Raw genomic sequence first — 230686 nt, forward strand, 5'->3', positions numbered from 1 at the left:
CGCCGTTGCAAGCGGCAAGGGTGGTGTCGGCAAGTCCAACTTTTGTGTCAATTTTGGCCTTGCCTTGGTACAGCGTGGCCTACGCGTCGTCGTCATCGATGCGGATGTCGGGTTTGCGAATGTCGAAGTGTTGTTAAATATCGCGCCTGCACACAGCCTGCTCGATCTGCTTGAGAACCGCCGCTTGGAGGATATTGTCGAACAATCTCCTTACGGTTTGTCGTTTGTGTCAGGTGGGAGTGGCTTGTTCAAGGAGTCGATCTTTGACCACCCGGAAGCCGACCGCTTGATGCGCGATTTGCAAACACTGTGTAGCTTGTACGATGTCGTATTGTTCGACTGTGCTGCAGGTGCGGATTCTATGATTCGCCGAATCGCCGCCACGTGTGATGACTTCGTTATGGTCGTCACTCCGGAACCGACTTCGCTAACCGACAGTTATTCGTTGCTCAAGTGGCTGGCCGGGGCCGGCGTTTCCGTCTCGCCCAAAGTGGTGGTCAATCGCGTGCACTCGCTGGCGGAGGGTCATGAGACCACGCAGCGTTTGCAGCTTGCGGCGGGGAAATTCCTCGCGATTGAGGTTGCCAGTTTGGGATATGTGATGGACGACAGCGCGATTGTACAGGCCGTCATGCGTCAGGTGCCGCTCATGATTCACAGCGCCAACAGTCGTGCAGCTTTGTGTTATCGACAGATTGCGGATCGCTATTTGCAACTGAAAACCGGCGACGTGCCTCGAAGTTCGACGGGGCTAGGATTTTTTGAACGGCTTTTTGCTGTTCGCCGAAGGTGGCCATTTCGCGGCGGTGATCAAGGTGGCTGACAATGTGCACACGCTTATCCTGGTTGGCGCCTCCACGGGCGGTCCGAAAGCACTCACTGAACTGTTCGCGCATCTGCCCTGCTTCCCTGGTGTGGCGTGTTGCGTGGTGCAACACATGCCTGCCGGCTTTACATACAACCTAGCGAAAAGGTTAAACGATCTCTCTGCGTGGCGCGTCGCGGAAGGTGTAGACGGTGGCGTGATTGAGGCCGGAGGGGCATATGTAGCCCCTGGTGGCTGTCAGATGCGAATCGAAGAGTCGGGAGCGGCGTTGCGGATGTCTGTGCAGAGGGAAGTCGGCGGGCATCTGCATCAACCGTCGGTCGATGTGTTGTTTGCATCGGCTGTGGCGCTTTCCTATAAGGTTAGGCTATTTGGTGTGATTTTGACGGGGATGGGTCGGGACGGCGCCGTCGGGCTCAAGGCGATTCGCGAACGAGGTGGCTTTACGATAGCGGAGGGGCCTGAGACAGCGACAATTTACGGAATGCCACGTGCGGCCTGGGAATCCGGTGCTGCAGCAGTTCGTCTCCCACTGCATGAAATTCCCGCCTGCTTAATTGAGCAAGTCCACTTTGCTAATGGTCGTTGAACAGGGAGGAACGAGGGTGGATATCAGTCAATATCTTGATTCGTTTTTAGCAGAGTCTGAAGACAATCTGGCGACACTAGATGATCTTTGCCTCGCCTTAGAACGCGATGGCGCAAGCGATGATACACTGGCCGCGATGTTCCGCGCTGCCCACACCCTTAAGGGCATGAGCGCGACTATGGGATTTATGGCAATGGCCGATTTGACGCATCACATGGAAGACGCGTTGGGCCACATACGCAACCATCCAACGGAGTTTCAACCGTCGGTCGTCGATACGTTGTTGGCTGCCATCGACGCTTTGACCGCCAATCTCGATCAGATTCGCGACCGTGGATCTGAAGAAGGGATCGATCACGGTGCCATCTTACAGCGCCTGGAAGCCGTCGTCGAAGGTCAGAATTCCAACTCTGTGGAGCGGTCAACGGAGGCGGGGCCGCCGGCGGCCTTTCGGGATCGAGTGGCGGAAATCCTGCGTTCCGGGCGCGAACCGCTGGTGATCCAAGTCGCCTTTGCCCCGGAGTGCACGATGAAGGCTGTGCGGTTGCTGATGGTCGAGCGTGCCGTTGAGTCGTTTGGCGAGTGCGCTGCGGTCTATCCGGATGTGCAAGCGCTCGAAGCGGATGCTGATGCGTCAACGGCGTATCTTGCCATGTTGGTCGCACATGAAGATGCAGACGCACTACTTACGGCCATTCGGGAGGTCTCAGAGATTGCGGCGGCCACGGTCGTCGAGTTGGAAAGCATCGTATCGGCGAGTGGTGAGCGCGAAATGAACCAAGCACGTCAGGAGACGGCTGCGACGGTTGCGGTCGCCACAGCCAACGAAACGCCCGCGAACCGTGCGGCTGCACCAAGTACCGGCGGCAAAGTGCGAGATCAAACGTTGCGCGTACCGGTGTCGCGGATCGATGAGTTTATGAACGTGTTGAGCGAACTTGTCATTGCCAAAACGCGTCTGGAATTGTTGGCGCAACATGGGGATCATGCATTGCGCGAAGTGACAGAGCAAATCGCTCGGTTGACCAGTTCATTGCAAGACGGCGTGATGCAAATGCGCATGATGCCAGTGGAATCGCTCTTTCAACGTTTTCCTCGCATGATGCGCGATTTGCAAAAAACGTTAGGCCGTGAGTTTGAGTTTGTTATGACTGGCTTAGAGACGGAGATGGACCGTACGGTCATGGACGAAATGGGCGAGGCTCTGGTACACCTCTTGCGCAACGCGGCCGACCATGGTCTCGAGCCTCCAGAAGTGCGTGAACGGAATGGGAAACCGCGCAAAGGTACGATTCGCTTGTCCGCTTATGCGAGTGGTGGACACGTATATCTGGAAGTCGCAGACGATGGGGCAGGCATTGATCGCGATCGCGTACTCAATTCAGCTATTGGCAAGGGCTTGGTCGACGAGCGCAGCGCTCAGAATTGGACGGATGCGCAGGTGTACGACTTGCTGTTTGCGTCTGGTTTTAGCACAGCCGAGAAAGTATCCGACATCTCGGGCCGAGGCGTTGGACTTGACGCCGTGCGTGGCAAAGTGGAGTCCCTTGGCGGCGATATCCGCGTGGAATCTGTGCCAGGGCAGGGAACGACGTTTGTGATTGAACTGCCATTGACCTTGGCCATTTTACCGGCAATGCTTGTTCAGCTTGACAACTATATCTATGCAATTCCTACAGGCAGTGTCGAAGAGGTGGCAAGGCTGTCAGCTGAAGACATCGACTCGATACAAGAGCAACCGGTGTATCGCTACCGCGATGGGGTTGTACCAATTGTCGATCTCGGCGATCGGTTCTTCGACACCCCCTGCCGCGGAGACTATCCGTGGAATGCTGTGATTTGCAAAGAGGGTAAGCGCCGGCTGGCCTTGATTGTCGATGACATTGTTGATGAATTGGAAATTGTAAACAAACCCTTGGGGCGGTATTTAGAACAAGTCGAGATGTTTTCTGGTGCGACCATCCTCGGAGATGGCCGTGTGGCGCTCATCATCGATGTTCGCCAACTATTTTGATCGATGGGAGAGTTGAGAAACCATGGCTCAGCAGTATGTTGTGATGAAGATGGGAAAAGAGTTGTACGGAGCTCCTGTCATGCAGGTTGTCTCTGTTGAGCGAATGATGGATATCACACCCGTTCCGAGGACGCTTCCGTTCATCAAAGGCGTCGTCAATCTGCGGGGTACGGTCACTCCTGTCATCGATTTGCGTGAACGGGTGGGATTGTCGGCAACAGAGCGGTTGGATTCGGACGCTATGCGCATTGTCATTGTCGAAGTCGATGCGATGTTGGTCGGCATGATTGTCGATAGCGTTGAAGATGTCGTGACGGTCGATGAATCTCAGGTGTCGGCGCCGCCAGAAGTCGTTGGGGGATTGCGTGCTGTTTATTTGCACGGCGTGGCTCAGCTTGATGAAAGGCTGCTCGTCTTGCTCAACGTGAACCGCATTTTGTCCGACGTGGAAGTTGATCAACTACGCGAAGTGGAAAAGCGGGTTCACGGATGAGACGATTGCATGTCGATCCAGTGACGCTGGATGCTTTGCGGGAGTTTGGGAATATCGGTGCGGGACATGCAGCGACGGCCCTGTCAACGCTTTTGAGCGGACGGGTCAAGATGTCTGTAACGGATGCACGACTTTGTCCATTTTCAGAAATCGTCGACGTGGTTGGGGGCGGAGAAACCATCGTCGCAGCCGTGTTCATTCGAATATTTGGCACGATTTCTGGAAATATGTTTGTGCTGATGTCATTGCCAAGTGCGGATCGGTTGTTGGAGCGGTTGCTGCCGGCTCCGAGAAAAGCTCAGGAGTACACAGAGTTAGAGCAATCCGCGATCGCGGAAGTCGGCAATATCCTGTCGGGTGCCTACGTCGCAGCGATTTCGGATCTGTGTGGGATTTCGCTGAACCAATCCACTCCCGCGGTCGCGATCGACATGGCGGCGGCTCTCTTGGATATTGGCCTGATGATGAGCGGTGACGAGGAGAATCAGGCGATTCTCATCAGTACGTCTCTGGTCCACGACGGCAATAACATCGATGCATACTTCTTTCTCTTGCCGGATCTCGACGGAACAGAGGTATTACTCGATATTCTGCGAGGGAAAATACGGCATGGTTGACGAGAAGGAACAGATTCGCATCGGGATCGCAGAAGGGGCTATTTTAGCGATTCCCGGGACGTTGATGACGGCAGGCCTCGGCTCATGCGTGGGATTGGTTATCTATGATGATTCGCGTCTGTTGGCGGGTATGGTGCACATTATGCTGCCAGAGAGTCCGCACGGACGGCCATCTCACCCGCAAAAGTACGCCGACACTGGGATCGCGTGGTTATACGAAAGGCTGATGGAGCACGGGGCGAGCCACACGCATTTGCGCGCGAAGTATGCCGGGGGGGCCCAGATGTTTCAGGCGTTACAAATGGAAGCCTTGAGAATTGGCGAGCGCAATGTTCGAGCAGTATCCATGCATTTGGAGCGCCTGCGCATCCCTGTCCTCGGTGCTGATGTTGGGGGGAACGTCGGCCGTACCGTATGGTTTGAGTTGCCTTCCCGGCGCTATCTCATCCGCACCGCACGCGGCGATGAACGTCAAATGTAGTTGACGAGTAACCCTCAATCGAAAGGAGGCGGCCATCTGATCGAGACGGTTATACTAGCCATTGTCTGCGTGATACTTGTACTCATTCTATATGTTGTGACGGGCGGTTGGCGCAAATATCGTGGGGTGCGCGGCTTTTTTCAGTGGATTCGCGAAGGTATGACGACGACAAACAACTTTGCGTCGGGAGCATCGCGGCAACAGACAGGTGAACATTCGTCTGCAGATGCCGGCGTAGCGGAGGCTATTGCGGTACTACGTGATATGTACACAGAATTCGACGAGAAGTATCATGACTTGGCCAAGCGGATAGATCGGCTGGAGCAAATGTTAGGGACATGGATGCATGACCAGCCTTCCGTCGTACAAACTCTCGATGAAGTATCCGCAGCCAATAGTACGGAAGCGATGGCTACCGAGCAGGAAACGATCGATGAAGGGAAAAGTCTTAGGGTTACCTCTGACTCAAGTTCAGAGGCTGTGTATTTCTCCATTCTGGATATGTTAAATTCGGGTGCTACGTACGCACAGATTCGTGCGCAGCTCGGTGTTACCGACGAGCAGATTGAGGTCGTGAAATCCTTACTGGCCGGCGGTCCGTCACAACGCAAAGACTAGTGTTTGCAACTGGTTGCCGAATTTTGCGGAACTGTGCTATATTATTCAGCAGTGCAATGGCCCACTTACGTGGAGTACACACGAGCGACGACACATAGTCAGGTGCCCCGTGTTAAGGGTTGGCTGTGTGAATGAGTTGTTCGGCGGCCAAACACAAAGGAGGAAGTTAGCTTGGCGATTATTTCAATGAAACAATTGCTGGAGGCCGGAGTCCATTTCGGTCACCAAACGCGTCGTTGGAATCCAAAAATGGCGCGTTACATTTTTACTGAACGCAATGGGATTTACATCATCGACCTGCAAAAGACGGTTCGGAAAGTCGAGGAAGCGTACAACTTTGTTCGCGAACTAGCAGCTTCCGGTGAAACTATTCTTTTTGTGGGTACGAAGAAGCAAGCACAAGAAGCTGTTAAAGAAGAAGCTGAGCGTTGCAACATGTTTTATGTGAACCAGCGTTGGCTCGGGGGAACGCTCACGAACTTTAATACCATTCAAAAGCGGATCCGCAGGTTGCAAGAGCTGGAGCGGATGGAGCAGGATGGAACGTTTGATGTGCTTCCCAAGAAGGAAGTTATTCTTTTGAGAAAAGAAGCGGAGCGCCTCGAGAAATTCCTCGGCGGTATTAAAGGCATGACGAAGATGCCAGGGGCGATGTTCGTGATCGACCCACGCAAGGAACGCATCGCGGTTGCTGAGGCTCATAAATTAGGAATTCCAATCGTGGCCATTGTCGATACGAATTGCGATCCAGACGAAATCGACTATGTCATTCCTGGAAATGACGACGCGATTCGTGCTGTTCGCCTGTTGACCGGAAAGATGGCTGATGCGGTGCTGGAAGGTACGCAAGGAGAAGAAACCACCGCGTGATGCAACGCGAAGGGTGGCGGGTGCATGGCGCTCTCGTCACCTTTTTTGTGTCGGCATTGGCTCTACACGTAGTCCGGCATCGCGTACAATTCGCTTGTCGGCAATCTCGGAGAATTTAGGAGGAAATTGCGGATATGGCAGAAATCACAGCAGCTATGGTAAAAGAACTTCGTGAGAAGACGGGCGCGGGCATGATGGACTGCAAAAAGGCACTGACCGAGGCGGACGGAAACATGGAACGCGCAATGGAAGTGCTCCGTGAACGCGGCTTGGCATCTGCGGCGAAAAAGGCTGGACGAGTTGCTGCAGAAGGGCTCGTCGAGTCCTATATTCACGGCGGTGGACGGATTGGCGTTCTGGTCGAGGTCAACTGCGAAACGGACTTTGTTGCCAAGAACGACGATTTCCGCACATTCGTAAAGGACATTGCGATGCATATCGCGGCGGCAAACCCGCTGTACGTTCGACGCGAGGAAGTGCCAGCTGAAGTGGTTCAAAAGGAACGTGAGATTCTGCGGGCTCAGACGCTCAACGAAGGACGTCCGGAAAACATCGTAGACAAGATTGTCGACGGGCGAATCGATAAATTCTTCAAAGAGAATTGCCTGATGGAACAAATGTTTGTAAAAGATCCTGACAAGTCGATCGAGACGCTGCTGAAGGAGAAAATTGCAACCATTGGTGAGAACATTTCTATTCGGCGCTTTGCTCGTTTCGTCGTCGGGGAAGGTATTGAAAAACAGGAGTCGAACTTCGTAGAAGAAGTCATGGCGCAAGTTCGTCAATGAACGACCAAGAGCGAGGGGACACATGGGTGTTCCCTCGCGTTCCGTCTGGTAGCAACATCCTAGAAGACAATGGAGGGGCGCGCGTGACGACACCGAAGTATCGGCGTATCGTGTTGAAAATTAGCGGTGAGGCACTGGCGGGCGACCATGGTTTTGGTATCGATCCGGCTGTGATTCGCAACATTGCGCGTCAAATTACAGAGGTTGCGCAATTACATGTACAAATCGCCGTTGTGGTAGGCGCAGGTAACATCTGGCGAGGGGCGGCCGGGAGCCAGATGGGTATGGATCGTGCCACGGCTGATTATATGGGGATGTTGGCGACGGTCATGAATGCGTTGGCTCTTCAGGATGCGCTTGAAAAAATGGGCGTGGCAACACGCGTTCAAAGTTCGATTCATATGTCTGAAGTGGCCGAACCCTATATTCGCCGGCGAGCGATTCGCCATTTGGAAAAAGGCCGTGTCGTCATCTTTGCCGGGGGCACGGGCAACCCGTTTTTCTCCACAGATACAACTGCGGCGTTGCGCGCCGCCGAGATCGAAGCAGAAGTTATTCTGATGGCCAAGAATGGTGTTGACGGTGTTTATACGGCAGACCCGCAAAAGGATCCGACGGCGACCAAATATTCGGAGCTCGACTTCATGCAGGTCTTGAACGAGGGGTTGGGGGTTATGGATTCGACCGCGGCCTCGCTATGTATGGACAACGATATTCCTTTGTTGGTCTTTGCGCTGAATGAGGAAGGTAATATTCGGCGCGCAGTGCTTGGTGAGAAGATTGGCACGATTGTCGGAAAGGGTGACCCGAATGCGTGAACAATTGATTTCGAACGTGCAGGAGCGCATGGATAAGGCGGTTCAAAATCTCCGTCGCGAATTTGCGTCGGTACGTGCTGGCCGAGCCACACCAGCCATGCTGGATAAGGTGCTGGTGGATTACTACGGTTCGCAAATGCCGGTCAATCAAGTGGCCAGCGTGACCACGCCGGAGCCGCGCCTGCTCGTGATCTCTCCCTGGGAGAAATCGATGCTCAGCGAGATCGAAAAGGCGATTCAAAAATCCGACTTGGGTTTGAACCCTTCGAACGACGGGACCGTCATTCGATTAACCGTACCTGCGCTCACAGAGGAGCGCCGACAGGAACTTGTGAAGCAGGTTCGAAAGTTGGCGGAGGAAGCACGTGTGGCGATTCGCAACGTCCGCCGCGACGGAAACGATGAATTGAAGAAGTTGGAGAAAAACGGTGATGTTTCCGAAGACGAGGTTCGTCGTCTGATGGACAAGATTCAACAAATTACGGATAAGTGTATTGCACAGGTCGACAGTCTGTTGGAAGATAAGGAGAAGGACGTGACGCAGGTCTAAAGTCCGACGTTGCTGAGGGGGATGCCAGACTTGTTTAAAAGTTTTGGGCGCGGTCAAAGAACCAGTGCAACCACAGTCGAGCATCCGGCGCTCCAGGTCAAACCGAGGCACATTGGCATTATCATGGATGGTAATGGCCGTTGGGCCAAGAAGCGAGGATTGCCCCGTATGGCTGGACACCATGCGGGCATGCTGGCGATGCGTGAGGCCATACGAGCGTGTGACGATTTTGGAATTGAATGTGTTACGTTATATGCGTTCTCAACCGAAAATTGGAAGAGACCGGTTGCCGAAGTGGAGTATTTAATGCGCCTGCCGGAACAGTTTTTCCGAAATGAGATCGATGAATTGATCAAACGTGGTGTCAAGATTCGGTTCCTAGGCGACACTTCGCGGCTACCTTCTTATACGCAGGAAACGGTTCGCACCTCGATGCAGCGAACCGAGCACAACACCGGCATGACGGTGAACTTTGCGCTGAATTATGGCGGGCGAACGGAACTGATGTCGGCCATTGAGCGGTACGCGAAGGAAGTTGCCGAGGGGCGTGCGACGGTAGGTGACCTGACGGAAGCGAAGTTTGATCGTTACCTCGATACGGCGGGCTTACCTCCTCTCGACCTGATTATACGAACAAGCGGTGAAATCCGTCTGAGCAACTTCTTGCTTTGGCAAGCGGCGTACGCGGAATTGTGGTTCACAGAAGTGCTGTGGCCAGATTTCACACGGGATGATCTGTTCCAGGCAATTTCCGATTATGGAAAGCGCAAACGCCGTTTTGGCGCCATCGAGTAGGTGTCCGCTTATGTTGAAGCAGCGGGTTATCACAGCTGTGATCGCAGGTTTAGTTGTGTTGTTCGTGTTGCTCTTTGGCGGTACAATCGGCTGGCGCTGGCTGGTGTGGATGTGCACCGTGGCCGGCGTCGTCGAGTTTTCTGTGATGTTTGGACGTCGTTGGTATGGTCCTCCCACTGTGTTTGGAGCTCTGCTCGTCACTTTGATCGAGTGGTTTCCACACGCACTGTATCACCCGTTTCTACTGTACCTAATTGTTGCAATTGTTTTTGCTGTCCCGGTTTTCACGAGAAGCCCTGCGGATTTGAAGCCGTTTTCGATGCTGGTGTTTGGGGCTTTGTACATCGGAGCGGGTGGCTTTGCACTCGTCGGGATTCGAGAGCTTCCGGTGGGTTGGTTCTGGCTATGGCTTTTCTTGATTTCAATATGGATGTCGGATACGGCCGCGTATTTCGTTGGTAGGTTTTTAGGCGGGCCAAAATTACTGCCTGCCATCAGTCCGGGAAAGACCATCAGTGGGATGGTCGGCGGAATTGTTGGAGCGGCGGTTGGGGCATGTGTATTTGGGTGGATTGCCCATCCGATGCATGTCGGTATGTATGCGTTACTCGGTGCGCTCATATCCGTAACCGGACAGCTGGGCGATTTAATAGAAAGTGCCTACAAGCGATCCGCTGGTGTAAAGGATTCTGGCAAGTTGCTCCCGGGGCACGGGGGGCTATTGGATCGGATCGACAGCTTACTGTTTGCAGCGCCGTTCGCACTGTGGATGGTCGAGATTGGTTTGCATGGATGGTTCGGCGTTTGACCGGTTCGACAGGCGGAGGTTGATTGGGTATGACATATGTAACTATTTTAGGAAGTACTGGGGCAATTGGAACTCGCACCCTTGAAGTGCTTTCCGCATTGGGAGATACATATCAGGTGGCCGGACTTGCCGCGGGCCACAACGTCGAATTATTGGCAGAGCAAATCCGCCGTTTTCATCCACAGATTGTCGCAGTTGCGGACGACGATGCAAGGCAGCGACTGCTTGCACTTTTGAACACAGCGGATGCGCCTGAGGTACTTGTCGGTGACGAGGGGTTGCTTGCTTGCGCAAGTATGCCTGCGCAGGTGGTTGTCAATGCCGTGATGGGCGCCCGAGGCATTTTGCCGGCCATGGCCGTCGTGCGCCGGGGTGCACGCCTGGCGCTTGCGAACAAAGAATGTCTGGTCGCCGCAGGGACTTTCATCATGCGCGAAGCGATCGCGGCAAACGCTGAGATCGTACCTGTTGACAGTGAGCACTGTGCTTTGCACCAATGTATGCAAAGTGGTCGGCCTTCGGAGGTCCGACGCTGGATTTTAACAGCTTCGGGTGGACCATTTCGGACATGGCCCCGCGAGCGTTTGGCATCCGTGACGGTCGCCGATGCGCTGAAACATCCCAACTGGAACATGGGTAAGAAGATCACGGTCGACAGTGCGACGATGATGAATAAAGGGCTGGAAGTCATTGAAGCGCATCATTTGTTTGCCGCGCCATATGATAAGATAGCTGTGCTTGTACACCCTGAGAGCATCGTGCACTCACTTGTCGAGTATGAAGATGGTTCACTCATGGCGCAGTTGGCAACGCACGACATGCGATTGCCCATCCAATATGCCGTGACATATCCGGAGCGCGTTGATCTGTCTTGGCCAAGGCTCGACCTTGCCGAAATTGGTCGGCTGACCTTTGAGGAGCCGGATTTCGAGAAGTTTCCCGCTCTTCGGTTGGCGATGGATGCGGGACGTGCCGGCGGTTATGCGCCTTGTGTCTTGAACGCCGCGAACGAGGTGGCTGTAGACGCGTTTTTGCGAAACCAGATTTCATATTCGCGGATCGCGTCACTTGTTGCGGATGTACTCGACGATTTGCATTCAGGATCACCGTCGTCCATTGAAGACGTTTTGCACATGGATGGACTGGCACGGGAACGAGCGCGACTCTTATTGACGAAGGGTTGATGACGGATTGCCAATGGTAGCGCACCTCGAATTCTATCTGGAGGCGGCTGTCGCCATCGTTTTGGTTTTTGCCGTCTGTATCACGCTGCACGAGTTTGGGCATTTTTATGTGGCGAAGAAATGCGGTGTGGCGGTTCCGGTATTTGCTATTGGCTTTGGCCCGAAGTTGTGTCGGTTCAAGCGCGGTGGCACAGAGTACTCGGTGCGCCTGTTTCCGCTTGGCGGTTTCGTGCAAATGGCCGGCGAGGCACCTCAGGAAGCTTGGTTTCCCGTAGGGCAACCTGTTGCCTTTCGTGTCAATGAGTTTGGCGAAATTGTTGCGCTTGGTGATGTCAAGGATTTGCCTGACGCCGAGGTGGGGACGGTACGCAAAGCCGATTTGACAGATGCTCTTGAAATGACCATTCAGACAGCGCAAGGGGTGCGCACGTATCCTGTTCGCCCGTACGCGCGCGTAATGCTCAATGCACGTTCGTCCGTGCCGATTGTCGAAAAGCATGAACAAGTTGTGGGAAAACCATTGTGGCAGCGGGCCGCTATCATTCTGGCGGGACCTGTAATGAATTTGCTTTTGGCTGGTTTCCTGTTTTCTGCCGTCAACACATACACAGGTGTACCGACGACGACAATCGGGACGGTCGAATCACACATGCCGGCACAGGCAGCCGGGTTACGCGTCGGGGATCGGATCGCTCAGGTTGATAATCAGCCAATCCACTCGTGGGGCGATCTGGTGAACGTCGTGGGGCGCAACGGCTATCGCAACGGACAGCCACAACCACTTCACGTCGTTGCCGTGCGTAACGGAGTGGCGCAAGATGTAACGGTTACGCCGAAGATGGTTGACGGGACACCGATTATTGGAATTGACGCGCAAGTATCACATAATCCCGTGCACACGGTGCCTGCTGGTTTCTCGGCCTTGGGTCGCGATATTGCACTTACCATACACGGCTATGTCGGTCTCTTTGTGCACCATCAATTCCAAACATTGTCCGGGCCAGTTGGTATTGCACATGTGATTACACAGCAATTGCGATTTGGTTTTTGGAATGTCGTTGCCGTGGCAGGTGCGTTAAGTCTTGGTTTAGGGTTGTTTAATCTGCTGCCCATTCCTGCTCTAGATGGTGGACGATTGCTTTTTATGGTTATTGAGTTGATTCGGGGAAGGCGTGTCGACCCTGAAAAAGAAGGCTTTGTTCATTTCGTCGGTTTCGCATTAGTGATGCTCTTCGCTGTCGTGATCACATACCGCGATGTGAAGCATCTTTTTTAAGGGATCCTTTTCTTTAGTCACAAAAACAGGGACGAGCGTTTCGCCCCTGTTTTGCGTTTCTTTGAATTACTAAGGTGCACTGGAGGGTCTGTTAGATGTCTGCTGTCTTAGATCATTCGCCGTCAGATCGTGCACTTGAACGGGTAAAGCGCGTGCGTGTCGACGTGGCAGGGCGACGTGTGCGGATCGAAGTCGCGAATCCTCTATGCTCAAACGCACTGAATGAAGTCGATGGCAGGCGTTTTGCATCGGAACTCTCACAGTATTACCTTGATCTTTGCCAACTGCGCGAGATTTGCCGTGAACATTTTCGAGAGGCTTGTACTTGTGAGTGGAATGTGGGCGTCGTGGATCATCTACTCTCTTCCGATGAACTGCAAATGATAACGAAGCTTTTATGCGATGGTTATAGTCGCAAGGAACCCGTTGCAGGAAAGCTGTTGTGTCAGGCGCAGGTGGTTCCCCGGACCGAGGAGCGAAACGGGCAGGTCGAATTGCGCTTTGCAGCGCAGGCCGTGGTGGACAAGCTGGCACAGAAGGACGTGATCGGCTGGTTAACGCGTGAATCCCAAGAGATGTTTGGGCTTTCTCTTTCTTTTACGTTGCATGTGAGCCGTGAAAGTGAAGAGGAGCTCGCAGAATTGCGATCGCGCTTGCAGGCAGAAGAGGAAGAACGAGTTCAGCAGTTACTTGCGGAAGAGGAAACGCGAATCCGAGCGCGGGAAGCGGAGGACCGTTCCGGCAATAAACCAGGACGCGATGCCGGTGTAGAAAGTGCCGAGCCATTCGTCGTTGGACAAATGTACCCGGATCCGGAACCTATTCCTATACGTGAGATTGTTGACGAAATGCGCAGAGCCTCCATAGTTGGTCGCGTATTTCGTCACGAACGTCGCACTTTGGCGAGTGGTAGAACGCTTATTCAGTTTAACATTACCGATTTCACCGATTCCATTTCGGCGAAAATGTTTGTTCAACACGAGAAAGACTTGGCTGCGCTTGAGACGTTCGGGGACGGCGTGTGGGTAAAGTTGCAAGGACAGGTTCAGTTTGATACGTATGCGAAAGAGATCGTCTTCATGGCACAGGCAATGCGCCCCGAACCGGCTCCTGTGCGGCGGGACGAGGCGGAGAACAAGCGGATCGAGTTGCATGCACATACGGTCATGTCTGCGCAAGATGGGGTTGTCAGCGCGGCGGATCTTGTGCGACGCGCAGCAGCGTGGGGGCATCCGGCGATCGCGATTACCGATCACGGCGGCGTGCAATCCTTTCCTGAGGCTTATGGAGCGGCTAAAAAACAAGGAATCCGGCTTTTGCTTGGGGTTGAGGCGTACGTTGTTGACGACGGTGGTTTAGTGGTGTATCGCGAACGTGAGCAGCCGTTCACGGATGAGACGATCTTCGTTGTGTTTGATACGGAGACGACGGGGTTGAATGCGCGTGAGGACACGCTGATTGAAATTGCGGCAGTAAAAGTACGCGGCGGGGAGATCGTCGATACATACGCGTCGCTGATCGACCCGGAACGTCCGCTCTCACCGAAAATCACAGAGTTGACCGGTATATCCAATGACATGGTTAAGGGTCAGCCCAAACTCGCGGACGTTCTAGCGAAATTTCGCGAGTTTGTGCAAGGGTCGATTTTAGTAGCGCATAACGCCGAATTCGATGTTGGCTTTTTGAACCAGTGTGCGGAAAGGCTCGGCATGCCTGCTTGGGAAGAGCCAGTCATCGATACGCTTGCTTTGGCTCGCGCCCTATATCCGGGTGAAAAGAACTATAAGCTCAAGACGTTGACACAGAAGTTTTCTGTAGAATTGGTCAATCACCACCGTGCATTGGCGGATTCGGAAGCGACGGCGAAAGTTTTCTTGCATATGTTGAAGGATTGCAAGGAGCGCGGACTTGTCGATCTCTCGCATCTGAATCAATTGCGGGGCCAGGTCGATATCGCGCGCGTGCGGCCATTTCACGCAACCATTTTGGTGCGCAATCGCGACGGCTTGCGCAACCTTTACCGGCTTGTGTCGATGGCGAATACGGAATATCTGCATCGAATTCCTCGTTTGCCCAAAAGTGTACTGGCGCAATTTCGCGAAGGGTTGCTCATCGGTACGGCGTGTCGGCAAGGGGAGCTTATTGAGTCGTTCATTCGTGGTAAATCCATCGATGAAATTGAGGCATTGTGCGAGTTTTACGATTATCTAGAAATTCAACCGCCCAGTCACTACGAGCCGCTGATCCGCGATGAGGTGCTGCCGTCGTTTGAACATGTTCGCGAGTTACTGCGACAAATCGTCGATATGGGAAAACGCCTAAACAAGCCTGTTGTGGCAACTGGTGACGTGCATTTTCTCGACGAGCATGATCATGTTTATCGGGAGATCTTTTTGCAGTCTCAGAAACTGGATACGAAGCAACCGCCGCTGTATTTTCGGACAACCGATGAAATGTTGGCAGAGTTCTCGTTCCTCGGCGAAGAGGACGCTCGCTCCGTTGTGATCGATCAACCACAAGCCGTCGCGCAACTTTGTGAGGACGTCAAACCGATTCCCGACGATCTTCACACACCCGTGATCGAAGGTGCGGAAGAGGAGATTCGAACGCTATCGTACCGCAAAGCTACGGCGATTTATGGAAGCCCACTGCCGGAAATCGTTGAAAAGCGACTCGAGAAGGAGCTTCATTCGATCATTTCGAACGGCTTTTCGGTCATTTATCTTATTGCGCACAAGCTCGTGACCAAGTCGCTGACGGACGGATATTTGGTAGGCAGCCGAGGATCGGTCGGTTCCTCGCTGGTTGCCACAATGACAGACATTACGGAGGTTAATCCGTTGCCTCCGCATTACGTCTGTCCCAACTGCCAATACAGCGAATTTTTCCTGCAAGGCGAATATGGGTCCGGCTTCGATTTGCCCGAAAAAGCCTGCCCGCATTGTGGCACATCGTTGCGCAAGGATGGGCAGGATATCCCCTTCGAGACGTTTTTGGGTTTCGATGGCGATAAAGTTCCGGATATCGATCTCAACTTTTCTGGAGAATATCAGCCTCGTGCTCACCGCTATACGGAGGAGCTATTTGGAAAGGATCACGTCTTTCGCGCTGGCACCATTTCTGTGGTTGCGGAAAAAACGGCGTATGGGTATGTTCGCAAGTACGCGGAGGAAAAGGGACTTGTTCTGCGCAATGCCGAGATCGAGCGGCTGGTTCAGGGATGTACGGGGGTCAAGCGCACGACGGGCCAACACCCCGGCGGCCAGGTGGTCGTCCCAAATTATGTCGAGATATACGATTTCACGCCAATTCAGTATCCGGCTGACGACCGGAGTGCAGAGACGTTCACAACGCACTTCGATTACCACTCAGGGCTTGAGAACTGTCTGCTGAAGTTGGATATTCTCGGCCATGACGATCCGACCGTGATCCGTATGTTGCAGGACTTAACCGGTGTTGATCCGAAGACTATCCCACTCGATGATCCAGACGTGCTCGCACTTTTCCGTGGTACGGAACCGCTCGGCGTGACGCCGGAAGAGATCAGATCAGTTACGGGAACGTATGCGATTCCCGAATTTGGGACGCGTTTTGTGCGTCAAATGCTTGAGGACACGAGGCCGACGACGTTTTCAGAACTGGTTCGCATCTCCGGCCTTTCCCACGGTACAGATGTGTGGTTGAACAATGCCCAGGCGTTAATTCGGGAAGGCATCGCAACGCTTTCCGAAGTCATCTGTGCCCGCGACGACATCATGATTTATCTTATTCAGAAAGGTCTCGATCCCGCTCGGGCGTTTAAGATCATGGAGGGTATCCGCAAAGGTAAAGGTGTCAAGCCGGAAGACGAGGCATACATGCGTGAGCACAACGTGCCAGATTGGTACATCGAGTCTGGCAAGAAAATTAAGTACATGTTTCCGAAGGCTCACGCAGCGGCGTATGTGTTGATGGCCGTGCGGATCGCATGGTTCAAAGTGCATCATCCGCTGGCATTCTACGCAACGTACTTCACCGTCCGCGCGGATGACTTCGACATTGCCCTCATGACGAAGGGACGAGACGCCATTTTGGCGAAGATCGACGAGATCGAGAGCAAGGGGAATGCGGCCTTACCGAAGGAGAAGAGCTTCGTCACGGTCTTGGAAGTGGCTTTGGAGATGGTTGCGCGCGGTTACAGATTCCTGCCAGTCAATCTGTACAAATCGGATGCAACTCGCTTTTTGATCGACGAGCGCGAGCAAGCGCTCATACCGCCGTTTGTTGCGATATCCGGAGTCGGCGAGACGGCTGCACGGAATTTGTACGAAGCGGCGCAGCAAGGCGAGTTTCTCTCACTCGAAGATTTGCAGACTCGCGGTCGCGTCTCCAAGACTGTCGTCGATCTACTTACCGAGCTTGGGTGTCTTGAAGGTTTGCCTGAGACCAATCAACTTTCGCTGTTTTAGGAGGTCTACGCATGGCGATTCGAAAACTGGAACACACAGGTGTCATGGTCAACAATTTAGAGGAATCCATTGATTTCTATACGCGTATTCTCGGTATGGAACTCAAAGGGATTCTCCAACACAATCAGCCTGGGATGCGCCTTGCATTTCTGTCCTTCCCTGGTCAAACGGCCGAATTGGAACTGATTGAAGGCTATCCAGTCACTGTATCGCCGGAAGGTCAGGTGCACCACTTGGCATTTACAGTGGACGATATCGAGGCGGAGGCTGAGCGCTTGCGAGCGCTTGGTGTGTCGTTCATCGAACCGGAAATTACCACGCTGCGCAATCGGGCACGCTATATTTTCTTTGCCGGTCCAAACGGCGAACAGCTCGAGCTCTTTCAGCCCGGCACTGAGGCTTAATCGGCCGGGTATAGGCGGACGGGAGGTTCAAGATGCGACTTTATTACCTTGGCCCCGAAGGAACGCACAGCCATGAAGCATCCGCACTTGCGGCCCAACAATTGATCCTGGCGTCTGCGGAATTGTGCCCACTGCCTACGTTTTCCGATGTACTAGCGGCTTGTTTTGCATCGCCACCGGGAGAAGCATTTGCGTGTGTCCCAATTGAGAACAGCATTCAGGGATCTGTGTGGCAGGTCTGGGATGAGGTCATGCGGGCGTGTAGTATGGCGCCTTCGCAAGCGTCGCCCACGTGGGGGATTTTGGCCGCTGTCACGCAGCCTATACATCAGTTTGCTATTTATCAGGAAGGGACCGATCCGCTTCAGGTCACCACTGTTCTCTCGCATCCGCAGGCGTTGGCTCAGTGTGCACAAACGCTGAAAGCGCGGTATCCAAACGCCGTACCGTCAACCGTATCGAGTACAGCGGAAGCAGTGAGACAGGTGGCCATGCAGCCTGCCAAGTCAGCGGTTGCCATCGGCAGCCGTCGTGCGGCCGCAGTTTATGGCCTCGCGTACGATGAAGCTCCGCTTGAGGATCATCAAGGAAATGTCACGCGTTTTGCTGTGATTGGTCCGCGGGGAGCGAGCCTGCCCAAGCCGACCGCGCTTGAATGGACAGACGAGACCGCATCTTTGTGTCTGCGCGGAGTGCCGCATCGACCAGGAGGATTGGTGGGTGCTTTGCAGGCGTTTGCGGCGGCGAATTTAAATCTGACGCGTCTCGAGTCGCGGCCGGTGGGCGACCAGCTTGGCCACTACGTATATTATTTGGATGTGTCTGTGGCAGGACTGTGCGACGAGGGTCAATTGTCTTTGCAGCATGTGGTCGAGGAGCTTGCGACGCATGGTACAGATGTGATTTCTTTAGGTGTGTATCCGGTATATCGCAATCCGGGATAACGGGGCTTATCAACATCAGGGCGTCCATCGGGCGCCCTGTTTTGTTAGCGAAGCAAAATGCTTGGCATGCGGACGGCACGCAGATTCCAGGCCACCGTGGCGAGGGGAGCCAAACACAGCACCGAAATGCACACGAAGTAGGGCAGACTGCCCGCCGTGAATCCGAAGATAGAAACATATAAAAACAATCCAATACGGGCTGCTGAATAGAGCGCTTCGCGGACAATGAATCCGGTTGCGACATTATCAAACAGCTGACCGACTGCATCAAACTGTTGGGCGTTGACCTGGCTGAAAAAGAGAGGGTTCGCCAGGCTGACGACGACGTTAAAGGCGATGAGTAGGTGCGCTCCATGCATGAACAACAAAGCGCTAACAATCGTTGCTGCGGCGCCACCCATCCACACGAAATTCTGGCGGACCGCATCCGATTTTGCGCGAATCCCGTAACCAATGACCAGATTGACGACGAGTGAAAGCAAGGCGTACAAGGTATTCAGCCAACCGGCTCCCAAAATTCCACTGCCATACGAGTAGGTCAATACGCCAGCCGCAAAGTTGACGAAGTACGTATAGAGGCTACACGTGAGCACGGCGATGGCAAAAGTACCGAGCCCAAAGCCCAGCAGTCGACGGCGAGGTGGAGTTGGCACAGCGGGAACATCCGCCGTACGCGTGAACGCCAAGCGTGGGAACGGCCGCGCCAATGCAAAAATGGCCGCAAACATCGCGATCACGACGGTGAACATCGCCGTGTAGCCAAAGGCATGAATGACGGTCGCGGAAAGTGTCGGCATGGCTGCGGCGATACAACTGGTTGCCAAGTTGAAGCGAGCAATTGTCTGACCGCGCTCACCGGCATTCGAGAACTGGAACAAAACCAGATTATACCCCATATAGTAGAATCCCGAGGCAATACCCATCATCGCAGCGACAACGAGATCCAGCACCAGGATGCCGTGCGGAATGATCATGAGTAGCGCGATGGCGCCAATGCCCCAGAGTGCCCCAAACATGATGTTGCGCTTCGTCGAAGATTTGCTGATCACGCCTCCAACGATAAACGCGCCGATCCAAAATACATACATCACCACGTTATATAACGCTGTCGCGCGTAGGGAAGAAAACCCCTGATAGATGTAAATGTTGATAAACAGGTTCGAAAATTGCGAGCAAAGATAGAACAACATGTTGCAAATGGATAGGCGAATGATGGGCTTCAAGGACGTCGACGCTCCCATCGAAAAATGGACGGCGGGAAAAACCGACATCCCGCCGTCTTCCTCATTTTATCATGCTTCTTGGCGTGTGCGCCGCTGCGCCTTTTCACGCTCACTCTTGTTCAAGATCCGCTTGCGCAGGCGAATAGCCTGTGGTGTGACCTCGCACAGTTCGTCGTCTTCGATGTAGGTGATGGATTCTTCCAGCGACAGGGTGCGGGCGGCCTTAAGGCGGACGGTTTCGTCTTTCGTGGCCGAACGGATATTGGTCTGGTGTTTAGCCTTGGTCACATTGACCGTCAGATCGTTTTCGCGCGTGTGTTCGCCGACAATCATGCCTTCGTATACTGGCGTTCCGGGCGTGATGAACATGACGCCGCGGTCCTCGAGATTGCCTAGCGCGTAGGCTGTGGCTTCACCCGTGTCCATTGAGACCAAGACACCCTGCCTGCGTGTCGTGATTGAACCGCGCCACGGGCCATATTCATGGAAGCGGTGGTGCATCGTTCCGTAGCCCTTCGTCATGGTGAGGAATTCCGTGCGGAAGCCAATCAGTCCGCGCGTCGGAACATGGAACACCAGGCGCGTCATATCTCCTTGACCGGTCGGTTCCAGGCTTACCATTTCGCCTTTGCGCAAGCCGAGGGATTCAATTACGGACCCGACGGCATCTGATGGCACGTCCGCAACGAACTCTTCAATAGGCTCCATTTTCTGGCCGTCGATCTCCTTGACGATGACATGCGGCTTCGAGACCGCTAATTCATAGCCTTCTCGACGCATAGTTTCGATCAAGATAGATAGGTGAAGTTCGCCACGGCTTGCTACGAGAAACACGTCGGCGTCTTCTGTCTCCTGTACGCGCAGGCTGACATCGGACTCTAGCTCTTGGAAAAGTCGCTCACGCAACTTGCGTGACGTCACGTGCGTGCCTTCCCGCCCCGCGAACGGGCTGTCGTTGACGCGAAACGTCATTTCCAAAGTCGGTTCGTCAATCCTTAGCAACGGCAATGGATCTGCATTTGCTGGATCGGCAACGGTTTCCCCCACCATAATTTCAGGAATCCCGGCAACCGCCACGATATCGCCTGCAAATGCTTCGTTCACTTCGATCCGCCGCAAACCCTGATGGGCAAACAGCTTCTGGATGCGCTTTTGGACGACGGTACCGTCGCGTTGGATGAGGGCGACGGTTTCACCTTGACGCAGGACGCCGCGTGCAATGCGGCCAATGCCGATACGTCCCAAATATTCATTGTAATCAAGCATCGTGACTTGCCATTGTAGAGGTCCCGAAACGTCGACGTCAGGCGCTGGAATGTGTTCAATAATGGCTTGGAACAAGGGTTCCATATTCGTCCCTGGCACACTCGGGTCGTCCGTCGCAGTACCGAGAATTGCAGATGTGTAGACGACGGGAAATTCGAGTTGATCTTCATTGGCGCCGAGATCGATAAACAAGTCCAATACTTCATCGATGACTTCGGCTGGGCGGGCGTTGGGTCGATCCATCTTATTGACCACGACCACGGGTACAAGTCCGGCAGCGAGGGCCTTTTCAAGTACAAAACGCGTTTGCGGCATGACGCCTTCAAACGCATCGACGACGAGCAATACGCCGTCGACCATCTTGACGATGCGCTCGACTTCGCCGCTGAAGTCTGCGTGGCCAGGTGTATCGACGAGGTTGATGCGGTAATCTTTATAAGGTATGGATGTGGTTTTGGCGAGAATCGTGATGCCGCGTTCACGCTCGAGGTCGTTGGAGTCGAGCGCCCGCTCGTGAATCTGCTCATTGTCGCGGAAGAGTCCCGACTGTTTAAGCAGTTGGTCGACCAGGCTTGTCTTGCCGTGGTCGACGTGCGCGACAATCGCCACGTTCCGCATCCGAGTTACATCGGTTTGCATGGTGTCCTCCTTGCACTGACTTTGCGCTAAACACGATAGCACGAAGGCTCCGCGATTACAACGCAGTTGGCGATTGTCCGCGTTTGCAGGGGGCTTCCATAGGTGGTATAATGCATGTGTTAGGCTTCGTATACCGTGTACGGACAAGAGTGGGGCTATTTCCCACTCTTTGATTTATGCTAGGCACTTTTTGGCGTACGCGTGGCGATGGCAAGATGACCGAGCCCGAGCTTGGGGAGGATGGCACGTGGCGAAAGAGCGTGTGACGGACATAGTCGAGCGTTTGGTGTTGCCGATTGTGGAGAAAGAGCAAGTTGAATTGGTCGACGTGGAATTTAAAAAAGAAGGCGCCAATTGGTATCTGCGAGTGTTCATTGACAAGCCTGGCGGCGTGGACATCGATGACTGCAGCCGCGTGAGTGAGCAACTGTCAGAGCAGTTGGACATCGTCGATCCGATTCCCGAATCGTATTTTCTCGAGGTCTCGTCGCCTGGGGCAGAGCGCCCCTTGAAGAAACCGGCAGACTTTGAGCGAGCAATCGGTGAACATGTCTATGTTTCGCTATACGAGCCCATCGACGGATCCAAGTCGTTCGAAGGCACACTTCTTTCATACGACGGCGAGCAGTTGGAACTCGACGTACGTGTGAAAACGAGAAGTCGTAAGGTCACCGTTCCGCTCGCCAAGGTGGCGCTGGCGCGTCTGGCCGTCGAATTATGAGCGCTATCGCCGGGATGGGGCAGCCACGGCCGGCGTGCGTGAGATTAATGCAAGGGGGAGGTTCCCTTCTATGAACGTTGATTTTCTGGACGCGCTGGAGCAACTCGCCCGCGAGAAGGGCATTGATAAAGAAGTTCTGTTGGAGGCCATTGAAGCAGCACTTATTTCTGGTTATAAGCGCAATTTTAACTCTGCAGGCAACGTCCGGGTAGATATTCATCGTGATACTGGCGAAGTTCGCGTCTTCGCACGAAAAACGGTGGTCGAGGAACCGGAAGACACACGCACGGAGATTTCACTCGATGCGGCTAGAGATATCAATCCGAGTTATCAATTGGGTGATGTCGTCGAAATCGAGGTGACCCCGCGCGACTTTGGGCGGATCGCCGCTCAGACGGCCAAGCAAGTGGTGACGCAACGGATCCGCGAAGCGGAACGTTCGGTCATCTATGGAAAGTTCGCTGATCGCGAAGAAGAAGTCGTGAGTGGCATCGTCAGTCGCATCGAACCGCGTGTCGCGTATATCGACCTCGGAGATACGGAGGCTGTCATGCCTCAATCGGAGCAGATGCCGACCGATAAATTGCACTTGGGAGACCGTGTCAAAGTGTTCATCGCACGGGTCGAACGAACGACGAAGGGACCACAAATTGTCGTGTCAAGAAGTCACCCGGGGCTGTTAAAGCGGCTCTTCGAATTGGAAGTGCCTGAGATTTATGACGGCGTCGTCGAAATCAAAGCCGTGTCGCGCGAGGCCGGATATCGCTCGAAGATCGCAGTCCATTCGCGCAACCCTGAGGTCGATCCGATTGGCGCGTGCGTAGGCACGCGTGGCGGCCGTGTACAGTCTGTCGTGAATGAACTCAATGGCGAAAAGATCGATATCGTTGAGTGGAGCGAGGATCCAGCGACATTTGTCGCCAATGCGCTGTCTCCTGCCAAAGTTGTCGATGTACAGATCTTTGAGGCTGAAAAAGTGGCAAGGACCATCGTTCCCGATTACCAACTGTCGCTTGCGATCGGCAAAGAGGGGCAGAACGCGCGCTTGGCCGCTCGCTTAACCGGTTGGAAGATCGACATTAAGAGCGAGTCACAGGTGTCGGGTGAGGACTTGTTTACAAACCTCGACGAGGACGCGGAAAGTGATGACAACGCAGTCGGCACGCTTGCTGACGATTGGCTGAACGAACCTTAAGCGGTACGGGGCAGGGGGAGGATGGCATGAACAAAGTGCGGAAAGTGCCTCTGCGCAAATGTGTCGGTTGCCAGGAGATGAAACCGAAGCGTGAACTTGTGCGGGTGGTGCATACGCCTGAAGGTGAAGTGCGCGTCGATCCGACCGGCAAGCAGAACGGGCGCGGTGCCTATCTCTGCCCGCAGCCAAGCTGCTTACAAACGGCTCAGAAAAGGCGTTCATTGGAGCGTATGTTGAAGACGAGTATTCCTGACCAGGTGTATCAAGCTTTGGCGGAAAAGATGCGGGAGGTCGCGGGCGGTGCCTGATGCGGCAGCTGTGTTGTCACTACTCGGCATGGCGCGGCGCGCGCGAGTCGCGATCGACGGCCAGGATCGGATTCTTGCGGCGATTTCGAGTAGGCAGGCAAAGCTGGTGATTGTAGCGGTCGATGCCGGCTTGAACGGACGTAAAAAAATGTTTGACAAGACGTCGTATTATCGCGTGCCGATTGTTGAATTTGGCGACAAGGCGGAGTTGGGCAAGGCGATTGGGCGTAGAGAAGCTGCAGCTATCGCGATTGTCGAGGATGGCTTTGCGAGTAAGTTGCGGTCGCGGATTGGGGAAACCCTCGGAGGTGGAGCGTTTGACGAAAATTCGAGTGTATGAGTACGCAAAGAAAATGAACATGTCAAGCAAAGAGATATTGACCATTTTGGGACGGCTTGATGTGCCAGTGGCCAATCATATGAGCGTCATGGATGACGACATGATCCGCAAGGTTGAAAGCTTTTTTGCCGATGTGAAAAAACGTGCGGCAGAGCGTCGGGCACAGGAAGCTGAAAAGGAGATTCGTGAGCGGCAACACAAGCGCCGCGAAGAGCAACCAGAAGCGGAGGTCGCAAAGGCAGAAGTGCGGCCGGAGCGCACCGCTGACGCAAATCGTACGCCTGGCGGCCGCCGGGATGGCGATGCAGCGGGTCGCGAGGATGCGAGAAACCGAGGGCGGCGCGATGACCGCCGCGTGGAAGGCCGCGAGGACAGCCGGGCCGAGCATCGCAGTGACAATCGAAACGGGCAGCGGGACGAGCGCGCTGGGTTCCGCAACGACAATCGCGACAATCGGAATCGGCAGCAGGGCGGCAACTTTGGCCATCGCGGTCCTCGCCAAGCCGATGGGACAAGTGGGAATCGGCCGGGTATGAATGGTCAAAACAGTCGCGATGGCCGTAACTACGGGAGTCGTGATGGCAATCGCGATGGCGGGCGTTTTGGTCAGAGCCAGGGTCAAGGTGGATTCGGCAACCGCGGTGGGCGCGATAACGGGCGCTTCGGCGGCGGACAAGGGCGCCCGGCCGGCGGTCAGGGCGGACGTTTCGGTGGTCAAGGCGGCGGACGACCTGGAGGAGGACGGCCAGCGGCAGCTGCGATTGCTCCCGCGCAAACGAAGCCGACCGCGCCCGGAAGTTTGCGTAAGGACAAAGATAAGAAGGATCGCCAGGGTTTCGCGCGGCACGAGGAATTTAATGAGACAAAGCTGCAGCGCTCCAAGCGCCGTGCTAACGGCAAGGGGCAGGCCAAGCCATTGCCAACAGAAGTCACCGTCGAAGGAGCGATGAGCGTCGGCGACTTTGCGAAACTGTTGCAGCGCGAGCCGGCTGAACTCATTAAAAAGCTACTTCTCCTCGGTGTCATGGCAACCATCAACCAGGAAATCGATACGGACACCATGGAGCTCATCGCCTCCGACTTTGGTGTCACGCTGCACGTTGTTGAACCCGTCGACGAAGAGGCATTGGACATGCTGGTGGAAGAGGACGATCCGGCGTCGCTCGTGCCTCGGCCACCCGTGGTGACCATCATGGGGCACGTCGATCACGGCAAAACGACCTTGCTGGACGCAATTCGTGAAAGCAAGGTGACAGCCACGGAGTCCGGCGGCATCACGCAGCATATTGGGGCTTATCAGGTCGAGATTGCAGACCGTCAAATCACGTTCCTGGATACGCCAGGGCACGAGGCATTCACGACGATGCGCGCGCGCGGGGCGCAGGTGACCGATATCACCATTCTCGTCGTGGCTGCAGATGATGGTGTCATGCCGCAGACTGTCGAGGCCATCAACCACGCAAAGGCGGCCAACGTGCCGATTGTGGTTGCGGTGAACAAGATCGATAAGCCGGATGCAAATCCGGATCGCGTGAAACAGGAGTTGACGCAGTACGGCCTAGTACCGGAAGAATGGGGCGGAGATACCATCTTTGCACCTATCTCCGCGCTGAAGCGACAAGGTTTGGAAGAACTTCTTGAGATGGTTCTGCTCGTCGCGGACGTACAAGAGCTTAAGGCAAATCCGGAAGGGCGGCCGCGAGGCACGGTTATCGAGGCAAAGCTCGATCGCGGTCGCGGACCGGTGGCAACAGTGCTCGTGCAAAACGGAACGCTCAAGGTCGGAGACATTGTCGTGGCTGGTACGACGTACGGGCGCGTGCGTGCCATGGTCAACGATACCGGTCGGCGCTTGAAGACGGCTGGACCGTCGACGCCTGTTGAGATTCAGGGACTCAATGGCGTTCCGTCAGCAGGGGATCAGTTTGTCGTGTACGACGACGAGCGGGGTGCACGCAACCTCGTGGAAAAGCGCATGAGCCGCGAAAAGCAAGAGCAAATGCAAAACACGGCTCGCGTGACACTGGACGATTTGTATCGCCAGATTCAAGAGGGCAATGTCGCCGAATTGAACGTGATCGTCAAGGCCGATGTTCAGGGCTCGGTCGAAGCCTTGGTGCAGTCCATTGAAAAAATTGACGTTTCCGGCGTACGTGTGCGTGTGATTCACAAGGGTGCAGGTGGCATCACGGAGTCCGATGTCGCCCTTGCGTCCGCGTCAAACGCCATTATCATCGGTTTCCATGTGCGGCCGGACGCGAATACCAAGCGAATCGCTGAACAGGAAAAAGTTGATATTCGACTCTATCGCGTGATTTACGATGTCATGTCCGAATTGGAGTCGGCCATGAAGGGCATGTTGGCGCCTGAGTACAAGGAAGTCGTGCTTGGTCACGCGGAGGTTCGCGAGACGTTTAACATCTCCAAGGTCGGCACGGTTGCCGGTTGCTATGTGACCGATGGCAAAATGACGCGCGATGCAGAGGCGCGCTTGGTACGCGACGGAATTGTCGTGTATGAGGGCAAACTGGATTCGTTGAAACGATTCAAAGACGATGTGCGCGAGGTCGCCACAGGCTTCGAATGCGGCATTACTTTGGAGAAGTTCAACGATATCAAGGTTGGCGACGTGATCGAGGCATTTACGATGGAGGCCGTCAAGCGTGCCTGACCATTGACCCTCGGGCGCGAGTGCTGCCGGTGGAGGTGTATCCCGCGTGTCTCGAATTCGGGTACAAAAAGTCGCGGAACAGATGAAAAAGGAATTGGCCGAAATCGTGCGAACGAGCGTCAAGGATCCACGTGTTGGGTTTGCGACGATTACGCACGTCGAGGTGTCTGGCGATTTGCAACACGCAAAGGTGCTTGTCAGCGTGCTTGGTTCTCAGGAAGAAAAGGATGGCACGCTCGCTGCCCTTACGAAGGCCGCCGGCTTTATTCGCGGCGAGATCGCGCGGAGGCTCCATATGCGTGTTGCACCGGAGCTTCTGTTCCGACTGGATGAGTCTGGGGAATATAGTGATCGGATTGAACGGGTACTGAAGACGATTCATGACGGCGAGGATGGCGGATCGGCGGGCGAGTAACGATTGAATGTGGGGAGGGCGAGGCATGGAGCAGTGGCAACCTGTACCTCGACAGAAGGTGGCCGTGTTGGAGGTCGCCAAGGCTATAGCCGCGGACGATGACTGGCTCATTGTCACGCACGAACGGCCAGATGGCGATGCGCTGGGAAGCGCCTTAGCCATGGCGCACATTCTACAGGCCCTGGGTAAGCGTTGGACGTTTGTCGTGGGAGAGGTTGTCCCTGCGCGTTTTCGTTTTCTGCCGATGTTTGATCAGATTCGTCAGCTTGCCGAACTACCTGTTCGACCATTTCATCGCGTGATCGCCGTCGACTGTGCGGACGAATTGCGCTTTGCTTCAGTTGCATCTGCGATCGCGCCGAACGCGTGTATTCTTAACATCGACCACCACCAGACCAATCCACATTACGGTGCGGTCGCGTGCGTCGACGCGGAGGCCGCTGCCACTTGCGAAGTGATTTTTCACATTGCGCACGCGCTTGGCGTACCGCTTGCGATCGATCTCGCCAAGTGTCTGTACACGGGGATTCTCACGGACACAGGTGGTTTTAGTTACCCGAACACAACGCGAGAAGTCCACGAAATTGCCGCTGAGTTGCTGGCCAGTGGAGTTCGGCCCTACGATATTGCGGAACCTGCGTTGGAGGCGCGAACGTTGGAGCAAATGCGGTTGTTGCAGACCGCTTTGCGCGACATGGTCATCGCGGATGATGGCCGCTACGCCTTTATCATGGTAAGTCAGCAGATGCTCGCCGAGGCGCGCGCCAATGAAGACGATGTCGAAGGGTTGGTCGGATTTGCGCGATCCGTCGAGACGGTCGAGGTTGGCGTGTTGTTGCGCGAGCGGCCCGACGGCATGATCAAAGCCAGCCTGCGTTCCAAGCGCCTTGTCGACGTTGCGCAAATTGCGCAGCAGTTTGGCGGCGGCGGCCACGCCCGGGCGGCTGGATGCAATCTACCCGGGCCGCTCGCCGAGGCGAAAGCGAATGTCGAGCGAGCCGTGCAGTTGGCGTTGAAGGAAGTGTGAGTATGAGCGATACAGCAAATGGCGTGTTGCTCGTCGACAAACCTGTCGGGCCGACTTCACACGACGTGGTCGGCAAGGTGCGGCGCAAGCTTGGCACACGCAAGGTCGGTCATGCCGGCACGCTCGATCCCGCTGCAAGTGGGTTGCTTATGATCTGTGTAGGCAATGCCACAAGACTCTTGGAGTATTTCACAAGCGTCGATAAGTCGTACACAGGGACGGTTGTATTTGGCATTGGTACGGACACGGACGATGCCGCAGGAAGTGTGACACGGCAAGCTTCCGCGGCCCATTTGACGTTTGCCGATGTCCGCAAGGCGGCAGAGGCGTTCCTTGGCGTGACCATGCAGACCGTACCGGCGTATTCTGCTGTGCACATCGACGGTGTGCGTGCTTACGAACTGGCACGGAAAGGTGAGACGGTGGCATTGCCGGAGCGCGAAATTCACGTTTCGCATTTCGAACTGGCCGACTTTCGCGCCGAAGGTGAATGCTGTTCAGCTTCCTTTTCCGTCACGTGTTCCAAAGGCACCTATGTGCGAGCACTATGCCGTGATCTCGGCGAGCGGTTGGGCGTTCCTGCGCACATGGCTACTTTGCGGCGCACGGCGGTTGGCTCGGCACGTCTTGCTGACGCGGTTGCACTCGAGGCGTGGCTCGCATGTGAAAATCCCGAGGCATTTTTGCGCGATCCGTTGCTTTATCTCGACGGGTACCCGATTTGGCACCCATCAGCGGGCGTTTTATCGCGATTGGCCAATGGGCAGACCGTGCGCTGTATGGACGAGCTGTCCGGGGCTGAGGCGGGTCAGATTGTGCTGATTGTGCATGCAGGTGCCATTGCAGCCGTAGGCGAGGTACAGTCTATAGAGCCGACGCTGATTCGCCCGAAGAAGGTGTTTTGGAAGAAGGGATAACATGCTGTTTCACGAGATCCACGGGATGCCCCCTGCCAGTGAGGTCCCACAGGTACTTGCCATCGGCAAATTTGATGGTGTACATATTGGGCATCAGGCTATCCTCGACGCTGCGCGCAGAGCGGCGGGGATGGGCGAAAGGCTTGCTGTGCTCAGTTTTGAGCCACATCCAACCTACGCGTTGACAGGAAATCCGGAGTATCTGCGAACACTCACGCCGCGTGCAGAAAAAGTGCGCTTGCTTGCGGAGTTGGGTGTGGGAGCTTATTATGTGGCGCAGTTTAATCGAGCATTTCAATCTTTGACGCCCGACGCATTTGTCCATACGTATTTACCGGCTCTTAGGGTTCGACATGTCGTGGTGGGTGACGATTTTCGCTTTGGGCAGGGTGGTAGTGGCACGACCGATGTGTTGCGCAAACTCGCCCAGTCCTTGGATATCGGCGTCACTGTTGTCCCCCCTGTCGTCGAGAGCGGGCACAAGGTCGGGAGTTCACAGATACGCGCGCATTTGGCTGCCGGTCGCGTCGAGGCCGCGGAGGCATTGCTTGGCCGGCCATACGCTTTGACCGGAACCGTGGTGCATGGGGACAAACGAGGACGGCTTATTGGCTTTCCTACCGCAAATCTTGGCGGAATAGACGAGTACGTGATGCCTGCATCAGGAGTGTACGCTGTATCTGTGGCGTTACTGGATGAGGGTGCGCCGTCGGAGTCGATTTGGTTCGGCGTCCTGAATGCGGGGGTGCGTCCCACGGTTGAGGGGACGACCTTTCGGCTTGAAGTTCATCTGTTAGGGTTTAGCGGCGATTTATACGGGAGACAATGTCGAGTATCGTTCCTGCGCCGAATCCGCGATGAACGGAAATTTGCTGGGTTGGACGAGTTGAAGGCACAAATTGCACGCGACTGCGATGTGACGCGCCAGTTGTTAGGGTTGTCTCAGACACATGTGGGCGAATAGCGGGCGAGAGATGAAGCACTTTGTCCAGACTCAACTGTAGTCGATAGTTTGATTTTGTGCTATGCTATGATTTGTGTGTCATACACGATGAACTGCATCGCGGATCAGGAGGATACCTCCGACCTGTTCTTCGTTGCAGGGATGAAAGGAATAGGAGGACAACATCATGTTGGACGCAGAAGCAAAAAAGCAGATTGTTGAAAAGTACAAGGTTCATGAAACGGATACCGGATCTCCGGAAGTCCAGATTGCGATTCTCACAGAACGCATCAACTATCTTACGGAGCACTTCCGCACACACAAGAAGGATCATCATTCGCGCCGTGGGCTTTACAAGATGATTGGTCGGCGTCGCAACCTGTTGAATTATCTTCGTAAAAAGGACATCAACCGGTATCGCGAACTGATTCAGTCGCTTGGACTGCGCAGGTAAGGGAGAGGCGGGCTTCGGCCCGCTTCTTTTGCATGGGAACTGAAGTTTTCCCACGAAAGGTGCTCATACATAACAGTTCGAATAACCTCGGCGGTATAGGAGGTAGGTGAACCATGGTGGTTCGTCATGAATTTGAAGTGGGTGGCCGCCGCTTTATCTTGGAAACCGGTAAGCTGGCCAAGCAGGCGACGGCTGCCGTGAATGTGCAATACGGCGAGACGGTGGTTCTGGCGACGGTGACGGCATCGAAAGAGCCCAAAGACCTCGACTTTTTCCCGCTCACAGTCAACTATGAAGAACGGCTTTATGCAGTTGGCAAAATTCCCGGCGGGTTTATCAAACGTGAGGGGCGTCCGAGTGAAAAAGCCATTTTGGCCTCGCGCTTGATCGACCGTCCCATTCGCCCATTATTTCCCGATGGTTTTCGCAACGATGTTCAAGTTGTCGATATTGTGATGTCGGTCGATCAGGATTGTGCACCGGAAATTGCGGCGATGATTGGTACGTCCGCCTCGTTGACCATTTCCGACATTCCGTTTAACGGTCCGATTGGCGGCGTGATCGTCGGATTAGTGGATGGCGAGTTCGTCATCAATCCGACTGTAGCGCAGGCGGAAAAGAGTGATTTACACCTGGTGCTCGCCGGTACAAAGGACGCCATTGTCATGGTGGAAGCCGGGGCGAACGAGGTGCCTGAGGATACGGTACTCGAGGCTGTGTTATTTGGTCACAAGGTCATTGGCCAGATTTGCGATGAAATCCTCGCGTTCGCTGAGAAGGTGGGAGTCGTCAAGCGCGAGGTGCAACTGCATCAGGTGGATCCGGAACTGGACCAGGCTGTGCGTCAATACGCGACCGAACGTGTCAACGTCGCGGTGCGCAATCCGGACAAGCTCGCGCGCGAAGAAGCGCTGTCGAACTTGAACGAGGAGGTACAAGCGCACTTTGCCGAAGCGTTTCCGGAGCGAGAGGCCGAGATCGCCGAGATTATGCACGATATTCTCAAAGAGGAAGTGCGGCGGGCGATTTTACAGGAAGGTATTCGGCCAGACGGGCGCAAGTTAGACGAAATTCGGCCGATTAGTTGCGAAGTCGGACTGTTGCCGCGTACGCACGGATCAGCCCTGTTCACGCGTGGGCAGACACAGGCGTTGTCGGTATGTACGCTCGGCGCTATGGGTGACGAGCAGATGCTCGACGGCCTTGAGGTGGAAAAGTCGAATCGCTATATGCACCATTACAACTTTCCGCCGTTCAGTGTCGGTGAGGCCAAACCGCTGCGTGCGCCAAGCCGTCGCGACATCGGTCACGGCGCACTCGGAGAACGGGCGCTTGATCCGGTCATTCCTTCTCCGGAAGAGTTTCCGTATGCGATCCGCGTGGTCTCGGAAATTCTGGAGTCGAATGGCTCGACCTCGCAAGCCAGCATCTGCGGCAGCACCATGGCCTTAATGGACGCCGGGGTCCCCATCAAGGCGCCCGTCGCCGGCATCGCCATGGGTCTTGTCAAAGAGGGCGACCAAGTGGCGATTTTAACCGATATTCAGGGCATTGAAGACCATTTGGGCGACATGGACTTTAAGGTGGCGGGAACGGCCAAGGGTGTGACAGCTCTGCAGATGGACATCAAGATCAGTGGCATTGACCGCCATATTCTTGAGCGCGCGCTCCAACAAGCTCATGATGGACGTATGTTCATCCTTGGCAAGATGATGCAGGCAATCGCGCAGCCGCGTTCCGATCTTTCCAAGTTTGCACCGCGCGTCATTACGGTTCGTATCAATCCGGATAAGATACGTGACGTCATTGGCCCAGGCGGACGCGTGATCAACAAGATTATCGAGGAGACCGGCGTCAAAATTGACATCGAGCAGGACGGGCGCGTATTCATCCACAGCATGGATGGCGGGCAGGCTGACAAGGCGCGCGATATGATTCAGAACATCGTGCGTGAGGTCGAAGTCGGCGCGACGTATGTCGGCAAAGTGACGCGCGTTGAAAAATACGGTGCATTCGTCGAGATACTTCCTGGCAAAGAGGGACTTGTTCATATCTCGCAACTCGACATCAATCGTGTGGCGAAAGTCGAAGACGTTTGCCAGGTGGGCGATCCGATCACGGTGAAGGTCACCGAGATCGACAATCAGGGACGTATCAATCTTTCGCGCAAAGAGGTCTTGAAAGCTCAACAAGGTGGCCTGGTGGCAAGTCCGTCAGAGCGAACTTGATTCGCTTTGTGAGTCTTTCCGCGCAATTTGAGGCACCCTATCCCTGTTATGACAGTGGAGGGGTGTGTATGAAGCGAATTTTGATTTGGGCGGCGAGTGCCTGTGCCGTGCTGTGTGGAACCGCAGGGCTCGTCCATGCAACCCATCGGCATGACGGTGGCCAAGCGGGCCAGACACATGCACAGCGGCAAACGTTGCCGACCAAATCGTTGACCGAACAACTGCAAGATGATCATCGTGACATGGGCGTGCCGCCGGTCGATGCCCGCACTGACCGGGTTTGGCACGCCATTCCTGGTTTGTGCGGATGGCGACTGGATGTGGCAGAAAGCGAGCGCGCGACGCGCACGGCGACAGATGGTAAACGCCATCTCGTGTGGCGGCTCGTTCCTCCGCGCGTACGGCTCTCCATGTTGCCGGCGGATCCCATCTATCGTGGTCCGGACACGGAAAAGTCAGTCGCACTCATGGTCAACGTATCTTGGGGCGAGGAATATATACCAGCGATGTTATCTGCGTTTAAACGCGCAAACGTCAAGGCGACATTTTTTATTGACGGAAAGTGGGCATTGGCACATCCCGACTTGTTGCGCAAGATAGCGGCAGACGGCCATGCTATTGGCTCACATGGCAGCGGCCATCCTGATTTTCGCAAACTGTCCACAGCCGCGCTAGCGCGTCAGGTCGACGGAACGAACGATGTGATCGCACGAATTATTGGTAGACGACCAAGGTTGATCGCGCCGCCGGCGGGATCGTACGACGACCGGCTGGTCAATATGGCTCACGAACGAGGTATGTACACGATTCTCTGGACTGCAGACACGGTCGATTGGCGGCGCCCACCGGCTCAGATGATCGTCGATCGCGTGAAACGCGGAATGGCTCCGGGCGCTCTTGTCCTCATGCATCCTACGCAGAGCACGGTGGAAGCGCTCCCTCAGATTTTACACATGCTGTCCGTCGCTGGTTTTCACACAAAGACGGTCGAAGATGTCGTCGACGAGCGCCCGGCGATGATGCCGCCTTCCATCTTGAGCCCTGTCCCAACGGTTTGATATAGTGGGGCTACTGTGCATGTAGGTTCGGGTAGGATGAGGAGGCTTTTTCTTTGACATATCGAGTACAACTCGACAACGGTTTGCGCATTGTCGGTGAAGAAATTGATTCCATTCGCTCGGTCAGTTTAGGCATTTGGGTGCGAACCGGCTCGCGGTATGAGGCGTCATCCGAGAATGGGATCAGCCATTTTCTTGAGCATATGTTCTTTAAAGGTACCCGTCGTTACAGCGCGAAGGACCTGGCGCATCTGTTTGACGATCTCGGTGGCCAGATCAATGCGTTTACCGCGAAAGAATATACTTGCTTTTACGCGCGTGTTCTCGATGAGCACTTCGCGATTGCCCTCGACACCTTGGCAGATATGTTGCTGGGATCGACGTTTGCACCAGTTGAAATTGAAAAAGAAAAGCGCGTTGTTATTGAAGAGATTCACATGTACGAGGACACCCCAGACGAACTGGTCATGGATCTGATTGCTGACGGCGTCTATGGGAATCACCCTCTTGGCTACACCATCCTTGGCCGCGAGGAGAATTTACAGCGGTTTACGCGTGAAGATTTACTGAGTTACGTGGGCCGCCATTATCAGCCAGCCAACATGGTCATCGCGGTTGCCGGGCACGTCGATCAAGCGGTGGTCGTGCGTGAAGTCGAACGCTTGTTTGGCGACATGGAAAGGGCTGGAGAAGAGCCGTGCAAGTTGTCGGTACCGCCGTTCCACCGCGGTGTCACAGTACGCGAAAAGGACATCGAACAGGTTCACATCTGCTTGGCCTCGCCGGGCTATCCCGCGGGACGAGATGAGCTGTATCCGCTCCTTTTGCTCAACAATATGCTGGGTGGTACGCAGTCTTCCAGGCTGTTTCAAGAAATCCGGGAAGAGCGTGGCATGGCGTATTCTGTCTACTCGTTTCACACGGGGTATCAGGACGCCGGGATGTTTGGGGTTTATGTTGGCACCTCGCCAGAGACGGCGGAACAGGTCTTGGAACTCGTGCAGTCAGTGTGTGACGGCATGTGGCAGTCGAAGCTGACAAACGAGGAACTTGAGAAGGCGAAGCGGCAGGTCAAAGGTGCACTGATGCTCGGGTTGGAAAGTTCGGGCAGCCGCATGAGTCGAATCGCAAAAAACGAATTGCTCTTGGGTCGCGATGTGCCTATCGAGGAGACGATTGCCGGTATCGAAGCCGTGACCCCGGAAGCCGTTCAAGCGGTTGCCAAGCAGGTACTGAGTTCAGGTTTTGCTGTCGCTGCGGTCGGACCGCTGGCAGGCATCGATCTCGAGGGATCTGTGAAGGTGTGTGCGTCGTCGTGACCCATTGGTTGGATGTGAATATTCAAGTCGTATCGCCTCTCTTTCGCGATGAGTACATGCCACAGTATGCGTCTGCGGGGGCGGCCGGCATGGATCTGCGGGCGTGCTTGGATGAACCCGTCGAATTTCGACCCGGTACACATTTGCGCGTTCCCACGGGTATCGCCATTGGTCTGCCCCGGCAGGACGTCGTAGCGCTCGTCTACGCGCGCAGCGGTTGGGCGGCCAAACATGGCATTGCCCTAACCAACGGCGTTGGCGTGATCGACAGTGATTATACAGGCGAGATTCAGGTGTTATTGAGTCACCACGGCGACAGCACGGTCGTGATCGAGCCCGGAGATCGCATTGCCCAGTTGGTCGTGGCGCCGATTTACGTTGTCCATTGGCGACGGGTCGAATCGTTGGCGGCGACAGAGCGCGGGGAAGGTGGCTTTGGCTCAACTGGAACGCGTTAGATAAATTATACAACAGCGGCTTCATGGGGCGCCGCCTGCTGGGAATGACCCGGCGGGCGGCGTTTTTCGTAAGCCGCCGTTTCACCCTCTTGGGCGATGGCACATAAGCTATGGCACGTGTATGGAGGGGTGAAGGCCAGATGCTCACAGGAAAGCATCTCGTGTTTGTCGGCGGCGACGCTCGGCAACTTGAGGTGATTGCACAAGTGACTGACAACGATGCGAGCGCCACGCTCATCGGATTCCCAGATTTGCAACGGACGTTCGCGGACACGACAGTGAGCGAGTTGTCGGAGAACATATTTGCCAATGCCGACGCACTCGTCCTGCCGGTGGCCGGGATGGAGAACGACGGGCGGGTCGATACGAAATTTGCCCCAGAACCCGTCATGTTGACCGAGGCGCACTTTCAGGCGATGCGCCCCGGCACGTATGTATTTACGGGCATTGCACGGCGCGTCCTTGGCGAGTGGTGTGAACGCTATTCTTTGCAACTGGTCAAGTTGATGGAGCTCGACGAGGTCGCGATTCTCAATTCCATACCGACGGCGGAAGGTGCCATTGCCATTGCCATGCAGGAGACGGATATCACACTGCATGGCGCAAAGACAGTCGTGCTCGGATTTGGCCGCTGTGGTCAGACACTGGCACACAAGCTGCATGCAATGGGCGCGATCGTCCACGTTTGTGCACAGCACCAACACGAGCTCGCGCGCATTCACGAGCGCTCGCTGATTCCTGTCCCCATTAAGCATATCGATCACGCCGTGCACGACGCGGACATCGTGTTTAATACCATTCCCGCGATGGTACTCCCTGCCGCAGTGCTGAAATATATGCGGCGCGACGCGGTGATTATCGATATCGCTTCCAAGCCAGGCGGCACTGATTTTCGCTATGCGGAGCGCCGCGGTATCAAGGCGTTGTTGGCACCGAGTCTGCCCGGGCTAGTCGCGCCAAAGACTGCGGGTCGCATCATTGCGGCGTCGATCTCGCGAATTCTCGCCGACAGTGACGACTTGGATTACGAGGAGGAAGAACTGTGGACTTAAAGGGCAAGACCATTGGATTTGGCGTTACAGGCAGCCATTGTACCTATGAAGAGATTTTCCCGGAAGTTAAGCGTCTCGTCGACTTGGGCGCAAACGTCATCCCGGTATTTTCGCACAATGTGCTCGAAACAAGCACGCGCTTCGGTGAAGCAGGCGAATGGGCAAAGAAAATTGAGGAGGCGGCGGGCAATGAGGCGATTGTCAGCATCCCACAGGCCGAGCCGCTTGGCCCCGCAAAGACCCTGGACGCGATGCTCATTGCCCCGTGCACGGCGAGCACGCTAAGCCGCATGGCGCAGGCGAATACCGACTCGCCGGTGTTGATGGCAGCCAAGGCAACCCTGCGCAACGGCAGACCCGTCGTGATCGCGATTTCAACGAATGACGGACTGGGTTTAAGCATGTACAATATAGCTCGGTTGATGAATGCGAAAAACATCTATTTTGTTCCGTTTGGTCAGGATGCACCGCATGTTAAAATGAATTCACTTGTGTCGTTAATGACGTTGATTCCGGATGCCATCGCGGCCGCACTCGACGGCCGGCAATTGCAACCCGTACTGATTGAGCGGTGGCGCGAAGCTCGTCCGTCGTAATGGAGAGCGCCCCTTTTCGCTCATTCAAGTGGCCTTGAGTTGAACCGCTCCGGAAAGCTATCACCAGAAAAGGGGCTGTGTCATGAAGAAGAAGGAACGATATCGCTTTGCGGTCCTCGGGGCAACCGGCGCTGTGGGACGTCGCATGTTGTCGACATTGGAGCGGCGCAACGTCCCTGTTGAGGATATCAAGTTGCTCGCTTCGCCGCGTTCGGCTGGCCAGCGCTTGGCTTTTCGCGGACAGGAAATCGAAGTCGAAGCGGTGGCGCCTGATTCGTTTGCAGATGTCGATATTGCGCTATTTAGCGCGGGAGCAGCGGCCAGTGAGCAATATGCGCCCGAAGCCGTCAAGCGTGGAGCCATCGTGATCGATAACAGTTCAGCCTACCGCATGCATGATGAGGTTCCACTGGTTGTGCCAGAGGTCAATGCGCACGCGTTGGATACGCACAAAGGTATCATCGCCAATCCAAACTGCTCGACCATTCAGTTAATGGTTGCGCTTCATAGCTTGCGGGAATTTGGGTTGGAACACGTTGTGATTTCCACGTATCAGGCCGTTAGCGGGATGGGGCAAACCGCCGTCGACGCCCTGCTCGAAGAGGTGGACGCGTTTCGTGCGGGAGATGCGCGCAAGCAAACTGTTTTTCCTGTGGTGAAGCAGGATACGCATTATCCGATGGCGTTTAATGTGCTTCCGCAATGTGATATCTTTCTCGACAACGGATATACCAAAGAGGAAATGAAATTGGTCAACGAGTCGCGCAAGATTCTCGAGTTGCCGGATCTGCGCGTAAGTCCGACGGCAGTGCGCGTTCCCGTGTTATACGGCCATGCCGAGTCTGTTGCGGTTCGCTTTACGCAGCCGGTGACGCCCGAGGCGGCCCGGGAGAGAATGCGTAAAGCAGAAAATCTGATTGTGGTTGATGATCCGGCTACGTATGCGTATCCGCATCCGCGCATGGCTGAGGATACGGGCGAGACCTATGTCGGTCGCATCCGTCAGGACTTAGGTGATCCACATACACTACTGTTCTTTGTCGTCGCTGATAATTTGCTCAAAGGTGCGGCCTGGAACGCCGTGCAGATTGCGGAAGCGTTGATTGCTCGGGCAAACTGAGTTTGGACCCGAATGGGGGAGTCGAAACGCTGTGAAGATTGTGGTACAGAAGTTCGGCGGTACGTCGGTCGCGACGCCTGAGTCGCGGCGCGCCGCATATCGCCACATTGAGCAGGCGAAGGCGGACGGATATGCCGTCGTCGTGGTCGTCTCCGCAATGGGACGGCGTGGGGATCCTTACGCGACCGATTCGTTGCTGAGCCTGTTGGAAAGTTCAGAAGCGAGCGCCGCCCCTGTCAATTTGCGCGAGCGCGACATGTTGATGGCGTGTGGTGAGATCATCTCATCGGTCGTTTTTGCCCAGGAACTTCGCGCACGCGGCCACAAGGTGCGCGCAATGACCGGTGCGCAAGCGGGAATTCTCACTTCTTCCGATTTTGGCAACGCACGCATTCTCGATGTGCGCACCGATGCCTTGCACAAGGCGTTGGCGGACGGCGAAATCGCGATTGTGGCAGGATTTCAGGGCGCGGATGAAGATGGCGACGTGACGACGCTTGGACGGGGCGGCAGCGATACGACGGCAACCGCTCTCGGCGTCGCTCTGCACGCGGAAGTGGTGGACATTTTCACCGACGTGTCCGGCATCATGACGGCTGATCCGCGGATTGTCGATGATGCGCGCCAATTGGCACAAGTGACGTATACCGAAATCTGCAACATGGCCTATCAAGGCGCGAAGGTGATTCATCCGCGCGCTGTGGAATTGGCAATGCAGGGGAATGTGCCAATTCGCGTGCGCAGTACCATGTCGGACGACCCGGGCACCTTGGTGACGCAGGCGGCTCGCCGTTTGGAACATTCCAGCGTGTTCGATCAGTCGGTGACAGGGATTGCGCACACGCCAAACGTTGCACAGATCGTCGTTCGGGGCGAGGGAATTGGGAGTTCGTCCATCTTTCAATTGATGGCCGAGCATCAGATTTCGCTCGACTTTATCTCAGTGACGCCGACCGAGGTGGCGTTCACCGTTCCGGATGGGCTGGCGGATACGGCTGTCCACCACTTATCGCAACTAGGTTATCGATCCCAGGTGCGTCGCGGTTGCGCAAAGGTGTCTGCTGTAGGTGCAGGCATGATGGGAGTACCTGGCGTGATGGCGCGGATTGTCGACGCCTTGGCAAGCTCGGGCATTGACATTTTGCAGTCGGCAGACTCACATACGACCATTTGGGTGCTTGTGGACGGTTCGCAAATGGCTGATGCGGTGCGTGCCTTGCATCGGGCTTTTCAACTGGCGGAGGTATAACCGAACAGGAGAGAGCGATATGGATTTTGGTAGCTTAATCACGGCGATGGTGACGCCGTTTGATACATCAGGGGCCTTGAACGAAGGAGCGCTCAAACCGTTGGTCGATCACCTGATCGAAACGGGGACGACGGCCATCGTAGCCGTAGGGACAACAGGCGAATCACCAACCTTGTCCCATGCCGAAAAGTTAAGAGTATTTGATGCCACGTTGCGCGCGGTCGATGGTCGCATCCCAGTCATCGCGGGCACGGGTACAAATTCGACGAAGGATTCTGTCGAATTGACACTCGAGGCGGCGCGTTTAGGCGTGCAAGGTATACTGCTGGTAGCGCCGTATTACAATCGACCTTCACAAGACGGGCTCTATGCGCACTTTGCCACGATTGCCGAGTCGACGACTTTGCCTGTCATGATTTACAATGTCCCGGGCCGCACTGGGGTCAATATCCAAGCGGAGACGGCCCTGCAGTTGGCGGAAATCCCGAATATTGTTGCCTTGAAAGAGGCCAGTGGCGATTTCACGCAAATTCTGCATATCGCTGCGGAGAAGCCTGACGATTTTCTGCTCTATAGCGGTGATGATAAGTTTACGTTGCCGATGTTAAGTATCGGGGCCGCGGGCGTTGTCAGCGTTGCAAGCCACGTAGTTGGCAAGCAAATTCGCACGATGATGGATTTGTTCTGGCAGGGACAGACAGATGAAGCTGCATACTGGAGCGGACGTTTGTTGCCCATCTTTGAGGCGATGTTTGCCACCGCAAGTCCGGCGCCGGTCAAAGAGGCTTTGTCTGTTGTCGGTATGGATGTCGGCTCTGTTCGGGCTCCACTGCTACCGGCCTCTGCGGCGTTACGCGAACATCTGGTCACACTCCTTAATGGTCTTGGTGTCATCTAAATAGTATGGCCTTCGCATCCAACAGGCGGCTCTGGGAATATCCCGGGCCGCCTGTTGCCATCTTAGCGGGCAAAGGGACGTGTGGGTTGTTCGGCTTGCGTTCCCCAGGTATAATGAATGCGATAGTGACATGTGCGGCCTTCTCGACTTGGTGTTCGTTTGTCATCCGCGGTACATCGGTGCGTACGAACACAAGATGAACGAAGCGAAACGAATTGCGCGACGGCTGAGGGAACGGAACGGTTCAGTCTGTCCGCTTTCGACTAGGCACAATATGGCACGGCGTGTGGACGAAGCGCTTTCGCGAAGGATTCTGCCTACACAGCAGGGACGAGCTGTTAAGCGGTTTGCTTTGTTCGCGGTGTGTGCTTGTCGCTTGAATTGGAAAGTTTTGTGATGGAGGTGCCGAATGGCTAAAAACAGATCGAGACTCTCGATTATCCCGCTGGGTGGAGTTGGGGAAATCGGGAAGAATATGACCCTATATTGGTACGGCAATGACATGATCATTGTCGATGCAGGATTGAAGTTTCCAGATGAGGATATGCTCGGTATCGATATTGTGATTCCAGACATTACGTTCTTGGTGGAAAATCGCGATAAAATCCGGGGTATTTTTCTGACACACGGACATGAAGATCACATCGGAGGCCTGCCCTATGTGTTGCGGGAAATCAATGTTCCTGTGTACAGCACGCGACTCACGCTCGGGCTCGTCGAGCACAAGTTGCGCGAGCATGGGTTGAATGACTCCGCGAAGTTAGTTGCCATCGATGGCAACTCGAATATTCAAATCGGCGATTTTACGATCTCGGCCTTTTACGTGAACCACAGCATTCCGGATACCGTCGGTTTCGCCATCGAAACCCCGGAAGGCGTTGTGATTCATACAGGCGATTTCAAATTTGATCAAACGCCAGTCGACGGTCGTCAGGCGGACGTGCATAAACTGGCGGCGTGGGGGGCCAAAGGCGTACTTGCGTTGGTGGGTGATAGCACCAATGCGGAGCGACCCGGGTATACGCCGTCTGAACTCAGCGTCGGCGCGAAAATCGACGAGATAATTGCCCAGGCGCCAGGGCGCGTTATTATGTCGACGTTTGCCTCCAATATTCATCGTCTGCAACTCATGATTCGGGCTGCTGAAAAATACGGTCGACGTGTAGCGGTGGTTGGTCGTAGTATGGTCAACAACATCCAGACTTCGCTACAACTCGGATATTTGGAGGCGATGCCGGAGACGTTGATCGATGCGGACGATGTCAACAAAATGGATCCGTCCAAGCTTGTGATCCTATCGACTGGCAGCCAAGGCGAGCCCATGTCGGCTTTGACGCGAATGGCTCGGGCTGCACATCGCAAAATCGAGATCGTACCGGGTGATACCGTCGTTTTGGCGAGTTCGCCGATCCCTGGCAATGAAAAGTATGTGGCGCGCACGATTGATCAACTGTTCCGCGCTGGGGCCAATGTCATTTACCGCGGCGTGCACGCATCGGGCCACGGTAGCCAGGAAGAGTTGAAATGGATGTTGCAACTTGTGCGGCCGAAATACTTCTTGCCGGTACACGGTGAGTTCCGTATGCAGCGCACACATGCCGATCTCGCCATTCAACTCGGGGTCGACCCGGATCATATCTTCATAACGGAATTAGGCGATGTCGTGGAGTTTGAGGATGGACGCGCTCGTCTCGGCGGCAAGGTACCCGCTGGCACCGTGATGATCGACGGGCTTGGTGTCGGCGATGTGGGGAATATTGTCCTGCGTGATCGCAAACTGCTGTCTCAGGATGGGATTCTGGTTGTCGTAGTGACGTTGTCCAAGGCGACTGGACACATTTTGTCAGGGCCTGATATCATTTCACGCGGATTTGTGTATGTTCGCGAGTCAGAGGCATTGCTCGATGAGGCGAACAAGTTGGTTGAAACGACGCTGGCCAAACTGGTCTCCGACAATGTGAGCGAGTGGTCTTCGTTGAAAACCGCGGTTCGTGATGCGTTGGGTCGATACCTGTTCGAACAAACGCGGCGCCGTCCGATGATCTTGCCGATCATAATGGAGGCTTAATGTTTAACCGCCATAAGTGCATGAGCGGCTACCCACCAAATGGATGGGTAGCCGTTTTCGTATTTGGACGGCGCGTATCGGTTTTTGCGTCAGGGTCGATACTACATCGGCAGAGAGGAGTAGGGTGCGATGAAAAGGCAAGGAAAAGCTGCTTACGATGCAATTATGAGCACAGGCGGACGCCCTCCCGTACGAACCGAGCCGCTTTTGCAGGATGCGGAGGAAGAAGCGCAAAGCTCGCAAAGCGAGAATATTTCCGCACTGGGTGTGACGAGTCCAGCAACGGCGCCGGACAGTGACATTTTCTGCTTGACCATCATCGGTCAGATCGAGGGTCATATGGTGTTACCTCCCCAAAACAAGACGACGAAGTACGAGCACGTGATTCCACAGCTTGTGGCGGTGGAAGAAAGTGATAAGATTGACGGCTTGCTTCTCATCCTGAATACGGTGGGCGGAGATGTCGAAGCGGGTCTTGCAATCGCCGAGTTGGTGGCTTCGCTGAGCAAACCGTCGGTGTCCATCGTGCTTGGAGGTGGGCACTCGATCGGCGTTCCGATCGCGGTCAGTGCAAACTACACGTTCATCGCCGAATCCGCAAGTATGACCATCCATCCTGTTCGTTTGAATGGATTGGTGATCGGCGTACAGCAGTCGTTTGAGTACCTTGAAAAAATGCAGGATCGCGTGACGCGCTTTGTCGTCGAACACTCGCGAATCACAGAAGACGTATTTCGTTCGCTCATGTTAAATACGGGTGAAATGGCGAAGGACATCGGAACCACGGTGATTGGCCGCGACGCGGTCAAGTATGGACTCTGTGATGAAGTTGGCGGGCTGGGGCAGGCGATGCACAAGTTGCGCGAACTCATCCAGGAACGCAAAGCATCCCAAGTTGTGACGGGGGTGGTCCAATAATGCATTGGACAACGCTGTCCGACGCTGAAATCTTTGCGGGCTGGAACGAACCCCCTCAGGTGTCATATGAAGAGGCCGTCGTAGGACAAGCGCGTCTGATCATAGCGCGCCAGTCCAATGGGAAAGCCGTGATCGAGCGGTTGATCAGCCCCTATGCGAGCGATTATTTGCGACCGGACTGGCAGCCAGGTATGCCCTTTTACGGTTGAACAGGCAGGAAAATGCCGACGTAGCCACGAATCTTCAGTCTGAGGAAAGGGCTGGTGGGGTTCGTGGCACGCAAACAACAACAGAAAAATGTCCTCAAGTACGAGGTCACCGGTCTCGCTATGTTGACGGGATGCGCCTTGGCGCTTGGACGCCTTGGTTATGTCGGCCAATTTTTGGCTGCCGTGAGCATTTATTTAGCTGGTAGTTGGTACTTTTTAATTCCCATCCTCGTAGGTTACGCAGCCATCTACATGATGGTTCGTCGGTCGCGGTTTGTATGGGATAGTCGGCATCTTGGCTTGCTTATTTTATTGTTATGTATTCTTGCGCTCATCGAAATGAATTTTTACTCCAATCTTGCTGATCAAGGGTTGCAGAATCACTTTCTTGCAAGCGAGTGGACGGCCCTGCAAGAATTGCGCGGCTACATCTTCGCACCGACGACTGGTACTCCGCCAAGCGCCGGCGGAGGCTTGGTGGGGTTTTTCATATTTTATCTTCTTCACATGTTGTTTAACTCGCCGCAAACCTATGAGATTGGTCCTCGGCTCGTGATTGTCGCAGGGGGATTGATTGGCATCGCACTCGTTTTGCAGATTTCCCTCGTGAGCGCTATTGGCAAGGGGTCTCGCTTTACGGAGCGCGCGCTTGACGGCCTGTGGCAGACCGTCAAGCGGCAAACCGGGGCCGTCTTTCAGGCGGAGAAAGACGAGCAGCCGGAAATTGAAGAAGAGGCTCCGCGTCGCCGTCGGCGGCCCACCATCGTGATCGATGGTGAGGTCTATGAAAACCATGCAGGGGTAACAGAGCCTGTTGCGGCGACTGCCGACGCAGGTGAAAGGGACGTCCCCCCGCCCGTCATCCACGACTTTGCCGCACGGGCGAGACAACATGCGACGGATATTATGAATGCTCCGCAGCAGGAAGCATTCGACGATGGTCAGGATGCTCTGGTGGAAACGGCGGACAAGGGATTGGTTGTGCGTTTTCCTGACGCGGTAACTGCACCAAAAAAGCCGATTTCGCCGCCGGCTCGGGAACATTCGGCGATGCCTGAGTACGAAGTGGGGCCAATGGTCCATGACGACAACTACCAACTGCCGCCACTCACTTTGTTCGACATGCCGGCAGCCCCGCCGTCGGGCTTTTCGTCGGCCAGTGCGCACGAAAATGCGCAAAAGCTACAGGCGACCTTACAGTCGTTCGGAGTGCAGGCGACAGTTGTGGAGATTAATCGTGGACCTACGGTAACGCGGTATGAATTGCAACCGGCCGCGGGCGTCAAGGTCTCGCGCATCGTCGGCTTGACCGATGATATTGCGCTTGCGCTGGCAGCTCGCGACATTCGAATGGAAGCGCCGGTTCCGGGCAAGTCCGTGATCGGTATTGAAGTGCCCAACGATGAGGTCGCAATCGTCTCTTTGCGCGAGGTTTTACAGTCGCCCGAATTTCAAAAGTCGTCCGCCAAACTTGCGCTGGCACTCGGCAGGGATATTACGGGTGCACCGATCGTAGGCGACCTGCAAAAGATGCCGCACCTCTTGGTCGCAGGCGCTACGGGATCTGGTAAAAGTGTTTGTATTAACGGCATGATTGCCTCGATACTGATGCGGGCAAAACCGCATGAAGTCAAGCTGTTGATGATCGACCCCAAAATGGTGGAACTCAGCGGCTACAATGGCATTCCACATCTTCTGGCACCTGTTGTGATCGACCCGCGCAAAGCTGCTTTTGCTCTAAAAAAAGTCGTGCAGGAAATGGAGAATCGCTATCAGTTGATGGCGGAGCGGGGGGCACGCGATATTGAACGCTACAATCATTTGTTGCGCGAAGAAGGGCTCGAGCCTCTGCCGTACATTGTCGTGATTGTGGACGAGCTCGCGGACCTGATGATGGTGGCTCCGGGTGATGTCGAAGACGCCATCTGTCGGATTGCACAAATGGCTCGTGCGGCAGGAATTCACTTGATCGTAGCGACACAGCGGCCGTCGGTCGACGTCATTACAGGTCTCATCAAAGCGAACATCCCGAGCCGTATCGCGTTTGCAGTGTCATCAATGGCCGACTCGCGGACGATTCTTGACGGGGGTGGCGCCGAAAAATTGCTTGGGCGAGGCGATATGCTCTACCTGCCAGTCGGTGCAGCAAAAGCGACACGCGTTCAAGGTGCGTTCGTGTCGGAATTGGAAATCGAACGTCTGGTCGAATACGTAAAGAACCAGCAACAAGCTGTTTACACGGTGGATTTGAACACCGGAGCCGAGGAATCGGAGCCTGCCGAAGATGGACCGGAACTGGACAGCTTGTTCATGGACGCCGTCGATCTCGTGGTCGATTTGGGACAGGCTTCTGTGTCGATGTTGCAACGTCGATTCCGCATTGGATACTCACGGGCGGCAAGAATTGTCGATCAAATGGAGCAAAGTGGTATTGTAGGCCCGTTTGAGGGGAGCAAGCCGCGTGAAGTTTTGATCTCTAAAGAACAGTGGTTGCAGGCCAAAGCGTCTTTCACACGTCCGCAGGAAGGCTGAGCCCGGTCGGCATACTTGTCCTTTCCCGTCCATATATGTAGTTGTAGCAGTTTTGATGGGACGAGGAGAGGACGTCAAAATGGCGGGTAAAAGTGTGTGGTGGGGCGCGACGGCGCTTGCGGTCGCGCTTCTGGCAGGCTACGCGCTGACGCAGAATCGGTTGTTGCCAAGAACGATCGGAGCGTCGTCTGTCCCTGTCGCGGCGGCGGGGAGAACGACAGCGGATACGGCGCCGACAGATGCGATGGTGAATACGGTGACGTCGGCTTTGGCAAACGTCAGTGGCCTCTATGATATGGCGATTCTTCCTGATGGGCTCGGCGATAATCGTTTTGTCGTGTCGGCGATGGTCGATGTGAGCGGGCAAAACGGAGCCATTCCTCCGTCAGGCGCAGCGGATACGGCAATGCGGTCGCTGGTTGATGCGTTCTTTCGCGATGTGTATTCTCTCTCGGAGCCAATTAGTGAAGCAGAAATCACATTTACAGAGGACGGAACTCTCGTTGGCACCGCAGGGTTGGGAAAAGAAGCGTATGATTCACTGGCCACATCGACGATGAACGGCGATCTCGCCTCCGCACTCGCGTCCTCTCCCCAGCGCGATGCGAGTTCGGCGGATGAGGAGTGGCTCGAGTTGAAGCCGGAAAACTAGACAAGTGTGGCGAAGGCGGCGCCTGTTACGGGCGCCGCCTTGGTGTTGCACCATACATGAATCGTTGCGTGATAGAAATTCGCTCGCGTCGAAAAGCACGCATCAGAGCGCGAACCAACGGCTCATGGCCCGTGCGCAAAAGCGTCTCGACGATGGTCTGTAACGTAAACGACTCATCGAGACAGTCTTGCACTTGCGGGTTGTCATCCAAGTAATATAACCACCGTTCGTCGTAGAAGCTCCCACGCTGTTCTCGATACGCTTCTGAATAGAGATGGTAGATATCGAACGTCGTGTTGAGTTGATCTAGATAAAACTCAAGTTGGTACAATGCCTTCGCGACTGAGAGATGTTCACCATGCATATAGGCCAATGGGATTCATCCTTTCATACACATTATGTAAGACGGAAAACGTAAAGGCAAGCACGGATTGAAACAGGTACAATGGTGTCTATGAGTGTGAGCATATGTCGAGCTCGCCGGGATTTGCATAGGAGTTGACAACCGGTTTGAAACGGCTGTATCTGGGTTCTTTACTCTGTTTCAGTTTTGCCCTCGCGGGCTGCGGTGCACCGGATTTGAGTGCTATGCAACCGCAAGTTCAGAAGTCGGCCGCAATCGTCGTCGACGTAGACAACCCACCGTTTGGCGCCAATGCCACCACAGTGGCAGAAGGTGGCAGTTTGTCAACGGAAGTCTTGCACGCAACTGCCGGAGATATGTTGACGCAGGTAGATCAAATCCTCGCCAATCAGGGTGTCAATGGCGTTGTCATTGCAGTTCACTCCGCAAACTCGATACTTCAATCTGTTTCGCAACTTGCACGCCAACATCCAAATGTTCGATTTGTCGTTGTCAGTGATTGGCCGGCTACCTTGCCACAGCTGGCCAACCTAAGTGCGCTCGCCATGGATCCCGATACCATTGCCTATGCCATCGGCTATTTAGTAGGGGTCAACATGAATGCGCTCGTCGCGAAATCAACATCGACGTACGGTTATGCTGGACAACCCAAAATTGGCTATTTGCCTTCGTCCGCGCCGAGTGATGAACAAAAGGCATTTTTCGCGGGTCTTTACCAAAGTGATCCCGCAGCAAACGTGATTCCGCTGGTTTCGCTCAACGGACCCGGTTTTCCTATTCTTTATCCAACTGTGTCCGTCGCAGTCGTTGGCAACCAGCCAAGTGCGGCTCAACTCGCTGCGATATCGGCACAAACGGCGACAGTCTATTCCTTTGCCCAGTCTCTTACGGGAACAACCCCTGCCATTGGCCCTGGGCATCTGGCATCCTCGCGCGTTCGGGATGCACTGGCCCAATTGCAGGCAAAGTCGTGGAGCTCCGGCCAGCAATCCGTGGTGGATCTGAGTTCCGTCTCGCTCAATACAGCTGTGGTGCCCGCCTCGGTTGTCCTAGCCTGGGCGAAATTTGAGGTGGATGCAGAGCAGACGGCAAGTTCCTGGCAAGCCCAATTTGCCGCGCTGCCTCCAACCACGCGCGCGCAGTTGGCGAACGAGTTCGGATTATCGTGAGGTACGGCAAAGCTGAAAGGAGCCGAAATCGGTGGCAGAGTATTATTTTCAGTATCAAATTAAGCGGGATCGGCCAGGGCTCCTTGGCGACATCTCGTCCCTGCTTGGCATGCTTGGCGTGAACATCGTACAATTATCGGGTGTTTCGGAGTTTGGCCGGGGGTTTTTAATTCGAGTCGATCGCCCGGATATTCTCGATGTCTTGACGACGATGCTTCATTCGATGGAAGACATCGAAGTGACCGCGCTACGCGAACCGACTTTGCGCGATAGGTTGGCCTTGCGCCACGGGCGTTTTATCGAACGAAGTGATACGGAAAAGCGAACGTATCGATTTGTCCGCGATGAACTTGGTGTGCTGGTCGACTTTTTGGGCGAGTTGTTAAAGCGTCCTGGCAAACAGGTCATCGGCGTACGGGGACAGCCGCGCGTCGGAAAGACGGAAGCTGTCGTCGCGGCAAGTGTTTATGCGAATAAACGGTGGTTGTTCGTTTCTTCCACACTTCTTAAGCAGACCATCATGCGCGAGCTCCCGTCAAACGAGTTTTTATCGGATCAATTCGTGTATATTATTGATGGTGCAGTATCGGTTTTGCGCGGCGGGGAAGATCATCTGCAATGTGTGGACGAAATTCTTCGCATGAAAGCTCCCATCGTGATCGAGCATCCTGACGTATTTGTAAAACGTTCGCGATATACTTGGGATCTATTCGACTTGATCATTGAACTGCGGCGCGAGCCTCAAGAGGAATTGCGATATGATATGGTGGAAGACGATCCGTCAACCTGGACAAATCAGTGAAGAGTGGACAAGGGAGGACGACCCGTGCAGGAACTTGGCCAGATTCTGCGTTCAAAAAGAGAATCTCTTGGGTTGACGCTGGATGATATCGAAGAGCGGACGAAAATCCGAAAGCGATACGTCGAGGCGCTTGAAGACGGGGATTGGAGCGTCTTGCCTGGTCGGGTATACGCGCGCGGGTTCGTTCGCACGTATGCAGAAGTGTTAGGGCTCGATGGCGTCGAACTGTTGCAACGATACGTCGATGGCCGGGAAAGTGGATCGGCCCATGAAACCGTGCGCCCGCCTTCGCCAGATGCGCAGAAGCGCGAGACGGGCTCCGTGGAGACGGAGCGCAAACCGGCCGCGAAAATGGTCGAACCGCGTTCACTCAACGAGTTTCAGCGCAGCCGTCCGCGGGCTGACCGCACCACCAGTCAGCCAAAGCGCGATCGCGCTCGGTCTTCCGGGGCTTGGATTGGACAAGGTGCACTGATCCTCGCGGCGTTTGTCGTCATTGGTGGGGCGTATGTTCTTATTCACGATCATCGCGGGGCCAAAGGTTCGACGAAAGAGCCTGTAAAGACGGCGAGCAAACCGCAGACGACCGTCCATCGTCAACAGTCCAACAGTGTCACCGGCAATACAGTGAACAGCACTGGCAACACGGCGGCGTCGAAGCCAGTAAAACCAGCCCCTGCCGTGCAAATCGTCGCCGAGCCATACGCCAATGGAGCTTATACATATAAGGTTTTGCATGTCACGCACCTGCAGGTGGATGTTCAGGTCGTATCCGGGCAACTATGGATGAGTGCAACCACAGATGGAGCCAATGTCGATCCAAACGATCTGTTGAATGCTGGTCAATCCAAGACGTTTTCGGCCAATCAGAACGTCACGATTCATCTAGGACACGTGCAAGGCGTGCAGTTGTCTGTAAATGGACATCCAGTTGCTTTGCCTAATATCAATTGGGCCCCTGTCATTGTGTTGCAACGACAAGGTTAATGTGAAATTTGATGAAGGAGCGGTACCATGGCAAAAGAAGCGTCTTTCGACATCGTATCCAAGGTCGATCTGCAAGAGGTCACCAACGCCGTCGACCAAGCGCGCCGCGAAATCGAGACGCGGTTCGACTTTAAGGGAAGTAAGAGTGAGATTCGTTTGGAAGATGGGCAGTTGACGCTGCTTTCGGACGACGAGTACAAACTCTCGCAAGTATATGATGTGTTGCAGACCAAATTGGTGAAGCGAAATGTGTCCTTGAAGGCGTTGAAGCCGGGCAAGGTCGAACCGGCAGCTGGAGGAACTGTTCGACAGACGGTTGCGTTGGCACAAGGCATCGACGCGGATGTAGCAAAGCGCATCACAAAGTTGATCAAGGATTCAAAAATCAAGGTACAGGCGCAGATTCAAGGAGACCAGGTGCGGGTGTCCGGCAAAAGTCGGGACGATCTGCAGGCGGTCATCCAGATGCTTCGCGAAGCCGATTTGGATATTCCTCTGCAGTTTACGAATTACCGCTGACGCGCCGTGGATACGCCGCCGGTAAGCGGCATCGACGCGGAGCAGAGGAGCGTGGGCGTTTGAATCTGGCGAATCGAATTACTTTGGCCAGGATTTTTCTGGTCCCCGTCGTTTGTGTGATCTTGCTTTTGCACTACAATTTTGGGTCGTTCACGCTGAATGGACAGACAACCACGGGCGGAGAAGTTATCGCAGCGTTTATTTTCGTAGTGGCTGCTGCGACGGACGGCTTGGACGGATACATCGCGCGCAAACAGCAAATGGTCACGAATTTTGGTAAGTTTCTCGATCCGCTGGCCGATAAGTTGCTCGTCTCGGCCGTGCTCATCAGTTTGGTGCAGATGCAACGCTTGCCCGCATGGGTCGCCATTGTCATCATCAGTCGCGAATTTGCCGTGACAGGCCTCCGGTTGATCGCGGCCGCTGAGGGTGTCGTGATCGCTGCGAGCAAATTTGCCAAGTGGAAGACTGTCACGCAAATGGTCGGCATGGTCTTGCTTATGGTCAACAATTTTCCGTTTTCGGCCGTACATGTTCCGGCCGCGGATATCATGCTTTATGTCATGGTGGCGATGACCGTGTTGTCGGGTCTCGATTACTTTTTGAAAAACAAGCAGATGATCCAGACGCCGCACGCATCGTGATCGGTGAACCAACTGTTTGCGCAGACCGTCATTAAAGATGGGGATGGTGGACATGTCGAATGACTGCCGCGCCGAATTGCTGGCGGTAGGTACCGAAATTCTCCTTGGTCAAATTCACAACGCACATGCGCAGTTCATTTCGCAGGAGCTTGCCAAACACGGACTGTACGTGTACCATCACGGTGCAGTGGGAGACAATGAAGCGCGCATTGTCGACGCTTTTGCGACGGCGGCCCAGCGCTCTAACGTCGTCATTGCCACGGGCGGGCTTGGACCGACAGGTGATGATTTGACCAAAGAGGCGCTCGCTCGTTTTCTCGAGCGCAACCTGGTGATGTCGGAGGAGGCTCTGGCTGACATCGTGCAGTATTTTGCACGCAGACAGCGGCCGATGCCGGAACAGAATCGTAAACAGGCGTTGTGTATCGAAGGTGGGCAGTGGCTCCCGAATCCAAATGGGACGGCGCCAGGTCAGTATATTTTCGATCGCGGTGTTCACTTTTTCCTCCTGCCGGGCCCTCCTCTTGAGATGCGCCCCATGCTGCGGGATCATGTCATTCCACGACTCGTCGAACGATTCGGCGGCGAGCGTAAGTTGGTTTCCCGAATGTTACACTTCTGTGGTATCGGCGAGTCGGATGTCGACGCTCAAATTGCCGATCTCACCTCTGGAGATAACCCGACGGTTGCTCCGTATGCCGGAGAAGGCGAGATGCTTTTGCGGATCACAGCGACGGCCGACACGGAGGAGGCCGCGCGCAAGCTGATCGAACCGGTCGAAGCGGAGATCCGTAGCCGCTTCCAACCGTTTATTTATGGGGAGGATGACGATTCGCTGCCGTCCGTCGTGATCGGGCGACTGCGCAAACAAGGGCGAACGCTCGCGGTGGCGGAAAGTTGTACGGGCGGTATGCTGGCTGAACTGCTAACGGACATTCCGGGTAGTTCAGAGGCCTTTGTCGGGGGCGTCGTCGCGTACGCCAATCAGGTAAAAGAGCGCCTCCTCGGCGTAGACGCCGACACGCTGGCGCAAGACGGAGCGGTGTCCGAAGCGACGGCCAAGGAGATGGCGGAAGGTGTTCGCCGTGCCTTGGGGTCCGACTTTGGCGTTGGTATCACAGGCATCGCCGGGCCCGGCGGTGGTACAGAAGAGAAACCGGTCGGACTGGTGTATGTTGCGGTTGCAGACAATCGCGAGACGCGCGTCTATCGTTTACAGTTGCGCGGTTCACGAGCACAAATTCGGGCGCGCAGCTGCAAGCAGGCATGTTGGCGCCTCCTGCAGTTGATAGATGACCATATGTAGAGATTTGTCGAAGAAAGGTTGAGAGCATGTCTTTGTTTGAAGAGTTCGGTTTACATCGCCGCGTGTTGCAGGCGATTCACGATATGGGGTTCGAAGCGCCGTCGCCGATTCAGGCGGCGTGCATCCCCATTGTGATGGAAGGTGTCGACGTGATCGGACAGGCCCAGACCGGTACAGGTAAGACCGCCGCGTTTGGTATTCCGCTCGTCGAAATGATGACTCCCGATCCGCATGTGCAAGCCATTGTGCTCACTCCGACGCGCGAGCTTGCCATTCAAGTGGCTGGCGAGATCCGAAAGATTGCTAAGTACAAGCGGGTGCGTTCGGTTCCGATTTACGGTGGGCAATCAATTGGTCACCAGATTCGGGCCCTTAAACAGGGTGTTCACATCGTGATTGGCACACCAGGCCGCGTATTGGATCACATTCGTCGCGGTACCTTGCAGCTTGGTCAAGTGCGCATGGTCGTGCTCGACGAAGCGGATGAGATGTTAGATATGGGCTTTATTGACGATATTGAAGCGATTTTGCGAGAGACTCCAGAGGAACGGCAAACCTTGCTGTTCTCCGCGACATTTCCGAGCGAAGTCAAGCGGCTATCCGGACGATATATGCGCGACCCGCGTCACGTGACGGTCAACCGTGGCGAAGTGACGGTTCCGCGGATCGACCAGATTTGTTACAAAGTGCTGGATCGCAATAAGCTGGAAAGCCTGTGCAGAATTGTCGACAGCGAAGAAATCCAGCTTGGCATCATTTTCTGCCGAACGAAGCGGGGTGTCGACGATCTGGTCGAGGCGTTGCTGGCACGCGGCTACATGGCAGACGGTTTACACGGCGATTTAAGCCAGGCTCAGCGCGATCGCGTCATGCGCAGATTCCGGCGCAATGAAATCGAGTTGCTCGTGGCGACCGACGTAGCGGCGCGCGGTCTTGACGTCGACGATGTCACACACGTCGTCAACTACGATATCCCACAGGATCCAGAGTCGTATGTGCACCGCATTGGTCGTACAGGACGTGCTGGCAAGCACGGTTTGGCAATCACCTTGGTCACACCGCGCGAGTATAAGCTTTTGAAACAGATCGAGCGCGAGACGAAGGTGACCATGGATGTGCGTGACGTTCCGTCACTGGAAGACGTCGCGGAACGCCAGGCGGAGATGTGGCGCAACCGCGTGCTGGACGTTCTGCGCGAAGGTGGCCTCGGTCAGTACCGGGCGATCCTCGGCGGTTTGGTGGACGAGCACGACCCCATCGACATTGCCTCTGCCCTGTTAAAGTTATTGACTTCGGGTGATGGAACACGTGCAGAAGGAGATGACTACGATTTTGGCGATACGGGCGCACGGCCGGGCATGGTTCGCTTCTTTGTCAACATTGGGCGCACCGCGCGCATGAGCCCGGCGGATTTTGTCCGTGCCATTTCGGAAGAGGCTGGGGTTCCCGGTGAAGCCGTTGGGCGGATCGATATGTTTGAGAAGTTTACGTTTATCGAAGTAGAGCAAGACAGTGCTCCCTTTGTTTACGAGGCATTGCGTCAGAGTCGTATCAATGGTACGCGCGTCAATTTGGAGCCGGCAAAGCCGCGGGCAAGTCGGCGTTGATAGCGGTGCATGGCGGCCGTCGAGCAGCCCTTATATGGGGCGGCTCGACGGCTTTTTGATGAAGCTGTCGCTACGTGCGTGGAGAAAATATTTTCACCAATGGCGAACAGGTGTTTGCATTTCTATCAGTCACTGATACAATAATGTCAAAGGAAAGGCGCGAGGGATCGCGAACTAGTTTGATATTCACCGCCGGTTACCGGCTTTGAGGATGGTGTGAGATGGGAGATAAACGGGCGGCTTTAGAAATGGCCCTCAAGCAGATCGAAAAGCAATTCGGTAAAGGATCCATCATGCGGCTGGGCGAGGCGTCTGCTTCGATGAATGTAGAGACGGTTCCAACAGGGTCCATCGCGCTCGATATCGCGCTTGGAGTCGGTGGTTTGCCACGGGGACGAATTATTGAAATTTATGGGCCAGAGTCGTCGGGTAAGACCACCGTAGCTCTGCATACGGTTGCCGAGGTTCAAAAACTCGGTGGACAAGCTGCGTTTATTGATGCTGAACACGCGCTTGATCCAGTCTATGCGCAGAAGCTCGGCGTGAATATCGATGAATTGCTCATCTCGCAACCAGATACGGGGGAGCAGGCGCTTGAAATTGCGGAAGCTCTCGTCCGCAGTGGTGCCGTTGATGTGATCGTCGTCGACTCTGTGGCAGCCTTGGTTCCAAAAAATGAATTAGAGGGCGACATGGGGGACTCGCACGTCGGCCTGCAGGCCCGTTTGATGTCCCAGGCTTTGCGCAAACTCGCGGGAGCCATCAGCAAGTCGAAGACCATCGCCATCTTCATTAACCAAATTCGCGAAAAGGTTGGCGTCATGTTTGGCAATCCAGAGACAACGACGGGTGGTCGAGCGTTGAAGTTCTACGCCTCGGTTCGTCTCGAAGTACGCCGTGCGGAAGCCATTAAGCAAGGGAACGACGTCGTTGGCTCCCGCACCCGCATCAAGGTCGTGAAAAACAAAGTGGCACCTCCGTTTCGCCAAGCTGATGTCGATATCATGTTCGGTGAGGGAATTTCCCGGGAAGGTAGTTTAATCGACATCGCGACAGAAATCGACATCATCCAAAAGAGTGGGGCCTGGTATTCGTATAACGAGGAAAGGCTCGGTCAGGGGCGCGAAAACGCGAAACTGTTCTTAAAGGATCATCCTGAGCTCGCTGCGCAGATCGAAATGGCCGTCCGTGAGTATTATCATGTAACGGGTGCTAAGCCTATCCAATCGCTCGAAGCAGATGCAGAGGATGTAGGCGAAGATGAATTTGAGTTCGATACACTCTAAAGAAAACACATTTGATAGCATTGTGGGTCGTGAACCAGCTGGCGGCAAGTCTGCCAGTCTGGTTCGCGTGCATTTTCAACAAGCCGCCTCACTCGTCATCGCTGTAACCGATTGGGTCGATCTCGGTCTAAAATTAGGTATGAATGTCGACAGCGTTCTTTATGCGGAATTGGGAATGCGGGCAACAGATGCCGAGGTCGAACAAAAGGCTTTGTCGTACTTGACCGGGCGCGTCAAAACCGCTCAGCAAGTCTATCACTATCTCATGCGCAAAGGATGTCCGGAAGATGCAGTTGAGCGCGTGATGAGAAGGCTTTACGACAGAGGGATTGTCGACGATGAAGCCTATGCTGCGATGTTCGTCGAGGCTGCAGCGGACAAAGTGGGCCAACGCCAGATTTGGATGCGTCTAAGGCAACGAGGAGTGCCTTCGGAGATTGCCCGTATGACAATTGTCAAGACCGTATCGGAAGAAGCACAACTGACAGCGGCCTCCCAATATGCGTTGAAATACTTGCGGCGTCGCGGTGTTATGAATGAGCAGAAGGACAGGTTGCGCTTAATTTCGTATCTACAACAAAAGGGGTTCACCGCGGAAATCGCCCGCAAGGCAGCAAGTGCTATGGAACATACTGATGACAGTCCGTCAACGCCCTTTTCTTGACACCGTTCTGGCAGAACACGTACAATGAAAGTGCGTATCATGTACGGCCTCTAGCTCGAACACGTCATTGTTGACGCGAACGGTTGATCGTCGACCGGAGCAGGGAGGCATAGCCTTGGGCGTTCCCGTTTGGCTGTTTGTAGTCGTCATAGTTGTTTGCTTAGCGATTGGACTTGCGATTGGTTATTTCGTTCGGCGGATGATGGCCGAGTCGAAAATCGGCACTGCTGAAGCGCGTGCATTGCAGATTATAGAATCGGCTCAACGCGATGTGGAAGCTCGCCGAAAAGAAGCGGTTTTGGAAGCAAAAGAAGAGACGCACCGCATCCGCCTGGAGGCGGAGAAGGAGCTTCGCGAACGGCGCAATGAGATTCAACGGATGGAGCGGCGCATCCTCCAAAAGGAAGAGTCGCTGGATCGAAAGTTGGAGTTGCAAGAGCAGAAAGCTGAAGAATTGCGTCGTGAGGAACAGTCTGTACAAGCGTTGCGTGAGGAAATTGAAGCGTTACGTCAGGAACAGGTCCGTGAGTTGGAACGCGTCTCTGGATTGACCAGGGAAAGTGCGCGACAACTGATTCTCGACCAGGTTGAACGCGAGACGCGGCACGATGCCGCTATGCTAGTCAAACAGATTGAGCAGGAAGCGAAGCGCGAAGCGGACAGGCGTGCTCGCGATATCGTCGCCAATGCAGTTCAGCGTTGTGCGGCGGATCACGCGTCCGAAATCACGGTGTCCGTCGTGACGTTGCCCAATGACGAAATGAAGGGTCGCATCATCGGACGGGAAGGTCGGAACATTCGTACACTTGAGACCTTAACGGGTATCGATTTAATTATCGACGATACGCCGGAAGCGGTCATCCTTTCCGGTTTCGATCCGATTCGCCGTGAAATTGCCAAAGTGGCTTTGGAGCGATTGGTTGCCGATGGTCGTATTCATCCTGCTCGTATTGAGGAAATGGTCGAACGAGCTCGGCGCGATGTTGACGAGTTGATTCGCGAGCAGGGCGAGCAGGCGACGTTTGATACGAATGTTCATGGTTTGCATCCGGATTTAGTGAAACTTCTGGGTCGGCTTCGTTTCCGCACCAGCTACGGCCAGAATGTGCTCAAACATTCTGTTGAAGTGGCGCATCTGGCCGGCATGATGGCCGCCGAGCTTGGGTTGGACGTAGCACTGGCTAGGCGCGGCGGTTTGTTGCACGACATTGGCAAGGCTGTGACTCATGAAGTGGAAGGTTCTCATGTCGAAATCGGTGTCGATTTGGCGCGCCGATATAAGGAGCACCCAATTGTCATCAACTGTATTGCGGCGCACCACGGCGATGTGGAGTTCTCGTCGCCTATCTCGGTGATCGTCGCGGCCGCGGACGCGATCTCGGCAGCTCGTCCGGGAGCGCGCCGCGAGACGCTGGAGATTTACATGAAGCGTCTGGAGAAACTTGAGCATATTGCGGAGTCGTTTGCCGGGGTGGAGAAGAGCTATGCCATCCAGGCAGGTCGTGAGATTCGTATCATCGTGAAACCAGAATTGGTCGACGATGCTGAGTCCGCCCTTGTGGCGAAAGAAATTTCGAAGAAGATCGAGAATGAGCTCGATTATCCTGGTCAGATTAAGGTGACTGTTATTCGAGAAACTAGAGCCGTTGAATACGCAAAATAGGGTAGCCGTCGGCTACTCTATTTTTTTACGGTACGAGAGTGGCAATCAGGGAAAGGAAAGTGCAATGAACATTTTATTTCTAGGGGATATTGTTGGTGAACCCGGGCGGCGCTGTGCACGTGAGATTTTGGACGAACTTCTCGTGGAGTTACGGCCCGATCTTGTCATCGCCAATGCGGAAAACGCGACACGGGGAAAGGGATTATCCCGAAAATCCGCAGAAGAGTTGTACGACGCCGGCATTGAAATTTTAACAATGGGCAATCACACTTGGGATCAGCGACAAATTTTTGAGTTTATCGACGATGATAGGCGGATTGTGCGCCCGCTCAACTATCCCGCGCGGACACCGGGAAGGGGATTTACCATCTGTCGCGTTCAACAGGTCGACGTGCTGATAGTGAACGTCATGGGACGCACATTTTTGAGCCAGTTGAATTGTCCGTTCGACGCATTGGATGAGGTTCTTGCCGCACATCCACAGATACGCCATGTCATTGTCGACGTCCACGCAGAGACGACATCTGAAAAGTTGGCTATTGGCTGGGCGTTTGCTGGGCGCGTGTCAGCCGTGATCGGAACGCATACGCATGTACCCACTGCTGACGCAAGGGTGCTCCCTGGCGGGACAGCGTATATCACGGACGTTGGGATGGTGGGCCCGCGCGATGGGATTCTCGGGATGCGAAGAGACCCCGTGATAGAGCGCATGCGTACGCATTTGCCCAGCCGTTTTGAAGTGGCAGACGGCCCGCGCCAATTTTGCGCCGTGTCCATCGAACTGGGCGACGATGGTCGAGCGAGGTCGATCACGCCGATTTACCGCGAGTTGGCATAAGGTGACTTCTTCGTCATTCCGCATGTCGGTTTGCACTGTCCGTTGGCATAAAGCGGGGAGTGCCGAATATCGTATAGTGTCCTACTGCCGACGGGGGATAGAGGAGGTCATTTCATCGTGGATGTATTAAAAGTCTCGGCAAAGTCCAATCCGAATTCCGTTGCGGGGGCTTTGGCAGGGGTGTTGCGCGAGCAAGGCGCGGCTGAAATCCAGGCTATCGGAGCGGGTGCATTGAATCAAGCGGTGAAAGCCGTCGCTATCGCACGCGGTTTTGTCGCGCCAAGCGGCGTCGATTTGATTTGTATACCGGCTTTTACAGACATCCAGATCGACGGTGAAGATCGCACGGCCATTCGGCTGCTGGTCGAGCCGCGATAGGAGAAGCCTGGCACCAGAGAGGGGACTTACGCGTTGAATCGAATACCTGTGGCCGACGCGCACGTCGACGTCTTGATGAAATTGCTCAATCCCGACATTCGATTCCACTGCGATCATCCAGAGCTTGCAGCCAATTATGCGTCTCTTCAACAAGGCGGCGTCGCGACTCAGGTGTTCGCGCTGTTTGTCGAGCCCAAATGGGACCCAGCTACGCAGTTGTACGCGGTGCTGCGCGAGATCGATGCCTTCTACGAGCAAATTGCGTCATTGGCTAGCATCCGGGCCATACGAACGCGCGAGGACTTGCGCATGGCCCGTCAGCAACAGCAGTTGGCGGCTTTACTGTCGCTCGAAGGGGCTGGATGCTTGCGCGGCAGTGTCGAAGTGCTGCGCATTCTTCATCACCTGGGCGTGCGAGGCGTCGGCCTGACCTGGAACGACGCAAATGAATTGGCTGACGGTTGCGGCGAACTCCGCGGTGGCGGCCTGACGCGTGCCGGTCGCGATGTGCTACGAGAGATGCAGCATCTGTCGATGTGGATCGATCTCGCCCATCTGCACGACGCCGGCGTGCGCGATGTCCTGCGCCTGACGGATGGACCGGTGATGGCCTCGCATGCGAACGCTCGCGCTGTGCATGCCCATCGTCGCAATTTAACGGACGATACCATCCGGGAAATCATCCGCCGTCAAGGGTGGATTGGATTGACCTTTGAGGCGCGTTTTGTCGCGGACGGCCAGGTGCGAATCGACGATGTATTTCGCCACCTGGATCATATCTTGGAGTTGGGCGGTCAGCACCACGTTGGGTTTGGCTCCGACTTCGATGGCACGTCAAACGACATTGTGGGCTTGACGGCGAGCCGGGATTATGCGCCGTTTGCACAGCGAGTGCTCGACAGATATGGACGCGAACTTGGTAGCGCCGTACTGTTTGGCAACTTTGAGGCGTTTTTACAGCGACAATTGCCGCCGTGAACGTTTCATGAAATGACGAATATTCCAGGCAAAGAAGCTGTTCCATGGTTGGAACGGCTTTTTGTCGTTCCTCAAGGCGATATGGGTGGGCTTTTTAGGCGATTGCCCAATTTACAATGCCAAGGCCCTGGCCATGCGCACCTCTTTGGGCAAGCGCATACGATGTGCTGTGGTTGCGGATGGGCGAAAGCACCTTCCATCGGAGAACGGCACGGCGTTCACCACAGCTTTCCGCCTCGCATACCGATAGACCATCAGCTCCGGGCGCAAACGACCGACGTCGCCCGGGGACGCACAGAGGAGGTTGCCGCATGGTGCTCTCAAGTAAGGACCTCAGCTACCGTGAAATCATGGCGAACGCGGTCTGTGGCCGGGGCAATAAATATGCGCAGACGACGTACACTGTACGTCCGACGCACCGGCCCAGCACAATTGGCGGTTGCTGGGTGATGAACCACGTGTACGAAGCCGAGTTGGTTGGCGATTATGTCGAAGTTCGTGGCCGCTTTGATATCAACGTATGGTACTCGTACAACAACAATTCAGACACCGCGATCGCGAAAGAGACCGTCACCTATGTCGAACAAATTGCTTTGCGTGATGTAGACGACGAATGTGTGCGTGACTCGCGGGAAGTTCGTGTACACGTCGTACAAAGCCCGAATTGCCTGGATGCGACCTTGACCGGCAACGGGTCGGAAGTGTTGGTTCGCGTCGAAAAGGAGTTAGGCGTTGAAATTATCGGCCAAACGAAGTTGTGCGTCATCACAGCCGACTTGGCCGAGAAAAAAGACGTGGATTTCTTTGAGGAAGAAAGCGTGCTGGAAGAAGTCGAAATCGAAGACTGAAGCCGTGCGTTTCGAAAACATGGGGCGACGTGTCGCCCCATTCTTCCGTCTAGGGCTTGGGGGTGAAGCGGATGGAGAGCAAGAAACGCATCGTCCTGGCATTATACGTGGATGGCCCCATTGCGAAAAATCGGTTGTTTGGCGAACAGACGAAGATGTTTGAGGAACTAACTACATATGGTGACGATTGCGGTGTCACGGTGATCGTCCTCACGCCGGGCGATTTCGCTTCACGCCGCGGCTTTCGCTACCAATCCGGACGCTGGGTGCGTGTGTCAGGTATCGACCCTGACATCGTACTGCGTAGATCGGGGGTATTTACGCACAAACCTGTTTCGGCTGCGCGCGAGTTAACGGAGTTGCGAAGGAGTGGGTTACTGCACACCCTACCGCGACAAAGTGGGAACAAGTGGAGTTTGTACAGTTGGCTGAGTCGCGATCCGCTTGTGCGTTGTCACCTGCCACGCACGACACTTTGCACGAGCGGTAAACAGCTGTACGCGGCGCTGCAGTCGCGCATGGACGTCTACGTGAAACCGCCAGGCGGCTCACGAGGAGTCTCCATCTATCACCTTGAGCGTCGGGGACGCGATGTGGTCGCTACATGGGAACGCCGCCTTGTTGACCGGACGCTGGATCAAGTCAGCTCGGAGTTTCGCCCAGAAACGGAGACCATCACGCGATGCTTGCGCAATGAGGCAGCCTGCTTGACCTTTTGGCAGGAAACTGGATTGCGTCGCGCCATCGTCCAAGATGCGGTGCAACTGCCGCGCAAGGATGGTGCGCCGTATGACTTTCGCTGGTTGGTTTGTGACAGCGAAGATCCGGTGATTGTGGCACGCGTCGGCAGGATGGGCAGGCGTGGTGCGGTGACCACCAACATTCACACAGGTGGGCAGGCGGTTTCTGCGAAGGATCTGGTCGAACTTGCCGTGGGGACCAAGCAGAGCGATGCGGTTCTCCGCACCATGGACGAGGTAGCCACTCGCATTGCGCAAAGGTTGGGCGCACGTCACGGCCCGTTCGCAGAGGTCGGGATCGATCTCGCCGTGACCGAACAGGCCGATGTTTTCGTGTTTGAAGTCAACCCTACGCCCGGTAGGCGCATGTTGCGTGTACTGGATGCAGATTTGCACCGTCTGTCACTCGAATCGCTCATTGAATATGTTATCAAAGCCGCACGGCGTCGCGGCCAAAGTGCGGGAAGGGAGTCGTGAGCGATGAATGGCAAACGAGCGCAGGTGCAAATTCAAACGTTTGACAGTTCGGAGGCCGTGATTCGGACACATCCTTCGTTTGGATGCCAGAGCACACAAATGGAATGCGCCTACGGCGGGCGTAAACTGACGGTGCGCTTGGTGCCAGATGCTCGTATCCCCGTCGACACCCTCGCGGTTAGCAAAACAGCCGCCCGAAGGCTTCGCTTAGCGGCCGACGGGTGGACGTTTTACGCCACCGTTTCGGACAGTCAAATTCGGCTTGGCCCGCTTATTGGGATTCTCGCCAGCCCGCGCTGGGACAAGGCAAAACAGACGCTACGGCCAAGCGGGCAACTCGAGGGGCTGCGTAGAATGGTCGAGATTGCCGAGGAGCAAGGAGCCCGCTGCTTCCTATTTCATCTCACTGACATAGACTTGTCAAAGGGAAATGTGACGGGTTATACGCTCGTTGATGGCAAGTGGGTGCGTCGGCCGTTCCCGCTCCCCGATGTCATTTACGATCAGCTGGTATCGCGCAAAATCGAACGCGATCCGAAGTTGCAAGAAAAGCGGGCCGCGCTTTCCAAAAAATATGGCAACAAGTTTTTCAACGACGGCTTCTTCGATAAATGGGAGGTGTACGAGTGGTTGCAGGACTCCGACGTTTCCAGCCACGTTCCGGAGACGATTCGGCATCGTACATGGCGTGAAGCCATCGCGTTTGTCAACCGCCACTCGATGACCTTTTTAAAACCGCTACATGGCAGTCTCGGACTTGGCATCGCCCGCTTTGTCAAGGCTCGCGACGGCAGCGTAACTTACGAGTTAAAGCAAAGTGCACGTTCGGTGGTGCGTGGCAAAGGGGCTTCCGCAGCGGAGGTCCTCGAGGCGTTTCGCACGCGTTTGCGTCGACGGCCGTATATTTGGCAACAGGGCCTTGCACTCGCTACTTATAAAGGCCGTCCTGTCGACATTCGCATTCTTATGCAGCGGGATGAGAGTGGCGAGTGGAAGCGCACCAAGATGTTTGCACGCGTGGCGAAGTCGGGCGATTTTACGTCGAACCTGACCACTGGCGGCGATGCGATGACGGTTGACGCGGCGTTTTCCGAATGCCTGCCGAGTGCGGCGGATCGCAGACGGGCAAAGGCGCAGATTCGACGTTTGGCAAAAGAGGTAGCCGCCGCAGTGGAGGCAGGCTCGGGTCGCACATTTGGCGAACTTGGCATCGACCTTGGCATTGATCAACAGGGGAAGGCCTGGATCATCGAAGTCAACTCGAAACCTCGAAAGGCGCCTCGGTCGGAGAAGGGAAGGCAGGACTTGGTCGATCTATCGTTTCGACGTCCCATTGGCTACGCGATCTATCTGGCGCAGCAATCGTCTTAAGGCGGTCGTTCGCGCAAAAGGGGGGAGTAGACCATGGCATACTACCTGCTCCACAACAACCAGCCCTCTGCCAAACGTTTGATTGCTCACGTGCCCGAGCTCACGCGCTACGTAGCGAGCAATCGCGTGACAGACCGGGATGTGCTCCTGCGCTGGGGAGCCGTCGACGAGAGCGATCCGGTGCAAGGAGCCGTGCTAAACAGCAAAGACGCCATTGCCCGAGTCGCGTCGCGAGCGCAGATGGCCAAGTTTTTGCGACGCGTTGGCGTGCGCGTTGCGGCCCGTACGAATCGCGAAGGGATGCCCGCCTCGTTTGGCCGGCAGTATCGGATCCCTTTGTTTGACTTCGAGCCGCTTGGCTGTTTCCGTTCAGACTCTGGCGTCAATTGGACGCAGACGCGCATTTCTCGCATTCATGCCTCTTTCGACGAAATTTCACTCGATGCGGACAATCAAACCAAGCGCGCGACATACTTAGCGACGCGCACGATGCATGCGCTTGGACTGGATTTCGGCCTTGTCAGTATCGGTGTTTCGGATAAAGGTTTGCTGCAAGTGCTGGACGTGAGTGCGACGCCTATCTTGGAAGGGCGTTTACTGGAATTGTACCGCGATGCCGTCACGCGGTTTGTCGAACGTGAAGAACAGGCGCGCCGCGGTGGCACGACAAACCTTGTGTTAGGTACAGACGTCGAGGTGATGTTACGCAATGCGCAAGGGAAAATGGTTCTGGCTAGCAACTATTTTCCGCGTCGCGGGCGGATTGGGTGTGACGACCGGAGCGTCAATTTCGATGGCAAGCGGTTGCCATTGATGGAGTTGCGTCCTGCACCTGATTCGCATCCGAACGGATTGATCTTGAATTTGCGAGCGACCATGCGCGAGGCGAGCGAGAAAATCAACCGCGCGAACGTGGAGTGGCGCGCTGGCAGCATGCCATTTCGTCCGTATTGCACAGGCGGCCACATCCATTTTTCCGGCGTGCCACTTTCGAGCCGCCTCGTGAAGGCGCTCGATCACTATGTTGGGTTGCCACTTATGGCGGTGGAAGATCGCACCAGAGCAGGATGGCGGCGTCCTAAATACGGATTTCTCGGCGACGTGCGGCGCAAGGATTACGGGGGATTTGAGTACAGAACGCCGGCCAGTTTTGTGTGTAGTCAAACGGCCACGGTGGCGGCCTACCACCTGGCGCATATGGTCGCCTTACATTACCGCGATCTGCCGTTGTTCGATCTCTATTCTCCGCAGACACAGGTGGCCTTCTACAATGGGCAATTGCCAACCTTGCGCCCGCTTATCCTGCGCAACATCGAGGCATTGCGGATGCACAGCGCCTACGCCCAGTATCGGGAATATGTAGAACCACTGTTCGCGATGGTCGAAGCAGGGCAGACGTGGGACGAAACGCGAGATGTCCGGCGCGAGTGGGATGTACCTTTGGTGCGTACGACACCGGCAAAACGCCGGCTGCGCAAGGCTCGTTGAGCAGGCTTAGGTAGACACCAGTGCAGGGAAATGAGGTTCAAGCCGTGAGTAAAGAGATGAATGCGGAACTGATTTGGTTTCGTCAACATGGCGCCGTTACGCCGGCTGTCTACGTGGGCAACAGGCGTCCGCCATTCAAAGGTGCGTGGCCGGCGTCTGCCAAGTTCGCGCATGTCGACGGCAGATGGCCCATCCTGCAATCACTGCCAGAAGGCATCGTCTATCGAGCGCCAACGAGGCTTGCGACGAGTGGTCGAGACGTTCATATCGTCGGCGAAGTGTACGCGATTTTGGCCGGCGAGGGGAAAGACGGCTTTGCCGGGGCGCGCCTCAATTTTCGCGATGTGATTGAGGCAGGGCGCAAGGCGGGAGTCTTCGTATACGTCGTCCCGACCACAGGCGTCCGTTTGCATGCCCAGTGGCAAGGCTATGTCCGGTTGGGCTATCAAAGGTGGATTGCTTTGCCTGTGCCGCGCCCACAGGCAGTGTACAATCGCATTCCCACCCGCGCGTTGGAGGGGCGAGCAAGTACTGTTCGGGCTCGGCAGACGCTCGCGGAATTGGCAATCCCAATGTACAATCCGTCGTATTTTCACAAGTCGCACATCTATGACATGATCCGACGTCATGGCTTGGATGGCAATCTTCCCGACACGCGTGGCCGGCTGACCCGAGACGCGCTTGTGGCGATGTGCAGGCGCCATCAGGCGGTATATCTAAAACCTGCCGGTGGCAGCGTGGGTCATGGGATGATGCGCATTGATACAATGCCTCACGGATATACCGTTGCTGTGTTGAAAGATGGGCGGACATCTCATTTTACCGCGGCGGGAGACGACGAACTCTGGCGGCTCGTCCAGCGTGAGAAGGTGCGAGGCCAATATGTCCTGCAGGAAGCGATCCGGTTGCTCGAAGTCGACGAAAAACCCTGTGACTTTCGCGTACTACTCCAAAAGAGCGCAGTCACTTGGCGCGTCGTTGGCTACGGCGTGCGCGTAAGTGGCAAAGGACGGATCACGACGCACGTGCCTAACGGGGGTTCGATTGCCAACGCCAAAACTGTGCTCAGGCAGGCGTTTGGCGCCGATGCCCCGCAGGTCGAGGCAGAATTGGAGGCATTTGTCCTGCGGGCCGCACAGGCAATCGACACCGAGTATGGTGGCCGGCTCGGCGAGATGTCGATGGATATCGGTATCGATCCAACAGGTAAGCCGTGGTTTTTTGAGGCGAATGCAAAACCCATGAAGTTTGACGAACCACAGATTCGATCCGCTTCGTTGACAGGCGTGATCGACCGGTTGCGTTACCTGGCCGGCCACAATTGAAACAACGCCCGCTCACACGAGCGGCCAGGGCAGCGCAAAGCGGCGCTTGCCTTTCGTGATGGAGCGCAGTTGGTGAAACGGTATATAATGCCACTTGCTGTCATACACCAGGATGGCTTGATGAGCGCGGATGATTTTGTCGATATCCGGAAAATCGCTCGCGTATGATAACTTGTCTGGCGCGACGATGGCACCGTCAAACCGCTCTTCCTGATACGACGTATACACTTCGAACGTTGGGATATTCAGCTTGTCCGACATTGCAATTCCTCCAAATACCGTGTGAGACGCTTTACTGCTTATGGTATCATGTAGGGATAGATGTGCAATGACAACCGAATATACTTCGGACGGAGTGTTGAACGGTGGAAAATTTGATTAAATTGGCACGCGAAGGGCGCCTGGAGCAGGGGCTGGGTCTCACGTTTGGGCAGACACACAGGCCAAATCAGGCGCAGCGCGTGTCGTATGACATAGAGGAACTTACAAAGAAGTATCGTGTGGGCAGCAAAGCCGACGGTTCGCCGTACCGCTTTCAGATCTTGACCTATGGCTGCCAGATGAACGAGCACGATACGGAGGTCATGGCCGGGCTTTTAACGGCTATGGGTTATGAGGCGGCGTCATCTGAGGCGGACGCCGACTTTATCTTGTTTAATACCTGTGCTGTGCGCGAAAACGCGGAGGACAAGGTGTTCGGCGAAATTGGCCGCCTCCGCCCTTTGAAAAACCGCAACCCTGAGTTGCTGTTTGGCCTCTGTGGCTGTATGGCACAGGAGGCGGGCGTGCAGAAGATGGTCCGCGAAAAGTTCCCTTGGGTCGATCTCGTCTTTGGAACGCATAACATCCATCGCTTGCCTGCTCTTTTGCATGCCGCGAAGGCGTCGACAGAGACAGTGATGGAGGTCTGGGACAAGGCGCCGGAAACGGTCGAAGACTGGCCGAAGTTGCGCAAGGATAGCATTCGCGCCTGGGTAAATATCCAGTATGGTTGCAACAAGTTCTGCACGTATTGCATCGTTCCTTATACTCGCGGTGTCGAACGCAGCCGTTTGCCAGAGGACATCGTCGCAGAAGTTGAGCAATTGGTTGCTGAAGGATTTCGCGAAATCACACTGCTTGGCCAAAATGTCAATGACTATGGCGTCGATCTTGGTACCGTCAACTTTGCGCAACTGTTGCGCCGGGTCAACGAAATTCCGGGCATTGACCGCATACGGTTCACCACCTCGAATCCATGGAATTTTACGGACGAATTGATTGAGGCGATTGCGGAATCGGAGCACGTTGCGGAGCACATTCATCTGCCTGTGCAGTCAGGCAATAACGAAATTCTCCGCCGCATGAATCGGTCACACACGCGCGAGTACTATCTCAAGCTCGTGGACAAAATTCGTGCCAAAATTCCGAACGTGTCGTTAACGACCGACATCATCGTCGGCTTTCCTGGGGAAACCGAAGCGCATTTCCAAGACACATTGGCTTTGGTGCGCGAGGTCGAATTCGACAATGCGTTTACGTTCATCTATTCGCCGCGCGAGAATACACCGGCTGCCAACTTCCCGGACAGTGCCACAGAGGCTGAGAAGAAAGATCGGTTGCGGCGTTTAAACGAGGTACAGTACGAAATCAGCTTGCGCCACAATCAGGCGCTGCAAGGCAAAATCGTCGACGTGTTGGTCGAAGGCGAGAGCCGCACCAACCGCGACGTGTTGTCGGGGCGCACGCGCGGCAACCGTTTGGTGCTGTTTCCTGGGGACTTGTCGTTGCGCGGTCAACATGTGCAGGTGGAAATCACGGAGCCACAGACGTTTTTGCTCAAGGGTAGGTTGGTGCAAGCAAAAGAGGTGGTATCGTGAGCGTGGTGGAAAAGGACACGAACCGCGTGCTGCTGCTTGCTAAGGCGGATGCCATTGCAGCCGCCATTGCCGGTTCGGAGGAAGCCCAGTCGTTCTGGCAAGCCCGCGCAAAGATGGAGCGCCATGTCGAGGCGCAGAAGCTGTTCGACGAGCTGAAGCGCAAAACGAATGCCCTTTTGACCCTGAAGGATCGACTAGGCGAGGAACACGAGAAGTATCAGAGGATGAAGGCAGAGACGGACGCGTTGTGGGACAGGCTGGCAGACATTCCGGTCGCCCTTCAATACAAGGCGGCACAGGACGAACTCAATGGCTTGCTTCAGGAGATCACGCTAATCATGTTGGCGCGTTTGCGGGAGCAACTTCCGGTTGAGCGCGGGCCGCGCCAGTGTGGATCCGGCGGGTGTTCCAGCGGGGGTTGTGGCGGATCGTGTGGTGGGCACTGATGTTGGCAGGCGCTGAATTGTCCACGGGGGGAAGCTAGATGAGCCTGACGCCGATGATGCGTCAATATCAGGAGATCAAGGCAACGCTCGAGGACACGTTGCTGATGTTTCGACTTGGCGACTTTTATGAACTGTTTTTTGAAGACGCCGTTGTCGCGAGCCGGGCGCTTGATATCACGCTCACGGGACGCGACGCGGGGGAAGCCGGGCGAATTCCGATGTGCGGAGTTCCGTATCACGCGTTGGAGTCATATTTGGAGCGCCTCATTGACCAAGGTTTTCGCGTGGCCATCTGCGAGCAGGTTGAGGATCCAAAGACGGCCAAAGGCCTCGTACAGCGGGAGATTGTTCGCATCGTCACGCCTGGAACGGCGTTGGCCAATGAACAGGCAAACCGCTTCCTCGCGTCCTTTGTTGCGGCGGGAGACAAAGTAGGGCTTTGTTTTGTCGATGTGGGCACCGGCGAGGTGCTCTTTGGCGAAGGTGGCTGCGGGGAGTGCGTCGAGCAGTTGCGCCGCCTTGCGCCCATTGAACTGCTTATGGCACAGGACGCAGAAATGCCTGAGCCGCTCGCACGTTATGTTTCGGAAGAACAGGTCGTGCTCACGCGGCGCCAGGAAGGGGCCAAGGGGTACCTTGAAAAACAATACCTCGTCGGGCAGCCGGAGGTCTTGGGCATAGACACAACCTCCCCGGCACGTGCCGCCTGTGATATGGCATTAGCCTACATTGAAGAGACGCAGAAGACACAGCTTGCACACCTGCAGGCGCCACGGCCTTTGTTCGAACCGGATCACATGCTGTTGACGCAGGCGGCCATTCTTCATCTCGAGTTGACAGCCACCGCGCGCGATCGCGCCCGCAAAGGCTCGCTGCTCGATTTGCTTGATGAGACGGCTACTGCGGCTGGCAGCCGCATGTTAAAGGCGTGGTTAGAGCGCCCGCTTTGTAAGCGGGCGGACATCGAAGCCCGTCACGACGCGGTCGATTATTTCTATCAAGACTTCATTCTGCGCGAGGAAGTGCGCGAGGCGTTGCGCGGTATCCACGATATGGCGCGGCTATTGGCGCGCTTTTCGTTCGGCAGTGCAAATGCGCGCGATTTGCTCGCGCTTGCGCAGTCGCTGAGAGCCGCCCGTCAAGTCGTGGACATCGTTCGGACAACGGCAGCGCCAAGCCTTCTGGTGCGAATTGTCGACGCCTTACCGGATTTGGCTCCCCTTTATGAGGACGCGTTTATCCAACTGGTTGACGATCCACCTGCGACGATACGGGATGGCGGCATGTTTCGCGACGGTGTTCACGCTGAACTCGACAGATTGCGCTCTCTGCAGTCGTCCGGTCGTGCTTGGCTACGCGAGCTTGAACAGACAGAGCGCGAACGCACGGGCATTAAATCGTTGAAGGTCGGCTATAACAAAGTGTTCGGCTATTACATCGAGGTGTCGAAGGCGAATTTGGCCAGTGTGCCAGCCGAGTACGAGCGCAGACAGACGCTGGCCGCCGCAGAGCGATTCGTGTTGCCGGCACTGAAAGAGCGCGAAGCGGAAATCGTCTCGGCGCAAGAGCGAGCGGTTGCGTATGAAGAAGGGCTGTTTCGGTCGTTCTGTGATCGCGTTCTGGCTGCAAGCGCGGGGATTCAACAGTGGGCGGAGGCCATCGCGCAGATTGACGTTTTGGCGACTTTCGCGCATGTCGCAAATAAGCGCCGCTACGTGCGACCTGAGATGGTCGACGACGTCGGCATCGAGATCGAAGCGGGGCGACATCCTGTCGTCGAAGCTCATGTCGGCGCGGATTTCGTGCCAAACGACACGTTGCTTACGCCTGATGAACATATCATCTTGCTCACGGGACCGAATATGGGCGGTAAGAGCACCTATATGCGACAAACGGCCGTCATTTGCGCGATCGCGCAAATGGGTGGCTTTGTACCCGCGACGCGAGCCCGCATCGGCATCGTTGACAAGCTGTTCACGCGCATCGGGGCGTCGGACGATCTCGGTCGTGGACAAAGCACATTTATGGTGGAAATGACGGAGTTGGCTGAAATTTTGCGCCTTGCCACAGGGCGAAGTCTGGTTCTCCTCGATGAAATCGGCCGCGGTACGTCGACTTACGATGGCCTCTCAATCGCTGAGGCCGTGCTCGAGGATTTGGCAACGCGATCGGATCGCCCACTGACGATGTTTGCTACGCATTACCACGAGTTAACCGCATTTTCGGAGCCGTTTGCCTGTGTTCGTAATCAGTCGTTGGCGGTCGAGGAGACCGGTAGTGGCATCCGTTTCTTGCACACGGTGATGATGCGTCCGTCCGATCGCAGCTATGGCATTCAGGTGGCTCGTCTTGCCGGTTTGCCAAAGCATGTCATCGACAGGGCACAAGAGTTGTTGCTCGCGCGCGAGCATGCACAAGTCGATGTCCCCCATAGCGTGCGAGAAACTGCTGCAACGGCTGCAATAGATCCGCCTGCAGCCCAACATGAGGATCGCCTTTCGGGTGGCGACATTTCCGATCTCGCCTTGTTTGCAGGTCCGTACCGCGCGTTTGTCGAGTGGCTTGCAGGACAAGATGTGATGCGTATGACCCCGCTCGATGCGATGAATGAGTTCTACCGGGCGATTGAGAAAGCGAGGGAGCTCGTTTCGTGGGACACATCCAACTGATGTCCGCTGCGCTCGCCAACCAAATTGCGGCTGGCGAGGTCGTGGTGCGCCCTGCTTCGTGTGTCAAGGAATTGATTGAAAACAGTCTCGATGCTGGGGCGCGAGCGATTCAGGTGCATCTGCGGGAAGGCGGGATTGCGGAGATCGTCGTGATCGACGACGGTCAAGGCATGGACGAGCAGGACGCTGCTTTGGCGTTTCGCAGGCATGCGACGAGCAAAGTCTATGAGCCGCGCGATCTCGTCCGTATCCGCACGCTTGGATTTCGCGGGGAGGCGCTGGCGTCCATTGCGGCCGTGGCACGCGTCCGCTTGACGACGCGCGCAGTTGGAGCCGAAACGGCTGTGCGCGTAGCCGTCGACGGGGGTGAGATGGGACCGCTGGAAAAGGTCGGTGCACCTGTGGGTACGCGCATTGAAGTACGCGATTTGTTTTATAACACGCCGGCCAGGTTGAAGTACTTGCGCACCGTGCAGACGGAACAGGCGAGATCCGTGGAAGTCGTGCAGCAGGCGGCTTTGTCGCGAGCCGATGTTGCGTTTTCCTGCCAAACAGAGCATCATATTTTGTTTCAGACGCCTGGCAATGGGGATGTGCGGGCGGTGCTTGCCGCGTTGTACGGCGTCGGCGAGGCCAAGCAGATGCTCGATGTGCATGCGGCGTCAAACGATTATCGCGTTTACGGGGTGATTGGACGCCCGACGCAAGCCCGCTCCTCCCGAGGTTACGCGCATCTTTTTGTCAACGGTCGTCCCATCCGCCACCCGGGCATTCATCAGGCAGTCGTTCAAGGCTATCAAAATCGTCTCATGGTGGGCAAACATCCGATGTATGCGCTATACATCGAGATGGATCCGAGCCTGGTCGACGTCAACGTTCACCCGCACAAGGCAGAGGTCCGCTTTAGTGAGGAGCCGGACGTGACGCGGTTGGTCAGCCAGGCTGTGGCTACAGCACTTGACGGCACCTTGCTTGCCGCGACGGTTCGCACTCGGCAACCGCAGGTGACATCTGTTCAGCCACTGGCGTTAGACTGGCGGGGTGCAAGGGATGCGCAGGCGGCACCGGCAAGGTCGTCCCAGACGCCTGTACAGAGTGAAAAGGCGGTTCGCGAAGGCTTGACGGAAGTGTATCGTCCGAATGAGTCTGCGTCGAAATCTGGATTCCCAGGCCAAGCGAAGGACCAAGTCGGAGATCCACTTGCGCATGAGGAACCTGGTGCGGATGTAACAAATCCGCATGAGACGATTCGCGACGAGCGGCCGACAGAATGGTCTTTACGCCCCATTGGGCAGGCACTAGGAATGTACATACTCGCAGACGACGGGGAATCGCTGTATATCATCGATCAGCACGCGGCTCACGAGCGCGTGCTATACGAAGATTTTTTGCAGAAATTGCGCGATCGTGGAGTCTTTGCGATGCCTTTGTTGGCGCCTCTCGAATTGACCTTACCACCGGTCGCGTTCGAGCGGGCTATGGAGGTACAACAAGAACTTGCCAACATGGGATTGACATACGAGCCGTTTGGCGCGCAGCAGGTTGTCGTTCGGGCTGTTCCAGACATATGGCAGGGACTCGATGTGCAACGTTTGGCTGTCGAGGTATTTGACGACCTAAAGGCGCTGCAGGGAGACGGTGTGATCGAACAGATGCGCCTATCTGTCGCGACGCGCGCGTGTAAAGCGGCGATCAAGGCCAACTGGACGCTATCGCAGCCAGAAATGGAGGCGCTCTGCAGGTCCTTGGTCAAATGCCAAGATCCGTTTCATTGCCCGCATGGGCGCCCCATTTTTGTGCGAATGACCAACGGGGAATTGGAACGTGCATTTCGGAGGATTGTCTGATGGCGGTCTCGGATGCGGAGTTGATAGCGCAGGCGGTTGTGACCACGCCTCGCGACCCGGTTCTTTGGCAGGTCGCCAGAGCTACAGAGCTTGCCCGGATATTTCGGCTTCCTTATGTGAAGCGCGGGGATAGCAGCCTGGACCAGCTGCTAGAACGGTTTTCGGCCGTAGTCGCGGTTGCGGATCCGGTGCGCATCCACATGCGGGGCTCGTCGCATGCGCTGTTTTTTCACCCGAGTATGGCAGCTCAGCGGCTGGATCGACGCCGTCGCCGCGGTGAACCAGACCGGCTGTTACGCGTGGCAGGCGTACAGCCGGGCGACGTGATCGTCGATGGCACGTTGGGACTCGCCAGCGATGCCATCGTCTTCGCCGATGCTGTTGGAATGAACGGCCACGTCGTGGGCATCGAGCAATCGGCACTGGTGGCAAGACTCATGCAGGCCGTACAGCACTGTGGATGCAAGGCGTACCCCGAGGCGGCCGATTTGTTGCGGCGGATCGAGGTGCTGGAGTGTGACCATCTCACTTGGCTGCGGGAGCAGCCTGACGACAGTGTCGACGTGGTGTACTTCGATCCCATGTTTCGACAGCCGACTGCGGATTCCCCGTCGATCGCGCCGCTTCGCCAGGCGGCTTCGCCACAGCCATTGCGCGATGAGGTCATCAGCGAGGCGCGTCGCGTCGCTCGGCGTGCGGTGGTGGTCAAGGAACGGCCGCAGTCCGGGGTATTTGAACAGTTTGGGCTGACGCCGGATCGACCTCGTGGGCAGTTCGCGTACGGCGTGTGGAGGAAGTACATATGAAGCTCATTTCCATCGTTTGTATTGTAGGGCCAACGGCAATTGGCAAGAGTGATCTCGCGGTTGCGGTGGCTAAGCGGTATGGTGGGGAGGTGGTTTCGGCCGACTCCATGCAGGTGTACCGCGGTATGGATATCGGCACGGCCAAGCTGACAAAGGCGGAGATGGACGGTGTTGTGCACCACCTCATTGACATCGTGGATCCGGCGGACAAGTACACAGCAGCGCGCTGGAAACATGCGGCCGATGCGGTTATCTTAGACATTGCAGGGCGCGGTCACCTGCCTGTCGTCTGTGGCGGAACAGGCCTTTATATTCGTGCTCTTACAGACGATCTCGATTTTGTCGACGCGCCAGAGACGGACGAAATCCGCGCATATTGGCAACAATACTTGGTCGAACACGGCCCAAGGGCTCTTTATGAGGTACTGCAGCAACGTGATCCAGCGCGCGCCGAGCAGTTACACCCAAACGACGTCAAACGCGTCATTCGTGCTCTCGAGGTGGCAGATGCTGCTGATGCCCCCATGTCTGCAAACTATGACTGGTCTGTCCGTGGCGGTCGTTATCGCACATTGCTCATCGGCCTCACCATGGAGCGGGACGCATTATACCGACGCGTCGATCAGCGCGTGTTGCACATGTGGCAAGCCGGGCTTCCAAACGAGGTACGGCGCCTTTTGGCATCAGGCCTTTCGCCGAGTGCCACCTCGCTACAGGCTATTGGCTACAAAGAAGTGGTTGCCATGCTGGCCGGCGAAGTTGGCGAACTTGAGACGATTGCGACCATCCAACGCAATACCAGGCGCTTTGTTAAGCGGCAGTTGTCATGGTTCCGCCGCGATCCGCGGGTGGTTTGGTTCGAGAAGACGGAATCTGGCGACTTTGCATCAGGTGAAGAGACGCGATTATGGACCACGATTGACGACTTTTTGAAGGAGAATTCACAATCTCCCCCGAATACATAATAGACCTGCAGAATGGAGTGTGAACGAACGATGTCCAAAACCCCATTGAATATTCAAGATACATTTTTGAACCAGGTGCGCAAAGATCGCATTCCTGTGATTGTGTATCTCGTAAACGGCTTTCAAATCCGCGGTATCGTCCGGGCGTTTGACAATTTTACGATTGTTGTCGAGGCGGACGGCAAGCAACAGATGATCTACAAGCATGCTATCTCCACGTTCATTCCCATGCGCCAAGTGACTTTGACGCAAGCCGAACCGGCTGCCGATGGGGATGCGGGGAACGCCTGAGGTCCATGAGCCGTGAAAGTGAATTCTTTGTCGATGAGGTGGTTGACAAAGGAGGCCTTTCTGTGCTAACTTAATACCTGTCGCCACGGTGCCAGCGTAGCTCAGTAGGTAGAGCAACTGACTTGTAATCAGTAGGTCGCGGGTTCGATTCCTGTCGCTGGCTCCAGTTTTGGAGGGATACCAAAGTGGCCAAATGGGGCGGACTGTAAATCCGTTGCGGAATGCTTCGAAGGTTCGAATCCTTCTCCCTCCACCAAGTCTATAGGGGCGTAGTTCAGTTGGTAGAACGGCGGTCTCCAAAACCGCATGTCGTGGGTTCGAATCCTGCCGCCCCTGCCAATTCCATTTGGGGGTATAGCTCAGCTGGGAGAGCACCTGCCTTGCAAGCAGGGGGTCGTCGGTTCGAATCCGTCTACCTCCACCAAATGTTCCTCGATAGCTCAGCGGTAGAGCATCCGGCTGTTAACCGGAGGGTCGTAGGTTCGAATCCTACTCGGGGAGCCATTTTTATGTGTTGCTCCCATAGCTCAGTTGGCAGAGCGCATCCATGGTAAGGATGAGGTCACCAGTTCAAGCCTGGTTGGGAGCTCCAGTGCGGGCGTTTAGCTCAGTTGGGAGAGCATCTGCCTTACAAGCAGAGGGTCGGCGGTTCGAGCCCGTCAACGCCCATCATACAGAAATGTTGAAATCCCTTGTTCAAGAAGGGGTTTTTTTTATTGTAAGCTAGTATTGTGACATTGCAGAATCCTCTAGGGACACTCATCGGTGGAGAGGGATGAAGATGGAGCATCTTTTGGTCGAAACGAAGGAAGGCGTGCGTACACTGACATTGAACAGACCTGAACGTCTGAATGCCATCCATGAACCACTAAGTTGCGAGATTATTCAGGCGTTTGAGGAGGCCTCTGCTGATGACGAAGTCCGTGTCGTCGTCGTTATGGGGAGCGGCCGTGGTTTTTGCGCTGGGCTTGACCTGGTAGACTTTTCACAGGGACAATCATCCGCAACATCGAGGCACCATCATTTGGACGAACTGGGCTGGGTGGGTCGGCAGGCATTGGCGATTGTGCACTGTGATAAACCGGTGATCGCCGCGGTAAATGGGATTGCAGCTGGTGCTGGACTTGCGTTGTCTCTGGCCTGTGACATGCGTTTTATGTCGGCAAGTGCACGGCTCACAACGGGGTACATCCGCCGTGGTCTAAGCCCTGACGCAGGTATGACGTATTTTCTGCCGCGGTTGGTCGGACAGGCAAAGGCTTGTGAACTCATTCTGACAGGACGGGATATCTACCCCGAGGAAGCGGAACGAATTGGACTGGTAAATGGGATTTTCTCCGATGATGAGTTCCACGAACAGGTTTTACATGTCGCACGGGAACTGGCGTCTGGCCCGCCAATCGCGATGACATTCTCGAAAAGACTGCTTGTTGCAAGTCTTGATGCGGATTTGACAACGATTCTTAAACAAGAGTTTAGTCTGATTAAGCAATGTTTCGGTACGAAAGATGTGCAGGAAGGGATCCAAGCCTTTATTGACAAACGAAAGCCTGTATTTCGGGGAGAATAGCTCAGTGGCTGCTTTCGCGAGCCAATTTCGTGGAGGGAGCGGGGAATAAGAGTATCTAGACCAGCTGCGCATGGTCATCAGCCTCCCGTGGGTGCAGACGAACAGATTGAGCGTCACGGGAGGTCTTTTTAGGTCTGATCGCCTTTTTCAAATTCGTTCAGTCACGAAAGGTTGTTGCCGAGGGAAACCCTTGTTTTCACGTCAATCGTTGCGCCAATTCCAAAATTACGCCCTCCGGTCCACGAACGAAGCATAGCTTATAACTTTCTTGATACTGTTGTACCTCGCTAAAAAGTTCTATGCCTTTCTTTTTCAGGTTGTCGACGATGTTATCGATATCTTCCACCACAAATGCAAGATGTCGGATGCCCAGTGTATTGATCTTGGGCTTTGAGATCTCAGGTTCATCAGATGGCGCTTTATATTTGACAAGTTCAATCCATGTTTGTCCATCTGCTGTTCCCAATGCAACACACGCAGTTTTCACACCCGTAAGGCCAAGAACGTGATCCAACCATTCTCCTTCCATTTCCCATTCCGCTTGTACCACAAGCCCTAAATCAACAAAAAAGGATGTAGCGGCTTGGAGATCCTGAACATTGAGACTCACGTGGTCGATCCGATGAACCTTCATATTTTATCTCCTGTCGTCCAGGGCGAGAAAAACCCTTCCTTCCTGGAAGTATCTTGTACATGTTTGCATGTTATCACATAGGCGGTTGTTTATGTAGCTGTTTGTGCATATCGCAAAGGATAGGTCCGTGCATATAATCGGCTATGTCGCTGTCGTCTGGAGGGAGACTCGTGGTACAACCGATGCAATCGCAGCAGTCCTGGCGACGCGCGGAAGAATCCGCGCGGCATGGATTGTTCGTATTCTTAATTCTCCTTACGTTGGCCAACCTCGACATCATGGCACGCTCAACGCGCCGTGAACAAGAGAATGCGACAAAAGAATGGGTGGCCTGGGGTGTGGTCTTTGTCCTTCTAGCGTTTTTCATCATTGTCCCGGAACAAGAACAGATTCAGGCTAGGGTGGCGGCGGCTGGACGCTAAGCCAGGCGCCTAATACCCGTACATAAAATGTCCTTCGAAATGGCATGGATAAGATCCGAGAACGTCATTTGGAGGAATATGTGATATGCAGCAGTATGTCGAACCGGCTCCGACGCAACCTGTCAGTCGTAATCTGCAGGACAACGTCAATTACATTAATCAGTTGCTTGGCATCGGCACCACATGGGACATCATGGCCAAGCCGTTCCGCTACGGCAAACTCAATATGATGTCGTATGTGACAAACGGCTTTTTCCTCACGATGAACGTCGTCCTGATCCTCGACAGTTTTCATAAATGTGTCGAAGAATTTGAACGGCAACATGAGGGCGAGGACTACACGATTGAGGACCTTGTTTTTTACTTGAACACGCATATCGACTTTGTGCAGGTTCAAGTTATTGACCAGATGTCGGACGCGGTGCGATTCATTTTATCGGGGCCGTTGGTCACGTTTATCGATGGTTACGATAAGGTGTTGAATATCGACACCCGCGTCTATCCGATGCGCAGCATTTCACCGCCGATGATCGAGCGCGTTGTCCGGGGCAACCACGACGGGTTTACGGAAACGATGTTGATGAACACGACGCTCATCCGGCGCCGTCTGCGCGACCCAAGACTGCGCAACGAACTGTACCAGATTGGTGATCGCGGGCAGACGGACGTCAGTTTGATGTATATCAAGGATGTTGCGGATGAGGACACGGTGGCTTCGATTCGCGAGCTCATTCGCGGAGTTAAGACAGGCGGTATGATGATGGGGGAACAACAGTTGGTCGACTTGATCGGCAAGGTCAAGTGGAACCCATATCCCATTGTCCGTTACACGGAACGTCCAGATGTCGCAGCGACTGCACTTCTTGAGGGACAAGTTTGTATTGTCGTCGATACGACGGCGGAAGTCATCATTGCGCCAACGACGTTCTTCCAGCACATTCAGCATCCTCAGGAATATCACTCTTTCCCGCTCGTCGGTACCTATTTACGTTGGGTGATCGCAATTGCGGTGTTCATGAGTATCTTTTTGCCTGGCGTGTTTTTGTTGGCGAACCAACACCCAGGAATCCTTCCGCATTGGGCGCTGTTCTTTATGGCGACTCGAAACGATCCGATGCCGTTATGGGCCGAATTGCTATTGGCGGAGTTCGCGCTCGACGTCTTACGGTTTGCCGTCCTCAATACGCCTGTGACGATGTCGTCAGCCATCGGCATTGTGTCGGCATTATTGTTCGGCCAATTTGCCACCACGATCCACTTGTTGCAACCGGAAGTTCTGGTGTACATGGGCTTTGTCATGATCGCGCAGTATGCGACGACCTCGTTTGAACTGGCATCGGCCAACCAATTGTCACGGTTGTGGATCATGTTATGGACGGCGGTGCTCAACTGGGGTGGGTTTATTATTGGTACGGTTACGTGGCTGGCTTTGCTCCTGTTCACGAAGTCGTTTGGCAAGCCGTACTTATGGCCGTTGATTCCGTTCCGCTGGAAGAATGGTCTGCGCGACCTCGTTGTCAGGTGGCCCAGTCAGGACCTTGCAGGTGTACCCGAAATCCTCAAACGCAAGCGCGGGCGTTTGAAATAATACAGAACGGCGGAGCTGTGTAAGCCCCGCCGTTTTTAAGTACTGGAAGATTTAAAACATTCGTTTGACAGCCGATAGATGGTTATACCAATACGATCCGGGAGCGACGCTGAGATAGCCTACTTTCGCAAGCCCTCCGCCACATTGAATCATTTGGCCGTTGCCGACATAAATGCCGACGTGCCCGCCGTCGTTAAAGCACAATAGGTCACCTGGTTGCATGTCGGAAATGGGAACAGGTGTACCGACCGATTGATATTGCTTTATAGATGACGTCGTAAACGAGTATCCCAGCGCGTGATGGTACACATACTCTGCGAAGTTGGAGCAGTCAAACCCATATTGTCCGCGATCTTCGTTGTGATCAAGCCGATAGGGAGTGCCCAATTTGCTTTGTGCAACTTGCAATATTGCGGCAAATTTCGCGGCGTTGGACGCCGTGATGGGGGCAATCGGCGTAATCGAGGGATCAAGCGTCACGCCAGGTGGCAAGGAGAAAATAACTTGATTCACTTGCTTCGTGTAGTAGGAGGTTGTCGTGATATACCCGGTTTTTCCGTCCGGAGCCTGTACATGATACCAATAGCGATTCCCACCAGCAAGAAGCTTTAATTCTGTGCCTACAGGTTCCAACTGAATGCGGCCAGAATAGAGCCTTGGCTGTCGAATGATATAAGCACTATGCAGAACTTGCACAGCGGGTTGTGTCACGCTTTGTCCACCGCTGGTGGGGCTGCCTCCAACGCCTGCCGACGTGTTTGCCATAGCTACGGAACTGCCCAGCGACAGAGCTGCACATGCGGCGACAATGGATGCAGATACGGCTTTAAGCTTCATGCCAAGTGCCTCCCTCTATCTTTGGTTTGCTATTCGATGAACGGGATGGAAAGTCAACAATCCCATTCCAGTAACGGATCTCATGGATTCATTTTGGTATTCTGAGATCTCGTTTCCTTTCCGATCATAGCATGCGTATAACTTTCATGGGATATATAAATGGTAGAATAAGAGGGAATGTGAGGATCAATTTCCTTGCGGCGTTTCCGTGATGTTTCCAAGCGGGGCGTCGTGATGGTGATGTTCCAAACAAAATTCGGTATAGTGGTCATGATGGATAGCTTTTTGGAGGTGGCGTGTTTGATTCTTGTGACGGGAGCAGCTGGGTATATCGGATCGCACACATGCGTCTCGCTGTTAAATGCAGGCTACGACATTGTCGCGATCGACAACTTTGCCAACAGCAAGCCGGAAGCACTATCGCGTGTGCAGGAGATCACCGGCAAGACGTTTTCCATACATAGTGTGGACATGCTCAATCAGGAGGATTTGGATGCCGTCTTTGCGGAGAGCAACATTGAAGCGGTCGTTCATTTTGCAGGTCTCAAGGCGGTCGGCGAATCGGTTGCACAACCTCTGCGCTACTATGAAAACAATCTTGTGAGTACCATCAATCTGTGCAAGTCGATGCAAAAACATGGGGTCAAAAAGATTGTTTTCAGTTCCTCTGCGACCGTATACGGTGCGCAAGAACAAGTTCCGTTGCGCGAAGACATGCCAATTGCGCCTGTCAATCCGTACGGGCAGACGAAGGCGATGATCGAGCAAATTTTGCGCGATTTGGCTGTTGCGGACGAGCAATTTGGTGCGGCACTGCTTCGGTATTTTAATCCTGTGGGTGCGCATGCCAGCGGTCGTATCGGGGAGGACCCACAAGGAATTCCGAACAACCTCGTACCCTATGTCGCGCAGGTTGCCGTCGGTAAACGTGCGGAATTGACCGTTCATGGTGGCGATTACGATACACCTGATGGGACAGGAATTCGCGATTACATTCACGTGATGGACCTGGCGGATGGGCACGTGAAAGCCTTGGCTTGGGTGATGAACCATACCGGTGCGGAGGCTTTCAACCTGGGTACGGGCAAAGGTTCAAGCGTTCTTGAAGTCGTCCACGCGTTTGAACAGGCGTCCGGGGTGCGCATTCCTTACCATATCGGACCGCGGCGGCCAGGAGATGCGGCGCGCAGCTTTGCCGATCCGACAAAGGCACAGCGGATCCTCGGTTGGCAAGCCACGAAATCACTGGCCGATATGTGTGAGGACACTTGGCATTGGCAAAGCCAAAACCCAAACGGGTACGGCGAATAAGTCCCGCTGGTCCTCAGGTAAGAAAGGGCATGCGCCCCATGGCATATGCCAACAGAGGCCCGATAAACGGAATTTTGACGAGCTGCTCCGGGCGTGCGATCCGCAAGTATACCGCGACGATAAAGTATACGAGGATACCGACGATCCCGGAGCAAGCGACTTGCAACCAGGGCGTGGCAAAGCGGAATGCATGCTGGATTTCGTGGATGGGAATTGACGCGGCCGCAGCAGCAATCAGCATTTTTCCGATATTCGTGAAGTTGATCCACAAGGTCACATAGCGGCGGACACACAAGATGCTCAGCATGCAGCTGACGATCCCGCTAATCGCCACGGCGGTTGCCACACCGTAAATGCCGTCGTGCGCGATCGCGACGAAATAATAGATGCCTGCGATCCGGATCGAACTTGTCACGACGGAGATAAAAGTCGAGACGGCGGCTTTGTTTAGTCCTTGCAGAACGGCTGAAAGAGGGTCGAGCACGTACAAAAACGCGCATGTCGGCGCCAGATAGGCAAGAAGGTCACCAGCGAGGTGATCGCGATAAATGGTGAGCGCAGCGTCGTGCCCGGCGAGCATGAAGAACATCATCGCTGGAAATGCAATGAATGCGGTGGCTTGCACAGCTTGATTCAAACGACGCGTCACCAGCCGTTCGTCCCGCAACGCGGCGGCTTCGGAGACCGCGGGTATGACGACGGACGAAATGGCCGAGGAGAGCACGGTTGGCAAGAACAAAAGCTCCATTGCCATCGCGAACGCACCGTACAACGTCGTTGCACTTGTCTTGGCAATTCCAGACGCAGCAAAGGCGGCGTACATAACAGCCGGCTCCGCGGCAAATGCCACAATGCCAATGACGTTGGTCATCGTCGTCGGGGCTGCAACGGCAGCGAGATCGCGAACGACGCCATCTGCTTTGCCCACGGTTGACGACGGCAACCGCCCATCCCGGGGTGTGAGTGCATATCGATCGCGGCGTATGTATTTCCAGAGCATGAACAGGTAGCCGGCTGTTTCGCCGAGGCCTGCCCCCATCATAATCCCCAGTGCCCCGTAGGCAATTCCGTAATGATTCAACCAAATGACAAGTGGGATGGTCGCCGCTGTTCGAACCGCCGTTTCGACGACCCACGCCGCAGCTGGCGGCGTCTGGTTTTGAATCCCCATGTAATACCCAGCCATCACCGAGGATAAACAAACGACCGGGATCCGAAACATCGCCCCAATGAATGCAGGGATTGCGCGGGGATCCAACCAATGGCGTCCGATATCGGGCGCGATCGCCAGCGCGGCAATGCAAACGCTCGTCGACAGGATGAGCACCGTAACGTTGGCTATTCGCCACGCTCTACGGGCTTTCCCGTAACGCCCGAGCGCCAGGTTCTCGGCAATGACTTTCGAGAGAGCAGGTGGCAGAGCGAACGTCGAGATCGTGAGAAGAAAGAAGAACAGCGGGTTGATGGTTTGAAACAGTCCAAACCCTTGAGCCCCCAACTGTCTGGCGATGACAATCTGAATGGTCATCGCCATTGCCTTGGTCGCGACGCCTGCTGCGGCCATCACGACAGCGCCTTGGAGAAACGACTGTTTTGGCATAGCTATCCCTTCAATCGCTCTAGATTGCATAGATAGGGTATGTCCGAAGGCGCGGACAAAGACCACAAGAACATATTTTCACCTGCCACAAGCCCATATGGATGGACAATCTAAGCAATAGCCAGGTTCTTGAAGTGAATTTGAAGCAGGTGCTTTAGTTTACCCGGTAGATAACCAGACAGACGCCGCCCACAGGGGTGGCTTTGATTTCGGGAGATTTACTGGGGGTGAGTCTTTATGCAACGAACAAAGTGGGTTGTAGCGAGCATGAGTCTCGGCTTGTTACTTGCCGCAACAGGCTGTGCTACGGATATGGCGGCAGACAGGGCAGGGGAGGCCGATATTCATCCGAAAGTCAGCACGGTGTCAGATGTGGCGAACAGTACCGAAACCACTGGCGACGAAACCCATGCGACCGCTGCGACACAACAAGGTGGCTCGACAGCGCCTTCTTCGGCCGATGAGCAGACTATGTTATATAACACGCACAAACCGCCGCAAGTGTACGGCATGCGCAAATTCCCGTATCCGTACCAGGCCATGCTGGCCATCTCGTCGGATGCGGATAGCGAAACGCTGCGCAAGTTCAATTTGGTGCACGAATTTATCAACACGACGCAGATGACGCCGCTTGGCCGGGGACTCGGTCTCGACTTTGCCGATTCATTTTTTATGTACAACGGCAACAATGAGCCAGGTTACGTCGATATCAACCACGAGCCGATGGCTGACGAATTGTCATATTTCAAAGGCGTATCGGACAAACCCTATGCGGCGAGTATTATCAATCACTACATTCATGTCGGCTGGATTGATACCATGCACACCTATGGCGATTTCAGCAGGGTCAATCCGAACCAGACCTTGTTCACGCGGCAGTTGGCTGAACAGGCCATAGAGGCGTTAAAGGCAAACGGCGATGTCATTACCGTGTGGACCGATCACGGCAACAAGTCTAACGTAGATAATTTCGGGAACTACGGTAAGTCTACGTTTTATTCGTATCAACAAGGCGCCAATCCGTGGTCCAAGTATTACCATACAGACTTGACCATTCCCTATGGCATTCGATTTGTGTGGCCGGACTCATCGAGCGATGAGTTTGGCATGAAGTCGATGATTTATCCGTTGATGTTGCCAGATGGACAACGGGTATGGGGATTTTGGCGGTACACAAACGTCGGGTATACCAAAAAGGGAGACCCGGAGTGGGACTGGACGCCATTCAATCTTGACGAGCAGTTGACGCCCGCGCATTTTGCGCAAATTGAGCGGGAGCACGAGTACTCCATTGTAGCTCAACATTTGTCGGGAACGAATTATCCTGGCGTTCTCCCGAAAAGTGCGGTCGAAGCGCTGCGCCTGTTGGCGGCACAATACCACGAAGGGAAAATTCTGGTCACGCGTACCAGCCGCTTGTTGACCTATAATGTGGCGCAGCAGTACGTCTGGTACGATGTCACGTACGGGCAGGGAAAGGCCTACATTCATATTCGAGCCATTCTCGATCCGGTCTTTGGGAAATATGTTCCCACTATCGATGAGATTCGTGGTCTGACATTCTATACGTCCAATCCAGCCGAAACGGTGCTTGAGATTGGCAACACGCCAATACCTGCGCAGTTCGTACAGGACAACCACAGTGATGGCGTCCACCCAAGCGTGGCCATTACATGGTGGCCGGTCGACACGACCAACTACGCAGAAACGGCGCCAGGCGTGAAATAACTCCATTTATTCGCGATAAGGTAAAAAGGCTCGGGAAGGCGTGCATGGGCTTCCAGGGCCTTTTTTATATGGGCGATCACCCATCTTTCACTTCGCGCATAGGTTGTCGAAGCGGTGACCACAATCATCACAACGACGGAATGCGGGGTGGTCCTTACATGAGATTGACAAATGGCAATCGGCCACAGCCTCCCAATTGGAAGTCTGCACATGGCGTGATCGAACAGTATGAGCGCGGACAAATCGCGTTATCAGAAGCACTACAACAGCTCACTGGTGAACCAGTGCCGCCGCAAGGCGGCCGTGAACCGGCCATCGAAAAAGAAAGGCTACAGTCGCTGCTCGCGGAGTTGGACGAATTGATTGGTCTTGATGAAGTAAAACGCGTCGTCCGCGAAATCTTTGCTTTTGTCTATATTCAACAGTTGCGCACGCGGCAGCATCTAAAAGCTGAACCTGTGGTACTTCATATGGTGTTCTTCGGCAACCCCGGAACTGGGAAGACGACCGTTGCTCGCATCTTGGCACGCTTGTTCCACGAGTGTGGGCTGTTGGCCGAAGGCCATCTGGTGGAGGTGGAGCGTGCAGATTTGGTCGGTGAATACATCGGCCATACGGCGCAAAAGACGCGTGAGTTGATCAAGAAGGCGCTCGGGGGCGTTTTGTTTATCGACGAGGCGTATTCGTTAGCACGGGGGGGAGAGAAAGATTTTGGCCGTGAGGCCATCGACTGTTTGGTTAAGACGATGGTTGAAATGTCGCGTGTTTCACCACGGCGCAGATCTTGCGTGCAAGCCGCGGGTGCACGTTTGCTCCTCGCGGCTTGCTACACACCGTGTTTTATTGAAGTTCGGCGTTCACGTACTGGACTAACGCATCCGCACTCGCGATGGTCTTGATTTGTTGGACAAAGTCTTCATGCATCAACTTGCGGGCTAGCTTGGACAAGATTTTTAGGTGTTCACCCGCCGCATCTGCCGGTACGAGAATGACAAACAACGTATCCACCGGAGCGCCGTCGAGGCTGTTCCAGTCAACGGGATTCGCCAATCGTGCAAACAGTAGTGTTGGCTCTTTTACAGCGTTCGATTTTCCATGGGGAATGGCGATGCCTTTGCCAAAGCCGGTTGTCCCTTCTTGCTCGCGATCCAAGACGGCTTGGACGACGGCGTTGGCATCTCCAATCCGCCCTGTACTAGCCGCCACGGCTACCACTTTGCGAATGGCGTCCTCCTGGCCGTCCGCTGTCACGTCATAAAGCACATGTTGTGAATCTAACATACAGTTTCATTCCTTTTCCGTTCAGTATAAAAATTTCAAAACGAAGATCAGAGGGTCGAGGTCAAAATGGCGGTTAAGGCTCGTACCGCTTCTTCTTCATCTTGTCCATCTGCCTTGACGAGTACTTGTGTACCTTTGGCAACGGCAAGGCTTAAAATCCCAAGAATGCTTTTACCATCCACGCTTTTGTCCCCTACCTGCAAAGAAATATGCGAAGAGAAGCGCTGTGCGGCGCTGACGAACTCCGAGGCTGGACGTGCGTGTAAGCCCGACTCCAACTGGACAACAACACTTTGTTCCTTCATCGTGCAAGTCACCCTCATTTCAGTTGATCATTCATGTGCGCGAGTGTGCGCGAATGCGCAGTTATTTGGTTCAACCGCGCAATGTGTCGACTTTTGACTATAAAGCGTTTTCACCATCTCCAACAAACCATTGACACAATCAAATTCTACACCATATAATGAGCGCATTCAATAGAATATGAGCAAATATACTCACGCGTCATGACGGTTTGTGCTTGAAATGGAGGTGAATCCGTTGTTCGCCGATGAGCGAAAGGCTCAAATTGCCGCGTATGTGCAAACCCATAAGAGCGTCACGGTGTCGATGCTGGCTCAGATGTTGGCGACGTCAGAATCGACCATTCGCCGAGATCTGCAGGAACTTGAGGAACATGGCCACCTTCGCCGCACGCACGGCGGCGCTATCGCTGTCGAAGTCGCTTCCTTTGAACCGACTTGGCAGGAGAAACATGTGCGGCATGCGCAGGAGAAGGTACGCATCGCGCGCTGTGCGATAAAGCGGATCGCACCTGGGCAGACAGTTCTGCTCGATGGCGGCACGACGACCTACCAAATTGCAAAACAGTTGTCTATCGACGGTGTAACCGTTATCACCAACAGCATCGATATTGCCGCGGAGCTCTCCATGCGGCCTGGCGTTCATCTCGTCGTTCTTGGTGGCGAATTTCGCAACACGACTGGCGCGCTGGTCGGCCCGTTCACTGAACAAATGCTGTCTGGTGTGCACGTCGATATTGCCTTCATCGGTGCCAACGGCGTGGATCCGACTGGCATTACAACACCCAACACGCTCGAGGCAGCGACCAAGCGCGCGATGGTGGCATGTGCACAGACCGTGTGCGTTGTGGCGGATAGTAGCAAATTTGGTCAGGTCAGCTTTGTCCGAGTTTGCGAATGGAAGGACGTCGATGTTCTATACAGCGATGCGCCTCTTCAAGATCCGGAGTTGGCTGGTGTTCTACAAAGAAACGACGTCATCTACGCCTATGATGCGCAGGACGCCGAGTGATAAGGGAGACAGCTATGAGTGACAGAACATGCACCCGGGTTGCATCTGATGTTCCTGTTTTGACCGTAACCATCAATCCAGCGATCGACGTTTTCATTCATGTCGATGAACTTGCGGCGGGAACGCTTCATCGTGTGCCAGCGCCGATCCAGCAGGTCGGAGGCAAAGGGATTAACGTGTCCCGCACGTTGCATGCCCTAGGTCAGGCGAGCATAAGCCTCGGATTCGTCGGTGGCGCACGAGGGGACTGGCTCGAAGCACAGCTTGCCGATATGGTAACCGAATTTACGCACATACGTGAACAAACGCGCATGAATGTGAAAGTGATTGAAACGGACGGTCGCTTAACTGAGTTTAACAGTCCAGCCCCCGCCATTGCAGATAGCGAGTGGCAGTCGTTTCGTCACACCCTGCAACGTCACTTGCCGCACGCGAAATGGCTGGCGCTGTGTGGCAACGTACCCGATACCGTCGATCCGGCTTTTTATCGCGACGCAATTCGTCTGGCTGCCGACCATGGGGTGCGCTGTGTCCTCGACGCCAGTGGTGAGGCCTTGCGCTTGGGCGTGACGGCGAAGCCATTTTTGGTCAAGCCCAATCTTGTCGAACTAGCGGAATTGACAGGTCATGAGGTGATTGAGCCAGAGGACGCAATGGACGGTGCGATGCAATTGGTGCGCACCGGGATTGAACTTGTTGTCGTGTCGATGGGTGGGGATGGCTTGATTGCTGCGACTGCCAAGGAACAGTGGGTCGCGCGTGTACCGAGCGTGCCGGTCGTATCATCCGTGGGTGCGGGCGACGCCGTTGTAGCTGGACTTTTATACGGTTTATCTCAATATTCGTCGCTTCGCGAAGCCGTTCGCTTTGCGGCCGCGGTGGGAACTGCAAAGGTGACCTGCGAAGGAACGAGCAATCCTTCGCGCGATGAAATCGATCACATTTTCCGCGATGTCGAAGTCGCGGCATGGAGGGGCTAAACATGGCAAAAATCGTGGCCATAACTGCTTGTCCGACAGGGATTGCGCACACGTTCATGGCGCAGGAAGCGTTGTTACAGGCTGGTAAGAAGAACAACGTCGAGGTGCGGGTCGAAACACAAGGTGCGAGCGGATCGGAAGACACGCTGACGGCTGCTGAGATCGCTGCGGCGGATGCTGTGATCATCGCGGCGGACAAAAAGGTGGAACTAGACAGGTTTGTCGGCAAGCGCATGTTGCAAACGTCCGTTTCGGCGGCCATTAAGGAGCCCGAAACGCTACTCGCTCAGGCTTTGGATGCGCCGGTCTATGGCGATGCGACACAGGCGTATATGGACGACATCGCTGCCCAAAAGGCCGCCAAAAATCAAGGTACTCCGGCTGTTTACCGCCACTTGATGAACGGGGTATCCAGCATGTTGCCGCTCGTCATCGCCGGCGGCATCTATATCGCATTGTCCACCGCCATCGATATCAACGGTAAAGCCTCGCTCGCAGTGGCGTTTGACAATATCGGCGGGGGTTCGGCCTTTAAGCTATTCGTTCCCATTCTCGCGGCATTCATCGCGCAATCGATCGGCGATCGCGCCGCTTTTGCATCTGGTTTGGTCGGCGGTTGGATCGGCACCCAGGGCTTGATGTACAACGCCGGACCAAACGCCAGTGCAGGCTATCTTGGTGGCATCATCGCCGGTTTTTTGGCTGGTTATGTAACGGTTGGGATACGCAAATGGATTCGCGTTCCACGGACTTTCGAGGGCATTAAAACCGTGCTCATTACGCCGGTGTTGTCGGTTGGTATCGTGGGTCTGCTCATGATTTACGTGCTGGGGCACCCTATCGCGGCGTTGATGAGCGCTATCTCCAACGGATTGACGCATATTGGTGCGAGCGGATCGATTGGACTGGGATTGTTGCTTGGTTTAATGATGGCGTTTGACATGGGTGGTCCGTTCAATAAGGTCGCTTACTTCTTTGCCGTAGGGTTGCTTGGGACCCATACGGTCGAATCGGAGATGATTATGGCTGCCGTGATGGGCGCTGGCATGGTACCGCCGTTGGCCATGGCTCTCTCGACGTTTATCGCTAAACACAAATACACGCAAGAAGAACGTGACGCCGGTAAAGCGGCCATTATTCTTGGCGCATGTTTTATTACCGAGGGCGCGATTCCATTTGCCACGAAAGATCCACTTCGCGTGATCCCGTCCATCATGGTTGGGTCCGCTGTGACTGGTGCCTTGGCCATGCTCTTCCGTGTGACCAATCCTGCCCCGCACGGCGGCGTGTTTGTCTTCCCGCTGATTGGCCACTGGTATCTGTTCATCCTTGCCATCTTGATTGGCGTCGTGGTGGCCGGGTTGCTCGTGACCGCGCTCAAACGTCCGATCGCGCAGGCCGCGTAAGGAGGTTACGCCGTCTATCGCACATGTCGCACCTTCGTCGTGAGACCATAATATGCACGTCCCCGCCGGTTGACGGCGGGGATTTTTTCATCTCAGAGCGATCGCGCTGGTGCGATCGTTCTCATGGGGTGGGCCACCTGCTCGAAAGGCCATGAATGACGCGTTGCGCCTCTTGCATGACGTCCGAGATAATGTCGGCCACAAAATGCTCCGTGGCGAGCCGCACTCCCTGTCCCGCCCACATCGACATGTAATCGATCATGCCGAGCTCGGCGGCGCGTTTGCGGATTTCCTGTGTCATGTAATGCTGTATCGGATACGGGGGAATCGATGCATCGTAGGTGGCCAATTGTTCCATCCATTTTGTGCGAATGCCTCGCGCAAGTTTACCCGAGTAGGCCCTTGTGACGTCCGTGTCCGTTTCGATGGCTTGTTTCACACGCTCTTGGTACAGTGGGTGGGCGCCGCTCTCAGGCGAGGCGAGAAACGCCGTTCCCATTTGTACGGCAGCCGCGCCGAGTGCGAGTGCCGCCGCCAAACCGCGTCCGTCCATGACACCACCTGCAGCGATGACGGGAAGCGACACCGCATCAACCACTTGTGGGATCAACGCAAAGCTTCCGATAAGAGGCTCTTTGGCATAGGGAAGAAATGTGCCGCGGTGGCCGCCGGCTTCCGCACCTTGTACGACAATCGCGCTTGTGCCCACGCGCTCAAGTTCCAGCGCTTCTTCTACCGTGGTGGCCGTGCCAAGGGTCAAAATCCCCTGCTGTTTACAAGCATCCATCACTGCAGGAGCGGGTACTCCGAATGTGAAGCTAAATACAGGAACGCCTTCTTCGAGCACCACTTGCAGTTGGTCTTCAAATCGTGGCGGTTGCGGCACAGTATTGCTCATCGCGTCAAGGCCAAGCCGCGTGCGGATTGGGGCGAGAATTTCACGTATCTGTTTGAGATCGGCGGCATCTGAAGCAATTTCTTTCGGAATGAATAGGTTGACGGCAAACGGCCTGTTCGTGCGCGATTTTACGTGTCGAATCTGCTGTCGCAAGGCATCGGGTGACAAATAGCCCCCACCAATTGTGCCAAGCGCACCGCTGTTGGCAGCGGCGACCACCATCTCCGGCGTGGTGACGCCAGCCATGCCGGCTTGGACGATGGGCAAGGGTACACCTATTAATTGCGTAAAAGCTGTCTGCAAGCATGCCACCTCCAAGATTGGAACTACGTCAAGTATACGGTTTTGCGCGCGGTGCGTGGAAAGTTGGAAAAGCGGATGCTCATACGCTCCACCAGAGGAGCGTGAAGCGTATGCGTAAAGACCTTCATCGACTGCAGGTGATTGCACACGGGAGTGGCCACGGCAAATCGTTGACAGATGTGCTCTGGGATCTGTCAGGTGTCATTTCAGATGTGGCGCACAAGGCGGATGTGGCGTATGGCGAAGCCAGAATCAGCACTTGCAAAAAAATGCCCGATGAAACGGTCGGCGATCAGTCATGATCACTCTGCGCATCGACAAGTCCTTCACGAATCCCTTTCAGGGCGATGATATCGAGCGTCTGCAAACGCGCATCAAGGCAATCATCTACGCTCGTGTGTCGACGCATGGTCAGGCGCGCGACGGCTATTCGCTCGAGTCCCAGGTCGAGATGTGCGCCGCCTTGGCCAAGGAGCAACTTCACGTGGCGGAGGATGAACTGATAGCCGTGATCGAAGCTGGGGACAAAGGCGATGATCCCAATCGTCCCGCGCTCAACTTTGCTCTGTGGCTCGTCGACAAGGGCATTGGTCGCACTTTTATTTGTTTACACCCGGACCGCTTTGCGCGCGCCCTCCATTTACAACTTGTGGTGGCCGATAGAGTCTGGAGCGCGGGGTACGACCTGCACTTCGTCGAGACGGACGAAGTCGACCCGAACAATCCAGAATCGATGTTGCTGTTCAACTTGCAAGGTGCCATCGCACAGTACAATAAAGCTAAAATTCTGGCGAACTCCAGACGCGGCCGGCGGCAAAAGGTGAAGAACGGGAAAATTCCTGGACTCAGGCGGATTTACGGTTACACCTTCGATAAAGAAACTGACACGTTGCGTGAACATCCGGACGAGAAGGCCGTTTATTTGATGATGGTGGATTGGCTACTCAACGGGAAAGATGGCGTGGACATGAGTTTATCCGCGATCGCGCGGGAGTTGTCACTTCTCTCCATACCTGCTCCCAATGGCGACGTGTGGTATCAGGCCACGGTCAGTCGGATCCTTAAAAATCCGGTCTACATGGGCACATTTTATTACGGTAAGACGGAGTATAAGCAACACAAAGGGCGGATCGAGATTGTCAAGCGGCCTATGTGCGAGTGGCTAGCGGTCAGCGTGCCGGCGTTTATCGACGAAGCCACGTATGCGGCGATGCAGGCGAAGATGAGCCGTCTTAGGCACGCAAATCGTGGTTCAAGACCGCAAATACCCTCGTTACTCAAAGGCAAAGTGCGCTGTGGCCGATGCGGTGGTGCAGTTGTCACGGGTGCGCCGTCGCGCAGTAAGACGACGGGCGAGGTGATCCATCGCTATTATGTATGCAGCGGGAAAAGCCGGAAAGTCTACGAGGTCGGGACAGGGCGGGAGATGCATCGATGCAGAGGCCGCAATTGGCGGCAGGACGTGATCGATCAGTGCGTGTGGAGATATCTAGTGCACGTGATTCACGGCGCCGACGACGTACTGCAAGAGATTTTGGCCGATCGCGGCGATCCCGACGAGTGGGAAGTGCGTTTTAAGGAACGGGCGCTGGTCGAAGCATCGCTTCGTGAGAAACACGAGGAGCGTCGTCGCTGGATTCAATTGCGCGTGCGTGGGCGAATCTCCGACATGGAGTTGGACGCGGCTTTGCCGCCCCTCGAACAGGATATCAAACGCCTATCGCGGCGGCTTCACGACCTGGAAGATGCTTTGGCCCGCTTGCAAGATATGCGACAACAAGCTCGCGATGTGGCATCGTCCGTGGCCAACGTAAAGCGGTACATCGCGCAGGAACTCACCGATCACGAACGCCGGAAGTTGGTGAACAGGCTGGTTGAATGGGTCGTTCTACATGACGACGCGATCGAAATCATTACCGCCTGGGACTGCCCCCGGACTATTGTTTTTCAACCATCGTGAAGGGCATGGAGGACTACAAAAACCAGTTCATCACGATTCTTGCGGGATACGAGCGAGAGATGAAGTGGTTTTTGTCGACGAACCCAGGGCTGCCCAGTCGGTTTCCTATTCACATTCACTTTCCGGACTATGATGCCAACGCTCTCCTTGCGATCGCGAAGCAGGCCTTGGGCAAGCGGCAATATCGACTCACGGCCGATGCAGAAGCCAGGCTTCACCAGCACATCCGCGAGGCCCTGTCGAGTACCCGTGCCGAACCGTTCAGCAATGCACGATGGGTGCGCAACCTCGTCGAACAGGCAGTGCGTCGACAAGCCGTGCGCCTGTTTGCGGAAAAACACCCGCGCCGCGACGATTTGATGGTGCTCCAGGCGGCGGACTTTGCGGAGGTGGGCGTGCGATGAGCGGTGATATGCTGGTGGTCGGCCGTGTCAACGCAGGCAAAACGTCGATTTGTTTGCGCCTTGCCCGCCATCTCGGCCTGCGTGAATTGGCCTGGGTCGTCGAGCGCACGGACGGTGTCCGTGAACGTAGGAGAATGCCGATGTCGGAGGCCAACGCACTGTTGTCGTCAGAGGAGGAACATCGTACCCGGGCCTTACAGACGCTGTTATTGTCCGTGCCGAAAGGCAAAGGCGAGCACGTGGTGCGCATTGCTGACAGCGCCGGGCTGACCGAAGGTTTACATGCCGATGAAACGGTACGACGGGCCATGGGTCAAACGCTTCGCGCGCTGGTGGCCGCCAAAGGAGTATTGCACGTGGTGGACGCCGCAGCCGTCGGGCGAGCGTTGACGTTGTCGCAAACGGCGCCGTTTCACACACTAGATGAGCAGATGGTCGCCATCGGCCGGACGAAAGCCCAATATCTCATCCTCGCCAACAAGATGGATTTGCCGCTTGCGAAAGACGGGTATCGGTGGCTGATGGAGCATTGCGGCCCCATTCGCGTGCTTCCTGTCTCGGCGCGAGAAGGATCCGGCTTTCATGAGGTGAAGCGATATGTTTGGCGATTGGCTTGACCTTTTGCGCGCAGGGGCGGCGTTGTTGTTCGCAGGCGCGGCGGTCAAGTGGATGGACGACGCCCTAGATGTCGAATACGACATATGCCAAGGGAAGCGGACGCTCGCGGCTCGCTTTGGCAGAGCGACCCTGCCCTATTGCATGGTGCTGTTTGGCGTGGGCATGGCCTTTGATCTGCACGCTGCCCTGGCATGCTTTTTTGGCAGCTATGCCGCAGGCATGTTTGCGCGCCCGACGGAGCGTTTGCAGACGCGCCTTCCGGCCTGGGCCGAAATTGGTTGCGCCATCGCGCTCGCCACGGCGCTACTCGGTTGGAGGTCAGCGCTGTGGGGATTGGCCATGATGTGCGCCGTCGACTGGTTGGACGATGTGATGGATCGCTATAAAGACGCGGAAAGCGGCCAATTCAATACCGTCGTCCGCTTCGGCCTGGTCGAAATGTTGCTTGCGCTGTTGGGCGCGCTTTGTCTCGCCTTGTATGCCAACGTGACCTGGACCATCCTGTCCTTCATTGTGCTTGCGCTATTGACCATCCTGTCAGAGATGACGACCGTGCGAATTCTGACGGATGAGCGGGAGGAGGCTTCCGACCTATGGTCGCATTTGTGATGTTGGGCGTTTTCCTGTTTGTGCTTGCCGCCGCCTTTCACGTGGGGCGGCGACTTGGTTTAGCACAAGGGAGGCGGCAGGCGGCTGCCGAAGTACCACTGGAGCTGCGCGCAAAATTTCAACTTGAACAGCGCTGTCCGATTTGCGATGATGAGCAAAGATATCCAATTCTTTCATCGCGGAAGCGAGGGTGACGTTTGACAGAACAGCGAGATCGCGTCATTTTGGTCATGTGTCAAACGGGTAGAGAGTCGGAGGACCGTTTTTCGTACCGTAAGGATGAGTTAAAGGGGCTGTGTGAGGCTGCCGGTGCTGACGTCATCGGTGTGGTGACACAAAAACGGCCTGCGGTGGATCCCAGGACGCTCGTGGGCGAAGGCAAGGTTTTCGAATTGGTCGACTTGGTGGAACGCAGCGAGGCGACCTTGGTTGTTGCAGATCGTGAGCTTTCCCCGGCACAAGTGCGCAACTTGGAACGATACTTGCCGTGCCGCGTGATCGACCGCACGCAACTGATTCTCGATATTTTCGCTCGCCGCGCCGTCACGCGCGAAGGGCGCGTCCAGGTGGAAATGGCACAGCTTTCTTATCTATTACCACGGTTGACGGGGCGTGGTGCCGAGATGTCGCGGCTTGGCGGTGGGATCGGTACGCGCGGACCTGGTGAAACCAAGTTGGAACTCGATAGACGCCGCATTCGCACGCGACTGGCGGGGCTGCGGCGAGAACTTGAGGCCATTGCGCGACAACGAGCGACCGCGCGCGATAAGCGATTGCGCGAAGTGCCGACAGTCGCGCTGGTTGGTTATACAAATGCCGGGAAGACCACGCTGCAGGCCCGCTGGGTCGCCGACAAAGGCGGCGGCGGGACCATCGCCGGTGAAAATCGGCTGTTTGACACGCTCGATCCGGCCGCGCGTCAGGTGCGCACGCGTTTAGGCCATCCATACGTCGTCATCGACACGGTGGGCTTTGTGGAAAATCTGCCACATCACTTGGTCGAGGCGTTTCGGTCGACACTTGAAGAAGCCCGCCATGCCGACGTGATCGTGGTGGTCGTCGACGCGGGTCACGCTCCTTCGGCTCATCTGGCGACAACGCGCCGAGTGCTTGCCGACCTCGGAGCTTTGGACAAGCCCATCATCACATTTTTCAATAAAGTAGACACGGTTGCAGAGCCGCCAGGACCGGACGTCGGTGCACTGGCTTCCTTGTATGGAAGTGCTCGGCATGGAGATCTCGATGAACTCTACCATGCAGTGGAGCGGCAGCTTGAATTGGATGAAGTGCATGTGACGATACATGCCCGCGAAGACGACACGCAGTGGCAATCGCTGCTCAGAGGCGGGCGGATTGAACACGCAGAGACGACGGACTCTGGCGAATGGCGGATGACGGCGGTAACGAGCCGCAAGCAAGCGCATCTTTGGCAACAAATGCAGCAAGATGGGAGCGAACATGACAATCGACATCCTTAAATATATTGAAGTTTGTAAGCGTGATATAGAGCCGGGGCAACGCGAGTTGGAGCGCATTGCCCTCACCAACCAAGAGCGCGTGCTCGAGGCGTTCTGGCGCCATCGCGTCGCACAGACCGATCTCGCTGGATCGACCGGGTATGGTTTGTCCGACGTGGGACGCGACAAGTTTGAGGCGATGTTCGCCGAGGTGTTTGGTGCGCAGGCAGGTCTCGTGCGGCCACAGATCGTATCGGGCACGCATGCCATCAGCCTTGCGATGTATGGGTTGCTGCGACCAGGCGATGAACTGATTTACGCCACAGGTATGCCGTACGACACACTGCATAGCGCGCTGGGCTTGCGCCCTGCGTCCGGATCGTTACAGGAGTGGGGCGTGCACGTCAACGTTGTCGATCTGTTGCCGGATGGGGGCATCGATGTCGCAGGCGTGATCGAACGTTGTAACGAGCGAACCAAGTTGGTGATGTTCCAACGTTCGCGCGGCTATTCGTTGCGGCGGTCGTTTACGATTTCCGAATTGGCGGATGCGTTTGCACGGTTAAAGGCGGCTCGACCTAAGGTATACATAGGCGTCGACAACTGTTATGGCGAGTTCGTCGAGGCGCAGGAACCTTGCCATGTCGGGGCTGATCTGGCGATGGGCTCGCTCATCAAGAATCCTGGTGCGGGTATTGCGCCCACAGGCGGCTATGTCGTCGGGCGCGCCGATGCCATAGAGCAGGTGGCGGCACGTCTTGTTGCCCCAGGTACAGCGGCGGAGTATGGACCGACAGGTCCGTATTTGCTGACGATGTATCAGGCGCTCTTCCTAGCTCCGCATATCGTCATGCAAGCGGTGAAAGGATCGCGGCTGTTGGCGAGGGCCTTGTCTGGACTCGGGTATCGCGTGACACCGACCTTCGATGCGCCGCGCACCGATCTCATCCTATCAATTGAATTTGGCGATCCGGCTCCGCTATTGGCGTTTTGTCGCGCGATTCAAAGCGCGGCGCCCATCGATGCACACGTGCGCCCTGAACCGGATGCGATGGCCGGATACGCGGACGAGATCGTGATGGCTGCAGGCACCTTCATTCAAGGTGCTTCACTGGAATTATCGGCAGACGCGCCTATCCGACCGCCTTATATCGCGTATGTGCAAGGCGGGTTGACGTATGAGCACGTCGAGATCGCCCTGCGCCGCGTGTTAGATCAAATTGTACCCAATCTACGTTAAAGAATGTGACATGACGGATTGTCGGTTTCTTGTCGGCGTGCTACGATGAGTAGCAACAGGTTTTGTGGATGGGGGGCGCGCGCCGTGGAATTGGAAGATCGCCGACAGCTGCCGTTGTTTTCGATTGGCACCGTGCAAAAGTTGACCGGGTTGAGTGCGCGTCAGATACGGTACTATGAGGAGCATGATCTGATCCATCCCGCCCGGACGGCCGGCAAACAGCGCCAGTTTTCCTTTGCCGATGTCGAGCGATTGATGCTCATTCGGCAGTGGCTGGACGAGGGGCACAACATGGCTGGTGTGAAGCGTAACTTTGCGGAGCAAGAGCGCAAACAAAAGACAGCGAGGACCATGCCAAAGCAGGACGTCTCCGACGCGGAAGTTTACAAATGGTTAGAACGCGAACTTATTGATCGTCAGGGATATGGTGAATTTCAAGGCGATCTATCGCGATTTTACCGCAATCGCTAGCGTTCTGGTGCGGTTGCAACGGACGATAGGGGGAATTGTATGCGCAAAGAATACAGTAAAGAAGAAATTTTGCAATACGCGGAAGCGAATAATGTTCGGTACGTACGGCTTCAGTTCACGGATCTTTTGGGTATCGTCAAAAATGTAGAAATTCCTGTAGATCAATTGCCCAAAGCGCTCAATAACCGCATGATGTTCGACGGATCGTCCATCCAGGGCTTCGTTCGCATCGAAGAGTCGGATATGTATCTGGCCCCCGATCTGTCGACTTGGCTCGTCTTTCCCTGGGAGACGCCTCAGGGCAGGGTGGCGCGTCTGATCTGCGACGTGTATCAGCCAGATGGCACACCGTTTCCGGGAGATCCGCGTTCGGTGCTCAAACGCGTCTATGCGCGGGCGCAGGAAATGGGGTTTTCAGCGTTCAACGTCGGCCCCGAGCCGGAGTTTTTCTTGTTTAAGTTGGACGAGAAGGGCAAGCCGACACAAGACTTAAACGATGAAGGCGGCTATTTCGATTGGGCGCCGGTCGATCTTGGCGAAAACTGCCGTCGCGATATTGTGGTCACGCTTGAAAATATGGGTTTTGAAATCGAGGCGTCTCATCATGAAGTCGCGCCTGGACAACACGAAATCGACTTTCGGTATGCCAATGCGGTCGAAGCGGCTGACAACATCGCGACGTTTCGCCTCGTAGTCAAAACGGTCGCTCGTCAACACGGTTTGCATGCCACGTTTATGCCGAAGCCGCTATACGGAATCAACGGCTCCGGTATGCACACGCACCTGTCTTTATTCCGCGACCAGCAAAACGCCTTTTACGATCCGGATGACGACATGGGCCTCAGTGAGACGGCGCGTTTCTTTTTGGCGGGGGTTCTCGAACACGCACGTGGATTTACAGCAATCTGTAACCCAACTGTCAATTCGTACAAGCGGCTGGTGCCTGGGTATGAAGCCCCAAGTTACATCGCGTGGAGCGGCAAGAATCGGTCGCCCCTCGTCCGCGTTCCGGCCGCGCGCGGACAGTCGACGCGACTCGAAGTACGCAGTCCGGATCCGTCGTGTAATCCGTATTTGGCGATTGCGTCTTTGTTGGCGGCGGGTCTGGACGGCATTGAGAGGCAGTTGGAATTGCCACCACCGGTCAATCGCAATATCTACATGATGACCGAATCGGAGAAAGAGGAAGCCGGGATTCGCAGTTTGCCAGCCAATCTCAGCGATGCGCTCGATGCGCTTATGCGGGACGAAGTTTTGGTCGAGGCGCTCGGTCATCATGTGTTGTTGCATTTCATTGAGGCAAAGCGGATCGAGTGGAATATGTTCCGAACACAGGTCACGGAGTGGGAACGCGAGCAATATCTCACATTATATTGAATTTTGGGTGGGCAGGGACACGTGCCGTTGTGCGGCGTCCTTGCCCACTTTTATGATCGTCAGCGGTGCATTTCGGGCCTTGCTTCGTCATCGACCCAAGTTAAAGGGGGGGATGCCCTGCAGGGCGAACCTCAGCTTTACGGCCTGGGTGGCGCAGTCGATGCGCGAAACACAATTTCTGAGTTGAGCACAATTCGCGTGGACATTTTGCGCACGCCGTCGATTCGTTCGAGCAAAAGCTGTGCCCCGAGAGAACCAAAATTATACGTGGGCTGTACGGCAGCTGTCAAAATGGAGTCAACGGAGGCGAGATCGTCCGTATTGCCAAAGCTGACAATACTTACGTCATCGGGCACACGGATACCAAAGTGATGTAAGGCGCGCACGATGTGTGCGTATTGAAACATGTTCGAGACGAACATCGCCGTCGGAGGTTTGGCTGCGGTAAATAACGCCTCGACAAAGGACACATCCATGTCCCGCGTCATAGAAGCCTGGAAGATCATATCGTCGTGGATGGGAATGCCATGGCGGGTGAGTGCATCTTTGTATCCGTCCAAGCGCTCGCGGCTCGCGGCGTTGTGCAAAGGCCCGACGACCGCGGCAATGCGTCGATGCCCGAGCTCGATAAGGTGCTCGACTAGTTTCGTCGATGTCGGCCGCATGTCTCCCTTGACCAGATCTGTGTCGATCCCCTCGACATCGCGATCGATCAAAACGAAGGGAATGTGATGTTGCTCGAGTAGGCGTAGATTCGCCACCGATGGATCGCCAACGGGAACGATGAGAACACCTGCAATGCGATAATCCAGGCACATCTGCATATATTCGCGTTCTTTCTCCAAACTTTCGTCGGTGTTGGCTAAGAGCATGCGAAATCCGTGCTTGCGCGCGACATCCTCCATACCGCGCGCGATGAAGGTGAAGAAAGGATTCGTGATATCCGGCACGACCAACACAAGCGTCGAGGTTTGTACAAGAGGGCCCGCTGCCGATTTGGGTTCGTAGCCGACCTCCTGCATGGCCTGCAGGACGCGCTGACGTGTGGCGGCTTTCACGTAACCTGTGTTGTTGATGACGCGTGAGACGGTCATGATGGAAACGTCCGCCTTCCGCGCAACGTCCGCCATGGTAGGCATGTGATGTTCACCTCCTGAAGTGGTCAGAAGCCTTCGTATGAATGTGTTAATTATAACATGTTGACACTACATTTTCTAGCGCCGTATACTGCAAATGTACAGAGAGTTGATGCAGTTATCGGATGAAAAATCCGAAAGCGCTAATGTCATTCTATCATGTTAATCTATCAGTTATTTAACTTGAAAAGGCGCGATGGCTGATAGATTCGCATAGGGAGCTGAGAGGAGGCGAAGCGGCGATGGTGAAGAAAGCGCTTCATCTTGCTCCTGATGACGATGTGGCTATCGCTGTCGAACCGCTTGCTGTCGGCGATACGATAGCTTGGGAAAACCACGTGATCGAGGTGCAGGAGCCGATTGGACGCGGACATAAGGTTGCCGTCCGTGCCATTGCACAAGGGGAACGCGTGTACAAATACGGATTCCCGATTGGCGTTGCCACAAGAGACATCCCGCGTGGCGCATGGGTACACGTGCACAATGTACGCACCGCATTATCGGGGAAGCTCGAATATGCGTATCAACCGGATCTCGTAACAGGGGTTCAACAGGAACACCCTGTCATGCCAACGTCCTTTCGTGGTTATGTGCGCGAAAATGGGCAGGTAGGAACGCGAAATGAAATTTGGATTATCAATACCGTCGGTTGCGTGAACAAGGTGGCCGAGCGGCTCGCCGCGCTGGCGGACGCGCGCTGGCGCGGGCAGGGAATCGATGGCGTCTACCATTTTCCGCACCCGTATGGGTGTTCACAACTGGGCGACGATCTCGGTTATACGCAGTCGCTGCTTGCCGGTTTAGTCCGTCACCCGAATGCGGCGGGCGTACTCATTGTCGGGCTTGGCTGTGAAAATAACAGGATCGAAAGTTTTCGATCCGCACTTTCCGATGTGCCGCCAGAAAAATTGCGGTTCCTGGAGTTGCAGGCGACAGCGGACGAATTTGAGGTCGGCATGTCGCTCATTGCGGAACTCGTCCAATACGCCTCACATTACAAGCGCGAGGAGACGTCGGTCGCAAAGCTCAAGATTGGATTGAAATGCGGCGGATCGGACGGATTTTCAGGGATGACGGCCAATCCACTGGTCGGGCGTGTGGCAGATTGGGTGACGCTTCACGGCGGCACAGCTCTGTTGACCGAGGTGCCGGAGATGTTTGGCGCGGAGACCATTTTGATGCAACGTGCAGAAAATGAGAAGGTCTTCGAGCAGATCGTCGACTTGATCAATCGTTGGAAGGATTATTACCAACGCCACGGGCAGCCGATTTACGAGAATCCGTCGCCTGGCAATAAGGATGGCGGTATCACGACGTTGGAAGAAAAGTCGCTCGGCTGCGTCCAAAAAGGTGGGCGTACAGCCAAGGTGGTGGATGTCGTCGCATACGGTCAAAGTGCGCAAAAGCCCGGACTGAATCTCGTCGAAGCACCGGGCAACGACATGGTATCTGTGAGTGCGTTGGCTGCGGCAGGTGCGCAATTGGTGCTGTTCACGACCGGACGAGGGACGCCGCTAGGAGGGCCCGTACCCACGATGAAAATCGCCACGAATAGCGATCTCGCCCGGCAAAAACCAGGCTGGATCGATTTCGATGCGGGGCGTCTGACAGACGGAGTGCCATTTGACGACTTGGCCTTGCAACTGTATGAACACGTGATTCGCGTGGCGTCAGGAGAAGATCTGGCACGAAATGAACGCAATGGATACCGCGAGATCGCCATCTTCAAAGATGGTGTGACTCTGTAACGAAAACGGCCCATGGAAAGCGAAGGGAGTTTATGCACATGTACTTGGTGAAGGGCAATCGCGATTTCGGGTATGTCGATCTGGTACCCGCGGCAAACGGTGCGGGGCTGAAATGGATTTCGCTTGGCTTATTGCGTCTGCAAGCGGGTGCTTCGTATCGTGGAAAACTCGATGGACGCGAAGCAGTCCTCGTGTTATTGCGTGGAACGTGCAAGGTGCAGGTAGCAGGCCAAGATTTTGGCCCATACACGCGACAAAACGTCTTTGCCGAGCGAGCTACAGCTGTGTATGTGCCAGTTGACGGCGATTATATCGTGACCAACGCGGGGGAAGGCATTTTAGAGGTCGCGGTATGCCAAGCGGTCGCTGAAGAGTCGCACGAGCCGTTCGCCGTTCTTCCGGAGCATGTGGAGACAAAATCCGTCGGCGAAGCAAATTTCCGCCGGGATGTTCACGATATTGTCGTTAAGCAGGCGGAAGGCAAGGTACACCGGATTATCGTCGGCGAAACGTTCAATCCGCCGGGCAACTGGTCCAGCTACCCGCCACACAAGCACGATGAGTACATTCCCGGCGTCGAGGCTTGCATGGAGGAAATCTATTACTATCAATGCGATCCGGAAAATGGGTTCGGTATGCAGTCGATCTACACCAGCGACGGGGCTGTCGATGAGACATTTCGCGTTCAGCATGGCGACGCATTCCTGATCCCACGTGGATATCACCCGGTCTGTGCCGCGGGAGGTTACCAACTTTACTATCTGTGGCTGATGGCCGGTCCGATCGACCGGACGATGATTCCACACGACGATCCTAACCACGCGTGGGTGCGCGAGAGACATTGGTCGTGACGATACCACGTACGCGGAGAAAGAGGATGGGCACATGCGACCTTTGACGCAGGAAGTGTTATCGAGCCAACCTGATCTGGCACCGGCTTGGAATGCCTTGCAATCTGTGCCTGAACGCATACTGCAAATTGGTGAGGGCGTGTTTCTGCGCGGATTCGCCGACTGGTTGATCGATCGTCTAAACGCAGCCGGTTCATCTGTCGGCCGGATCGTCATTGCGGCTCCCCGGCCTACCGGTGCCCGTAATATCGAACGCTTTCGCAAGCAGGACGGTTTGTACACCGTCCTCCTCCGCGGTATGGAGGATGGACGCACCGTCGACCGACAGGAAGTTGTGTCTTCCATCTCGCGGGCCATTGATCCGCATCTTCAGTGGAATGACTTCCTTGCCTGCGCTCGTCAACGCGAGATCGATGTTGTGATTTCGAATACGACGGAACTTGGCATTCAATATGCGCCACAGCAGTACGTAGTGGGCCAGGTGCCGACGACTTATCCAGCCAAACTCGCTGCTTATTTGTATGAACGCTATCAGGTGTTTGGGGGCGATCCGAAGGCGGGCGTGACCATCTTGCCATGCGAGTTGATCGACGATAATGGTACGCGCTTGCGCGAGATCGTGATCCGCCATAGCCAGGAATGGGGATTGCCAGCAGCGTTCGTCGAATGGGTGAGGCTGCACAATGTGTTTTGCAACACCCTTGTCGACCGCATTGTCACACCGTTTACGCCGGAGGCCGACGGTGCTCCGGAGCTTCCCTACACAGATGAACTTGCGGTCGTCGCCGAACCGTTTCACATGTGGGCGATTGAAGGTGGCGATCATCTTCGTGCACGCTGGCCGTTTGCCGAGCTTGGGTTGTCGGTGTATTTCGTTCCTCGCATCGAGGACTATCGCCTGCAAAAAGTGCGTGTTCTCAACGGTGCGCATACGGCCATGGCTTGTTTGGGGCTGCTTGCCGAAAAGCAGACCGTCCTTGACGTGATGTCGGAACCGGTGTTGCACGCATTCGTCGAACGCCTCATTTGGTCGGAAATTGTACCGACGGTTGCCCCTCAGGTTGGCGATGAAGAGGTGCTTCGAAGATTTGCCAAAGACGTGATTGATCGTTTCAACAATCCATTTCTGCGACACGCGCTGACGTCCATTGCGAACAATTCGCTTGCGAAGGCGCGCATCCGCCTTGTGCCTACCATCGTCGAATATGCGGCTCGTCACCGGGTGAGCCCAGCGTTGGCAGCGGCGGCTATCGCGCTGTTGTGCTACGCCTGCCACCCGTCCTGCGCACAAGAGGCTATGGATGACCCATTGCGCAGTCGGTTACAGGAGATCTGGGTCAGCGAAACGGAAGCAGGTTTGGCTGGGACAGTGACACAGTTGTTGAAAGCCTCCGATGTCTGGGGATGCGATCTCGCCATGTTGCCGGGAATGACCGACATGGTCCAGGACGTGATACGTCTTGTCCAGGACCGGGGCGTGGTGCAAGCGATTGCTGATTGGCTCCAGAGTACGCCAGTGTCTGAACCGATGAGGAGGTGATGCGGTCCGCACGTGAAGTGATTCTGTACTCTGCGCTTGACGGGCCGCAGTCGACACCACCAGGATGAACAACCGGCGGTCTCGGAATGGATGTTTCGAAGATTATGGAAAGGGGACTTGTACACGCATGCAAACGAATGCGTCACCATCAGATGCAGGTACGGCAAAACTCGGGTTTGTCGTCGCCGTTGTCGTGATCGCGTCGCTGGGCGGGCTGTTATTTGGCTATGATACAGGCGTGATCGCAGGGGCAAATGAGTTTTTGAAGACAGAGTTTCACATGGGTGCAGGTATGACCGGCTTGGTGTCGAGCAGTATCGATCTCGGCGCGATGCTCGGCGTGCTCATTGCAGGCTATTTGGGAGATAAAATCGGCAGGAAGAAAGCGCTTTCCGTTGCAGGTCTTATTTTCATCGTTTGCAGCATTCTCACGGCGCTTGCGACAAACGTCGCGGAATTGGTGATCGGTCGCTTCATTGGTGGCGTCGGTATCGGACTTGCGTCACTGCTATCGCCTTTGTATATCGCGGAGATAGCACCGCCGAGAATTCGCGGGCGGCTTGTCGGGTCCAATCAGTTGGCCATTGTGTCTGGCATCTTCATTGTTTATTTCATCAATGCCGCTATCGTCAGTTCGCACACCGATGCGTGGAATCAGACGACAGGTTGGCGTTGGATGTTCGGGATGGGAGCCATACCGGCAGTTTTGTTCTTCCTGCTCTTGTTCTTTGTTCCGGAAAGTCCGCGTTTCCTCATGGCTCGCGGCCGTGAGCAACAAGCAATAGCCATTCTGGAGCGCGTAAACGGGCGCGAGCAGGCCCGCGTGGATGCCAAGGCAATCCGCGACTCCATCGACATGGTGCCTGACTCTCTGTTCCGCGAATTGTCGCGTCCCGGCATTCGCAAGGCTCTGTTTGTCGGCGTTCTACTTGCCATTTTCCAACAGTTCACCGGTACCAACGCCGTTGGCTACTACGCCCCTATGATTTTTAAGGCGGCCGGTGCTGGTACGAACGCATCGTTCTACGACACCGTGTGGATTGGTGCCATCAAAGTTATTTTCGTTATCGTGCTGATGCTTATTGTCGACCGCGTCGGCCGCAAGCGTTTGCTTGTCTGGAACGGTGGGTTTATGGCACTGTTCCTTGTCATCCTTGGCATCGCGTTCTCGTTGCCGCACATGCTAACATGGTTGGTGTTAGGCTTAACGTTCCTTCATACCATCGCGTATGAGTTGTCATGGGGTGGCGGCGTTTGGATTGTTCTATCTGAAATTTATCCGACTGCGATTCGTGGAAGAGCGATGTCCATTGCTTCCTTTGCTCTCTGGTTTGCAACCTATCTGGTGGCGCAGTTCTTCCCAATCCTCTTACAGGCAATCGGCGGTACCTGGACATTTTGGATTTTTGCCGTTTTCTGCATCGCTATGGCGGTGTTCATGAAGAAAGTGGTGCCCGAGACGAGCAACAAGTCGATGGAGAAGATTCAGACGGACTGGATTCAGGCAGGCAGCTCGGATTCGACGTCCAATTCGATTTAAGCACTCTATTAAAGAAAACTGGTGGGTGGCAACAGGATGCCCCCACCAGTTTTTTTAAGACTAGCGGATATACCGGAATACACCGACAACTTTTCCGAGAATCGTCACATAGTCGTAGTACAAGGGAGCCATGTGCTTGTTTTCCGGTTGCAGCCGAACTCGTCCACCCTCCCGGTAAAACCGCTTGACGGTCGCCTCGTCTTCCTCCGTCATGGCCACGACAATATCGCCGTTTACCGCGCTAGCCTGGCGTCTAACGATGACCAGATCTCCGTCTTGAATGCCGGCTTCAATCATCGATTCACCGACAATTTGCAGTACGAAAACCTCATCGTCTTTTACCATGTCTCGCGGCAACGGAAGGTATCCTTGCACATCCTCGATGGCCGTGATAGGCAAACCAGCCGTGACGTGTCCGACGATAGGGGCAAATACGGGAGCTTCATCGGTGACATTCTGGGTTGTATCTGGCGAGGACTCGTCATGTGAAATCAATTCGAGTGCTCGAGGTTTCGTCGGATCTCGCCGCAAATATCCCTTTTGTTGCAGGCGCTCCAAGTGGCCATGCACAGTGGAACTGGAAGCAAGCCCGACAGCCTCGCCAATCTCGCGAACCGACGGAGGATATCCTTTTTCCCTTATATTTTTGCGGATAAATTCAAGAATCGCTCGTTGTCGCGAGGTCAGTTGGCTCACCGTCCACACTCCCCATGCCTAGATTTGCCTTTATCGTATCACAGGATGGGGAATGTGGCAAACGTTTGTTCGCACCAAGGGGATTAGACGAGGCCAAGGTCGGCTAAAGCATCGGCGACGCCTCCTGAAATTGCGCTCGAAGTCACGCATTTGGCGACCTCTTTCACGTCGTCAGTGGCATTGCCCATCGCGTACGAGTAACCCAAGGTGCGGAACATGCCGACGTCGTTGCCGCCGTCGCCGATGTGCACCGCTTCTTCTGGGGAAATGCCAAGATAGTCGAGGAGGCGGAGGGCGCCAATCGACTTATCGGATTTTCGCCGCTGGAAATCGACGGCTTGCTCGTGCCAGCGATAGATATAACAGGCGGGGAACTCCTGTTCAAAGATGGCGTCCCACTCGTGCGTCATAAATGCATTAATTTGAAAGACGCCGATGTCTTGTACCCGATCCGCCAACGTCGGTTCGTAGGAGATGGGCGGGAAGTCGTATGAAGCCAGCACAGGCAGGTATTCATCGGGCAGTGGTTCGAGGGAAAGTGCGTGATCATGCGTGTGCACGATGGTGAAGATGTTGCGCTCGCGCGCCTTCTTGAGGATCCCTGTGACGACATCTACGTCAAACGGCATCGCGAACAACTCGCGATTACCCGCTTTCACAAGGCCGCCATTAAAATAAATCCCATAGGGAATATGCAATGCCTCTTGAATGTGTTGTGCGTGGATGACGCTGCGTCCCGTGCAAACGGCGACAGGGATATTGCTCTTGAGCAATTCAGCGACGGCAGCGGCGCTCCGTGGCACGATCTCGCCGTTGACGTACAATGTCCCGTCGATATCGAGAAATACCATTTTCACGTGTTGTCCGGTCTTCACCTTGGACGCCTCCCATCTGTCAGCCGCGTCACCAAAATCGATCAGTCGGACTCTCATTATACACAATCTTGGCACTCGATAGGCACGTCCCCCAAAAAAGGGGCCAATTGATTCCGATCCGCCCCTCCGCTATGATAGCCATATTGAAGACATGCAGGAGGAAACGTATGCGAGCGACAATGGACGCCCTTGTATCACTGGCAAAACGGCGAGGCTTTATCTTTCCAGGCTCCGAAATTTATGGCGGTCTCGCGAACACGTGGGATTACGGTCCACTCGGTGCCCAAATGAAGCACAATATCAAACGCGCCTGGTGGCGCCACTTTATTGAACAAAATCCGTATAACGTGGGCCTTGACTCGGCTATTCTCATGAATCGACAGGTTTGGGTCGCATCCGGTCACGTCGAGAACTTCCACGATCCGATGATCGACTGTCGGCAGTGTAAGTCGCGCTTTCGTGCGGACAAGCTAATTGAAGAGGCTGCTGCCGCGCGCGGCGAGGAAGTGGTTGTCGACGGCCTGCCATTTGCAGAGATGGAGAAGCTGGTGGAGCAATATCAAATCGTGTGCCCGGAGTGCGGTGCGCAGGATTTTACCGGCATTCGCCAGTTCAATATGATGTTCAAGACATACCAAGGCGTGACGGAAGACGCATCCAATGAAGTGTATTTGCGCCCCGAGACGGCACAAGGTATCTTCGTCAATTTTAAAAATGTACAGCGCACCATGCGCCGAAAACTGCCGTTCGGAATCGGACAATTCGGCAAAAGCTTTCGCAATGAAATTACGCCCGGCAATTTCACCTTCCGCACGCGCGAATTCGAGCAGATGGAGCTAGAGTTTTTCTGCGCCCCCGACGAAGACATGAAGTGGTTCGCGTACTGGCGTCAATACTGCTACGACTGGCTTGTGTCGTTGGGCCTACGCACGGAGAATCTGCGTTTTCGCGACCACGAAAAAGAACAGCTGTCGCACTACAGCAAGGCGACGACGGACATCGAATACCAGTTTCCGTTCGGTTGGGGCGAGTTGCTCGGCGTGGCGGATCGGACAGATTACGACCTAAGGGCGCATGCAACGAGTTCTGGCGAGAACATGACCGTTCAGGAAGAAGGGCAGGAGCCATTTATTCCGTACTGTATCGAACCGGCCATCGGCGCCGATCGCCTGTTCCTTGCGATTTTCGCCGACGCGTATGACGAGGAAGAGGTCGGCGAAAACGATACACGCGTCGTCTTGCGCCTGCATCCGAAGCTTGCTCCGTATCAGGCGGCCGTTTTTCCGCTGTCCAAAAAGCTCGGTGAACGAGCTGAAGCCCTGTATCGCGACCTAGCCAAGCTTTACAGCGTCGACTATGACGAAGCCGGCTCCATTGGCAAGCGATATCGGCGTCACGATGAAATCGGTACGCCGTTCTGTATCACATACGATTTCGAATCCGAAACGGATCACGCAGTGACCATACGCCACCGCGATTCGATGGAACAAGAGCGCGTGCCGATGGCGAACGTAGAAGCGTGGTTGGCAGATCATATCGGCAAATCTGCTCCATGGTGATGAATTTCGCACATGTATGGCTGCCACTGGATTGGGGGACTCTGCAAACGGGGGTGGCGACTGATGTCAGGTCAGCATACGGACAACCACAACGATCATTTTGCTTTCGTCGGTGCACTGGAGCAAAATCACCACTTTGAGTCGTTGGTCGAGCGTCGTAATCACATGATGAGCACGCGCATCGACGCCGTGGTTCCGTGGAAGCAGTACCACCGGGCGAACATTCCTCATGGCAAGAGGCAGTCAAACGGTTGATGACAGGTCCACACACCCAAGAGGGCGATCCACGACGGATCGCCCTCTATGTATGTCATGACATTGTTCATCTGAACGTACATGCGACTCGTTTTGACGTATCTGGAATGCAAACGCCCTCCAAAATCTGAGGACAAGCTGGTACTATAAAGGAAGGCATTGTCGTGGGGTTCGCTCCCTGCCCGTCTTGACGGGAGGGGGTGAGGTAGTGAGCGTGGCGAATGCGTTGTCGTTGATGATCCAATTTGGGTCGTTTATCGTCGCGTTGCTGTCGCTCGTCGTCACCGTGGTTCTTGCCCTAAAACGCAAGTAACCGCCCCCACTGTTTGGCCTCTGGGGCGGCGGTTACTGACCCATCATGTACCGATTGGGCAGGGACGACGCCCAAGGCGCCGATGCCCGAGCCGGAGGTCCCCGCCTTCGGCTCTTTTTCATGTTTAGTCTAACACACGACAAATATACGTCAATCCATAGGCCTAGGCACTTGTCGAAAAACCGGTGTCTGAACTTCTCAACTTATGCTACAATATCGGAAATTGTCGCGCGAGAATGTGAGTGGAGAGAGACATGACATTCGAACTGGAACGGGTGTTGGCGGAGAGAATCGTCATCTTGGATGGCGCCATGGGCACGATGATCCAACAGGCAAACCTGCACCCTCATGACTTCGGGGGCGCGGCCTACGACGGCTGCAATGAATATTTAAATATAACTCGCCCGGACTTCATCCGAGGCATTCACCTGGCATATCTGGAGGCCGGGGCTGATGTCATCGAGACGAATTCGTTTGGCAGTACGCCGCTCGTCTTGTCCGAATACGGGCTTGCCGAGCAGGCGTTTGCCATCAGCAAGCGGGCGGCAGAACTCGCACGCGAAGCGGCGGATGCCCTGACGACCGCCGAATGGCCCCGCTTCGTCGCCGGATCGATGGGACCGACGACGAAGAGTCTGTCGGTGACCGGCGGTGCGACGTTCGATGAACTCGTCGACAGTTACCGCGTTCAGGCATTGGGGCTGATGGCGGGCGGTTGCGACTTTTTGATGATCGAAACCGCGCAGGACATGCTCAACGTCAAGGCCGCCGGGCGTGCTATCGAGCTGGCGGCCCGCGAGTTAAAGCGCACAATTCCCGTCATGGTCAGCGGTACCATCGAGGCGATGGGGACGACCCTGGCCGGCCAAAATATCGAGGCCTTTTATTTGTCGGTCGAGCACTTGCGTCCGTTCGCCATTGGGATGAATTGTGCGACGGGACCCGAGTTAATGCGCGATCATATGCGGGCGCTCGCCGGGCTCGCGTCGTGCGCCGTCGGTTGCCATCCGAACGCAGGCTTGCCAGACGAAGAAGGCCGTTATCTGGAAACGCCGTTTGCGTTCGCCAAGAAGATGGCAGACTTCGCCCATGAGGGTTGGCTGAATATGGCGGGCGGTTGCTGTGGAACGACGCCCGATCACATTCGCGAATTGCGCAGGCAGTTGTCTGGGCTTAGTCCGCGCCAGGCCGTGCCTATGCACGTGCACGCAGTCGCAGGTATGGAGGCGCTGTTGTTGCAAGATGACGCGCGACCGGTCATCGTCGGGGAGCGAACCAATGTGATTGGATCGCGCAAATTTCGCAAGCTCATCGCGGATGGCGATTACGACGCTGCGGCCGAGATCGCACGCGTGCAGGTTCGGGCTGGCGCCCAAGTGGTGGACATCTGTCTGGCCGATCCGGACCGCGACGAGATGGCGGACATGTTGCAATTGATCCCGCTCGCGGTGCGCAAGGTGAAGGTACCCATGATGATTGATTCGACCGATCCGGCGGTCGTCGAGAGCGCCTTAAAGCATATTCAGGGCAAGGCCATCATCAATTCGACGAATCTGGAGGACGGCGAACCTAGATTGGCTCGTTACGCGGAGTTGGCGCGCGCTTATGGTGCGGCTCTGGTCGTCGGCACCATCGACGAACGCGGCATGGCCGTGACGCGCGAACGCAAAGTCGAGATCGCCAAGCGTGCCGTTTCGTTACTGACCGAGCGCTACGGTTTGCGCAAGCAGGACATTCTGATCGATCCGCTGACATTCCCGGTCGGCACGGGCGATGAGAAGTACATTGGTTCGGCGGAGGAGACGGTTGAGGCAATTCGCATGTTGCGTGAGCAGTTGCCGGAGTGTCCGACCATCTTGGGAATTAGCAACGTGTCGTTCGGGTTGCCACCGGCTGGGCGCGAAGTGCTCAACGCCGCTTTCTTGTACCACTGTACTCGAGCAGGTTTGGGCTATGCCATCGTCAACAGCGAACGCTTGGAACGATATGCTTCGATTCCAGAAGATGAGCGCGATCTCTGCGATCGACTGCTGTTTGCGACGAGCGACGAGCTTGTCGCCGAATTCACTGCAAGGTTTCGGGAGAAACGCGTGGCAGTCAAAGCGGCAAAGGAATCGTTGTCGCTTGAAGAGCGGATTGCCTCGTACGTAGTCGAGGGGTCGAAAGATGGTTTGTTTGCCGATCTCGACCAGGCACTTGCACGTTACGCCCCGCTCGACATTATCAATGGACCATTGATGGACGGCATGAACGAGGTTGGCCGTCTCTTTAACAACAATGAGCTGATTGTCGCAGAAGTGTTGCAAAGCGCCGAAGTGATGAAGGCGGCCGTCTCCTATCTCGAGCCGCACATGGAAAAGGCCGACGTCCAAGCGAAAGGCAGACTGGTGTTGGCGACGGTGAAGGGCGACGTGCACGATATCGGCAAAAACTTGGTCGAGATCATTCTTGCCAACAACGGGTTTGAGGTGATCAACCTCGGCATCAAAGTGCCGCCAGAGCAGTTGATTCAGGCGATTCGCGAACACAAGCCCGACATGGTGGGCCTCTCTGGACTGCTCGTTAAATCGGCACAACAAATGGTCGTAACGGCGGAGGACTTTGCCCACGCCGGCTTCGACATCCCGCTGTTGGTGGGTGGGGCGGCATTGACGAAAAAGTTCACGCTAACGAAAATTGCAGACAAATATACGGGTCCCGTCATTTACGCGAAAGATGCGATGGAAGGACTCGATATAGCCAATCAATTGGTAAGTGCGCAACGCGATCAACTCATTAACCGCGTGGCCGAAGAGCGTAAGGCTTTTGCCGACATGGCGGGAGGGCGTGTGAGCAGCCAGGCATCGTCACAGGTGCATAGGCGTTCCGGTATTCGCCGCGATGCACCAATCTATTTGCCCCCCGATTTAGATCGACACGTGTTGCGCGACTATCCGCTCAAGCTATTGCGTCCATACTTAAATCTGCAAATGCTCCTAGGAAAACACCTAGGACTGACAGGCAATGTGGAAAAGCGGATCGCGAACAAAGACAGGCAAGCCATAGAGCTGTTGCAGATGGTGGAAGAGATTTTGCAGGATGCAGAGGCGCAGCAACTTGTCCGTGCCCACGCGGTGTACCAGTTTATGCCCGCGATGGCCGACGGCGACGAGATCGTCGTTTTTGATCGCGATGGCAAGTCGGAGCGGGCACGCATCGCGTTTCCGCGGCAGGCCAAAGACCCATATCTCTGTGTGGCTGACTTTGTGCGTCCTCAGGGAAGTGGCACGGATTATCTCGCCATGTTTGCCTTGACGACCGGAGGAGCCATTCGCGCCGAGTCGGAACGCTTAAAGGCGGAGGGTAGCTATTTACGCGCGCATGCCCTGCAGGCCATCGCTTTAGAGCTTGCGGAGGCTTTTGCGGAACGTCTACATCAACAACTTCGCGACATGTGGGGATTCCCCGATCCGATGTCGATGACGATGCGAGAACGGTTTATCGCGCGTTACCAGGGCATTCGCGTGTCGTTTGGATATCCGGCATGTCCGGATTTGGAACAGCAGCAGATTTTATTCTCACTGCTGAAACCGGAGGATATCGGCATGGCCTTGACCGACGGCTTCATGATGGATCCAGAAGCATCTGTGTCGGCGCTCGTGTTTAGTCATCCGGAGGCGCGCTATTTTAACGTGGAAGCCGATTCATCGGCTGGATGAAGGGAGACAGCGGGATGCCATCAGGCGGTTGGGAGACATGGGCGAAAGTTCCTCGCGAGTTGGCGGTCGCCGGTGGCCGTTACGTCATCTTCGATGGGGCGATGGCGACCTATTTACACCAGTGTGGGGTACCGATCCGCGTCTGCGCGGAAGAATTGAATTTGTCGAAGCCACGGCTCATCGAGCAAATTCATCGTGCATATGTCGAGGCCGGTGCAACGGTCGTGCAAACGAACACCTTCGCCGCGAATCGCCTCGATCTCGCGCGCCACGGGCTCGACGCCCAAACCGTAGCCATCAACGAGCAAGCCGTCCTCACGGCGCGCGCAGCTGTGGCGGATCGCGCCAGCGTCTATGGCACAATGGGTCCAGCAGCTGGCGGCACCCGTTACGGTGCACTATTGACGGCCGATGAGCGATCTCGCTTAAGCCAGGTGTACGAGGAGCAGGCTTTGGCCTTGATCGAAGCGGGCGTCGACGGCATCGTGCTTGAAACGTTCCCAGATCTTGAAGAACTACTGTTGGCCCTTCGGGTTGTCCGTGTCATGGCGCCGCAATTGCCGATTGTAGCCAACCTCTCACCAGAAGAAGTCGGTGTTACGCGCGACGGGGTATTGTTGACGAAGGCCTTTGCGACATTGCGAGAAGCTGGGGCGTCTGTTGTCGGCCTGAACTGCCGGCTTGGCCCATACGGCATTCTGCGCTCGTTTGAGCAAATCGTGTTCGACGATGGCCCTTATGCCGCGGTGCCAAACGGAGGGATTTTGCACCGGAGCGAATCGGAAGGCTTGGCCTATACGGGCGATGTCGACGACTTTGCCCGTGTCATGTCCGACATTGCCCGGCTCGGTGTACGCTGGCTTGGGGGTTGTTGCGGGACGACTCCCGAGCACATCCATAAACTGGTCCTCGCACTGCAAGCGCAGAATAGCCGAGAGACTTGGGCGGAACCGCCTCAAAAGCCATCGTCCATACACGTGGTAGCGGACAATCGGCGCGACGAGATGGAGGGTGTGGGTGCGGAAACTCCGCTAGGACCGTCGATCGTCGACACGCTAAAGGAGAGGACCGCCGTCATTGTCGAGCTCGATCCGCCAAAGCATCTATCGGCCGCGCGGTTTTTAGCCGGTGCCACGGCGCTGTCCGAAGCTGGTGCGGATATGATCACGATGGCGGACAACTCGCTTGGTTCTGTGCGCATATCAAATATGGCCTTGGCGAGTGTGCTCAAACAGCGCGGCATCGAACCGCTTGTACACGTGACCTGCCGCGATCGCAATCTCATTGGGCAGCAGTCACATCTCATGGGATTGCATGTGCTCGGCGTTCGCAACATTTTACTGATTACAGGGGATCCGTCACGCTATGGCGACTTGCCCGGCGCAACCAGCGTCTATGACGTCTCGTCGATGGATTTGACGAAAATGGTGCGCAAGCTGAACGATGGCGTAGGCTTCTCCGGCAAACCGTTGCAGCGCCCGGCGCAGTTCGTGATCGGCACTGCGTTTAACCCCCATGTTCACAACTTCGCCAAGGCGGTCGATCGTTTGCGGCGCAAAGTCGAAGCTGGGGCGGACTTTGTGATGACACAACCGGTGTACGATCCGGCCTTGATGGAGCAGATTGCCGAAGCGACAAGAGATTTGGGCGTCCCGATTCTGATTGGTATCATGCCGTTGACCAGCGCCCGCAATGCCGAGTTTATTCACCATCAGGTACCTGGTATCTCTATTCCTGCCGAAATTTTGTCGCGTATGCGGGAGACGGCCCCTGAAGAAGCTCAAGAGGTGGGGGTGGAGATCGCAAAATCATTGGTGGATCGCGCCCTTACCTGTTATCGGGGGATTTATTTGGTGACGCCGTTTCTTAAGTTTGAGATTACGGTGCGCCTTACGGCCTACATTCGCGAGCGTACGGCAACCGCTGTGGCGTCGGCGGCGCGACGCGAATGATAAAGCTGGATGGAACCCGTTCGCGATCTATTTCTCCTATACACCGTGTTTGTACACCGCACGTCGTTGCACCTGTCTTCGCATTCGGATAGGGTAAAGGAGGCAGCAGACTTTCGTTCTGAAATGAGGTCGGATTATGCGAAGGTTCGGTGTAATAACCATCTTGTGTGCCGCTTTGGCGCTTGGCACGGTCTCGGGCTGCGGGACCGCCGGCGCCGCAAACCAGTCTGGCGGCGCCAAGGTGGTGCGGAATCAGGTTCATCCGCTTGTTTTCCAAAATAGGACAAGCGACAACATCATTGCTCCTGACGCCAAGTTAGACCCGCAGCCAGTCGAAGGCTCCCTGTATAAGGATGTCCTTGTGCTGCAAGCCAATGGCAAGTCGGCGCATCTTGACGTTGCCCACGGCCCACTTCTGTTTGTCGCCTATTGGTGCCCCCATTGCCAGCGCACACTTCAACTGTTGACCAAGTTGCAATCGCAACTTAAACAAATTCCAACCTTGGTCGCCGTCGGATATCCGAGTGGCGCAACACTGGCTGACGCGGTTCGTATTGATCGCGCCGAACGAGCACAGCTACACCTAGCTAACTTTCCTACATACTACATGCTCGCACCAAATGCCGGAGATAAGTACGCCCCACTGGGATATCCCACGCTCGTGTACCGTCAAGGTGGACAGACCTTCAGCCTTTTTGGTGAGCATACGTCTGCAATCTGGAAACAAGTATTATCTTAAATGGATGAAACGTGTTTTCAGTTGTGAGGCGGCGAGCAGGAACGGAATTTCGCACGTCGAATTTCAGTATTGAACTTATGTGATCTAAGATTCGGTGCAGGTATCTGACGTCCGTCGATGACATGGAACCAACCATTGGCCGGACGTTGGTCATCGCGGGAGATGGAGACATGGAAGCCAACTTGCTGCGCAGGCTTTATGCTCATACGAGGGAATGGGGCAGAGCCCAGCGCGGAATCGAACTGCTGGAACTCGCTGGCGAGGCTTTACGAGAATTTGGGCAAATCGACACCGGCTGTTTTATTTACAGAAAGCGTGGTATTGAAACAGACTTCGTTCCGCAGCCTCCGGCTGCTTTTGCGCCCTGGGGTGCATTCGCAGATGATGGCCAGTTTGTCAGTGGACTTCGTTCCCTCTTCGAAACGAGCCTCACGCTTGACGTTCCTACGGATCGTTGGTTGTTGGCAGAAGACATACCCAATCCATCACTTGCCGAGCTCGTCCGTGGCTACGGGTTGTTGGAATTTGGCGTATGGCCCATTTATTCACGCGAAGAAGTGCGTGGTGCTATCCTTGTTGCCCGCACACGAGCCGCGACGCGGATAACGGCCGAGATGAGCAATGCGCTCGTTGACGCCTGTGCTGCACAGGTATCGCTGGCACTGGATATGATCATGGCCTTGCGGATCGCTGAACATGCCAGCCAACGCGATTTGCTTACGGGTGCTTGGAATCGCCGCGGTATTGAAAGCCGAGTCCCACGCTTGGTCAATCATCATCGTTCGCGGTTGCATGATAAAGAACATCTGATCCTCGGGTTGGTCGATGTCGACAATTTCAAAGAGATCAACGATACGTACGGACACCCAACCGGTGATCGCGTGCTTCGCAACATTGTGCGTGCCATTTCGACGTGCGTGGACGCTGGTGGTCTCATCGGCCGCCTGGGGGGCGATGAGTTTATCATTCTTTGCCAGTCGAAGGTGCATTGGCACGATTTCATGGTGCAGATTCAGAACGTCGTTGGCAATCGTGCCAACGGGCTTTATGCGGTCTCTGTAGGCGGTGCGGAATGGGGGGTAGATGGCACGACGTTTGAGGCGTGCTATGCGAAAGCCGACGAGCGGCTCTATGCGAACAAACGCGCACGCAAGGAGGCGGCGGTGCATCGTTAGATGTCCAGCCGCCTTGTACGTCTGATCTTTGTTTCAGCTTTCGATTGGGAAGTCGACGACGATAATGTCCGTTCTCCCCATCTCCAGGCTATACTGAACCAATTCCTGGTGCTTAGGGTGAGGTCCATAGGCATCGAGGGCTGCGCGGTCGACAAAACGCACCGTTAATCCGACTTGGAAACCTTGATTGCGCCCAGTCGTATCGCGGCCAATGGCGACATCCACGATACCTGGGATATGCTCGGGGAATTGACGAGCCATGGCGTATAAGGTATTGAGTTGGTCTTTTGAAGGTTCGGACGCAAATCGGAAGAGTACCATATGTTCGTACATGCAAAGATACCTCCACTTCGATTGTCCCCATCAGTGTACCACCGTTAGGTCGTTTCATCGAAATTCAAGGTCACTGACGACGCGTTATCATCCGAAGCGAAACGTGTCTTTGACATCTGTGTCATACATGACACCGTTATACACACTAGCCTGGTCGACATTGATGCTTCGCTGCGTGGGGAGCCAGTTTGCAGACCCAAAAATAGCAGCCTGCCCCTGGTTTGTCTTCGCACTTGCATCAAAGCCGCCAAACGTATGCGCTCCCACCCAGACGCCAGCGTTCTGTTGAGGTACGTTGCTCACAATGTGTTTTCCGATGATCCACGTTGGCATGTCAGTCGCCTCTTTTTACAGACAGTGTTGGTTTCCTATCGCGATCGTCAATGGCTCCGTCGAGCCACGTCCATCCACTCAGGTTTGCTGCGTACCAATTGGGGCATATGTTCCAAAATCCATAAACACTCGCGCGGCCGCGGTCGATTTTCATATTGGCGTCGAATCCTCCGTGTGCTGTGATGCCGACAAATAATCCTGCATTTTGTTGTGCGGAATTGTGATCGATGCGGTCTACGAGAATCCATGTGGGCATACTCCCACCCCCGTCTTCTCGCCGATTGTATGCGCCTGCTCGAGCGTGCAGAACCGCCACACGCCACGCTGAGGCGTAAAAGTGCGGCTCGTACATATACATGAAACGAGGCCGAGCGCCCGTAGGAGGAAGTGCGATGCTGGGTTTTCGCAGGCATAGACGCGAACGCGAGATGGTGGCTCGTCTGGAAGAACTCGTGCAAGCCGTGCGCGATGCCTTGGACGAACAGTCGAAACATACAGTACAGGTGACGGTTCAGCATCTGCATGTCGACCAGGTTGCGCTTCGAGAATTGCTATTTCGCGTGGACCATTTCGACATTGATGAACTGAGTGGGACGCTCAATTTCGGAAATAACTTCGGTATTGAGAATCCAGGTGCGAAGGGAATTGAGGCGCAACCTTCCTCTCCAAGCGGGATCGCGCAAACGGGGACGGGATATCGCGTATCGTTCACAGACACGAACGCACAGGCAAGCGATACGTAAATCACGCATTTTTGACAGGGAGGGGAACGCGTGAGCAACGCGCTGTCACCGACTTTCATCATCGGCAGCATTCAGATTCATCAGATTTCAGGTGCATCCTGTCTCAACATGGGCAACACCTGGGCATCGGGTTTCCAGAACCATTCGAAACATAATCAAGGCTTTGGCAACGTGTACGGCGAAAAATCTGCAATTCACGGAAATCGAACGCTCCAAAATGACCCGGATGGGCTGGACCTCGCAGTATTACCCGAACATGTGCGGCCATCCTGGCTATCCAGTTGGCTGTCCGGCCGTTAGGCTGCTGCCTGCGGTCATAGCTGTGATTCGGAGGCGTCTAGCTTGAACAAGTCTAACAATCCTTTTGATTTTATCAATCAACTCGGCGACTTAGGAGACATGCGAAAGTTTTTAGGGCAGGACTTTTTCAAAAACCTCCCATTACCGAACATGCAGAGCATGCCTTTTTTTCAGGAGGAGCGAACTGCATCCGAGTTTCCTGCCATCGATTTATACAATCGCAGCACGGAACTCATTGCCGCAATTGCGCTGCCCGGGTTAAAGTCTGCTTCCGACGTCGCACTCAGCGTTCGATCGCGATTTTTGCGCGTACGGGGCACGGTGCCGAATTACTTTTCCGGCACACACGAACAGAAGATGATGTCCGAAATCTTCCATGGCGCGTTTGACCGCGAGATCGAGTTGCCCGAGCGCGTACTACCGGATTCGACGAAGGCGATGTACCGAAGTGGGCTTTTAGTCGTCTACTTGCAAAAAGACCAGGCGCGCGAACAGCCAGGTGACGCGATCGCGATCGACTTTTCGGGCGACGAATAAGGGGAAGGGGTCGAGGCACGTGCCGACACTGATTTCATTCGGCGCCATTTATACGAATACGCCACAGCAGAACGCGGGCGTCTTCATCGGCGAAACCAATATCACCGGCTGGGATGCACACGCGAAGTCCAACAGCGGCCACGGTGCCGTCTTTGGTGCTGGGAATGCGCTGATCGCAGGGTTAAACTTCAATTTCGACGGCTTGGAGTTGATTGACGGCGTGATCATGGATCAGGATCTAAAACCCAGTTGGAGCGTACAGTTATGATGGCGAAGGGTATATCGACTTGGCTGCCATTACAACTGCAGATCGATTCCGTACAAAGCTCATCGGCTGTGAACGTCGGTGGGCAGAACATCGTCTACGGGCTTAGTGCACATAGCAAATCGAACACAGGCTTTGGCGATCTTGGCTCACATAGCGTGGTGGCATACAACAGGACTTTACTCCATGACGCGGACGCTATTGATACGCCGATTGATGATCGCGATGTGCATGTGTTAGCTGAGCACCATGCCGCGCCCGTGGAAACGCACGTCGCGTTTCAGGGAATGAACATCAGTAGCATGCAGCAAAATGCAGGGGTCTTTGTCGGCGACAGCCGCATTACGGGATGGGACCAACATCAGAAAACGAATAAGGCCACTGGTGACGTGTACGGTGATCATAACGAGGAAGCGTGCAACGTCAATATCAACTTCGACACCGACGTGATCGACGCCTTGATTCACGATGATGACGTCAAGACGGGGCTGTTCTCGCGCATGGGTTAACCACCCAAGTGTCTTGGCACGGCAAGTCGGCCACACGATGGCGAAGGTTTGACGTCGGCTGTGCCGCAAGAGTTGCGGCACAGCGACGAATCCGAAGGCAGCGCTTACGAGCGAACCGCGGCGATCTTTTCTCGCAGCTTTTCTGTTAGTTTGGGGACGATCTCGAACAAGTCGCCAACTACACCGTAGTCTGCGATGTCGAAGATCGGCGCTTCGCCATCCTTGTTAATTGCAATAATCAGTTTGGACTGGCTCATGCCGGCGAGGTGCTGGATGGCACCGCTAATGCCGCACGCGATATAGACGTCCGGCGTGACCACTTTGCCGGTCTGGCCGATTTGCAAGCTGTAGTCGCAGTAGCCTGCATCGCAGGCAGCGCGCGAAGCTCCGAGGGCACCGTCGAGCACTTCAGTCAGTTCGGCAAGCGGCGCAAAGCCGTCCGCGCTACGCACGCCGCGGCCGCCGGAGACGACCACTTTTGCTTCCGTGAGGTCGCGCGTGTCACTGCTCTTGCGCTGAACGTCGACGACCTGGCTGCGCATGGGCGTCGGCTCGGTATAGGTTCGTTTGACGATAGGGGCGGCTGCACCGTTCGTTGCATCGGCTTGGAGGTTGTTCGGACGGATCGTCACCACCCATGGACCAGTTAGGAAGCGCTTTGTTTCAAATGCCTTGCCAGCGTATATTGGACGCTTGAATGTGACGTCTTCGCCAACCGCTTCAATCGCGACGACGTCGGAAATCTGGCCAGCATCAAGATGGCATGCGATCTTCGGTGCAAGGTCGCGGCCGCTTGCCGTGTGCGGAAGAATGACGATATCCGGCTTAACTTCGTCGATGACCGGTTGCACTGCCGCGAAATAATGTTCAGCCTCGTACGAGACAAGTATATCTGCGGCAACACACACGACTTGCGATTGTTCATGGTCGGCGAGTTGTTGCGCCGCAGCATCGACGTTGTCGCCAACGAGCACGGAGACGATGTTGCCGCCGTCGCCGGCTAGTTGCCTTGCTGCCGCTAAGGCTTCAAGCGACACCTGGCGCAGCTTTTGATCTTTTTGCTCTGCGATGACAAGCACTGTTTTTCCCATAGCTCTTCTCCTCCTGTCAATATTCAGCGAGCGCCGGCCTGGCCGGTGGCTTGCAAAATGATGTCGGCGAGTTGCTCGGCTTGTGCCTCCACATCTCCACTCAGTCGTTGTCCTGCCTGACGTTTTGGCGGGAGGGAGAGATCGATGCGCGCGACACGTGGTGCGACGTCGTCTGCAGACAGACCAAGATCGCCTAAGGTAACATTTGTGAGCGGTTTCTTTTTAGCCTTCATGATGCCCGGTAGAGATGGGTAACGTGGCTCGTTAAGTCCCTGTTGTGCCGTGAAGAGAGCAGGCAATTGAACCTCCACCGTTTGCACGTCGCCGTCCACCTCCCGTACGCACGTCGCCTTGCCCCCGTCAATCGCGAGCTTCGTGATGGCGGCGACATGTGGCAGCCCGAGTTGGTGAGCGACGCGGATGGCGACTTGACCGGCACCGTTATCGATGGAGAAGTTACCTGCCAACAACACATCGAATGGCGTCTTGGCCAGGTACGCGCTGAGTGCCTTCGCGATCGCGCGCTCATCGTGTAAATCTTTCCCGTCAATCAGCACTGCTTCGTCGGCGCCCATCGCGAGAGCCGTGCGCAACGCCTGCGCGACATCTTCGTTGCCCACGCTGACGACGGTTACGGATGCACCCTGCTGCTCCTTTAAGCGGACAGCCTCTTCGACCGCGTATTCGTCATAAGGGTTGATGATCCACTTGACGCCGTCTTCGGCGATCTGGCCATCGACCAGGCGGATCCGCTCTTCTGTGTCAAACGTCTGTTTCATCAATACGATGACGTTCATATTGCAATCCCCTTTCGCAATAGGTGCTATGCGCGCAATCCGCGCAAGAAGAAATCGACCGTCTTTTCGACCTGGTCGGACAACGAGTAGCGCCGGCCGGAAATCAGCCACGACGACACAACTTCATCCATGGCGCCGAACAATAACAGGCGCGTCAGCTTCACGTCCAAGTCGGGCCGAAAGACACCTTGATCGATCCCGCGCACCAAGACATCTTCAATCAATTGAATATATGGCTTGAGTGCGTTGCTAATTTCTCGATGCAAATCCAACGAGCTCTGACGCAGTTCCAGCTGAGTTACCTTCGCGAGATCAACATTCTTTTCAAGTTCTGTGAAGTGTAGTTCGCAAATTTTACGGATGGCGTCGTCTGCGCGATCGTCTTCGTGGATGTGTTCGTGAAACATGCGAACCAGGTTGCCCAGCTTTTCACGAAACAGCGACACCAGAATGTCTTCTTTGCTCTTGAAGTACAAATAGATAGTGCCGTCAGCCACGCCCGCCTCGCGTGCGATTTTGGAAACCTGAGAGCCAAAATAACCGTATTCGGCAAAGATTTTCAAGGCCGCACTGAGGATGGCATCGTATTTTTCGCGTTTTTTCTCTGCCAATCCACTTGTCATGCATTCACCTCGGTGCTAATATCTTTGTCAAAGAATGAATGAATGCTCATTCATTTTTGTATCCTCATAGTAAATGCCGTGGACGCGAATGTCAATTGCGCAACAGGGGCTTCATCATCTGTGCTGAAAGCGGTTGCGGACAAGTCCTTTATGGCATGAATGTACAGGCTTTTTCGAGGAAGGATGTGATGGACAGGATGACAGCTGTCAATGATATTGCTTTCGCGTTGGTGGTGGCCTACGCACTGTATTTGTTTGGCATCGTTGTCTACCGACGCTATCAATACTTGCTGCTTGGCAAACCAGTAGCCGTCGATGCGCATTCCGGTATAGGTGGCTTTGTCGCACAGGTATTTGGCCAAAAGAAGTTGTTTAAGGATGCAAAAAGTGGCGCGATGCACTTTGTCATGTTTTACGGCTTCATCATTCTGCAATTTGGCGCACTTGATCTCATTGCGAAGGGACTCACAGGAGGAAAACACATTCCGTATCCCGCATACGAATCCTTCTCGTTCTGCCAAGAATGTGTGGCGATTCTCATCCTCTTGGCAACCGCCTATGCGGCCTATCGCCGCTATGGAGAACGCCTAAAGCGTCTAAAGCGGGGCTTTAAGCCAAGTATTGTCCTGCTCCTGATCACAGGCTTGATGGTCTGTGTACTGCTGGACCTATCGTTTGAGCGCGTGTGGCATCACGAAGCCGCTTCGTGGTATGGCCCCATCTCTTCGCTGTTGGCGAGCGCGCTGTCTGGTATCGGCACGACGGCGGCCGAGGTCTGCTTCTATGTGTTTTGGTGGTTGCATTTATGTATTCTTTTGACATTCCTCATTTATGTTCCGCAGTCCAAACATTTTCATCTTATGGTTGCGCCGATTAACGTCTTTCTTCGGCGCAAACATGCACCAGGGCGGCTGCGTTCGCTCGATCTCGAAGACGAAAATGCGGAGTCGTTTGGCGTTGGTCAAATTGAAGATTTCAACCGCAAGCAGATGCTCGACTTTTTCGCCTGTGTCGAGTGCGGACGTTGCACCAATGTCTGCCCGGCGTCGAACACGGGTAAACCGCTGTCGCCTATGCATTTGATTGTCAAGATGCGCGATCACCTTCTGGAAAAGGGTGCCGCGGTAACCCATACCAAGGCGTTTGAGCCAGCTTATCTGTTGCCACAACACGATGGCGCTGCGCACAAGATGGCCGCGGGTGGCGAAGACATTGACTTTCCAAGCGATGCTTTGGTCGACATCGAGCCCACGCTGCACTGGCAAAAAGAGTCATGGGCATTGCAGGAGGCAGACGTTTCCACACTCAACCTCATTGGGGATGTCATTACCGAAGATGAGATTTGGGCCTGCACGACATGTCGCAATTGCGAAGATCAGTGTCCCGTCGACAACGAGCACGTCGATAAGATTATCGACCTTCGCCGTTACCTCGTTTTGATGGAAGGAAGCATGCCGAACGAGGCGAAACGCGCTATGCAAAACATCGAGCGGCAAGGAAATCCCTGGGGTCTCAGCCGCAATGAACGCAGTAACTGGACCCATGGGCTCGATGTTCCTGTGCCGACGGTTCATGAAAATCCTGATTTTGAATACCTGCTGTTCGTCGGTTCCATGGGTTCTTACGATCGCCGAGTGCGCAAGGTCACACATGCGTTTGTGCGGTTGTTGCACGAGGCTGGCGTCAACTTCGCCATCTTGGGTGACGAAGAAAACGGTTCGGGTGATACGCCGCGACGCCTTGGCAATGAAATGCTGTTTCAGCAGCTTGCCATGGAAAACATCGCGACGTTTCAACAATATGGCGTGCGCAAAATTGTCACCGCATGCCCACACACATTTAATACGTTGAAAAATGAGTATCCCGAATTTGGGATGGAGGGAGTTGAAGTTTACCATCACACGCAGTTGCTTGCTGAATTAGTCAAGCAAGGCAAGTTGCGTCCAACCCATCGCTTACACGAACGTGTGGTCTACCACGACGCGTGCTACCTGGGACGCTACAATGGCGTGTTCGACGCTCCACGGGAGATTTTAGAAGCTATTCCTGGCGTCGAACTGGTGGAAATGGAACGCAACCGAGAAAACGCCATGTGCTGCGGCGCTGGAGGCGGCCGCATGTGGATGGAGGAGACCAGGGGCAAGCGTATCAATTTAGCTCGCACGCAACAGGCCCTGGCAGTCAATCCAACCGTAATCGGAAGCGCTTGCCCGTATTGTCTCACGATGATGGAAGACGGGACGAAGCTCACCGAAACGGATGACACCGTAAAGGCGCGCGACGTCGCAGAACTTCTGGCGTCATCCGTATTTGCTGAGGATGTCCGGCAGAACAAGGAAGACGAGGAGGTAGGAGCTCGATGAGACACATTCGCAAAGCTGCCGTCATTGGCTCAGGCGTCATGGGTGCCGCTATCGCGGCGCACTTGGCCAACGTCGGAATTCCCTGCTTGTTGCTAGATTTGGTTCCGACTTCGCTCACCGCGGAAGAGGAGCGACGCGGCTTGACGCTCGACCATCCGGCCGTGCGCAACCGTTTGGCGACACAGGCAATCGCCAGATTGCACAAAGCGAGCCCGGCGCCGCTGTATCGCCCCGAGTTCGCACAACGTATTCAACCAGGCAACTTGGAGGACGATCTCGCAAAAATTTCCGAGGTCGACTGGGTTATTGAGGTGATTGTCGAAAGCCTGGAGCCAAAGCGACAGTTACTTGAGCGCATTGAGAAATATTGGCGACCTGGCACGATTGTCAGCTCCAATACGTCAGGGATTTCGATCAACAAGATGGTTGCAGGGCGCAGTGACGCGTTCCGACGTAACTTCCTGGGAACGCATTTCTTTAATCCGCCGCGCTACATGAAGCTGCTCGAGGTCATTCCCGGCACCGACACAGATCCAGAACTCGTCGACTTTATGGCCGATTTTGCAACCCGCAGGCTTGGTAAAGGCGTCGTGATCGCGAAAGACACGCCGAACTTTATTGCCAATCGAATTGGTACGTATGGACTGCTCGTGACATTTGAAGAAATGCAAAAGGGCGGCTTTTCGATCGAGGAAGTGGATGCTGTGACGGGACCGGCGCTGGGGCGTCCGCGCAGTGCGACGTTCCGCACACTCGACTTGGTTGGGATCGATACCTTTGTACACGTCGCATACAACGTCCACGCCCACGTATCGGATCCCGTCGAGCAACAGGCGTTCATCGTACCGGACGCAATTCGATCAATGGTCGAACGCGGGTGGCTTGGCGAGAAGTCGGGGCAAGGTTTCTACAAAAAGGTGAAAGATGGCGGGACGACTCGCATTCTATCTCTCGATCTGGCGACCATGGAGTATCGCGAACAAGTCAAAGTGAAGTCTGCGTCGCTTGAGGCGGCCAAGGCTGCCAAAGGCGGAAAGGCGAAGGTGCAGGCTTTGCTCGCGGGCAAAGACAAGTACGCGCAACTGGCGTGGGACATCGTTAAGCGGGTGTTGGTTTATTCCGCCGAGAAGATGGGTGAGATCGCAAATTCGCCGCAAGACGTGGACGCCGCAATGCGATGGGGCTTCAACTGGGACCTCGGCCCATTCGAGTTGTGGGATGCCATCGGTCTTGTTCCCGCTGCCAAGCGGATGCAAGAAGAAGGCCTGACCTTGCCCGCGTGGGTGGAAGCCTGGATCGCCGCAGAACATAAGGCGTTTTATGAGGAGCGTGAAGGCGCTGTCTATATGCCTGTGGGCGGCATGGCTACTCCTGTACAGGTGCCTGCCGGTGTCATCGATCTCGCGTCTCTCAAACAGGCCGGCCGGGTCGTGAAACAGAATGCTGGCGCGAGCCTCGTCGACCTCGGCGATGGCGTGGCGTGTCTCGAGTTCCACTCGCAGAATAACGCAATTGGCCCGGACATTCTCGCGATGATCGAACAAAGCGTAAGCATTGTCGAGCGCGAGTTCCAAGGTCTGGTGATTGCCAATCAGGGCCGTAACTTCTGTGTTGGCGCCAATCTCATGTTGATGCTGATGGCCGCGCAGGAAGGCGACTGGGACGAGATCGACTTGTCTGTGCGCATGTTCCATAAGGCCATGACGACGCTTCGCTATTCGGCGGTGCCAGTGGTTGCAGCGCCGCACAGGATGACCCTCGGTGGCGGTGTGGAAGTATGTCTGGCTTCGTCCCGCGTGTTGCCGTCTGCTGAAACGTACTTCGGTCTGGTCGAAGTCGGTGTGGGACTGATTCCTGCAGGGGGTGGCTGCAAAGAGACAGCTCGTCGCGTGGCAGAGTCGGTCTCTGCTGATGAGGATCTGGTGCCACATCTTGCGCGGATGTTCCAGACCATCGGTACGGCTAAAGTTTCGACCAGCGGCGATGACGCCTTGGCGATGGGGTGGTTGTCCGAGACGGACCGCGTGATCGTAAACGGCGATCTACAAATTGCCGCGGCCAAAGCAGAAGTGCTACGCATGGCGGAACTCGGTTACACGCCACCTGTGCGCGACGCGCGCATTCGCGTGGCTGGCGCCGACGGCAAGGCGGTCTTGCAGATGGCGGCACGCGGCATGTGGCAAAGCGGTTACATTTCCGATCACGATTTGCTCATTGTGAACAAACTGGCACATGTTTTGGCGGGCGGGGACGTTCCTGCCGGCTCGCTGGTCAGCGAGTCGTATCTGCTTGACCTTGAGCGCGAGGCGTTTGTCAGTTTGTGTGGTGAGCCGAAAACACAGGAACGCATGCAATACATGCTCGCCAAAGGAAAGCCGCTTCGCAACTGATGAAGTGTTCGGAAAAAGGAGAGTGACAGATATGCGGGAAGCAGTGATTGTTTCCGTTGCGAGAACGCCAGTTGGCAAGGCGAAGCGCGGTCTGTTCGCGCACACGCGCGTCGAAGACTTAGGCAAAGTGGCCATTCAGGCTGCTTTATCGCGTGCTCCCGGGCTGGATCCGGCGGAGGTCGAGGATGTCGTCATCGGTTGTGCGATGCCGGAAGGCGAGCAAGGTCTGAACGTCGCGCGCATCATTTCGCTGTACAGCGGTTTGCCGCAATCCGTGCCCGCGGTCACCGTCAATCGCTTTTGCTCGTCTGGGCTGCAAGCCATCGCGCAGGCGGCTGAAAGAGTCATGCTCGGGCATGCGGAAGTCGCCATTGGCGGCGGCGTGGAGAGCATGAGTCACGTGCCTATGACGGGCTTTAAGCCGGCCCCGCATCCCGGGATCTTGACCGAGATGCCCGACGTTTACATTGCAATGGGGCATACCGCGGAAAACGTCGCCCGACGCTTCGGGGTCAGGCGCGATGATCAGGACGAATTCTCCTATCAAAGTCACCAGAAGGCGTACGCTGCACAGCAGGCTGGTAAATTCGATGAAGAAATTGCACCAGTTGATACCAAGGTGTATGGCATCGACGACAACGGTCGGCCATGGTCGCGCGATGTTCACGTCACACAGGATGAAGGTGTACGTAAGGACACGACACCAGAGGCATTGGCGTCATTGCGACCGGCGTTTGCACGCGGCGGCAGCGTGACGGCCGGCAATTCGTCGCAAATGAGCGACGGCGCGGCGGCGGCTGTCATCATGAGCGCCGAACGCGCACAGGCACTCGGGCTAAAGCCACTTGCGACATTTCGCAGCTTTGCGGTGACCGGATGCGATCCGGCGGTGATGGGCATCGGTCCTGTTGGGGCCATTCCGAAAGCCTTGAGGCTTGCCGGAATTTCACTTGCCGATGTCGACCTTTTCGAAATCAATGAAGCGTTTGCTGCACAATGCGTGCAAGTGATGCGTGCACTTGAGATTGACCCGGCGAAGGTAAATGTCAACGGTGGCGCCATCGCCCTAGGCCATCCACTTGGCTGCACGGGCGCCAAACTGACGGCGACGCTCGTTCACGAACTGCGCCGGCGCGGCGGTGGTTATGGCGTCGTGTCGATGTGCATCGGCGGCGGCATGGGTGCGGCCGGCGTATTTGAAGTACACCGGGCATAAGGCGATTTGCTTCAATATCCCACTATGTACGTATAAAGGAGAGGGTTTGCGATGGCAAACAAGACACTTGCGATTGGCGGCGGATTTATTATTGAAGATACCGATCCGAATTCCATTGTTACGCCGGAATCGTTGACGGACGAGCAACGCATGATCGCCGAGACCACAACCAGTTTTGTCGAGGCAGAGGTCTCCCCGCATCAGGAGCAAATTGAAGGCTTGGACTACGAGCTGACCGTCAAACTGTTGCGCAAAGCCGGCGAAATCGGCTTATTGTCGACGGAAATTCCAGAAGCATACGGTGGTCTTGGCCTCGATAAAATGAGCGCAACGCTCATCAACGAGCGGGTGTCAAAGGCAGGATCGTTCGGGCTTTCGCTCGGTGCGCACACAGGCATTGGCACGTTGCCGATTGTCTACTTTGGCAATGAACAGCAAAAGCAGAAGTACTTGCCGAAGCTCGCCACCGGTGAATGGATTGCCGCGTACTGTTTGACGGAGCCTTCGTCAGGTTCGGATGCGCTGGGCGCGAAGACGACGGCGCGCTTGTCGGACGACGGCAAGTATTACATTTTAAATGGCACCAAACAGTTCATCACGAACGCTGGTTTTGCGGACGTATTCGTCGTGTACGCAAAAGTCGATGGGAAACTGTTTAGCACCTTTATTGTCGAACGCACGATGCCTGGCGTGAGCGTCGGTCCTGAAGAGCAGAAGATGGGTATTAAGGGATCGTCAACCCGCCAGTTGATCCTCGAAGATGTCCATGTGCCGGTTGAAAATCTGTTGTACGAGGTCGGCAAAGGCCACCAGATCGCGTTCAACATTCTGAATATCGGACGTTTCAAGTTGGCTGCGGGTGCTGTTGGCGGATCGAAGGATGCTATCGAATTGGCGGCTCATTACGCGAATGAACGCCAGCAATTTGGACGCAAGATTTCCTCGTTCCCACTGATTCAGCAAAAGCTTGCGCGCATGAACACGCGGACATTCGTGCTTGAAAGTGTGGTCTATCGTACAGCAGGCCTGCTCGATGCGGCCTTGGCGGATGTCGATATAACAGGGCCAAACGCAGGCATGCTGTCGGCAAAGGCCATCGCCGAGTACGCCATTGAGTGCTCCATCAACAAAGTGTTTGCTTCGGAGACGCTCGACTATGTCGTCGACGAAGCGTTGCAGATTCATGGCGGTTACGGCTTTATCAAAGAGTACAAGGTCGAACGCATGTATCGCGACTCGCGGATCAACCGCATTTTTGAAGGAACCAACGAAATCAACCGCCTATTGATTCCTGGAACGATGCTGCGCCGTGCCATGAAGGGTGAACTGCCACTCTTACAAAAGGCACAGGCCCTGCAGGCAGAGTTGATGCAGATGACGCCGACGCTCTCGACACCAGAAGGAACGCTCGCCGAAGAGGCCCAGTACATCGCCAATGCGAAGCGCATCTTCCTCATGGTGGGTGGGCTTGCTGCACAGGCATTTCAACAACGGGTTGACGAAGAGCAAGAGGTGCTCTCCAACCTCGCAGACATTGCCATCCTGACGTTTGCCATGGAAAGCGCGTGGTTGCGCACGATGCAGCATGTCGAGCGCGCAGGCGAAGGCGCGTGTGCGAACGCGATCGCGATGACCAAGGCGTTTGCGTACGAATCCTTGGGCGAGATCGAGCGGTTGGCGAAGGAATGCTTGGCGCGCGTCGAGCAAGGAGATGCGTTGCGCATGCAGTTGTCGGTGGTCAAACGGCTTGCGCGCCGCACAGAGATCGACATCATCGGCCTAGAACGCGAAATTGGCCGTGCCGTGGTCGACGCAGAACAATACGTATGCTGACGCGAACGGTTTGAGAGGATGGTGAGCTCATGGAGAAAACTTGGTTAGCACATTATCCCGAGGAAGTCCCAAGCTCGTTTGCCTACCCTGAGGAAAACTTGGCGTCTTTCCTTGTTCACTCCGCGCAACGGTTTCCGAACAACCCGGCTATCTGGTTCTTCGGACATACGATGAGCTACCGCGAACTCCTTGACGCTTGCTGTCGTTTTGCCAATGCTGTGCGAGCACTCCCCCTTGCCAAGGGGGAGCGGCTCGCCATCATGTTGCCCAATTGCCCACAAGCCGTAATCGCCTATTATGGTGCCTTGCTGGCAGGTCTCGTGGTCGTCCAAAACAACCCGATGTATACCGAGCGAGAGCTGAAACACCAGTTGCAGGACTGCGGTGCAAAGGCGTTGGTCACACTCGACGAGTTGTGCCCAAAGGTTGAGCACATTCGGCACGAAACGGATCTGCAGCACGTCATTGTGGCATCGATGCGAGACTATCTGCCGTCGGGGACGCCGCTTGCTGAACCCCCATCGCTTACAGAGCAAAACGGCGTTATATTGTGGCAAATCTTACTTCGGCAAGGAGCTTCGGAGCTACCGCAGATCGAGATCGATGCGGCGGAGGATATTGCGCTGATTCAGTATACGGGCGGAACCACGGGCGTCGCCAAAGGAGCAATGTTGACGCATCTGAATCTGGTTGCCAATACGATACAAAGTGCCCTGTGGTCGTATAAATTGCGGGATGGTCAAGAGCGATACTTGGGAGCTTTGCCTTTCTTCCACGTCTTTGGTATGACCGTTTTGATGAATCAAGCGATGTATAAGGCGGGCATGCTGATTCTCGTGCCTAGATTTCAAGCGAAAGACGTGCTGCGCTTCATCCATGAATTTAAGCCAACCGTCTTTCCGGGGACGCCGACCATGTACATTGCGCTCATGAATCACCCTGACGTCGGCCAGTATGATCTTTCGTCCATCGAAATATGTGTGAGTGGAGCGGCTCCGTTGCCACTCGAAGTGCAAGCGCAGTTTGAACGTTTGACCGGCGGCAAACTGGTGGAGGGCTATGGCTTGACAGAAGCTTCGCCAATCACGCATGCGAACAACTTCTGGGGCGAGCGTAAAAATGGTTCAATCGGTATCCCATTTCCTGACACGGAGGCGCGCATCGTCGACGAAAATGGAAACGATGTGGCGACAGGGGAAATCGGTGAACTGGTGGTACGCGGTCCGCAGGTGATGAAGGGCTATTGGAATAAGCCTGCTGAAACCGCTTCCGTCCTCCGCGATGGCTGGCTCTTTACAGGAGATATCGGTAAGATGGATGAGAACGGCTTTTTCTATATCGTCGATCGCAAAAAGGATGTCATCATCGCGGGCGGTTATAATATTTATCCGCGCGAGATCGAAGAGATATTGTACGAGCATCCGGCGGTCGCCGAAGCGGCCGTGGTCGGGGTCACGGATTCGTATCGCGGGCAGACGGTCAAGGCGTTTATTCAACTCAAGCCGGGCCAGCAGGTGACGGTTGAAGAAATGGACGCATGGTGTCGAGCAAATTTGGCTGCCTATAAGGTGCCGCGGGCCTACGAATTTCGAGAATCCCTACCGAAGTCCGCAGTGGGCAAGATTTTGCGCCGCGAACTTACCGAAGAAAGCAAACAAAATGCATAAGGGGAGGATGAGATGCGGTCGTCGATGAATCCGCACGGCGTTGATCCTCTGGTTCTGGAGCGCACGGCGGCGGGGACTTTTTCCGATTACACGGGAATTCGTGTTACCGCCATTGGAGAGAACGAGATCGAAGCAGAACTGGAGATTCGTCCTCATCATCTCAACGTGGCAGGTATCTTGCACGGGGGCGTTCATGCGACGTTGCTCGATTCGTTGATGGGGGTATTGGTGATTTTGCAGTACCCAGAGGATCCAGTTGTAACCACGAACCTGAACGTACACTTCACCGAACCGGTCTCAGAAGGTACATTGCGTGCGAAGGCTGCCTTTGTCCACCGCGGCGGGCGCACGATGACGGTAGAGGGACATGTTCATAGTGATGATGGCAGGTTATGCGCATTTGCCACGGGCACGTTCCGCGTCCTACACAAGTCGAAGTAATGCCATATGTTGCGTTGTCCACAAGCGCGAGCGGAACTGTCCGCTCGCGCTTCGTCGTTCGCATGTTTACACATCGCTCTGTTAGCCTTAATTGTTGTTTTCTTTGACCATAATGGTACGATTCTGGAAAAAGGATAATTCATAGACGGACAGGGCGTTGCATATTAAACACATTCGAGAAGCACAATTCCGCATTGGTGTGGTTTGTCCACGTTGCCAGAACAAATCAACCATTCGTCACGGTAAAGTAGATGACCGCCAACGGTATCTGTGCAAAAGTTGTCGTGGCACGTTCAGCGATTTGACGGGTACACCACTGGCATATGTCAAGAAGTCGACGGATATGTGGGTTGAAGTCGCTCGTTGCATGCGAGATCGTGCCGTCAAATTGCATATGAACTCGGTATCGCCGTGTCTACTGCGTTCAATTGGAGACACAAGGTACTGGTTTCACTTCACTCCAGCACGGACTTAGCAACTGTATTTTCAGGCATCGTTGCTCGTCAGATGTTGCCCATACTCAGTCAGAACACGGTACTTTGCACTGACGCTTACCTGAGTTGTAAAAATCAAACTAAATTGTATGTCATTTGCCAAGCCCCCCCTCAATCAAAGCAAGGGCGAACGCACGAGAGGCGTATACCACATCCAGAACGTCAATGCCTATCACAGCCGTTTGCAGGGCTGGATGCAACGATTTCTCGCCATGTCCTGCATCGATAGTAAGATGGTTCAATACAAATCATATGCTCTTGCAGGAAACTGCGTCATTTGTAACGAATCTATTCTGAATTATCAATATGCTGGAAGTTTATTTTTCGTCTCTCATGAGACAGGCGAACGAGAACCCGACCAACTATGCCGCAGAGATTGTTATCACTCACTTGGTCGGAAGAGAACTACCACCACCAGTTAGCACGAATGGAGAGAGGGGGAATGGGTAGTGTTTAGCCACAAAGTCAACGAAGACACACAATTGAGATTGTTGGAAGTTCGAGATGCTGACCAGTTATTTGCATTGTTGGACCAGTCACGCAGTTATCTCCGAGAATGGTTACCTTTCGTTGACGGGACACGTACCGTTCGGGATATAGAAGATTTCATTCAGTCTGGATTACAGAAGTACGCAGCCAATAACGGTGTGGAACTGGGTATATGGTATCGTGGTGAACTCGCAGGGGTTCTCGGTCTCCACTACATCAATTGGACGAACCGATTGACAAGCGTCGGGTATTGGATTGGTGAGATGTTTCAAGGCAAGGGCATTATGACAAATTCATGTCGAACACTCATTGACATTCTTTTCAAGGAAAATGGACTGAACCGAGTTGAAATACGGGTTGCTCCGCAGAATCTAAAAAGCAGGGCAATACCTGAGCGTTTGGATTTTCAAAACGAAGGATGTAGACGACAAGCCGAATGGTTATATGACCACTACGTAGACCACATCATTTACGGAATGCTCGCACAGGATTGGAAGGTTTGATTTTGAATCAAATGGGCTGTCCCAAAAGCCCTTGTCAAATGACGCAATCCCAAAAAGCAGTCCGCCTCAACTTTAAAGTGGGGCGGACTTTTCATATCCACGCTGATTTAGAACGGTGCAGTCGGAGAAGAATTTCTCAAGAAAACCTTTTGGGACACCCCCATTTAGATTTTCGAAAACAACATTTAATGAGAACAGAGCGTTACACATATATACCGCAAACTTGGTTGTCGAGACTTGTCAAACACTATATCTAGTGTTAATCTCATTCTGCAAACCACAATTACATAGACGAATCCTGGTGCTCGCAATCGCGAGTGAAAAGGGAATCCAGTGGAAAGCTGGAACGGTCCTCGCCACGGTGATGTTCGATGTGCAAGCTATGGCTCTCAGCCAGCCACTCCGTCCTTGATGGGGGAAGGCGCTAGCACAGATGAGACTCAGTCCGGAGACCTGCCAGGATTGGTTGTGCATCACTCCCACGAGGGATTGGGAAGGGGCGATGGACGTAAAAACACGTGGTTCGAGCGCTTTGGCTTAGCTCGAATCAAAACCGTAGTTTTAGAATGTCGAACCCTGTTCCTTGATGGGAACAGGGTTTTTCTATGAAAGCGATGAGGAGCGGATAGATCATGACGGAACAAAGCGCGACCGGTGTGGCGCAAATGGAGAGGGAAGAATGGACCGAGCGGCTTGCGTCATATCGCGTGTACAAGTACAACGGCGGGGAGGCAGGATTCGACCCGAAGAAATTTTATACATTTCTCGAGCGTGGATGCGCACAAGTCGACGGGTATGATCCAGAAAGCTTGGCGCAGGCGATTTACCCGCAGCTGCGCGACGGCATGGCGACGTCTGAGATTGCCAAGATTGCAATCCAGGCAGCCGTAGAGATGACAAATGTGAATGAACCGAAATGGCAGTTTGTCGCTGCACGCCTCCTGTTATTTGATTGCTACAAGCAGGCGGGACGCAATCGCGGATACGACTCTATCGGTTATGGGGACTTCCACGAATTGATAGAACAGCTTGAACGAATCGGACGCTACGGCACCTACGTACGCGAGCACTTCAGTGTGGAAGAAATCAAGGAACTGGCCGCCTATATCAAGCCCGAGCGGGACTACTTGTTTAACTACGTTGGTCTTAAACAACTCATGGATCGTTATGCCATTCGCAACCTCGCCGGCGGTATCATGGAACTGCCTCAAGAACTATTCATGGGCGTGGCTATGCACCTGGCGATGAAGGAACAGGACAGGCTCCACTGGGCGAAACGTTTCTACGACATGCTGTCGACGTTACAGGCGACCGTTGCAACACCGACGCTCAGCAATGCGCGCAAACCGTTCCATCAATTGAGTTCCTGTTTCATCGACATGCCCGAGGACGATCTCGTCAGCATCTACGCGACAGATGAGGCTTTTGCGAGAGTTTCGAAATTCGGCGGCGGCATGGGCATTTACGTTGGCAAAATTCGCGCGCGCGGATCGGCTATCCGCAACCATCCCGGCGCCAGCGGTGGCGTGGTTCCCTGGATTCGGAACTTCAATAATACGGCTGTTAGCTGTAATCAATTAGGCATGCGCAGCGGTGCAGCGGCTGTTTACCTGGACGTATGGCACAAGGACATTCTTGACTTTCTGCAACTGCGCACGAACAACGGCGACGAGCGCATGAAAGCACACGACATTTTCCCAGGTGTCTGCATTCCCGATTTGTTCATGCGCCGGGTCGAAGAGCGTGGTACGTGGCATCTGTTTTGTCCGTACGAAGTGCAAAAGGCGATGGGATTTTCGTTGGAGGATGCTTGGGGCGAAGAGTTTGAACGTAGATACGAGGCTTGCGTAAACAATCCCAACCTGCCTCGCAACGAAATTCCTGCCATCGAGATCATGAAACGAATTATGCAATCTGCCTTTGAGACCGGCACACCATTTATCTTTTTCCGCGATGCGGCGAATCGCTTAAACCCGAACAAGCACGCGGGCATGATTTATTGCAGCAACCTTTGTACTGAAATTATGCAAAACATGAGCCCATCGCGGCGAAGTGAGGAGATTGTCGAAGGCGATGTCGTCACCGTGCGGCAACAAGCAGGCGATTTTGTCGTGTGTAATCTATCTTCGCTCAACCTTGGGCGGTGTCGTGATCGCGAGTCGATTCGGGAGACGGTGCGCCGACAAATTCGCGCGATGGACAATGTGATCGATCTCAATCACTACCCTGTCGCACAGGCGGCCATTACGAATCGAAAGTACAGGGCAGTTGGCCTTGGCGTCAGCGGCTATCACCAATATCTCGCCGAACACGGGCTCGTTTGGGAATCTGAGCAGCACTTGCGGCATGTCGACGAGCTCTTCGAATGGATCAATTACTTTGCAATTGAAGCATCGCTGGAACTGGCAAAGGAAAAGGGGCCGTATCCACTGTTTCATGGCTCTGATTGGGAGACGGGCGAATACTTCGAACTGCGCGGTTACAGGAGCCGCCCGGGTGGCCCGGATTGGGATACGCTACGCGCACAAGTTGCTCGCCACGGTGTGCGCAATGCGTACCTTGTCGCCATCGCGCCGACGAGCAGCACAAGCCTCATTGCGGGCAGTACCGCCGGAATCGATCCCGTGTTCGCGCGCTTCTTCCTCGAGGAGAAGAAAAACGGTGTCGTGCCACAAACGGCGCCGAATTTGAACGAACGCACATTCTGGTACTACAAAGAGGCGCACACCATTGACCAGAGTTGGAGCATCGAAGCGTGTTCGGTGCGCCAGCGGCATGTAGATCAGAGTCAGTCGTTTAATCTGTACATCACACCTGACATCAGTGCGAAGGCTTTTTTGGACCTCTACTTGTTGGCGTGGAAGCGGGGTTTAAAGACGGTTTACTATGTGCGCAGTAAAGCAGTGGAAGTGGAAGACTGCGTGGCTTGTTCGTCGTGATCGCGAAGAACATGCCTGGTATTAGATCATGAAAAACTCGTGCGCGTCACGACTCGAAATAGGAGAGATGATCTATGAAGTTGGAACGGACCAGACTGTTTAACGCGGCGGGTGATCGCGATTGGGGCAAGCGGCGCATCATCGGCGGGAATACGACAAACATGATTGAGTTGAACAACATCAAGTACGATTGGGCGTATAAGCTGTACCGCGCCATGATGAATAATTTCTGGATTCCGGAAGAAATCGCGTTGGCGGACGACGCCCGTCAGTACGATGCGCTAAGCGAGGATGAGCAGCGTAGCTACAATAAGGTATTGTCGTTTTTGATTTTCATGGATAGCCTGTTGACCCACAACTTGCCTAACATCAACGAATACATCACGGCTCCGGAGGTCAATTTGTGCCTCACCGTACACGCATTTCAGGAAGCGGTGCACTCTCAGTCGTATGGCTATATTCTTGACTCTGTCGTCAATGCGGCCACGCGCGATGCCATTTACAATGAGTGGCGGGAAGATGAGCATCTGTTGCGCCGCAACCAGTTTATCACCGACTTATTTGAACAGTTTATCGCCGATCCGAGCGACCGCAACCTATTGAAGACAGTGGTCGCCAACTATATTCTCGAAGGCGTATACTTTTACGCTGGGTTTAGCTTTTTCTTTGTGCTCGGTCGTCAGGGGAAGATGTTGGGGACAGTCTCCGAAATCAAGTTTATTCAACGAGATGAGCTCACACATTTGGCTATTTTCCGCAATTTGTACCACGAGATTATCCGAGAAAACAAAGGATTGCTCACGCCTGAACTGGAACAAGAATTTCTTCAAATGATGCGGACTGCGGTCGATCACGAAGTCGCCTGGGGACAGTATGTGACAGGGGGCAAGATTGCAGGGCTGACGGACGTCTTGATCGATCAATACATCAAGTATTTGGCGAACATACGCTTGCAGTCACTCAATCTCCCTATTCTATATCCAGAAGTAACAGAACATCCCATGCCTTGGCTCGACAGTTATGCGTCCATGAATTCCATGAAGACAGACTTCTTCGAACAGCGCGTGACCAGCTACACCAAAGCTGGAAATCTAAATTGGGACGAACTGTAATGTGAGTATAGGCTCGGTACGTATGACAGGGGGCATCATCCGTGGCGCATGCCATCATGGTGGTTGGGACGTCCTCGAACGTCGGGAAGAGCGCCATTTGCACAGCGCTGTGTAAGATTTTGGCCGATGCTGGTTATCGCGTCGCGCCGTTTAAGGCGCAAAACATGTCGTTGAATGCAGCTGTGACCAAAAAGGGTGCCGAGATCGGTCGGGCACAGGCCGTGCAGGCCGAGGCGTGTGGGATTGAACCGAATGAACACATGAATCCGGTACTGCTGAAGCCAACCGCTTTCAATGCGTCGCAAGTGGTGCTTCAGGGTCAGGTGTATGGCACAAAAACCACCGAATCGTATTTTCGCGAACAGCGGCAAGCCATTTGGACAAAGGTTGAAGAAAGTTACCGCGCGTTGGAACAGGGTTTTGACGTCATTGTCATTGAAGGGGCCGGTAGCCCGGTTGAAATCAATTTGAAGGAACACGACATTGCGAATATGCGGGTCGCCGACATGGCCGACGCAGACGTCATTTTGGTGGCCGATATCGATCGCGGCGGCGTCTTCGCTTCGGTCGTCGGTACACTCGCGTTGCTGAGTCCGGCCGAGCGCGCGCGTGTCAAGGGCGTCATTGTCAACAAGTTTCGGGGGAACGCGAATCTCTTTGCCGAAGGCGTACGCATGCTGGAAGAGCTGGCTGGCGTCCCAGTTCTCGGCGTTGTGCCATACGTCTTAGACATCGGTATTGACGAAGAGGACTCCCTCGGGTTGACGGGCGATCGCTACAGACAACCAGAAGGTGCGGGAGATAATTTGCTCGAAATCGGAGTCGTGCAGGTTCCGCACATCTCAAACTTTAACGATTTCGATCCACTGTTCGCCGTTCCAGGCGTATCGGTTCGGTTTTGCCCACGCCCGCAGGATCTCGCCGGCTGTCACGCCGTCATCTTGCCTGGAACCAAGAATACAATCGAAGACCTTCGCTGGTTACAGGAACGCGGCTTTTTTGCAGCCATTTGGCACGCATTCGCAGGTGGGGCGGCGATCGTCGGCATCTGTGGCGGATACCAGATGCTCGGTATTGAAGTGGAAGATCCATTTGGCGTCGAGTCAGGCGAGAGGTGGTGCTCTGGTTTGCACCTCTTGCCTGTGCGTACGGTGATGGCACAGAACAAGGCGACTTACCAAGTTGAAGGCGAGACGACCTTGTATTCGGGAATCCCTGTTTCCGGATATGAAATCCATATGGGCGAGACCCTGCCATTGGTGGGTACCCGGCCTTTTGCACAGATCACACGCCTCGGCGAAGGAGTACGGCGTGACGACGGAGCCGTCTGGCATGCCGGGAGGGTGGTTGGCACCTATTTGCACGGCGTCTTTGACAACGATGCATTTCGTGAAGCGTGGCTGCAGTCAATACGTGGTCGCTTTCGCCTGGAAACAAGCACTCGCGGCGCAAGAAGTTTTCGTGAACGGCGATGGGATGCGATTTGCCGCTTTGCGGACGTCGTCCGTGCGCACATCGATACCGCCACAGTTCGCACGTGGATTGAGCAAAGGGCGTCGAATGGATGACGCCTACGATCCATGCGGTCATCATACATATCTTGATCACTGCCGCGGCGCTGGGCGTCGATCGCGCAGTTGGCGATCCGAAGTGGCTCCCACATCCCGTCGTTGCGATTGGGCGTTTCGTCCATGGGTTCGAAAAACGTTTCCATCGGGTAAACGCCGCCCCGTGGCAACAGTGGCTCGCGGGTGCCGCGCTAACCTTGTCGACGATAACCTTGGTTTTCGGTGTAACCTGGGGCGTTCTGGCGCTTTGCACCCGGATCTCTCCTTGGTTGGGGCTGATCGCGAATATCTGGATTTGCTCGACAACCATCGCTTGGAAGGGTCTGCGTGATGCAGGGCACATGGTCTACCGCGAACTGAGAGAACATGGGCTCGCGGGTGGTCGCACTGCTGTGTCGCACATTGTAGGGCGCGACACAGCTGAACTGTCGGAAGCAGAAGTCGTCCGCGCTACGGTCGAAACGATTGCCGAGAATTTGGTCGACGCAGTGGTGTCGCCCGCGCTGTTCGCGTTGGTCGGTGGCGCTCCGCTCGCCATGCTGTACCGCGCTGCCAACACGCTCGACTCGATGGTCGGGTACCGTAACGATCGATATCGCTGGTTCGGATTTGCCTCCGCTCGATTGGACGATTTGCTCAATTATGTGCCAGCTCGAGTCGCGACGAGCTTGTTGACAGGCGCGATCGCGTGTACAAAAGGGGACCTACGCTGCGCTTGGCGGGCACTTTATCGCGACGCGCACAAACATCCCAGTCCCAACAGTGGCATTCCGGAAGCGATGGTGGCAGGTGCATTGGGCGTTCAACTGGGTGGATTGAACTTTTATGGTGGCGTTGCTTCACACCGTGCCACGATGGGAGATGCGCGCCGAGCATTCACGCGAAACGATATTGAACAAAGTATCCGTATTCTCAATGTTGCTTGCTGGCTGCTCATGGGCGCGCTTGTTGCGGCCATGGGTGCGATCGCCTTTGTAGCACTACGAGGAAGGGGGATCACAGGTTGACACACGGCCATGGGGGGCGCGTATACGAATATGCGGAACAGACAGGCGTTGCCCCGCATGAACTGCTTGACTTTAGTGCAAACATGAATCCACTGGGTCCGCCCGCGACGGCGCTTGCCGCCATTTCGGAACACTTAGCTGAGATTCGTCACTACCCTGACGCACGCCACCTGGAGGTGCGCGAAGCCATTGGTGAGCGTTTTGCCCTGCCAGCAGACTGCATCATGTGTACAAATGGTGCGGCGGAGGCCATTGATATCGCCATTCGCCACCTACGGCCAGGAACGGTGTGGATATTTGAACCTGCCTTTGCTGAGTACGCCCAGGCGGCGGCGCGTTCGCACTGTCATATCGAGCGCTTGCCCTTGGCAGAGAATATAAACGTGTGTGAGGCGCTTTACGCGGCGTCGGTGCGCGAGGGAGACGTAATTGTCCTGAACAACCCGCATAATCCCACGGGGGCGATATGGACAGCCAGGCAAGTGTCCCTGGTCATCAGCTTTGCAACGGAGCGTCACGCAAAAGTTCTTGTGGATGAATCCTTTCTCGACTTTCGGCACGATGAAGAGAACTACAGCGTACTGTCAAAGGTTGTCATGACAAAGGATGTGCTGGTCGTGCGCTCGGCGACCAAAATCTATGCCATTCCTGGCCTGCGCTTCGGCTTTCTCGCAGCACACCCGTCGTTTATTCGCGAGATCGCCAAACATCGCGATCCTTGGAGCGTCAACCAATTGGCACAGCGGGCCGCGCAAGCAGCGTACCGGGACCGAGATTTTCTCGACGCGACACACGCTTGGCTTGTAACCGAAAGTGCATGGATTCATGCGACTTGGGGCAAGCGCCAGGACGTCGTTTTGTACCCACCAAGCGTCAATTACGTGTTTTGTCAACTTGCCGACGATATACCTATTTCCGCGATGCTACAATCATTTGCCGACCGTGGTATTTTTGTGAGGTCTTGTGCAAACTATCATGGCTTGAGCGACCGTCACATCCGCTTTGCGATCCGCCTGCACGCGGACAACGAGCGCCTGTTCGATGCGTTTTGCGCCTTTATTGCGAGTTTGTGAGCCTGCCACAAGAGCGTGCCAAGTGCGTGTTATTGTCGGAAAGGGCGGGATTTTGTCCCGCTTTTTTCACGTTTTTTGCGAACTTGCAATTGAATTTTTGCGTTGCGGGATTACAATAAATCACGTCATATGGCATCCATACATACCAGTGCATAGGAGTGGCCCAGAGGGGTCGTTTTGCTTTTCTTGGGCAAACTAGGTTTGGCACAAGTGCACGACGAGGAGAAATCATATGCATCATCCACATGGGTTATTTTGGTTGCACCCTGTTCTCGTTTGCGTGATCATCGCGGCACTCGCATTTGCCTTGCTGAATTTTGGCAACGTAAAGCGAATTGTGGTGGGTAAGCCGATCCGATCTCGCGAACTGCATGGCTCCAAGCTAAAGTTGACATGGTGGATTGCACTGCCGGTGCTTGCGGCCGACCTTTATTCGTCCGTCGCATACGGCCCGGAAGCTGGGATTACCGAGCTGGCACCGCTTGGCAATGATGCGAAATGGATGATTATTCCCATCACCGCATCCACGGTTCTGTTGCTCATGATTTTGATTACATCGTATATCATGGGCGTGATCGCGTATCCGAACGGCGGCGGCGCATATGCGATAAGCAAGGATAACTTTCAGCGGCCTTGGGTCTCCCTTGTCGCCGCGAGCGCACTGTTGGTCGACTACGTGTTAACGGTCGCCGTGTCTGTGTCGTCTGGCGTCCAGACGATGGCTTCGTCGTACCCAATTCTAGCCAACCATGAGACCGAGTTGTCGATTTTGTGCGTGATCGTCATTCTGTTCGTGAACTTGCGGGGTGTTTCGGAATCATCGAAGGTATTTGCGTATCCAACGTTTTTGTTTATGGCTTGTATGTTGTTTTTAATCGGTGCTGGCTTCGATGACGAAGTGCATCACGGGTTTGTACAACCTGTCACACCCCCGTTCGGCACGATTCCTGCAGGGCTTACCCTGATGTTGTTATTGAAGGCGTTCAGTTCCGCGTGCTCGGCGCTCACTGGTGTTGAAACCATATCCAACGCAGTGCCCATCTTCCGCGACGGTAAAAACGGGGCGATCAAAGCCTACGTCGCGCTGGGGATCATCACAGGCATCACGCTCTTAGGCTTTGCGTACCACCTTTACGTGCGAGGCATTTCGGTCAATCCGAACAACACCATGCTATCGCAGTTGGCTGGCGATTATTTTGGCCATGGCATCGTGTATCAGGTCATCATTATTTGCACGTTCGTCGTGCTGATTTTAGCTGCCAACTCGACGTTCACTGGCTTCCCACAGCTGGCTGCCTTAGTGGCGAGCGACCGCTTTTTGCCGCGGGCATTGACCCTGCGCGGGGATCGCCTCGGCTACTCCAATGGCATGATTGCACTCGCGGCACTGGCATCACTGCTCATCGAGGTATTCCATGCGCAAACCAATGCCCTCATCCCGTTGTACGCGATTGGCGTATTCGTGGCGTTTACCGTGGCGCAACTCGGCCTGTTTAAGCGCTGGATCCGCGTCAAAGGCAGGATGTGGCGCACAAAGGCCGTCATTAATGGTTTTGGCGCGTTTATTACAGGGCTGGTCGCGGTCATTTTTGCGGTCACCAAGTTTACGAGCGGTGCCTGGATTGTCCTCGTCGTTCTGCCTGTGGTGATTTTCATCGCCATGAAGATTCGCCAGCATTATATTGAGGTTGCCGATGAATTGCGGATCGATTTGCAGACGGTTCGCCCACAAAAGCACAGAATTGTCTCTGTTGTGCTCATTTCTGGGATTCATCGTTTGGTCGTGGATACCATCTCATTTGCTATGAGCAGTACACCGGATGTTATCGCGTTGTATATTGGCTTTGATGACGAATCAATCGAGCGCATGGAACAAAAGTGGGAAGCATGGGGGGCACCCTGTCGACTGATTACCATTAAGAGTGAATATCGGTCACTTTTATACCCACTTTCCAAGTTTATTCGGCGTCTTGAAACGTATGAAGGTGGAAAGCCGGACCACATCCAGTTGCTCATCGCGCAGTTTGTTCCGAAAAAGTGGTGGCACAATCTTTTGCATAACCAGACTTCGCTTTTGATTCGCGCATGGATGTTGCGTCACAAAGATGTCGTCGTTTCGACCGTGCCATATCATTTGCGCAAGTAGGGGAAACCACATACATCCAACACAGCCGTATCGATCCTTGAGGTTGGTCGATACGGCTTTCTCTTGTCGTGACGCGTGAATATGCGGGATCCACCAACCAAATCGTTTCTATAGGAGATTGCAGGTGATATGCTAGAGTCATCCAAATGAGACGTTGGTTGGAGGGATTGTATTGCCAGGAAAGCGCTTGCGTATCATTCGTGTGATCGGATTGCGTATAGCCGTCATTCCGATGCTGCTGTGCATCCTGATTATTTTAGGCAATGCACTTGGATACTTGAATCCCGCGGCAACCAACCAGTCTTCGGCAATTCCAGGGCTATCATCGGCGAAACCAGCCCCGTTTTGGCATTCCGTGTACACAAGTCTTGTGGCCATCGGTACCTTGCATTGGGGCACTGGTCCGCAGATTACGCGGGAACTGGTGTTGCGTTCGCTCGAAATCAGCTCCATTCTTACGTTTGGCTCCTTATTTGTCTCCGCGCTCGTCGGTATTCCATGCGGCATTTTCGCAGCTTTGAAGCCACGCAATCCACTTTGGCAAGCAGTTTCGGCTTTCTGCGTTTTATTGGGGCAAGTCCCACCTGCAGATATGGCCGTTATCCTCATTTTTACGTTCTCTTTAGGATGGCATCTCATTCCGCTCAGTTATGGTTGGGGTTCTGTTGCTGATGCCATTTTACCGATCATGACGGTGGCCTGCTTTAATATCGGCTATATGGTCAAGTACACGGAATCCGGCATGCGTGAAGTGATGCAAAGATCCTTTATTGCAGCTGCGCGCGCTCGCGGTGCAGGTACCGCAAGCGTTGTCGTGCACCACGCATTGCGCCCTGCGCTGACGGGCCTGCTGACGTTTTTGGGTCCTCAAACGCCGATGACGTTATTTTGCACCGTGATCGCAGAACAAGCGTTTGCGATTCCTGGCATTGGCACCATGCTCGGGATTAAGGTGACGACCTATGGCGCCCCTGCGTTTGGCAGTGGCACAACGTTATCAATCACTTTGTTCATTTTCGGGCTATTTATTATGGTTCTGAATCTACTCATCGACATTGCGTATCTATGGCTCAATCCGCTCGCAGAATAAAAGGGAGGGACGTTTATGTCGTTCGTCGCTATCTCCGATTGGCACCAACGCGCCAGTCATGGCCGAAAACGTAGACGTCGTTTAGCTTGGCGCCGGTTTTGCCGAAATGGACTGCCTGTTATCGGCCTCGCCTACATTGCGCTGCTATTTATCGTCGCGATTGTAGGCCCATTCGTCACCCGACAGCCCACAGTAAACATTTTTCAGGCAAACCTAAGTCCGAGTTGGGCGCATCCATTTGGAACCGGGCAATACGGGCAAGACCTATTGACACAAATCGTGCGCGGCCTTGGCGGTACATTGCTTATCGGTGTGACAGGTGCGGCGATTTCGGTTGCGATTGGCCTCATCGTCGGCATTGTGGCGGGCGTCTTCGGCGGCATTATCGATGCCGTGCTCATGCGGTTCACCGATTTTGCCTTTTCGATCCCGACGCTCATCATCGCCCTCTTCATCGTGGTCGTCACAGGCTTTAGTGCTTGGAACGTCGGCTTGTCTATAGGCCTTGTCACATGGGCGGGATGCGCTCGTCTGGCGCGCGGCCTCGCGCTTTCCGTGCGCAATGGAACCTTGATGGACTCTGCAATTCTCGCAGGTGGTTCGCGCTGGTACATCGCGACGCGCTATGTGTTGCCGCAAATTGCATCGAATATGATTGTGTTCTTCGTATTCCAGGTGGCGTCTGTGCTGTTTCAGTCCACCACACTCATTGCGCTCGATCCACAATATGTTCCACTGACTGGCGGACAACTGCCGCCTGGTTCCAATCTGCTTCTCAATTTACTGAATGGCGGTGGCGGATCGTACATCGGCTATCGTTGGCTGTTCTGGTTTCCGTTAGGCGTATATTGCTCCATGGTCATTGCGCTCTTGTGGATAGGCGATGGCCTGCAAGCACTTTTAAACCCACAACAGCCATTGCCGAGGCGCTGGTTTGCGACGTGGCCGCGACTTCGTACGCCGAGGGGTGGCAAGGGGGTGAATATGCATGGCTGACTACGTTGTTGCAGCGCGAACAGACTTCAGTAACGATGTATCCAAGCAACCTGTACTCGAGGTGCGAGATTTAGTCGTCCAGTTCGAGCGTGCCGACGGAGTGGTCCATGCGGTAAACGGTGTCGATTTCTCCGTAAGGCCTGGTGAATGGCTTGGTATTATTGGCGAGAGCGGATCAGGCAAGTCGGTGACACTGATGTCCATTCTCGGTTTGCTCGGAGAAGGTGGGCGAGTGATCCGTGGAAACGCGTGGTTTAACGGAGTGGATCTAGTTCAGTTGTCCGACCGGCAATTGCGCACTGTGCGTGGAAAGGACATCGGCGTCGTCTTTCAAAACTTAGCAGAGGGTTTTAATCCCTATTTGCCGATTGGGACGCAAATCGCGGAAGTATTGGTCAATCATCGTCTGTGTACGCGTCGCACCGCACATCGACGCGTGATCGAGATCATGCATGAGCTCGGCATTGCGGATGCGAAAGCGCGCTTCCACCAATACCCGCACGAGTTGTCCGGGGGCATGCGACAGCGGGCGATGATCGCAAGCGCCATTGTCAGCGAGCCGAAGGTGATTTTCGCCGACGAGCCGACGACGGCACTCGATTCGACCGTGCAAATGCAGGTACTGGCACTGTTGACGGACATCTGCCGCAAACGCGGAACAGCGGTCGTGATGGTCACGCATGATCTTGGCGTTGCAGCCCATACGTGTGACCGCATTGTGGTCATGTATGGGGGCATTGTGATGGAAGAAGCGCCGATTGACGAATTTCTGCAATTCCCAACGCATCCGTATACACTGGGCCTGCGCGCCGCATCATTTGATCCGGAACAGCCGGATAGACCCTTGCGTCCGATCCCGGGAGTTGCTCCCGTGCTTCTTGAGGCTCCCCGAGGCTGCCCGTTCGCGCCGCGCTGTCACATGGCCACAACGGTGTGCCGCGAACGCCTACCTGCGCTGCGACAAACGCGACCAGATCACCGCGTCGCATGTCATCACGTACAAGGGGAGAATGAGCATGAGCCTTACCCCATTCCTTGATCTGCGTCACATTGAAAAATCATTTCGCGTCCGCGGAAAGCGACTACCCGCTGTACGAGATGTTTCGCTATCGATTCGGGAAGGTGAATCGCTCGGGCTCGTCGGTGAAAGCGGGAGTGGAAAATCCACCCTAGGGCGATGTGCGATCGGACTTACCGCGCCGGATGCAGGCAGTGTGCGCCTTTTTGGTCAAGAACTTGTTGGTCGATCCCGCCGGGATCTGCGCCCATTCTGGCGACACATGCAGATGGTGTTTCAAGACGCCGGGGCCGCGCTGCACCCACGTATGACCGTCGGGCGCAACGTGATCGATCCGTTGGTTGCACGACGGCTTGTTTCTCGGCGGGAAGGCTTGGAGATAGCGCGACAGTTGCTCGAACAAGTGGGGTTACATGCGGATCAGGCTGAGGCCTTTCCGTTTGAATTGTCTGGAGGCCAACAACAGCGCGTAATGATTGCAAGAGCTTTAGCTGTTGAACCCAAACTCCTCATTTGCGATGAAGCAGTGTCGGCACTGGATGTCTCCGTGCAGGCACAAATGATGGACTTGTTCATAAGGTTGAAACAAGAGCGGAATCTTTCGTATCTATTTATATCACACAACCTGCCGACCGTCGGTCAAATTGCCGACCGCATTGCGGTCATGTATCTCGGCCAGATCGTCGAAGTCGGCACCACGCAACGGATGTTTCAGAAGCCGTACCACCCATATTCGAAGGCTTTATTCGCATCCGTGCTACCGATTCCTGCGAACGTCAGCGCACGGAGAGAATTGCGTGCATTGCCAGGCGAAATGCCCTCGCCGTTCGATCTACCACGTGGTTGTCCGTTTCACACCCGATGTCCTGTAGCTGTCGACCGTTGCCGCGACGTTCGTCCACAGTTGCGGGCGATTGACGTTGACCATCAAGTGGCCTGTCATCTAGCGTAAGGCTTTATTTCGGCATAGATCCGCATGCAAACGATATTGTATAGTCTAGACGAAGACGATTGCGGACAACGGCCGAAAGGCGGGGTGCAGCTTGTTGCTGCGGCGCAGAACGTGGAGAAGTATCAATACCGTCACGGACCACGATCCCGGCAATTTGCGGATTGTACCAGGTATACGTAACGCGTTTGGCGTCGTGCTACCACTGGTTTTCGGACTTATTTCTCAGCATGTACTTTCAGGCGTCGGCATCTCCGCCGGCGCTTTGGTGTCTGGTTTTGCAGGCACGGCCGGCACCGCACGACGTCGGACGCGAACGATGTTGCTTGCAACCTTATGGATGACGGTAACCACGTTGGTTGGTGCAATCGCCGGGGCGCACACGTGGCTCATCGTGCTGTTGACCATGGTCAGCGGCTGGATTGCAGGCATGATGATAGGTGTGAGTGCTGCCGCGGGGCAAGTGGGGTTGTTGTCGACCAATGCCTTGATTTTGATTTCGACAAGTCCGCAATCTCCGAGTGGCGCGTTTTATCGAGCGGGGTTAGTCCTCGCAGGCGGACTCCTGCAGATGGCCATCATGATAGTTGTAGATCTTTGTACAACTGACAGTGCGGAGGCCGACGCGGTCACACAGGTGTACAACAGGCTTGCGACCTATGCGCGCGATCGCACACGCGACACAGACCTTGCTGTTGCCACTGCACTCGTCGATGCGGATGCGACATTGCGCGACTCGTATATGCGTATGCCTGCGCGTGCCAAGCTGTATCGATTGTTGAATGCCGCTGAACAGGTGCGATTCTATGTGGTCGCGCTCGTCGAGATGGCAAAGGGCAGGGCGTATACCAGTCAGCGCGACGAGTCGTCGACAGCTGCCCTTAACGCCTTGCGACGCGTTTCATCCATTGTCGAACAAGTCGGAGGCGATGTTTGGGCGTTTGCAGCAGGACGTAATCGCACCTTGTCGACTTTCGAACTATTGGTTCAGGCGGCGAGTGAATTGGAGGAGCTCGCAGAACAGATGCAGGGTGATGTTTGTGCACACGTGCGTGCAATCGCCGTCGCCTTGCGGCAACTGCACCGCGATTTAAGCGAACGTACAGTTTGGCATTTACCCGCCGAGGCTCGCGAGTCGATAGGCCGCCGACTCAAAAAGGCAGCGAATTCGTTTCTTAGCCATTTGACGTTCCATTCCGCTACATTTCGACATGCGTTGCGGGCGAGTGGTGCAATGGGTCTTGGCATGCTTGCTGCGCGCGCCTTGCCTTGGCAACATGCGTATTGGTTGCCGTTGACCGCAAACATCATTTTGCGCCCTGACTTTACGGCGACCTTCGGACGCGGCATCGCCCGCGTGATCGGCACAGTCGCCGGTATTTTACTTGCGACCGTCCTCATGGTTGGCGTGCACGACAAGACGGGCATGTTTGGCAGTTTGCTCATCGTCGTCTTCGCGGCAGCGATGTATATGCTTGTCAACTTTAACTACGCATTGTTTAGTTGCGCATTGACAGCCGAAACGGTGGTTCTGCTATCGTTCTTTGAGCGCGCGCCTGCCTTCGTGACGATGGAAGATCGCCTGCTGGATACAGTGCTAGGCAGTTTCCTCGCCTTTCTCGTCTATCTCGTCTGGCCGACTTGGCAATACCGCGAAATTCACAGCGTGATCGCAGATGCTGTAGCGGCGCAAAGAACATACTTTCATGCTGTCTTCAAAACACTTCGCGATCCGCAAGGTACAAGCCCTTCACCGCGCAATTTCCAAAGTCAGAGGAGCGCAGTCCGCGTTTCGCGCACAAACGCGGCGGTTGCCATTCGCCAAATGTTAAACGAACCGGTCGGTCCGACATGGAATCCGCACACGCTGCTCGGCGTGTTGGTTGCCATCCATCGCCTGTCAGATACGTTGCTCTCCATTGAGGCGTACGTGTTGGAGCGGCGGATCGAAGAACCGATTGGCGAGGATGTTGTGGAGATAGGTCTGGACATCGAGCGTGGACTGAATCTGATTGAGACGATCATCCGCAGGAATGCCACGGAAACGCTGGGGGACAAGCGGGGAAGGGAAAGGGCCGTGACAGCCGCGTTCGCAATTGATGTAGATTTGGCACAGCAAGACGTCATTGCTCGCGCGTTTGTGCGAATGGACAACACGGCGTGGACAATTGTCCGTATGCTGCAGATGGACATCGTGGCGTCGAATATCTGATCTACAAATGCCGGATGCAGACTTCGCTCTGAGGTCCGAACGAACTTTCCTCAAACCCAAGCCGTCTATATGATAGGATCACGAGTATGTGTGAATGACGGGAGGGATAAGGTGGATCGCACGAGACGAGAGCAAGCGACAGACAACAAGCGACGACAGCAGGCGAATCAGCCGCGTCGTTCACGGAAGCGATGGGTAACCTTTGCTTTCGCATGCTTTTTATACATCTTCGTTTCGTCGTCCTTGCTCATTTTTCATGGTCCATTCTCAGCTGTTCGCAATTACGTGATCGACACGTTTGACGAAACCCGACATGGCTATTTGTTGCGGCCATTGTCGCTCTATACTGTGTCGAATGCAGCCATCGAGGCTCACGCTTTGGCGAAGAACGGCATGGTGTCGGAGACGACTCCGATTTCCGAGATTGCGACAAAAAACTATACGAATGGCGATGGCGCCATTCACCTATACACCTACCATGGCGAAACATTCACCGCCTACATTATGGTGGTGGACAATCCAAAGCGAATTCGTGTTGCCGTCACCAAATACATGGGGCACAATGGCGAAACCGTCCAACAGATGGTCAATGATGTAGGCGCGGTTGCTGGCATTAACGGCGGTGCTTTCTCGGATACGAATCAGCAGGGGACAGGTGCGAACCCTCTCGGCATTACGATTCACGACGGGAAGGTTATCACAGGTGCTGGCACGACTGCGAAGTACCCGGAGATCGCGTTTACAAGTGGCGGTCAGATGATTGCGGGAGACTATTCGCTCTCTGAACTTCAACAAAAGAATGTGCAGGAGGCACTCAGTTTTGGGCCGGTGCTCGTGTTGAATGGGCAACCTGTATCGGTCCCAGACCAGGGGTATAATCCGCGAACAGCGATTGGTCAAACAGCAAATGGCAAGGTGATTTTAATTGTCACCGATGGCCGCGGTCAGTACGGACAACTCGGGGCATCGATGGCGGATATTACGGAACTCATGTTGCAATATCACGCTGTGATCGCGGCCGATCTCGATGGCGGTTCGTCGACCACCATGGTGTATAACGGCCGACTGGTCAACACACCAGTTGACTTGACTGGAGCGCGCAGCGTTGCCACGTCGTTTGTCGTAATGCCAGAAGTGGGAGGCAGTTCGAAATGACGTCTAGACGCCGACTCGGTCGCTTGTTCTTAGGTGTTGCTGGCTTGGCGACAATGATTGAAGTCGCGTTTTTTCATCACTTGAACCATTTGTTGAATTCTCAACAAGTCGCCACAGAGCGTGCTATTCAGCGGCTTGTCCAAGTCCGCTCGACACAAGTTCTAGCAAACCTGAAGCAGCACTATCAGGGTGTGACAGAATCGCCAAACGGTCAGTACGCGACCTACGTCGATACGGCTACCAATGGCACGGATGTCGTTCACGTTGTGTCGTTAGAGACCGGCAAACAGGTTAGCGAAGCCACGGATCTTTATCCTGTGCAATACGTCGACTGGTTGGGCAATACGGAAGTCTTTGTGGGTGAGCAAAGATCGCCTGGCGATTTGGAATTGAACACGTTCTACGTGTCAAACGGGCAACAGGCGGATGTCACTGCAGCAAGCGTGCCAGTATTTAGTGGCCTTTCGCCAGATGCACAGATTACCAAGGTTACCTACAGTACACAGACAAATGACATATTCGTATTGATCACGTCCAATGGGTCAAGCGAGATTTATCACGTGGGAACCATGGAAGATGTGCAATCTGTTCCTGTGCCCGCCGGTTACGTGAAAAACATTGCGATGACGCAAACGGGCAAAATTCTGTACGTTGAAATCAATCAGAATGGCGTATGGAATGTCCTCAAGCTGTCGGAAACGAGTGCAACAAGCAGTTATACGCCGGATTTCGAGATGAATGCGCAGCTCGTCAAAGCAAATGCCGCACTGATCAGCGTGATCGGCGACACGTTGTATTACGGGAATGTGAACAGCAATGGCTTGGTGACATCGGTGTACAAACAGACCCAAGGGACGACGCAATTGGTCAAACAACTCACCCGGCCGATTTTGGCGAGTCGCATTTCTGTTACCGGTACAGGAGATTTGGTACTGAATCCATCGGCAGTAACGAACGCCTCCGTATAAGATGCGGAGGCGAACGGTTTTAAGCGAAGGGGGGGCGGGATCGTAGTGTACGGTCACCTTGATTGCAAGCGCGTATATGATCCGGCAGTCAAGACCGATGGCATTCGCGTATTGGTTGATCGCCTATGGCCACGCGGTGTACGCAAGGAAGATGCACAAATTGGCCATTGGTTGAAAAACGTTGCTCCGTCGCCTCAGTTGCGAACATGGTTCGCACATGATCCCAACCGCTTTGCGGAGTTCTCTACTTTATACCGGGAAGAACTGGACACTGATGAATCGCATCAACAGGCGGTGGGTCAAATCGTGCAGTGGTTGCAGGAAGGCTCTGTTACGCTCGTCTACGCCGCGCGCGACGTACAACACAACCATGCCGTCGTGCTTAAGGCATACGTGCTCGAGCGTTTACAGCGTTTACGATGAGTGATTTTTGCAACTCGATGTTGGGGAACTGCGCGCCATCCGCTACAATGAAATGGCAAGCGTGCCGATCACGCGTGTAACTCAGAAGCAGAGGAGAGATATGCAAGATGGTTGAACGCAAAGGCGCATTTACTTTCATCGATCAAGCGTGCACGTTGATTGGGCCCGAACTGAAAGTTGGAGATACAGCACCTGACTTTCAAGTAATTGCCAATGACCTATCCACCGTCACACTGGCTGACTCCCGCGGCAAAGTTCGTATCATAAGTGTCGTGCCTTCTTTGGATACGGGTGTGTGCGATGCACAAACACGACGCTTTAATGAAGCGGCTAGTGAACTAGGTGAAAACGTGGTCATTCTGACCATTAGCGCAGACTTGCCATTTGCTCAAAAGCGCTGGTGTGGTGCGGCTGGTGTCGAGCGAGTTCAGACGCTTTCGGATCACCGAGACATGTCTTTCGGAAGTGCATATGGTACATATATTAAGGAAGTTCGCCTCGAAAGCCGCGCTGTTTTCGTCGTCGATTCGAATGATAAGATCGTGTACGTCGAATATGTACCGACTGCCGGTCAGCACCCGAATTACGAAGCTGCGCTCGAAACTGCCAAGGCGGCGAAGTAATTCGCGTTTACAACCGTAGCATTCGGTAGCATTCAGTTTGATGGCTGTACGGACGAGATGGAAGTGTTCTTGTCTGTACAGCCATTTTCGGTTTTATTAGTTAACATAATATATATTATCGGACGTAACAATCATGCAAGGAGGGAACATGCGATTCCTGGTTTCGTCACGTCTCCGATGGCATCACAATTTGCTTGATACCGTCGATTTCTGCAATTGCCTGCATGACTTTCTCCTTGCTTGACATGTGTTGATGAATACGCACGTATAAATCGATATCCACCAGGCTTTTTTCTTCATCCGTTCGGTCAATCAAGATTTGTTCAATACTCATTCCGAATCGCTCCAACGCGGAGCTGATTTTCCCAATCAGCCCTGGGCTATCATTGGCTGTAATCATGATGTGCTGCATATTCTTGATGAATCGACGCTCAAGCGGTTTCAAAAGGACAAAACCAACGAGCACGAGGCCCGCACACGTTATGCCAAGGATGTATAAACCGGCTCCAACCGCCAATCCAATCCCCGCCGTTGCCCATACCCCGGCAGCTGTCGTGAGACCGCGAATAGCGTTTCGCTGAAAGATAATGACGCCAGCGCCAAGGAATCCAATTCCACTCACCACTTGCGCGGCGATTCGGCTTGGGTCTAACACAATCGTATGATTATGGATCACATCCGCAAACGCGTATTTAGAAACGATCATCATGAGGGCACTGCCGACAGCAACTACGAAATGCGTTCGCATACCGGCCTGTTTATAGTGAACTTTCCGCTCGACCCCGATAGCCGCTCCAAGCACGCCGGCTAACAAAAGGCGCAACATAAACTCCCAATTGTGGTGCATAGAGTCCTCCTCGGCCGATTTCGTCATACTTGCGAAACCAGCAGACAGCGGGAATCGCCCATGGTGAATTGTGCTGCAACAAAACACATTCACGAATACGCTCAATCCGCCCCCCTTGCCACACCTAGGATAGCTTTCGCTTTTATCCTTGCAATATTCACCATCTTTCTTTCACTTTACCACATAATACAACCGCCGCCTTCGACAAGGCGGCGGCAATTATGGGATGCTCCGTTATCTATCTGGATGAAGCTATGCGTTAGACTCAAACGTTAAAGGAGTCGCTCATATTGAGCACAGCACCATCCGCGGTCGGTTTGACGAATTGGGAACTTTTGATGAGTTCCTGCAGAATACTTTCGTACTCATCGGCGTCAAATGGCACATCGATCATCTGCTTTGTAAACGATGACAGCATGATCCCGTTGGCCAACTGGAGCCCGTTAAGACCTTCCGCGCCATAGGCAATGAGTGGTTCAGACGAACCGAGAATGGCGTTGAAAAAGCGATCCGCGACGACGTGGTGTCCAGTCGGCACCTTGGTGTTTACCGGGATTTCCGTGTACCAATTCTCCACATGAGCAAATCCTAGTTTTGATTCCGCAGAGAACTTGAACATGGACTCGCGATTTCGATGGAATACAATCTTTGCATCCTCGTAAACCACCTTGCCGTGTTCCCCGACAATCTCCAGGCGATTCGTGCCAGGCGATTCGCCTGTCGTGACGATAAAGTGACCTATCATGCCGTTTTCGTGTTCAAAGTACGCCGTGACTTCGTCCTCTACCTCGATCTTATGGTATTTTCCGATGTGGGCAAAGCCGCTGATACGCGAAGGAAGGCCGAACAGCCATTGGTACATGTCGAGATTGTGCGGGCACTGGTTTGTTAGAATGCCGCCTCCTTCGCCCGCCCACGTGGCACGCCAACTTCCACTGTCGTAGTATGCTTGTGTGCGAAACCAAGTTGTGTTGATCCATGTGACACGCGTTAAGCGGCCGAGATCGCCGTGGTCGATAAGGTCTTTTAATTTTTGATAAAACGGATACGTTCGTTCCTGAAACATGATGCCAAATTGCAGATCGGGCTTTCTGCGCTTTGCGTCTTCGTAAGCATCGATCATCTTTTTCGCGTCGTTCACATGAACAGCGAGTGGCTTTTCGCAAAGCACATGGATGCCGCGGGCGAAGGCGTCGATCGCGACAGGGACATGTGCGTAATGAGGTACGGCGATGATGACGGCGTCCAGTCCACTGTGATCGAACAGATCTAGATGATTGTAGTAAGGAGTTGTTCCGTAACGTCTGGCGAACGCATCCGCATGCTCGCGAACGACGTCGCACACGCCCACAACCTCGACGTGATCCATGTCCGATAAGTACGACATATGTGTCGTTCCGATATTGCCGAGACCCACCAATCCGACTTTCACTGTACCGCTTCCATGTGATGCCGTCATCCTTTTCAACTCCCCTTTTATTCCAAGTTGGCCAAGTAGTCCTGTAAAATCGCTAGATGCTTGGGTAATGCCGTTTCAGCTGCTTCGATTTCCGGGTGCCACTTGCGCTCCCATTCGATACACAGGACTCCATCGTAGCCATGAGCGACAAGTGTCTGGACGATCTCGCGAACAGGCACCTCCCCTTGGTTGAATGCGACCAATTGCCACCCGTCATCGACTCTGCGTGCGTCCTTGAGGTGGACGTGCCGCAATGTCTCCCTCAAATTTTCGAAAGTCTCAGCGACGGTTTCACCCATGCGGTATGGGTGATGAGTGTCCCACAGGGCACCGAGTGCCGAACTTCCCACTTGCGAGACGACATCGCGAACCAAACTGGAACGCGAAAAGTCGTCGTGCGTCTCAAGCAGGACGGCAACACCTAATGCCTCTGCTCGTGGAGCCACTTGTGCCAATGAATCCGCCACATAAGCAACCGCTTGTGCATCACATAAATGATCCGCACGAAAGGTTCCGCCAAATGTCCTCACAAAGGGCACCTCGAGGCGTGCTGCCAGCTCTATGTACTGCAGCAACTCCTTCACGTTTCGCCGCCGCGCCCCTTCATCGGCCGTTGCAAACTTCGTGGACGCCCCGATCCCGACCATCTCAACGCCGCTATCGACTGCAAGACGTTTGAGTCGCTGCTGCACGTCGCTGTCAAGTTCCGGAGAGATGACTTCGCCGTCCAAAAGGCGAATCTCAACACCGTCGAATCCGAATTGAACGGCCTTTGCAAATACTTCTTCGATGGACCACTCAGGACACGCGAGATTGGAATATGCGATGCGCATGGACATGTTCCTCCCTGTTTGCTCAATCTAACACCAAGGTTGGCCGAGTTCTTCAAGAATAGACTTCAGAGACCGTGCAGCGATACGGAACAAATCGGGGCCACTAAATCCGCAAAAAGCAGAGGAAAGAGCCAAGTGTGGTTCCAAAGATAAGAATCCGTTGTAGCCTCTCTGAAAAAGAGCGGCGAGTACGTCGCGGACCTCACCATCTCCCTCCCCTGCCGGAACCACACGTTTTCCCTCGAACAGAGCGTCCTTGATATGAACATATGCCACATGAGATTGCAAAAGAGGAAGTGCTTCGTGAAAAGGTTTGACACCACATTGGACAAAATTAGCAGGGTCGAACACTGCTTGAAGGGACGTCGATGAACAAGTAGCGAAAAGGTCGAGGCAACGTGCTGGAGATTCTCCATATATACCCTTCTCGTTTTCATGCAAAAGTACGACGCCAGCTTCTTCTGCTCGCCGAACGAGCTCGCCGATCCTCCACAAAACTTCCGTCCGATGTTCGTCTGCCGATGAGTCATCGGGAATGAAAAACGAGAAAATGCGAATGAATGGCGTATCAAAAGTATCAGCGATGGCAATGGCCCGTTCGAATTTCTGCAGATGTTCGCCAAAATCATCGTGGACAGATATTTTACCGATGGGTGACCCGACTGCCGATACCCGAATTCCCCGCGCACGCAACTGATTCCGTACTGATTCCAATTCAGCGTTAGAAAGGTCTAATACATTCTTGTTCCAGACTCCGCGAAACTCGATATGCGAGATCGCCTCGTCCTCCAAAACATCCAACTGAACCTGTAAATCCGGCGAAATTTCGTCTGCGAACGCGGATAGTGTCACCATGCTGTTCCCCCCATGTCCGTCACGGTTGAACCTGCCCAACAATAATTCAGTTCACCCTTTGACCGCCCCATGTGCCAATCCTCCGATGATAAAGCGCTGAAGGAAAAGGAAGATAATGACAACCGGGATCCCACTGGTAAGACTTGCTGCCATTAGTTGTCCCCAAAAGACTGTACCACCCGATTCCCCCGTCGCAACGTACGATTGTAATCCTACGGCGACCGTCTGCGTTGATGGCGTAGTAAGTACACTGGCGAACAGGACGTCGCTCCAACCAAGAAGGAAGGAAAATACAAATGTCACGACCATCCCAGGTAAAATTAACGGTAGCACAACGTGTGTAAGCGTTTGGAAACGCGTGCATCCGTCCACCTGTGCAGCTTCTTCTAGCTCTATAGGTATACTGGACATATAGGACATTAACAACCAACATGCGAACGGCAATGCAAACGTAAGGTATGTCACAATGATCGTGGCGTATTGCCCTACTAAATGCACTCTCAGCACATTTTGAATTATTACAAGAATTACAAACAGCGGCAAAAGCATCATAACCTGCGGTATAGTCTGCATTGTAATAAGCGAGATCAAAAATGGCTTGCGTCCGCGGAAGCGAAACCGTGAGAGAACATACGACGCGAGCAGCGCGACCATTGTCGCCAAGAAGCCTGTGCATCCTGAAATTACCACACTATTACCAATATCGTGCGCAAGATGTACGGTAGACCACATAAGCCGGTAGTTATTCCAAGCAATATGTGTTGGAAGGATTGAGCCATCTCCCACCTCTGTGTCAGGAGTCAGCGACACGAGAACGACGTACGCTACAGGTAGCAAAATGGCCAGGCTAAACCATGCGACTCCTACTATTCTCAACCAACGCCACAATCTCCGTTCCATGGTTATACTATGCGTCACGTCGTCACCTCCCCGAGCCGTAGCATGCGAATGTAGAGGTATGCCGGGATCATCATCAAGAATAATGTAATCAAGGACATTGCGGCACCCAAGCCAAAGTCGAACGTTTGAAACGACGTGACATAGACATTTAAGGGCAACACATCAGCCTGCGGCGACGGTGGTGTTCCAAACATTATGAACGGTAATGTGAAGTTGTTGAAGTGGTTAAGTGTCGACAACAGGAGGGCTAAGCTCAAGACTGAACGTAATGATGGTAATGTAATGGCAAAAAAGCTTTTGAGATGTGTCGAGCCGTCCATGTAGGCCGATTCGTAAAGTTCCTTAGGGATGCCTTGGAGACCTGCTAATACCATAAGGTAAATAAACGGCCACGACGACCAAACATCTGCAATGATCATAGCCCAGAAACTTCTTGGGCCAATTAGCCAGAAGGTGTTGACGCTTCCTATATGGAGCCACGCTAGTAGCTTGTCGATCAGGCCCCATCCATTCATAAAGAGCAGGCGCCAAGTGATGGCATTAACAAAAACCGGCATGACATATGGGATCAGAAACAGCGCACGCACCAATGAACGCCCACGGAAAGGTGTGTTTACTAGCAAAGCTGCAATAATACCAATGGGCGTGATGCAAATGGTGGTAAGTAAAGAGAATGCAACACTTACCCAGAGGCTTCGTAATGCTGACGCGCCGACGGCATTCCCCTGTGTAAATGCACTTACGTAATTTTTTATTCCTATAAATGGTGCATGAAGCCAGTCCCCGATCGAGTATTGATTTAGACTCGTAAAACTGGTGTAAATACTGACCATAAATGGGATCAACACAATGATCACAAGAAGAAATGTAGCGGGTGCAAGCATCCAGTAGGGGGGCCTGTGTGTGCGAGGCCCCTTCCGCCGAAACTTCGTTGATTGTACCATCAATGGGGAGGTTGATCTGTCGACCATAGTCTCACATCCCTCTACCACTACCAAGGGTAGGCTCGTTTCTGTCAGGACGAAACCTTACTGCAGTGATTGTTGAACTTGTGCATTTGCGGATTTGAGTTCGTTTGCGATGTCTTTGGGTTGAAACGTGTTCGTCGCGAGTTCGTCGGCCAATTTATTGGTGACTCCAGCAAAAATGGTCTCAAGGTTCCCCCAATCTCCAGAGAATGGAGTTGGACTTGCATGCTCTTCCGATTGCACAAACGCTTTTATCATGGGTGTATTCAGTGACGCGTCGCCTTTATAAGCTTGTTTAGTAACGGGAAGATCGCCATAGACGCTAAATAGTTCCTGCTGTTGTTTCGGATCCGTAATAAATTTCACCCACTTTAATGCCGCCTGATAGGTAGAACCAGTAGTATAAGATGGGATGGCTAAATCCTGACCAGATACGATGGTCTGTGTCGGCGTACCTCCCTTAGGACGTGACTTCAATCCATAAGGGATGGTGGGAAGTGGCGCAAATGCGTAATCTCCCTTAACCGCTGATTGATTCAAGGATGGAATTAGAGAGGGACCTTGAAATACCCACATGCCGATGTGGCCATTTTCAAACTGCTGAAGTGCATCGGTATTTTTATATGTCAGATCGTTTGAGGAGACAATTTTGTATTTGGTTAACCAGTCGAACCAGAATGTCATGGCGTTCACAACCTGTGGAGAATCGAGCGTTGCTGTTTTTAAATTAGGGCTGAGGAAGTCTGACCCAAGTTGCTTTGAATATGCCCAGACGATCTTCCAAGGATCGTAGGAGTCTTCAGGGTCGATAACTGTTCCCCACTGTCCCTTTTTCGGATTGGTCATCTTCTTCGCGTCGATTACGAATTGCGTCCATGTTACGGGTGGTTTTGATATACCAGCGGCTTTCAGCAACTTTGTGTTGTAGACCATCGCAAACGGTAGCATCATCTCCGGAACACCGATGTAATGACTTGAATTGGGTCCCGACATGGTCAGTTGGGGTCCGAAAAACTTATCCTTCCCGCCAATAACCTTCCAGTCTGCATTAGACAACACGTGAAACTCCTTTGTCGCATAAGCCGTAGGAATGAAAGTCGTTCCGAGTTCAAAGATATTCGGGCCTTGGTGCGTCGCGATCGCGGTTTGCAACTCAGTATTTTCCTGAGTTGAAGACGAGTAGTAAGACCATGTCACTTTGACACCCGGATTTTCCTTTTCAAATTCGGGAATAAGAATTTTGTTATAAAGGTTTGCCTGTGCCTGAGGATTGTTAGCATCGTAGCCTACATATACGCTAAGTGTGACCGAAGGATGTGTTCCTGCGTAAGCAGTCAAGGGAATTCCGGCCATGGCTGCGAGTACCGCAGAAGATACTACTAGAAGAGGTTTTCTTTTAGTCCATTTCGTTGACTTACACACAGATGTTCCTCCTTTGTAGAGCAAAGTGTTGCAATGGTTCTCATTAGGAAGCGCTTTCATCAGAGGCATCCGCAGGACTCCTTGAAGATGTTTAAATTCCCAACAGCACCTGTGACATCTCCATCAAAACCTCTGTTTAGCGAACGAGCCGTAGGAAAGGCTTCCTTCGCTGATAGACATATGAATGCTGTGAAGGATGTATTCGTGCGGATGTGCCCAACAGACAAGATTCTGAATTAAGGAATGTTGGAAGTCCTGAGTGAATGAACGTTTGTTTTGTTGGCTTGACACTGCTGTCTTAATATCTAATTCGTAAATATCGACTATAATTAATTCATTTAGGGTCAAGCAATAAGGAATAACACTTAACAACATTCGCGCATACGCTGTCGTCGCAAGCGCCCCGGATTTGGTATATTCCTTTGATCATATCAAAACCACTAGCCATCATAGCCTTTGCTCCAGCCGCGACACCTTTACCAGTTCCAGTACCTTTTGCGCCGTTTCCTCAATGGCGCGATCCGTCACGTCAATAAGCGGGCAACCGAGATCCCGTACCACGGTTTCAGCATACAGCAGCTCTTCTTCGATCCGCCGTCGGTCCGCGTACTGGGCGTGCATAGGCAATCCCATGTGCCGCAGGCGTTCACTTCGAATACGGATCATGTTGTCCACACGCATGGTGAAACCCACGATGCGTTCGCGGGGAATTTGCCGCAACTCGCCGGGGAGGCGCACCTCCGGCACCAGAGGTAAATTTGCGACACGCACACCTTTGTGTGCAAGAAACACACTGACTGGCGTCTTCGAAGTGCGCGATACGCCAAGTAAAACGATATCTGCGTTTAACAATGCGCGTGGATCTCGGCCATCATCCGCTTTCACGGCGAACTCAATGGCATCCACGCGCTTAAAATACTCGTCGTTGAGCGTATGCAGAAGGCCTGGCTGGCGCTTTGGATGACCGTGAAAGGTATCGATAAACGCTTGCATCATCGGCCCCATAATGTCGACGACACGAACGCCGCGGCGAATGCTTTCCACTTTCATCATTTCGCGAAGTTCAGGCTGTACGAGCGTATATGCGATGAAGCCGCCCGAACGCTCGGCGGCTTCGACAACATCTCGAATTTCGTCTTCCGTCCGCAGTTGTGCATATCGCACAATGTGCACGCGCCGCATGTCAAATTGGTGGATTGCCGCTTGTACGACCGCTTCCGCAGTATCGCCAAGCGAATCGGAACACACGTAAATGGTTTGCGCCTCGGCGCGCCAGGCCTCGGTCATCGCCATGTTGTCCCCCATTCCGCGACCAACCGTGCCAGGGTGGTCTTTGTGATGCGGCCCACGACAAGCGGCCGCATATCGTCCCTCTCATGCATATGTACAACAGGCAGGCTATCCACCTTATATTCGATCATCCGTTTGGCGGCATCCACCACTCGATCCGCCGGCGTCACAGTCTCGATATTCGGGTAGCGCGTCATGACCATGCCAACCGGCAGCGTTGTAGCATTGGCATTGCCTAGAGTAAATTTCAACATGTCTTTGCGCGACACTACACCTTGAAGCCCACCGTCATCGTCGGCCACAATAAGTCCGCCGACGTCTTCCAAAAACATGGTGATGACAGCGTCGTGCACAGTCGTCGTCTCACGAACGATGACGGGCAGCGACTGGACATCAGCCACGCGCAAGGTGTCCCACGGCGCCTTTTCGCCGTTTGTACTCTCTTCACCAAGGAAATAGCCGACGCGCGGCTTGGCGTCTAACTTCCCAAGCATGACGAGCAAGCTCAGATCGGATCGCAAGGTTGGGCGGCTGACGCCGAGCATCTCAGCGAGCTGGTCGCCCGTAATCGGCTGGTGCGTCCGCACGAGCCGCAGAATTTGCTGTTGACGAGGTGTGAGTTCGATGCTTCTCAGCTCCTCCAACAACGTACGGCCTGGCTACACGAACTGCCAGGCCGTCCAAGATGGCCTCTTCGCCACCATTGTACACCATGTCTATGTTTTGCGGCGCAATCGTTTTACACACCTAGTCAGCCGATCCGCTCGTGCTGCAGGGCCGCCTGTGCCGCCGCAATGCGCGCCACCGGGATGCGGAACGGCGAGCAACTCACGTAGTCGAGTCCAAGTTCCTCACAGAACGCAATCGAGGCCGGGTCTCCCCCATGTTCGCCGCAAACCCCCGTTTTCAAATCGGGACGTCGTGACTTTCCTGACTCGACTGCCCATCGTATTAACCGTCCAACCCCATGCGTATCCAGTGTTTCAAACGGATTCGAAGAAAGAATATCGCGATCGAAATACACGTTGAGGAACTTCCCCTCTGCATCGTCGCGACTAAACGCGAATGTCATCTGCGTCAAATCGTTCGTTCCAAACGAGAAGAACGATGCATCTTCCGCAATTTCGTCTGCTGTCAAGGCGGCGCGTGGCACCTCAATCATCGTTCCGATCCGGAAATCGATCGTCACACCCAGCCGTTCCATCACAGCCTGCCCGACCTGTTCCATACGTTCGCGCAAGTGGCGCAACTCCTTCGTCGAACCGATGAGTGGAAGCATGACCTCCAACTCGACCTGAATTCCGCTTTCAACGGCTCGTGCCGCGGCTGTCACGATAGCCTCCATTTGCATGTCGTAAATCTCAGGGTAGACGATGCCAAGGCGAGAGCCGCGAAGCCCCATCATCGGATTGGCTTCGCGCAAGTAACGAGCTTGGCGCAGCAATTGTTCGACCTCGGCGATTTCACTTGCACTCGCAGCCTGTGCCCGCAACCGCCCAAGTCTTGCGGCCAGTTCTTCTTCCCGTGGCAAAAACTCGTGTAAAGGCGGATCGAGCAGGCGGATCGTGACAGGAAGTCCGTCCATCGCGCGGAAAATCTCGGTAAAGTCTGCCACTTGCAGCGGCAGGAGTTCGTCCAAAGCCGCCTTTCGCTCCACAGCATGGGTCGCCAGAATCATCCGCTGTACCAGCGGCACGCGAGCGGGTGATAAGAACATGTGCTCCGTGCGGCAGAGGCCGATGCCTTCCGCACCAAATTCGCGAGCACGGCGCGCATCTTCAGGTGTGTCGGCATTCGCCCGGACGCGCAAGCGGCGAACTTGGTCGGCGATGGCAAGCAATTCATTGAGCTCGTTTGCCATTTGCGCTTCGGCGAGCGTTCCTTGGCCAATAAAGACCATCCCCATGCCGCCATCGACGGAAACCCAATCGCCCTCGCGCAGCATGACTTCACCGGCACGAAGCGTGAGTTCTTCCAGGTCAATGCGCAGATCATCGCAGCCACAGACGGCAGGCTTGCCGATTCCACGAGCGACGACCGCTGCATGGCTGGTCATTCCGCCGTGCAGCGTCACGACGCCTTCAGCTGCAAGCACGCCGTGGATGTCTTCAGGCGTCGTCTCCGGCCTCACCAAAATCACCCGTTCCCCGCGCCCCGCCCACGCGACCGCCGTATCGGCGTCAAAGACGATACGCCCGACGGCCGCCCCGGGCGAGGCTGGCAGGCCTTTTGTGAGAACAGCAAGCCCATCCGTGGATTGTAGCCGCCTGTAGAGCAGCTGTCGCAAATGCTGTGCATCGACGCGAAGTAACGCTTCTTGCGGCTGAATAAGTCCTTCGTGCACCATGTCGATCGCGATTTTGACTGCGGCCTGTGCCGTACGTTTGCCGTTTCGCGTCTGAAGTACATATAACCTGCCGCACTCGACCGTGAATTCGACATCTTGCATGTCGCGAAACCTGGTTTCCAACTGGTGCGCAACAGTTATCAGCGAATGATACACCGTCGGCATTTTCACCGCCAACTCTGCGATAGGTTGCGGTGTACGCGTGCCGGCGACGACTTCCTCACCTTGAGCGTTGACGAGGAATTCTCCGAAGAGCGCCCGTTCGCCGGTTGCAGGGTGGCGCGTGAAGATGACGCCCGTGCCACTGTCTTCACCCATATTCCCAAAGACCATTGCCTGTACGTTGACGGCGGTGCCAAGATCCTCGCTCAAGTTATGCAACTTTCGGTACACCATTGCGCGTTGGCTGCGCCACGAACGAAAGACCGCTTCAATAGCCAGTCGCAACTGTGTGTGTACGTCCTGCGGGAACGGTTCGCCGACGCGCTCGGCATACACGCGCAGACATGTGGCGACGACTTCCTTCCAGGCGTCGGCTGCCAAATCGCCTTCGAACTTGCAACCATGGCGTGCCTTTGCACTCTGCAAGACGTGTTCAAACGGATCGAGCGGCACGTGAAAAACGACGTTTGCGAACATTTGTATGAGACGACGATAGGAGTCGTAGGCAAAAGCGGGGTTTTGCGACTGGTACGCCAAAGCGCGAACCGTTACATCGTTGAGGCCTAAATTGAGGATGGTATCCATCATACCGGGCATCGACACGGGAGCCCCGGAGCGCACAGAGACCAATAGAGGATGAAATGCATCCCCAAACCGCTTGCCCGCCGTTCGTTCAAGGCGCAACATGGCCATGGAAACATCGCTTTGCAGATGGTCGGGCAAACGTTCCCCTGCTTCCCAAAACGCCTTACAAGCTTCGGTGGTAATCGTAAAGCCAAGTGGCACAGGCAATCCCCACTGCACCATTTGGGCAAGATTTGCGCCTTTTCCGCCAAGCCTGGTGCGATCGCGCGGATCGGCCTGATCAAACGCATAGACCCAAACGGAACGAGCCTGTTGCTCCTTTATGGTGACATCGTCGATTCTTTCCATGACCAGCCCTCCCTATCGTTCAAACATGAAATGCTGAATTGCATGAATGATTGGTACCATAGAAATAACACACTTTTAATTATGACGCAATATTTACGATGATGCGTTGATTTAGACACAAGTATGATGTCATAATAACAAACAACAGGATGGTCTGTTTCGCGAATACATCTGAATGATGCGATGCGCAGCTTACATTGAATGGGGTTTAGCGTTTGGGAGGGAAATCTGAACATGGAGAGAGAATTAGCACTCGAGTTGGTTCGCGTAACGGAAGCTGCCGCGCTTGCGTCCTGCTCCTTTATTGGCCGCGGTCACTGCGACGGCGCGGATGGAGCTGCCACCGAGGCCATGCGAGAAATGCTGAAATCGGTGGACATTCGCGGCACCGTCGTGATCGGTGAAGGTGAAATGGACGAGGCACCCATGCTTGCGCAAGGCGAACAGGTAGGTAACGGGCAGGGGCCAGATGTCGATGTCGCCGTCGATCCGATAGAAGGCACTACGATGTTGGCGAAAGCCCTGCCCAATGCCATGTCTGTTGCGGCCATCGCGCCGCGGGGCCAACTCCTGACTGCACCTGACATATATATGGAAAAACTCGCTTGCGGTCCACGTCTGCGCGGTCTGCTCTCACTCGATGCCCCTCTTCGCGTGACCCTGCAACAAGCCGCGCAAGCGCTCGGCAAACCGCTCCAAGAGTTGACCATTGCGGTCCTCGAGCGCGATCGGCATCGCGCACATATCGAGCTGGCTCGCCGCCTTGGTGTGCGCGTCAAACTGCTGGCCGGTGGCGACGTGATTGGCGCCATCGCAACGGCATTGCCACGGGGTGGCACCGACCTATACATCGGGTCGGGCGGTGCGCCCGAAGGCGTACTGGCAGCGGTCGCGCTACGTTGCCTCGGCGGCGACTTTCAAGGGCGGCTTTTGCCAGAAACGCGAGAACAGCGCGATCGCTGCCTAAAGCTTGGCATCAAGGATCCAACACGAACCTTGCAATTGCACGATCTCGCAGGAAATGACGACGCCATTTTTGCGGCGACCGGCATTACGGATGGGGATTGGTTAAACGGAGTAACGCGCGAAGGCGACTACCTGCACACGCATTCGGTTGTGTTGCGTGCCGGCACCGGCACCATCCGCCACGTGAATGCAATTCACCATCGCCCGCTGCAAGTTCGCCTTGCGCAATCGGGATGAAGAAACCTAGAACAAATAGCCTGCTGCTGGCCATCACGACTCGCCAGCCAGCAGGCTCTTCTCGCTTGTCACTCCACGTCGTTTGCCAAGCGACGGATGGCGTCCTGCGGTGAACCCGAACTTGCCGCTGGCCACGCTTGTTGCCGTTCCGCCGACCAATGCAAGCGTTTTGCCGCCCCCTCTGCCACAAGCGGATCGATACCTGCACTTTTCAAGGTTTTGACTGCTTCGTCCATTTCGTGCGCCCGCCGTTCGCCGTGCTGTAAGTTGCGCTCGACGAGATACCATGCCAGCGTTGAAAGTTGGTGCTGGGGAAAGGATGCGTCGAGCGAAGCCAACATATCTGCAGTGACCCCGTACCTTTCTGCGGCGACAAGCGCCTCGATGAACAAGGCCTCCAGGCCTTTGAGCACGGTGCTTCGGCACATCTTCAACGCGGCTCCGGATCCAATCTCTCCGGCCAAGACCGAAATCTTGCACCCATATGGGCGAAGGGCTGCGGCAAAAGCCTCGGCTCCCGGCCCGTCGGCGATCATTGGCACGCGGTGGCGATGGGGTCCCACGGCTGACATTACAGCGACAGAGGCAAACCATGCACCAGCTTGCGCTCGATGCACGACTTCCCCAATTTCGCGCTTCACGGCTGGCGAACAGGAGTTCAGATCGGCATATACCTGCCCGGGCTGTAGATACGGCGCAATGGTACGTGCCACGTCTGCCGCGACGCTCGCCGTGACCATGGACAAAACCACATCGGCTTGTGCACAAACATCCTTGGCGCTGTCGAGAAGCTGGACGCCAGCCGCCAGTGCGCGCCCTTCGATACTGCCGTTCTGCATGGCATCATACGCAACCATCTGTGCAAGGCCTGCTTCATGTAGACCCAGTGCGATGGTCGACGCCGCTTCACCAAACCCGATGAAACCTAGTCGCACGGCTCACCCCTCCCATTCGGATTGAGAGACCCAGGTCACGCCCATCGCTTTCAGTTTGTCGCGCAGACCGTAAATTTCCAACCCCAATTCGCCACTCTGCAGGCGGGCGCGCGTTTTTTCCTCTTTTTCGATCCGCTGCTGTGCCAATCGTGCAATTTCTGCGGCACGTTCTTGCGGAACGCACACGACGCCGTCGGCATCTGCAACGATGATATCGCCAGGCCGAACCATCACACCTGCACAGACGACGGGTACGTTCACGCTGCCAGGCGTCGCCTTCACCGTGCCCTGAGCGCTGACGGCGCGCGACCATACGGGAAAGTGTAGCGCTGTCAAATCCGCCACATCGCGCACGCCTGCTTCGATGATGAGCCCCGTCACGCCATGCGCTTGCATCGAAGTCGCGAGCAGTTCACCAAACATGCCGTCGGTGGACGGCGACGTGGTTGTGACAACGACCAGGTCTCCGGGTTCAGAGACATCGAGTGAGGCGTGAATCATGACGTTGTCGCCAGGGTGGCTCAATACGGTGACCGCTGTGCCAAATGCTTTGGCGTCAGGGTAAATAGGACGCATGTACGGCAGCATGAGACCACTTCGCCCCATTGCCTCGTGTAACGTTGCGACCGAGTAACTTCCAATTCGCGCCACGAGGTCTCGATCCGGACGACGAACGTTGGTTACGATCACGGGTTTCATACGAACGCACCTCCGACCGATGGGAAGACGCGTTGATAAGCTTCCGCGTACACGATGGGCTGCCCGGAATTGCGCCCTGCCTGAACACCGCGCCGCTTTGCGACGTCGGTGTAATACGCCCAAAGATGTTCCTGCGCCTGCATGCACTCCATAGCTTGGCGCTTCTTGTCGAAGACCGATGTGATATCGAGGAGTAGATCAATGCGAAATTGGCACTGTTCGGGTTGGTGTGGTTCGAAGGAGTATAACTGCGGCGCGCCAATGGGAGGATGCTCCGATGGATACCCGTGGGCCTGTGCCAGAATGCGCGCTTCGCGAACCAGTTCTGCCGTGCGTGGGTGATCGGCATTGTACGGATCGAGAAAGGTATGCGTAAGGATGACGTCTGGGCGATGAGCACGGATCTCTTGAACCAGGCCGTCACGAAGCTCCGGCGTAACGTCAATTGGATAGTCGCCAACGTCAAAGAACCGAATGTCTGCACCGAGAATGGCCGCCGCCTGTTCCGCTTCCGCACGGCGGATGGCCTTGATCTCCTCCAGGCTCTTCCCGTCTTTCCACAGGCGGGCCGACTCACCGCGTTCGCCAAAGCTTAAGCAGAGCACCCGCACTTTCCAACCTTGTGAACTATGCAGCGCAATGGCGCCACCCGCCCGCCACACGAAATCGGCTGCATGGGCACTGACGACAAATAGTGTTCCGGGTTGTGACATCTTCTTCGTCCTCCTCACAGTCTCTATATAAGAAAAGTAGATGTACAAGTGCGACGACATTACAACGAAACCAAGCGGGCTGGGTTGTCGACGAGCATCCTGCGCACATCTGCTTCCGAAACGGATGCGGCAAGCAATCTTTCGGCATAGTCGATGAGTCCATCCACGATGCCGGGATTCGTTTTTTGGCCGAGGTCTGTCGATAACAGCGTGCGCTCCGGACCCACCGCGCGGATCGCCTCATACAGCTGATCCCATGTGCACTTGTTGGTGTAGAACGTCGTGTAGCAGTGTTCAATGGTCGCCCCCATCTCCGCAAGACGCACCTGATCAGCAATAGAAAGCGCCTCCGAAGGGAACAAGGCGTGCGTGACAATCACGCGATCGACGCCAATTTCACGCGCCGCTTCAACCACCGCAAAAATTTCATCGCGGGCCAAGTGACCTGTGGCGAGCACCATCTTGTATTGGCGAATGAGTTCAAGGCAGGCCCGCACATCGTCGCGTATTTGTCCGCGCTCATCGAGCACGGACAGTGGTGCAGTCGCGATGCCTTGCGCCCGCACTTCTTCTTGAATGCGCGCCCAAAATGGCAAATGTGCGGCTCCGCGCGCCTTTTGCTTCTCTGGGCTCTCATTGGCTGCATCGACCGTCGGCAACCATACAATGCGGGCACCGGCGCGCCCTGCAATGTCGACGACGACAGGATTAAAACCGCCCACCGTGTGATTCAGCGCGATCGCGCCGATGACGTCGACGCCCGGTACGACGGAGGAAACCACTTTCGCTCGCTCAACCGTCGGAAAATAGTGCGATTTGAGCGCAAAACCTCGCCAGCCGATGGCATTGAACTGATGTGCGAGTGTCACGTCGTCGATGCTGCGCTCCACTAGATCCGGCCAGACGTGAACGTGTAAATCATACGCTCCTGCCAACAGGCGGATGATGTGTTCGGATTGAGGCATGAAATGAAACCCACCTTTTCTGAAAACAAGAAGTACAATTATGCAGACAAAATTGTTGACAATTCAGGGTGTGACAAAGAAAACCATCTGCGAGGTCAGGGCCCTGACCTCATTTTCCGCAACGTATCACAAACATGCGACAGATGTTTGCGCATCGCTTGCTCTGCAGCATCCGCGTCGCGCCCCGCAATGGCCTGCACAATGGCGGTGTGCTCCAGGAGCGAGGGATGCGAGCGGCCAGGGGCAAGAATGGTTCGATATTGGTAGCGGACGTTTTGTGAGTTGAGCGTATCGAGCAGTCGGCGCGCCGTCGAGTGGCGAGACATCTCGGCAATCGTGCGGTGCAATCGGGCATTACCCTCTGAATACGAAACAAGATCTCCCTCTTCGAATTTTTCACGCATCCATCCCAAGAGTTCCTCAATTTTGTCGATCTCGTCATCAGTTGCACGCTCTGCCGCGTAGCGAGCAATGATGCATTCCAGCGCCATGCGTACCTCCAAAATCTCGACCGCTTCCTCGTGGGATACGTGGCGCACACGCGCACCGCGATAGCGCTCGCGTTCAACCAATCCCTCTTGTTCCAGGCGCGCCAATACCGTGCGCACCGTCGCGCGGCTCGCCCCGAGCCAACGCGCCAAGTCCATTTCCACCAGGCGCTGTGCCGGCATCAACGTACCGTCGACAATCGCCGTCCGCAGTTTTCGATAGCATTCGTCTTCTGTGTACCCCTGGCTCTGCATTTCCAAGAGCCGGCACCGCCTTTCCGACAACTTCTGCTTTTATGCACAGTTATACCACAGGCGTGCCGTAATGATGGAAACTTTCCACGGTCTTGTTACCCCAGGCCTGCCCACGTGCGCGCTCTTCCTCCGTCCACGTGATGGGCTGCCAATCCGGGGCGAGCACGAGGTAGCCGCCGGAACAGATTTCGATCCGGTTGCCTCCAGGTTCGTAAACGTATACAAAGTAAGTCTGGTTAATGGCGTGTTTGCTTGGGGCGAACTCAATGAAAACACCAGCGTCGACAAACAAGTCGGCTGCGCGCCAAATGGCTTCGTTGGTATCGACGCGAAAGGCGATGTGGTGCAGGCGGCCACGCGCACCTGTGGCATCCTGAGTATAGACGAGGTCGTAAGATTTATTGGTGCAGCGATACCACACGCCCGGACGGCGACCATTGTTGAGCTGGATCTGCTCTGTGAGGCGCAGACCGAGGTACTTCTCGACAAAATCGCCGTCTGCCTCGGCATGCGAGGATAGATAGTTGACATGATCCATAGTTTTGACTCCGACGCCGCGACCGGTAAACTTCTGTGGCTGATTCTTAAGTGTTGGTCGCAGGTCTGAGGATGGCTGGTAATGCTCGGTCTCATAATAGAGTTCCATAAGGTGGCCGTCCGGACCATGAAACGCGTACGCGCGTCCATGTCCGATATCGCCTTCATGCCACCTGCCCTCAATCCCAGCCATGGTAACAGCCTGCACACGCCGTTCTAACGCGGCCTCGCTCGCGGCGCGCAAAGCCGTGTGGCCCACGCCGGCGTGGTCAGACTCTGTCAATTTGATGGAATAGCGTTCATAGTCTCCAAAGCAACGCAAATACACCGATTGCCCTTGCCGAGCGACTTCTTCCATGCCCAGGACTTCACGAAAAAACCAGAGGCTTTCATCAGGCTTTGGAGTCAGCAGTTCGACGTGGCCCACATGGGCAATATCGAAACACAAGTCACTGCTCACACCGTTTCACCATCCTGTTCCAAGACGGCAACCTGTCGCCGTCTGCAAGGCATTCACCTGCTTCTGTTTTGATACGCAATATTGTATGACAAAATAGTATGCAACTTCATTCTGCATGTACAGAGGTCTTTTGTCAACGCTTTCTTGAGCGCTCCACATGGGTGACATAAGAGAATAGACGACTGCCGCCGTGTACATGGACAGTCGTCTATTACGCTATTGTTCAGGGATTTATGCGTGTGTCAGACCGAGCAGATTGCGTACCGCTCCATCGTCAAACTCGATAGGCGGCCACGCCTTCAAATCAAATGGATAGTCTGAACCGGGTAGCACACGTTCCTTTCCGGCGACGCTGCAAAGCAATTGCAACGCCTCCGCCGACCACAGAACACTGTCGTACCAAAAGCGCCGCATATAGCTGGCTGGTTCGTCGTTCAGGCGCGCCTTGATCTGCGGCCAAACCTCATATCCTTTGTTCAGACGCCCCAATTGGTATGGCAGAAAACCGCCGCCGTGCGCCAACAGGACACGCATGTTAGGATATCGATCGAGAATGCCACCAAGGATCAGATCAAGTGCTGAAATGGTCGTCTCCCACGGAACGCCAATCAGATTGGGCATCATGAGGCGTTGAATCCGTTTGTCGGTATTCAACAGCGGATGAAGAAAGACAATGGCTCCCAAACGATCAGCGACGGACCACAATTCCGCAAAGCGTTCGTCGCTGAGTGGAATGTCACCGACGCCAGGACCGACGATGGCTCCTTTCAGCCCCCGTGCCATCGCCCTTTCAAGTTCATGACAAGCTGCATCTGGATCGTTTAACGGCAGCGTCGCTAAACCTGAGAGATGAGTGCGGTGGCTAGTTACGACACATGCTAAAGCTTCGTTATAAATCGCCGCAAGCTGTTTCGTCACTTCTGGCTCGACGTCATAAAGGAACAACTGCGGAACCGGTGAAACAAGGGTGTGTTCGATGCCGTTGGCCGACTGATCCGCGAGGTACAAATCGAGATCGTAAAACGCGCGTTTCAGCTCGAATGACCACTTCCCGCCAACCGTCAGAAACGGTTCCTTGTCAGGCACTCTTTGCTCCCATACCGCATCGATGGCGCTAGTGGTCTTTAACCAGTCGAGGACCTCTTGTGGGATCCAATGCGAATGAACATCATACATGCCGTATCACCATCTCTTTAAAAGCCATGTTCAGGGCGAGGAGTCGGCCTTTGAAACGCCGCCAACCGCCCAGTTTGCTTTGGGCATTTCGTAAAGCAGCACGCGCACAGCATCCGGCTGAACCCCAAGTGTGCGAACGACGGCGTCCGTCACTTCCCGAATCAGTGCTCGTTTGGTCTCCGCGGATCGACCCTCAAGAATACTCATCTGTACTAATGGCATGTCAAGACGCTCCTTTTATGAAACCCATCGTTAAGGAGGGGGCAAATAAGGCCCCCTCGTTCGTGCGCAGTTTATTGGCCAACCGTGAGTTCGATCTCGCCCATCCCTTCGAAGGAGACAGAGATCCGATCTCCATCGTGAATGTAGATTGCCTCTGTAATGCCTCCGGTTAAGACAACCATACCGGGTTCCACAGCTTTACCGATGCGACTGAGCATCCGCACCTGCTCTACAACGGAGCGCACTGGGTGGCCGAGAACGGCGGCACCGGCCCCGGTCTGCTCAACCTCTCCGTTTCGCCGCATAACGACACCAACTTGGTCAAGCGCAATTTGATAGGGCGAATATGCTTGCTCGGCGAGATAGAATTTCGCGCTGGACGCGTTGTCGGCGACGACGTCGACGAGCGTGAAGGAAAAATTTTTGTAACGGCTGTCGATGATTTCGACCGCAGGAACCACACACTCGGTCGCGAGCCAGACATCGCGGGGCAGGATCTTGTCGCCTTCCAGGCGGTGCTTGAAAATAAAAGCGAGTTCTGGCTCAACGCGCGGATGAATGAGCCCCGTGAGCGACACGTGAGGATCATATAACTCCATGCCGTCGAGCAGATGCCCGAAAATAGGCTCATCGACACCAACTGATTGCTGCTTCGCCTTGCTCGTTAAACCCATCTTCCATCCGACAAGCTTTTGGCCTTCGTTCATGTACTTGCCCATGCAGAGCTGTTGGATTTCGTACGCATCCTCGACAGACAGTCCTTCGTACCGAAGTGTCAGCTTTTCCAACTCGGCAGCGGACGTTTGATGTCGGTATAACTCGTCTGCAATCGCTTGTAAATTCATCGGTCCATCCTCCCAGAGCCTATCGGACAATCTATTACGCCTGTCGATGTGCGATTTCGTACGCGACGTCGACAATCATATCTTCCTGCCCGCCCACCACGCGGCGATTGCCAAGTTCGACAAGGACGTCGCGAACATCGACGGAAAATTGTTCGGCCGCGCGCTGCGCGTGCAGCAAGAAGCTCGAATAGACGCCAGCATAGCCCAACGTGAGTGCTGTGCGGTCGGTGATGATGGGCCGATGCATGCGCGGACGCACGACATCTTCTGCAGCGTCCATGGCCGGATACAGCGATACACCTGTGTCGATGCCGTACTTTTCGCATGCTGCGACGAATACCTCAAGTGGTGTGTTGCCAGCGCCAGCACCCAAACCACCAAGGCTTGCATCGATACGATACGCACCTTCTTCGACCGCCGCGATCGAATTGGCGACAGACACGCCCAGATTGTTGTGGGCATGAAAACCGACTTGCACGTCGTCTGGCAAAGCATTGCGCAGTGCCGATACCTTGCGGCGCACCTCATCCATCAACATGGCACCTGCCGAATCGACGATGTAGACGGCGTGTGCGCCGTACGATGCCATTTTCTTTGCCTCTTCCACCAGCCGCTCGACATCGGTCATGTGCGACATCATCAAAAAACCAACAACATCGAGGCCCAACTTGCGACCCTCTTCGATGTGCTGTGCAGAAATGTCCGCCTCGGTCGAATGGGTAGCTACACGCACGCCGCGAATACCATACTCGACGGCCCGTTTAAGATCTTCCACCGTACCGATCCCCGGCAACAGGAGCGCCACGACCTTCGCGTTTTGAACCGCGCCGCACACCGCCTGCAGATAATCCGCTTCCGTTTCTTTTGAAAATCCATATTGCACCGAGCTACCCCCGAGCCCATCGCCATGCGCCGCCTCGATCAGCGCGACCCCGGTGCTATCCAAGGCCGACGCGATTGCACGGGCATCTTCGACACTGAACTGATGGCGCACGGCGTGCATCCCGTCGCGCAGAGTGACATCCGTCACTTCAATCCGATATTTGTAGGCCATAAATGTTCCCTCCTCACTGGTTGACCGCAGCCCGGTGCTTGGCATACTCCTCAGCGAACTTGACTGCAGCCGCCGTCATGATGTCGAGGTTTCCTGCATAGACCGGCAAATAATCGCCGAGGCCTTCGACCTCAATGGAGACGCTGACCAAGTTGTCGCGAAAAATCGGTTCGCGATTGAGGCGATAACCTGGAACATAGGTCTGCACGTGGCTCACCATTTCGCGAATGGACGCAAGCACCTTTTGCCTTGTCTCCTCTGATGCGTCGTCCATCAAACAATAAATGGTATCTCGCATCAAAATGGGCGGTTCAGCCGGATTGAGGATGATAATCGCTTTGCCGCGACGAGCCTTGCCGATGGTTTCAATGGCCCGTGAAGTCGTCTCCGTAAACTCATCGATGTTTGCTCGTGTCCCTGGGCCGGCGCTCTTACTCGCAATAGTCGCAACGATCTCGGCATACGACACGCCGACTACACGGCTGACCGCATATACGATAGGAACAGTTGCCTGGCCGCCACACGTGACCATATTGACATTTGGAGATTCAAGATGCTCCTGCAAATTCACCGCCGCGATCACGTACGGTCCGCGCGCGGCCGGCGTCAAGTCGACGGCCTGGATTCCTGCCTCGCGTAACAATTTCGCATGACGCACGTGCGCTTTCGCACTTGTTGCATCGAAGACGATATCCGGACGTACCCCGGCTTTAAGCATGGCGGCCAAGCCTTCCGCAGAGATTTCGAGGCCGGCGTTTTTCGCACGGCGCAGCCCGTCCGACTCTGGATCGATGCCAATCATCCACCGTGGTTCAATCCATTCGCTACGCTGTAACTTCACCATCAAATCAGTGCCGATGTTGCCCGATCCGACAATCGCAGCTGCTAATTTTGTCATATTGGTCACCCCCATGAAGACTCAGACAAGTTCGCCTTGGCCAGGGTGAATTCGACACGCCCCAATCGGCCGAAGGAAAGTGCGACATGATCGCCGGACCGCACGGGTACTGCGGCGCTGACCGCACCAGAGAGCACAATGTCGCCCGCACGCAAGGTCGTGCCCAAAGACGACAACTTATTCGCCAACCAGGCCACCGCAATTGCCGGATGCCCCATCACAGCGGCTCCCGCCCCAGTCTCCACGACTTCGCCATTGACTTTGAGCACTGCCCCACAGGTCGTTAGATTGGCATCACCAACCGGCGTCGGTTCGTCCCCTAATACAAAACAACCAGCCGATGCATTGTCTGCGATGGTGTCTGCCAAACGAATTTTCCAGTCGGCGATTCGACTGTCGATAACTTCGAGCGCAGGTACGACAGCGCGTGTCGCACGCAAGACGGCATCAGCGTCGACATGCGGCCCTGGTAGATCCTCTGCCAGCACAAACGCCAGTTCGGGCTCAACCTTCGGTTGAATCAGAGGAAAGTCGACAATGTCGCGAGAACGGTACTGCATCGAGGCAAATAGATGTCCAAAGTCGGGCTCGTTGACGCCGAGCATGCGCTGCATCGGCTTACTCGTCAGTCCAATCTTATGACCCACGACGCGATCGCCAGCTTGTTGCTTCTTGTGGGCATTCAGCAATTGGATTTGGTACGCAACTTCCATCGACATGTCGGGATATCGTTCTGTCAACGGCGGGATCGTGCGCAACGCACGCTCCGCCGCAAACAGTTCAGCCGCCAAATCTTCCATTTGAAATACCGACATCACCATCACCCCGTTACAACTTGATGCAGACATTTTTCAATTCTGAGAAGAACTCGAAGCTGTGTACTCCGCCCTCGCGGCCGATACCACTTTGTTTCATGCCGCCAAAAGGCGTGCGCAGGTCGCGTAAGAACCATGTATTCACCCAAATCACGCCCGCTTCGATCTCACCAGCGACACGATGTGCCCGCTTCAGATTGGACGTCCAGATGGTAGCCCCTAAGCCGTAATTTGTGTCGTTGGCGATGGCAATGACTTCTTCTTCTGTGTCGAACGGTTGAATGGTCACAACAGGACCAAAGACCTCTTGACGCGTGATTTCACACTCAGAGTCGACGTCGACGATGATGGTGGGCTCGAAAAACGCACCGTGTTTCAGATGTTCAGGGCGCTTACCGCCAATCAGGATGCGGCCGCCCTGTTCGACCGCACGTCGCACGAATCCTTCGACGCGCTCCAGGTGTTCGAAAGAGATAAGAGCGCCCACGTTCGTGTTTGGATCAAGCGGATCGCCAACAACGAGTTGTGCGGTCTTCTCGACCAACCCGGCGACGAAGCGGTCATACAATGGACGCTCGACATAAATGCGCGAGCCACATAAACACACTTCACCCTGGTTGACAAAGCTGGAGCGAATCGTCGTCGTCAAAGCATCTTCGAGATCACAGTCCGCAAAGACGATGTTCGGGTTTTTGCCGCCGAGTTCCAAAGATAGGCGCTTGAGCGACGAAGCTGCAGATTTCATCACGGCTTTGCCTGTCGTCGTCTCACCCGTAAGCGAGATCAGATCGACATCTGGATGTTCGGTCAAGGCAGATCCGGCAGCGTCTGGGCCGAAGCCGTGCACAACGTTGACAACGCCATCTGGCACACCTGCCTTTTGGCAGATTTCAGCCAATTTCGTCGCCGTCATCGGCGTCAATTCGGCCGGCTTGATCACGCAGGTATCGCCTGCAGCCAAACACGGCGCAACCTTCCATGTCAACAAAAACAAAGGCAAGTTCCACGGTGAAATAAGGCCCGCCACACCGACTGGTCGGCGCAGGGCGTAGTTCAGCGCGACGCCCTCCATTTCGAACGCCTCTGTGCTCATGCCTTTCACAAAGTCGGCAAAAAAACGAAAATTGTAGGCCGATCGTGGGATGTCGAGACTCTTTGCCAGTGATAGCGGCTTGCCGGTGTCCGTCGTCTCGAGAAGAGCCAATTCATCCAGATTTTCTTCGATCAAATCGGCGATCCGATGCATAATGGCAGCTCGTTCTGCCGCGGATGTCTTGCCCCACGTCTTAAACGCTCGGCGTGCAGCGGCGACAGCCTGATCGATTTCCGCTTTGCCACCTTCCGCAACAACACCGATCTTTTCACCGGTTGCTGGGTTGAAATTGTCAAATGTGCGGCCGTCTTGCGACTCGCAAAATGTGCCGTCGATAAAATGCAATACCTTTTCCATATGTTCTCCCTCACCTGTGTTCGTGTTGTGATTGCAAAAATAGAATGCGCCGAAAACCAATCAGACAACGTCTGCATAACGCATCGTGAGAACAGGATTACCCGATCCCGATGACGGACCATAACCGTGCAGTTCTCCAGTAAACTGCTTGCGCAGCACGCCAAGTAAGACTGCGACGTGCCGCCCTCCAGACTCGACGCCTGCAGCTCGCACGTACGATGGCAGCATAGAAACCGCCGAAGCCTTGTCTCCGTTGACAAGGTATTGGCAAAACTCGCGGTCAAGCGCCTGCTCTGTGATGTTTGGCCACAGTTCCGGCCCCCGACCGAGGTTGTGCGCAAGCGCGCCACTGGCGAGAAATACGACACGCAATGGGCTGTTGAGGAATACTTCCCCCATCACTTCGCCCCATCGAATCGACTCGTCGAGTGAAGCCGCCCAGCAGACAGACAAATCCACAACCGGGATGTCGGGACGCTTGAGCAAATAACGAAGTGGCACAACGGTGCCGTAGTCCCAGATGTAGGTCGGATCATCAATCCCAACAACCTGAAGTCCGGCAGCCTTCCCTGCTTCCACCAACTGACGCCCCAGCTCCGGGTGTCCAGGGTGATTGTATGCAACGTCGGTAATTAAATCCGGGCACTCGACTGCGGTCAAAACGCCTTGATGCGAAGGCGTAATGTCGACATAATGGATGAAGCTAGACATCCAGTGACACGAGATGAGCACGATGACATCTGGGTTGATCTCATCGATGATGTCAGCGCATTTCAACATGGCCTCCACCATCGGTTTTTGAAATTCAGGGATTCGATCCCGATGGCAAATGCGCGGTGTGTGCGGCGTGATCATCGCCAATTCAAGACTCATGGCGACTTCCTCCCTTTTTCACATATCGGTGTAGCCAACCGACAGCAATGGTCGTCCTTGTGCCGCGACGCGACGCTTCGGTGTAACGCCTCGCATTGATCGTAGCACTAGGCAAACGGTTACAATACAATCTTGTTTCTCTATGCGGAACAACGCGAACCTCATGTCTCAAAAGCTCGAATGCCAAAAATTCTATCCGTCCTCGAGGAGGGACACCATCATGGAGCGTCAAGCGGCAGACTATAGAACTTTGTCATCGCTAAAAAATGCTTTGCACGCATTGAAATGCTTTACTCCTGAAGAGCCGGAACTTGGTATCACGCAGATAGCGGATAAGCTCGGATTATCGAAAAGCACTGTCCACCGCGTCATGACGACGCTCGCCGAAGAAGGATTTGTACGGCGCGATGAACAGACGCACAGATACCGCCTGGGACTTTCCGTCCTCAGCCTGGGTGGCATCATTATGTCGAATCTCGAAATATGCCGGGAAGGACAACATCTCCTTGAGGAATTCGTCAATCGCTTTGACGAAACCGTCCATCTTGCAGTGCTCGAAGATTACGCGACAGTCTATGTGAGCAAGCTGGAGTGCAAGCACCCAGTGCAGATTGCCACGCACCTTGGCCGAAAAAATCCTTTGCACTGCACCAGTTCGGGCAAGGTCATCCTCGCCTACCAGGACAGCACCGTGATTGACGAGGTCATCCGGCGCGGGTTGCGCCCAATGACGCCAAACACCATTACCCATCCCGACACACTGCGGCAGCTTTTGTCCCAAATTCGGAAAGACGGGTACGCGTTTAGCCAAAGTGAATTGCGCGAAGGTGTTCACTCCGTCGCCGCCCCAGTACGAGATTACACGCGGCAGGTCATTGGCGCTGTCACCGCGGTCGGGCCCGCTGCGCGGTTTACGCCCGAAAAAATGAAATCGCTGGCCAAGACGCTGGTGTCCATCAGCAAGGAAATCTCGCATCGGCTCGGGTATTACGAACGAACCCGTTGACGCATCAGGTACCCCATTCAATTGGCAAACCAACGTAATTTTCGGCTATGGTTGAAAGGCCGTGGACGGACGATGTCATGTAGTCCAACTCGGCCAGTTGAATTTCTCGTTCAAATGCGGAGTGCTCCGGAAAACGGTGTAGCAGTTGTGTCATGAAGTTAGAAAACCGCTCCGCCTTCCAGACTCTACGCAAACAGATTTGCGAATACCTCGCCAACAAGTCTGTACGACTGTCTTGATAGAACTCACCAATCGTGGCGGCCAGCACGCGTGCGTCCGAGACGGCTAGATTCAATCCCTTGGCACCTGTCGGCGGCACGATGTGAGCCGCGTCCCCGGCCAAAAACAGGCGCCCATACTGCATCGGCGAGCAGACAAAGCTGCGCATCCCAACGATGGATTTCTGAATAATTGGGCCTTCAATCGGCGCCCAACCATCCTCGGTTGCGAGGCGAGATCGCAACTCGAACCAAATTCGCTCGTCCGGCCAATTGGCGATATCGTCCTGCGCATCGACCTGAATGTACATGCGCTGTACTTCAGGCGAACGGGTGCTGACCAGTGCAAAGCCGCGATCGTGATTACAGTAAATCAATTCCGCGCTCGACGGCGGAGCTTCGACTAAGATGCCAAGCCACCCCATCGGGAACGTTTTGTGGTACTCCGTCCGCACGTTCTCAGGAATGCTCCTTCTGCTCGGGCCATGAAAACCATCGCACCCAGCAATGAAATCGCATTCAATGAACTCGGTCGGTGCTTCTGGTGAACGTCGAAACGATACCCGTGGCCTATCTGTATCGAGATCGTGCAACTGTACGTCACTCACACTAAACACGATCTCGCCACCCTGTTCCACTCTCGCCGCCACAAGATCCTTAATCACCTCGTGTTGAGCATAAATCATGACCTCTTTGCCACCCGTCAAGTCGCGCATCGGAATCCGATGCCCGCGCCCACGGAAGCGGAACTCGATGCCCCCATGTCGCTCTCCGATTTGTTCCATTCGATCCGCCAACTTAAGCTCGTGTAGTAAGTCGACGGTGCCCTGTTCCAATACACCTGCCCGAATCGTCTCTTCAATGGCCTGCCGTGTACGCGATTCCAAAACAATGGACGCAATGCCGTCCCGCGCGAGCAGATGGGACAGCATCAACCCAGCAGGGCCTGCACCGATGATGGCTACCTGTGTTCGCAAAGACAGTACCTCCTTATGGCACTTGCGGCGCTCATCATAGAAAGCGCTTCCAACAGAGACTATACCCCTCCTCCCTACACAGCCCAACCATAATGTTTCTATATCCGGAACACTTTTTTGAAAAATGGCGCGATCGGTAGCGATCGCGCCTGAGCCCCTATTATGGGCAGCGATGTTCATCTAAGAAGTCGACAATGCGCTTGTACGCTGCAATCTCATTGTCCTTTTTCATGAAGCCATGCCCCTCGTCAGGAAAGACGATATATTCGACTTCTCTGCCTTGGTTGCGCAGAGCCGCAACGATTTGATCCGACTCGGCCTGGACGACGCGTGGATCGTTCGCGCCTTGAATGACAAGCATCGGTTTCGTCATGCCGTCTAGGTAGGTAATCGGCGAATCTTGAATCAACCGTTCACGATCCGCCGGATCGTCCGGATCGCCCAACCACTGTTTCATCATGGGCTTCCAGTGGTCTGGAACCGATTTGGCAAATGTGATCAGATTGCATGGCCCAAAGATGTCGACACAGGCTTGGAAGTAATCCGCATGGCGACCGTGCAAAAGCAGAGTCATGTAGCCGCCATAACTGCCGCCGACCAAAAACAGCCGGCTTCTGTCCGCCATCCCTTGACGAATCAGCCACTCTATGCTCGCGACCATGTCCAAGCGAGGACCTTCTCCCCAATCGCGCTCGACCATCTTCATAAACTTCGCGCCATAATCGCTGCTCCCACGAAAGTTCGGCGCAAATACGTTGTAGCCGCGGAGTAATAGAAATTGGAAAAACGGACGAAACGTCTTGCGTTCGGACGCTTGTGGCCCGCCATGCGGCCAGACGACCGTATATCCGTTGGCGACCGCAGGGTTAGCCTGAAACCACAAAGCCTCAAGTTCCAAACCATCGTACGATGGAAAGCGGACAACCTCGGCCGGCACTAACTCTGATTCAGCAACACCCATCACGCGATTGCCGGTTAACGACGTCCACGAACCGTCCGTCTTGCGCACGTATAAATTCGAAGGTGCAATATCGCGCATCGCGCGCACGTACAAGGCACCGCTCTCCCCAATGTGCATCTCGGCGATCACGTCGGCGGGACAGGCAATCGGCGTGGCCTCAAAGTTCCTCAGATCGATCTGGAACAACGCATCCCGAACGCCATAACTGACCGAGACATAGGCCACGTTCGCTGGTTCGTGGACAACCAGTTGCTCTGCGCCGCCCCGTTCCGGTTTCCACACCTTTTCAAATTCCCCTGTATCCAAGTCGAAACGTGCGACATATGCGTCATCCTCGCCGTAATTCGTCGTGAAAACAATTTGCCGTCCGACATATTGTAAGGAGGAGACCACATGAACGACGCCCTCATCTGGTGTCAAACACCGACGTTGGTCACCTTCATGTACATGGGCCACCACGTAGGTGTTGGCGTAGGTCGAGAACGTGACAAAGCTCGATTCGTCTTTTGCGACATCGGCTAAAATGTCGGCGCTTTCGCACCTTCGTATAAAGTCGTTTCTGAATCCGCTTCCAAGTCGTACACATAGCCGTTTAGATACATGTGATTGTCCTTATCGGAACAATAGTAGATGCGGTTTCCATCGTTAGAAATCGATGCGAGGTAATGGCGGCGACCCGGAGCCGTACGAATGGGTTGCAACGCACCGCCGTGGGGTGACACAAGGTACATTTGTACGTTTTCGTCGCCGTCGTTGTCAAATCCAACAAGTACATAGCGCCCCACCGGATCAAAGCGTATGTACGCCGGCGTTTGGTCTTGTGTCGTAAGCGGATACGGGTAATGCTGACCGAGATCAATCCCCCACACGTTATATTTGCCACTCAGGTTTGTCGAGAACGCGATGCGCGACTCGTCCTTGCTGACGGCAAACGATGTGATGGAGTACGTACGAAAAAGTTGTTCTGCGTCTGGCTTGGGTATCTGAATCATCAGAACGACCTCCTGCGGCGGCCCCAAGGATATTCGGAGCACACACGCCGTGAATTTTCACTGTCGCTCTGATTCTAGCACAACAACATCACAACCCGAGCAGTGTGACGAGGAATATCACACCGAAGGATTCCATGATGCACACTTTTGCACGAACTGTTTGGCCATCTTAGGATTTGACGGAAAATAGATATGCGTGTATCCGGCGATCACGCTACCCTTGCTGAATCCTTCCGGACGTCGGTTTTCACCTTGCCGGACAACATAGGCTGGCGCCAGGCTATCATCCCGAGCGGCAATCCGCGAGTAGTGAAATTCGTGTCCACGCAACTGTCCACCCACACCGTCGAGCAACCCCCCCGGTGCCATTTCAATCTCACGATAGCCAAACCCAGCCAAGCGCTCGGTCATTTCTACAGACACCGGCAACACACCCGCCATGGCAAACCGTGTTCCTGCCCTATCGATGATGGCGTCAGCGAGTAACATCATACCACCACATTCGGCCCAAACCGGCATCCCCGCTGCCACTGCGGCACGTAGGCTGGCAAAGGCTTTGTCGGCCTGCGTCAAACGCGCCAAGTGTACCTCTGGGAAGCCACCTCCAAGATATAGCCCATGTGCGCCCTGTGGCACAGGTTCGTTTGCCAAAGGCCGAAACGGCAACAGTTCCGCTCCATAGAAGCGAAGCAAATCCAGATTCTCTTGATAATAAAAGTTGAACGCCTCATCTTGTGCAATCGCGATCCTGGTCGCCGGCGTTGTCGCGGCTCCCGCAAATAATCGAGGTGCCTGAGCTGTCCACGTGTTCGCTGTGTGCGCAAGTCGGGACACGTCTTCAATGTTCACCGTCCGTTCGAGGCTTAGCGCCAGCCCATCCAGCCATTCGTCGAGACTCTCATGTTCCGCAGCAGGAACCAAGCCAAGATGGCGCTCGGGAAGCGTTAAATCTGCGTTCGTCGGTAGATAGCCGACCACTGGTACACCACATGAAGACTCTATGGCCGTCCGCACAATCGCAAAATGCCCCGCTCCCGCCACGCGGTTTGCGATCACGCCAGCGATTTTCACCTGCGGATCAAACGTTTGAAAGCCGTGCACCAGCGCGGCAGCGCTCCGAGCGCTCGCCGCTGCGTCGATGACGAGGAGCACCGGCGCCTCAAGTAGCGTGCAAACGGCCGCAGTGCTACCCATGTTGGACAACGGATCCTTGCCGTCAAACAAACCCATCACGCCTTCGATGACCGAGATGTCGCTCGTTTGGCTGGCGCGATCAAAGATTTCGCGCACGATATCTGCGTGTGTCATCCATGTATCGATGTTATACCCCGCACGCCCGGTTGCGACCGCGTGATACGAAGGATCGATATAATCTGGACCAACTTTAAAGCCCTGAACGCGCAGTCCGCGTCGAGACAATGCGCGCATCAGGGCAATGGCAATCGTCGTCTTGCCGACACCGCTGTGGGTGCCGGCGACAACTAAACGAGGGCGATTCATCACGTGACCTCCGAATTTGGCTTCAAGTGATCAGATCACTGATAGCCACGACTCCACTTGTAATATTGCACAGCCGGGCGGTATACGCACATCAATAACCCAACAATCCCGACGAAGCGGAACAGTGGCACAATCGCGTGACAAGCCACAAAGACAAGCATCGCAAAGTATTGTTCACCAATAATAAAGCCGCGAAACGGCACAAAACTCCGAAGGCGCTGGGCCCGCCCAAAGCCGGTCATGCGCCCGGTCTCGGGCGCTGTCGCTGACGCCAACGCGCCATCCGGGGTTGCCGCGACCGCTCGCGGCTTAAAGTGAATCTGCCCGTAATATTCGAGCAAGTATAGGCTGAACAACGCGATCACGGCCCATTTCCACACTGTCAGATCGCGATCGTGAAAGCGAGTGTAACCATAAGCCAAGCTGAAATATATCGCAAATTCCTTGATCCGATCCGATACCTGATCCAGCCAGCCGCCAACAGGCGAAAACTGTTGTTTATAACGCGCGAGCTGACCATCTGCGCAATCGAACACATACGAAACCTGAACGAAGACGAGACCAGCAACAACATAAGGACGTAGGCCAACGGCAAAACCTACGCAGCCGATCAGACATAAAAACATGGAAAACAGCGTAATTTCATTCGGTTTAATACGCGTGTTGCGAATCAAATACACGAGCCGAATCGACAGCGGATAATAAATGTAATTTGTCCAGACATCGATGGGCCGTTTGGCGCATGCATTGATCTTTGCAAGCTCAGACATGCGCGTTCTCCTCCTCGGCGTCCACCAAGTGCCGGACAACCTGTTCCGTCGCAAACGCGTAGTCTTCGGGAAAGTCGATCTCGACACATGGCAACCCTGTGATGTCGACAGGGATCATATCGGATTTATCGGCCATGGCATCCAGCGCGTACTCGAAGAACTTCATCTCGTTCCCAGCGACGGCGAGATCCAGCACCTGCTGCCGAAAACGGCGGGCGAAGTCACCTGTAAATTTTGCAACACCAATGAACTCACCTTCGCAGTGTTCTGGATTGAGGTGTTTGCCAATCTCAGCGACTCGACCGTGCTCGACGACGACTTTCACCTCTTCGTCGCGACATTGCTTTTTATCAATAGCGAGGAACCCGCCATCGATACCTGCCTGCAAACGCTGAAGAATCCGCTTGTCGTACACGACATCGGCATTCATATAGTAAAAATCGCCATCCCACACGAGTAGAGCTTCTTTCAGTGAGAACAAGGTGTTCGTTCGCTCGTACGCGGGATTTTCGACATAGCGCACAGAAAATGACGGATGGTGAAGTTTGATATGTTCTTGAATCATTTCCTTGCGGTACCCGACGACCACAACTAAATCGGAGACACCAACAGCTTGTAAGGCTTCGAGCTGCCAATCCAAAATCGCTTTAGGACCGACTTTAAGCAGGCATTTCGGACGATCCTCCGTTAGCGGACGCAAACGGGTTGACATCCCAGCGGCCAAGATCACGGCGATTGGTTTCATAATCAAACGATTCCCCCATGAATCGACAGGTTTTGTCTATCTAGTTATCTCGGCAACAAGATCGATAAATTACTATAATTCACACCACCTCAAAAAAGGTTCAATTTTTGAGGCAAAATGAATATAGACGGCTTTAAGCAGCCATTCGTTCACCCGAAATCTACGGTTGCCAGATTTCGATAAAGTGTAATTCGTGTCGAATATGACGCAAATCGGTCGAACGGTCAACATGGTGATGACGTCATGACAACCTTTTATTTGACAAAGTACCACGGTTTTTTTGACAATTAGATGTGAGGTTTTCTTACATAAAGCGTTGACGCATCTCTCTGGTGTTTCTATAATGTTTGCAGTCAGATGCAGATACGTTCATTCTTTAGGGGGAGTGGAACTTTGACACCGCGCGACGTTTTAGAACTAATGAAGCAACACAATGTGGAAATGGTCGATTTTCGCATTGTTGACGTACCGGGCCGTCAACATCACGTAACCATACCGGCCGTTGAAGTTGATGAAGACATGTTGACTAATGGCATCGCCTTCGACGGATCGAGCATTCAAGGTTTTCGTGGAATTGAAGACAGCGACATGGTGATGCGACCTGTCTTGGAGACAGCATTTGTCGATCCGTTTATGGCTGCCCCCACTTTGGCTGTATCGTGCAATGTGTTTGAGCCTAATGGCACACGTTTTGAACGCGATCCTCGTTATATCGCTGAAAAAGCGGAAGCGTATCTGGCGTCCAGCGGCATTGCGACCACAGCGTACTTTGGTCCTGAACTCGAATTCTTTATCTTTGACGACGTGCGCTTTGAGTCGAGCAATCGCGGCGCTTTCTACGCTGTTGATTCCGAGGAAGCGATGTGGAACACGGGGAATGGTGAAAAGAACCTCGGTTATCAAGTGAAAAACAAGGGTGGCTACTTCCCTGTCCCTCCTATCGATACACAGCAGGACATCCGCACAGAAATGGTTAAAGAATTGATGAACGCAGGTATTCGCGTCGAACGTCACCATCATGAGGTCGCAACCGCAGGGCAGGCGGAAATCAACTTCCGTTTCAATACCCTCACACGTACGGCTGACACCGTGATGACCTATAAATACATCATCCGCAACGTAGCGCGGAAATACGGAAAAACGGTCACCTTCATGCCAAAACCCGTATTCGGTGATAACGGTTCGGGTATGCACGTTCACCAAAGCCTGTTCGACGGTGATACGCCGCTCTTTTTTGAACAAGACCGTTACGGAAACATGAGCGACATCGCCCTTCACTATATCGCAGGCATTTTGCACCACGCACCCGCAATTCTGGCTTTCTCGAATCCGAGTACGAATTCGTATAAGCGTTTGGTTCCAGGTTATGAAGCACCTGTAAATTTGGTCTTTTCAAAGGGCAATCGCAGCGCTGCCGTTCGCGTCCCGGTCGCCGTCGTTTCGCCAAAAACAGCACGTATTGAGTTCCGCACTCCGGACTGCACAGCCAACCCATATCTTGCATTCGCAGCTATGTTGATGGCCGGTATCGACGGCATTCGTCGCAAGCTGGATCCGACGGCACTTGGCTATGGCCCCATCAACAAGAACATCTACGAGTTGGACGCGGACGAAAAGGCAAAAATCCGCAGCGTTCCAGGTTCGCTGGAAGAATCTTTGCAGGCTCTGGAGGCAGATTACGAATTCCTTCTCGAAGGCGGAGTCTTTACGAAGGACTTTATCCACGCTTGGATCGACTTTAAGCGTACGAATGAGGTTGCCCCCATGCACCTGCGTCCGCATCCATACGAGTTCCAACTCTATTACGACCTATAATCTAGAGCGAGCTTCTCGTGTACAATCACCCGCCATCATGTGGCGGGTGATTTGCTACTCTGCCCAAGGCCCGTCTTCTTTCACGAATGCGCGATAACTTCGCTCATCGATACATAAGAGGTGCTAAAGCACACAGCAAAGCGTCACGAAACATGTCCGCCCTGCGAACGGCTCCCTGTGTCAGAATGCCAATGGTTCCTTCCTGCTTACGAACCCCGCGCCTTCCGGCCCATGTGTCGATGACGTCGCCAAGTTCCTTGCCGTTGTCCAATTCGCTTGCAATCTCGCGTGGAAGCGGAAGCCTCAAGCCACCGCCAAGGCCTTCTTGCCCTGAGTGCGTGATCGCACACGCCCAATTGCACAAGAACATTCCCCACTCCGTCCGCTGAATACCGCCCTCCAGACCAATACCGACATCCGCTTGTCCTTGCCGCAACGCTGCTAATGCACGGTTGCGTGCTCCCTGCAAGGTTTCCTTATCCGTTTGCGGTTGCGCCGACACACCCGAAGGCACATCTACGGACACGATCTCAATGGGTATCGCAAGGGCTGCAAAGGCGAGCTCAACGGCTTTCATTTTCGCAGGATTGGTCGATCCAACTGCTATCTTCCATATATCCCTGGTTTCCATTTGTGTTCCCCCTTGTTGATTCGACCATCAATCATTGTAGCACGAGCGCAAGCTTCTCTTTCTTCTACACCCGTCTAGCCAATATTCGAGAAGCCAAGATTGCGGTATGATAGACATGCGTTTTCCCTACTCAGGAGGTTGCGATTGTTGAATACCGAAACGCTTCGATACGATGTGGTCATCGTCGGCGGCGGCAGCGCCGGCGTGGCGGCGGCGGTGGGCGCTGCCAGTTTAGGAGCGAACACGCTGCTCCTTGAAAAGAATCCATACTTCGGTGGTGCGGCTACACATTCTTCGGTGCTGACCATTTGTGGCTTATTTGCCCAACAAGAACCTCTGCTGCAAGTGGTCGGCGGCATTGGCCAAAGATTTCTCGAGAAACTGCGGGATTTGGGGCGGTACGATGGGCCGATTCGCAATCCGGGATCCGGCAACGTGATCGTTTTGCTCGATGGAGAAACGACCAAATATGCATTCGATCAGCTGGTGCTGGAGGCTGGTGTGACGCCGCGCTTACACACAACCGTTATCGGAGCCGAAGTTGACAGTCAGCAGCGTCTTCGCTCCATCACGTGCTTTCAGCATGGCGGCACGTTTCGAATTGAGGCGGAGGCTTTCGTGGATGCGAGTGGAGAGGCCGACTTGGCTGCATTTTGCGGCAATCAGGTGCGTTTTGGCGACGACGAAGGCCACGTCCAGGCGGGTACGCTCGTGATGCAATTTGGCGGGGTCTCCCCTGATATCGCACTCCACCGGCATCAGTTCACCGCAGCGATTTGGCAAGCAAAGCGCGCTGGCGTTGAAGATTTGACTAAGGACAGAGGGATGGTTGTCCGCTTAACGGGGTCCCATCATGTGCTTGCATTGTTTGCAGACGAACGGGTGGATGGACTCGACAGCGCGAGCTTGACGGCGGCAGAGATGTCTGCACGCCGCCAGGCGTGGGCCTATCTCGATGCATTTCGCAAATACGTCCCTGGCTTTAAAGACGCCTTTCTCGTACAGACCGGACCCGCCATTGGCGTGCGGGAGACGCGGCACATTGACGGCGAATACCGATTGGCTGGCGAAGAAGCGCTGGCGGGAGCCCGTTTTCCGGATGCCATCGCGCGTGGCGGCTGGCCCGTCGAAATTCACGAACCTGGTGAGGCAGCGCGCTACAAGCACATTCAGGATAAGTCGTATTACGAGATACCCCTGCGCTCGCTGAAGGCCAAACAGGTTCAAAATCTCTGGTGCGCGGGAAGAGTCATTGATTGTGACCGCATTGCGTTTGCTTCTGCCCGCGTGATGGGTACTGCGTTTGCTACCGGGCACGCTGCCGGTATTGCTGCTGCGCTGTATGCAGGGCTCGGCGAGGCGAATGCCCGCGACGTGCGGAAAGAACTTATTCGACAAAACGCCATTGTCTAACGGATAAGGGGCACAGTTCCTTCTGACCACTGTGCCCCTTATTCATCTCCACATTCTCACGCGATCAACTGGATGCCCATATAAAGGCCAAACACCATGATGACGAGCGAGATTGCGCGCACGATATGCTTGTAAATCCCTTGCATTCTCCATTCTTTAGGTAAAGCCTTCGCCTCAAGCAACAATAAGAATCCCAAGACGATAGGTAACAGCAACGAGTTCATCACTTCTGTATCGACTGCCAAGTTGATCAGGTTGATGCCGCTAAAGACAAGGATGGCACCGCCGATGTGTGCGCAGGTGTAAATCGTGTAAAAGCCTTTGGCGTCACGCCACTTCGCGTTCATACTGTGACGAATGCCTGTGACCTCGCCAATCCCCCAGGCACCAGCCAGAGACACGACGAGCGCCGCGACAAAGCTTGCACCAAGCATGCCCATACCGAAAATCAACTTCGCTCCGACAGGCCCAAGAAACGGCATCAGACCGTGTGAAATTTGCGTCACCGTCGACAGTGGTTGTGAAGGATTCACGCGCCCCACCGTCGCCGCGATCATGATGACCACGGCAATCATGACCACTTGCGTTAAAATCGATCCGACGAGCGTATCCACCCTTGCGAGCTTGAGGTGCTTTTTAGTCATTCGCCGATCGACGACAGCCGATTGTTGATAAAAAATCATCCACGGCATGATCACAGCACCCACATTCGCTGCAAGTAGAAACATGTAGCTTGAGTGGCCGATTGGAATGGTCGCGAGTCCTCGCAGTAAGGAATGCCCGGATGGATGAGCCATGATAGCCGCAGGAACGAGCAAAAGTTCAAAAAGGCCCATAGCGATACCGATCCGCTCGACGCGCTTGTAGCTTCCAGTCAGGCCTAGTGCAATCAGCAGAATGGTCGCTACCGAAACCGTGTAATCAGGTGAAATGCCAAACAGTTCTCCCACCCCGGCGATCCCGGCAAACTCGGTCACCAGTGCGCCGATGGCAGAAAGGAACAGAGTGGAGACCGAAATCCACGCCCACCCTCGACCGAAGTGCTTGTGAATGAGTTCCCCGTGCCCCTGCCCTGTGATGACACCCAAGCGCACCGTAATTTCCTGAACCAAATATACGATTGGGATCAGGACGAGCTGTGGGAGAACCATGGAATAGCCCCATTCAGCTCCAGACTGCGCGGCCGTGATAATGCACCCCGCATCCGTGTTCGCCAGCATGACAATGACACCAGGCCCAAATATGGCGAGCATACGCAAGAAACGCCGCGCCCGTGAATGTTTCGACGCGACCTGCGATATCACGAGTGATTCTGTATGATTCATGATGATGACTCCTTGCTATCGCGGCATGATGTTGGTTTATGATATTGAATGTCGAAGGTTTGTATGTTCTTGATACTGTAGTTAGTCTAACCTAACTAGAAACTTGATTACAATAGTCAACTATGTGAGGTGGCGAAAACATGACGACAATTGACGATTTTCAAAAGCTGGACATTCGTATTGGAACCATTGTGGAAGCTCGGCATTTTCCAGAGGCGCGTAAGCCAGCCATTCAATTGCGAATTGATTTCGGCGATATTGGTATGAAGTCGTCGAGTGCGCAGATTACGCGCCGCTATGATCCAGATACTTTGGTAGGTCGGCAAGTTGTAGCGATTGTGAATCTCCCGCCCCGCCGGATTGCGGGCTTTGTCTCGGAGGTATTGGTGCTTGGCGGCATTCCAGAGGATGGTGACGTCGTTTTGCTCCGACCAGACACTGTTGTACCAAACGGAACCCCTATCGCTTAAGCCGATAGGGGTTCGTGGTTTATATCGGGGTCTTGCTATGTTCCGCCCCCGTCGCGACGGTCGTCGACGACGGCGAACCGGGATAAAAGTAACCGTAGAAATCATACATTTGGTGACGGTCATACACCGATTCGTCTGGGGTCGGATTAGGAATATCGATTTCAACGCCAAGGGATGATCCATAATGGCTGAACACATCGCCATCATAATGATAATCCTTGACGACTGACGCCTCTTGTAATTTGGGACGAAAACCTGTACCAATCGAGTTAAACACAGTAACTCCAGCTATTTTCCAATTGGAATATGCATTCTGATCGTCCAAGTATACTTTTTGGGCGAGCCATCCACCCATCGAGTGTCCGGTCAAAATGACATCTCCAGAAGGAACATTGGCCTCTTTACAAACTTGCTTAAAAAATTGTTCTGCTGGCTGCAGTTGTTCAATCATATTCGGTACACTTAAATAAATCCCAGCGTCAGCAACCAAATCCATGACGTTGTCGGTTCCCCGATAGGCAATCACAACGGTATTTCCTCGTTGAAATGCGACGGCGTAGAAACCTGCGCTTGCTTCTAAGTCATCGACATCGAGAATCTTCCACCCAGCGAGATCGGAAAAAAAGAAACGATTCGCTTGAGTGTAAGGAAGATGCCAGTCGATTTGATTGACCTTATCGACTTGCTCGTAAATTCCTGGTGGACCTTGTTTGACAGCCGCCAGGTCTTCGAGCGTGAGCAACGAATCGCCTACATATGCATCGAGGTTCGAATATGACAAATCGGTCATCTTCATCAATACACCGTCATAGATGCCGTCCGTTTGCTGCAGTTTTGCATCCGCATCCACATGGACATCCGGCTCTGACATCGACTTGACGACAGCATTGACGGTTAAAAAACGAAATGGGATGACGAGCAGCACAGACGCCACACTAAACGCCAGCAGGCGTTTCCAATACGATACGGACTTCATGCGCTCGTTCCACTCCTCACTTTCCTGTACCCGTATGCCACGTGTCACAGTATACCACATGTTGTCCGACAAAAAGACGGCACACATGATACACCATCCAAAATAAAGTTTTCCATATGTCGACCCGTATAAACACAAAGATGGCCGATCTGTCATGAAGCGACGAATCGACCGTGAGGGATATTCGGGTACCGTCTGTGCACATCATGCTATTGCTATATATGAAATTTGCGTGTCTTTGAAAGGAGGCGATCAGAAAGTAGTTGAGAATCGAGGAAATCGCGAGGACTGATGGTCGGCGTGGCGACAGTACTATCGGCAGCAAACGTGAGAAACAGGCGCTTGGGTTTGCCGTATTGCGCAATGACGCTCGACTTGGTCATGCCGTGACGCGTCATGCAATGTACCGATGTGAGTTCCTGAAGCAACTCATTGCAAATCGGACAGGTGACCATCTAGCATTCCCCCTATATCGCCAAAACCATCGAAAACCAGGCGAAAATTTGAACGCTGCAGACACCGAGTTGTATATCTCTAGTTTATCGAAAAAACAGACGAACATATACAGAATTTTTGTTAATCTTTTATGACTCCTAATCCATATTTATCCTTATCATTCGATACACGATATATTTAATACAAAACGGCCTCGCCATGAGGCCGTTTTGTATTACGTATGCACTTCTGGCGACAATGCTGCAACTATGCGTTCCAACTGCATGCCACGGGACGCCTTGACCAAAACGGTCGCCTCCTCAGGCAAGAATGACGGAAGCGCCGACAATGCACCTTCCACCGTCGGTATATGCAAAACGTGCGGGACGCCAGCAGCAGTGGCGGCTTCCGCCATCCAGCGCGCCATCTTCCCCACTGCCAAAAGCCTATCGACGCCCAACCTGCCAACTGCCTCCCCGACCTCCTTATGACCGGATTCGGCGTGATCGCCAAGTTCGTACATATCGCCAAGGATGGCGACGCGTTGACCTGGCGGTGCAATGTGCTGCAATACCTCAAGGCTCGCTTGCATCGACGATGGACTTGCGTTGTAGCAGTCGTCGATCACGGTCAAACGAGTCCCTTTCAGGATTCGCAAACGCCCCGTCGACGCCTCGACGCGAGCGAGCGGCGCGACCATATCGTTGAGACTGAGGCCGACAGTAAGACCAACCGCGATCGCGGCGAGCGCATTGGCGACATTGTGCAGTCCAAAAGTCGGGATGTGAAACGACCGTTCTTCGTTACGCCAGTGTACGCGAAAATGCATGCCGTCTTCCGCCCAAGTGACATCGTCGGCACGGACATCCGCGTCCTCCGCAAACCCATACCATGTGATAGGAGCTCGCGATTTGGATGCGATTCGGCAAAGCCACGGATCGTCTCGGTTGAGAATGCCTCTTCCGTGCTCGGGCAGAGCCTCGAGCAGTTCCCCCTTTGCCCTGGCGATGCCCTCTTGGCTGCCAAGCAATTCGATATGACTGTACCCAATGTTCGTGATCACGCCGATTGTGGGTTGTGCAATTTCACATAAACGCTGAATTTGCCCGAATCCACGCATCCCCATCTCAAGAACGATGGAACGGTGTCGAGCTTGCCGCTGTAGAATGGTTAGGGGTAAGCCCAATTCGTTGTTGCGGTTGGCCGGTGTGAACAGACAATCCCCCATCGCGCCAAGTACCGCAGCAACCATCTCTTTTGTCGTCGTCTTGCCGTTGCTGCCCGTGATGCCGACAACGGGACCCGAGAACTGTTGGCGTTCGTGCTCAGCCATCATCTGTACAGCCAAAAGTGCATCTCGCACGCGCAGGATGGAGCCGCCGGCGGCCTTGACGTTTTCTGTCACAATCGCTACACTGGCTCCGCGAGAAAACGCGTCTTCGACAAACTGGTGGCCATTGACGCGCTGCCCCACGAATGCGACAAACGCGTCTTGAGGTTGCACTTCGCGGTGATCGACGGCAATACCGGTCACCAACGCACTTGAGGCACCTGCCACGTCGTCGCACGCGAGCAGACGGCACAGTTCTTCAACGGAAATGGGTGTCATACGTCCATTCCTTTCGCAAGTTCATTTAAACCAAAGGAGTTGCGGCTCGTGTCAGGCAAACGCATGAAAGTTGGCGTGATTTTTGGTGGAAAATCGGGAGAGCATGAGGTTTCCCTGCAGTCCGCGAAGTCTGTAATGGATGCCCTAGATCCTCTTCAGTATACCATTATTCCCATCGGTATCACGAGAGACGGGCGCTGGCAGGTTGGGAAAGGCGCTATGAAAGCCCTGGAAACCGCCCAAGTGGCTGCTGTTGAGAGCAAGGGGACAACGACACAATTGCCCAAAAACTATATCAACTCAACCATCGGCGGTTTGACTCCGGCCTCCGCGACTCGCTCTGTAGATCTGTTACCGCCAGCGCTTGTCAACGAAATTGATGTCGCTATCCCCGTTTTACACGGCACATACGGTGAAGATGGCTCCATTCAAGGATTGCTGGAGTTGGTTGGCGTTCCTTACGTCGGTGCAGGCATTTTAGCTTCCGCCGTCGGCCTGGATAAAATCGCCATGAAGCAAATGTTCGCAGCCGTTGGGATTCCCCAAGTTCAATATGTTGCCTGCACCCGTAGTCAGTGGCGCACAAACCCAGAAGAATTGCTCGACACGGTGGAAGGGCAGCTCGCTTACCCTTGCTTTGTGAAACCCGCAAATCTCGGCTCCAGCGTCGGCATTTCGAAAGCGAAGTCACGCGAGGAATTGGCGAAGGCGATTGCGTTGGCGGCCCAGTACGACCGCAAGATCATTGTCGAACAAGGACTGGATGTGCGCGAAGTCGAGGTCGCGGTGCTTGGCAACGATGCGCCGATGGTCTCGGTCGCCGGTGAGATTATCCCTTCCAATGAGTTTTATGACTATGAAGCCAAGTATGTGGGCGGCAATTCCAAGCTCATTATCCCTGCCGATTTGACGGATGAACAACGAGAACAGGTTGAACACTATGCCGTAGAAGCGTTCCAGGCCATTGATTGTTCAGGCTTGGCTCGAGTCGACTTTTTCATCGAACGTGCAAGCGGCCGCGTGCTGGTCAACGAAATCAACACGATGCCAGGCTTTACCCGCTACAGCATGTACCCCAAACTCTGGGAAGCAACTGGCATGTCGTACAGTAAACTGCTCGATCATCTGATTCAGCTGGCGCTCGAACGACATGCCGAGCGCGAACAGACCATCCACACGTACGAAAAGCGCGATGAAACGCGGTAACGCGAATAACGCAAAGGCTGGTACCTTGTTCTCGGTACCAGCCTTTTTTACACCATCAGCCGTCCGGAAACAACTGATAGAAGTTTGCATACCTCTCGTCGCGCACCTGTTCGCGATCCGCTGACTTTGGTTTCGTAGGCGCTGCGGCCTTATTCCTCGATCCAACCGACTTGCGCCCGGAATCGGCTTCACTTCGTACGGCCTTATCCCGATACTGTTGTCGATAGTTATCTAAATCTTGACGCGACTGGATATTGTGTCGTTGCCAGTCAAACAAGATGCGATCGATATAACGAAAGCTATACTTATTGGCGAGTACGGATTCCTTCAAGGCCTCGATGACCAGCCACTCTGGATAACCGTTTTCGCCAAGCCAAGTACGCAGTTGATCGCACTCCATTGCCGAAAGCGGCCTGCCGAACTCCTCTTCAAACAATGTAAGAGGGTCTTTGCGGAACTGGCGAACCTCCTTCTTCGAGGTTTTACCGCGAATTCTGTCCCATAACGGCTGCAAGTCAAAATAGGTGACATGCGCTCCGTGTTCATCGAACTTCTCGCCAATTGCAAGGTATCCCTCTAACACCAACCGCTCGACACAGCCCATCACTTCTTTGCTCGACATACCACAGAGGTCTCCCAAATCCTGCGGCGAGAGTTCGGTGGTACCCCGAACTTGACCATTGGCCAGGATCTGCAAGAGCACGACCAATTCGTGCGCATGCAAGCCAATGTGCGCATGTGTCGTGAGCAGATCGTATGGTACTGCCACGAAGGGGGTGCTTAAGAAGTCGCCGTTCGCAATATGCCGACCCGATGTTTGCATCTGCGCACTCCCCCTGTCATTCCTCACGGATATAACCGATAAAGCGTCCGCGGGAACGCGATCGCCTCGCGGATGTGTTCCAAGCCGCAAATCCATGCGATTGTCCGCTCCAAGCCCAATCCGAAACCAGAGTGCGGAACGGAACCATATCGGCGCAAATCCAAGTACCAAGCATATGTGTCTCTTGGCAAGTGATGTTCTTCAAACCTAGCATTGAGAAGCTCGTAATCGGCGATGCGCTGGCTGCCGCCCACGATTTCTCCATAGCCTTCTGGAGCGAGCATATCCGCGCACAGAACAACCTCGGGGCGCAGAGGATCTGGCTGCATGTAAAATGCCTTAATCTTCGTTGGGTAGCGCTCGATGAACAGCGGTTGATCATACTGCCCTGCCAGTGCCGTCTCGTGCGGAGCTCCAAAATCGTCGCCCCACTCGATATCGAAACCGTTCTTGCGCAACCATGCAATGGCGTCATCATAACTCATTCTTGGAAATGACCCAGGTACCTTGGCCAATTTTTCGACATCGCGGCCGAGCGTATGCAGTTCTGCTTCACAGTGATGCAGTACGTGCTCGACGACGTGCGACACCAATTGTTCTTGAATCCGCAAGTTCTCGTCGTGATCGACGTATGCCATCTCCGGTTCGACCATCCAGAACTCGATTAAATGGCGCCGCGTCTTTGACTTCTCGGCACGGAAACAAGGGCCAAACGAGTAGACACGCCCAAGCGACATCGCGGCCGCCTCCATGTACATCTGGCCACTCTGTGTCAGATACGCCTCTTCGTCAAAGTACTTGGTCTGAAACAGTTCAGTCGTATCTTCGCAGGATGAAGGTGTCAGGATGGGCGGATCGACACGTGTAAAACCACGGTTGTCGAGAAAGTCGAAAATGGCACGTTGCACCTCAGCCCGAACGCGCATGATGGCGCGTTGACGAGGAACGCGAAGCCAAAGGTGGCGGTGATCCATGAGAAAATCAACGCCGTGCTCCTTGTGTGTAATCGGATATTCCTGCGCAATCTGGACGATCTCGATGCCTTCAACGTCCAACTCATAACCGCCCGGCGCACGGTCGTCTTGGCGCACCAAACCGGATACGCGACAGGAGGATTCCTGCGTCAGTAAGCCACTGCGCTCAAAGATTTCGGGAGTAACCGCCGACTTGACGACGACGCACTGCACCAAGCCTGTCCCATCGCGAACCTGTAAAAAGTGAATCTTGCCACTGGATCGCTTGTTGTACAGCCATCCTTCAATCGTGACTGACGATCCGACATGTTGATGTAATTGGCCAATGTTCACAACTTGGGCCACACACGTTCCCTCCATGGGCTTGGGATATGCCCGATACTCGTACCGATTATAACAAAAAAATAGACCCGACAGTCCACCAAAGGAACAGTCGGGTGCGCCTCGCTGTTGACTGAAGAACACGCAGTTTACATCGTCGGCGAGGCTTCGATTGCCTGCGTGACATTCGCGACTGCTGCCGACGTTAACACCTGTGGTTGCATGCTCTGCATCCATCGGCGGAACTCGGAGCCGTCGACGCTCTCCTCGCGTACGACATGCTCTGCAAAGCGTTCAATGTCGCTGCGATACGGTTGCAAAATGTCGCGCGTAATACGTTCTTGTTCGGCCAGAATATGCCGCACTTCTTTTTCCAGGATTTGCTCTGGCAGGTGCTCCTCGTCGACGATGCCCAACCGCGACAAACCACAACGCACCATCGTGCGTGCAAGTGAAGACGCCTGCACGAAATCGTTTTGAGCACCGGTGCTGCGATTGCCATAGTGGAGTTCTTCCGCCAAACAGCCAGCCAGCGCCACGTTAATCTGCTGGGCCAACTGTTCTTTGGTATAGAGATACTGGTCGTCTTCCGGAATTTGCCGGACAAAGCCCAAAGCATTGCCCCGCGGCGCGATCGTGATATGAGAAACCGTTCCTGGCCGCATCAACTCACTGACGATGGCGTGACCGAGTTCGTGCACGGCAACCCGCCGCAACTCCTCATCAGTCGGACGACGCCCCGTCTTTTCGCCCATCAACACCTTGTCGACGGCGTCGCGGAACATCTCCTGTGTCACCTGTTGCTCGTTTCGCCGCAAGGCAATAATGGCCGCCTCGTTGACCAAGGCCTCAAGCTGTGCTCCTGAAAAACCGTACGTTTCGCGCGCAATATGCTCTAAGTCGACATCCTTGGCGAGTGGTTTATTCCTCGTCAAAATGCGCAGAATATGCAAACGTCCTTCTTTGTCGGGCAGATCCACTTTGATTTGGCGATCAAAGCGGCCGGGGCGCAACAAAGCCGAGTCCAGGATATCGGGGCGGTTCGTGGCAGCCATCACCAATACGAACGGACTTTGGGTCGTACTCATACCGTCCATCTCCGTCAGCAACTGGTTCAGGGTCTGATCGTATTCCTGATGGCTGTGCTGGCCTCGTTTTCCGCCGACGACATCGATCTCGTCGACAAAAATAATGGCACTGTCCTTGTTTTCCCGTTTTGCCAACGCCCGTGCACGCCGGAACAAGTCGCGCACGCGCTGAGCACCGACGCCGACGTACATCTCGACAAACTCGGAACCTGAAGCAGATAAAAAGACAGAATCGGTATACGTCGCTGCTGCCTTTGCCATCAACGTCTTACCTGTTCCCGGAGGGCCCGTCAACAGAATACCCTTAATCGGGCGAATGCCCAGCGATTGAATGCGATCCCGATACCGCAAAAAGTCGAGTGCCTCTCTCAACTCGTGCTTCGCCGACTCCTGCCCACCAATCTCGTCGAATGAAATGTTGGGTCGAGCGGTTGTCTCACGAGCGGTGGGTGCTGCGGCATTACGGCGATCCATCACGACCCACAAGAGAACGCCTAATCCAATGAGAAAGAGAATGGGCAAAATTTGCACGACGTGCAACATGCCGAGAAACGCGAGAACGGCGATCCCAGCGCCAATTAACCACTCCTTAATCATCACGATGAAGCACCCCCTTGATGTATGGTATATGGGATAACGCGATATAGATAATGGTTGCCTTTGGCCAATTGTACGTAAATATATTGGTTATCCATCGTAATACGTGCCTCAATGCCGTCTTTGGCAGCGAGTTGATTGACCTGAGAAACCATTTGCGTGTAATTTTCTTTCGCAATGCCCTCTTGGATGTAAAATTCGAACGAGCTCTCGAATATCTGTGTCAGTGAGCCCTCACGTCCGTCCGTTAGGCGGACTGTCACATTGCTCCCGAGACGATTTTCGATCTCGTTTGAAATGTCGTGATAGGTCTCTTGTAAATCACCATTCTTGAGCTTTTGAAATGGGCCGAGTTGAACTTGCACGATATCGGGGCTTCCGGTTGAAATGTCTACCGTCTGAACGCCGGCGACAGACTGCAGGCTGCGCTTGAGAGGATTCAACAGATTATAGTGTTGGTACGCCTGCCATCCGCCGAATAATATCGCAAGGACGACGACGGCGACGACAAAAATCGGCAACAGTCGAACACGGGACAAGTGCCTCGCCCCTTTCTACATGGTTTGTGGCCGAAACAAGTATACCATGCACGCGAACGTGTGTTCAGGCGTACATTCTTCCCGCACTTCCATATGTCATTGCGATTGCAGTTGATATTTCCATAATACGCGGCCAGTCACGGCATCGAGATACAGAAACGTCAACTTTGAGCCAGTCGTCCCTTTGATCTCATAAACAAGATGTTGGCTCGCAGGCAACGTGTCAGCTGCCTCAGCTGTTACATAGCCAAGCGACGTCGCTTGGAGTTTTAGGCCCAGCGCCTTGGCCGTGGCTGCTACTTCGCTTGGTGAAAGGATATTCGCTGCAGGAACTGCATACGACTCGTGCACCGTGGGCAGATAAAACGCATACCATTCCCGATGAAAGGCGTCTGTTCCTTGAAATACATCCTCCAGTCCTGACGCAGTGAACACGTGGTACGCTTGCAAGTGATCAATGGGCGTATGGTTCAACACGAACTGCGCCGCCGTCTGTTCCGCAGCCCAATTTGTAGACAAGTTGCGCCATAGCCAGGCGACTACCGCAGCGCCCATCATGATCAGGATGGCAGGTACGGTAACCGCCCAAACTTTCCAGTTTTTCATTCGAGGTCAGTCCGATACAGCGTAATCTGCATTTTATCTGGCGATCCTTCCGATTTCGACAGTCCAAAAATGACGTCTTTGTCCTTTAAATTTCGATTCAAAAAATCAATCAGCAGGTAGAGATCCTCCGACTTGTCACATACGTGGGTCGCGTAAACATGCAGTTTTGACTCCAAACGTTCCACCATCCGTGTTGATCAAATTTCATTCGTCCATTCCGCCAGAAACGACTCGTCCGTAAATCGATAGCGGAGCGGAGTCAGGCTAATTCGACCGGATCGCACGACGCCAAGGTCGACCAACCCTTTGCCAATTTCATCGATAATATCTCCACCATAACGATAAACTTGCTCGCCGTCGGCGTCCAGTTCGGGCGTGAAGACATCGTGGTACCGTCGCACGCCAAGCTTCGTCCAAATGACATCCTCTTGCCGCCAAACCTTGCCCTCTCCAACATATGGGATGTTGACACTGATGAACGTATCCGCAGGAAAGGCAACAGGCATGAGCATGCGCACGACTTCGGCACTGGCCTGTGCTGCAGCTGCAAAATCGAACGGCGGCCCGACGTGCGAGAGCGCAATGGCCTTGACACCTTGCAAAGCCGCCTCTCCCGCAATGGCGACCGTGCCCGAATACAGTACGTCCGTCGCCAAATTGGCCCCGGCATTGATCCCAGAAAGGACCAAATCGAACGGCGTTTCCGGGTGGATGGTCGCGAGCGCCCACTTGCAGCAGTCGACGGGCGTCCCGGACACGGCGTAAGCGGCCTTAGCACCCGCGACCTGCGCCTTTGCGACGCGCAACCTGCGATGCAGGCTGATCCCGTGGCTCGACGCGCTGCGCTGTCGATCCGGCGCTACTACAATCACTTCGCCAAATTGTGCCGCGACTTGGGTCAAGGCCGCAAGCCCTTGCGCTTCTACACCATCGTCGTTACTGATCAGTATGCGCATGCAATGTCTCCTCTCCTGCCATGAATCATGCAACATACGGCCTGATGCCGTGCCCATACTACAAGTACTTCAGCGGGAGGTGGTGTTATGACAACCGGTAACCACCCGCGCGAGGCTGAGCCAGCGCGGACGAGGCATGCAATCGCCGAATGGGAACTATCCTTCTGGACGTACGCTCTGGTCGAACACGCCGTCTCCCGCTGTTGTGATGACCTTCGCCTGCGCAATGGCGAACCGACTGAGCCATGGCCGCAGGCCGACACATGATATTCTGTCGGCCGGGCTCTTACGGTTGCAGTCGATCGCGCAGCCGTTTTACTTCATAAGCCACGCGCTCTGTATCGATGGCGAGCGGCTCGCCGTTTTGCACAATCATTTCACCTGCTACAAACACGTCGCGCACATCCTCGGCTCCCACGGCATACACGACGTCAGACAGCAAGTTGTGTTGCGGTAGCATGCGCGGAGATTTCCCGTCGAGCAGCACCATATCGCATGGCGAGCCGACCCGCAAGGCGCCGGCGCCTTGGGTTTGAAAACAAGCGGCTGCTCCCATTTCCGAAGCCATGCGGAAAGCCGTAGCCGCGTTGACGCATTGGGCATCTTCATGGATGCCCTTGTGAAGTGTCGCGGCCAGGCGCATTTCTTCAAACATATCCAGGTTATTGTTGCTCGCTGCCCCATCCGTACCAAGTCCCACAATCAAACCCCGCTCGAGCATTCTTGGCAATGGTGCCACGCCAGAGCCAAGCTTCAAGTTGCTCTGCGGATTATGTGCGACGTGTACGGCGTTTGCTCGCATAATCTCAATATCGTCGTCAGTCACGTGAACGCAATGCGCGGCAAGCGTAGGTACCCGAAACAATCCTGCACGCTCGGCGAGCGCAATCGGGGTTAAACCTGTTTTTGCTAAACATTCGTCGACTTCAACCCGCGTCTCCGACAGGTGGATCTGCAAGCCCACACCCAGTTCCGACGCAAGCTCGGCAATCTCGTGCAAATAGTCTTCCGGACAGGTGTACGGTGCGTGCGGGCCCAGCGTAACCTGAATGCGGCCATCACAAGCCCCATGCCAATTCGCGACGAAATCGCGACTACGCCGAATACCGTTTTCGCGATCCGCTTCATCGAGGCCGACGACACCAACTGACAGTACGCCGCGCATACCAGATTCGGCCACAGCCTGCGCCGCTCGATCCATCATCATATACATGTCGGTGTACGTCGTCGTACCCGAGGTCAGCATTTCCCAACTGGCAAGCAGCGTTCCCCAGTAGATGCACTCCTCCGTTAAGCGCGCCTCGATCGGGAAAATCCGATCGTGTAACCAGGACATCAGCGGCATGTCGTCGCCAGCCCCGCGCAGCAGGGTCATCGCCGCGTGACCGTGCGTATTGACCAGCCCCGGAATCGCCACGCGATCACCTTTTCGTACATAGCGATCTACGCGCTGCCCTGGCTTTGGCACATACGGACCGACCCCGATTTCGCGTATGATACCATCTTCGACAACAAAGTGTACCGGTTCGGTATACACCGTGTCGGCGTCAATGACAGCCTTGCCCACTTCGATCACGGTGACGATTGGTCGTGTCATATTCTATAGCTCCCTTGTGACAATCGCTCCTCTTATCGACAATCGCCTGCGGCGATTTCGGTGAGCGACTCTATGTATGGTGGTTTGGCCACACCCCACTCGGTGATGATGCCCGTGATCAGCTCCCCTGGGGTGACGTCAAAAGCCAGGTGCCGCGCGGAAGCACCATTTGGTGCAATTGGACGACCGAATATATGCGTTACTTCATTTGCGTGCCGCTCTTCAATCGGAATGTCCTGCCCTGTCGCGGTTGCCAGGTCGAGCGTCGTGGTCGGAGCCGCGACGTAGAATGGGATGCCATGGTACTGTGCAAGGACGGCCAGCGTATAGGTGCCAATCTTATTCGCCGTATCGCCGTTGCGTGCAATTCTATCCGCGCCGACCACCACCGCGTCGACCCATCCTTGCGCCATCGCGTATCCTGCTGTGGAATCGGTGATGATATCGAACGGAATTCCTTCTTCTGCGAGTTCGTACGCCGTCAACCGAGCACCCTGCAGGTATGGGCGCGTTTCATCGACATAGACGTGGCGCAGTATGCCCCGCTCATGTAACGCCCGGATCACGCCGAGAGCCGTTCCATACTCGACGGTGGCCAACGATCCCGTATTACAGTGTGTGAGGATGCGCCCCCCATGTTGCGCGATCACGTCGGCGCCGAACGCACCAATGCGGCGGTTGGTCGCTACGTCGGCGTCGGCAATTGCCACCGCCTTGGCATACAACGCATCAGCTATTGCATCATCTGCGGTCTGTTCGAGAACGGCCAGCATGGCGTCGAGCGCCTGTGCCAAATTCACAGCCGTCGGACGCGCCGAACGCAACCGTGTCGCCGCGGCATGCAGTTTTTCGCGCAACTGTGGATCTCCTTGCAAACGGCGTGCTTCTGCGGCCAATCCAAACGCCGCAGCCGCGCCGATGGCAGGCGCACCGCGCACCTTCATGTCGCGAATGGCGGCCGCGACCTCGTCCGCGGATGTGAACGTCTCCCAAACTGATTCGTGGGGCAGTTTGGTTTGATCAAGCAGTTCGACCTGCCCCTGAGCCCACCGAATTGCTCTCATTGGCCGTCCTCCCCGACGAGCGGCAGCTGACCACCAACGGCGTGCTGACAAGCACACGTTCGGTCTCCTGTGTCATTTGCAATCCATGTCAAGAACAACTGGCGAATCTGATCGACATTCGCTCGCATAGAGGCTACCACTTCTTCGTGCGTCAACGGCTGTCCTGCAAATCCGGCAGCCCAATTTGTCACCATGCATACGGTGGCATAGCACAACTCAGCTTCCTTTGCGAGCACCGCTTCCGGCATGCTCGTCATGCCGACGAGGTCTCCGCCAAAGCGCGCATACATGCCGATTTCCGCTTTCGTTTCAAAACGCGGGCCTTCGGAGCACACGTAAACGCCACCGTGATGCACGGCGATACCGAGCTGTCCCGCTACATCTCGTAGACCATGGCGCAAGCGTGCGCAGTATGGATCCGACACGTCGACGTGAACGACCGGCCCTTCGTCGAAAAACGTCGAAATTCTTCCCTTCGTCATGTCGATTGCATCGTCGACAATGACCAAATTTCCCGGGCGAAAGCGACGATTCAAAGAACCGACAGCTGCCGTCGCCAAGACCTGCTCGACGCCAAGTTGTTTTAAGGCCATGATGTTGGCGCGGTAGTTCACGCGGTGAGGCGGCGTATTGTGTTTCGTGCCATGGCGAGCCAAAAACGCAATCTGTTTGCCTTGGTATTCTCCGATGGTCGCAAGCGCATCGCCGTAAGGCGTATGTATCGTCGTTTGTTCGGCGTTTGCCAAATCGCCGGCCTGGTAGACGCCGGTGCCGCCGATGATGGCGTATTTGATAGACATGTAGGGTCACTCCTCACATTTCCTGTCCACGATTATACTTGAGCAAAGTCATCTTGTCGTCATCGTTGACTGTTTAACATCTTAGCGATCGTCGCGGCGCTGGCTGGTGCGACCGCTTCGGTCATCAAATCGCCGAACTCTGCGACACGCGCAGGCACGTTGCGAATGGTGAAATCCTGAGGTAGACAACCGCCCTCCAACTCGCTCCAGTGAATAGGTGTCGATACCGTTGCCAAAGGTGTCGCCCGCACGCTGTATGCAGCAATGAGCGTTCGCGTGGGACCATGCTGAGGGGCATCGACATACACCTTGTCTCCCCTTTCTTTGATCAATCTCGCCGTCGTCGCGATACGTGGCCAACGCCCCTCGACGTACCGCGCAACAAATCGGACGATGCGCCGCGAATCCTCATAAGCTATCGGTTCCAAAAGTGGTACAAATACCTGCAAACCAGATGCGCCAGAGGTTTTGACCACGCTTGGCAAAGCAAGTTCCGACAAGGTATCGCGCACGTAGAACGCCGTTTTTCGTACCTTCTCAAAATCCGATGTATCGCTCGGGTCGAGATCGAAGGACAAAACGCGGGGCCTAGGATCGGATATGGGATGCAATTCGGCGTGGAACTCGATGGTGCCCAGATTGGCATAAAACAACAATGTAGCGACATCTTCGATCACGATTTCCCGCTTGCCACCCTCCACTTCGCGATACGGGATGTACGAGGGTGCCCCCGAAGGCACGTGTCGCTGGTAAAAACGGTGCCCGGCAATGCCGTCGGGACAGCGGACGAGTGTAATCCTGCGATCCCGCAAGTGACTGAGCAGATACGGCGCCATTTGGACAAGATATTCGAGATAAGCCAGCTTTGTGGCAGGCGGATCGGTGAATAATAGTTTGTCGGGATGTGTGATACGCACCGGCGCTTCGGCCTCTAAAATGAGCGGTTGCACATTCGTCTTCCTCCTCGCACGCCATAGCGTGCCCCCCATCTTTCTGTCCAAACAGTCGCGAAAGGGGTCAACGTTTATGGAACTTTTTCGACCGTTCGAGCCTGTGCAGACCGATACGCTACCAACCGGGAGCAACTGGATTGGTCAAGTCAAATGGGATGGTGTGCGCATCGTTGCCCATGCCCGGGAGGGACAAGTGAACTTGGTGAACCGCCACGGTCGAGACCGCACCAAGGCGTATCCGGAACTCGTCGACGCCCTGGCGCCACTTGCTCGCCAAGGCTGTATCCTCGACGGCGAGGTCGTCGCCTTCGCCCGCGGCAAGCCGTCGTTTTACCGCGTTTTGCAGCGCGATCGGGCGCGCCATTCTGCCAATGTTCAGGTACTCTGCAGTCAGTTGCCCATCGTCTACATGGTCTTTGACATCGTTTGGGCCAGAGGACGTCCCTTGCACGACTTGCCTTTTGCAGACAGACAGGAGCATTTGACCACCATCCTTAAGGAGAACGAGTTTGTCCGCCTTGTCACGTGCGAGCCCGACACCGAAAGTTTGTGGCGTGCCGTTTGTGATATCGGCATGGAAGGGATTGTTGTCAAGGACGTAACGAGCACATATCAGTTTGGCGGGAAGGACCGGCGTTGGCAGAAACGCAAACACCGCCGCAATGCGGCGGCCGTCATCGGTGGCGTGGCAGTGAAAGATGGACAATACAGCGCCCTATTGCTCGGCGTTTACGACGTACGTGGACAGCTGCAATATATTGGTCGCACAGGCGCGGGCGCTTTGGGCACTCGGCAATGGGTCGAGCTGATGCAACAAGCTCTTGCTCATTCCTCGACAAGCTGTCCATTTGCGCATTTGCCGGCGCGTATGCCACGCGAGGTCATCTGGACGATGCCCGTCATTTCTGTAAAGGTTTCGTTTCTCGAATGGACCCCAGATGGCACACTGCGCCAGCCTTTGCTTGAGGGCGTACTCGAAATCGATCCTGAGATGTGCACGATGAATGGCGCAGACACATAGTAATGCCGATTTTCGGGGTCTGCAAACAAAAAACCGACATGCTGTCGTGCATGCCGGTCGTTGCAACGCTGGCGTTAGGAAGTCTTGCGCTTCTTGCGCTTTGTGTCGGGAGCGGATTTTTGCGCCATCTTGATGCTTTTTTGCAGGGCTTCCATAAGGCTGATGACATCTGCTGACGCGGGTGCCGCTGCAGGTGCCTGCACAACGGCATCCTCGTGGGCGCGCTTTTGCTCGACGAGTTGCTCGATGGCGAGTCTGCGCTCGTCGACAAACTGCGCCGGATCGAACGGTTTGGCGAGTTGATCGATGAGTTGGACGGCAACTTTAAGCTCTTCCTCGGCGACCGGCACGGGATCGCCCGCATAGGGCAGTTCCGCCCGCGAGCGGATATCCTGTGGCCAGACGAGCGAGTGTGCAACAAGCGTGTCGTCGACAACGCGAATGCATGCCATAGCTTCAGTTGCGCGCAAGACCATCTTGGCGATGGCCACTTTGCTCGTGTCACGCAGGGCCGCGACGAGCAGTGCGTACGCTTTGCGACCGTTGGCCTCAGGCGCCAAGTAGTAGGATGCATCGAAATACAGTGGATCAATTTCTGCTGCACTCGCGAATTGCACGATATCAATGGTTTGCGATCGCGCCTTTTCCAGTACAGCCAGTTCTTCTTCTTCGACCACGACGAACTGACCTTTGGCATACTCAAAGCCCTTGACGATGTCGGCAGCCTCGACGTCTACCTGGCAAACTGGGCAGCGCTTTTGGTACGCAATCGGCGATTTACACGCTTTGTGCAACTGCCGAAAGTGAATGCTCTGCGACTCGGTGGCCTTGTACATGCGCACAGGCACATTGACGAGGCCAAAGCTGATGGAGCCGCGCCACATCGTATGCATGCCATCACCTCCGGACAAACCGTCCCCACCTGTCCCTAGCTTGATTGACGGGCGGATCGAATATGCTTATCCGTCGCTGAAGATGATCCCAAAAACGCCTCAATCTGCGTTAGAATGTCCCGTTCTGGTGCGACGATAGGCCTGATCCCGGGCAGTGACTGGACAAAAGCGGAGCCGTAGCGCTGCGTGACCAAGCGCTTGTCATAGACCACGACGACGCCCTTATCCTGACGCGTCCGGATGAGGCGGCCAAAGCCCTGGCGAAAGCGCACGACGGCTTCCGGCAAGCTCGACACCCAAAATGGACTGCCTCCTGTTTGCTCGATCTTTTCGTGGCGCGCCTGTGTAACCGGATGGGTCGGCGGTGCAAACGGCAGGCGAACGATGACCAACGTCGTCAACTGGTCGCCGGGCAAGTCGATACCTTCCCAAAATGACTGGGCACCAAACATGACACTCTCGGGTTGATTGCGAAAAGCCTCCAGGATGGCTGCACGACTTCCATCGACATCCTGTGCAAACAACTGCATGCCTGCCTGACGCAAGGGTTGCCGCAATACATGGGCGGTCTCCTTCAACATTTGATGACTTGTAAACAAGGCGAGGAGTCTACCGCGGCTGACGCGCGCCAGTTGCAAAAGCGAGTCGCCCAGCCACAAAGCCGCTTCTTCCGCAGCCATCTTGGCGAGTTCAGGAACGTCGCTTGGCACGCACAAGCGAGCCTGTGTGCCATAATGAAATGGCGATGCCACCGATGCACTAAGCAAGTTGCCGGCGGTAGCTGCCGCAGTCAATCCGAGTTGCCGCGTCACGTAGTCGAAACTGCCGCGTACCGACAATGTGGCCGACGTCAAAATGACGCGATCGAGCGGATCAAACAAGGCTTTTTGCAGTGTTTCGGCGACATCGATGGGGGCTTTATGAACGCTCCAACGCGGGCGCATTGTGCCCCGGCGCTCGACCCATGTCACCATACCAGGCAACTCTTCCACTGTACTCGCAAGCAGCCGTACACTGTCTAGCCAAGTTCCAAGAAATCCTGCGGCGTCGACGATGCGCCCTGCCTCGTCGTCGGTCGCCGCACCCTTGGCAAGCTCCTGCAAGGTTTGGCGTAGACGCTCGAGGCCGGCAAGAGGAACCTCAGCCTCTTCCAGGACTCGCACAAACCCTCGGTAGGCGTCTGTCTCCAGCCATTCTGCTGTCAAGCGAAACTCCGATTTGCCCTCAGGCACGAGCGATCCGACCTGCGCAAACGCGGCATCGACCGCCTGCTGCACGACCTCGACCCATTCACTGGCGAGCTGTAATTTTTCGACGATACCGCCAGGCGTCGTGTGCGACTCAGCCAGGCGGTTCGCCAACTCCGGAAGTACCCCATGTTTACCGCGATCGCGCGTGAGCCGGTGCGCAAGCGCCGCTAGCTGCGCACTGTGCACCTCACTGCCAAGGTGCGATGTCGCCTGCTCCTCGAGATGGTGGGCCTCGTCGACAACCAACGCGCTATACTTTGGCAACACCCTGTGGTCGGCTTTTAAGTCGGACATCAACAGCGAGTGATTCGTCACGACAACGTGTGCATCCTGTGCGGCTGTCTTGGCGCGAAAATAATAGCAAGGGTGGAAAAAGGGGCACCGTTTGTTGATACACGACTCCGTCTCGCTTTGTACGCGTGCCCAAATGTTGCTCGGCACCGAACTTGCGGAAAGGTTTTCGCGAGTGCCGTCCTTGGTTTCGGTGAGCCACACAAGCAACGACATCAGGCTCTCGATTTCGTTTTGCGGACTGACAAATGTCAATAAAGATGACTCTGTCCGCACCTTGCGCAGGCACACGTAGTTGCGCCTGCCCTTTTGCACGGCGAGGCGGAGCGTGCCGCCAAATAAACGTTGCAGCGTCGGGAAATCGCGCCGCTCAATCTGATCCTGTAAGGCGATCGTGTGCGTGCTGACGACGACAGGTTCACCACGGGTCACCGCATACATGGCCGCAGGTACGAGGTACGCCATCGACTTGCCGGTGCCAGTTCCGGCTTCGACCAAGGCGTGCTTGCCCTCGGCGAAGGCCTGGCTGACCTTCTCCAACATCTCAAGCTGTCCCTTGCGCGGTTCGTAGCCGTCGAGAATTTGACTCAGCAAACCGCCCGGCCCGAGCAATGCCCGCGCGCGCTCCGCTATCTCTTCCACGCGCAATGCTTCAAGTGGAGAGCTTGGTACTCGCAGATCCGCGTTTCCTTCCGCACTCGGTCGCGTAAAGGCGAGACCGTCGCGCTCGACAATGTTGTCGTGCTCAGAGGCCGCATTCGTTTTCACGCTTTGCATGACGGCGTGGAACCAATCTGCAGTGGCAGGCGAGTACAGCGCGGCCATCTGAGTTAACCGCTCGAGCACCGAAATGGGCAATTTCTGCGCCTTCTCGGCCAAACGCACGAACAATTTGGCCGTAGCTTCTGCGTCTGCCAAGGCCCTGTGCGCAGACGTTTGAGCAATCGCTAAGCGGCGTGCTAAATATTCCAGGCGGTGACTGTGCAGGCGTGGGGCCAAAACGCGTCCTAGGTTCAGGGTGCAAATCCCATCTCCAGAAGCCAACGAATATCCGACCTGTTCGCACTTGCGTTGTAAAAAGGCTCGGTCAAAGGCCAGGTTATGTGCGACCATAGGCATTTCGCCAATAAACGCCAACAGCGCCGGGATGACATCCGTCAACCCCGGCGCCTGTTCGACCATAGCCATCGAAATTCCCGTCAATTCCTCGATGTCAGGCGGTATCGGCCGCGATGGGCGAACAAACGTCTGGTACCTGTCGACGATCTCGCCATCCACGAGCCGCACAGCGCCAATTTCAACAATGTCGTCGACGACCGGATCGAGTCCAGTCGTTTCGATGTCGACCACTACATAATCCACGTTGGGCCTTCACCCCAAATCCGTGAGTTCAAGTTCCTCACTCCATTGTAGCAAACGGACTTGGGCTTGGACACAACATTTAAAGGCTTGGCACTGATTGCTGTTTTGTCGGAACCTCTCCAATGAAGAGATCTTTTTCACGTGCCAACATCTGTTGATAGCGGCGAGCGAGCATCCGTGACGCGGCGTGTGATGACGCCGCAGCCTGTCCGAGAAACTCTTCGGCTTCCTCGAACCGCCCCCGACGCATCGCGAGACGCCCTGCAAGCAGGGCAACCACCGGCGGCACATCATGGCTCTGAGCGAGTTGTCTTTGCACGATGACTTCTGCCCGCGCTTCATTTCCTTGCAAGTACAAACACACGGCGAGCAGTGTCGCCGCGTCGGCGCGGTTTTGTTCAAGTGTCAAACACTGTTTACATAGGGTAGTAGCGCGCCCAATATTGCCTGCGGCAAAGGCGCACAGAGCCAGTACATAATAACCAGTGGCAAAGACGGCCGGATTGTGTAAACACCGCTGTGCCAAGTTGGCGGCATCTTGGCTTCGCCCCGCGGCAATCAGCAACGAGGCGGCCAATTGTACATGGTGCGCAGACTCTGTAGCCGCCATGGCGACGCTCGAACAAAGGTCTCCGGCACCTTCGCGATCGCCAGCCATCAATGTCGCGAGGGCAAGGCCAAGCAACGCCTCCGCCTCTTTCCGACGTTGATACGCGCGGAGAAAACAACGCTGAGCCATCGCCCACTGGCGAAGCCGAAGGTGGCAAACGCCGAGGTTGTACCACACATCCACCCTGTCGGCATCGGAGTCTAGAAGATCGAATAACCGATCGATGGCCGCATGCCAATCTCGTTTGGCCGCGGCCAATTGCACGCCAACCTCCAGCACCGCTTGCCGTTCAATGGCATCGGATGCCCGTTGCGAAGCCTCCGCCAGCATCCTCTCGGCTTCCTGCAAGCGACCGTTTGCCAGATGGCTCAGCGCAAGATAGATGCGCGTGCCTGCAGATTCGTCACCCTCTTGTGTAACCGCTTTGCCGAACGCCTGCGCAGCCTGTTCGTACATGTGCAGGTCGTAGTAGGCGAGGCCCTTGCGCAGTTCGCACGCGTTTGCGAATTGCCACACGGCGAGATCGTCCGCTATGGCCATGCCGTCGAACCAACTACCGCTATCTGTGGTCGACTCCTGTAGGCTCAACTCGGCATACGTTTGTTCAATCAACTCGTCTAATTCCATCCACGCGTCAAGCGCCTGATTGGCCAACTCGCGCAAAGACCCTAAAGTATCGACCAATTGCTCGCGCTGTTGCCCCGTTGCCGCCGGCAGCAAAGCCCGCAACTCACCGACCGCCTGAACAATCGCATCAAACTCCACATATTGCACAGATCTTCCCCCTTGTTCCGCTCTGCCTAGCGTCTGTCAAGGGGCACCAATTATGCACAAACCCTGCTTCGGGATCACCGTAGCTTCTCGCTACCCGAGAACAACACCTCGCCACTATGAAGTTGCCGCACATTCCCATCGGCAAGCTCGACGAGCAGGCTTCCCTGGTCATCGACATCGACGGCTTTGCCACGGACAATTTCGTTGCCAATCGCCACCTCGACGTCGCGACCGATGGTTTGACAGTGTGCTAGCCACTCGCGGCGGACGCTTGCAAACCCTTCACCCGTCGCAAGCCTCCGGTACAATCTGTCTAGCTCCGTCAAAATCGCCGCCAGCACGCGCGGTCGTTCAAGGGCAAAGCCGCAAGCACTCAAGATAGTCGTCGCGCGGTGGCGAATCTCCTCGGGCAGCTGTTCTTCTGAAAAGTTGGCGTTGATGCCGATGCCAATCACAGCGTGATCGACCCATTCGCCATCGGCTCGCATCTGCGCAAGAATGCCACAAACCTTTTTCCCGGCCACCAAAATGTCGTTGGGCCATTTGATCTCCGCAGAAACGCCGCTTTCCGCCAGTGCGCGCCACACCGCAAGACTGGCGAGCAACGTCAGATCGGGTGCCTGATGAAGCGCACACGGTTGGCGAACGAGCACGCTAAACCACATGCCACCCCGCGGCGAAACCCAAGCGCGCTCGCGCCTTCCCTTGCCCCCAGTCTGCACGGCGGCCGTGACAACCGAACCGTGTGGCAGGCCCTGCGCAGCCCACTCCAGTGCGGTGACATTTGTCGATGCACGTTCGGCCGCCCAGAACAACGGTCGCCCTAATGAAGCTGTGAGCGGTAAATGGGGCTCGACGAGCGGAGCCATCAGTTCGTCCGGAATGGTAACCGCACGATAGCCCACGCGAGGTGAGGCTGCAAAGGCAAACCCCACCTGCTCAAGGGCTTTGATCTGTTTCCAGACAGCCGTGCGCGAAAGCCCAAGGGCATGACTCAATTCCTCCCCCGAGACGGGACCTGTGGCTTCAGTAAACAGCGCAATCAAGCGATCTCGCACGGGATTTTCGTCGAAGTTCATGACTCCTCCCCCTTTTCCCCATGCAGCCGCACAAGTTCGCGAGCTGCCAGCGCCATGAGCGCATCGCGCGTATTGGCGACTTCACGAGCGAGCACTGCATCGCGCAGAATCGTCAACAGACGCCCAATGTCTTTGCCATTGGCACCAAGCGCCTGCATCTCTCGGCCACTCACGGCGAGATCGGCCAGGGTCCACAGCGGCTGCTGTTCGATGGCACGCCATGCACCGCGGACGACTTCGGGCGTATCGGCAAACAACCAGGCGCATGCGCGGGCAGCCTCTTGTGCAATCTCGCGATCGGTGGCAAACAGATCGGTGACAGACCAACTTTGCGTGGAATCGCATGCGAGTCGTTGGATCAGTGTCGTAGCGGCGCGCAACCACAGCGCCTGCCGTCGCCCTAGCGCAAACTGCAACGCCAAGTGGTACGCGTGTTGGGGGCCGCCGTCGATCATGGCGTACCAGAGCGCGAGCGCGGACAGACCAGTCGGTGGCGGGGTATCCACCTGCATCGGGCGATATTGTTGGCGAATCGCTGCGACAGCTATCGGCAACAGGGCAAGCGGGCCACCAATCGTTTGCCAAAGCGGACAACCTGTTAAAAGCTCGATTCGCCGATACCAATTCCCTTCGGTGAGCCGCAACAGCTCCTGGCCAATCCGCTCTTTGGCCACCGGGCGAATGGCATCGCATACCTCCCAGAGAGCAGCTTTCGTCGCAGGGGCGAGATCGAGATCATAGGTCACCGCAAAACGCAATGCGCGCATCAGACGCAGCCCATCTTCGCGAAAGCGCCGCTGCGGATCGCCGACACAGGCCAAGCGACCGCGTTGCAAGTCGCTGCGCCCTCCGAACGGATCGACCAACTCGCCATCCATGGTGAGCGCCATTGCGTTCATGGTAAAGTCGCGCCGCGCGAGATCCGATTCCAAGCGGCTTTCGAACACGACATATTGCGGATGCCTGCCGTCCAGATAGGGCCCATCGGAACGAAACGTCGTCACTTCAATCCAACCGTCTTCGGTGCCAACTGCCACCGTGCCATGGCGAATCCCCGTGTCAATCGTGCGGGCAAAGAGACGTTTAATCTCCTCCGGCCGGGCATTCGTCGCGACATCGAGATCGTGCGGGGAGCGTCCCAACACGATGTCGCGCACTGCCCCTCCTACCAGATAACTGTCGTGTCCGGCGGCGGCAAGGGCCTTAAGGACCGGTTGTACGGCGGGGGGTACGGGCCATCGCCCATTTCTCATTGGCTACATACCTCGCGATAAAGTTGTTCGTACTCCGCAACCTTGTCCGCGATGTGAAAATGTTCTACGGCGCGCCTGCGTGAAGCCTCGGCGAACTGTCGATAGAGCGCGCCGTCCGTCAACAGTCGGACAGCGTGGGCGGCCATTTCCTCGACATCCCCAATCGGCGATAGAAATCCAGTTTGCCCGTGCAATACGACCTCCGGGATGCCGCCCGCGAACGTGCCGATCACTGGGATCTGGCATGCCATGGCTTCGAGCGCCACGAGCCCGAAACTTTCCTTCGAAGACGGCAACAGAAGCAAATCTGCCGCGGCGACAAGCGGCGCGACCTCGTCTTGTCTACCAAGAAAGTCCACCTTGTCGCCCAGGCGCAGACGTTCAACTTGGTTGCGCGCTTCGTTGTACTCCGGGCCTTCGCCGACCATCACGAGGCGAGCGGATACCTGTGTCTGCACACGCGCGAAGACGTCGATCACGTCTTGAATTCGCTTGACAGGCCGGAAGTTTGAAATATGTAAGAGCACACGCTCCCCTGGTCGCGCCAGTGATTTCCGGACCGATTGCCCACACTGGGGTTGAAAGACGTCCGGATCGATAAAGTTGTACACACAACGGATAGGCTTATTGGTCTCAAACAGCTCGCGCGTCTGCCCAATCAAACTCTCGCTAACGGCGGTCACCGCGTCGCTTCGCTCGATGCCGAGCTTAATGACCTGTTTAAGGCTCGTGTCCTGAGCCAGAACTGTCACATCGGTGCCGTGTAGTGTCGTGACAACCTTGGCCGGGTGGTGTGCCATTTCCTGTGCAAGGTGCGCACACACGGCAAACGGGAGAGCGTAGTGCGCATGCAGCACGTCCAAGTGATGCTCGTCAATAACCTTCGCCATCAAAGCGGCCAGGGAGAAATCGTATGGTGGTGTGCGCAAAACGGGATATGTGACGGTGTCCATCTGGTGTATGTAAACGTGCTCCACGAATGTGCCGAGCCGGAACGGCACATCGGTGACGATAAAATGAACCTCATGCCCGCGCTTGGCGAGAGCCTTGCCCAACTCCGTCGCAACGGCGCCGGATCCACCCACCGTCGGATAACAACTGATTCCGATCCGCACAAGTCTCCCCCCTTTTTGTTCGATCGCGATACATCCCTCGTTCTCGACCTACCAAAGCAGGTGTTCGAGGCCGTAAAGAACCTGGTTCAGTTCGACCACCCTGCGGCACGCAAGCAATACGCCAGGCATAAAGCTTTCGCGGCTTAACGAGTCGTGGCGGATCGTCAAGGTTTCCCCGACGCCCCCGAAAATGACTTCCTGATGGGCAACGAGCCCTGGTAGGCGCACGCTGTGAATCGGCACGTCGTAGTCGACACCCATCGCGTCGCGCGTGCGCAACGACGTACCAGAGGGCATGTCCAGTTTTTGCGCGTGGTGAAGCTCAATGATTTCCGCCCGCTCCATCCAGCGTGCGGCCTCTTTCGCGAAGCGCATCATCAGCAGTGCGCCGATGGCGAAGTTCGGACAAATGAGCCCGCCCAGCGATGCCTTGGCCGCCTCCGCCTGCCAACGTGCAATATCGGCGTCGCTATAGCCGGTCGCACCGACCACAGGCCGGATATTCGCGGCGATGGCGAGATCGATGTGTCGCACGACAGACCTCGGTGTCGTCAGATCCAACCACACGTCTGGACGCTCCGTGTCGATGAGCGTTTGCGGATCGACATAAACCTGTCCGAATCTATCGAGGCTCTCCAGTACGCCCTCGTTTGCACGATGTACGAGCAAACCGGCGATGCTAAGCCCCTGTGCATTGGCAATCGCCTGCACCGCAGTACTACCCATGCGTCCCGTCGCACCAGCGATGGCGACGCGTATTGGATGTTCTGTCACCGTTCGATTCCTCGCTCTCTAGTACGTAGCTTTTCGCGACAAGTCTTTCATCAGCCCCAACGGTGGCCAACAATTGACTCGCCTCTGGATTGAGCGGATCGAGCACGGCAGCCTGTGCGAGTAAGCGCGTGGCCAAGGCTTTTCGACCCCGCACGATAGCCCGGCGAGCGACGGCGACCATCCGCGACGCATGCACAGATTGCCAGTGTTCGGCGTAAAATCGATTGCCTGGCGCAATCAACGCCGCCCGTTTGGCCCAGTGGTCAGCCAAGCGTAAGCGATCATTGCGACGCGCCGTGATCGATCCGCGATAATACAGTTCCGGATTGTCAGGGTTCGTCAAAATGGCGCGTGCGAACGCTTCGAGTGCAGCGTCGTACAACCCCAGGTAAATGTACGCATACGCCGATTGAACAAACCGCTTCTCGTCCATGGAAATCACCTCCGTCCATCTTACGGAGGCGTACCGGACAAGGTGTGTACCAAAGCCTAAGGCGCAATTAGGGTTGTTCCGGTTCCCCAATGCGCGTCCAGCGATCCTTATCGCGCGTTTCAAACTTCTCCATGACCGCTAAAAAGGCCTTCTCCATGTCAATGTCGAGCCGATTCGCAAGGCAGGTAAGGACGAACAATAAGTCTCCCAATTCAAGGGCAATGTCGCCTTCGGGTTCGTCTTTCTTCTTTGGCTTCTCGCCATAGTGATGGTTGATCTCCCGTGCCAATTCGCCCAGTTCCTCGGCTAAGCGAACAACCAAGGTCATCGGCTGAAAGTAACCTTCGCGAAATTGGCTGATGTACGCGTCAACGCGACTTTGAACTTCCTGCAAGTGCATCGTCCCGTCCCCCTTGACTCTTCATTATAGCGGACAAGCTTGCACAAACATAAAAGCGCCTGCTTGTCATAAGCATGTAAGGACGATTTTGGACCAGCCCGGCATGCCGACTGGTTGCCAAGAAGGAGTGAATCGTTTGGGCAAAGAAAAAAAGGGGCGAGTTTTCACGGTCATCCTGGCGACCATGGCTGTCATCTTCACACTCGCCCTCGTCGTGTATCCAAAAGCGGGCTATGAAGCGGGTATGGAAGGGTTGAAAGTCTGTTGGGAGATCATCATCCCATCGCTACTCCCATTTTTTATTGTCTCCGAATTATTGCTCGGATTGGGAGTTGTACGCGGCTTTGGGGTGTTGCTCGAACCACTGATGCGCCCACTATTTAGCGTTCCTGGTGTTGGTGCGTTTGCTCTGTCGATGGGATTGGCCGCAGGCTACCCTATGGACGCTGTGATCACCGCCCGTTTCCGCGAAACCAACCAATGTACGAGGATTGAAGGAGAGCGGTTGCTTGCCTTCACGAACACAGCCGATCCGCTATTTATGTTTGGCGCAGTCGCCGTCGGCATGTTCAAGTCGCCAGCCTTAGGCGGTCTACTCGCTCTCGCACACTACATTTCATCGTTCCTCGTCGGTGTGGCTTTTAAGTTTTGGGGGCGCAAGGATCCCACGCACCTAAAAGAAATGCAGGAGCGAGAAGAAGTCCGCGCCAAAGGCAACATTCTCGTTCGTGCATTCCAAGAAATGTTGGCCGCACGGGAACAAGATGGTCGTCCCTTCGGCAAACTTCTTGGTAATGCCGTGAGTGAGTCGGTCCAGACCATTCTCATGATCTCTGGGTTTATCGTGTTTTTTGCAGTGCTCATCGAGATTCTTCACATCAGCGGCATTATGGCCGTGATCGGTTGGCCAGTCGCTTTAATTTACCATCTGTTTCATATCCACGGCGGGCTTGTCGGTCCAACGTTGGCAGGCGCGCTTGAATTGGACATCGGCAGCGCCCAGGCTGCAGCGGTCCACGCGCCACTGTTACAGCGACTCGCCCTCGTCAGCGGCATCATCGCATGGAGCGGGCTGAGCGTGCATGCACAGGTGGCAAGCGTATTGACAAACACAGATATTCGCATGAAACCGTATTTTATCGCTCGCTTTCTGCACGCATTTCTCGCTGCGCTCATTACCGTCATTCTCTACCTGTCTGGCATGGGCCGCGAAGCCGCACGAGCGATGGCGCCACTCACAGAGCACACAGCAGTGTTGACAGCGGAAGGAACGCATTCGTTTTGGCAAATCGCTTCATCGGGGTTGTCTTTATGGTTGATGGGGTTGGTCGTCTTGCTCGCCTGTTCGTTTGTCTTTGCAATGGCGAAGCGCCTGCGCATCATCCGCTTTTACGCCCGCATCAAGTAAGCTCCTAGCGTAAGAGAACAACACACGGTAAAATAGCCGGCTGCTCATGCCACGAGCCGCCGGTTTTCATATGCCTCTACAAGGGATCGGAACGGATGGTAAAGCTATGGCCCTGCCTGCCCCCCAGTCCTTATTCGCCAACGACGAAGGGCGAACCCAGGGAAATCTGCCCCAGGTCCGCCCTTCGTCGTGCGCTTACCCCGCGCTCAGTGTACAAGCGGTGGAAACCAGCGGTGAGCGAACAGTTGATCGTACAGAATGAAAGCGGCAATTGCGAAGGTATACACAGCGAACACACGCATTTTGCAACGCGCCACCAGCCACGTCGTCCAGCGAACGGAGAAGTATCCTGCGATCGCCGCCGCCAGTGCGCCCAACAGCATCTCCCCCCATGGTAACATCAACGCCTTTGCCGGTGCCTCGACGATATCGTCGAGCTTAACCAGCGTGCCGCCGAGAATCGCCGGAATCGATAACAAAAACGAAAACCGCGTCGCCGCCATGCGATCCATGCCGCGCCATAAACCGCCGGCGATCGTCAACCCGGAACGGGACAGTGCTGGTAGGATGGCGATGCCTTGCAATGTACCAATCCACAGGCTATCGGCTAGCGCCATGGACGATTCTGTCTTTGGTCCGGCCTCAATGGAGTCGATCCACCACAAGATGATGCCTGTCACGACGAATTCGAGGCCAATCGTCACGCCCGACTCAAACAGGTTATCAAACCATTCCTCACACAAGGCACCAATCACTGCGGTGGGCAGCAACGCCACCAGGACCATCCACGTTACGCGAGACCTCGGGTGTTTCCACAGCCAAACCACTTCTTTGCGCATCGCATATGCGACTGCCACCAGCGTTCCGATGTGTAGGAGCAAGATGAACAAGGTATCCTGTTCCACTTGCACGTGCATCAGTTTTTCGAATAACACGATATGGCCGGAACTGCTAATGGGCAAAAACTCTGTGATCCCTTGGACAATTCCCATGATCACTGCTTGAAGTGCGGTCATCCCAACATCCTCCTTGCGCGCCGCCGCAGCGCGAATCTACGGTTCTCTTCGGTCCTGCCCGGCCAGGCTTGGACACGCAGTAGATGTATATTGGCGGCGCGCTAGGAACATGTCCACGTCGTCATGATTCGGCGAGAGTGTCCATATAAATTCAGAAGGATTTGGGAGGGATGGACAATGCGATCGCGATGGCTGACCCTGCAAGTTGCATGTGTATACATTGGCACGGTCGTTGGCGCGGGCTTTGCTTCCGGTCGGGAAATCTATCAATTCTTCGCGCAGTACGGCATGGTCGCCTACGCATCCATTGGACTTGTCACCCTCGTCTTCGCCTGGCTAGGTTATCGGCTAATGGCCCTAGGCGCGAAACTGGGCGCCAAGTCGTTTCGCGATCTGACCACCTACGTGTTCCCGCCGCGGCTCGCGCAGGCGATGGATGGCGTAGTTTTGGTCATGTTGTTCGGTACGACGGTGGCGATGCTGGCGGGTACGGGAGAACTGTTTCGCGAGCGCCTGGGGTTGCCATTCTCGCTTGGTGTGGTCATTGGCATCGCGGTAACGATGTGGACGATGATGTTTGGCATGAACGGGCTGCTCAAGGTCAATACCTTGATTGTCCCATCGTTGACGGCATTTGTGCTATTTGTTACAGCACACACCGCCCTTTTCAGAAACGGCTTCGAACACGCGTTGCACCCGCTTGGAATTACCAATCAATTCGGGTTGCCGGTATGGTTGAATGCCTTGCTGTACGCCTCATTGAACATCGGCTTATCCATTGGTGTGCTCGTGCCGTTAGGCGGGCAAATCCGCTCCCGCAAAGTGCTCTCGCAAGGGGCACTGCTTGGCGCCCTAGGACTAGGCGGTCTCCTCGCCTGTGTCGCCTTCAGCTTATTCGCTTACATGCCCCAGATTGGCGAATACGCCATCCCAATGGGCTATATTGCGGCGCAGTTCCCAACATGGCTGACCGCCTTATTTATCGCCGTTCTCTTTGGCGAGATTTATTCGACGCTCGTCGGCAACATCTACAGCATGGCGGCCACTGTTGCGCGATCGCGACGTCACGTGTTGCTTGCAAGCCTAATTTCGCTCGTGGCAGCAGGGCTGTTAAGCCACTTTGGCTTTCGCGCCATCGTGGCATATGCGTACACCGCCTTCGGTTGGGTATCGCTTTGGTTCTTGTGCATGCTCGTCATGGCACGAGCAAGATTGCGGTAAATTAGCCCAACCCCGTATAATACCATGGAACTCAGGTGACATTGACTCGGTGATGAGCGATGTTTCAAAGGGGTCCAGAGGATGGTTCAAAAATCGGTCCAATGGTTCATGATTGTCCTAGGCGCATTCATTTATTCGCTTGGCCTCAACGGCTTTCTTGTCGCCAACCACCTCGCGGAAGGTGGCTTTGTCGGCGTCTCACTGCTGCTCTTGTACAAGTTGCATATTCAGGTTGGCGTGTCATTTTTCATCTTGAACATCCCGTTGCTTATCGTCGCTTGGCGGCTGTTTGGGCATGAATTTGTCCTCAAAACGGCGGTTGGGGTCATCGGCGTGTCCGTGTTCACGGAAGCGACAAGGCATCTACAAGTGCCGACGCACGATCCACTGCTCGCCGCGCTCTACGCCGGCGTGATCACAGGTATTGGCCTTGGCCTCATCTTTCGTACAGGTGGAACAACCGGCGGTTCGGACATCATCGCTCGCATCCTGCGCCACTACCGAGGGCTCGGCATGGGCAAAACCCTGTTCGCCATCGACTTCATCGTCATCCTGCTCGTCATGGTGATCATCGGCAAGGAAGTGGCGATGTACTCACTTGTCGCACTGTTCGTGTCGAGCCGCGTGATCGACTTTGTGATTGAAGGGGCATCGAGCGGACGGGCGGTCATGATTGTGTCGGACAAACACGAAGAGATTGCGGACGAAATTCACAAGCAATTAGATCGCGGTACGACTTTGCTACAAGCGCGCGGGGGCTACACAGGCACAGCTCGCCAGGTCATCTATTGTGTCGTGTCGCGGGACGAAGTCATGCGCGTCCAGCGAATCATCTCGACTGTCGATCCGACCGCATTCGTTACCGTCAACCCTGTACACGAAGTGTTGGGAGAAGGCTTTACGTACGACGGAGAACCCTCATCCATTGCACGCCGTCGCCGTAAACTCTTTTCATGATTAAGGGAGAGCAAGTGCGCCGGCCCGCGTGGATCTCGCGCGACATCGGCAAAAGGTGTCCAGCCGCAGCCGGACACCTGATTGTTACAGAGTGGATTTGCCACAATGGTCTACAGAGATGAGGCGGCTGTCAATTCACCTTGATCAAACGCGATGAGCCGCTGGCTCGCGATGAGAAACGCCGCCCTGTCCCCCGAATCCAATGCATCGTCGACTGCTCGCATCAATTCCTCGCGGCGGTGGGCGCGCAAGGCCTGGTCAATGACCCACTCGGCCTGCAAGGATAGCATTTCGCGCATCGCCGGATCCATGTCCGTGCGCACGGGTTCTTCGAGAACTGACGCAAATTCAGGGCAAGATGAACGGTCTTTGAAGAATAGTCCTACATAGATGTCCTCATCTGGATGCTGATACAGATCCATAAACGCCTGTTCCACATCGGTAGTCACCGGCTTATTGCGGCGATAGTAGCGGAAAGGAGCGACATGCACACAGGTTGTCGAGACGACGATGACGCGCGAAAAGTGACGGAAGTTATCGACGAAATGAACGCGTTGCAACACGTTTTCACGCGTCATCATATAGCGCAGCAGCATTTCCGCCTCACGACTTTGCAAATCGTAATTGGCCAGAAACCAGCGCAGAAAATGTTTCTTTTCAGCAACGGTCACGATGGTTCCCATAGCCATTCTCCTCCCTGCTTCACGAAGTCTCCGAAGCGTCCAGCGAGCAGCACCAGCAAACTTAAGAATTGTTTGTTCATTCTATTCGGTGGCTTTGCCTTCTTTTCCTGCACTCGTCGCTTTTTCACGAGGTTGCACAACTGCCGTGACAATCTAGGAGCCTAGTCCGGCCGCTTGAACACCTCCGCGTCCCACCCACTCGGCGAGCATGCGATCGACGTTAACAGGTATCGGCGCCATTCCGCGTGTGGCCAAAAGCGCTCGCCACGCCTCGAAGTCTCGCCCAAGCGACAAGCCCCGTTCGACCGTCCGATCGAGGATGCGGTACACCCGCAAGGCCCCACTGCTCTTCAGCTCCGCGAATTCGGCGATTTGAGCCTCCATCCGGGCATCCGGCACCATGACGACAATCTCGAAGTTAGGCTGCACAACCAGAGCCGCTTGCTGGTAAGTTAGCTCGTCTGGCAAATCGGCTTCGTCCTGTGTTAGTAATTCTTGACCGAGTTTTGTGATTTGAAACCATCGCTCCCCTGAATCGTCGTCATAGCCAATTCTGGCCACACCAAGATGGACCAACATTTTGACAATCCGCTGATCCCAGACGTCCGTCGGCTGATCGTAATAAAAAGCCTGTATCTGTGGCGCACAAATCGCATACAAAGACGTATTCGAAGTCCACGCGTCCGCCAGTAATCGGATGGTCTCAATGATGTCGTACAGTCGAGGAATCGGGCGCCGATAGGTGCGCACGTAAAACTGCAAAAGCCGCCGCAGTTGGGTCTTGCGACCCAGAGTAAGAAACTCCGACAAGCGAGCGGGATCGACGGTCAACCGCTCATCTTGACGCTCGATCACGATGCCTTCGTCGTAGGCAAAGTCGTACAACAATGCGAGGCGATCCGGGTAATCGTACGTGCGACGACCATAGCCAAACCTCCATTGCGGCAATTCAATGGACTCCTCGATTTCAAAGAGTTCCATCAATTGTTGTACATGCCGTTTATACATGGCCCCACTTGCGGTCAACCGCACTTCGCGCTGCTGAACGTACTGTAAGAAGGTGTGTAGATCATGCAGCGCGGCCATCCCTTCATCCATTTGCACGAGCGGATCGTCCGTGCGCACCTCAACCTGCGCGCGCCAACGACGCTGAAAATCATCGCGCAGGGCCATCTGCATGTCTGCGGGGACGATGTAATAGCGCCGACGTGAAGAATCGTTTTGTAAAAACAGCCAGCCTTGAGCTAGGGCTTTCTGAAGGCCTTTGACGGTGTCATGGCCGGCCGAGGCCAAGAGATGTTCGATCTCTTCTTTAGCAAAAACATTGCGCCGATGCAGAGCGATCCGCCTCAGCGAAACGCCCCATTCTTCGTGCCATTGGTTCAATTGTTCCGCCAAAGATAAGGGATTTCGTAGCGATTCCAAAATGGACTGCACCAGATCGAGCTTCGAGTACATCGTGCAGGACAGATGTAAGTTTTGGGCGATGGCTTGCAGTGTTGAAATGGACGCATGGTTTAGACACTCGCTCAGCCTCATGTGCTTCAACCTCCTCGGTACAACGCGTCGACGGCAACGATTTCATACGTATATCCTTGTTCAACCAAGTAGCTTTGGCGGTGAAAAGCGCGTTTCACTTCGACCGTTTGGTCGCTCACAAGCGAATAAAAAATCGCTTGCTTGCCGTTTGGGCGGAGGATTCGTCCAAGCCGTTGCGCCTCTTCCTGACGGGAACCATACAGGCCGGACAATTGGACAGCGACCGTCGCGGATGGCAGGTCGATGGCCGCATTCGCCACCCTGGACACGATAAGGACAGGTAGGCCGCCGGCGCGAAATTCGTTGTATAGGCGCAGCCGTTCGGAATGAAGAGTGCGACCATCAATGACGGGCGCACGCAACCGATTCGCAAGTTCGTGGAGCGGTGATGTGTAGTACCCCATCACGAGGGTGCGTTCTGCGCGATGTAATGCACAAATCTGCGTTGCGGCATCCAATTTCGAACGGTTCTGTGCCGCGATCCGATGCTTGTCCGCCGCACTTCCTCTTTCATAGTCTTGTCTGTCGCGCCCTATAAGCGGAACCCGAACTTCCACACAACGTACAGGCGCCAAATGTCCAGCGTCCGTTAAATCTCGCGCCTGCGTCTGAAAGACGACGGGTCCAACGAGTGACAATACATCCCCAACGCGCCCGTCCTCTCGAACGAGCGTCGCACTGAGCCCAAGCTTGCGTGCGGCCGCAAGTTCGGCTGTCAGCCGAAACCATCGGGCAGGTAACGTATGGACTTCGTCGTAAATGACCAACGCAAAACCTCGTTGACGATAACGCTCCAAGCGACGCAGCTGGCCCTGTCGATCACGCGCGACCAATCGGCCATACGTCGCAATCGCGACAGGTTTATCCGGGTTGTCGGCGTGCACATCGAGATCGCACTCGGACAGCGTTGTCCACGCAAGCAAGTGTTGTTTCCACTGTTCACACGCGGCCTCGTTGGGAGCGAGAATTAACGTCGGCATGCGCAGGCTTGCAAGAATGGCCGTTCCAACCACGGTCTTGCCGGCGCCACAAGGCATGACGATCACGCCATGCGCCGGACCGTTGAGAAACGCCTGCACCGCGTTGTACTGATATGCGCGCAACACCTTTTCCTGGCGCAAAGCGATGGCCACGTCGGCTGCCGGCGCCGTCGCCTTTACCGTAAGTTCCTGCAATGCAAGCGATGCAGACTTCATTTCTGCGATAATGGTGCGCTGTACCTGAATCGGTATCGGTGCTTGTGCAACCTGACGCAGGTACTGCAGGACATCGCCGGCAGAGCGTCCACCGCGAGCCAGTTCTCGCAATCGCAGTGGGGAAACCTGATAGACGGTTACCTCGTCAAAAAACTGAATGGGTTGCGCGAAATCATCCAGCGTGAGAGACGAATGGTTGGTTCCTAAGTGACCTGGGCGATCCAGCGAACGAGAGACATACAATCGGCCATCCGCCTGCGGATAGACAACCATGTCGACCTCCTGGTCATATCTGGGCTGTATACAAGCTTAGGATTTTGCAAACAAGAAGATGTATGCATCCGCGGCGACAAAAAAAGGGGGAATCCGCTTTCACGGATTCCCAAACAGGAGATTCTGCTAGGAGTGGAGAGAAATCAGAACATAACACCCTTCGGCTATAAGAATACACCCGTCTGTAAACGCTGTCAATACCACGTTTACAGCGTTTTTTCAGATTAGTCACTAGTCTCGGTTCTCGCCTTGCCGCGAGCAGACTCGACACGCTCCCGGGACGCCCGCGCTTGATCCAGCAATTCGCGCAACGACTCCGCATTCCCCGCCCGCAGTGCTTCTGCAAACTGGTGAACCTCCGCCTGCAGCCGTTCCAAGAAAGCTAACACAAAATTGCGATTGTCGAGGAGTGTGTCTACCCAAAATGCGCTTGGGGAAGCTGCAAGCCGTGTAATATCCCAAAACGCCGGACCTGCAATCCTCGCGGCCACATCACAGTCGACCCCGGTTGCCGCTTGCATTGCAGCGAGCGAAGTCACATGGATGCCGTGACTGAGGTAGGCAAGATTGCGATCGTGATCGTCCGCACAACGAACGTAGGTTGGGATTGCGCCTAGATCCGTCACCATTTGCTCCAATTCTGGCGGTGCCGGATGGGTTTCCAGGAAGAGCCAAGGGCGCGCAACAAATAAATCGGCATCAGCAGCTCCGGGTCCTCCGTTCGCCTTTCCCGCCATCGGATGCGTCGGGACGCACTGCCTGCCGTTTGCCATGATCCGCGAAAACGCATCGACGATGGGCCGCTTAATGCTGCACACGTCCATCGTCCAATCCGCCAGTTCGCTGACCGTTTCCGCGAGATCACAAGCCGCCCGCGAAGGTATGGCGAGCACGGCAAGCTCATAGTCGGGTGACACAGCCGTGATATCCGGCCAGACGCGATGAAAGACTCCCAATCTTTGCGCCTCGCTACGATATGCGTCGTGTCGTTCGACGGCATCAACCAAGATCGTTCCGTAGGCACGGCGAAGGGCGAGGGCCATGGATGTACCGATGAGCCCCGCCCCAATCACCAACACGCGTGTAAAGTGACCCTTCACTCAGCTCCGACTCGCTTCCAGTTGATATTCACGAACCAAGCGATGCGCATCTCGAACCTGTTTGGCCAAGCGATCAAACTCTTCCAAAGTGATGGTTTGATTGCCATCCGACCACGCTTCTTCCGGTTTCTTGTGCACCTCTACGATCACGCCCGCGGCCCCAGCGGCCACACCTGCGCGAGCCATGGCCGTCACATAGCGCGAATGGCCAATACCGTGGCTTGGATCGACAAGTACCGGCAAATGCGAAAGGTGCTGAACCACGGGAATGGCGTTTAAGTCCAAGGTGTTTCGCGTATAGGTTTCAAAGGTGCGAATACCGCGTTCACACAAGATGACGTTCGGATTGCCTTCAGACAGAATATATTCTGCGGACATCAGCCACTCTTCGATCGTATTGGAAAAGCCCCGTTTGAGCAGCACAGGGCGATTCGTCTTGCCAACCGCCTTCAACAAGGCGTAGTTTTGCATATTGCGCGCGCCAATCTGCAAGACATCGACATAATCGGCAACGAGATCGACCAAGCCCGGCTCCATGATCTCGGATACCACAGCTAAGCCTGTCGCCTCGCGCGCAGCGGCCAGGTACTTCAGACCTTCTTCGCCAAGTCCCTGGAAGGAATACGGGGACGACCGCGGTTTAAACGCGCCACCGCGCAACATGTGTGCGCCGCTGGCCTTGATTGCCTGAGCGATCTCAATCAGGCCCTCCTTCGACTCGACGGAACATGGGCCAGCGATAATCGTCGGCTCATCGCCACCTACGACATGACCTAAAATTTCAATGGTCGTGTTATCTGGGTGGAACGGCCGGCTAGCCAGCTTAAATGGATAGCTGACGGAAACGATTTTTTCGACCCCAGGCAAGCCCTCGACGCCTAATTCGCGCACCTTTTCCTTTTGTCCGATGACACCAATGACCGTCATTTCTGCGCCCTCGGAAAGATGCGTCCCAAGTCCCTTGCTCTGTAACAGTTGCATGACGCGCTCGATTTCAGATTTCGACGCGCCCTCCTTCATGACGACAATCATGGTTCTCTCTCCTTCGCAATCGCGCGCCTTCAAGCACAACTGCATACATAAGTGTTTGAAAAGTCTATCACATGTTTTAAGAGATGGACAATGGTTAAACGGTACGGGTTAAGCACGGCACGCGTCTTTCAAGCTCATCGTGAAATGGCTGACCATGTCGATGGCGTCGCCGCCACCACTTGCCGCGTCGCCAATCCGCCGCACGTAGGCGCTCCCGACGATCACGCCATCGGCATAGCCGGCGATTTCACGCACGTGATCTGGCGTACTGACACCGAAACCGACGCAGGCCGGTAAATTCGTATGGCGTTTGACGGCTTGCACCAACGACTCCACCTGTGTGGAAATGGCACTGCGCTCACCCGTAACGCCCAGCGACGAAACGCAGTAAACAAAGCCGCGAGCCTGTTGCGCGATCGCCTGAACGCGATTTTCTCCTGACGTCGGGGCAACAAGCGGTATCCAGGCAATGCCTTGTTTCTCTGCAGCGCTCGCCAAATCAGGGGCTTCCTCGAGCGGCACGTCGGGTACGATCACGCCGTCGCCGCCTGCTTGGGCAAGTTCAGCAAAAAACCGCGTTGCACCGTACTGCATCAATGGATTGACATAGGTAAACGCGATGAGCGGCTTGTTCGTCTCCTTGCGCAAGTCTTGCACAAGACGGAAACAGTCCGGAAGCTGACACCCGCGATTCAGACTACGCAGGGCTGCAGCCTGGATGACCGGGCCATCGGCCAACGGATCTGAATACGGAAAACCAATTTCGAGCATGTCTGCACCCGATTCCAGAATGGCGCGTGCAATGGCGAGAGATGTTTCATAGTCCGGATCGCCGGCGACGATAAACGGAATCAACGCCCGGTTCGAGCCAAGGGAAGCAAATGCATCACGAATTCGCTCCATCAGCGAGCCCTCCTTCCATGTGCGCCACCTGCTCGACATCCTTATCGCCGCGGCCCGATAGACAGATGACGACAATGCTGTCCTTTTGCATGCGCTGTGCCTCACGTACCACATACGCGATGGCATGGGCGCTTTCGAGCGCCGGGATGATGCCTTCCAACTTAGACAAGAGGTAAAACGCCGATAGAGCCTCCTCATCGGTCACCGGCACGTACGTAGCACGCCCGCTCTCTGCAAAATGCGCATGTTCTGGTCCAATTCCCGGATAGTCAAGTCCTGCCGAAATCGAATGTGCAGGCGTCACCTGGCCATATTCATCCTGAAGAAGCATCGTCTTGGCGCCGTGCAAAACACCGGGGCGCCCTTTGTTGATGCTCGCCGCGTGATGTTCGGTATGGATACCATGTCCCGCGGCCTCGGTGCCAACAAGCTGTACCTGTGTATCTTCGACAAATGGAAAAAACATACCCATGGCATTGCTGCCACCACCGACGCAGGCGACAATCGTATCAGGCAAGCGTCCTTCCTGCTCGAGAATTTGTTCTTTCGTTTCATCTCCGATCACGCGCTGAAAGTCGCGTACAATCTGCGGATATGGGTGAGGTCCCACGACCGAACCAATGACGTAGTGCGTGTCATCGACATGTGAGACCCAGTGCCGAATGGCCTCGTTCGTCGCATCCTTTAAGGTACGGGTGCCGCTCATCGCGGGGACGACCTCTGCCCCTAGCATGCGCATGCGAAATACGTTAAGAGCCTGTCGCCGCATATCTTCTTCGCCCATAAAGACCGTACACTCAAGGCCAAATCGCGCCGCAATGGTCGCGGAGGCAACACCGTGTTGTCCAGCGCCCGTCTCCGCAATAATTCGCCGTTTGCCGGTGCGCAACGCAAGCAGTCCTTGGCCTATGGCGTTGTTGATTTTGTGTGCCCCAGTATGGTTTAAATCCTCACGCTTTAAGTAAATCTTCGGTCCGCCGAGATGTTCAGTCAGCCGTTCGGCAAAATACAAGGGTGTAGGGCGCCCTGCATACTGCTTCAAGTAATAGGCCAATTCCGACTGAAACGACGCATCGGCGCGCAAACGCAGGTAATCCTGTTCCAATTGCAACAAGGCCGACATCAGGGTCTCTGGTACATACCGTCCCCCAAACTGCCCGTAACGGCCGTTTGGGTCAGGAAATGCGTAGTTATTTTGCATACTCAATGCTCGCCACCGCCTTTATCAATTGCGCAATCCGCTTCGCGTCTTTGCGCCCGTCCGTCTCAACGCCTGACGACAAATCAATTCCATACGGTTTACAGGTACGGAACAATGTGTGGACGTTCTCGGGTGCAATACCACCTGCCACCCACAATGGAAATCCATCAAGAGCCGTACATATATCGGATAAAATAGTCCAATCGAAGGCGACCCCATGTCCTCCCGTCACACCGCCCCCGGCGTCTTTTGGCGGTTTGGCGTCTAGCAAAATTGCATCGACGACGGGCATATAGCGGGCACA

The 230686-nt window shown here is 54.8% G+C and carries 219 protein-coding genes, 7 tRNA genes, 1 pseudogene and 1 riboswitch (2 of these 228 cut by a window edge); of the genes and pseudogenes, 144 read left to right on the forward strand and 83 right to left on the reverse strand.

The window, feature by feature from the left end; genetic code table 11:
- The 18 genes from QMF38_RS03090 to QMF38_RS03175 all read left to right on the forward strand — a co-directional run.
- Positions 1-823 carry the 3' portion of a MinD/ParA family protein gene (locus QMF38_RS03090; protein WP_281758648.1) on the forward strand. 122 nt of this gene lie to the left of the window's left edge, so only the last 823 of its 945 coding nucleotides appear in the window; its start codon lies off the left edge, out of view; the stop codon is at positions 821-823.
- Positions 824-827: 4 nt separating this feature from the next.
- Positions 828-1415, forward strand: coding sequence for a CheB methylesterase domain-containing protein (locus QMF38_RS03095; protein ID WP_198146666.1), 588 nt, complete (start codon positions 828-830; stop codon positions 1413-1415).
- Between the two features lie 16 nt (positions 1416-1431).
- A complete protein-coding gene (locus QMF38_RS03100; RefSeq protein ID WP_281758649.1) occupies positions 1432-3429 on the forward strand; it encodes a chemotaxis protein CheA in 1998 nt (665 codons plus the stop codon).
- A gap of 22 nt (positions 3430-3451) precedes the next feature.
- Positions 3452-3922, forward strand: a complete 471-nt coding sequence (locus QMF38_RS03105) for a chemotaxis protein CheW (RefSeq protein WP_058094962.1) — start codon at positions 3452-3454, stop codon at positions 3920-3922.
- Entirely contained in the window at positions 3919-4539 is a 621-nt protein-coding gene (locus QMF38_RS03110; RefSeq protein ID WP_281758650.1) for a chemotaxis protein CheC, read from the forward strand. Before QMF38_RS03105 ends, QMF38_RS03110 begins: the two co-directional genes overlap by 4 nt.
- On the forward strand, positions 4532-5020 hold the full coding sequence (locus QMF38_RS03115) for a chemotaxis protein CheD (RefSeq protein ID WP_281758651.1): 489 nt from the start codon (positions 4532-4534) through the stop codon (positions 5018-5020). The genes QMF38_RS03110 and QMF38_RS03115 overlap by 8 nt, the downstream gene beginning before the upstream one ends.
- On the forward strand, positions 5021-5638 hold the full coding sequence (locus tag QMF38_RS03120) for a hypothetical protein (protein ID WP_281758652.1): 618 nt from the start codon (positions 5021-5023) through the stop codon (positions 5636-5638). It abuts the gene before it with no gap.
- Positions 5639-5809: 171 nt separating this feature from the next.
- Positions 5810-6508, forward strand: coding sequence for a 30S ribosomal protein S2 (gene rpsB / locus QMF38_RS03125; RefSeq protein WP_040289489.1), 699 nt, complete (start codon positions 5810-5812; stop codon positions 6506-6508).
- 134 nt (positions 6509-6642) lie between these two features.
- Complete coding sequence (gene tsf / locus QMF38_RS03130) at positions 6643-7296, forward strand: translation elongation factor Ts (protein ID WP_006447026.1); 654 nt, start codon at positions 6643-6645, stop codon at positions 7294-7296.
- Between the two features lie 83 nt (positions 7297-7379).
- Positions 7380-8114: a UMP kinase gene (gene pyrH / locus QMF38_RS03135; protein WP_281758653.1), complete on the forward strand. Its 735-nt coding sequence runs from the start codon at positions 7380-7382 to the stop codon at positions 8112-8114.
- Positions 8107-8664, forward strand: a complete 558-nt coding sequence (gene frr, locus QMF38_RS03140; protein ID WP_006447024.1) for a ribosome recycling factor — start codon at positions 8107-8109, stop codon at positions 8662-8664. Before pyrH ends, frr begins: the two co-directional genes overlap by 8 nt.
- A 21-nt stretch (positions 8665-8685) precedes the next feature.
- Positions 8686-9459 carry an isoprenyl transferase gene (locus QMF38_RS03145; RefSeq protein ID WP_232302285.1) on the forward strand — a complete coding sequence of 258 codons (774 nt, stop codon included), beginning with the start codon at positions 8686-8688 and terminating at the stop codon, positions 9457-9459.
- A gap of 10 nt (positions 9460-9469) precedes the next feature.
- Positions 9470-10267: a phosphatidate cytidylyltransferase gene (locus tag QMF38_RS03150; RefSeq protein ID WP_281758654.1), complete on the forward strand. Its 798-nt coding sequence runs from the start codon at positions 9470-9472 to the stop codon at positions 10265-10267.
- Between the two features lie 29 nt (positions 10268-10296).
- Positions 10297-11451, forward strand: a complete 1155-nt coding sequence (locus tag QMF38_RS03155) for a 1-deoxy-D-xylulose-5-phosphate reductoisomerase (protein ID WP_281758655.1) — start codon at positions 10297-10299, stop codon at positions 11449-11451.
- A gap of 13 nt (positions 11452-11464) precedes the next feature.
- Complete coding sequence (locus tag QMF38_RS03160; protein WP_281758813.1) at positions 11465-12727, forward strand: M50 family metallopeptidase; 1263 nt, start codon at positions 11465-11467, stop codon at positions 12725-12727.
- A gap of 95 nt (positions 12728-12822) precedes the next feature.
- Positions 12823-17175 carry a PolC-type DNA polymerase III gene (locus QMF38_RS03165; protein WP_281758656.1) on the forward strand — a complete coding sequence of 1451 codons (4353 nt, stop codon included), beginning with the start codon at positions 12823-12825 and terminating at the stop codon, positions 17173-17175.
- 11 nt (positions 17176-17186) lie between these two features.
- On the forward strand, positions 17187-17579 hold the full coding sequence (locus QMF38_RS03170; protein WP_058094951.1) for a VOC family protein: 393 nt from the start codon (positions 17187-17189) through the stop codon (positions 17577-17579).
- Positions 17580-17611: 32 nt separating this feature from the next.
- Positions 17612-18523: a prephenate dehydratase gene (locus QMF38_RS03175; RefSeq protein ID WP_281758657.1), complete on the forward strand. Its 912-nt coding sequence runs from the start codon at positions 17612-17614 to the stop codon at positions 18521-18523.
- A gap of 44 nt (positions 18524-18567) precedes the next feature.
- Here the strand turns inward: QMF38_RS03175 and QMF38_RS03180 are convergent, their stop codons facing one another.
- Entirely contained in the window at positions 18568-19794 is a 1227-nt protein-coding gene (locus QMF38_RS03180; protein WP_281758658.1) for an MFS transporter, read from the reverse strand.
- A gap of 21 nt (positions 19795-19815) precedes the next feature.
- Positions 19816-21651: a translational GTPase TypA gene (gene typA / locus QMF38_RS03185; protein ID WP_281758659.1), complete on the reverse strand. Its 1836-nt coding sequence runs from the start codon at positions 21649-21651 to the stop codon at positions 19816-19818.
- Positions 21652-21898: 247 nt separating this feature from the next.
- Here typA and rimP point away from each other — a divergent pair, with 247 nt between their 5' ends.
- From rimP to QMF38_RS03305, 24 genes are all read left to right on the forward strand, one after another.
- Positions 21899-22372: a ribosome maturation factor RimP gene (gene rimP / locus QMF38_RS03190; RefSeq protein WP_058094947.1), complete on the forward strand. Its 474-nt coding sequence runs from the start codon at positions 21899-21901 to the stop codon at positions 22370-22372.
- Between the two features lie 70 nt (positions 22373-22442).
- Positions 22443-23567 (forward strand): transcription termination factor NusA, encoded by a 1125-nt coding sequence (gene nusA / locus QMF38_RS03195; RefSeq protein ID WP_058094946.1) that lies wholly within the window; start codon positions 22443-22445, stop codon positions 23565-23567.
- Positions 23568-23593: 26 nt separating this feature from the next.
- Positions 23594-23875: an RNase P modulator RnpM gene (gene rnpM, locus QMF38_RS03200; protein WP_040289482.1), complete on the forward strand. Its 282-nt coding sequence runs from the start codon at positions 23594-23596 to the stop codon at positions 23873-23875.
- On the forward strand, positions 23868-24215 hold the full coding sequence (locus QMF38_RS03205) for a L7Ae/L30e/S12e/Gadd45 family ribosomal protein (RefSeq protein ID WP_083496132.1): 348 nt from the start codon (positions 23868-23870) through the stop codon (positions 24213-24215). Before rnpM ends, QMF38_RS03205 begins: the two co-directional genes overlap by 8 nt.
- 13 nt (positions 24216-24228) lie before the next feature.
- The gene (gene infB, locus QMF38_RS03210) at positions 24229-26886 is read left to right on the forward strand and encodes a translation initiation factor IF-2 (protein WP_281758814.1); all 2658 of its coding nucleotides are present in this window, start codon (positions 24229-24231) and stop codon (positions 26884-26886) included.
- 46 nt (positions 26887-26932) lie between these two features.
- On the forward strand, positions 26933-27301 hold the full coding sequence (gene rbfA, locus QMF38_RS03215) for a 30S ribosome-binding factor RbfA (RefSeq protein WP_074692329.1): 369 nt from the start codon (positions 26933-26935) through the stop codon (positions 27299-27301).
- Between the two features lie 25 nt (positions 27302-27326).
- Entirely contained in the window at positions 27327-28328 is a 1002-nt protein-coding gene (locus QMF38_RS03220; protein WP_281758660.1) for a DHH family phosphoesterase, read from the forward strand.
- A 2-nt stretch (positions 28329-28330) separates the two neighbouring features.
- Positions 28331-29245: a tRNA pseudouridine(55) synthase TruB gene (truB, locus tag QMF38_RS03225; RefSeq protein WP_281758661.1), complete on the forward strand. Its 915-nt coding sequence runs from the start codon at positions 28331-28333 to the stop codon at positions 29243-29245.
- Between the two features lies 1 nt (position 29246).
- Entirely contained in the window at positions 29247-30209 is a 963-nt protein-coding gene (locus QMF38_RS03230) for a bifunctional riboflavin kinase/FAD synthetase (RefSeq protein ID WP_281758662.1), read from the forward strand.
- A 166-nt stretch (positions 30210-30375) separates the two neighbouring features.
- On the forward strand, positions 30376-30642 hold the full coding sequence (gene rpsO, locus QMF38_RS03235; RefSeq protein WP_006447003.1) for a 30S ribosomal protein S15: 267 nt from the start codon (positions 30376-30378) through the stop codon (positions 30640-30642).
- Between the two features lie 113 nt (positions 30643-30755).
- On the forward strand, positions 30756-32870 hold the full coding sequence (locus QMF38_RS03240; RefSeq protein ID WP_281758663.1) for a polyribonucleotide nucleotidyltransferase: 2115 nt from the start codon (positions 30756-30758) through the stop codon (positions 32868-32870).
- Between the two features lie 68 nt (positions 32871-32938).
- Complete coding sequence (locus QMF38_RS03245; RefSeq protein ID WP_281758664.1) at positions 32939-33928, forward strand: polysaccharide deacetylase family protein; 990 nt, start codon at positions 32939-32941, stop codon at positions 33926-33928.
- A gap of 53 nt (positions 33929-33981) precedes the next feature.
- The gene (locus QMF38_RS03250; protein WP_281758665.1) at positions 33982-35247 is read left to right on the forward strand and encodes a M16 family metallopeptidase; all 1266 of its coding nucleotides are present in this window, start codon (positions 33982-33984) and stop codon (positions 35245-35247) included.
- Positions 35244-35705, forward strand: a complete 462-nt coding sequence (gene dut, locus QMF38_RS03255; RefSeq protein WP_309298686.1) for a dUTP diphosphatase — start codon at positions 35244-35246, stop codon at positions 35703-35705. The genes QMF38_RS03250 and dut overlap by 4 nt, the downstream gene beginning before the upstream one ends.
- A 140-nt stretch (positions 35706-35845) precedes the next feature.
- Complete coding sequence (dpsA, locus tag QMF38_RS03260) at positions 35846-36757, forward strand: dipicolinate synthase subunit DpsA (RefSeq protein ID WP_006446998.1); 912 nt, start codon at positions 35846-35848, stop codon at positions 36755-36757.
- Complete coding sequence (locus QMF38_RS03265; RefSeq protein ID WP_058094938.1) at positions 36748-37353, forward strand: dipicolinate synthase subunit B; 606 nt, start codon at positions 36748-36750, stop codon at positions 37351-37353. The genes dpsA and QMF38_RS03265 overlap by 10 nt, the downstream gene beginning before the upstream one ends.
- 82 nt (positions 37354-37435) lie before the next feature.
- Positions 37436-38473, forward strand: a complete 1038-nt coding sequence (locus tag QMF38_RS03270; protein ID WP_281758666.1) for an aspartate-semialdehyde dehydrogenase — start codon at positions 37436-37438, stop codon at positions 38471-38473.
- A gap of 31 nt (positions 38474-38504) precedes the next feature.
- Positions 38505-39722, forward strand: coding sequence for an aspartate kinase (dapG, locus tag QMF38_RS03275; RefSeq protein ID WP_281758667.1), 1218 nt, complete (start codon positions 38505-38507; stop codon positions 39720-39722).
- 19 nt (positions 39723-39741) lie between these two features.
- Positions 39742-40620, forward strand: a complete 879-nt coding sequence (gene dapA, locus QMF38_RS03280; RefSeq protein ID WP_006446994.1) for a 4-hydroxy-tetrahydrodipicolinate synthase — start codon at positions 39742-39744, stop codon at positions 40618-40620.
- 409 nt (positions 40621-41029) lie between these two features.
- The gene (locus tag QMF38_RS03285) at positions 41030-42688 is read left to right on the forward strand and encodes a ribonuclease J (RefSeq protein WP_058094934.1); all 1659 of its coding nucleotides are present in this window, start codon (positions 41030-41032) and stop codon (positions 42686-42688) included.
- Between the two features lie 129 nt (positions 42689-42817).
- On the forward strand, positions 42818-43606 hold the full coding sequence (locus QMF38_RS03290) for a ClpP family protease (RefSeq protein ID WP_157057240.1): 789 nt from the start codon (positions 42818-42820) through the stop codon (positions 43604-43606).
- Positions 43606-43815 carry a YlzJ-like family protein gene (locus QMF38_RS03295; protein WP_058094933.1) on the forward strand — a complete coding sequence of 70 codons (210 nt, stop codon included), beginning with the start codon at positions 43606-43608 and terminating at the stop codon, positions 43813-43815. Before QMF38_RS03290 ends, QMF38_RS03295 begins: the two co-directional genes overlap by 1 nt.
- Positions 43816-43878: 63 nt before the next feature.
- Entirely contained in the window at positions 43879-46347 is a 2469-nt protein-coding gene (locus tag QMF38_RS03300; RefSeq protein WP_281758668.1) for an FtsK/SpoIIIE family DNA translocase, read from the forward strand.
- A gap of 79 nt (positions 46348-46426) precedes the next feature.
- Positions 46427-46999, forward strand: coding sequence for a hypothetical protein (locus tag QMF38_RS03305; RefSeq protein ID WP_281758669.1), 573 nt, complete (start codon positions 46427-46429; stop codon positions 46997-46999).
- A 25-nt stretch (positions 47000-47024) separates the two neighbouring features.
- On the opposite strand, the gene QMF38_RS03310 is transcribed toward QMF38_RS03305, so the two are convergent.
- Positions 47025-47363, reverse strand: a complete 339-nt coding sequence (locus QMF38_RS03310; RefSeq protein WP_058094976.1) for a hypothetical protein — start codon at positions 47361-47363, stop codon at positions 47025-47027.
- 146 nt (positions 47364-47509) lie between these two features.
- On the opposite strand from QMF38_RS03310, the gene QMF38_RS03315 reads away from it, so the two are divergent.
- The 18 genes from QMF38_RS03315 (at position 47510) to QMF38_RS03400 (ending at position 66453) form a co-directional block, all read left to right on the forward strand.
- Positions 47510-48532, forward strand: a complete 1023-nt coding sequence (locus QMF38_RS03315) for a type 1 periplasmic-binding domain-containing protein (protein WP_281758670.1) — start codon at positions 47510-47512, stop codon at positions 48530-48532.
- Between the two features lie 31 nt (positions 48533-48563).
- Complete coding sequence (locus QMF38_RS03320) at positions 48564-49334, forward strand: DUF3388 domain-containing protein (protein ID WP_006447706.1); 771 nt, start codon at positions 48564-48566, stop codon at positions 49332-49334.
- A 24-nt stretch (positions 49335-49358) separates the two neighbouring features.
- Positions 49359-50321, forward strand: a complete 963-nt coding sequence (locus tag QMF38_RS03325; protein ID WP_281758671.1) for a helix-turn-helix domain-containing protein — start codon at positions 49359-49361, stop codon at positions 50319-50321.
- Positions 50322-50348: 27 nt separating this feature from the next.
- Positions 50349-50840, forward strand: coding sequence for a YajQ family cyclic di-GMP-binding protein (locus QMF38_RS03330; RefSeq protein ID WP_281758672.1), 492 nt, complete (start codon positions 50349-50351; stop codon positions 50838-50840).
- Positions 50841-50899: 59 nt separating this feature from the next.
- A complete protein-coding gene (gene pgsA / locus QMF38_RS03335) occupies positions 50900-51484 on the forward strand; it encodes a CDP-diacylglycerol--glycerol-3-phosphate 3-phosphatidyltransferase (protein WP_058094928.1) in 585 nt (194 codons plus the stop codon).
- Positions 51485-51536: 52 nt separating this feature from the next.
- Positions 51537-52790 (forward strand): competence/damage-inducible protein A, encoded by a 1254-nt coding sequence (locus QMF38_RS03340; RefSeq protein WP_232302282.1) that lies wholly within the window; start codon positions 51537-51539, stop codon positions 52788-52790.
- 26 nt (positions 52791-52816) lie between these two features.
- Positions 52817-54397 carry a DEAD/DEAH box helicase gene (locus QMF38_RS03345; protein WP_040290204.1) on the forward strand — a complete coding sequence of 527 codons (1581 nt, stop codon included), beginning with the start codon at positions 52817-52819 and terminating at the stop codon, positions 54395-54397.
- 221 nt (positions 54398-54618) lie between these two features.
- On the forward strand, positions 54619-55683 hold the full coding sequence (recA, locus tag QMF38_RS03350; RefSeq protein WP_058094926.1) for a recombinase RecA: 1065 nt from the start codon (positions 54619-54621) through the stop codon (positions 55681-55683).
- Entirely contained in the window at positions 55658-56347 is a 690-nt protein-coding gene (locus tag QMF38_RS03355) for a regulatory protein RecX (protein ID WP_058094925.1), read from the forward strand. The genes recA and QMF38_RS03355 overlap by 26 nt, the downstream gene beginning before the upstream one ends.
- 115 nt (positions 56348-56462) lie before the next feature.
- Entirely contained in the window at positions 56463-58010 is a 1548-nt protein-coding gene (gene rny, locus QMF38_RS03360) for a ribonuclease Y (protein ID WP_006447698.1), read from the forward strand.
- Positions 58011-58074: 64 nt separating this feature from the next.
- Positions 58075-58848 carry a TIGR00282 family metallophosphoesterase gene (locus tag QMF38_RS03365; protein WP_058094924.1) on the forward strand — a complete coding sequence of 258 codons (774 nt, stop codon included), beginning with the start codon at positions 58075-58077 and terminating at the stop codon, positions 58846-58848.
- 117 nt (positions 58849-58965) lie between these two features.
- Positions 58966-59226, forward strand: coding sequence for a stage V sporulation protein S (locus QMF38_RS03370; RefSeq protein WP_040290200.1), 261 nt, complete (start codon positions 58966-58968; stop codon positions 59224-59226).
- A gap of 33 nt (positions 59227-59259) precedes the next feature.
- A complete protein-coding gene (locus tag QMF38_RS03375; RefSeq protein WP_232302281.1) occupies positions 59260-60204 on the forward strand; it encodes a dipeptidase in 945 nt (314 codons plus the stop codon).
- A 311-nt stretch (positions 60205-60515) separates the two neighbouring features.
- Positions 60516-61052, forward strand: coding sequence for an outer spore coat protein CotE (cotE, locus tag QMF38_RS03380; RefSeq protein WP_040290198.1), 537 nt, complete (start codon positions 60516-60518; stop codon positions 61050-61052).
- A 71-nt stretch (positions 61053-61123) separates the two neighbouring features.
- A complete protein-coding gene (locus QMF38_RS03385; RefSeq protein WP_058094922.1) occupies positions 61124-62269 on the forward strand; it encodes a YheC/YheD family protein in 1146 nt (381 codons plus the stop codon).
- A 3-nt stretch (positions 62270-62272) separates the two neighbouring features.
- Positions 62273-63640, forward strand: a complete 1368-nt coding sequence (locus QMF38_RS03390) for a YheC/YheD family endospore coat-associated protein (RefSeq protein WP_232302280.1) — start codon at positions 62273-62275, stop codon at positions 63638-63640.
- Between the two features lie 33 nt (positions 63641-63673).
- Positions 63674-65128: a putative amidoligase domain-containing protein gene (locus tag QMF38_RS03395; RefSeq protein ID WP_058094921.1), complete on the forward strand. Its 1455-nt coding sequence runs from the start codon at positions 63674-63676 to the stop codon at positions 65126-65128.
- Between the two features lie 44 nt (positions 65129-65172).
- Positions 65173-66453: a YheC/YheD family endospore coat-associated protein gene (locus QMF38_RS03400; protein ID WP_058094920.1), complete on the forward strand. Its 1281-nt coding sequence runs from the start codon at positions 65173-65175 to the stop codon at positions 66451-66453.
- Positions 66454-66465: 12 nt separating this feature from the next.
- On the opposite strand, the gene QMF38_RS03405 is transcribed toward QMF38_RS03400, so the two are convergent.
- Positions 66466-66714: a hypothetical protein gene (locus QMF38_RS03405; protein ID WP_006447688.1), complete on the reverse strand. Its 249-nt coding sequence runs from the start codon at positions 66712-66714 to the stop codon at positions 66466-66468.
- A gap of 104 nt (positions 66715-66818) precedes the next feature.
- Here QMF38_RS03405 and miaB point away from each other — a divergent pair, with 104 nt between their 5' ends.
- From miaB to QMF38_RS03480, 15 genes are all read left to right on the forward strand, one after another.
- Complete coding sequence (miaB, locus tag QMF38_RS03410; RefSeq protein WP_058094919.1) at positions 66819-68312, forward strand: tRNA (N6-isopentenyl adenosine(37)-C2)-methylthiotransferase MiaB; 1494 nt, start codon at positions 66819-66821, stop codon at positions 68310-68312.
- Positions 68309-68758 (forward strand): YlbF family regulator, encoded by a 450-nt coding sequence (locus QMF38_RS03415; protein ID WP_083496129.1) that lies wholly within the window; start codon positions 68309-68311, stop codon positions 68756-68758. Before miaB ends, QMF38_RS03415 begins: the two co-directional genes overlap by 4 nt.
- A gap of 38 nt (positions 68759-68796) precedes the next feature.
- Complete coding sequence (gene mutS / locus QMF38_RS03420) at positions 68797-71427, forward strand: DNA mismatch repair protein MutS (RefSeq protein ID WP_058094917.1); 2631 nt, start codon at positions 68797-68799, stop codon at positions 71425-71427.
- Positions 71409-73274: a DNA mismatch repair endonuclease MutL gene (mutL, locus tag QMF38_RS03425; RefSeq protein WP_281758673.1), complete on the forward strand. Its 1866-nt coding sequence runs from the start codon at positions 71409-71411 to the stop codon at positions 73272-73274. Before mutS ends, mutL begins: the two co-directional genes overlap by 19 nt.
- Positions 73274-74080, forward strand: a complete 807-nt coding sequence (locus QMF38_RS03430) for a class I SAM-dependent methyltransferase (protein WP_281758674.1) — start codon at positions 73274-73276, stop codon at positions 74078-74080. The genes mutL and QMF38_RS03430 overlap by 1 nt, the downstream gene beginning before the upstream one ends.
- Positions 74077-75045 carry a tRNA (adenosine(37)-N6)-dimethylallyltransferase MiaA gene (gene miaA, locus QMF38_RS03435; protein WP_281758675.1) on the forward strand — a complete coding sequence of 323 codons (969 nt, stop codon included), beginning with the start codon at positions 74077-74079 and terminating at the stop codon, positions 75043-75045. The genes QMF38_RS03430 and miaA overlap by 4 nt, the downstream gene beginning before the upstream one ends.
- A gap of 30 nt (positions 75046-75075) precedes the next feature.
- Complete coding sequence (hfq, locus tag QMF38_RS03440; protein ID WP_058094914.1) at positions 75076-75336, forward strand: RNA chaperone Hfq; 261 nt, start codon at positions 75076-75078, stop codon at positions 75334-75336.
- 90 nt (positions 75337-75426) lie between these two features.
- Positions 75427-75502, forward strand: a tRNA-Thr gene (locus QMF38_RS03445).
- 5 nt (positions 75503-75507) lie between these two features.
- A tRNA-Tyr gene (locus tag QMF38_RS03450) sits at positions 75508-75592 on the forward strand.
- A 7-nt stretch (positions 75593-75599) separates the two neighbouring features.
- A tRNA-Trp gene (locus QMF38_RS03455) sits at positions 75600-75675 on the forward strand.
- Between the two features lie 9 nt (positions 75676-75684).
- Positions 75685-75760 (forward strand) — tRNA-Ala (locus QMF38_RS03460).
- A 5-nt stretch (positions 75761-75765) separates the two neighbouring features.
- Positions 75766-75840 (forward strand) — tRNA-Asn (locus QMF38_RS03465).
- Positions 75841-75852: 12 nt separating this feature from the next.
- A tRNA-Thr gene (locus tag QMF38_RS03470) sits at positions 75853-75928 on the forward strand.
- Between the two features lie 4 nt (positions 75929-75932).
- Positions 75933-76005, forward strand: a tRNA-Val gene (locus QMF38_RS03475).
- Between the two features lie 112 nt (positions 76006-76117).
- Positions 76118-76906, forward strand: a complete 789-nt coding sequence (locus tag QMF38_RS03480) for an enoyl-CoA hydratase/isomerase family protein (protein WP_281758676.1) — start codon at positions 76118-76120, stop codon at positions 76904-76906.
- A 196-nt stretch (positions 76907-77102) separates the two neighbouring features.
- Here QMF38_RS03480 and QMF38_RS03485 read toward each other — a convergent pair whose 3' ends face one another.
- The gene (locus tag QMF38_RS03485; RefSeq protein ID WP_281758677.1) at positions 77103-77540 is read right to left on the reverse strand and encodes a VOC family protein; all 438 of its coding nucleotides are present in this window, start codon (positions 77538-77540) and stop codon (positions 77103-77105) included.
- Between the two features lie 170 nt (positions 77541-77710).
- Between QMF38_RS03485 and QMF38_RS03490 the strand changes: the two genes are divergently transcribed.
- Together QMF38_RS03490 and QMF38_RS03495 are read left to right on the forward strand one after the other, a co-directional pair.
- Positions 77711-77962 carry a hypothetical protein gene (locus QMF38_RS03490; RefSeq protein WP_058094911.1) on the forward strand — a complete coding sequence of 84 codons (252 nt, stop codon included), beginning with the start codon at positions 77711-77713 and terminating at the stop codon, positions 77960-77962.
- Positions 77963-78047: 85 nt separating this feature from the next.
- On the forward strand, positions 78048-79550 hold the full coding sequence (locus QMF38_RS03495) for a spore germination protein (RefSeq protein WP_281758678.1): 1503 nt from the start codon (positions 78048-78050) through the stop codon (positions 79548-79550).
- A gap of 51 nt (positions 79551-79601) precedes the next feature.
- Here QMF38_RS03495 and QMF38_RS03500 read toward each other — a convergent pair whose 3' ends face one another.
- Positions 79602-80387, reverse strand: coding sequence for a C40 family peptidase (locus tag QMF38_RS03500; protein ID WP_281758679.1), 786 nt, complete (start codon positions 80385-80387; stop codon positions 79602-79604).
- 273 nt (positions 80388-80660) lie between these two features.
- Between QMF38_RS03500 and galE the strand changes: the two genes are divergently transcribed.
- Positions 80661-81698 carry a UDP-glucose 4-epimerase GalE gene (galE, locus tag QMF38_RS03505; RefSeq protein ID WP_281758816.1) on the forward strand — a complete coding sequence of 346 codons (1038 nt, stop codon included), beginning with the start codon at positions 80661-80663 and terminating at the stop codon, positions 81696-81698.
- Positions 81699-81711: 13 nt separating this feature from the next.
- Here the strand turns inward: galE and QMF38_RS03510 are convergent, their stop codons facing one another.
- Entirely contained in the window at positions 81712-83298 is a 1587-nt protein-coding gene (locus tag QMF38_RS03510) for a putative polysaccharide biosynthesis protein (protein WP_281758680.1), read from the reverse strand.
- Positions 83299-83535: 237 nt separating this feature from the next.
- Between QMF38_RS03510 and QMF38_RS03515 the strand changes: the two genes are divergently transcribed.
- A complete protein-coding gene (locus tag QMF38_RS03515) occupies positions 83536-85026 on the forward strand; it encodes a hypothetical protein (RefSeq protein WP_281758681.1) in 1491 nt (496 codons plus the stop codon).
- A gap of 158 nt (positions 85027-85184) precedes the next feature.
- Positions 85185-85784, forward strand: a pseudogene (locus QMF38_RS03520) (AAA family ATPase); the annotation flags it as partial.
- An 82-nt stretch (positions 85785-85866) separates the two neighbouring features.
- Here the strand turns inward: QMF38_RS03520 and QMF38_RS03525 are convergent.
- The gene (locus tag QMF38_RS03525; protein WP_281758682.1) at positions 85867-86307 is read right to left on the reverse strand and encodes a PTS sugar transporter subunit IIA; all 441 of its coding nucleotides are present in this window, start codon (positions 86305-86307) and stop codon (positions 85867-85869) included.
- Between the two features lie 47 nt (positions 86308-86354).
- Positions 86355-86612 carry an HPr family phosphocarrier protein gene (locus QMF38_RS03530; protein WP_058094905.1) on the reverse strand — a complete coding sequence of 86 codons (258 nt, stop codon included), beginning with the start codon at positions 86610-86612 and terminating at the stop codon, positions 86355-86357.
- 226 nt (positions 86613-86838) lie between these two features.
- Here QMF38_RS03530 and QMF38_RS03535 point away from each other — a divergent pair, with 226 nt between their 5' ends.
- Genes QMF38_RS03535 through QMF38_RS03545 form a run of 3 tightly spaced genes read left to right on the forward strand, consistent with a single transcriptional unit; the run spans position 86839 to position 90007 of the window.
- Positions 86839-87621: a DeoR/GlpR family DNA-binding transcription regulator gene (locus QMF38_RS03535; protein ID WP_281758817.1), complete on the forward strand. Its 783-nt coding sequence runs from the start codon at positions 86839-86841 to the stop codon at positions 87619-87621.
- Positions 87622-87635: 14 nt separating this feature from the next.
- Positions 87636-88601 (forward strand): 1-phosphofructokinase, encoded by a 966-nt coding sequence (gene pfkB, locus QMF38_RS03540; protein ID WP_281758683.1) that lies wholly within the window; start codon positions 87636-87638, stop codon positions 88599-88601.
- Between the two features lie 2 nt (positions 88602-88603).
- Entirely contained in the window at positions 88604-90007 is a 1404-nt protein-coding gene (locus QMF38_RS03545) for a PTS fructose transporter subunit IIC (protein ID WP_281758684.1), read from the forward strand.
- Positions 90008-90128: 121 nt separating this feature from the next.
- Here QMF38_RS03545 and QMF38_RS03550 read toward each other — a convergent pair whose 3' ends face one another.
- Entirely contained in the window at positions 90129-91208 is a 1080-nt protein-coding gene (locus tag QMF38_RS03550; RefSeq protein WP_281758685.1) for an NAD(P)H-dependent flavin oxidoreductase, read from the reverse strand.
- A gap of 110 nt (positions 91209-91318) precedes the next feature.
- Here QMF38_RS03550 and QMF38_RS03555 point away from each other — a divergent pair, with 110 nt between their 5' ends.
- From QMF38_RS03555 to glnA (QMF38_RS03600), 10 genes are all read left to right on the forward strand, one after another.
- Positions 91319-91510: a hypothetical protein gene (locus tag QMF38_RS03555; protein ID WP_281758686.1), complete on the forward strand. Its 192-nt coding sequence runs from the start codon at positions 91319-91321 to the stop codon at positions 91508-91510.
- A complete protein-coding gene (locus tag QMF38_RS03560) occupies positions 91507-93168 on the forward strand; it encodes a recombinase family protein (RefSeq protein WP_281758687.1) in 1662 nt (553 codons plus the stop codon). The genes QMF38_RS03555 and QMF38_RS03560 overlap by 4 nt, the downstream gene beginning before the upstream one ends.
- Positions 93169-93173: 5 nt before the next feature.
- Positions 93174-93572, forward strand: coding sequence for a hypothetical protein (locus QMF38_RS03565; RefSeq protein WP_281758688.1), 399 nt, complete (start codon positions 93174-93176; stop codon positions 93570-93572).
- Positions 93569-94189 carry a GTPase domain-containing protein gene (locus QMF38_RS03570; RefSeq protein WP_006447662.1) on the forward strand — a complete coding sequence of 207 codons (621 nt, stop codon included), beginning with the start codon at positions 93569-93571 and terminating at the stop codon, positions 94187-94189. Before QMF38_RS03565 ends, QMF38_RS03570 begins: the two co-directional genes overlap by 4 nt.
- Positions 94170-94799, forward strand: coding sequence for a hypothetical protein (locus QMF38_RS03575; RefSeq protein WP_281758689.1), 630 nt, complete (start codon positions 94170-94172; stop codon positions 94797-94799). The genes QMF38_RS03570 and QMF38_RS03575 overlap by 20 nt, the downstream gene beginning before the upstream one ends.
- Positions 94784-94993, forward strand: coding sequence for a hypothetical protein (locus QMF38_RS03580; protein ID WP_281758690.1), 210 nt, complete (start codon positions 94784-94786; stop codon positions 94991-94993). The genes QMF38_RS03575 and QMF38_RS03580 overlap by 16 nt, the downstream gene beginning before the upstream one ends.
- A 3-nt stretch (positions 94994-94996) precedes the next feature.
- Positions 94997-96277, forward strand: coding sequence for a GTPase HflX (gene hflX / locus QMF38_RS03585; protein WP_281758691.1), 1281 nt, complete (start codon positions 94997-94999; stop codon positions 96275-96277).
- The gene (locus QMF38_RS03590) at positions 96258-97496 is read left to right on the forward strand and encodes a methionine gamma-lyase family protein (RefSeq protein WP_281758692.1); all 1239 of its coding nucleotides are present in this window, start codon (positions 96258-96260) and stop codon (positions 97494-97496) included. Before hflX ends, QMF38_RS03590 begins: the two co-directional genes overlap by 20 nt.
- Positions 97497-97580: 84 nt before the next feature.
- A complete protein-coding gene (locus QMF38_RS03595; RefSeq protein ID WP_052012365.1) occupies positions 97581-97967 on the forward strand; it encodes a MerR family transcriptional regulator in 387 nt (128 codons plus the stop codon).
- Between the two features lie 39 nt (positions 97968-98006).
- The gene (glnA, locus tag QMF38_RS03600; RefSeq protein ID WP_281758693.1) at positions 98007-99344 is read left to right on the forward strand and encodes a type I glutamate--ammonia ligase; all 1338 of its coding nucleotides are present in this window, start codon (positions 98007-98009) and stop codon (positions 99342-99344) included.
- A 137-nt stretch (positions 99345-99481) separates the two neighbouring features.
- Here glnA (QMF38_RS03600) and QMF38_RS03605 read toward each other — a convergent pair whose 3' ends face one another.
- Positions 99482-100483 carry a LacI family DNA-binding transcriptional regulator gene (locus QMF38_RS03605; protein WP_281758694.1) on the reverse strand — a complete coding sequence of 334 codons (1002 nt, stop codon included), beginning with the start codon at positions 100481-100483 and terminating at the stop codon, positions 99482-99484.
- 239 nt (positions 100484-100722) lie between these two features.
- Between QMF38_RS03605 and QMF38_RS03610 the strand changes: the two genes are divergently transcribed.
- The 4 genes from QMF38_RS03610 (at position 100723) to QMF38_RS03625 (ending at position 106159) form a co-directional block, all read left to right on the forward strand.
- Positions 100723-102228: a UxaA family hydrolase gene (locus tag QMF38_RS03610; protein WP_281758695.1), complete on the forward strand. Its 1506-nt coding sequence runs from the start codon at positions 100723-100725 to the stop codon at positions 102226-102228.
- Between the two features lie 38 nt (positions 102229-102266).
- Positions 102267-103079 carry a 5-deoxy-glucuronate isomerase gene (gene iolB / locus QMF38_RS03615; RefSeq protein WP_281758696.1) on the forward strand — a complete coding sequence of 271 codons (813 nt, stop codon included), beginning with the start codon at positions 102267-102269 and terminating at the stop codon, positions 103077-103079.
- Between the two features lie 34 nt (positions 103080-103113).
- Positions 103114-104619, forward strand: a complete 1506-nt coding sequence (locus QMF38_RS03620) for a tagaturonate reductase (protein ID WP_281758697.1) — start codon at positions 103114-103116, stop codon at positions 104617-104619.
- Positions 104620-104746: 127 nt separating this feature from the next.
- On the forward strand, positions 104747-106159 hold the full coding sequence (locus QMF38_RS03625; RefSeq protein WP_281758698.1) for a sugar porter family MFS transporter: 1413 nt from the start codon (positions 104747-104749) through the stop codon (positions 106157-106159).
- A 60-nt stretch (positions 106160-106219) separates the two neighbouring features.
- On the opposite strand, the gene lexA is transcribed toward QMF38_RS03625, so the two are convergent.
- Positions 106220-106855 (reverse strand): transcriptional repressor LexA, encoded by a 636-nt coding sequence (lexA, locus tag QMF38_RS03630; RefSeq protein ID WP_281758699.1) that lies wholly within the window; start codon positions 106853-106855, stop codon positions 106220-106222.
- A gap of 83 nt (positions 106856-106938) precedes the next feature.
- Positions 106939-107730, reverse strand: coding sequence for an HAD family hydrolase (locus QMF38_RS03635; protein WP_281758700.1), 792 nt, complete (start codon positions 107728-107730; stop codon positions 106939-106941).
- Positions 107731-107897: 167 nt separating this feature from the next.
- Between QMF38_RS03635 and QMF38_RS03640 the strand changes: the two genes are divergently transcribed.
- The 7 genes from QMF38_RS03640 to QMF38_RS03670 all read left to right on the forward strand — a co-directional run bounded on the left by QMF38_RS03640 (position 107898) and on the right by QMF38_RS03670 (position 117421).
- On the forward strand, positions 107898-109289 hold the full coding sequence (locus tag QMF38_RS03640) for a glycine--tRNA ligase (protein WP_281758701.1): 1392 nt from the start codon (positions 107898-107900) through the stop codon (positions 109287-109289).
- 63 nt (positions 109290-109352) lie between these two features.
- Positions 109353-109544, forward strand: coding sequence for a hypothetical protein (locus QMF38_RS03645; protein ID WP_006447647.1), 192 nt, complete (start codon positions 109353-109355; stop codon positions 109542-109544).
- Positions 109545-109752: 208 nt separating this feature from the next.
- The gene (locus tag QMF38_RS03650) at positions 109753-109857 is read left to right on the forward strand and encodes a putative holin-like toxin (protein WP_143027481.1); all 105 of its coding nucleotides are present in this window, start codon (positions 109753-109755) and stop codon (positions 109855-109857) included.
- 254 nt (positions 109858-110111) lie between these two features.
- The gene (gene metH / locus QMF38_RS03655) at positions 110112-113555 is read left to right on the forward strand and encodes a methionine synthase (protein WP_281758702.1); all 3444 of its coding nucleotides are present in this window, start codon (positions 110112-110114) and stop codon (positions 113553-113555) included.
- Positions 113556-113569: 14 nt separating this feature from the next.
- Positions 113570-115507, forward strand: coding sequence for a bifunctional homocysteine S-methyltransferase/methylenetetrahydrofolate reductase (locus tag QMF38_RS03660; RefSeq protein WP_281758703.1), 1938 nt, complete (start codon positions 113570-113572; stop codon positions 115505-115507).
- A gap of 136 nt (positions 115508-115643) precedes the next feature.
- Positions 115644-116246, forward strand: a complete 603-nt coding sequence (locus QMF38_RS03665; protein ID WP_281758704.1) for a thioredoxin domain-containing protein — start codon at positions 115644-115646, stop codon at positions 116244-116246.
- 170 nt (positions 116247-116416) lie between these two features.
- The gene (locus tag QMF38_RS03670; RefSeq protein WP_281758705.1) at positions 116417-117421 is read left to right on the forward strand and encodes a GGDEF domain-containing protein; all 1005 of its coding nucleotides are present in this window, start codon (positions 116417-116419) and stop codon (positions 117419-117421) included.
- 33 nt (positions 117422-117454) lie between these two features.
- Here QMF38_RS03670 and QMF38_RS03675 read toward each other — a convergent pair whose 3' ends face one another.
- The 3 genes from QMF38_RS03675 to QMF38_RS03685 all read right to left on the reverse strand — a co-directional run bounded on the left by QMF38_RS03675 (position 117455) and on the right by QMF38_RS03685 (position 118343).
- Complete coding sequence (locus tag QMF38_RS03675; RefSeq protein WP_281758706.1) at positions 117455-117754, reverse strand: Dabb family protein; 300 nt, start codon at positions 117752-117754, stop codon at positions 117455-117457.
- Positions 117755-117841: 87 nt separating this feature from the next.
- Entirely contained in the window at positions 117842-118087 is a 246-nt protein-coding gene (locus QMF38_RS03680) for a hypothetical protein (RefSeq protein WP_058095666.1), read from the reverse strand.
- Position 118088: 1 nt separating this feature from the next.
- Positions 118089-118343, reverse strand: a complete 255-nt coding sequence (locus QMF38_RS03685) for a hypothetical protein (protein ID WP_040290147.1) — start codon at positions 118341-118343, stop codon at positions 118089-118091.
- 136 nt (positions 118344-118479) lie between these two features.
- On the opposite strand from QMF38_RS03685, the gene QMF38_RS03690 reads away from it, so the two are divergent.
- The 5 genes from QMF38_RS03690 to QMF38_RS03710 are packed head-to-tail and all read left to right on the forward strand — an operon-like array spanning position 118480 to position 120441.
- The gene (locus QMF38_RS03690; protein WP_281758707.1) at positions 118480-118830 is read left to right on the forward strand and encodes a hypothetical protein; all 351 of its coding nucleotides are present in this window, start codon (positions 118480-118482) and stop codon (positions 118828-118830) included.
- A gap of 30 nt (positions 118831-118860) precedes the next feature.
- Positions 118861-119130 (forward strand): hypothetical protein, encoded by a 270-nt coding sequence (locus QMF38_RS03695; protein WP_281758708.1) that lies wholly within the window; start codon positions 118861-118863, stop codon positions 119128-119130.
- A gap of 42 nt (positions 119131-119172) precedes the next feature.
- On the forward strand, positions 119173-119667 hold the full coding sequence (locus QMF38_RS03700) for an Hsp20/alpha crystallin family protein (protein ID WP_006447634.1): 495 nt from the start codon (positions 119173-119175) through the stop codon (positions 119665-119667).
- A gap of 19 nt (positions 119668-119686) precedes the next feature.
- On the forward strand, positions 119687-119935 hold the full coding sequence (locus QMF38_RS03705; RefSeq protein WP_006447633.1) for a hypothetical protein: 249 nt from the start codon (positions 119687-119689) through the stop codon (positions 119933-119935).
- A complete protein-coding gene (locus QMF38_RS03710) occupies positions 119932-120441 on the forward strand; it encodes a hypothetical protein (RefSeq protein ID WP_058095662.1) in 510 nt (169 codons plus the stop codon). The genes QMF38_RS03705 and QMF38_RS03710 overlap by 4 nt, the downstream gene beginning before the upstream one ends.
- A 104-nt stretch (positions 120442-120545) precedes the next feature.
- On the opposite strand, the gene QMF38_RS03715 is transcribed toward QMF38_RS03710, so the two are convergent.
- The 3 genes from QMF38_RS03715 to QMF38_RS03725 are packed head-to-tail and all read right to left on the reverse strand — an operon-like array spanning position 120546 to position 122952.
- A complete protein-coding gene (locus QMF38_RS03715; protein ID WP_281758709.1) occupies positions 120546-121532 on the reverse strand; it encodes an electron transfer flavoprotein subunit alpha/FixB family protein in 987 nt (328 codons plus the stop codon).
- Positions 121533-121555: 23 nt separating this feature from the next.
- On the reverse strand, positions 121556-122329 hold the full coding sequence (locus QMF38_RS03720) for an electron transfer flavoprotein subunit beta/FixA family protein (protein ID WP_281758710.1): 774 nt from the start codon (positions 122327-122329) through the stop codon (positions 121556-121558).
- 26 nt (positions 122330-122355) lie between these two features.
- On the reverse strand, positions 122356-122952 hold the full coding sequence (locus QMF38_RS03725) for a TetR/AcrR family transcriptional regulator (protein ID WP_058095659.1): 597 nt from the start codon (positions 122950-122952) through the stop codon (positions 122356-122358).
- Positions 122953-123149: 197 nt separating this feature from the next.
- On the opposite strand from QMF38_RS03725, the gene QMF38_RS03730 reads away from it, so the two are divergent.
- The 23 genes from QMF38_RS03730 to tpx all read left to right on the forward strand — a co-directional run bounded on the left by QMF38_RS03730 (position 123150) and on the right by tpx (position 153627).
- Entirely contained in the window at positions 123150-125315 is a 2166-nt protein-coding gene (locus QMF38_RS03730) for a (Fe-S)-binding protein (RefSeq protein ID WP_281758711.1), read from the forward strand.
- On the forward strand, positions 125312-127705 hold the full coding sequence (locus QMF38_RS03735; protein WP_281758712.1) for a 3-hydroxyacyl-CoA dehydrogenase/enoyl-CoA hydratase family protein: 2394 nt from the start codon (positions 125312-125314) through the stop codon (positions 127703-127705). Before QMF38_RS03730 ends, QMF38_RS03735 begins: the two co-directional genes overlap by 4 nt.
- Positions 127706-127736: 31 nt before the next feature.
- On the forward strand, positions 127737-128921 hold the full coding sequence (locus QMF38_RS03740; RefSeq protein WP_281758713.1) for an acetyl-CoA C-acyltransferase: 1185 nt from the start codon (positions 127737-127739) through the stop codon (positions 128919-128921).
- A 51-nt stretch (positions 128922-128972) separates the two neighbouring features.
- A complete protein-coding gene (locus QMF38_RS03745) occupies positions 128973-130754 on the forward strand; it encodes an acyl-CoA dehydrogenase family protein (protein WP_281758714.1) in 1782 nt (593 codons plus the stop codon).
- Between the two features lie 29 nt (positions 130755-130783).
- On the forward strand, positions 130784-132421 hold the full coding sequence (locus tag QMF38_RS03750) for a long-chain-fatty-acid--CoA ligase (protein ID WP_281758715.1): 1638 nt from the start codon (positions 130784-130786) through the stop codon (positions 132419-132421).
- A gap of 12 nt (positions 132422-132433) precedes the next feature.
- Positions 132434-132862, forward strand: a complete 429-nt coding sequence (locus QMF38_RS03755) for a PaaI family thioesterase (protein WP_083496257.1) — start codon at positions 132434-132436, stop codon at positions 132860-132862.
- Positions 132863-133061: 199 nt separating this feature from the next.
- On the forward strand, positions 133062-133337 hold the full coding sequence (locus QMF38_RS14780; protein ID WP_390853998.1) for an IS1/IS1595 family N-terminal zinc-binding domain-containing protein: 276 nt from the start codon (positions 133062-133064) through the stop codon (positions 133335-133337).
- A gap of 468 nt (positions 133338-133805) precedes the next feature.
- Positions 133806-134348 carry a GNAT family N-acetyltransferase gene (locus tag QMF38_RS03760; RefSeq protein WP_281758716.1) on the forward strand — a complete coding sequence of 181 codons (543 nt, stop codon included), beginning with the start codon at positions 133806-133808 and terminating at the stop codon, positions 134346-134348.
- A 282-nt stretch (positions 134349-134630) separates the two neighbouring features.
- Positions 134631-134823: riboswitch (cobalamin riboswitch) on the forward strand.
- Between the two features lie 157 nt (positions 134824-134980).
- Positions 134981-137287 carry a ribonucleoside-diphosphate reductase subunit alpha gene (locus QMF38_RS03765; RefSeq protein WP_281758717.1) on the forward strand — a complete coding sequence of 769 codons (2307 nt, stop codon included), beginning with the start codon at positions 134981-134983 and terminating at the stop codon, positions 137285-137287.
- Positions 137288-137361: 74 nt separating this feature from the next.
- Complete coding sequence (locus tag QMF38_RS03770) at positions 137362-138399, forward strand: ribonucleotide-diphosphate reductase subunit beta (RefSeq protein ID WP_281758718.1); 1038 nt, start codon at positions 137362-137364, stop codon at positions 138397-138399.
- A 41-nt stretch (positions 138400-138440) separates the two neighbouring features.
- On the forward strand, positions 138441-139967 hold the full coding sequence (locus QMF38_RS03775) for a cobyric acid synthase (RefSeq protein ID WP_281758719.1): 1527 nt from the start codon (positions 138441-138443) through the stop codon (positions 139965-139967).
- Positions 139964-140974, forward strand: coding sequence for an adenosylcobinamide-phosphate synthase CbiB (cbiB, locus tag QMF38_RS03780; RefSeq protein ID WP_281758720.1), 1011 nt, complete (start codon positions 139964-139966; stop codon positions 140972-140974). Before QMF38_RS03775 ends, cbiB begins: the two co-directional genes overlap by 4 nt.
- Positions 140971-142047, forward strand: coding sequence for a threonine-phosphate decarboxylase CobD (gene cobD / locus QMF38_RS03785; RefSeq protein ID WP_281758721.1), 1077 nt, complete (start codon positions 140971-140973; stop codon positions 142045-142047). Before cbiB ends, cobD begins: the two co-directional genes overlap by 4 nt.
- A 232-nt stretch (positions 142048-142279) precedes the next feature.
- Positions 142280-144193 (forward strand): APC family permease, encoded by a 1914-nt coding sequence (locus QMF38_RS03790; RefSeq protein ID WP_281758722.1) that lies wholly within the window; start codon positions 142280-142282, stop codon positions 144191-144193.
- A 172-nt stretch (positions 144194-144365) separates the two neighbouring features.
- Entirely contained in the window at positions 144366-145283 is a 918-nt protein-coding gene (locus tag QMF38_RS03795) for an ABC transporter permease subunit (protein WP_281758723.1), read from the forward strand.
- A 15-nt stretch (positions 145284-145298) separates the two neighbouring features.
- The gene (locus QMF38_RS03800; RefSeq protein WP_281758724.1) at positions 145299-146279 is read left to right on the forward strand and encodes an ABC transporter permease; all 981 of its coding nucleotides are present in this window, start codon (positions 145299-145301) and stop codon (positions 146277-146279) included.
- Entirely contained in the window at positions 146272-147318 is a 1047-nt protein-coding gene (locus QMF38_RS03805; RefSeq protein ID WP_281758725.1) for an ABC transporter ATP-binding protein, read from the forward strand. The genes QMF38_RS03800 and QMF38_RS03805 overlap by 8 nt, the downstream gene beginning before the upstream one ends.
- The gene (locus QMF38_RS03810) at positions 147296-148249 is read left to right on the forward strand and encodes an ABC transporter ATP-binding protein (RefSeq protein WP_281758726.1); all 954 of its coding nucleotides are present in this window, start codon (positions 147296-147298) and stop codon (positions 148247-148249) included. The genes QMF38_RS03805 and QMF38_RS03810 overlap by 23 nt, the downstream gene beginning before the upstream one ends.
- A 91-nt stretch (positions 148250-148340) precedes the next feature.
- Entirely contained in the window at positions 148341-150458 is a 2118-nt protein-coding gene (locus QMF38_RS03815) for an FUSC family protein (protein ID WP_281758727.1), read from the forward strand.
- A 111-nt stretch (positions 150459-150569) separates the two neighbouring features.
- Positions 150570-151613 carry a phosphodiester glycosidase family protein gene (locus QMF38_RS03820; RefSeq protein WP_281758728.1) on the forward strand — a complete coding sequence of 348 codons (1044 nt, stop codon included), beginning with the start codon at positions 150570-150572 and terminating at the stop codon, positions 151611-151613.
- Positions 151610-152581: a hypothetical protein gene (locus QMF38_RS03825; protein WP_058095643.1), complete on the forward strand. Its 972-nt coding sequence runs from the start codon at positions 151610-151612 to the stop codon at positions 152579-152581. The genes QMF38_RS03820 and QMF38_RS03825 overlap by 4 nt, the downstream gene beginning before the upstream one ends.
- A 45-nt stretch (positions 152582-152626) precedes the next feature.
- On the forward strand, positions 152627-153004 hold the full coding sequence (locus tag QMF38_RS03830; RefSeq protein WP_281758729.1) for a DUF488 domain-containing protein: 378 nt from the start codon (positions 152627-152629) through the stop codon (positions 153002-153004).
- 107 nt (positions 153005-153111) lie between these two features.
- Positions 153112-153627: a thiol peroxidase gene (gene tpx, locus QMF38_RS03835; RefSeq protein WP_281758730.1), complete on the forward strand. Its 516-nt coding sequence runs from the start codon at positions 153112-153114 to the stop codon at positions 153625-153627.
- Positions 153628-153793: 166 nt separating this feature from the next.
- Here tpx and QMF38_RS14785 read toward each other — a convergent pair whose 3' ends face one another.
- The 10 genes from QMF38_RS14785 to ppdK all read right to left on the reverse strand — a co-directional run bounded on the left by QMF38_RS14785 (position 153794) and on the right by ppdK (position 165643).
- On the reverse strand, positions 153794-154474 hold the full coding sequence (locus QMF38_RS14785; RefSeq protein WP_390853947.1) for an MgtC/SapB family protein: 681 nt from the start codon (positions 154472-154474) through the stop codon (positions 153794-153796).
- Between the two features lie 265 nt (positions 154475-154739).
- Positions 154740-155933, reverse strand: a complete 1194-nt coding sequence (locus QMF38_RS03850) for a Gfo/Idh/MocA family protein (RefSeq protein WP_281758731.1) — start codon at positions 155931-155933, stop codon at positions 154740-154742.
- Between the two features lie 17 nt (positions 155934-155950).
- Complete coding sequence (locus tag QMF38_RS03855; RefSeq protein ID WP_281758732.1) at positions 155951-156766, reverse strand: sugar phosphate isomerase/epimerase family protein; 816 nt, start codon at positions 156764-156766, stop codon at positions 155951-155953.
- Positions 156767-156793: 27 nt separating this feature from the next.
- Complete coding sequence (locus QMF38_RS03860) at positions 156794-157567, reverse strand: sugar phosphate isomerase/epimerase family protein (RefSeq protein ID WP_281758733.1); 774 nt, start codon at positions 157565-157567, stop codon at positions 156794-156796.
- Between the two features lie 105 nt (positions 157568-157672).
- The gene (locus QMF38_RS03865; RefSeq protein WP_281758818.1) at positions 157673-158275 is read right to left on the reverse strand and encodes a carbohydrate ABC transporter permease; all 603 of its coding nucleotides are present in this window, start codon (positions 158273-158275) and stop codon (positions 157673-157675) included.
- Positions 158276-158535: 260 nt separating this feature from the next.
- Entirely contained in the window at positions 158536-159405 is an 870-nt protein-coding gene (locus QMF38_RS03870) for a carbohydrate ABC transporter permease (RefSeq protein ID WP_281758734.1), read from the reverse strand.
- A gap of 144 nt (positions 159406-159549) precedes the next feature.
- Positions 159550-160980 (reverse strand): ABC transporter substrate-binding protein, encoded by a 1431-nt coding sequence (locus QMF38_RS03875; RefSeq protein WP_281758735.1) that lies wholly within the window; start codon positions 160978-160980, stop codon positions 159550-159552.
- Between the two features lie 378 nt (positions 160981-161358).
- Entirely contained in the window at positions 161359-162198 is an 840-nt protein-coding gene (locus QMF38_RS03880) for a pyruvate, water dikinase regulatory protein (protein ID WP_281758819.1), read from the reverse strand.
- Positions 162195-162848 (reverse strand): helix-turn-helix transcriptional regulator, encoded by a 654-nt coding sequence (locus QMF38_RS03885; RefSeq protein ID WP_058095041.1) that lies wholly within the window; start codon positions 162846-162848, stop codon positions 162195-162197. Before QMF38_RS03885 ends, QMF38_RS03880 begins: the two co-directional genes overlap by 4 nt.
- A 104-nt stretch (positions 162849-162952) precedes the next feature.
- Positions 162953-165643: a pyruvate, phosphate dikinase gene (gene ppdK, locus QMF38_RS03890; protein WP_281758736.1), complete on the reverse strand. Its 2691-nt coding sequence runs from the start codon at positions 165641-165643 to the stop codon at positions 162953-162955.
- A gap of 234 nt (positions 165644-165877) precedes the next feature.
- Here ppdK and glpX point away from each other — a divergent pair, with 234 nt between their 5' ends.
- A complete protein-coding gene (glpX, locus tag QMF38_RS03895) occupies positions 165878-166846 on the forward strand; it encodes a class II fructose-bisphosphatase (RefSeq protein WP_281758737.1) in 969 nt (322 codons plus the stop codon).
- Between the two features lie 68 nt (positions 166847-166914).
- Here the strand turns inward: glpX and QMF38_RS03900 are convergent, their stop codons facing one another.
- The 14 genes from QMF38_RS03900 to QMF38_RS03965 all read right to left on the reverse strand — a co-directional run bounded on the left by QMF38_RS03900 (position 166915) and on the right by QMF38_RS03965 (position 179231).
- Positions 166915-167781: a DUF1932 domain-containing protein gene (locus QMF38_RS03900; protein ID WP_281758738.1), complete on the reverse strand. Its 867-nt coding sequence runs from the start codon at positions 167779-167781 to the stop codon at positions 166915-166917.
- Positions 167782-167784: 3 nt separating this feature from the next.
- Positions 167785-168480 carry a 4-carboxy-4-hydroxy-2-oxoadipate aldolase/oxaloacetate decarboxylase gene (locus tag QMF38_RS03905; RefSeq protein ID WP_281758739.1) on the reverse strand — a complete coding sequence of 232 codons (696 nt, stop codon included), beginning with the start codon at positions 168478-168480 and terminating at the stop codon, positions 167785-167787.
- Positions 168477-169193 (reverse strand): PIG-L deacetylase family protein, encoded by a 717-nt coding sequence (locus QMF38_RS03910; protein ID WP_281758740.1) that lies wholly within the window; start codon positions 169191-169193, stop codon positions 168477-168479. Before QMF38_RS03910 ends, QMF38_RS03905 begins: the two co-directional genes overlap by 4 nt.
- A gap of 59 nt (positions 169194-169252) precedes the next feature.
- Positions 169253-170158 (reverse strand): DUF6282 family protein, encoded by a 906-nt coding sequence (locus tag QMF38_RS03915; RefSeq protein WP_281758741.1) that lies wholly within the window; start codon positions 170156-170158, stop codon positions 169253-169255.
- Positions 170159-170253: 95 nt separating this feature from the next.
- Positions 170254-170901 (reverse strand): GntR family transcriptional regulator, encoded by a 648-nt coding sequence (locus QMF38_RS03920; RefSeq protein ID WP_232302306.1) that lies wholly within the window; start codon positions 170899-170901, stop codon positions 170254-170256.
- A gap of 49 nt (positions 170902-170950) precedes the next feature.
- The gene (locus tag QMF38_RS03925; RefSeq protein ID WP_281758742.1) at positions 170951-171898 is read right to left on the reverse strand and encodes a catechol 2,3-dioxygenase; all 948 of its coding nucleotides are present in this window, start codon (positions 171896-171898) and stop codon (positions 170951-170953) included.
- 231 nt (positions 171899-172129) lie between these two features.
- A complete protein-coding gene (locus tag QMF38_RS03930) occupies positions 172130-173074 on the reverse strand; it encodes an amidohydrolase family protein (protein WP_281758743.1) in 945 nt (314 codons plus the stop codon).
- Between the two features lie 30 nt (positions 173075-173104).
- Positions 173105-173296, reverse strand: coding sequence for a 2-hydroxymuconate tautomerase (locus QMF38_RS03935; protein WP_058095051.1), 192 nt, complete (start codon positions 173294-173296; stop codon positions 173105-173107).
- A gap of 71 nt (positions 173297-173367) precedes the next feature.
- Positions 173368-174141, reverse strand: a complete 774-nt coding sequence (locus QMF38_RS03940) for a 2-keto-4-pentenoate hydratase (protein WP_058095052.1) — start codon at positions 174139-174141, stop codon at positions 173368-173370.
- 34 nt (positions 174142-174175) lie between these two features.
- Complete coding sequence (gene dmpG, locus QMF38_RS03945) at positions 174176-175195, reverse strand: 4-hydroxy-2-oxovalerate aldolase (RefSeq protein WP_281758744.1); 1020 nt, start codon at positions 175193-175195, stop codon at positions 174176-174178.
- A gap of 13 nt (positions 175196-175208) precedes the next feature.
- A complete protein-coding gene (locus QMF38_RS03950) occupies positions 175209-176093 on the reverse strand; it encodes an acetaldehyde dehydrogenase (acetylating) (protein ID WP_281758745.1) in 885 nt (294 codons plus the stop codon).
- Between the two features lie 5 nt (positions 176094-176098).
- Entirely contained in the window at positions 176099-176908 is an 810-nt protein-coding gene (locus QMF38_RS03955; RefSeq protein ID WP_281758746.1) for a 2-keto-4-pentenoate hydratase, read from the reverse strand.
- Positions 176909-176921: 13 nt separating this feature from the next.
- Positions 176922-178358, reverse strand: coding sequence for an aldehyde dehydrogenase (locus tag QMF38_RS03960; protein WP_281758747.1), 1437 nt, complete (start codon positions 178356-178358; stop codon positions 176922-176924).
- 60 nt (positions 178359-178418) lie between these two features.
- On the reverse strand, positions 178419-179231 hold the full coding sequence (locus tag QMF38_RS03965) for a DODA-type extradiol aromatic ring-opening family dioxygenase (protein WP_281758748.1): 813 nt from the start codon (positions 179229-179231) through the stop codon (positions 178419-178421).
- A 220-nt stretch (positions 179232-179451) separates the two neighbouring features.
- Between QMF38_RS03965 and QMF38_RS03970 the strand changes: the two genes are divergently transcribed.
- A complete protein-coding gene (locus tag QMF38_RS03970) occupies positions 179452-180237 on the forward strand; it encodes an IclR family transcriptional regulator (protein WP_281758749.1) in 786 nt (261 codons plus the stop codon).
- Between the two features lie 4 nt (positions 180238-180241).
- Here QMF38_RS03970 and QMF38_RS03975 read toward each other — a convergent pair whose 3' ends face one another.
- Both QMF38_RS03975 and QMF38_RS03980 read right to left on the reverse strand, forming a co-directional pair.
- Positions 180242-181432, reverse strand: coding sequence for a 4-hydroxybenzoate 3-monooxygenase (locus QMF38_RS03975; protein WP_281758750.1), 1191 nt, complete (start codon positions 181430-181432; stop codon positions 180242-180244).
- 160 nt (positions 181433-181592) lie between these two features.
- Complete coding sequence (locus QMF38_RS03980; protein WP_309298687.1) at positions 181593-182786, reverse strand: alpha/beta hydrolase family protein; 1194 nt, start codon at positions 182784-182786, stop codon at positions 181593-181595.
- Between QMF38_RS03980 and QMF38_RS14735 the strand changes: the two genes are divergently transcribed.
- Positions 182787-182915: a hypothetical protein gene (locus QMF38_RS14735; protein WP_309298688.1), complete on the forward strand. Its 129-nt coding sequence runs from the start codon at positions 182787-182789 to the stop codon at positions 182913-182915. It begins immediately after the preceding gene.
- Here QMF38_RS14735 and QMF38_RS14740 read toward each other — a convergent pair.
- From QMF38_RS14740 to QMF38_RS03995, 4 genes are all read right to left on the reverse strand, one after another.
- The gene (locus QMF38_RS14740) at positions 182912-183385 is read right to left on the reverse strand and encodes a TolB family protein (protein WP_309298689.1); all 474 of its coding nucleotides are present in this window, start codon (positions 183383-183385) and stop codon (positions 182912-182914) included. The genes QMF38_RS14735 and QMF38_RS14740 overlap by 4 nt on opposite strands.
- A gap of 117 nt (positions 183386-183502) precedes the next feature.
- Positions 183503-184885 (reverse strand): cobyrinate a,c-diamide synthase, encoded by a 1383-nt coding sequence (locus QMF38_RS03985; protein WP_281758751.1) that lies wholly within the window; start codon positions 184883-184885, stop codon positions 183503-183505.
- A 35-nt stretch (positions 184886-184920) separates the two neighbouring features.
- Positions 184921-185655, reverse strand: coding sequence for a CDP-alcohol phosphatidyltransferase family protein (locus tag QMF38_RS03990; protein WP_281758752.1), 735 nt, complete (start codon positions 185653-185655; stop codon positions 184921-184923).
- Positions 185648-186400, reverse strand: coding sequence for a phosphocholine cytidylyltransferase family protein (locus QMF38_RS03995; protein WP_281758820.1), 753 nt, complete (start codon positions 186398-186400; stop codon positions 185648-185650). The genes QMF38_RS03990 and QMF38_RS03995 overlap by 8 nt, the downstream gene beginning before the upstream one ends.
- A 393-nt stretch (positions 186401-186793) precedes the next feature.
- Between QMF38_RS03995 and glnA (QMF38_RS04000) the strand changes: the two genes are divergently transcribed.
- Positions 186794-188215: a type I glutamate--ammonia ligase gene (glnA, locus tag QMF38_RS04000; RefSeq protein WP_058095063.1), complete on the forward strand. Its 1422-nt coding sequence runs from the start codon at positions 186794-186796 to the stop codon at positions 188213-188215.
- A 103-nt stretch (positions 188216-188318) separates the two neighbouring features.
- Here glnA (QMF38_RS04000) and yjjX read toward each other — a convergent pair whose 3' ends face one another.
- A complete protein-coding gene (yjjX, locus tag QMF38_RS04005; RefSeq protein WP_281758753.1) occupies positions 188319-188846 on the reverse strand; it encodes an inosine/xanthosine triphosphatase in 528 nt (175 codons plus the stop codon).
- 147 nt (positions 188847-188993) lie between these two features.
- Between yjjX and QMF38_RS04010 the strand changes: the two genes are divergently transcribed.
- Positions 188994-190259 (forward strand): FAD-dependent oxidoreductase, encoded by a 1266-nt coding sequence (locus QMF38_RS04010; protein ID WP_281758754.1) that lies wholly within the window; start codon positions 188994-188996, stop codon positions 190257-190259.
- Between the two features lie 56 nt (positions 190260-190315).
- Here QMF38_RS04010 and QMF38_RS04015 read toward each other — a convergent pair whose 3' ends face one another.
- Positions 190316-191584: an NRAMP family divalent metal transporter gene (locus QMF38_RS04015; RefSeq protein WP_281758755.1), complete on the reverse strand. Its 1269-nt coding sequence runs from the start codon at positions 191582-191584 to the stop codon at positions 190316-190318.
- Between the two features lie 140 nt (positions 191585-191724).
- On the opposite strand from QMF38_RS04015, the gene csaA reads away from it, so the two are divergent.
- Positions 191725-192054, forward strand: a complete 330-nt coding sequence (gene csaA / locus QMF38_RS04020; RefSeq protein ID WP_058095066.1) for a chaperone CsaA — start codon at positions 191725-191727, stop codon at positions 192052-192054.
- 19 nt (positions 192055-192073) lie between these two features.
- Here the strand turns inward: csaA and QMF38_RS04025 are convergent, their stop codons facing one another.
- The 3 genes from QMF38_RS04025 to QMF38_RS04035 form a co-directional block, all read right to left on the reverse strand.
- A complete protein-coding gene (locus QMF38_RS04025; protein WP_281758756.1) occupies positions 192074-193030 on the reverse strand; it encodes an Mbeg1-like protein in 957 nt (318 codons plus the stop codon).
- A gap of 215 nt (positions 193031-193245) precedes the next feature.
- Entirely contained in the window at positions 193246-193485 is a 240-nt protein-coding gene (locus QMF38_RS04030; protein WP_058095067.1) for an RING finger protein, read from the reverse strand.
- Positions 193486-193700: 215 nt separating this feature from the next.
- Positions 193701-195074 (reverse strand): UDP-N-acetylmuramoyl-tripeptide--D-alanyl-D-alanine ligase, encoded by a 1374-nt coding sequence (locus QMF38_RS04035; RefSeq protein ID WP_281758757.1) that lies wholly within the window; start codon positions 195072-195074, stop codon positions 193701-193703.
- A 63-nt stretch (positions 195075-195137) separates the two neighbouring features.
- On the opposite strand from QMF38_RS04035, the gene QMF38_RS04040 reads away from it, so the two are divergent.
- Positions 195138-196280: a D-alanine--D-alanine ligase gene (locus tag QMF38_RS04040; RefSeq protein WP_058095111.1), complete on the forward strand. Its 1143-nt coding sequence runs from the start codon at positions 195138-195140 to the stop codon at positions 196278-196280.
- A 55-nt stretch (positions 196281-196335) separates the two neighbouring features.
- Here the strand turns inward: QMF38_RS04040 and QMF38_RS04045 are convergent, their stop codons facing one another.
- The 7 genes from QMF38_RS04045 to surE all read right to left on the reverse strand — a co-directional run bounded on the left by QMF38_RS04045 (position 196336) and on the right by surE (position 202184).
- Positions 196336-197103, reverse strand: coding sequence for a DnaD domain-containing protein (locus tag QMF38_RS04045; RefSeq protein WP_281758758.1), 768 nt, complete (start codon positions 197101-197103; stop codon positions 196336-196338).
- A gap of 23 nt (positions 197104-197126) precedes the next feature.
- The gene (asnS, locus tag QMF38_RS04050; protein ID WP_390854003.1) at positions 197127-198437 is read right to left on the reverse strand and encodes an asparagine--tRNA ligase; all 1311 of its coding nucleotides are present in this window, start codon (positions 198435-198437) and stop codon (positions 197127-197129) included.
- A gap of 110 nt (positions 198438-198547) precedes the next feature.
- Positions 198548-200083 carry an ATP-dependent metallopeptidase FtsH/Yme1/Tma family protein gene (locus QMF38_RS04055; protein WP_232302307.1) on the reverse strand — a complete coding sequence of 512 codons (1536 nt, stop codon included), beginning with the start codon at positions 200081-200083 and terminating at the stop codon, positions 198548-198550.
- Entirely contained in the window at positions 200083-200622 is a 540-nt protein-coding gene (locus tag QMF38_RS04060) for a hypothetical protein (RefSeq protein WP_040290074.1), read from the reverse strand. Before QMF38_RS04060 ends, QMF38_RS04055 begins: the two co-directional genes overlap by 1 nt.
- A 96-nt stretch (positions 200623-200718) precedes the next feature.
- On the reverse strand, positions 200719-201228 hold the full coding sequence (locus QMF38_RS04065; RefSeq protein WP_281758760.1) for a PepSY domain-containing protein: 510 nt from the start codon (positions 201226-201228) through the stop codon (positions 200719-200721).
- Positions 201225-201413 (reverse strand): YpmA family protein, encoded by a 189-nt coding sequence (locus tag QMF38_RS04070; RefSeq protein WP_390854006.1) that lies wholly within the window; start codon positions 201411-201413, stop codon positions 201225-201227. Before QMF38_RS04070 ends, QMF38_RS04065 begins: the two co-directional genes overlap by 4 nt.
- A gap of 12 nt (positions 201414-201425) precedes the next feature.
- Complete coding sequence (gene surE / locus QMF38_RS04075) at positions 201426-202184, reverse strand: 5'/3'-nucleotidase SurE (RefSeq protein WP_281758761.1); 759 nt, start codon at positions 202182-202184, stop codon at positions 201426-201428.
- 87 nt (positions 202185-202271) lie between these two features.
- Between surE and QMF38_RS04080 the strand changes: the two genes are divergently transcribed.
- Entirely contained in the window at positions 202272-202451 is a 180-nt protein-coding gene (locus QMF38_RS04080) for a hypothetical protein (protein ID WP_281758762.1), read from the forward strand.
- 19 nt (positions 202452-202470) lie between these two features.
- Here QMF38_RS04080 and QMF38_RS04085 read toward each other — a convergent pair whose 3' ends face one another.
- Genes QMF38_RS04085 through ligD form a run of 4 tightly spaced genes read right to left on the reverse strand, consistent with a single transcriptional unit; the run spans position 202471 to position 206595 of the window.
- Positions 202471-203781: an amidohydrolase gene (locus QMF38_RS04085; RefSeq protein ID WP_281758763.1), complete on the reverse strand. Its 1311-nt coding sequence runs from the start codon at positions 203779-203781 to the stop codon at positions 202471-202473.
- 32 nt (positions 203782-203813) lie between these two features.
- On the reverse strand, positions 203814-204845 hold the full coding sequence (gene mtnA / locus QMF38_RS04090; RefSeq protein ID WP_281758764.1) for an S-methyl-5-thioribose-1-phosphate isomerase: 1032 nt from the start codon (positions 204843-204845) through the stop codon (positions 203814-203816).
- Entirely contained in the window at positions 204842-205645 is an 804-nt protein-coding gene (gene mtnP / locus QMF38_RS04095; RefSeq protein WP_198146672.1) for an S-methyl-5'-thioadenosine phosphorylase, read from the reverse strand. Before mtnP ends, mtnA begins: the two co-directional genes overlap by 4 nt.
- A 59-nt stretch (positions 205646-205704) precedes the next feature.
- The gene (gene ligD / locus QMF38_RS04100) at positions 205705-206595 is read right to left on the reverse strand and encodes a non-homologous end-joining DNA ligase (RefSeq protein ID WP_281758765.1); all 891 of its coding nucleotides are present in this window, start codon (positions 206593-206595) and stop codon (positions 205705-205707) included.
- 76 nt (positions 206596-206671) lie between these two features.
- On the opposite strand from ligD, the gene QMF38_RS04105 reads away from it, so the two are divergent.
- Complete coding sequence (locus QMF38_RS04105; protein WP_281758766.1) at positions 206672-207619, forward strand: ATP-dependent DNA ligase; 948 nt, start codon at positions 206672-206674, stop codon at positions 207617-207619.
- A 74-nt stretch (positions 207620-207693) separates the two neighbouring features.
- Here the strand turns inward: QMF38_RS04105 and ku are convergent, their stop codons facing one another.
- The 9 genes from ku to QMF38_RS04150 form a co-directional block, all read right to left on the reverse strand.
- Positions 207694-208512, reverse strand: a complete 819-nt coding sequence (ku, locus tag QMF38_RS04110; protein ID WP_281758767.1) for a non-homologous end joining protein Ku — start codon at positions 208510-208512, stop codon at positions 207694-207696.
- A gap of 35 nt (positions 208513-208547) precedes the next feature.
- Complete coding sequence (gene dinG / locus QMF38_RS04115; RefSeq protein ID WP_281758768.1) at positions 208548-211415, reverse strand: ATP-dependent DNA helicase DinG; 2868 nt, start codon at positions 211413-211415, stop codon at positions 208548-208550.
- 79 nt (positions 211416-211494) lie between these two features.
- Positions 211495-212799 (reverse strand): tetratricopeptide repeat protein, encoded by a 1305-nt coding sequence (locus QMF38_RS04120; protein ID WP_281758769.1) that lies wholly within the window; start codon positions 212797-212799, stop codon positions 211495-211497.
- 74 nt (positions 212800-212873) lie between these two features.
- Entirely contained in the window at positions 212874-213878 is a 1005-nt protein-coding gene (locus tag QMF38_RS04125; protein WP_281758770.1) for a biotin--[acetyl-CoA-carboxylase] ligase, read from the reverse strand.
- Positions 213875-215131, reverse strand: a complete 1257-nt coding sequence (locus QMF38_RS04130) for a CCA tRNA nucleotidyltransferase (protein WP_281758771.1) — start codon at positions 215129-215131, stop codon at positions 213875-213877. Before QMF38_RS04130 ends, QMF38_RS04125 begins: the two co-directional genes overlap by 4 nt.
- Positions 215128-216246, reverse strand: a complete 1119-nt coding sequence (gene bshA / locus QMF38_RS04135) for an N-acetyl-alpha-D-glucosaminyl L-malate synthase BshA (RefSeq protein WP_281758772.1) — start codon at positions 216244-216246, stop codon at positions 215128-215130. The genes QMF38_RS04130 and bshA overlap by 4 nt, the downstream gene beginning before the upstream one ends.
- 48 nt (positions 216247-216294) lie before the next feature.
- Positions 216295-216972, reverse strand: coding sequence for a 4-hydroxy-tetrahydrodipicolinate reductase (locus QMF38_RS04140; protein ID WP_281758821.1), 678 nt, complete (start codon positions 216970-216972; stop codon positions 216295-216297).
- Positions 216965-217453 (reverse strand): hypothetical protein, encoded by a 489-nt coding sequence (locus tag QMF38_RS04145; protein WP_281758773.1) that lies wholly within the window; start codon positions 217451-217453, stop codon positions 216965-216967. The genes QMF38_RS04140 and QMF38_RS04145 overlap by 8 nt, the downstream gene beginning before the upstream one ends.
- Positions 217454-217520: 67 nt before the next feature.
- Positions 217521-217853 (reverse strand): nucleotide pyrophosphohydrolase, encoded by a 333-nt coding sequence (locus tag QMF38_RS04150; protein ID WP_281758774.1) that lies wholly within the window; start codon positions 217851-217853, stop codon positions 217521-217523.
- A gap of 127 nt (positions 217854-217980) precedes the next feature.
- Between QMF38_RS04150 and ylbJ the strand changes: the two genes are divergently transcribed.
- Positions 217981-219261: a sporulation integral membrane protein YlbJ gene (ylbJ, locus tag QMF38_RS04155; RefSeq protein WP_281758775.1), complete on the forward strand. Its 1281-nt coding sequence runs from the start codon at positions 217981-217983 to the stop codon at positions 219259-219261.
- 206 nt (positions 219262-219467) lie between these two features.
- Here the strand turns inward: ylbJ and QMF38_RS04160 are convergent, their stop codons facing one another.
- Positions 219468-220277: an undecaprenyl-diphosphate phosphatase gene (locus tag QMF38_RS04160; RefSeq protein ID WP_281758776.1), complete on the reverse strand. Its 810-nt coding sequence runs from the start codon at positions 220275-220277 to the stop codon at positions 219468-219470.
- 177 nt (positions 220278-220454) lie between these two features.
- On the opposite strand from QMF38_RS04160, the gene QMF38_RS04165 reads away from it, so the two are divergent.
- Both QMF38_RS04165 and QMF38_RS04170 read left to right on the forward strand, forming a co-directional pair.
- Positions 220455-221498 (forward strand): YkvI family membrane protein, encoded by a 1044-nt coding sequence (locus QMF38_RS04165; protein ID WP_281758777.1) that lies wholly within the window; start codon positions 220455-220457, stop codon positions 221496-221498.
- An 81-nt stretch (positions 221499-221579) separates the two neighbouring features.
- Complete coding sequence (locus QMF38_RS04170) at positions 221580-222455, forward strand: YitT family protein (protein ID WP_281758778.1); 876 nt, start codon at positions 221580-221582, stop codon at positions 222453-222455.
- Positions 222456-222565: 110 nt separating this feature from the next.
- Here the strand turns inward: QMF38_RS04170 and QMF38_RS04175 are convergent, their stop codons facing one another.
- The 8 genes from QMF38_RS04175 to QMF38_RS04210 form a co-directional block, all read right to left on the reverse strand.
- Positions 222566-223138, reverse strand: a complete 573-nt coding sequence (locus QMF38_RS04175; RefSeq protein ID WP_040290052.1) for a YpiB family protein — start codon at positions 223136-223138, stop codon at positions 222566-222568.
- Positions 223139-223291: 153 nt separating this feature from the next.
- Positions 223292-224677, reverse strand: coding sequence for a helicase-associated domain-containing protein (locus tag QMF38_RS04180; RefSeq protein WP_281758779.1), 1386 nt, complete (start codon positions 224675-224677; stop codon positions 223292-223294).
- A 5-nt stretch (positions 224678-224682) separates the two neighbouring features.
- On the reverse strand, positions 224683-226146 hold the full coding sequence (locus QMF38_RS04185; RefSeq protein WP_281758780.1) for a DEAD/DEAH box helicase family protein: 1464 nt from the start codon (positions 226144-226146) through the stop codon (positions 224683-224685).
- Between the two features lie 224 nt (positions 226147-226370).
- Positions 226371-227246, reverse strand: coding sequence for a prephenate dehydrogenase (locus QMF38_RS04190; protein ID WP_281758781.1), 876 nt, complete (start codon positions 227244-227246; stop codon positions 226371-226373).
- On the reverse strand, positions 227247-228278 hold the full coding sequence (gene aroF, locus QMF38_RS04195; protein WP_058095092.1) for a 3-deoxy-7-phosphoheptulonate synthase: 1032 nt from the start codon (positions 228276-228278) through the stop codon (positions 227247-227249).
- Between the two features lie 108 nt (positions 228279-228386).
- Positions 228387-229181: a tryptophan synthase subunit alpha gene (gene trpA / locus QMF38_RS04200; protein ID WP_281758782.1), complete on the reverse strand. Its 795-nt coding sequence runs from the start codon at positions 229179-229181 to the stop codon at positions 228387-228389.
- The gene (trpB, locus tag QMF38_RS04205; RefSeq protein WP_281758822.1) at positions 229165-230382 is read right to left on the reverse strand and encodes a tryptophan synthase subunit beta; all 1218 of its coding nucleotides are present in this window, start codon (positions 230380-230382) and stop codon (positions 229165-229167) included. Before trpB ends, trpA begins: the two co-directional genes overlap by 17 nt.
- A protein-coding gene (locus tag QMF38_RS04210) for a phosphoribosylanthranilate isomerase (RefSeq protein ID WP_281758783.1) crosses the window boundary here: on the reverse strand, positions 230372-230686 show its 3' portion. 369 nt of this gene lie beyond the right edge of the window; the window shows 315 of its 684 coding nt (coding positions 370-684); its start codon lies off the right edge, out of view; the stop codon is at positions 230372-230374. Before QMF38_RS04210 ends, trpB begins: the two co-directional genes overlap by 11 nt.

The organism is Alicyclobacillus hesperidum subsp. aegles (assembly GCF_027923525.1).
Lineage (GTDB): Bacteria > Bacillota > Bacilli > Alicyclobacillales > Alicyclobacillaceae > Alicyclobacillus > Alicyclobacillus aegles.

What these genes read in the sequence shown, in the direction of transcription:
- QMF38_RS03385 (WP_058094922.1), top strand. Translation starts at nt 61,124, where the DNA reads ATGGAGAGCAAGAAACGCATCGTCCTGGCATTATACGTGGATGGCCCC.
- QMF38_RS03510 (WP_281758680.1), bottom strand. Translation starts at nt 83,298, where the DNA reads ATGCCAAAACAGTCGTTTCTCCAAGGCGCTGTCGTGATGGCCGCAGCA.
- mtnP (WP_198146672.1), bottom strand. Translation starts at nt 205,645, where the DNA reads ATGTCTATCAAATACGCCATCATCGGCGGCACCGGCGTCTACCAGGCC.
- QMF38_RS04125 (WP_281758770.1), bottom strand. Translation starts at nt 213,878, where the DNA reads ATGAACTTCGACGAAAATCCCGTGCGAGATCGCTTGATTGCGCTGTTT.
- QMF38_RS03295 (WP_058094933.1), top strand. Translation starts at nt 43,606, where the DNA reads ATGCATTGGACAACGCTGTCCGACGCTGAAATCTTTGCGGGCTGGAAC.
- QMF38_RS03345 (WP_040290204.1), top strand. Translation starts at nt 52,817, where the DNA reads ATGTCTTTGTTTGAAGAGTTCGGTTTACATCGCCGCGTGTTGCAGGCG.
- QMF38_RS03690 (WP_281758707.1), top strand. Translation starts at nt 118,480, where the DNA reads ATGCTGGGTTTTCGCAGGCATAGACGCGAACGCGAGATGGTGGCTCGT.
- QMF38_RS04180 (WP_281758779.1), bottom strand. Translation starts at nt 224,677, where the DNA reads ATGAGGCTGAGCGAGTGTCTAAACCATGCGTCCATTTCAACACTGCAA.
- QMF38_RS03725 (WP_058095659.1), bottom strand. Translation starts at nt 122,952, where the DNA reads ATGACAAGTGGATTGGCAGAGAAAAAACGCGAAAAATACGATGCCATC.
- QMF38_RS03620 (WP_281758697.1), top strand. Translation starts at nt 103,114, where the DNA reads ATGCGACCTTTGACGCAGGAAGTGTTATCGAGCCAACCTGATCTGGCA.
- QMF38_RS03745 (WP_281758714.1), top strand. Translation starts at nt 128,973, where the DNA reads ATGGCAAACAAGACACTTGCGATTGGCGGCGGATTTATTATTGAAGAT.
- nusA (WP_058094946.1), top strand. Translation starts at nt 22,443, where the DNA reads ATGAACGTTGATTTTCTGGACGCGCTGGAGCAACTCGCCCGCGAGAAG.
- QMF38_RS14735 (WP_309298688.1), top strand. Translation starts at nt 182,787, where the DNA reads ATGAACGACGCCCTCATCTGGTGTCAAACACCGACGTTGGTCACCTTC.
- QMF38_RS03390 (WP_232302280.1), top strand. Translation starts at nt 62,273, where the DNA reads ATGAATGGCAAACGAGCGCAGGTGCAAATTCAAACGTTTGACAGTTCG.
- recA (WP_058094926.1), top strand. Translation starts at nt 54,619, where the DNA reads ATGGGAGATAAACGGGCGGCTTTAGAAATGGCCCTCAAGCAGATCGAA.
- QMF38_RS03750 (WP_281758715.1), top strand. Translation starts at nt 130,784, where the DNA reads ATGGAGAAAACTTGGTTAGCACATTATCCCGAGGAAGTCCCAAGCTCG.
- cbiB (WP_281758720.1), top strand. Translation starts at nt 139,964, where the DNA reads ATGACGCCTACGATCCATGCGGTCATCATACATATCTTGATCACTGCC.
- QMF38_RS04160 (WP_281758776.1), bottom strand. Translation starts at nt 220,277, where the DNA reads ATGACCGCACTTCAAGCAGTGATCATGGGAATTGTCCAAGGGATCACA.
- metH (WP_281758702.1), top strand. Translation starts at nt 110,112, where the DNA reads ATGACATTCGAACTGGAACGGGTGTTGGCGGAGAGAATCGTCATCTTG.
- QMF38_RS03880 (WP_281758819.1), bottom strand. Translation starts at nt 162,198, where the DNA reads ATGACCGAGGCCTGGCGCGCCGAGGCGCAAACCATTTACGTGTGTTCC.
- QMF38_RS03905 (WP_281758739.1), bottom strand. Translation starts at nt 168,480, where the DNA reads ATGAAACCCGTGATCGTAACCAACGTTCGTCGTCCGGATCGAGACCTC.
- QMF38_RS03970 (WP_281758749.1), top strand. Translation starts at nt 179,452, where the DNA reads ATGGAGCGTCAAGCGGCAGACTATAGAACTTTGTCATCGCTAAAAAAT.
- galE (WP_281758816.1), top strand. Translation starts at nt 80,661, where the DNA reads ATGGATAGCTTTTTGGAGGTGGCGTGTTTGATTCTTGTGACGGGAGCA.
- QMF38_RS03825 (WP_058095643.1), top strand. Translation starts at nt 151,610, where the DNA reads ATGACGTCTAGACGCCGACTCGGTCGCTTGTTCTTAGGTGTTGCTGGC.
- QMF38_RS04085 (WP_281758763.1), bottom strand. Translation starts at nt 203,781, where the DNA reads ATGACACGACCAATCGTCACCGTGATCGAAGTGGGCAAGGCTGTCATT.
- QMF38_RS03330 (WP_281758672.1), top strand. Translation starts at nt 50,349, where the DNA reads ATGGCAAAAGAAGCGTCTTTCGACATCGTATCCAAGGTCGATCTGCAA.
- QMF38_RS03355 (WP_058094925.1), top strand. Translation starts at nt 55,658, where the DNA reads ATGAATTTGAGTTCGATACACTCTAAAGAAAACACATTTGATAGCATT.
- QMF38_RS03720 (WP_281758710.1), bottom strand. Translation starts at nt 122,329, where the DNA reads ATGAACGTCATCGTATTGATGAAACAGACGTTTGACACAGAAGAGCGG.
- QMF38_RS03165 (WP_281758656.1), top strand. Translation starts at nt 12,823, where the DNA reads ATGTCTGCTGTCTTAGATCATTCGCCGTCAGATCGTGCACTTGAACGG.
- QMF38_RS03965 (WP_281758748.1), bottom strand. Translation starts at nt 179,231, where the DNA reads ATGAGTCTTGAATTGGCGATGATCACGCCGCACACACCGCGCATTTGC.
- QMF38_RS03500 (WP_281758679.1), bottom strand. Translation starts at nt 80,387, where the DNA reads ATGAAGCTTAAAGCCGTATCTGCATCCATTGTCGCCGCATGTGCAGCT.
- QMF38_RS03675 (WP_281758706.1), bottom strand. Translation starts at nt 117,754, where the DNA reads ATGTACGAACATATGGTACTCTTCCGATTTGCGTCCGAACCTTCAAAA.
- QMF38_RS03530 (WP_058094905.1), bottom strand. Translation starts at nt 86,612, where the DNA reads ATGAAGGAACAAAGTGTTGTTGTCCAGTTGGAGTCGGGCTTACACGCA.
- QMF38_RS03935 (WP_058095051.1), bottom strand. Translation starts at nt 173,296, where the DNA reads ATGCCATTAGTACAGATGAGTATTCTTGAGGGTCGATCCGCGGAGACC.
- QMF38_RS03170 (WP_058094951.1), top strand. Translation starts at nt 17,187, where the DNA reads ATGGCGATTCGAAAACTGGAACACACAGGTGTCATGGTCAACAATTTA.
- QMF38_RS03960 (WP_281758747.1), bottom strand. Translation starts at nt 178,358, where the DNA reads ATGGAAAAGGTATTGCATTTTATCGACGGCACATTTTGCGAGTCGCAA.
- QMF38_RS03240 (WP_281758663.1), top strand. Translation starts at nt 30,756, where the DNA reads ATGGTGGTTCGTCATGAATTTGAAGTGGGTGGCCGCCGCTTTATCTTG.
- QMF38_RS03740 (WP_281758713.1), top strand. Translation starts at nt 127,737, where the DNA reads ATGCGGGAAGCAGTGATTGTTTCCGTTGCGAGAACGCCAGTTGGCAAG.
- QMF38_RS03805 (WP_281758725.1), top strand. Translation starts at nt 146,272, where the DNA reads ATGGCTGACTACGTTGTTGCAGCGCGAACAGACTTCAGTAACGATGTA.
- frr (WP_006447024.1), top strand. Translation starts at nt 8,107, where the DNA reads ATGCGTGAACAATTGATTTCGAACGTGCAGGAGCGCATGGATAAGGCG.
- QMF38_RS03430 (WP_281758674.1), top strand. Translation starts at nt 73,274, where the DNA reads ATGGCGGTCTCGGATGCGGAGTTGATAGCGCAGGCGGTTGTGACCACG.
- dmpG (WP_281758744.1), bottom strand. Translation starts at nt 175,195, where the DNA reads ATGGCCTACAAATATCGGATTGAAGTGACGGATGTCACTCTGCGCGAC.
- QMF38_RS04150 (WP_281758774.1), bottom strand. Translation starts at nt 217,853, where the DNA reads ATGCACTTGCAGGAAGTTCAAAGTCGCGTTGACGCGTACATCAGCCAA.
- QMF38_RS03340 (WP_232302282.1), top strand. Translation starts at nt 51,537, where the DNA reads ATGTCGAATGACTGCCGCGCCGAATTGCTGGCGGTAGGTACCGAAATT.
- mtnA (WP_281758764.1), bottom strand. Translation starts at nt 204,845, where the DNA reads ATGAGAGCAATTCGGTGGGCTCAGGGGCAGGTCGAACTGCTTGATCAA.
- QMF38_RS03150 (WP_281758654.1), top strand. Translation starts at nt 9,470, where the DNA reads ATGTTGAAGCAGCGGGTTATCACAGCTGTGATCGCAGGTTTAGTTGTG.
- QMF38_RS04080 (WP_281758762.1), top strand. Translation starts at nt 202,272, where the DNA reads ATGACAACCGGTAACCACCCGCGCGAGGCTGAGCCAGCGCGGACGAGG.
- QMF38_RS03565 (WP_281758688.1), top strand. Translation starts at nt 93,174, where the DNA reads ATGGAGGACTACAAAAACCAGTTCATCACGATTCTTGCGGGATACGAG.
- QMF38_RS03580 (WP_281758690.1), top strand. Translation starts at nt 94,784, where the DNA reads ATGGTCGCATTTGTGATGTTGGGCGTTTTCCTGTTTGTGCTTGCCGCC.
- QMF38_RS03605 (WP_281758694.1), bottom strand. Translation starts at nt 100,483, where the DNA reads ATGCCTACCATGGCGGACGTTGCGCGGAAGGCGGACGTTTCCATCATG.
- QMF38_RS03160 (WP_281758813.1), top strand. Translation starts at nt 11,465, where the DNA reads ATGGTAGCGCACCTCGAATTCTATCTGGAGGCGGCTGTCGCCATCGTT.
- QMF38_RS03285 (WP_058094934.1), top strand. Translation starts at nt 41,030, where the DNA reads ATGGCTAAAAACAGATCGAGACTCTCGATTATCCCGCTGGGTGGAGTT.
- QMF38_RS03685 (WP_040290147.1), bottom strand. Translation starts at nt 118,343, where the DNA reads ATGCCCACATGGATTCTCGTAGACCGCATCGATCACAATTCCGCACAA.
- QMF38_RS03715 (WP_281758709.1), bottom strand. Translation starts at nt 121,532, where the DNA reads ATGGGAAAAACAGTGCTTGTCATCGCAGAGCAAAAAGATCAAAAGCTG.
- QMF38_RS04035 (WP_281758757.1), bottom strand. Translation starts at nt 195,074, where the DNA reads ATGACACCCATTTCCGTTGAAGAACTGTGCCGTCTGCTCGCGTGCGAC.
- QMF38_RS03555 (WP_281758686.1), top strand. Translation starts at nt 91,319, where the DNA reads ATGCGTAAAGACCTTCATCGACTGCAGGTGATTGCACACGGGAGTGGC.
- QMF38_RS03305 (WP_281758669.1), top strand. Translation starts at nt 46,427, where the DNA reads ATGGCGGGTAAAAGTGTGTGGTGGGGCGCGACGGCGCTTGCGGTCGCG.
- QMF38_RS03870 (WP_281758734.1), bottom strand. Translation starts at nt 159,405, where the DNA reads ATGCTTGCACCCGCTACATTTCTTCTTGTGATCATTGTGTTGATCCCA.
- QMF38_RS03590 (WP_281758692.1), top strand. Translation starts at nt 96,258, where the DNA reads ATGACAATCGACATCCTTAAATATATTGAAGTTTGTAAGCGTGATATA.
- QMF38_RS03110 (WP_281758650.1), top strand. Translation starts at nt 3,919, where the DNA reads ATGAGACGATTGCATGTCGATCCAGTGACGCTGGATGCTTTGCGGGAG.
- QMF38_RS03105 (WP_058094962.1), top strand. Translation starts at nt 3,452, where the DNA reads ATGGCTCAGCAGTATGTTGTGATGAAGATGGGAAAAGAGTTGTACGGA.
- QMF38_RS03245 (WP_281758664.1), top strand. Translation starts at nt 32,939, where the DNA reads ATGAAGCGAATTTTGATTTGGGCGGCGAGTGCCTGTGCCGTGCTGTGT.
- QMF38_RS03765 (WP_281758717.1), top strand. Translation starts at nt 134,981, where the DNA reads ATGACGGAACAAAGCGCGACCGGTGTGGCGCAAATGGAGAGGGAAGAA.
- yjjX (WP_281758753.1), bottom strand. Translation starts at nt 188,846, where the DNA reads ATGGAAACCAGGGATATATGGAAGATAGCAGTTGGATCGACCAATCCT.
- QMF38_RS03755 (WP_083496257.1), top strand. Translation starts at nt 132,434, where the DNA reads ATGCGGTCGTCGATGAATCCGCACGGCGTTGATCCTCTGGTTCTGGAG.
- surE (WP_281758761.1), bottom strand. Translation starts at nt 202,184, where the DNA reads ATGCGCATACTGATCAGTAACGACGATGGTGTAGAAGCGCAAGGGCTT.
- QMF38_RS03145 (WP_232302285.1), top strand. Translation starts at nt 8,686, where the DNA reads ATGCCAGACTTGTTTAAAAGTTTTGGGCGCGGTCAAAGAACCAGTGCA.
- hfq (WP_058094914.1), top strand. Translation starts at nt 75,076, where the DNA reads ATGTCCAAAACCCCATTGAATATTCAAGATACATTTTTGAACCAGGTG.
- QMF38_RS03710 (WP_058095662.1), top strand. Translation starts at nt 119,932, where the DNA reads ATGATGGCGAAGGGTATATCGACTTGGCTGCCATTACAACTGCAGATC.
- trpA (WP_281758782.1), bottom strand. Translation starts at nt 229,181, where the DNA reads ATGGAGCGAATTCGTGATGCATTTGCTTCCCTTGGCTCGAACCGGGCG.
- QMF38_RS03955 (WP_281758746.1), bottom strand. Translation starts at nt 176,908, where the DNA reads ATGTCGGTATTTCAAATGGAAGATTTGGCGGCTGAACTGTTTGCGGCG.
- QMF38_RS04105 (WP_281758766.1), top strand. Translation starts at nt 206,672, where the DNA reads ATGGAACTTTTTCGACCGTTCGAGCCTGTGCAGACCGATACGCTACCA.
- trpB (WP_281758822.1), bottom strand. Translation starts at nt 230,382, where the DNA reads ATGCAAAATAACTACGCATTTCCTGACCCAAACGGCCGTTACGGGCAG.
- QMF38_RS04145 (WP_281758773.1), bottom strand. Translation starts at nt 217,453, where the DNA reads ATGGACGAGAAGCGGTTTGTTCAATCGGCGTATGCGTACATTTACCTG.
- QMF38_RS03115 (WP_281758651.1), top strand. Translation starts at nt 4,532, where the DNA reads ATGGTTGACGAGAAGGAACAGATTCGCATCGGGATCGCAGAAGGGGCT.
- QMF38_RS03365 (WP_058094924.1), top strand. Translation starts at nt 58,075, where the DNA reads ATGAACATTTTATTTCTAGGGGATATTGTTGGTGAACCCGGGCGGCGC.
- QMF38_RS03950 (WP_281758745.1), bottom strand. Translation starts at nt 176,093, where the DNA reads ATGACAAAATTAGCAGCTGCGATTGTCGGATCGGGCAACATCGGCACT.
- QMF38_RS04140 (WP_281758821.1), bottom strand. Translation starts at nt 216,972, where the DNA reads ATGGGTAGTACTGCGGTGCAGGCGATTGCCAATGCACAGGGGCTTAGC.
- QMF38_RS03480 (WP_281758676.1), top strand. Translation starts at nt 76,118, where the DNA reads ATGGAGCATCTTTTGGTCGAAACGAAGGAAGGCGTGCGTACACTGACA.
- QMF38_RS03800 (WP_281758724.1), top strand. Translation starts at nt 145,299, where the DNA reads ATGTCGTTCGTCGCTATCTCCGATTGGCACCAACGCGCCAGTCATGGC.
- QMF38_RS04170 (WP_281758778.1), top strand. Translation starts at nt 221,580, where the DNA reads ATGGTTCAAAAATCGGTCCAATGGTTCATGATTGTCCTAGGCGCATTC.
- QMF38_RS03680 (WP_058095666.1), bottom strand. Translation starts at nt 118,087, where the DNA reads ATGCCAACGTGGATCATCGGAAAACACATTGTGAGCAACGTACCTCAA.
- QMF38_RS03850 (WP_281758731.1), bottom strand. Translation starts at nt 155,933, where the DNA reads ATGACGGCATCACATGGAAGCGGTACAGTGAAAGTCGGATTGGTGGGT.
- QMF38_RS03915 (WP_281758741.1), bottom strand. Translation starts at nt 170,158, where the DNA reads ATGCCTCAATCCGAACACATCATCCGCCTGTTGGCAGGAGCGTATGAT.
- QMF38_RS03985 (WP_281758751.1), bottom strand. Translation starts at nt 184,885, where the DNA reads ATGAATCGCCCTCGTTTAGTTGTCGCCGGCACCCACAGCGGTGTCGGC.
- QMF38_RS03660 (WP_281758703.1), top strand. Translation starts at nt 113,570, where the DNA reads ATGCCATCAGGCGGTTGGGAGACATGGGCGAAAGTTCCTCGCGAGTTG.
- typA (WP_281758659.1), bottom strand. Translation starts at nt 21,651, where the DNA reads ATGCAAACCGATGTAACTCGGATGCGGAACGTGGCGATTGTCGCGCAC.
- QMF38_RS04065 (WP_281758760.1), bottom strand. Translation starts at nt 201,228, where the DNA reads ATGAAAAACTGGAAAGTTTGGGCGGTTACCGTACCTGCCATCCTGATC.
- QMF38_RS03645 (WP_006447647.1), top strand. Translation starts at nt 109,353, where the DNA reads ATGTCAGGTCAGCATACGGACAACCACAACGATCATTTTGCTTTCGTC.
- QMF38_RS03865 (WP_281758818.1), bottom strand. Translation starts at nt 158,275, where the DNA reads ATGGTCGCGCTGCTCGCGTCGTATGTTCTCTCACGGTTTCGCTTCCGC.
- QMF38_RS03395 (WP_058094921.1), top strand. Translation starts at nt 63,674, where the DNA reads ATGGCATACTACCTGCTCCACAACAACCAGCCCTCTGCCAAACGTTTG.
- QMF38_RS03770 (WP_281758718.1), top strand. Translation starts at nt 137,362, where the DNA reads ATGAAGTTGGAACGGACCAGACTGTTTAACGCGGCGGGTGATCGCGAT.
- QMF38_RS03495 (WP_281758678.1), top strand. Translation starts at nt 78,048, where the DNA reads ATGCAGCAGTATGTCGAACCGGCTCCGACGCAACCTGTCAGTCGTAAT.
- QMF38_RS03175 (WP_281758657.1), top strand. Translation starts at nt 17,612, where the DNA reads ATGCGACTTTATTACCTTGGCCCCGAAGGAACGCACAGCCATGAAGCA.
- QMF38_RS04130 (WP_281758771.1), bottom strand. Translation starts at nt 215,131, where the DNA reads ATGAGAAATGGGCGATGGCCCGTACCCCCCGCCGTACAACCGGTCCTT.
- QMF38_RS03485 (WP_281758677.1), bottom strand. Translation starts at nt 77,540, where the DNA reads ATGAAGGTTCATCGGATCGACCACGTGAGTCTCAATGTTCAGGATCTC.
- QMF38_RS04175 (WP_040290052.1), bottom strand. Translation starts at nt 223,138, where the DNA reads ATGGGAACCATCGTGACCGTTGCTGAAAAGAAACATTTTCTGCGCTGG.
- QMF38_RS04015 (WP_281758755.1), bottom strand. Translation starts at nt 191,584, where the DNA reads ATGAATCATACAGAATCACTCGTGATATCGCAGGTCGCGTCGAAACAT.
- cotE (WP_040290198.1), top strand. Translation starts at nt 60,516, where the DNA reads ATGGTGCTCTCAAGTAAGGACCTCAGCTACCGTGAAATCATGGCGAAC.
- QMF38_RS03990 (WP_281758752.1), bottom strand. Translation starts at nt 185,655, where the DNA reads ATGTCTGAGCTTGCAAAGATCAATGCATGCGCCAAACGGCCCATCGAT.
- QMF38_RS03230 (WP_281758662.1), top strand. Translation starts at nt 29,247, where the DNA reads ATGCTGTTTCACGAGATCCACGGGATGCCCCCTGCCAGTGAGGTCCCA.
- mutS (WP_058094917.1), top strand. Translation starts at nt 68,797, where the DNA reads ATGAGCCTGACGCCGATGATGCGTCAATATCAGGAGATCAAGGCAACG.
- QMF38_RS03575 (WP_281758689.1), top strand. Translation starts at nt 94,170, where the DNA reads ATGTTTGGCGATTGGCTTGACCTTTTGCGCGCAGGGGCGGCGTTGTTG.
- QMF38_RS03625 (WP_281758698.1), top strand. Translation starts at nt 104,747, where the DNA reads ATGCAAACGAATGCGTCACCATCAGATGCAGGTACGGCAAAACTCGGG.
- glpX (WP_281758737.1), top strand. Translation starts at nt 165,878, where the DNA reads ATGGAGAGAGAATTAGCACTCGAGTTGGTTCGCGTAACGGAAGCTGCC.
- QMF38_RS04165 (WP_281758777.1), top strand. Translation starts at nt 220,455, where the DNA reads ATGCGATCGCGATGGCTGACCCTGCAAGTTGCATGTGTATACATTGGC.
- QMF38_RS04055 (WP_232302307.1), bottom strand. Translation starts at nt 200,083, where the DNA reads ATGATTAAGGAGTGGTTAATTGGCGCTGGGATCGCCGTTCTCGCGTTT.
- iolB (WP_281758696.1), top strand. Translation starts at nt 102,267, where the DNA reads ATGTACTTGGTGAAGGGCAATCGCGATTTCGGGTATGTCGATCTGGTA.
- asnS (WP_390854003.1), bottom strand. Translation starts at nt 198,437, where the DNA reads ATGGAGGGAACGTGTGTGGCCCAAGTTGTGAACATTGGCCAATTACAT.
- aroF (WP_058095092.1), bottom strand. Translation starts at nt 228,278, where the DNA reads ATGATTGTCGTCATGAAGGAGGGCGCGTCGAAATCTGAAATCGAGCGC.
- QMF38_RS03875 (WP_281758735.1), bottom strand. Translation starts at nt 160,980, where the DNA reads ATGCCTCTGATGAAAGCGCTTCCTAATGAGAACCATTGCAACACTTTG.
- QMF38_RS03515 (WP_281758681.1), top strand. Translation starts at nt 83,536, where the DNA reads ATGCAACGAACAAAGTGGGTTGTAGCGAGCATGAGTCTCGGCTTGTTA.
- QMF38_RS03790 (WP_281758722.1), top strand. Translation starts at nt 142,280, where the DNA reads ATGCATCATCCACATGGGTTATTTTGGTTGCACCCTGTTCTCGTTTGC.
- QMF38_RS03640 (WP_281758701.1), top strand. Translation starts at nt 107,898, where the DNA reads ATGCGAGCGACAATGGACGCCCTTGTATCACTGGCAAAACGGCGAGGC.
- csaA (WP_058095066.1), top strand. Translation starts at nt 191,725, where the DNA reads ATGACGACAATTGACGATTTTCAAAAGCTGGACATTCGTATTGGAACC.
- QMF38_RS03810 (WP_281758726.1), top strand. Translation starts at nt 147,296, where the DNA reads ATGAGCCTTACCCCATTCCTTGATCTGCGTCACATTGAAAAATCATTT.
- miaA (WP_281758675.1), top strand. Translation starts at nt 74,077, where the DNA reads ATGAAGCTCATTTCCATCGTTTGTATTGTAGGGCCAACGGCAATTGGC.
- QMF38_RS03155 (WP_281758655.1), top strand. Translation starts at nt 10,297, where the DNA reads ATGACATATGTAACTATTTTAGGAAGTACTGGGGCAATTGGAACTCGC.
- QMF38_RS03855 (WP_281758732.1), bottom strand. Translation starts at nt 156,766, where the DNA reads ATGCGCATCGCATATTCCAATCTCGCGTGTCCTGAGTGGTCCATCGAA.
- QMF38_RS03270 (WP_281758666.1), top strand. Translation starts at nt 37,436, where the DNA reads ATGAAGAAGAAGGAACGATATCGCTTTGCGGTCCTCGGGGCAACCGGC.
- QMF38_RS03910 (WP_281758740.1), bottom strand. Translation starts at nt 169,193, where the DNA reads ATGTCACAACCCGGAACACTATTTGTCGTCAGTGCCCATGCAGCCGAT.
- QMF38_RS03405 (WP_006447688.1), bottom strand. Translation starts at nt 66,714, where the DNA reads ATGTCGGACAAGCTGAATATCCCAACGTTCGAAGTGTATACGTCGTAT.
- QMF38_RS03920 (WP_232302306.1), bottom strand. Translation starts at nt 170,901, where the DNA reads ATGCAGAGCCAGGGGTACACAGAAGACGAATGCTATCGAAAACTGCGG.
- QMF38_RS03290 (WP_157057240.1), top strand. Translation starts at nt 42,818, where the DNA reads ATGAAAAGGCAAGGAAAAGCTGCTTACGATGCAATTATGAGCACAGGC.
- QMF38_RS04030 (WP_058095067.1), bottom strand. Translation starts at nt 193,485, where the DNA reads ATGGTCACCTGTCCGATTTGCAATGAGTTGCTTCAGGAACTCACATCG.
- dpsA (WP_006446998.1), top strand. Translation starts at nt 35,846, where the DNA reads ATGCTCACAGGAAAGCATCTCGTGTTTGTCGGCGGCGACGCTCGGCAA.
- QMF38_RS03560 (WP_281758687.1), top strand. Translation starts at nt 91,507, where the DNA reads ATGATCACTCTGCGCATCGACAAGTCCTTCACGAATCCCTTTCAGGGC.
- QMF38_RS03570 (WP_006447662.1), top strand. Translation starts at nt 93,569, where the DNA reads ATGAGCGGTGATATGCTGGTGGTCGGCCGTGTCAACGCAGGCAAAACG.
- tsf (WP_006447026.1), top strand. Translation starts at nt 6,643, where the DNA reads ATGGCAGAAATCACAGCAGCTATGGTAAAAGAACTTCGTGAGAAGACG.
- tpx (WP_281758730.1), top strand. Translation starts at nt 153,112, where the DNA reads ATGGTTGAACGCAAAGGCGCATTTACTTTCATCGATCAAGCGTGCACG.
- glnA (WP_281758693.1), top strand. Translation starts at nt 98,007, where the DNA reads ATGCGCAAAGAATACAGTAAAGAAGAAATTTTGCAATACGCGGAAGCG.
- QMF38_RS04045 (WP_281758758.1), bottom strand. Translation starts at nt 197,103, where the DNA reads ATGCAAACATCGGGTCGGCATATTGCGAACGGCGACTTCTTAAGCACC.
- QMF38_RS03940 (WP_058095052.1), bottom strand. Translation starts at nt 174,141, where the DNA reads ATGAATTTACAAGCGATTGCAGACGAGTTATACCGACATCAAACGTCC.
- truB (WP_281758661.1), top strand. Translation starts at nt 28,331, where the DNA reads ATGAGCGATACAGCAAATGGCGTGTTGCTCGTCGACAAACCTGTCGGG.
- QMF38_RS14740 (WP_309298689.1), bottom strand. Translation starts at nt 183,385, where the DNA reads ATGATTCAGATACCCAAGCCAGACGCAGAACAACTTTTTCGTACGTAC.
- infB (WP_281758814.1), top strand. Translation starts at nt 24,229, where the DNA reads ATGAACATGTCAAGCAAAGAGATATTGACCATTTTGGGACGGCTTGAT.
- QMF38_RS04040 (WP_058095111.1), top strand. Translation starts at nt 195,138, where the DNA reads ATGAAAGTTGGCGTGATTTTTGGTGGAAAATCGGGAGAGCATGAGGTT.
- ppdK (WP_281758736.1), bottom strand. Translation starts at nt 165,643, where the DNA reads ATGGAAAGAATCGACGATGTCACCATAAAGGAGCAACAGGCTCGTTCC.
- pfkB (WP_281758683.1), top strand. Translation starts at nt 87,636, where the DNA reads ATGAGTGACAGAACATGCACCCGGGTTGCATCTGATGTTCCTGTTTTG.
- QMF38_RS03525 (WP_281758682.1), bottom strand. Translation starts at nt 86,307, where the DNA reads ATGTTAGATTCACAACATGTGCTTTATGACGTGACAGCGGACGGCCAG.
- QMF38_RS03730 (WP_281758711.1), top strand. Translation starts at nt 123,150, where the DNA reads ATGACAGCTGTCAATGATATTGCTTTCGCGTTGGTGGTGGCCTACGCA.
- ku (WP_281758767.1), bottom strand. Translation starts at nt 208,512, where the DNA reads ATGCATACGATGTGGCGCGGCTCCATCAGCTTTGGCCTCGTCAATGTG.
- QMF38_RS03220 (WP_281758660.1), top strand. Translation starts at nt 27,327, where the DNA reads ATGGAGCAGTGGCAACCTGTACCTCGACAGAAGGTGGCCGTGTTGGAG.
- rpsO (WP_006447003.1), top strand. Translation starts at nt 30,376, where the DNA reads ATGTTGGACGCAGAAGCAAAAAAGCAGATTGTTGAAAAGTACAAGGTT.
- rnpM (WP_040289482.1), top strand. Translation starts at nt 23,594, where the DNA reads ATGAACAAAGTGCGGAAAGTGCCTCTGCGCAAATGTGTCGGTTGCCAG.
- QMF38_RS03610 (WP_281758695.1), top strand. Translation starts at nt 100,723, where the DNA reads ATGGTGAAGAAAGCGCTTCATCTTGCTCCTGATGACGATGTGGCTATC.
- QMF38_RS03930 (WP_281758743.1), bottom strand. Translation starts at nt 173,074, where the DNA reads ATGTATGATGTTCATTCGCATTGGATCCCACAAGAGGTCCTCGACTGG.
- QMF38_RS03545 (WP_281758684.1), top strand. Translation starts at nt 88,604, where the DNA reads ATGGCAAAAATCGTGGCCATAACTGCTTGTCCGACAGGGATTGCGCAC.
- QMF38_RS03670 (WP_281758705.1), top strand. Translation starts at nt 116,417, where the DNA reads ATGGAAGCCAACTTGCTGCGCAGGCTTTATGCTCATACGAGGGAATGG.
- QMF38_RS03665 (WP_281758704.1), top strand. Translation starts at nt 115,644, where the DNA reads ATGCGAAGGTTCGGTGTAATAACCATCTTGTGTGCCGCTTTGGCGCTT.
- QMF38_RS04185 (WP_281758780.1), bottom strand. Translation starts at nt 226,146, where the DNA reads ATGGTTGTCTATCCGCAGGCGGATGGCCGATTGTATGTCTCTCGTTCG.
- dapA (WP_006446994.1), top strand. Translation starts at nt 39,742, where the DNA reads ATGGATTTTGGTAGCTTAATCACGGCGATGGTGACGCCGTTTGATACA.
- QMF38_RS14785 (WP_390853947.1), bottom strand. Translation starts at nt 154,474, where the DNA reads ATGCACCACAATTGGGAGTTTATGTTGCGCCTTTTGTTAGCCGGCGTG.
- QMF38_RS03735 (WP_281758712.1), top strand. Translation starts at nt 125,312, where the DNA reads ATGAGACACATTCGCAAAGCTGCCGTCATTGGCTCAGGCGTCATGGGT.
- QMF38_RS03180 (WP_281758658.1), bottom strand. Translation starts at nt 19,794, where the DNA reads ATGTCGGTTTTTCCCGCCGTCCATTTTTCGATGGGAGCGTCGACGTCC.
- QMF38_RS03995 (WP_281758820.1), bottom strand. Translation starts at nt 186,400, where the DNA reads ATGAAACCAATCGCCGTGATCTTGGCCGCTGGGATGTCAACCCGTTTG.
- QMF38_RS03310 (WP_058094976.1), bottom strand. Translation starts at nt 47,363, where the DNA reads ATGCATGGTGAACATCTCTCAGTCGCGAAGGCATTGTACCAACTTGAG.
- QMF38_RS04025 (WP_281758756.1), bottom strand. Translation starts at nt 193,030, where the DNA reads ATGAAGTCCGTATCGTATTGGAAACGCCTGCTGGCGTTTAGTGTGGCG.